175 protein-coding genes, 4 tRNA genes and 1 other RNA gene are annotated in these 181,845 nt (G+C 65.2%); 53 read left to right on the top strand and 127 right to left on the bottom strand.

Going from position 1 to position 181,845, the window contains the following annotated elements:
- Positions 1-245: 245 nt before the first annotated feature.
- Positions 246-1,976 (top strand): hypothetical protein, encoded by a 1,731-nt coding sequence (locus tag ACUH78_RS06605; RefSeq protein WP_445332976.1) that lies wholly within the window; start codon positions 246-248, stop codon positions 1,974-1,976.
- A gap of 20 nt (positions 1,977-1,996) precedes the next feature.
- On the opposite strand, the gene ACUH78_RS06600 is transcribed toward ACUH78_RS06605, so the two are convergent.
- Positions 1,997-3,001: a glycosyltransferase family 2 protein gene (locus ACUH78_RS06600; protein ID WP_445332977.1), complete on the bottom strand. Its 1,005-nt coding sequence runs from the start codon at positions 2,999-3,001 to the stop codon at positions 1,997-1,999.
- Positions 2,998-3,954: a glycosyltransferase family 2 protein gene (locus ACUH78_RS06595; protein WP_510497555.1), complete on the bottom strand. Its 957-nt coding sequence runs from the start codon at positions 3,952-3,954 to the stop codon at positions 2,998-3,000. Before ACUH78_RS06595 ends, ACUH78_RS06600 begins: the two co-directional genes overlap by 4 nt.
- Positions 3,955-4,186: 232 nt before the next feature.
- Here ACUH78_RS06595 and ACUH78_RS06590 point away from each other — a divergent pair, with 232 nt between their 5' ends.
- Positions 4,187-5,641 (top strand): lipopolysaccharide biosynthesis protein, encoded by a 1,455-nt coding sequence (locus tag ACUH78_RS06590; protein WP_510497554.1) that lies wholly within the window; start codon positions 4,187-4,189, stop codon positions 5,639-5,641.
- A gap of 20 nt (positions 5,642-5,661) precedes the next feature.
- On the opposite strand, the gene ACUH78_RS06585 is transcribed toward ACUH78_RS06590, so the two are convergent.
- The 19 genes from ACUH78_RS06585 to ACUH78_RS06495 all read right to left on the bottom strand — a co-directional run bounded on the left by ACUH78_RS06585 (position 5,662) and on the right by ACUH78_RS06495 (position 27,097).
- Positions 5,662-6,642: a polysaccharide deacetylase family protein gene (locus ACUH78_RS06585; protein ID WP_445332980.1), complete on the bottom strand. Its 981-nt coding sequence runs from the start codon at positions 6,640-6,642 to the stop codon at positions 5,662-5,664.
- Positions 6,639-7,997 carry a putative O-glycosylation ligase, exosortase A system-associated gene (locus ACUH78_RS06580; protein WP_445332981.1) on the bottom strand — a complete coding sequence of 453 codons (1,359 nt, stop codon included), beginning with the start codon at positions 7,995-7,997 and terminating at the stop codon, positions 6,639-6,641. The genes ACUH78_RS06585 and ACUH78_RS06580 overlap by 4 nt, the downstream gene beginning before the upstream one ends.
- Positions 7,998-8,012: 15 nt before the next feature.
- Positions 8,013-9,371, bottom strand: a complete 1,359-nt coding sequence (locus ACUH78_RS06575; RefSeq protein ID WP_445333030.1) for a phenylacetate--CoA ligase family protein — start codon at positions 9,369-9,371, stop codon at positions 8,013-8,015.
- A 5-nt stretch (positions 9,372-9,376) separates the two neighbouring features.
- Complete coding sequence (locus ACUH78_RS06570) at positions 9,377-10,621, bottom strand: glycosyltransferase (RefSeq protein WP_445332982.1); 1,245 nt, start codon at positions 10,619-10,621, stop codon at positions 9,377-9,379.
- 1 nt (position 10,622) lies between these two features.
- Entirely contained in the window at positions 10,623-11,837 is a 1,215-nt protein-coding gene (locus tag ACUH78_RS06565) for a TIGR04063 family PEP-CTERM/XrtA system glycosyltransferase (protein ID WP_445332983.1), read from the bottom strand.
- Between the two features lie 2 nt (positions 11,838-11,839).
- Positions 11,840-12,094 (bottom strand): hypothetical protein, encoded by a 255-nt coding sequence (locus ACUH78_RS06560; protein ID WP_445332984.1) that lies wholly within the window; start codon positions 12,092-12,094, stop codon positions 11,840-11,842.
- Positions 12,091-12,291 (bottom strand): hypothetical protein, encoded by a 201-nt coding sequence (locus tag ACUH78_RS06555; RefSeq protein ID WP_435749604.1) that lies wholly within the window; start codon positions 12,289-12,291, stop codon positions 12,091-12,093. Before ACUH78_RS06555 ends, ACUH78_RS06560 begins: the two co-directional genes overlap by 4 nt.
- Positions 12,292-12,319: 28 nt before the next feature.
- Positions 12,320-14,254, bottom strand: a complete 1,935-nt coding sequence (locus tag ACUH78_RS06550; protein ID WP_445332985.1) for an XrtA/PEP-CTERM system amidotransferase — start codon at positions 14,252-14,254, stop codon at positions 12,320-12,322.
- 15 nt (positions 14,255-14,269) lie between these two features.
- Positions 14,270-15,445: a TIGR03088 family PEP-CTERM/XrtA system glycosyltransferase gene (locus ACUH78_RS06545; protein WP_445332986.1), complete on the bottom strand. Its 1,176-nt coding sequence runs from the start codon at positions 15,443-15,445 to the stop codon at positions 14,270-14,272.
- The gene (gene xrtA / locus ACUH78_RS06540) at positions 15,442-16,962 is read right to left on the bottom strand and encodes an exosortase A (RefSeq protein WP_445332987.1); all 1,521 of its coding nucleotides are present in this window, start codon (positions 16,960-16,962) and stop codon (positions 15,442-15,444) included. Before xrtA ends, ACUH78_RS06545 begins: the two co-directional genes overlap by 4 nt.
- Positions 16,963-16,968: 6 nt before the next feature.
- Complete coding sequence (locus ACUH78_RS06535; RefSeq protein ID WP_445332988.1) at positions 16,969-18,210, bottom strand: TIGR03087 family PEP-CTERM/XrtA system glycosyltransferase; 1,242 nt, start codon at positions 18,208-18,210, stop codon at positions 16,969-16,971.
- Positions 18,211-18,214: 4 nt separating this feature from the next.
- Positions 18,215-19,264, bottom strand: a complete 1,050-nt coding sequence (locus ACUH78_RS06530) for a FemAB family XrtA/PEP-CTERM system-associated protein (protein ID WP_445332989.1) — start codon at positions 19,262-19,264, stop codon at positions 18,215-18,217.
- Between the two features lie 24 nt (positions 19,265-19,288).
- On the bottom strand, positions 19,289-20,128 hold the full coding sequence (locus tag ACUH78_RS06525; protein ID WP_445332990.1) for an XrtA system polysaccharide deacetylase: 840 nt from the start codon (positions 20,126-20,128) through the stop codon (positions 19,289-19,291).
- A 1-nt stretch (position 20,129) separates the two neighbouring features.
- Positions 20,130-21,299, bottom strand: a complete 1,170-nt coding sequence (wecB, locus tag ACUH78_RS06520) for a non-hydrolyzing UDP-N-acetylglucosamine 2-epimerase (protein ID WP_435749611.1) — start codon at positions 21,297-21,299, stop codon at positions 20,130-20,132.
- Positions 21,296-22,399, bottom strand: coding sequence for an XrtA/PEP-CTERM system-associated ATPase (locus tag ACUH78_RS06515; RefSeq protein ID WP_435749612.1), 1,104 nt, complete (start codon positions 22,397-22,399; stop codon positions 21,296-21,298). Before ACUH78_RS06515 ends, wecB begins: the two co-directional genes overlap by 4 nt.
- Positions 22,400-22,410: 11 nt before the next feature.
- On the bottom strand, positions 22,411-23,931 hold the full coding sequence (locus ACUH78_RS06510) for a TIGR03016 family PEP-CTERM system-associated outer membrane protein (protein ID WP_445332991.1): 1,521 nt from the start codon (positions 23,929-23,931) through the stop codon (positions 22,411-22,413).
- Complete coding sequence (locus ACUH78_RS06505; protein WP_418363597.1) at positions 23,915-24,871, bottom strand: XrtA-associated tyrosine autokinase; 957 nt, start codon at positions 24,869-24,871, stop codon at positions 23,915-23,917. Before ACUH78_RS06505 ends, ACUH78_RS06510 begins: the two co-directional genes overlap by 17 nt.
- Positions 24,872-24,884: 13 nt before the next feature.
- Positions 24,885-26,429 (bottom strand): XrtA system polysaccharide chain length determinant, encoded by a 1,545-nt coding sequence (locus tag ACUH78_RS06500; protein WP_418363598.1) that lies wholly within the window; start codon positions 26,427-26,429, stop codon positions 24,885-24,887.
- An 86-nt stretch (positions 26,430-26,515) separates the two neighbouring features.
- Positions 26,516-27,097 (bottom strand): XrtA/PEP-CTERM system exopolysaccharide export protein, encoded by a 582-nt coding sequence (locus ACUH78_RS06495; protein WP_418363780.1) that lies wholly within the window; start codon positions 27,095-27,097, stop codon positions 26,516-26,518.
- 355 nt (positions 27,098-27,452) lie between these two features.
- Here ACUH78_RS06495 and ACUH78_RS06490 point away from each other — a divergent pair, with 355 nt between their 5' ends.
- Positions 27,453-28,250: an N-acyl amino acid synthase FeeM domain-containing protein gene (locus ACUH78_RS06490; RefSeq protein WP_445332992.1), complete on the top strand. Its 798-nt coding sequence runs from the start codon at positions 27,453-27,455 to the stop codon at positions 28,248-28,250.
- Positions 28,251-28,305: 55 nt separating this feature from the next.
- Here the strand turns inward: ACUH78_RS06490 and ACUH78_RS06485 are convergent, their stop codons facing one another.
- On the bottom strand, positions 28,306-29,688 hold the full coding sequence (locus ACUH78_RS06485) for a DUF1302 family protein (RefSeq protein ID WP_445332993.1): 1,383 nt from the start codon (positions 29,686-29,688) through the stop codon (positions 28,306-28,308).
- 3 nt (positions 29,689-29,691) lie between these two features.
- Positions 29,692-30,450, bottom strand: coding sequence for an ABC transporter ATP-binding protein (locus ACUH78_RS06480; RefSeq protein WP_418363601.1), 759 nt, complete (start codon positions 30,448-30,450; stop codon positions 29,692-29,694).
- Positions 30,451-30,494: 44 nt separating this feature from the next.
- Between ACUH78_RS06480 and ACUH78_RS06475 the strand changes: the two genes are divergently transcribed.
- The gene (locus ACUH78_RS06475; RefSeq protein WP_418363602.1) at positions 30,495-31,286 is read left to right on the top strand and encodes an outer membrane lipoprotein-sorting protein; all 792 of its coding nucleotides are present in this window, start codon (positions 30,495-30,497) and stop codon (positions 31,284-31,286) included.
- A gap of 69 nt (positions 31,287-31,355) precedes the next feature.
- On the opposite strand, the gene ACUH78_RS06470 is transcribed toward ACUH78_RS06475, so the two are convergent.
- From ACUH78_RS06470 to ACUH78_RS06455, 4 genes are all read right to left on the bottom strand, one after another.
- Positions 31,356-32,765, bottom strand: a complete 1,410-nt coding sequence (locus ACUH78_RS06470) for an MBL fold metallo-hydrolase RNA specificity domain-containing protein (protein ID WP_435749617.1) — start codon at positions 32,763-32,765, stop codon at positions 31,356-31,358.
- A 75-nt stretch (positions 32,766-32,840) separates the two neighbouring features.
- Positions 32,841-34,238 carry a sigma-54-dependent transcriptional regulator gene (locus tag ACUH78_RS06465; protein ID WP_435749618.1) on the bottom strand — a complete coding sequence of 466 codons (1,398 nt, stop codon included), beginning with the start codon at positions 34,236-34,238 and terminating at the stop codon, positions 32,841-32,843.
- The gene (locus ACUH78_RS06460) at positions 34,235-35,791 is read right to left on the bottom strand and encodes a sensor histidine kinase (protein WP_418363781.1); all 1,557 of its coding nucleotides are present in this window, start codon (positions 35,789-35,791) and stop codon (positions 34,235-34,237) included. Before ACUH78_RS06460 ends, ACUH78_RS06465 begins: the two co-directional genes overlap by 4 nt.
- A 16-nt stretch (positions 35,792-35,807) precedes the next feature.
- The gene (locus ACUH78_RS06455; RefSeq protein WP_418363605.1) at positions 35,808-36,050 is read right to left on the bottom strand and encodes a PP0621 family protein; all 243 of its coding nucleotides are present in this window, start codon (positions 36,048-36,050) and stop codon (positions 35,808-35,810) included.
- 129 nt (positions 36,051-36,179) lie between these two features.
- On the opposite strand from ACUH78_RS06455, the gene ACUH78_RS06450 reads away from it, so the two are divergent.
- From ACUH78_RS06450 to ACUH78_RS06440, 3 genes are all read left to right on the top strand, one after another.
- The gene (locus ACUH78_RS06450; protein WP_445333031.1) at positions 36,180-37,337 is read left to right on the top strand and encodes a pyridoxal phosphate-dependent aminotransferase; all 1,158 of its coding nucleotides are present in this window, start codon (positions 36,180-36,182) and stop codon (positions 37,335-37,337) included.
- A gap of 86 nt (positions 37,338-37,423) precedes the next feature.
- Positions 37,424-38,494, top strand: a complete 1,071-nt coding sequence (mtnA, locus tag ACUH78_RS06445; protein ID WP_418363606.1) for an S-methyl-5-thioribose-1-phosphate isomerase — start codon at positions 37,424-37,426, stop codon at positions 38,492-38,494.
- Positions 38,491-39,204, top strand: a complete 714-nt coding sequence (locus tag ACUH78_RS06440; RefSeq protein ID WP_418363607.1) for a class II aldolase/adducin family protein — start codon at positions 38,491-38,493, stop codon at positions 39,202-39,204. The genes mtnA and ACUH78_RS06440 overlap by 4 nt, the downstream gene beginning before the upstream one ends.
- 79 nt (positions 39,205-39,283) lie before the next feature.
- On the opposite strand, the gene ACUH78_RS06435 is transcribed toward ACUH78_RS06440, so the two are convergent.
- Both ACUH78_RS06435 and ACUH78_RS06430 read right to left on the bottom strand, forming a co-directional pair.
- Complete coding sequence (locus ACUH78_RS06435; RefSeq protein WP_435749620.1) at positions 39,284-40,144, bottom strand: NAD(P)-dependent oxidoreductase; 861 nt, start codon at positions 40,142-40,144, stop codon at positions 39,284-39,286.
- A 20-nt stretch (positions 40,145-40,164) separates the two neighbouring features.
- Positions 40,165-41,046, bottom strand: a complete 882-nt coding sequence (locus ACUH78_RS06430; RefSeq protein ID WP_435749621.1) for an NAD(P)-dependent oxidoreductase — start codon at positions 41,044-41,046, stop codon at positions 40,165-40,167.
- Between the two features lie 125 nt (positions 41,047-41,171).
- On the opposite strand from ACUH78_RS06430, the gene ybiB reads away from it, so the two are divergent.
- On the top strand, positions 41,172-42,086 hold the full coding sequence (gene ybiB / locus ACUH78_RS06425) for a DNA-binding protein YbiB (protein ID WP_435749622.1): 915 nt from the start codon (positions 41,172-41,174) through the stop codon (positions 42,084-42,086).
- A gap of 16 nt (positions 42,087-42,102) precedes the next feature.
- Here ybiB and ACUH78_RS06420 read toward each other — a convergent pair whose 3' ends face one another.
- On the bottom strand, positions 42,103-42,402 hold the full coding sequence (locus ACUH78_RS06420; protein ID WP_418363611.1) for a PilZ domain-containing protein: 300 nt from the start codon (positions 42,400-42,402) through the stop codon (positions 42,103-42,105).
- A gap of 173 nt (positions 42,403-42,575) precedes the next feature.
- Between ACUH78_RS06420 and ACUH78_RS06415 the strand changes: the two genes are divergently transcribed.
- Positions 42,576-42,944 carry a PilZ domain-containing protein gene (locus ACUH78_RS06415; protein ID WP_418363612.1) on the top strand — a complete coding sequence of 123 codons (369 nt, stop codon included), beginning with the start codon at positions 42,576-42,578 and terminating at the stop codon, positions 42,942-42,944.
- Between the two features lie 19 nt (positions 42,945-42,963).
- On the opposite strand, the gene ACUH78_RS06410 is transcribed toward ACUH78_RS06415, so the two are convergent.
- Positions 42,964-43,854: a pirin family protein gene (locus tag ACUH78_RS06410; RefSeq protein WP_418363613.1), complete on the bottom strand. Its 891-nt coding sequence runs from the start codon at positions 43,852-43,854 to the stop codon at positions 42,964-42,966.
- 82 nt (positions 43,855-43,936) lie between these two features.
- Positions 43,937-44,536, bottom strand: coding sequence for an FMN-dependent NADH-azoreductase (locus ACUH78_RS06405; protein ID WP_418363614.1), 600 nt, complete (start codon positions 44,534-44,536; stop codon positions 43,937-43,939).
- A 95-nt stretch (positions 44,537-44,631) separates the two neighbouring features.
- Here ACUH78_RS06405 and ACUH78_RS06400 point away from each other — a divergent pair, with 95 nt between their 5' ends.
- The gene (locus tag ACUH78_RS06400; protein WP_418363615.1) at positions 44,632-45,528 is read left to right on the top strand and encodes a LysR family transcriptional regulator; all 897 of its coding nucleotides are present in this window, start codon (positions 44,632-44,634) and stop codon (positions 45,526-45,528) included.
- A gap of 213 nt (positions 45,529-45,741) precedes the next feature.
- Positions 45,742-46,248: a disulfide bond formation protein B gene (locus ACUH78_RS06395; RefSeq protein WP_445332994.1), complete on the top strand. Its 507-nt coding sequence runs from the start codon at positions 45,742-45,744 to the stop codon at positions 46,246-46,248.
- An 85-nt stretch (positions 46,249-46,333) separates the two neighbouring features.
- Here ACUH78_RS06395 and ACUH78_RS06390 read toward each other — a convergent pair whose 3' ends face one another.
- The 8 genes from ACUH78_RS06390 to ACUH78_RS06355 all read right to left on the bottom strand — a co-directional run bounded on the left by ACUH78_RS06390 (position 46,334) and on the right by ACUH78_RS06355 (position 55,069).
- Positions 46,334-46,555, bottom strand: coding sequence for a YgaP family membrane protein (locus tag ACUH78_RS06390; protein WP_418363617.1), 222 nt, complete (start codon positions 46,553-46,555; stop codon positions 46,334-46,336).
- Entirely contained in the window at positions 46,552-49,827 is a 3,276-nt protein-coding gene (locus ACUH78_RS06385; RefSeq protein ID WP_435749623.1) for an efflux RND transporter permease subunit, read from the bottom strand. The genes ACUH78_RS06390 and ACUH78_RS06385 overlap by 4 nt, the downstream gene beginning before the upstream one ends.
- Before the next feature lie 14 nt (positions 49,828-49,841).
- Positions 49,842-50,927 (bottom strand): efflux RND transporter periplasmic adaptor subunit, encoded by a 1,086-nt coding sequence (locus ACUH78_RS06380; protein WP_435749624.1) that lies wholly within the window; start codon positions 50,925-50,927, stop codon positions 49,842-49,844.
- Positions 50,928-51,022: 95 nt separating this feature from the next.
- Positions 51,023-51,409, bottom strand: coding sequence for a sirohydrochlorin chelatase (locus ACUH78_RS06375; protein ID WP_418363619.1), 387 nt, complete (start codon positions 51,407-51,409; stop codon positions 51,023-51,025).
- Entirely contained in the window at positions 51,406-52,227 is an 822-nt protein-coding gene (locus tag ACUH78_RS06370) for a tRNA threonylcarbamoyladenosine dehydratase (RefSeq protein WP_418363620.1), read from the bottom strand. Before ACUH78_RS06370 ends, ACUH78_RS06375 begins: the two co-directional genes overlap by 4 nt.
- Positions 52,228-52,238: 11 nt before the next feature.
- Positions 52,239-53,204: an MBL fold metallo-hydrolase gene (locus tag ACUH78_RS06365; protein ID WP_435749625.1), complete on the bottom strand. Its 966-nt coding sequence runs from the start codon at positions 53,202-53,204 to the stop codon at positions 52,239-52,241.
- A 96-nt stretch (positions 53,205-53,300) separates the two neighbouring features.
- The gene (gene ssb / locus ACUH78_RS06360; RefSeq protein WP_418363622.1) at positions 53,301-53,795 is read right to left on the bottom strand and encodes a single-stranded DNA-binding protein; all 495 of its coding nucleotides are present in this window, start codon (positions 53,793-53,795) and stop codon (positions 53,301-53,303) included.
- Between the two features lie 68 nt (positions 53,796-53,863).
- Positions 53,864-55,069 (bottom strand): MFS transporter, encoded by a 1,206-nt coding sequence (locus ACUH78_RS06355; protein ID WP_418363623.1) that lies wholly within the window; start codon positions 55,067-55,069, stop codon positions 53,864-53,866.
- 118 nt (positions 55,070-55,187) lie between these two features.
- Between ACUH78_RS06355 and uvrA the strand changes: the two genes are divergently transcribed.
- Complete coding sequence (gene uvrA, locus ACUH78_RS06350; RefSeq protein WP_435749626.1) at positions 55,188-58,007, top strand: excinuclease ABC subunit UvrA; 2,820 nt, start codon at positions 55,188-55,190, stop codon at positions 58,005-58,007.
- A gap of 8 nt (positions 58,008-58,015) precedes the next feature.
- Here the strand turns inward: uvrA and galE are convergent, their stop codons facing one another.
- The 47 genes from galE to ACUH78_RS06115 form a co-directional block, all read right to left on the bottom strand.
- Entirely contained in the window at positions 58,016-59,038 is a 1,023-nt protein-coding gene (gene galE, locus ACUH78_RS06345) for a UDP-glucose 4-epimerase GalE (protein ID WP_418363625.1), read from the bottom strand.
- 129 nt (positions 59,039-59,167) lie between these two features.
- On the bottom strand, positions 59,168-59,566 hold the full coding sequence (rplQ, locus tag ACUH78_RS06340) for a 50S ribosomal protein L17 (protein ID WP_418363626.1): 399 nt from the start codon (positions 59,564-59,566) through the stop codon (positions 59,168-59,170).
- Positions 59,567-59,591: 25 nt separating this feature from the next.
- Positions 59,592-60,572 carry a DNA-directed RNA polymerase subunit alpha gene (locus ACUH78_RS06335; RefSeq protein ID WP_435749627.1) on the bottom strand — a complete coding sequence of 327 codons (981 nt, stop codon included), beginning with the start codon at positions 60,570-60,572 and terminating at the stop codon, positions 59,592-59,594.
- A gap of 39 nt (positions 60,573-60,611) precedes the next feature.
- A complete protein-coding gene (gene rpsD / locus ACUH78_RS06330) occupies positions 60,612-61,241 on the bottom strand; it encodes a 30S ribosomal protein S4 (RefSeq protein ID WP_418363628.1) in 630 nt (209 codons plus the stop codon).
- A gap of 14 nt (positions 61,242-61,255) precedes the next feature.
- Entirely contained in the window at positions 61,256-61,645 is a 390-nt protein-coding gene (gene rpsK / locus ACUH78_RS06325) for a 30S ribosomal protein S11 (RefSeq protein ID WP_418363629.1), read from the bottom strand.
- A 12-nt stretch (positions 61,646-61,657) separates the two neighbouring features.
- Positions 61,658-62,020, bottom strand: a complete 363-nt coding sequence (gene rpsM / locus ACUH78_RS06320) for a 30S ribosomal protein S13 (RefSeq protein ID WP_418363630.1) — start codon at positions 62,018-62,020, stop codon at positions 61,658-61,660.
- Positions 62,021-62,073: 53 nt separating this feature from the next.
- Positions 62,074-62,187: a 50S ribosomal protein L36 gene (gene rpmJ / locus ACUH78_RS06315; protein WP_002931619.1), complete on the bottom strand. Its 114-nt coding sequence runs from the start codon at positions 62,185-62,187 to the stop codon at positions 62,074-62,076.
- A gap of 25 nt (positions 62,188-62,212) precedes the next feature.
- Complete coding sequence (gene infA / locus ACUH78_RS06310) at positions 62,213-62,431, bottom strand: translation initiation factor IF-1 (RefSeq protein ID WP_002931617.1); 219 nt, start codon at positions 62,429-62,431, stop codon at positions 62,213-62,215.
- A gap of 3 nt (positions 62,432-62,434) precedes the next feature.
- A complete protein-coding gene (gene secY / locus ACUH78_RS06305) occupies positions 62,435-63,760 on the bottom strand; it encodes a preprotein translocase subunit SecY (protein ID WP_435749628.1) in 1,326 nt (441 codons plus the stop codon).
- Between the two features lie 16 nt (positions 63,761-63,776).
- Positions 63,777-64,214 (bottom strand): 50S ribosomal protein L15, encoded by a 438-nt coding sequence (gene rplO, locus ACUH78_RS06300; protein WP_418363631.1) that lies wholly within the window; start codon positions 64,212-64,214, stop codon positions 63,777-63,779.
- 1 nt (position 64,215) lies between these two features.
- Entirely contained in the window at positions 64,216-64,398 is a 183-nt protein-coding gene (gene rpmD / locus ACUH78_RS06295; RefSeq protein ID WP_418363632.1) for a 50S ribosomal protein L30, read from the bottom strand.
- Positions 64,399-64,401: 3 nt separating this feature from the next.
- The gene (gene rpsE / locus ACUH78_RS06290; protein WP_324537969.1) at positions 64,402-64,926 is read right to left on the bottom strand and encodes a 30S ribosomal protein S5; all 525 of its coding nucleotides are present in this window, start codon (positions 64,924-64,926) and stop codon (positions 64,402-64,404) included.
- A 12-nt stretch (positions 64,927-64,938) separates the two neighbouring features.
- Positions 64,939-65,292 (bottom strand): 50S ribosomal protein L18, encoded by a 354-nt coding sequence (gene rplR / locus ACUH78_RS06285; protein WP_418363633.1) that lies wholly within the window; start codon positions 65,290-65,292, stop codon positions 64,939-64,941.
- Between the two features lie 11 nt (positions 65,293-65,303).
- On the bottom strand, positions 65,304-65,837 hold the full coding sequence (rplF, locus tag ACUH78_RS06280) for a 50S ribosomal protein L6 (RefSeq protein ID WP_418363634.1): 534 nt from the start codon (positions 65,835-65,837) through the stop codon (positions 65,304-65,306).
- A 10-nt stretch (positions 65,838-65,847) separates the two neighbouring features.
- The gene (rpsH, locus tag ACUH78_RS06275; protein WP_418363635.1) at positions 65,848-66,243 is read right to left on the bottom strand and encodes a 30S ribosomal protein S8; all 396 of its coding nucleotides are present in this window, start codon (positions 66,241-66,243) and stop codon (positions 65,848-65,850) included.
- 13 nt (positions 66,244-66,256) lie between these two features.
- Positions 66,257-66,562, bottom strand: coding sequence for a 30S ribosomal protein S14 (gene rpsN, locus ACUH78_RS06270; RefSeq protein ID WP_418363636.1), 306 nt, complete (start codon positions 66,560-66,562; stop codon positions 66,257-66,259).
- A gap of 7 nt (positions 66,563-66,569) precedes the next feature.
- Entirely contained in the window at positions 66,570-67,109 is a 540-nt protein-coding gene (gene rplE / locus ACUH78_RS06265; protein ID WP_418363785.1) for a 50S ribosomal protein L5, read from the bottom strand.
- A 9-nt stretch (positions 67,110-67,118) separates the two neighbouring features.
- On the bottom strand, positions 67,119-67,436 hold the full coding sequence (gene rplX / locus ACUH78_RS06260; RefSeq protein WP_418363637.1) for a 50S ribosomal protein L24: 318 nt from the start codon (positions 67,434-67,436) through the stop codon (positions 67,119-67,121).
- Between the two features lie 11 nt (positions 67,437-67,447).
- On the bottom strand, positions 67,448-67,816 hold the full coding sequence (rplN, locus tag ACUH78_RS06255) for a 50S ribosomal protein L14 (RefSeq protein WP_418363638.1): 369 nt from the start codon (positions 67,814-67,816) through the stop codon (positions 67,448-67,450).
- Positions 67,817-67,970: 154 nt separating this feature from the next.
- Entirely contained in the window at positions 67,971-68,240 is a 270-nt protein-coding gene (gene rpsQ / locus ACUH78_RS06250; RefSeq protein WP_281050845.1) for a 30S ribosomal protein S17, read from the bottom strand.
- Positions 68,237-68,431 (bottom strand): 50S ribosomal protein L29, encoded by a 195-nt coding sequence (gene rpmC, locus ACUH78_RS06245; RefSeq protein ID WP_418363639.1) that lies wholly within the window; start codon positions 68,429-68,431, stop codon positions 68,237-68,239. The genes rpsQ and rpmC overlap by 4 nt, the downstream gene beginning before the upstream one ends.
- Positions 68,432-68,433: 2 nt before the next feature.
- On the bottom strand, positions 68,434-68,850 hold the full coding sequence (rplP, locus tag ACUH78_RS06240; RefSeq protein ID WP_002931592.1) for a 50S ribosomal protein L16: 417 nt from the start codon (positions 68,848-68,850) through the stop codon (positions 68,434-68,436).
- Positions 68,850-69,620, bottom strand: a complete 771-nt coding sequence (gene rpsC / locus ACUH78_RS06235) for a 30S ribosomal protein S3 (protein ID WP_418363640.1) — start codon at positions 69,618-69,620, stop codon at positions 68,850-68,852. Before rpsC ends, rplP begins: the two co-directional genes overlap by 1 nt.
- Positions 69,621-69,629: 9 nt before the next feature.
- A complete protein-coding gene (gene rplV / locus ACUH78_RS06230; RefSeq protein ID WP_418363641.1) occupies positions 69,630-69,959 on the bottom strand; it encodes a 50S ribosomal protein L22 in 330 nt (109 codons plus the stop codon).
- A gap of 9 nt (positions 69,960-69,968) precedes the next feature.
- Entirely contained in the window at positions 69,969-70,244 is a 276-nt protein-coding gene (gene rpsS / locus ACUH78_RS06225) for a 30S ribosomal protein S19 (protein WP_004258198.1), read from the bottom strand.
- A 10-nt stretch (positions 70,245-70,254) separates the two neighbouring features.
- On the bottom strand, positions 70,255-71,082 hold the full coding sequence (gene rplB, locus ACUH78_RS06220) for a 50S ribosomal protein L2 (protein WP_418363642.1): 828 nt from the start codon (positions 71,080-71,082) through the stop codon (positions 70,255-70,257).
- A gap of 6 nt (positions 71,083-71,088) precedes the next feature.
- Positions 71,089-71,394, bottom strand: a complete 306-nt coding sequence (gene rplW / locus ACUH78_RS06215) for a 50S ribosomal protein L23 (RefSeq protein ID WP_435749629.1) — start codon at positions 71,392-71,394, stop codon at positions 71,089-71,091.
- Complete coding sequence (rplD, locus tag ACUH78_RS06210; RefSeq protein WP_418363643.1) at positions 71,391-72,011, bottom strand: 50S ribosomal protein L4; 621 nt, start codon at positions 72,009-72,011, stop codon at positions 71,391-71,393. Before rplD ends, rplW begins: the two co-directional genes overlap by 4 nt.
- A 10-nt stretch (positions 72,012-72,021) precedes the next feature.
- Entirely contained in the window at positions 72,022-72,660 is a 639-nt protein-coding gene (gene rplC / locus ACUH78_RS06205; RefSeq protein WP_418363644.1) for a 50S ribosomal protein L3, read from the bottom strand.
- Between the two features lie 111 nt (positions 72,661-72,771).
- Entirely contained in the window at positions 72,772-73,083 is a 312-nt protein-coding gene (gene rpsJ, locus ACUH78_RS06200; protein WP_004332388.1) for a 30S ribosomal protein S10, read from the bottom strand.
- An 80-nt stretch (positions 73,084-73,163) separates the two neighbouring features.
- Positions 73,164-74,354 (bottom strand): elongation factor Tu, encoded by a 1,191-nt coding sequence (gene tuf / locus ACUH78_RS06195; protein ID WP_418363645.1) that lies wholly within the window; start codon positions 74,352-74,354, stop codon positions 73,164-73,166.
- Positions 74,355-74,384: 30 nt separating this feature from the next.
- Complete coding sequence (gene fusA / locus ACUH78_RS06190; protein WP_435751696.1) at positions 74,385-76,484, bottom strand: elongation factor G; 2,100 nt, start codon at positions 76,482-76,484, stop codon at positions 74,385-74,387.
- A 109-nt stretch (positions 76,485-76,593) separates the two neighbouring features.
- On the bottom strand, positions 76,594-77,064 hold the full coding sequence (rpsG, locus tag ACUH78_RS06185; RefSeq protein WP_418363647.1) for a 30S ribosomal protein S7: 471 nt from the start codon (positions 77,062-77,064) through the stop codon (positions 76,594-76,596).
- Between the two features lie 33 nt (positions 77,065-77,097).
- On the bottom strand, positions 77,098-77,475 hold the full coding sequence (rpsL, locus tag ACUH78_RS06180) for a 30S ribosomal protein S12 (protein WP_002931569.1): 378 nt from the start codon (positions 77,473-77,475) through the stop codon (positions 77,098-77,100).
- A gap of 134 nt (positions 77,476-77,609) precedes the next feature.
- Positions 77,610-81,821 (bottom strand): DNA-directed RNA polymerase subunit beta', encoded by a 4,212-nt coding sequence (gene rpoC, locus ACUH78_RS06175; protein WP_435751693.1) that lies wholly within the window; start codon positions 81,819-81,821, stop codon positions 77,610-77,612.
- A gap of 75 nt (positions 81,822-81,896) precedes the next feature.
- Positions 81,897-86,030 carry a DNA-directed RNA polymerase subunit beta gene (gene rpoB, locus ACUH78_RS06170; RefSeq protein WP_445332995.1) on the bottom strand — a complete coding sequence of 1,378 codons (4,134 nt, stop codon included), beginning with the start codon at positions 86,028-86,030 and terminating at the stop codon, positions 81,897-81,899.
- A 210-nt stretch (positions 86,031-86,240) separates the two neighbouring features.
- Positions 86,241-86,612: a 50S ribosomal protein L7/L12 gene (rplL, locus tag ACUH78_RS06165; protein ID WP_418363650.1), complete on the bottom strand. Its 372-nt coding sequence runs from the start codon at positions 86,610-86,612 to the stop codon at positions 86,241-86,243.
- 57 nt (positions 86,613-86,669) lie between these two features.
- Positions 86,670-87,173, bottom strand: a complete 504-nt coding sequence (rplJ, locus tag ACUH78_RS06160; RefSeq protein WP_418363651.1) for a 50S ribosomal protein L10 — start codon at positions 87,171-87,173, stop codon at positions 86,670-86,672.
- A 242-nt stretch (positions 87,174-87,415) separates the two neighbouring features.
- Positions 87,416-88,114 (bottom strand): 50S ribosomal protein L1, encoded by a 699-nt coding sequence (gene rplA, locus ACUH78_RS06155; protein WP_418363652.1) that lies wholly within the window; start codon positions 88,112-88,114, stop codon positions 87,416-87,418.
- Between the two features lie 2 nt (positions 88,115-88,116).
- Positions 88,117-88,548, bottom strand: a complete 432-nt coding sequence (gene rplK / locus ACUH78_RS06150) for a 50S ribosomal protein L11 (protein ID WP_418363653.1) — start codon at positions 88,546-88,548, stop codon at positions 88,117-88,119.
- A gap of 104 nt (positions 88,549-88,652) precedes the next feature.
- A complete protein-coding gene (gene nusG / locus ACUH78_RS06145; RefSeq protein ID WP_418363654.1) occupies positions 88,653-89,186 on the bottom strand; it encodes a transcription termination/antitermination protein NusG in 534 nt (177 codons plus the stop codon).
- Between the two features lies 1 nt (position 89,187).
- Entirely contained in the window at positions 89,188-89,535 is a 348-nt protein-coding gene (gene secE / locus ACUH78_RS06140) for a preprotein translocase subunit SecE (protein WP_418363655.1), read from the bottom strand.
- A gap of 24 nt (positions 89,536-89,559) precedes the next feature.
- Positions 89,560-89,635: transfer RNA gene (locus ACUH78_RS06135), tRNA-Trp, on the bottom strand.
- A gap of 60 nt (positions 89,636-89,695) precedes the next feature.
- On the bottom strand, positions 89,696-90,886 hold the full coding sequence (gene tuf, locus ACUH78_RS06130; protein ID WP_418363645.1) for an elongation factor Tu: 1,191 nt from the start codon (positions 90,884-90,886) through the stop codon (positions 89,696-89,698).
- Between the two features lie 84 nt (positions 90,887-90,970).
- Positions 90,971-91,045 (bottom strand) — tRNA-Thr (locus ACUH78_RS06125).
- A 27-nt stretch (positions 91,046-91,072) separates the two neighbouring features.
- A tRNA-Gly gene (locus ACUH78_RS06120) sits at positions 91,073-91,146 on the bottom strand.
- An 87-nt stretch (positions 91,147-91,233) separates the two neighbouring features.
- A tRNA-Tyr gene (locus ACUH78_RS06115) sits at positions 91,234-91,318 on the bottom strand.
- A gap of 292 nt (positions 91,319-91,610) precedes the next feature.
- Between ACUH78_RS06115 and ACUH78_RS06110 the strand changes: the two genes are divergently transcribed.
- The 3 genes from ACUH78_RS06110 (at position 91,611) to ACUH78_RS06100 (ending at position 96,752) form a co-directional block, all read left to right on the top strand.
- Entirely contained in the window at positions 91,611-95,162 is a 3,552-nt protein-coding gene (locus tag ACUH78_RS06110) for an indolepyruvate ferredoxin oxidoreductase family protein (RefSeq protein WP_445332996.1), read from the top strand.
- A 27-nt stretch (positions 95,163-95,189) separates the two neighbouring features.
- Positions 95,190-95,957 carry a class I SAM-dependent methyltransferase gene (locus ACUH78_RS06105; RefSeq protein ID WP_445332997.1) on the top strand — a complete coding sequence of 256 codons (768 nt, stop codon included), beginning with the start codon at positions 95,190-95,192 and terminating at the stop codon, positions 95,955-95,957.
- An 87-nt stretch (positions 95,958-96,044) separates the two neighbouring features.
- Complete coding sequence (locus ACUH78_RS06100) at positions 96,045-96,752, top strand: nucleotide-binding protein (RefSeq protein WP_418363658.1); 708 nt, start codon at positions 96,045-96,047, stop codon at positions 96,750-96,752.
- A gap of 49 nt (positions 96,753-96,801) precedes the next feature.
- Here the strand turns inward: ACUH78_RS06100 and ACUH78_RS06095 are convergent, their stop codons facing one another.
- The gene (locus ACUH78_RS06095; protein WP_418363659.1) at positions 96,802-97,431 is read right to left on the bottom strand and encodes a response regulator transcription factor; all 630 of its coding nucleotides are present in this window, start codon (positions 97,429-97,431) and stop codon (positions 96,802-96,804) included.
- A gap of 246 nt (positions 97,432-97,677) precedes the next feature.
- Here ACUH78_RS06095 and ACUH78_RS06090 point away from each other — a divergent pair, with 246 nt between their 5' ends.
- From ACUH78_RS06090 to ACUH78_RS06080, 3 genes are all read left to right on the top strand, one after another.
- Positions 97,678-98,601: an ABC transporter substrate-binding protein gene (locus tag ACUH78_RS06090; protein WP_418363660.1), complete on the top strand. Its 924-nt coding sequence runs from the start codon at positions 97,678-97,680 to the stop codon at positions 98,599-98,601.
- Complete coding sequence (locus ACUH78_RS06085) at positions 98,598-100,511, top strand: ATP-binding response regulator (protein WP_445332998.1); 1,914 nt, start codon at positions 98,598-98,600, stop codon at positions 100,509-100,511. The genes ACUH78_RS06090 and ACUH78_RS06085 overlap by 4 nt, the downstream gene beginning before the upstream one ends.
- A gap of 90 nt (positions 100,512-100,601) precedes the next feature.
- Positions 100,602-101,024 carry a PhaM family polyhydroxyalkanoate granule multifunctional regulatory protein gene (locus tag ACUH78_RS06080; protein WP_418363662.1) on the top strand — a complete coding sequence of 141 codons (423 nt, stop codon included), beginning with the start codon at positions 100,602-100,604 and terminating at the stop codon, positions 101,022-101,024.
- Positions 101,025-101,093: 69 nt separating this feature from the next.
- On the opposite strand, the gene ACUH78_RS06075 is transcribed toward ACUH78_RS06080, so the two are convergent.
- The 8 genes from ACUH78_RS06075 to ACUH78_RS06040 form a co-directional block, all read right to left on the bottom strand.
- The gene (locus ACUH78_RS06075; protein WP_418363663.1) at positions 101,094-102,281 is read right to left on the bottom strand and encodes a CaiB/BaiF CoA transferase family protein; all 1,188 of its coding nucleotides are present in this window, start codon (positions 102,279-102,281) and stop codon (positions 101,094-101,096) included.
- 77 nt (positions 102,282-102,358) lie between these two features.
- Entirely contained in the window at positions 102,359-103,594 is a 1,236-nt protein-coding gene (locus ACUH78_RS06070) for a phenylacetate--CoA ligase family protein (protein ID WP_418363664.1), read from the bottom strand.
- Positions 103,595-103,646: 52 nt separating this feature from the next.
- Complete coding sequence (locus tag ACUH78_RS06065) at positions 103,647-104,462, bottom strand: ABC transporter ATP-binding protein (protein WP_418363665.1); 816 nt, start codon at positions 104,460-104,462, stop codon at positions 103,647-103,649.
- A 76-nt stretch (positions 104,463-104,538) separates the two neighbouring features.
- Positions 104,539-105,870 (bottom strand): ABC transporter substrate-binding protein, encoded by a 1,332-nt coding sequence (locus ACUH78_RS06060; protein ID WP_418363666.1) that lies wholly within the window; start codon positions 105,868-105,870, stop codon positions 104,539-104,541.
- A 53-nt stretch (positions 105,871-105,923) separates the two neighbouring features.
- On the bottom strand, positions 105,924-107,000 hold the full coding sequence (locus tag ACUH78_RS06055) for a branched-chain amino acid ABC transporter permease (RefSeq protein ID WP_418363667.1): 1,077 nt from the start codon (positions 106,998-107,000) through the stop codon (positions 105,924-105,926).
- A 15-nt stretch (positions 107,001-107,015) separates the two neighbouring features.
- Complete coding sequence (locus ACUH78_RS06050; protein WP_418363668.1) at positions 107,016-107,945, bottom strand: branched-chain amino acid ABC transporter permease; 930 nt, start codon at positions 107,943-107,945, stop codon at positions 107,016-107,018.
- A gap of 12 nt (positions 107,946-107,957) precedes the next feature.
- Entirely contained in the window at positions 107,958-108,782 is an 825-nt protein-coding gene (locus tag ACUH78_RS06045; protein WP_418363669.1) for an ABC transporter ATP-binding protein, read from the bottom strand.
- Between the two features lie 11 nt (positions 108,783-108,793).
- On the bottom strand, positions 108,794-110,779 hold the full coding sequence (locus ACUH78_RS06040) for an AMP-dependent synthetase/ligase (protein WP_418363670.1): 1,986 nt from the start codon (positions 110,777-110,779) through the stop codon (positions 108,794-108,796).
- Between the two features lie 320 nt (positions 110,780-111,099).
- On the opposite strand from ACUH78_RS06040, the gene ACUH78_RS06035 reads away from it, so the two are divergent.
- Both ACUH78_RS06035 and ACUH78_RS06030 read left to right on the top strand, forming a co-directional pair.
- On the top strand, positions 111,100-112,179 hold the full coding sequence (locus ACUH78_RS06035) for a flagellar motor protein MotA (RefSeq protein ID WP_418363671.1): 1,080 nt from the start codon (positions 111,100-111,102) through the stop codon (positions 112,177-112,179).
- Positions 112,180-112,182: 3 nt separating this feature from the next.
- Positions 112,183-113,307, top strand: a complete 1,125-nt coding sequence (locus ACUH78_RS06030) for a peptidoglycan -binding protein (RefSeq protein ID WP_418363672.1) — start codon at positions 112,183-112,185, stop codon at positions 113,305-113,307.
- 98 nt (positions 113,308-113,405) lie between these two features.
- Here the strand turns inward: ACUH78_RS06030 and ACUH78_RS06025 are convergent, their stop codons facing one another.
- Positions 113,406-113,813 carry a DUF2721 domain-containing protein gene (locus ACUH78_RS06025; protein ID WP_418363673.1) on the bottom strand — a complete coding sequence of 136 codons (408 nt, stop codon included), beginning with the start codon at positions 113,811-113,813 and terminating at the stop codon, positions 113,406-113,408.
- Between the two features lie 201 nt (positions 113,814-114,014).
- Entirely contained in the window at positions 114,015-117,281 is a 3,267-nt protein-coding gene (gene icmF / locus ACUH78_RS06020; RefSeq protein WP_418363674.1) for a fused isobutyryl-CoA mutase/GTPase IcmF, read from the bottom strand.
- A gap of 240 nt (positions 117,282-117,521) precedes the next feature.
- Here icmF and ACUH78_RS06015 point away from each other — a divergent pair, with 240 nt between their 5' ends.
- From ACUH78_RS06015 to ACUH78_RS06000, 4 genes are all read left to right on the top strand, one after another.
- Positions 117,522-118,502: an AraC family transcriptional regulator gene (locus tag ACUH78_RS06015; protein ID WP_418363787.1), complete on the top strand. Its 981-nt coding sequence runs from the start codon at positions 117,522-117,524 to the stop codon at positions 118,500-118,502.
- 167 nt (positions 118,503-118,669) lie between these two features.
- Positions 118,670-120,766: a PAS-domain containing protein gene (locus ACUH78_RS06010; protein ID WP_435750681.1), complete on the top strand. Its 2,097-nt coding sequence runs from the start codon at positions 118,670-118,672 to the stop codon at positions 120,764-120,766.
- Positions 120,757-121,485, top strand: a complete 729-nt coding sequence (locus ACUH78_RS06005; protein ID WP_435750680.1) for a response regulator transcription factor — start codon at positions 120,757-120,759, stop codon at positions 121,483-121,485. The genes ACUH78_RS06010 and ACUH78_RS06005 overlap by 10 nt, the downstream gene beginning before the upstream one ends.
- Positions 121,486-121,630: 145 nt before the next feature.
- Entirely contained in the window at positions 121,631-122,110 is a 480-nt protein-coding gene (locus ACUH78_RS06000; protein ID WP_435750678.1) for a VOC family protein, read from the top strand.
- Positions 122,111-122,228: 118 nt separating this feature from the next.
- Here the strand turns inward: ACUH78_RS06000 and ypfJ are convergent, their stop codons facing one another.
- From ypfJ to scpA, 6 genes are all read right to left on the bottom strand, one after another.
- Positions 122,229-123,095: a KPN_02809 family neutral zinc metallopeptidase gene (ypfJ, locus tag ACUH78_RS05995; protein ID WP_445332999.1), complete on the bottom strand. Its 867-nt coding sequence runs from the start codon at positions 123,093-123,095 to the stop codon at positions 122,229-122,231.
- Positions 123,096-123,194: 99 nt separating this feature from the next.
- The gene (locus tag ACUH78_RS05990; RefSeq protein WP_435750677.1) at positions 123,195-124,598 is read right to left on the bottom strand and encodes a KamA family radical SAM protein; all 1,404 of its coding nucleotides are present in this window, start codon (positions 124,596-124,598) and stop codon (positions 123,195-123,197) included.
- A 442-nt stretch (positions 124,599-125,040) separates the two neighbouring features.
- Positions 125,041-127,029 carry an acetyl-CoA carboxylase biotin carboxylase subunit gene (accC, locus tag ACUH78_RS05985; protein ID WP_445333000.1) on the bottom strand — a complete coding sequence of 663 codons (1,989 nt, stop codon included), beginning with the start codon at positions 127,027-127,029 and terminating at the stop codon, positions 125,041-125,043.
- A gap of 22 nt (positions 127,030-127,051) precedes the next feature.
- The gene (locus ACUH78_RS05980; protein WP_418363681.1) at positions 127,052-128,584 is read right to left on the bottom strand and encodes an acyl-CoA carboxylase subunit beta; all 1,533 of its coding nucleotides are present in this window, start codon (positions 128,582-128,584) and stop codon (positions 127,052-127,054) included.
- 48 nt (positions 128,585-128,632) lie between these two features.
- Entirely contained in the window at positions 128,633-129,679 is a 1,047-nt protein-coding gene (gene meaB / locus ACUH78_RS05975; protein ID WP_445333001.1) for a methylmalonyl Co-A mutase-associated GTPase MeaB, read from the bottom strand.
- 65 nt (positions 129,680-129,744) lie between these two features.
- On the bottom strand, positions 129,745-131,910 hold the full coding sequence (gene scpA / locus ACUH78_RS05970; protein WP_435750674.1) for a methylmalonyl-CoA mutase: 2,166 nt from the start codon (positions 131,908-131,910) through the stop codon (positions 129,745-129,747).
- Positions 131,911-132,234: 324 nt separating this feature from the next.
- On the opposite strand from scpA, the gene ACUH78_RS05965 reads away from it, so the two are divergent.
- Positions 132,235-132,912, top strand: a complete 678-nt coding sequence (locus tag ACUH78_RS05965) for a GntR family transcriptional regulator (protein ID WP_418363684.1) — start codon at positions 132,235-132,237, stop codon at positions 132,910-132,912.
- On the opposite strand, the gene paeA is transcribed toward ACUH78_RS05965, so the two are convergent.
- The 3 genes from paeA to ACUH78_RS05950 all read right to left on the bottom strand — a co-directional run bounded on the left by paeA (position 132,896) and on the right by ACUH78_RS05950 (position 136,445).
- On the bottom strand, positions 132,896-134,194 hold the full coding sequence (gene paeA / locus ACUH78_RS05960; RefSeq protein WP_418363685.1) for a polyamine export protein PaeA: 1,299 nt from the start codon (positions 134,192-134,194) through the stop codon (positions 132,896-132,898). The genes ACUH78_RS05965 and paeA overlap by 17 nt on opposite strands.
- 251 nt (positions 134,195-134,445) lie before the next feature.
- The gene (locus ACUH78_RS05955; protein WP_445333002.1) at positions 134,446-136,125 is read right to left on the bottom strand and encodes a cation acetate symporter; all 1,680 of its coding nucleotides are present in this window, start codon (positions 136,123-136,125) and stop codon (positions 134,446-134,448) included.
- Positions 136,125-136,445, bottom strand: coding sequence for a DUF485 domain-containing protein (locus ACUH78_RS05950; protein ID WP_445333003.1), 321 nt, complete (start codon positions 136,443-136,445; stop codon positions 136,125-136,127). The genes ACUH78_RS05955 and ACUH78_RS05950 overlap by 1 nt, the downstream gene beginning before the upstream one ends.
- 168 nt (positions 136,446-136,613) lie before the next feature.
- On the opposite strand from ACUH78_RS05950, the gene ACUH78_RS05945 reads away from it, so the two are divergent.
- Positions 136,614-137,396 (top strand): enoyl-CoA hydratase/isomerase family protein, encoded by a 783-nt coding sequence (locus tag ACUH78_RS05945; protein ID WP_445333004.1) that lies wholly within the window; start codon positions 136,614-136,616, stop codon positions 137,394-137,396.
- A 5-nt stretch (positions 137,397-137,401) separates the two neighbouring features.
- On the opposite strand, the gene pgaD is transcribed toward ACUH78_RS05945, so the two are convergent.
- The 3 genes from pgaD to ACUH78_RS05930 are packed head-to-tail and all read right to left on the bottom strand — an operon-like array spanning position 137,402 to position 141,083.
- Positions 137,402-137,893 (bottom strand): poly-beta-1,6-N-acetyl-D-glucosamine biosynthesis protein PgaD, encoded by a 492-nt coding sequence (gene pgaD / locus ACUH78_RS05940; RefSeq protein WP_445333005.1) that lies wholly within the window; start codon positions 137,891-137,893, stop codon positions 137,402-137,404.
- A 41-nt stretch (positions 137,894-137,934) separates the two neighbouring features.
- Positions 137,935-139,209 (bottom strand): poly-beta-1,6-N-acetyl-D-glucosamine synthase, encoded by a 1,275-nt coding sequence (gene pgaC, locus ACUH78_RS05935; protein ID WP_445333006.1) that lies wholly within the window; start codon positions 139,207-139,209, stop codon positions 137,935-137,937.
- Between the two features lie 26 nt (positions 139,210-139,235).
- The gene (locus ACUH78_RS05930) at positions 139,236-141,083 is read right to left on the bottom strand and encodes a tetratricopeptide repeat protein (RefSeq protein ID WP_445333007.1); all 1,848 of its coding nucleotides are present in this window, start codon (positions 141,081-141,083) and stop codon (positions 139,236-139,238) included.
- Positions 141,084-141,357: 274 nt separating this feature from the next.
- Between ACUH78_RS05930 and ACUH78_RS05925 the strand changes: the two genes are divergently transcribed.
- Positions 141,358-142,221, top strand: coding sequence for a PA14 domain-containing protein (locus ACUH78_RS05925; protein WP_445333008.1), 864 nt, complete (start codon positions 141,358-141,360; stop codon positions 142,219-142,221).
- 41 nt (positions 142,222-142,262) lie between these two features.
- Here the strand turns inward: ACUH78_RS05925 and ACUH78_RS05920 are convergent, their stop codons facing one another.
- The 4 genes from ACUH78_RS05920 to ACUH78_RS05905 all read right to left on the bottom strand — a co-directional run bounded on the left by ACUH78_RS05920 (position 142,263) and on the right by ACUH78_RS05905 (position 145,620).
- A complete protein-coding gene (locus ACUH78_RS05920; RefSeq protein ID WP_445333009.1) occupies positions 142,263-142,844 on the bottom strand; it encodes a DUF3299 domain-containing protein in 582 nt (193 codons plus the stop codon).
- Positions 142,845-142,965: 121 nt separating this feature from the next.
- The gene (locus ACUH78_RS05915) at positions 142,966-144,261 is read right to left on the bottom strand and encodes an ABC transporter permease (RefSeq protein WP_445333010.1); all 1,296 of its coding nucleotides are present in this window, start codon (positions 144,259-144,261) and stop codon (positions 142,966-142,968) included.
- Complete coding sequence (locus ACUH78_RS05910) at positions 144,258-145,013, bottom strand: ABC transporter ATP-binding protein (RefSeq protein ID WP_445333011.1); 756 nt, start codon at positions 145,011-145,013, stop codon at positions 144,258-144,260. The genes ACUH78_RS05915 and ACUH78_RS05910 overlap by 4 nt, the downstream gene beginning before the upstream one ends.
- A 7-nt stretch (positions 145,014-145,020) precedes the next feature.
- Positions 145,021-145,620, bottom strand: coding sequence for a DUF2796 domain-containing protein (locus tag ACUH78_RS05905; protein WP_445333012.1), 600 nt, complete (start codon positions 145,618-145,620; stop codon positions 145,021-145,023).
- 131 nt (positions 145,621-145,751) lie between these two features.
- Between ACUH78_RS05905 and ACUH78_RS05900 the strand changes: the two genes are divergently transcribed.
- From ACUH78_RS05900 to ACUH78_RS05880, 5 genes are read left to right on the top strand one after another with little or no spacing between them, the layout of a single operon-like run.
- On the top strand, positions 145,752-146,222 hold the full coding sequence (locus ACUH78_RS05900; protein ID WP_445333013.1) for a Fur family transcriptional regulator: 471 nt from the start codon (positions 145,752-145,754) through the stop codon (positions 146,220-146,222).
- Entirely contained in the window at positions 146,222-146,392 is a 171-nt protein-coding gene (locus ACUH78_RS05895) for a hypothetical protein (protein WP_418363697.1), read from the top strand. The genes ACUH78_RS05900 and ACUH78_RS05895 overlap by 1 nt, the downstream gene beginning before the upstream one ends.
- 1 nt (position 146,393) lies before the next feature.
- Positions 146,394-147,236: a metal ABC transporter ATP-binding protein gene (locus ACUH78_RS05890; protein ID WP_445333014.1), complete on the top strand. Its 843-nt coding sequence runs from the start codon at positions 146,394-146,396 to the stop codon at positions 147,234-147,236.
- 57 nt (positions 147,237-147,293) lie between these two features.
- On the top strand, positions 147,294-148,160 hold the full coding sequence (locus tag ACUH78_RS05885) for a metal ABC transporter permease (RefSeq protein ID WP_418363699.1): 867 nt from the start codon (positions 147,294-147,296) through the stop codon (positions 148,158-148,160).
- Positions 148,161-148,180: 20 nt separating this feature from the next.
- Entirely contained in the window at positions 148,181-149,164 is a 984-nt protein-coding gene (locus ACUH78_RS05880; protein WP_445333015.1) for a metal ABC transporter solute-binding protein, Zn/Mn family, read from the top strand.
- A gap of 129 nt (positions 149,165-149,293) precedes the next feature.
- Here ACUH78_RS05880 and rhtB read toward each other — a convergent pair whose 3' ends face one another.
- From rhtB to ilvD, 6 genes are all read right to left on the bottom strand, one after another.
- Positions 149,294-149,911, bottom strand: coding sequence for a homoserine/homoserine lactone efflux protein (gene rhtB, locus ACUH78_RS05875; RefSeq protein WP_445333016.1), 618 nt, complete (start codon positions 149,909-149,911; stop codon positions 149,294-149,296).
- A 10-nt stretch (positions 149,912-149,921) separates the two neighbouring features.
- The gene (locus tag ACUH78_RS05870; protein WP_418363702.1) at positions 149,922-150,728 is read right to left on the bottom strand and encodes a sulfite exporter TauE/SafE family protein; all 807 of its coding nucleotides are present in this window, start codon (positions 150,726-150,728) and stop codon (positions 149,922-149,924) included.
- Positions 150,729-150,831: 103 nt separating this feature from the next.
- A non-coding RNA gene (ssrS, locus tag ACUH78_RS05865) (6S RNA) lies at positions 150,832-151,015 on the bottom strand.
- A gap of 23 nt (positions 151,016-151,038) precedes the next feature.
- Positions 151,039-151,341: a cell division protein ZapA gene (locus ACUH78_RS05860; RefSeq protein ID WP_418363703.1), complete on the bottom strand. Its 303-nt coding sequence runs from the start codon at positions 151,339-151,341 to the stop codon at positions 151,039-151,041.
- A 4-nt stretch (positions 151,342-151,345) separates the two neighbouring features.
- A complete protein-coding gene (locus ACUH78_RS05855; protein WP_418363704.1) occupies positions 151,346-151,540 on the bottom strand; it encodes a coiled-coil domain-containing protein in 195 nt (64 codons plus the stop codon).
- Positions 151,541-151,576: 36 nt separating this feature from the next.
- Positions 151,577-153,427 (bottom strand): dihydroxy-acid dehydratase, encoded by a 1,851-nt coding sequence (gene ilvD / locus ACUH78_RS05850; RefSeq protein WP_418363705.1) that lies wholly within the window; start codon positions 153,425-153,427, stop codon positions 151,577-151,579.
- Positions 153,428-153,524: 97 nt separating this feature from the next.
- Between ilvD and ACUH78_RS05845 the strand changes: the two genes are divergently transcribed.
- Positions 153,525-154,199, top strand: coding sequence for a YceH family protein (locus ACUH78_RS05845; protein ID WP_445333017.1), 675 nt, complete (start codon positions 153,525-153,527; stop codon positions 154,197-154,199).
- Positions 154,200-154,249: 50 nt separating this feature from the next.
- Positions 154,250-155,038 carry a prolipoprotein diacylglyceryl transferase gene (lgt, locus tag ACUH78_RS05840; RefSeq protein WP_445333018.1) on the top strand — a complete coding sequence of 263 codons (789 nt, stop codon included), beginning with the start codon at positions 154,250-154,252 and terminating at the stop codon, positions 155,036-155,038.
- 22 nt (positions 155,039-155,060) lie between these two features.
- Here the strand turns inward: lgt and ACUH78_RS05835 are convergent, their stop codons facing one another.
- A complete protein-coding gene (locus tag ACUH78_RS05835) occupies positions 155,061-155,441 on the bottom strand; it encodes a two-component system response regulator (protein WP_445333019.1) in 381 nt (126 codons plus the stop codon).
- A 192-nt stretch (positions 155,442-155,633) separates the two neighbouring features.
- On the opposite strand from ACUH78_RS05835, the gene ACUH78_RS05830 reads away from it, so the two are divergent.
- The 10 genes from ACUH78_RS05830 (at position 155,634) to ACUH78_RS05785 (ending at position 164,365) form a co-directional block, all read left to right on the top strand.
- Positions 155,634-157,016 (top strand): malonyl-CoA decarboxylase, encoded by a 1,383-nt coding sequence (locus ACUH78_RS05830; RefSeq protein ID WP_418363709.1) that lies wholly within the window; start codon positions 155,634-155,636, stop codon positions 157,014-157,016.
- A 52-nt stretch (positions 157,017-157,068) separates the two neighbouring features.
- Positions 157,069-159,471, top strand: coding sequence for a putative bifunctional diguanylate cyclase/phosphodiesterase (locus tag ACUH78_RS05825; RefSeq protein WP_445333020.1), 2,403 nt, complete (start codon positions 157,069-157,071; stop codon positions 159,469-159,471).
- Positions 159,468-160,679: a hypothetical protein gene (locus ACUH78_RS05820; protein ID WP_445333021.1), complete on the top strand. Its 1,212-nt coding sequence runs from the start codon at positions 159,468-159,470 to the stop codon at positions 160,677-160,679. Before ACUH78_RS05825 ends, ACUH78_RS05820 begins: the two co-directional genes overlap by 4 nt.
- The gene (locus ACUH78_RS05815) at positions 160,666-161,151 is read left to right on the top strand and encodes a hypothetical protein (RefSeq protein WP_445333022.1); all 486 of its coding nucleotides are present in this window, start codon (positions 160,666-160,668) and stop codon (positions 161,149-161,151) included. The genes ACUH78_RS05820 and ACUH78_RS05815 overlap by 14 nt, the downstream gene beginning before the upstream one ends.
- 91 nt (positions 161,152-161,242) lie before the next feature.
- A complete protein-coding gene (gene hemP, locus ACUH78_RS05810; RefSeq protein ID WP_418363713.1) occupies positions 161,243-161,446 on the top strand; it encodes a hemin uptake protein HemP in 204 nt (67 codons plus the stop codon).
- Between the two features lie 35 nt (positions 161,447-161,481).
- Positions 161,482-161,721 carry a (2Fe-2S)-binding protein gene (locus ACUH78_RS05805; RefSeq protein WP_418363714.1) on the top strand — a complete coding sequence of 80 codons (240 nt, stop codon included), beginning with the start codon at positions 161,482-161,484 and terminating at the stop codon, positions 161,719-161,721.
- Positions 161,718-162,197 carry a bacterioferritin gene (gene bfr / locus ACUH78_RS05800; protein WP_418363715.1) on the top strand — a complete coding sequence of 160 codons (480 nt, stop codon included), beginning with the start codon at positions 161,718-161,720 and terminating at the stop codon, positions 162,195-162,197. Before ACUH78_RS05805 ends, bfr begins: the two co-directional genes overlap by 4 nt.
- Positions 162,198-162,267: 70 nt before the next feature.
- Positions 162,268-163,179, top strand: a complete 912-nt coding sequence (locus ACUH78_RS05795) for an energy transducer TonB (RefSeq protein WP_418363716.1) — start codon at positions 162,268-162,270, stop codon at positions 163,177-163,179.
- Between the two features lie 2 nt (positions 163,180-163,181).
- Positions 163,182-163,949, top strand: a complete 768-nt coding sequence (locus ACUH78_RS05790) for a MotA/TolQ/ExbB proton channel family protein (protein ID WP_418363717.1) — start codon at positions 163,182-163,184, stop codon at positions 163,947-163,949.
- Positions 163,949-164,365 carry an ExbD/TolR family protein gene (locus ACUH78_RS05785; RefSeq protein ID WP_435750694.1) on the top strand — a complete coding sequence of 139 codons (417 nt, stop codon included), beginning with the start codon at positions 163,949-163,951 and terminating at the stop codon, positions 164,363-164,365. Before ACUH78_RS05790 ends, ACUH78_RS05785 begins: the two co-directional genes overlap by 1 nt.
- A 114-nt stretch (positions 164,366-164,479) precedes the next feature.
- Here the strand turns inward: ACUH78_RS05785 and ACUH78_RS05780 are convergent, their stop codons facing one another.
- Complete coding sequence (locus tag ACUH78_RS05780; protein WP_418363718.1) at positions 164,480-164,896, bottom strand: Fur family transcriptional regulator; 417 nt, start codon at positions 164,894-164,896, stop codon at positions 164,480-164,482.
- Between the two features lie 174 nt (positions 164,897-165,070).
- On the bottom strand, positions 165,071-166,066 hold the full coding sequence (locus ACUH78_RS05775; protein WP_418363790.1) for a cytochrome-c peroxidase: 996 nt from the start codon (positions 166,064-166,066) through the stop codon (positions 165,071-165,073).
- A gap of 312 nt (positions 166,067-166,378) precedes the next feature.
- On the opposite strand from ACUH78_RS05775, the gene ACUH78_RS05770 reads away from it, so the two are divergent.
- The 9 genes from ACUH78_RS05770 to ACUH78_RS05730 all read left to right on the top strand — a co-directional run bounded on the left by ACUH78_RS05770 (position 166,379) and on the right by ACUH78_RS05730 (position 177,737).
- Complete coding sequence (locus ACUH78_RS05770) at positions 166,379-167,707, top strand: efflux RND transporter periplasmic adaptor subunit (protein WP_445333023.1); 1,329 nt, start codon at positions 166,379-166,381, stop codon at positions 167,705-167,707.
- Complete coding sequence (locus ACUH78_RS05765; protein WP_445333024.1) at positions 167,704-169,713, top strand: MacB family efflux pump subunit; 2,010 nt, start codon at positions 167,704-167,706, stop codon at positions 169,711-169,713. Before ACUH78_RS05770 ends, ACUH78_RS05765 begins: the two co-directional genes overlap by 4 nt.
- 65 nt (positions 169,714-169,778) lie before the next feature.
- Positions 169,779-171,158 carry an efflux transporter outer membrane subunit gene (locus ACUH78_RS05760; protein WP_418363721.1) on the top strand — a complete coding sequence of 460 codons (1,380 nt, stop codon included), beginning with the start codon at positions 169,779-169,781 and terminating at the stop codon, positions 171,156-171,158.
- Positions 171,159-171,343: 185 nt separating this feature from the next.
- A complete protein-coding gene (locus ACUH78_RS05755) occupies positions 171,344-173,719 on the top strand; it encodes a TonB-dependent receptor domain-containing protein (RefSeq protein ID WP_418363722.1) in 2,376 nt (791 codons plus the stop codon).
- A gap of 82 nt (positions 173,720-173,801) precedes the next feature.
- Complete coding sequence (locus ACUH78_RS05750; RefSeq protein ID WP_418363723.1) at positions 173,802-174,506, top strand: PepSY-associated TM helix domain-containing protein; 705 nt, start codon at positions 173,802-173,804, stop codon at positions 174,504-174,506.
- An 18-nt stretch (positions 174,507-174,524) separates the two neighbouring features.
- Entirely contained in the window at positions 174,525-175,037 is a 513-nt protein-coding gene (locus tag ACUH78_RS05745; protein WP_418363724.1) for a DUF2271 domain-containing protein, read from the top strand.
- Between the two features lie 24 nt (positions 175,038-175,061).
- Positions 175,062-175,865, top strand: coding sequence for a DUF4198 domain-containing protein (locus ACUH78_RS05740; protein ID WP_418363725.1), 804 nt, complete (start codon positions 175,062-175,064; stop codon positions 175,863-175,865).
- Positions 175,866-175,917: 52 nt separating this feature from the next.
- Positions 175,918-177,288, top strand: a complete 1,371-nt coding sequence (locus ACUH78_RS05735; protein ID WP_418363726.1) for a sulfite reductase subunit alpha — start codon at positions 175,918-175,920, stop codon at positions 177,286-177,288.
- Positions 177,289-177,341: 53 nt separating this feature from the next.
- Positions 177,342-177,737: a DUF6746 family protein gene (locus ACUH78_RS05730; protein ID WP_445333025.1), complete on the top strand. Its 396-nt coding sequence runs from the start codon at positions 177,342-177,344 to the stop codon at positions 177,735-177,737.
- A gap of 131 nt (positions 177,738-177,868) precedes the next feature.
- Here the strand turns inward: ACUH78_RS05730 and ACUH78_RS05725 are convergent, their stop codons facing one another.
- The 4 genes from ACUH78_RS05725 to ACUH78_RS05710 form a co-directional block, all read right to left on the bottom strand.
- Positions 177,869-178,180 (bottom strand): DUF2149 domain-containing protein, encoded by a 312-nt coding sequence (locus tag ACUH78_RS05725; protein WP_445333026.1) that lies wholly within the window; start codon positions 178,178-178,180, stop codon positions 177,869-177,871.
- Positions 178,177-178,737 (bottom strand): MotA/TolQ/ExbB proton channel family protein, encoded by a 561-nt coding sequence (locus ACUH78_RS05720; protein ID WP_445333027.1) that lies wholly within the window; start codon positions 178,735-178,737, stop codon positions 178,177-178,179. Before ACUH78_RS05720 ends, ACUH78_RS05725 begins: the two co-directional genes overlap by 4 nt.
- 104 nt (positions 178,738-178,841) lie before the next feature.
- A complete protein-coding gene (locus ACUH78_RS05715; RefSeq protein WP_445333028.1) occupies positions 178,842-178,970 on the bottom strand; it encodes a hypothetical protein in 129 nt (42 codons plus the stop codon).
- Positions 178,967-181,845, bottom strand: a 2,879-nt coding sequence (locus tag ACUH78_RS05710) for a cobaltochelatase subunit CobN (protein ID WP_445333029.1), incomplete at its 5' end; no start/stop codon positions are given. The genes ACUH78_RS05710 and ACUH78_RS05715, both read right to left, overlap by 4 nt.

The following is a 181,845-nucleotide window of genomic DNA, read 5'->3' as shown; positions in this document are numbered from 1 at the left end:
CTGCGCCGCGGCTATCCGGTCGCGTACAAGCCGGTGGCCTAACTAAACGGCATTGACCATGCCCCCCCTGCTCTTTCTGCAGACTTCCGCACCCCATCGCCTCAAGCCCAACCTGTGCCGTCGCAGAAACGGGCAGCCAGCAGGCAGCCATCGCAGCGAAGAAGATAGACTTCGATCGAATTCCCATTTTTCTGGCCTTCCGTCAAACGTGGCGAACGTCGCCGTTACTCCGATCAAGAACCCTCATGTCCGCTCAGACGCCCCTTGCACTTGACCAACTGCTGGACGGCCTGACCACGGCAATCGCCGATTGGGTCCGCCCTTCACTCGGGCTTGTCGATGCGCACTCCGGCAAACCGACGCCTCCTGACCACTATGCCCAGACCTGCGCTGCTCTCGCGCTATGTTCCCCCATCAAGGGCAACACAGGCAAACGCGACGCAGCCCTCGCGGCATGGATGAGCACGCCCGAAGACGAGATCGATCACCTCCCGTTCAACCGCCTCATGCTTCACCTGATGCGCACGCTCTTCGCGGACCAGTTCGATACCTCGCAAACAGCCAGGATTCAAGCAGGAATAAAACGCTGCCGACTTCGCACGCGCTATCCGTCAAACAACTGGACCCTTCTCGCAACCACGTGCACGTTGCTGGAGGCAGCCCCGGCGGCACGCCCCCGCCACGCGAGGACCATGGCTCGCATGATCCAGCGCTGGACGACGACAAAAGGGGCGTTCATCGACTACCCATCGAACCCCCGCACTGCAATCTGCACCCCACTGGCCTATCACCACAAAGCGCTATTTCTCGGGGCGCTCGCGCTTCGATTCTGCGCCGACGATGAGCTTGCAACGCAAACATGCCGGCTTTTCGACTGGCTGGTTCATTGTTGGGACGACGCAGGGTATGCGGGCGGTTTTGGTCGAACCACGCACGCCCTGTTTGGCGATGCCTGTCTGATCGCAGCCCTGATTCTGCTTGGCCTCGATGAATCCGGCCCCATCGACGCAATCGCACAACGACTGCACCACCAACTGCGCCCTGACGGCTTCCTGTGGCTCGACCCCTGGGGGCCCACCGAAGGCACCAAGCATTGGGACGACTATATGCACCTCTCCGTCTACAACGCCTGGGCCGCCGCAACACTTCATGCAGCACGAGAGATCCGAGCCCGCTACCCGGCCGCGCCACAACTGCAGCAGCTTCGGTGGCAAGCCAACCGTCCAGGGCTATTTCATGACGAGGAAGCTGGACTCGCAAGTTGGCGGGACGGTGCTGGAGACGTAATCTTGTTCAGCACCACAGGCCAACCTCCACAATCGCCAACACGTGGCGTAGTTGAGCTACGCTACAGCGGCGGACGGATCTACCACTGCAGAATTGGTAGCAGCCACCCTCTTATGCATCCCGGCTACCGCGGAGTCCTTTCAGCACTGGAATGCGCCCCAAACCTCGCCGAACAAAGCCTAATTCTTCACGACGGCGTGATGATGTGCGCTGTCGACACTTTCTGTCGGGCTGTGCTCACGCCTACTTCTGCCGGCTTTTCCCTCGATCTGTGCGGGCAAGCTCATAAGCTCGCCCCCTCGCTCCCCGGCTCATTCCTTGGTCGCATCCTGGCTGCAATTGATTGGCGCCTCCTCAATGGACGCCTGGGGCGCATGTCGAATCTGAAGCGAAAGCCAATAACAAAATACACAGCCCTCATAACCATCAAGCTGTATATGACAGAAAAAAGTCTGACTGTGTTACGAAAACTCCGCCTCTCCCCCCTCAGCCACGAAAGCTGCGTAAATCCGCCGCCCCATCACTTCAAGCTCATGCAGGCGGAGAAAGCCAACTCCCTCAATGAGCATCGACGCGCGAACTACGTCTACCAGCAAACCCAAACCTACGACGTAAAACTTATTAAAGAACAAGACTCGCTCGAAGAGCGAGCACCCCAATTTTTCGATCCTTTTTCAAGCCCCATCTAAACATCGGCTGCACACAATAACTATCGATCGCGCAATGCAACTCTAACCGGCAAAGCCACTAGTGCGAGAATCGACCTTGGGTCCCTCCGCAACGTTCTTAGAGCTAGTCTCCAATCAAACGGCTTGCGGCGCCGCAAAAGATGAATAATTCCACCCACGAATTCGTTTCGCGCAGACTCCAACTGCCCCATAACAAATGTCTTTTGCTCAACATTCAAAGGAACCTCAGCAAGAACAGATTTCGCCAGATCTATATAGCTGGATGACCTCAAAAGAGCGTCGCGAGTACCCCAATATGCGCTATCAAAAATATTAACGCCCTCTCCCTCAGCGCTCAAAATCTTTGGAGTGAAGGCGACTTTATTAACCGCGCGGCACAAATGCAATTTAAACAATCGGTCTTGCCCGTTTCGCAATTTGTCGCTGAAGCGCAGATTGGGCGCAATGTTTCTTCGGTAAACCAAAGCCGACGCCCCCATAATATTGCTCCGCCGTACCGCGTAGTCGAAGAAGTCTCCTTGGTACTCGTACAAGCTCTCGTCATCATCAATTAATATGTGATTTTTGGGCTGGAGGTTTAGTCTCTGATCTTCCTCCCAATTAAACCGTGACGCTTTCTCTGAGTACCTTTTGCTATCACTAAAAAATAGATCATAACCCCGCTCGAGGGCCTTAACCGCATGATCCAAAAATCCCTCCATCCACTGATCGTCAGAGTCCATGAGAGCAATGTAATCGCTTTCAACGCACACACTGTCCAGTGATTTATTGCGGGCCGCACCCGCTCCCGCATTAGCTTGTCGAACAATTTTAATTCTGGGGTCCAACCCCCCTTGCTGAGCAAGATCCTCTTCCGCAGAGATTGGCGAACTATCGTCGGTTATAACGACACTAAGATCGAAATCACCTTTTTGAACAAGGATGGATTTAACACACGCCGCAAGCACACCACGATTCCGCTGGAAGTAAGGAATAATGACTGAGACGAGAGGACGCCCATATGTCTTCACTACTGAATCGTTCATTTTCCACCTCCCACAATAGCGCGTAGCGAACAAATTCCAGCGAACGCCCATGATCTAAGATGAGTGGGCTTCTCCCTGAGGCTTGCCAGAAACTCAGGAATAGCTTTCCTGTGAAGGCCTTTGCGGTAATGACGGTAGCCGCAGGAAAAGTGGATGTGCTGAAGGCGGTCGGACAGTTGTTGCTCTGTGATCGCCTCACCATTGGGACTCGCTAGCCCCCAACGGTCAACAGCACGCCGGATGATATGTGCAGCGTAGTTGAAGTCCGCACCCCTCGCGATCGCGCTGCCAGGATGCTGCCGGTATACAGCGTAGATCCCCCGCAACACATGAATCTCCGTCTCGCGCGAGGCGCGGAGGAAAAAATCGTAGTCCTGCCCGAGGCGCAGCGTTTCGTCGAAGAGTCCTATCTTCTCCACCAAGGTCCGACGCATCATGACGGTCGTCGTCCATACGTAGTTGTCGAGCAGCATCTTGTGGTAGCCCCAGCCCGATGCCTCAGGGTCGATCGTGCCGGGCTCGATCTTTGCATTGCCAACGGCAAGGTCTGCTGGATCGCCGAATTCTCCTCTGGAGTCGGCCACCCAGGGCGCAAAGCCGGTGCCAAGCATCGCGATGTCGGGATGCGCCTCGAAGTAATCTAGTTGCGCTTTCAGCTTACCGGGCAGCCAGACGTCATCCGCATCGAGAAATGCGATGTACTCGCCCCTAGCCTCACGCAGACCGACGTTGCGTGCGGTGGCCGAGCCACCGTTCGCCTTGCGAAAAAGGCGCACTGCGGGGAAGTGCTCTTCGACATAGTCCGCCGTGCCATCCCGCGAGCCATCATCGATGACCAGTATCTCCACCGCCGGCACGCCCTGCAACTCCACACTGCGTATCGCCTCGGCGATGAAGGCCTTCACGTTAAACGCGGGGACGACTACGGAAACTCGGGGTACATCTTGGCTCATTTTCTCTCCCGCAGGGGGCTGCGCAGCACGGCACAGCGACGTTAGGTTCAGGAAGGTATTATAGGCGTCGGACTTGTTGCGCCCATGACAGAAGCCGCACGCGATTCGACTTTTGTCGACGAACTTCTGACCGACCAAAGCCACGGCGCCACAAGCTATCACCAAGGCCACAAAACCGCTCAGGCGCGGACTTGAGCACTCCCACCAGGCAACCGACCGGACCGTAATCAAGATGGGAACACGCAGGGCGCTCGGCGTTACCACCGTCGCGCAAATGATCACTTTTGCGCTCAACCTTCTCAATGTCATCGTCGTGGCAAGGCTACTCACGCCCGCGGAGATTGGGGTGTTCTCCGTGGCTGTAGCCTTTCAGGGCATCGTCCATGTGTTCCGGGAATTCGGTGTCACTCAATACCTTGTACAGGCGAAATCGGTCGATGACGAAAACTTTCGGGCGGCTTTCTCGCTCACGCTGATGTTCTCCTGGGCGATTGCCCTGTTCCTGTTCCTCGGCGCGGGTCCACTGGCCGACTTCTACAGCCATGAGGGAGTGGCATCGGTGCTTGCGCTACTCGCCGTTAACTTCCTGCTCATACCCTTTGGCACCCCATCGTTGGGTATGCTGAGGCGCGAGTTACGCTTCGAGAGCATTGCGGTAATTCGTATCTCCAACACATCCGCTGCAACAATCGTCACCATTACTTCAGCGTGGCTTGGGGAGAGTTACCTAAGCATGGCCTGGGGGGCGATTGCAGGGCAACTGGCAAATCTGATCGCAATTGCCATCGCACGCCCACAGGGGCTTTTGATGCTACCTACTCTTAAGGGCGTCAGTTCCATCCTGCGATTTGGCTCGATTTCAAGCGCTGCCACGCTGATACAGGAACTCGGGCGTAGTGCCCCGGACCTCATCATCGGCCGCACCCTCGGCTTCGCCTCCGTTGCCTTCTTCAGCCGTGCGGTCGGATTACGCGACATGCTACTCGGACAGCTTGTGGCCGTGGTGAATGGGGTTCACTTCCCTACGTTTGCGCAAGCCATTCGGAAGGGCGCCGACGCTGCGCAGATGTATAGCAAAGCCACAAACTACCTGGTCGCAATTACGATCCCATTTTTGGGCCTACTCGCCTTTCTCGCTGAACCCCTCATCCTTTTCTTCTTCGGCGACCAGTGGCTTGTCTCTGCACCACTGGCTACCCTGCTTTGCCTGTTCGCGATCATCACGGCCCCCTACGCACTTGCCAGCCTGTCTCTCATTGCGGGCGGCCATGTTTCCAGCGTCCTTAAACTTGAGTGTGTCGTCCAGGCGGCCCGCATCGCCGTATTGCTCACCTCGATCTGGCTACCGCTCGAGAAGGTGGTGCCGCTGCTGGGGATCGTTGCGGTGGTCGAGGCCGGTGCATATCACTACTGGTTGAGGCGGCACTTCGGCATCAGCTTCACGGAGATGCGAAAAGGCATTTTCGCAGCGGCAGTTCTGGCGCCCTTCACACTCGTGGGCCCGGTGCTGATTTCGATGACGACGATAGCCGATACCGGTGCGGCACACCTGCTATTTATCTACCTTGCACTTGCCAGTCTGGCTGCTCTCGTCGGCTGGGTTGCCGGGCTATTCGTGCTGAAACACCCCTTGCGGGATGAATTGATTAATTTGCTCAACACCGTCCGGCGTCTGGTCAAAAAGTAGACGACGGCATCAGGGGGCAATCATGCGCCGGGGTAATCGCGCCGCAGATTTGCGGCAAGTCGCAAGCCAAATTTGAGCGCCCCCGTGTCCCAGGGCGTAAAGCGTGGCAACTGGAAGGGGTCGCAGCTTTGGCCGGCAGCACCCCAGTTTGTGGCCACGGCCGCATCAAAGCCGAGTCCGCGCACCATCTCCACATGTTCGTGACGGTAATCCGTCTGAAACTTTCCATTGGGGTACGCGAAAAGGCTTACCTTTTCGCCCAAGATCGCATCGAGCATATCCTTGCTGGCGGCAATTTCTTCTCGCGCACTTTGCTGGTCAAGGCGAGCAAGAATCGGATGGTTGAAGGTGTGCGCCCCGACCACCATACCCGCGGCGCGCAATTCTTGAACCTGAGTCGAAGTCATCATCAGGTCGTCGGGCAAAACAACGCCCGCCAACCCAGCAATTTCACTGACCGCGTCGGCCCGCTGAGCAGCGGGCAGGTGCTTGATCTTCGGAATCAACGTCGACAACGCGGCTCTCTTCTCGCCGAGCGTGCCGACCGCAAGCGGAGAAATGCCCGCCGTTTCACAGCCGAGATAAGTTGAGTTCGTCGCACGAACCGACTCGATGATGGAGTCATTCCACATGCGTCCACCATCGAGGAAACCGGTAGCGATGAAGAACGTCGCCGACAGCTTGTGCTTTTGCAGCAGGGGCAATGCGACCGTTCGGTTGTCCGCATAGCCGTCATCGAAAGTAATGGCTGCAGCCCTGGGGGGCAAGCTCCCTTCCTTGAGACGGCGCACGGCTTCGTCCAGCGGAAGAACGTTCAGCCAGACACTGAACCAACGCAGCAGTTCGTCGAAACGTCGCGCGTCGATCTCGTCCGGAAAAAGCGGATCGGGAGCAGGAAGCACTCGATGGAAGATCAATATCGACAGCCGCCCGCGCGCCCCGCCTGGCGATAACGCAGCTAGTGCAAGTTTTGGAATCCCGAACTCGAGCGCACCCGTCATCGTTTCACCGGCATTGTCTGATTGACCACCTGTGGAGCAATTGCAGCAGGACCGCCATTCTTGCTGCTGGCGGCTCGCTTCAGCCCGGCGTACTCGAGGAAGGAGACCGGCGCCTCTCGCTCCCATGCTCGGGTTTCGACCCAGCGTTTGGCGAGCACGACCATCAGCATCACGTTATAGGGCAAGTCGAAGTAAGAAAGGCTTAGGAAGGCCCCACCCACAGCAAAGCCTACGAAGCAAACCTGCGCCATCGCACCCAAGTCTGCCGCCCAGCGAGCCTCAGGAATATCCCGCGCATTCTTGTTCAACCACCCCGCCGTCCGGTATGCCGAAACCCACATACCGAGGTAGAGGAATAGGCCAATGAAGCCGTGGTTACCGAGTACCTGGAAGTAAATGCTGTGCGCAGCCAAGACCGTCTGGTCGTAGACCCCGTAAAGAATGAAGAGCACTTCATGCTGGTAGCTCATTCCAGCACCAAACAAGTGGTTCTTTGCAACCTCCAAGGCCACGAGCCACGCATTGATCCGCCCCATGGCAGAAGCGTCTTCCTCATAAGTCCTGATCGTGTGCATCCGGTCCCACCAATGCTCCGGCATCATCGGAAGCATCGCCAGCACGACGAGCGCGATCATCAGTGCGATAGGGCCCTTCTTCTTGCTCCGCCACCAGAACATGGCGCCCATGCCGGCGATGGCCAACAGCGCGCCGCGGGAGTGCGAGCCTAGTGCCGAGGCGGCACACAGGAGCATGACGGCGGATATGCCATGTCGTATCCAGGCTTTGCTGACCTGCAGTTGCAGGAAGTGAAGCAACGGAATGGCCATGATCAGGGCAAGCGCAAATTCATTGTTGTCCTGGATGAACGACCCAGTCGGCCCCCATGTCCGGTAGTTGCCCCCTGTAAGGATCGTGAACACGCCCCCTTTGGCGCCTAGTAACGCAAGAGACCCAGCCGTGACCCAGGCAAAAGCCATGATGTGGTGCTTTGAGAATAAGAGCGCCGCAGCGACAAAGGTCATGAAGTAGATCTTCATGACCTTGTTCCATTGCTCGTAGTCCCCAGCGGCATCCATCCCGAATAGCCACGAAAACGTTATGGCCAGAGCGAGCAGGACAAACCACACCATGGGTGGCCCCTGAAAAGGGCTTTGTCGTTCGCGCGTATAGAGCAAACCAAGCAGCGTTACTCCAGCAGCGACAGCTGCCAGTGGAGCCGAATAGGCGAACCCCCACGCATACCGATGCGGGTTCATGATGCTGAGCCAGGTCCACAACATCACACCGATCCATGGGCGTTTAAGCGCCATCAGCGCCATCACACCCACGATCGAGACGATCAGCAAATCACGCATCTTGTTTTGCTTCCTTTACCGCACCGCCACGTGGCTCACCACGTAGCGGAACTTCCCCGACTTCTCGGCCGGGATGGATTCAACGAATTCCACCGACACATCCACCCCCGCCCCCAGCCTGCGGCGGAAGCCTTCGATCACGGTCATATCCAGCCCCTCGGTGCTCGCCCCGGCCTCGGGCACGATCAGCGCCCGGGTATGGCTGCGCGTCTCCTGCACGATCTTGAAGGCGCGCACGGCCGGGATGTCGCGCAGGATGTAGATCAGCGACAGCCCATGCAGTACGGTGCCATCTTCCGCCACCACGAAGTCGGTGCTGCGTCCCTGGATGTCCTTGAGGATCGGCAGCCCGCGCCCACAGGGGCAGGCTTCGTCACCCAGCGTGCCGATGTCGCCGGTGCGGTAGCGGATGAAAGGATAGTCGCGCGTGGCCAGGTGGGTGACGACGATCTCGCCCGACTGACCCGGCGGCAGCACCCTGCCCGCCTCGTCGATGATCTCGACGACGATGTCCTCGGCCGTGATGTGCATGTTGCCGCTCGGGCATTCATGGGCGATGAAGCCGGCGTCGCGCCCGCCGTAGCCGTTGGCCACCGGGCAGCCGAAGAGCCGGCTGATGGTTTCGCGCTGGTGGTCGTAGAGCCGTTCGGAGGTGCAGAACACCACCTTGACGCCCAGGTCGTCGAGCCGAACGCCGCGCTGTTCGGCGCGCAGGGCGATGTGGCTGATGGCCGAGGGGTAGCCGAAGAGCATCTTCGGCCGGCGCGCGCGGATGCGGGCGATGAAGCCGTCGACCTTGGCGTCGGACATCTCGAAGGCGGGCAGCAGCTCGGTGCGCATCAGTGCGTCGCGTGCCAGGCGCACGCGGTCTTGGGTGCCGAGCTCGATCGGCGAGCCCCAGACCACGATCTCGCGGTCGCCGATGTCCACGCCCCACCAGCGCGTGGCGCGCCACTTGGCGGCCACGTCGTGGGTGACGCGCTCTGTACCGATGAAGAAGATCAGCGGCTCGCCGCTGCTGCCGCCGGTGTTGAAGCGGGCCAGGCCCGTGGCATCGTCGGCACGCAAGGCGTCGGCGTGGGCGCGGATCTCGGCCTTGGTGAGGAAGGGCAGCGCCTGCAGGTCGGCCACGCTGCGCACGGCGGCGGGGTCGAAGCCGGTGCGGGCGAACAGCTCGCGGTAGTAAGGCACGTGCACCGCTACGTTCTTCAGCAGGGCCTGCAGGCGCTCGAGCTGGAGGTCGAGGATGCGCTGGCGCGGCCACCACTGCGAGGCTTCCATGTCGCGGTGCACGCGCACGGTGTCGTGCTTCTTCAGCTTTTCCTGCAGCGGGAAGAGCGCACCGGAGACGAAGCGGGTGTAGAGGTCGGTCACTTCAGTCACACCTTGCTGGATTGCGGGTCGGCTGCCCCGGTTGCCCCCGCCCGGCCGGCGATCTCGGCAAAGGCCTGGCACAAACGATCGACGCGGCCATCCCAGGCATTGTCTTCTGCATGGCGACGGATCTCGGTGCGATCCCAGGGAGTTTCGAGCGCTTGGTCAAGCGCCGCCTCCAAGGCCGCCGCATCATCAAACGGTACGACGATGCCAAGGCTGTCGCGATCGACCACTTCACGGTTGCCGCCCACGTCGGTCGTTACTACGGGCAGTCCGCAGGCCATGGCTTCCAAAAACACGTTCGCCCAACCCTCGTTGCGGGTGGACAGCACAAACACATCTGCGGCGGACAGCGGCTGCTTGAGTGCATCAGGCGGCAGACTGCCAAGGAACCGCACGGTGTCGTGGAGCCCGAGCTGCGCCACCTGCTGCTCGAGTTGCGGGCGGTTGTTGCCTTCCGCGCTCGCGCCGCCAACGATTAAATAGATAAGCCCGGGCCAGCGCTCGCGCAGGCGTGGCAGGAGCTCGATGACGCGATGGAAACCCTTGCGCTCGACCAGACCGCCGACCGAGATCAGCACCGGCGCATTGGCAGGCAGGCCCAGTGCGGCGCGTGCTTCGTCGCGGTCGACCGGCACGAAGCGCACGGTATCAACACCATTACCGACAACGGTGATCTTTTCGGCGGGCACACCAATCGACACCGCTACCTGCTTGAGCGCATCGGCCACCGCGAAAACGCGGTCGGCACCAAGCAGCGCCTTCAGCAACAGAGGGCGTAGCGTGGGGTCGGCCGCATGCCGTGCCTCGGTGCCGCGCAGGGTGATCGTCACCGGCACCCCAAGCCAGCGACCGAGCAACACGGCGGCGTAGCCGTCCGGGAAGCCGAAGTGCGAGTCGAGCAAGTCCAGGCGCCCCGCCCGCTTGAGCGCACGCAGGCGCGGATAGGCTCCCACCGCCATGGCCAGGCCATCGAGGCGCTTGAGCACGCTGGGCACCGAGAAAAAGCGCGGATACCAGACGTCGAGGCCTTGCTGCTGCTCGTAGTGGGGCGCCCCCGGGCGAAAGTGCGGCCGCCAGCGGCGCAGCAAATCCTGGAACGGAAACCATGGTGTAGGCGCCACAACGCACAAAGGCAGGCGTCGGCCCACACGGAACATGCGCTCGCGCACGAACGGCCCAGCACCCGGCTGAATGCTGCTGGGAAACAGGCTGCTAAGGACGACCACCGCCGGGCGCTTGCTCATTTCAGGCATCGACGGTTGCACCCTTGCCCGCAAGCTGCGCGTAGACACGGGCGTAATTCGCCACGCTGTTCTTCCAGTTGCGCACTTCCTCCACAAAGTGTCGCCCCGCCTCGCGCATCGCCGGCCAGCGCTCGCGATGGTCGAGCATGTCGTCGATGGCGGCGGCGAGCGCCTCCGCGCTGCCGGCCTTGAACAGCTTGCCGGTCTCGCCGTCGCGGATCAGCTCCTTGTGGCCGCCGACGTCCGACGCCACGAACAGCCGCCCCTGCGCCATGGCCTCGAGCGGCTTGAGCGGGGTGACGAGCTCAGTCAAACGCATGGAGTGGCGCGGGTAGGCGAGCAGGTCGATCTGGTCGTAGTAGCGGCTGACCTCGCTGTGCGGCACGCGGCCGGTAAAGACCACCTTGTCGGCCACGCCCAGGCGCTGGGCCTGGGCCATGAGGTTGGCGTCCTGCGGGCCGCCGCCCACCAGCAGCAGGCGTAGGTCGGGGCGCTTTTGCAGCAGCGCGGGGAAGGCGTCGAGCAGCAGGTCGAGGCCTTCGTAGGCGTAGAACGAGCCGACAAAGCCGACGGTGGTGCAGCCCGCCAGGCCGAGCTTGCGGCGCAGTTCGGGGTCTGCATCGCCCGAGAGCTGGAAACCTTCGATATCCACCGCGTTGGGGATGACCGTGACCTTGGCCGCTGGAATGCCGCGCGCCACGATGTCGGCGCGCAGGCCTTCGCAGATGGTGAAGGCATGATCGACGCGCTTGAGCGCCCAGGTTTCCATGGCGCGCGTGGCGCGGTAGCGGATGCTGCCTTCGGCGGTGGTGCCGTGGTCGACCGCGGCATCCTCCCAGAAGGCGCGGATCTCATAGACGACAGGAATGCCCAGGCGCTTGCCGACGCGGATCGCGGGGATGGCGTTGAGCACCGGCGAGTGGGCGTGCAGCACGTCAGGCTTGAGCTCGCGGGCGAGCTGTTCGAGGCGGGCCTCGGTGGCGCGCATCAGGCGCAGCTCGTTGATCCCGGCCGGGCCGGCCTCGGGCACCGGACAGCGGTAGAAGCACAGGCCGTCGACGTCTTCCACCTCGGCCGCGGTCTTGCCCTGCTTGGGCGAGGTCAGGTGAAACGTCTCCCACCCCAGCGCCCGCTGCTCGCGCAGGATGGCCGCAGTGCGGAAGGTGTAGCCGCTGTGCAGCGGGATGGAGTGGTCGAGGATGTGGAGGATGCGCATGGTTAGGGCAGCAGTCGGTCGTACTCGGCATGGCTGCCGATCCAGAACCAGAGAACACCGTCTTCGAGCTCAACGCCCAGAGCGCGAAACTTGAGCCCAACGCGAGCAGATCGGTATTTCCCGACTTTCTTGAAATGCAGCGAGGGATGAGCCGGATTGAGCTTCAGCAACTCGAAATTCTGCCTCGCAAGTTCCTGCAAATGCTCCGGCAAGGCGTCGAATCGCGCCCAGAAGTCGTCCGACGCGTGATGCCTCAAAGTTCGCGACTCCTTCCAGCCCGATGCGCATTCAATGCGGCTCCGGCTAGGGTGTCGAGCTTGCCAGCCAATGCGTCACGCTCGAACCTCTCATCCCAGGCCGCTTCGTCAAAGCGTGCAAACCACTCCCGAAAGCTTGCGAGCTCTTGCGGCGACAAGGCCTGAACGCTCTTCTCGATCTCCTCGACTCGGCTCATTTGTCTGCTCCTTATTAGCTGAAGTGATTCAGACCACACACTCGACGGGAGATTGCCCGTGCGGGGCCAAACCGCTCCCGATATTCCGCACAAACGCCTCGAACATCAACAAGGTCCACAGCGGCGAGCTGTAGTCTCGCGCGCCGGACTGGTGGGCATCGACCAGATGCTGCAGGTAATCGCGATTGAATATACCGGTGGCGGCCAGCGTCTCGCCCAGCACTGCGTCACGCACACGCTGTTTGAGCGGACCGCGGAACCAGCGCGCGAGCGGCACGGCGAAGCCCATCTTCGGGCGGTAGAGCACGTCGCTGGGCAGGAAGGGTTCCATGGTCTTCTTGAACAGGTACTTGCCTTCGTTGCCCTGGATCTTGAGGCCGGAGGGCAGCGTGGCGAGCCATTCGACCAGCTTATGGTCCATCAGCGGTTCGCGCACTTCCAGCGAGTGGGCCATGCTGGCGCGGTCGACCTTGGTGTTGATGTCGCCGACCAGGTAGGTCTTGAGGTCCAGGTACTGGATGAGCGCCAACGGGTCGTCGGTGTGGGCGGCGCCGGCGTGGCGGCGGAAAACGTCGAGTGCATTGTAACCACCGAGCTTGTTGCGGAAGTCGGCGCTGAAGAGCTTGTGCCGCATGTCGCCGCGCAGGATCGACACGCTGTGGAAGTAGGCCTCGGTAGCGTCGCGCGCCATGGCCTGGAAGGTGGTCTTGGCGCGGAACATGCGCGGCGCCCAGTCAGCCTTGGGGTAGAGGCGGCCGAGCAGGCCGAAGACGGGCCGGCGCACGCCCATGGGCAGCGCGGCGCGCATCTTCTCTTCCATCAGGTGCATGCGGTAGCGGCGGTAGCCGCCGAAGCTCTCATCGCCGCCGTCGCCCGACAGGGCCACGGTGACGTGCTTGCGCGCGAGCTGGCACACGCGGTAGGTGGGGATGGCGGAGCTGTCGGCGTAGGGCTCGTCGTAGAGGGCGGCCAGGGTATCGATAAGGTCGAAGTCGTCGGACTTGACCGTTTCGACGAAGTGGCGGGTTTTGTAGCGGTCGGCGACCTTCTGCGCGAATTCGGATTCGTTGAACTTGGGGTCGTCGAAGGCGATGGAGCAGGTGTTGACGGGCTCCGCGCTGATGCCGGCCATGGTGGCGACGACGGCGCTGGAGTCGACTCCACCGGACAGGAAGGCGCCCAGCGGCACCTCGGCGATCATGCGCAGGCGCACGGATTCGCGCAGGCGCTCGGTGAGTTCGGCGGTGGCTTCCTCGAGGCGGATGTCGTTGTCGAGGGTGAAGCGTACGTCCCAGTACTGCTTGGGCTCGGGGATGGGCTGGCCGCGGCGGATGCAGAGCGATTCGCCCGGACCGAGCTTTTTTGCGCCGAGGAAGATGGTGCGCGGCTCGGCGACGTAGCCGAGCGCGAAGTATTCCTCCACCGCCAGCGGGTCGATGCGGCGGTCCAGATCCGGGTGCTGCATCAGCACCTTGAGCTCGGAACCGAAGGCGAGCGTGCCGTCGGCCAGCAGCGCGTAGAACATCGGTTTGACCGCGAGGCGGTCGCGCGCCATGAAGAAGGTGTCGCGGTTACGGTCGTGCAGGGCAAAGGCGAACATGCCGCGGAAGCGCTGCACGCAGTCTTCGCCCCAGGCTTCCCAGGCATGGACGATGACCTCGGTGTCGCTGCGGGTGTGGAAGACGTGGCCCAGGGCTTCGAGCTCGGGCACCAGCTCCTGGAAGTTGTAGATCTCGCCGTTGAACACCACCGCCACCGAGCCATCCTCGTTGAACAGCGGCTGCTGGCCGGTGGCGAGGTCGATGATCGACAGCCGCCGGTGCGCGAGCGCGACGCCGGGCTCGAAGTGGTAGCCGCCTTCGTCCGGCCCGCGATGGTGCTGGACATCGTTCATGCGCTGCATGAGGGCGCGATCGAAGTCGCGCTTGCCGCGGGTGTCGAAGAGGCCGGCAATGCCGCACATGATCGGGAGTCCTCTTTATCGGGCGCCGTTTGGGCGCAGCAGCTGTTCGTAGAGACGGGTGTAACGCGCCACCATGTTGTCGATGCTGAAGTTGCGCTCAACCCGCCGGCGGCCGGCGGCGCCATGACTTTGCCGCAACGCAGCATCTGCAGTGTAGCGCAGGAATGCCTGCGCCATGGCGTGCGGGTCCTGTGCGGGGACGAGCGCGCCGGTCTCGCCTTCGATGACAAGCTCGGCGTTGCCGCCGACGTCGGTGGCGACCACGGGCAGGCCGCTGGCCATGGCTTCGAGGATGGTGTTGGAGATGCCTTCGGCCTGCGAGGGCAGCGCGAAGAGGTCGAGCGCGCGCACGACTTCGGGCACGTCGCTGCGCGCGCCGGCCAGCCAGGCGATGTCGCCGATGCCGGTGGCGGCGATCTCGGCTTCGACCTCGGCGCGCTGCGGGCCGTCGCCGGCGATGACGAGACGCAGCCGGGCGCCGGCTTCGCCCTGCACGCGCGCGATGGCGACCGCGCGCACCAGGTTCAGCTGATCCTTCACCGTCTGCAGCCGGCCGACGGTGCCGATGATGACCGTATCCGGGGCGTCGAAGGGGCTGCCCGCCACCGCCTGCCGTGCCGACGCGGGCTGGAAGCGCAGCGTGTCGACGCCGTTGCAGATGCGTTCGACCTGGCTCGCGGCGATACCGACACGCTCGGTGAGGTAGGACTCGATCTGCCCCGAGAGCGCCACGTAGCGATGGACGAAGGGGCTGTAGGCGCGGCGCAGCAGCTGGTACTTGCGCTGCGTTCCGCCAGGGTCGGAGGTGTCCCAGCCGTGTTCGCCATGCACGCGTGCCGGCACACCGGCCAGCGCGGCCGGCACGGCGAATTCCAGCGCGGCCAGGTTGCGTGTGTGCACGATGGCCGGGCGCAACTGGCGGCAGAGACGGTAGAAACGCGGATAGCGCTTGATGCCGTGGCCGGGCGGCTTGTGCAGCGAGATGAATTGCACATCGCTGCGCTGCACGCGCTTGCAGAAGTCCGGCGCGCATTGGGCGAGCGCCACGACAGCATGGCGGAAGCGCTCAGGCGGCATGTGGTTGATGAGATTGACCACGCCGTTCTCCAGCCCGCCGACGTCGAAGCTGTAGAGCACGTGCATGACCAGCGGGCGGCCGTCGCCCTTGTGGCTGAGCCCGGGCTGGGTCATTGCGGAATGCTCCGCGCCGGAGCCTCCACGGCCTGCTCGATTGCGGCTGCGTGCGCGTCGAAGAAGGCCTGCAGCCGGGCGCGGGCGGCGAGCTCATCGTCGCCCGCAGGCGTGGCGAGTACCGCTACGGCGGACTCATCCGACTGCCCGAGCAGGCGGTCGAGCGCCAGGCGTGCCTTGGCTTCGGCATCCCCCACCAGCGTGTGGCCGTTGATGCGGTACCAGTGCCAGGTGAGCACGCGCCCCTGCTGGGTGGAGATGAGATTCTCGCGCACGGGTTGCCCCGCGATGGTGAGCGTATGCGCGGTACGCACCAGGCTCACGTTCTCGATCGACGGTGATGCCGGCCCGTTTGCCCAGGCCACCATCTCGCTGCCGTCGCGCTGGCCGAAGTACCACGCCGCGTGCAGCAGGACGGGCGCCTGCGCCCCGTCGGCAACGTAGGTCTGCGAGGCTTCGGCGCGTGCACCGCGATAAACCGGACGGTAATCGAAAGCCTGCGCAGCCGGCGCAGTCCACCCCGCGGCCGGGGCGGGTGCGGACAGCGCCACCGGGAACGCGGCAACCGGGGCATCGAGCACCTTCAGCACGGGGGGGAACGCCGCCGCCGCCACGGCCAGCGACAACGCCGCCAGCCAACGCAGGCTGCGCGGCCCGGCCGTCTGCGCCACGGCGGCCTGCGGCGCCACGGCGGCCGGGGCCTCGTGCCAGCGCCCACCGATCCAGAACATCAGGAAGATGACCACGCCGAAGAAGACCCAGCCGTAGAGGATGTGATCCACGCCCACTGCGATCTTGTTGCCGGAGAGGTAGCCCAGCATGACGATGAAGTAGGCGCGCAGCCAGTTCGCCAGGATGGGCACGGCGATGGCTACGAGCATGAACAGCAGCCGGCGCTTGAGGCTGGTGTAGTTGAGGTAGGCGTAGAGCGCGCCGACGAAGAGCGAGGCGATGAGGTAGCGTACGCCGCTGCAGGCTTCGACCACCGACCAGCGCCCATTGGGCACGACGAAGTGCAGCCCTTCCTGGTACACCGGCACACCCGACAGGCGCAGCGCCCACACGGTGAATTCGGCGGTGTAGTGCATGAGCGTGGGCAGCATGAACTCGCCGATCGGCACGCCGAAGAACAGGAACAACAGCGGAAACAGCAGCACCCGGCTCAGCCGCCAGCCCAGCACCCCGACAAAGGCCGACACCAGCAGCGCGAACAGCGCAAAGTGCTGCGCGGCCGCCACGCTGACCATGCCGCCAAGCAGCCACAGCAGGCCGGAGGCAAGGATCGGCAGCGCCATCCACGCGGTGGGCTGAGGCTGCAGGCCGCCAATGCGGTCGCGCGCACGCCACACCAGCCAGCCAAAGGCGGGAAATACGACGAGACCGTGGGCGAAGGTATCGGAGGTCCACCAGATGCCGGCAACCCCCTGCGCAGTCTGCCAGTACCACCCCACCACCCACAGCAGGGTGAGCACGAGCGCGAGGGCGACGGCGGAAAAGGCGCGGGGGTTATGGCTCATGGCGGCTCATGGGATTGGCGGAGGCGGACGCAACAGTGCGTCCAGTTGGGCGAGATGCGCCTGCCAGCTGTAGTGTTCCACCACGCAAGCGCGCGCGGCGGCGCCCATCGTGCTGCGGCGGGCGGGATCGGCGAGCAGCGCGAGGACGTGGCGGACGGTGTCGTCGCCGTCGCGGGCAATCTCGAAATCTTGCCCGGGACGGGCGGCGAGACCCGTGGCGGAGTCGGCGGACACGACCACCGGGCGCGCCATGGCCATGGCCTCGAGCACCTTGTTCTGGATGCCGCGCGCGATGCGCAGGGGGGCGACGACCACGTCCGCATGGGCGATGTAGGGGCGCACGTCGGGCACGGTGCCGGTGACGGCGACCCCCTCGCCCGCAAGCGCCTGCACCGCCGGTGCCGGGTTCATGCCGACGATCCAGAAGCGGGCGTCGGGCACGGTCTGGCGGATGCGCGGCAGCAACTCAGTGGCAAACCAGGTGACGGCATCCACATTGGGCCAGTAATCCATGGCGCCGCTGAACACGATGACCGGGCCACCGGGCGGATACGGCGACTTTCCGGCGTTGGCGGGAGAGAAGAAGTCCGCATCGACACCGTTCTGCATCACCCCCACACAGCTCGCGGCCTCAGGCGCGGCGTGGCGGAAGAGCTCGGCTTCGGCCTCGGTGACGAAGAGGCTGGCGTCGACCTGCGCGGCGGCCTGGCGCTCGAACGCGAGCAGGCGCTCGCCCTCGCGACGGTACAGCCAGGACATGGGCCAGCGGTGCTCGGGGGCGTACTGCGCCCACTTTGCGGAGTCGACGTCGCAGAAGTCGATGACGCGACGCTGGAGCCCCGGCATGTCGAGGTACTGCGCCATGGGCCCCGAAAACGCAACCGCCGCGCGGATGTCGTGTTCACCGATGGTGCGCGCCACCCACTCGGCCAGACGCGGGCTGCTGTAGTACGGCAGGCTCAGCGCCTCGCCCCGCAGCAGGCCGCGCAGGCTGGCGATGCGGCGGATGCGCGGCTCGATGGGGATGGCGCAGACCTGCTCGCACCACTGCTTGAGCGTGGCCACATGCTGCAGGTCGTCGCGGTGGTCGACGAAAGTGCCGAGCCAGACGCGGTGCGTGCGCGAGAGCTGGCGCAGGATGTTGAAGGAACGCACCTTGTCGCCCTTGTTGGGGGGATAGGGGATGCGGTGCGTGAGGTAGAGCAGCGGCGTGCGGCCCGGCTGGTCGTGCTGGGAGTCCTGCGTCACCGCACTACCCCAGGTTGCGCACGATATGCGGCCCCAGGCGATTGGCCACGCCGATGGGCAGGCGCTTCCAGAGCGCGATGAAGGCGCGGTATTTGGGGTTCATGGGGTTGTTCTGCGGCACGCTGTCGCGCTTGTACAGGCGGTATTCGTAGGACAGCGGTTGTGGCTCGAAGCCCCAGTTCTTCTTGAAGGCGTAGGGCCCGGTGCCGACCTTGCTGCGACCGTAGTCGAAGACCTTGCACCCGCGCTCGCAGGCGCGGCGCATGAGCTCCCAGTACTTGAAGTCGTTGGCGGCGAGGTCGCGCGCGGCGAGATCGTCGCCGGCGTAATAGGGCAGCACCTCGTCGCGGAAGTAGAAGCTGAACACGCTGGAGAGCGGCTTGCCTTCGGGGCTGACCACGGTGAGCACCTCGCAGGCCTCGCCGAAGACGTCCCTGAGGCGCTGGAAGAACGCCCTGGGCAGCGCGGGGGTGCCGTGGCGCAGCACGTTGTCGGCGTAGAGCGCGAAGAAGCGCTCGACGCCCGCGTCGATCTCGCTCACCAGGCCGTTCTTGATGCCCTTGCGCACCATGGCGCGCTGCTTGCGCGGGATGGCGAGCAGGTTGGCCTCGACCTCGGGGAGGATCTCCTTGCGAAAGGTGACGTAGAGGTCCTGCCGCGGCCAGTCCGCGTGGCGGGCCTTGAGGTTGCGGTATTCGAGGTGCTGCACACCCAGCGCGCGCGCGAGCGTCTCTGCTTTGGATTCAAGCTCGAACAGCACTTCGGGGCCGGCATCCGGGGCAAGCGCCGCGCCGCCATAGACGCAGAACGGCAGGGAGACGAGCGCATGTCCGAACAGCCGGCTGCGCACCTCGGCGAGCGGCAGCACACCGACGATCTCGCCAGCACGCTCGGCATACAGGTAAAAGCTGCGGTGCCGCAGCACCTCATCGAGGATCTCGCGCCAGCCAGCCAGATGGAAGAAGGTGCCCTGCGGGCAGGCGCGCACGAAGGCGTCCCACGCGGGGACTTTCTCATCGGTGAGCAGGCTGACGACAACGGGCAGTCGGTCCATCTTTTCCCTTCGGTTCCAGGCAGGTCAGGCGGCGTTGCAGAACACCTCGTCCGCACGCCCCCAGGCAAAATCCGACAGCAGACGGTCGAGCCGTGCTTCGGTATGTCTGAGATTAATGTAATGCCTGAAGCGGGTCTTGACCGTGGCATCGGTCACGCGGGGTTGCTCGGGGTCGATTTCCCACGGGTGGAAGTAGAAGATCGCAGGGCGCTGGTCGCCTGCGTTGACGCGCGCGATCTGCCAGCGCGAAACGGGGTACGGCAGCAGCCGGAAGAAACCGCCGCCGCCTGCTGGCCAGTTGCGCCCGAGCAGGTTCAGGGTGGTGACGGGCACTTCCAGCAGGCCGTTGTCGAGCCGCCAGGGAAAGCGCGGTGCGTCGGGAATGCCGTAGTGGTCGTGCTTGACCGGGTACACGCTGGAGCTGTAGCGATAGCCGGCTTCGGCGATGCAGTCGTGCGCCCAGAGATTGGATTCGCCGATGGAGAAGCTGGGGGCGCGGTAGCCGGTGACTTCCCTTCCGGTGATGTCCTCGAGGATGGCTTTCGCGAGACGGATGTCGGCGCCGAACTCGTGCGGGCTCAGGTCGCTGGCGCGCTGGTGGGCGTAGCCATGGCTCGCGACCTCGTGCCCGGCATCGGAGATGCGCCGCACCATGGCCGGATAGCGCTCCGCAAGCCAGCCCAGGGTGAAGAAGGTGCCGCGCGCGCCGTGGCCATCCAGCAGCTCCAGGATGCGGTCGACGTTGCGCTCCACCCTGCAGGGCACGCTGTCCCAACCACTGCGCGGAAAGTGCGGGGCGAGGGCGGAGACCTGGAAGTAGTCCTCGACGTCGCAGGTGAAGGCGTTGGTGATGCGTGCGTCCATGTCACACCTGTACGGCAGGCGGGCCGGCCGCCTCATGCGCGGCGAGCCAGTCGTGAAGATGGGCGGCGATGCGCTCTGCACAGCGACCATCCCAGTATTCGGGCGTGCGTCCAGCCTTGCCGCCGTTGACGAGGATCTCGTCGGCGGCGGCGATGATGGCTTCGCCGCGCACCCCCACCAGGGTGTTGGTGCCCTGCTCCACGGTGATCGGGCGCTCGGTGTTCTCGCGGATCGTGATGCAGGGTACGCCGAGCGCGGTGGTTTCCTCCTGGATGCCGCCCGAGTCGGTGAGCACCATGCGCGCGCCCGACATGAGGCCGAGCATTTCCAGATAACCCTGTGGCGGCAGCACGAGGAAGCCCGGTGCGGCGAGCCGGTCGAGCATGCCGAAGCGTTCCAGGTTGTTGCGCGTGCGCGGATGCAGTGCGAACACCAGCGGCAGGCGCTGGCTGACGTGGTGCAGCGCGTCGATGACCGGGCCGAGGGTCTCGGCGGCGTCGACGTTGGACGGGCGATGCAGCGTGACCACGCCATAGCCGCCCGCGATGCGCTGCGGGTCGAGCCCGGACTGGGCGAGCAGCACATCGGCAGGCACGGCCTTGGGCAGGCTGGCGCGCAGACTGTCGATCATGACGTTACCGACGAAGACCGCGCTCTCTGCGGGGATGCCTTCACGCGCAAGGTTGTCGTGGGCGGAGCGCTCGGTGGTGTAGAGCACATCGGAAATCTGGTCGGTGAGGATGCGGTTGATCTCTTCGGGCATGCGGCGGTCGTTGCTGCGCAGGCCGGACTCCACGTGTACCACCGGAATGTGACGCTTGCAGGCGACCAGCGCGCAGGCGAGCGTGGAGTTTACGTCCCCCACCACCAGTACCGCACGCGCGCCGTGCGCATCGAGGACGGGCTCGAAGCGCTTCATGACCTCGGCGGTCTGCACCGCGTGCGACCCCGAGCCCACGGCGAGGTTGACATCGGGTTCGGGCAGTTCGAGATCGGCGAACAGCCGGTCCTTCATCGCCGGATCGTAATGCTGGCCGGTGTGCACCAGCAGCGTGCGGATCGGCGGGTTGTGCGCTGCGAAGGCGCGGATGATGGGCGCGACCTTCATGTAGTTGGGGCGCGCACCAACTACACAGATGACCGGCGCCTGCATGGTGACGGTGGAGCTCATCGCGATTCTTCCTGGCTGGGGTCGTCGCGGCGCACGGCCTGGACGAGTTGATTGAGCAGCATCACCGCTGCAGACACCGACTGCTCCAGGCTCGCCAGGCGCGCCTCGATGCGCTGCAGGTCGTAGCTGCCAGCGAGCGCTGCGGTCTGCTCGGCCAGCTCGGGCGAGGCATGCAGCCGGTCCAGCGCGAGGTTGCCCAGCGTTTCCGGCATTGCCACGCGCTCGGTCGCGCTGGCGCGCGGCTGGGCGCGCATGGCTGCGCTGTGCACCGGGCGCGCCCGCGCCGACGCGAACTCCTCCTTGAGCTCGTCGATCACCTCGCGCACGTGCGCTTCGGTGATGGCATGGCTTTCGCCCAGATACGCGGAAAGCAGCAGCCGGTCGCACAGGGTGTTGATGTTGCGCGGGATGCCGCCGGTGTAGCCGTAGATGGCGGTGAAGGCGCCGGGTTCGAAGCGGGGATCGTCGGCCCAGCCGACATGCTTGAGGCGGTGCTCGATGTAGCCACGGGTTTCCTGCGCGTCGAGCGGGCCGAGGTGGTAGGAGGCGATCACGCGCTGGCGCAGCTGCTGCATCTCGACGCGTTGCATCATGTCGCGGAACTCCGGCTGTCCGACCAGGAAGCTTTGCAGCAGGGCATGGTCTTCGAGCTGGAAGTTGGACAGCATGCGCAACTCCTCCACCGCCGCCGCGGAGAGATTCTGCGCCTCGTCCACGATCAGCAGCGCGCGCTTGCCCGCGGCAGTGACCGACACGAGGTAGGTTTCGATGGCGAGCAGCAGCCCGGCCTTGTCCAGGTTGCGGCTGGGCACGCCGAAGGCCGCAGCCACCATGCGCAGCACGTCGGCGGCGTCGATCTGGGTACTGACGATGTTGGCCGCGACCACCCGCTCGGGGTCGAGGTGCTCGAGCAGGCTGCGCACGATCGTGGTCTTGCCCGCACCGATCTCGCCGGTGATGACGATGAAGCCCTCGCTCTGGTGCAGGCCGTATTCGAGATAGGCCATGGCCCGCCGGTGCCCGCGACTGCCATAGAAGAAGGCCGGATCGGGGTTGAGCTGGAAGGGTTTGCCGCGGAGCTTGAAGAAGGATTCGTACATCGATGCGTGACTCAGAACCGCATGCCGAAGGTGGCGGTGACTGCGTTCTCGGTGTAGGCGTCGCGCCCCTCGGACTTGATGTGCGAGTAGGTGACGCCGCCATTGGCCTGGGCGCCAAGGCGTCGGGTGAGGCCCAGGGTGTAGGACGAGCGCGTGGTGGTGTCGTCGGTCACGCCTTCGCCTTCCGAGCGCGAACGCAGGTAGCCCGCCGAGAGCGTCGCCAGCCCGGACAACTGGTGGTTGAAGGACAGGGACGCCGAGCGCGTGCGGATCTTGTCGTAGTCGGCCAGATCATCGTTGAGGACGAAGCCGGACAGCGTGCTCAGGCGCTGGCGCTCGCTTTGCTGAAGCGAGATCGAGACGGTGTTGCGCACACCGCTGATCGAATACCCCGCCCCGAACGCCCGCTCCAGGAAGTAGGCATTGGAGCGGATGCCCTGCCCGCCGCGCGCGCGATACTCGTCCAGCGCGATCCGCTCGCGCTCGAGGTCGCTGAGCGTGGGGTCGATGGCGCCGAGGATCTGGTAGATGGCCTGGAACAGGGGGTCGATGGCGTAGCCGCCGGCGAGATCCTGCAGCGAGGAGGAGATGTCGCGCCGCGCGGTGAGCGTGAGCGCCGAGCGTGCCATGCGATGTTGCAGGCTGACGTCGTACCCCGTGCCGAAGATACGGTCCTCGCCGGTAACGGAGATCGCCGTGCGCTCGTTGGGGTACCAGTCGAAGCCGGCCCCCCAGATGGCGCCACGCTCGCCACTGACCGTGGCGTAGTCGTTGGACTCGTACCCGCCGATGGCGCGCACGCGGAACTGCGGGTCGATGTTCACGAACAGGGTGGCCCGACCGACCTCCTGCTCGACGTCACGGTTGGAGCCTTCATCGTAGCGGGTGTCGGTCCGCACGTACTCCAGCCCCCAACCGAAGAGCCGAAGCGCGACCGGATCTGTGACGCTCGCTTGCCAGGTGCCGCTGCGCTGATCGCCCAGGGTACTGTCACCGCCCGTGAGCCAGCGCTGCTGATAGCCGATCCGGCCCTCCCCGCTGGCGCCGAAGCGGAAGGCGAAGCGCGGCGCGATCGAAAACAGGCGGGTCTCGTTGTTCTCGTCGGTGTCGAGCGTGTCGCCACCGAAGCGGCCGCTGAAGGCGGAACGGTTATCGCGGCTGATGGAGGCAGCAAGGTCGACGAAAAAGGCGTCCTCGATGGCTTCGAACGTGCCGCGCCCCTGCAGCGCGAGGTAGGTGGTGTTGTCCTCCGTGCGTTCCGCATGCGCGAGGTTGCGCAGACGCATGTCGAGACCACCACTGAAGCGGCCGGATTCGCGACTGATGGACAGACCGGGTGAGATCTCGGCGATCCAGTCCTTCTGTTTGTTGGTCGCGCTCGTATCGACGTTGTCGGTCCAGGTCAGCCGGTTGTCGAGCGATGGCTGGATCCGCACCGTCTGCGCCTGCGCGTGCCCCGCCATGCCAAGCGCCAGCAGGGCGGCGCCGAGCAGGGAAAGGCACAGCGTACGAGGTTCAGGCTGCGTTTTCACGGGCCGTTTCGCCATAGCCATATCCGTATCCATATCCGTAGTACGAGCCGTGGCTCTGCCTGCGTGCCTTGTTGAGCATCATGAGCTTGATCGGGCAGCTCTCGATGGTCGCCAGGGCCTGCTTGATGGACGCGTGCGTGGTGCGCTCGGCTTCGACGACGACGACCACCTGCCCCATGTGGGTGGCGAGCACGCGCGACTCGGTCGTGACCAGAAGCGGGGGCGAGTCGAAAATGATGATGCGGTCGGAGTAGCGGGTCGCCATCTGCTTGAGCAGGCGGTTCATGTTCTCGGAAGCGAGCAGTTCGGTCGCGCGCGCATGCGGCATGCCCGCCGGCAGGATGGAGAGCTTCTCGATGTTCGTGCGCAACAGCACATCGCCGAGATCGGTGGCGTCACCCGCGAGCACGTCCATCAGGCCGCGCTCCGGCGGCAGGCCAAGCTGGCGGAACACCGAGGGCCGCGAAACATCGGCATCGACCAGCAGCACGGTGTAGTCGAGCTCCATGGCCATGCTGACCGCCAGGTTGATCGCGCTGAAGGTCTTGCCCTCACCCGGCATGGCGCTGGTGATCATGATCAGGTTGGCGTTCTCGATGCGCGCTTCGCTGGTGTCGGTGGCGTTGCGCAGCAGCGGCCGCTTGATGACGCGGTACTCCTCTGCAATGGCCGAGCGCGGGCGGTCGGGCGTGACCATGCCCTTGGCTTCGAGCATCGCGAGATCGATGTACACGCCGCGCGAGGCATGCGCAGGCTGGGCGGCCGCCGCAGCTTGCGACGGAGCCTCCGACACGGGCGCGGGCTCCGGCACGGGAGCGGCCTTTGCCGCCGCCGGCTCTGCGGCCCGGGCGACCGCCTGCTGCAGCGCTTCGTCGGAGGGCTCGGCAGAGGCCTGCTTGAGTTGGTCAAGCCGCTGTGCGGCTCTTTCGATAAGACTCATCGTGTTGTTCCGTTCAACCCTGAATCAGCCGCAAGGCGACGACTGCGGCGGCAAACGCCCCCGTGTACGCAACCAGCCCCAAACCGAACGCAAACAGGCCGCGCCGCCGCGCCGAAATGCGCTCGGGGGTGGGCAGCATGGACACCATGCCCAGCACCGGCAGGCCGGTGACCTCGCGCAGCATGCGCGGGTCGCTGAATGCGGGACGAAGCTGGCTGATCAGGAAAGTAAGCGCGAAACCCGCGGCCAGGCCTGCCAGACCGGCAAGCGGGATGAGCAGGATGCGGTTGGGCGCGGAGGGCGCGGTGGGCAGCGTGGGCGGGTCGATGACGCGGAAGTCGGCCACCCCGGTCTGGGTGTTCATCTCGACGGCGATGTTGGCGGATTCACGGCGCTCCACGAGGGCATCGTAGTTGCTCTTGTGGACCGCGTAGTCGCGGTTGAGCTGGGCAAGTTCGGCCTCCACCTCGGGCACCATCCGCGCCCGCTCGCCGAGTTGAGAGAGCCGGCTCTGGAACTCCGAGACGCGCGCCCGCAGCGCGGCAACGCGCGACTCGGCCTGGGCGAACGCGAGCTTCATCTGCTGATAGACCGGGTTCGAGTCGAGCGCACCGAACTGGCTGCCACCACCTGCCTGCATGGCCTCGACCTGCTTGAGCTTCTGCGCGTCGAGATCTTCGATGAGGCGGCGGGTGCCGAGCACGTCGGGGTGCTGGTCGGTGTAGCGCAGCAGAAGCTCGTCCAGATTGCGCTTGAGGGTGTCGATGCGGCCGTCGATCTCGGGGATGGACACCGCGGACGCCGAGGGTGTCTGCGGCAGCAGCACCGGCTCCTCACCGACGAGCTGGCGCTGCAGGGAGTCGCGGGCATTCTCGGCTTCGCGCAGTTCGAGCTGAGCCGCCTGAAGTTGCGCATTGAGGGCACCAATCTGCGAGACGTAATCTGCCGCGCCATCGCCCAGCACCCCCATGTTGCGCAGACGGAACTCCTTGACGCGGTTCTCCGCCTCGGTGAGCTTCTGCTCGTAGCTGCGGATCTGCTCCTCGATGAAGCGGCGGGCGGCGTCCGCGTCCTGGCGCTTGCTGCCCAGGCCGGACTCGACGAACAGCGACAGCAGCGACTGCACCACACGCTGCGCCTGGTCGGGGCGCGTGTCGGCATAGGACAGGGTGAAGAGGTTGGTGCGGTCGGCCGAGCCGATGCGGAGATCCTTGGACAGGCGGGTGATCAGCGCCTCGCGCTCTTCGGTCGAGTGGATGCCGAGGTCGAGGTCGGCCATGGTGATGAGCTTCTCGACGTTGGGGCGGCTGATCAGAGTGCGGCTCAGCATGGCGATCTGCTGGTCGACATTGGGCTGCACCGCCAGCCCGGCCATCAGCGGGCGAAGCACCGACTGCGTGTCTACGAACACCCGAGCACTCGACTCGTACTTGTCCGGCATCTTGTAGATGACGACCCCGGCAACGATGCCGACGATCCACGCCAGCGCCAGGCCCCACCAGCGGTAACGCCACATGCCGCGCAGGTAGCCGGTGATCTGCGATACGAGTTCTTCCATGAATCGACTTCACGTGGTTCGCGCCGAACCCCGCCGCGGTCGCAGCGTGGGTCCTGCACGGGGGTTGAGTCGGAAGCGGGACTGGATCAGAACCAGCTCTGCGGGATGATCAGGACGTCGCCCGGACGCATCTCGACGTTGGCCGAGACATCGCCGCGCTTGATCAGATCCTTGATGCGCACGCTGTACTGCTTGTTACCCTCACCGGTGCGCAGGATGCTCGCGCTGTTTCCGTCCGCGAACTGGGTGAGCCCGCCGACCGCGATCATGACGTCGAGCAGCGTCATCTTCTGCGTGTAGGGGAGGATGCGCGGCTGCGCGGCCTCGCCGACGACGCGGATCTGCTCGCTGTAGGGGCCGGAGAATCCGGTGGCGATGACGGTGACCACCGGCTCGCGGATGAACTTGGAGAGTTCCTTTTCGATGTCGCGCGCCAGCGTGGTGGTGTCCTTGCCCTGCGCGACGAGGTCTTCGACCAGTGGGGTGGTGATCTTGCCGTCGGGGCGCACCGGCACCGACATCGACAGCTCTGGGTTGCGCCATACGACGATGTTGAGCGTATCGCCCGAACCTACGACGTAGTTGTATTCCTCGTCCGCTGCAGCGGACGGCGCCGGCGGGAAGGACGAGGCGCACCCGGCGAGCGCACCCGCCGCCCCGACGAGCATCACGACACGAACAATCCTCGACCACATGCCTCGAGCGCTGATGACCATGACAACACCCCTTCAGAGTTCCATGAATTGGGAATGATACGACGATCGATTCAATTATTCGACGCTGAGCGTACCCGATGACAGCGCCCTGCGCACGCCAGGACGCGGGAAAACGCGTTTCAACGATTCAGCGTACCGGCGCAGGCGCATGCAGATCCAGGAACAATCGCACACAATCGCTTACACTAGGTGCAGGCGCTGCGCTAGCTTGAGGAATGTTTGTTGCAAGACAATGGATGGCAAGCGCGCAGCCCGATCGTGGACACACCCGAAGCTGCCGCACCGCAAACCACACCGGGCACAATCGATGCACACCAACCTCGGCACGGCACACGCCCAGTGTGCCCCCATGGCGGCCGATCTGCTGCACGCCGCAGGCGCGTCACCCGACAAGCGAAATGGACCGCACAGGCCCATCGCGAAGGACTTCACCTGGACGGCACTGCCCCTGCATGCCTTCAGCTTCGAGCGCAAGGGCTACATCATCCGCATCGCGAACGGGAATGACCCGCTGAAGCGCGAGACGGCAAGACTGATCGAGCGCATGTACTCGGCGCGCGGACTCTTCCCCTACGGCACCACGGTCGAACTCGACCGGCGCGACCTGACCATCGTGGCATTGAAGGATCAACGCGCGGTTGCGACCCTGACCGTGCGCCTGGACCACGGCAGCGGATTGCTTGCCGATACTTTATACCGCAAGGAGATCGATGCGGTCCGGGCGAAAGGCGGGCGAGTGTGCGAAATTACACAACTCGCGATCGATCCCGAGCTCGGCTCGCAGGACGCACTCGCCGGATTGCTGCAGGCGCTGTATGCGCTTGCCAGGCTGACCGAGCGCATGAGCGACGTGTTCATCGAGGTCCACCCACGTCATGCACCCTTCTACCAGCGCATTTTCGGCTACCGCCTCGCGGGACCGCGCCTGATCTGCCCGCGCGTGGGCGCGGCAGCCGTGCTGCTGCATCTGTCGCAGAACGAGTTCGAGGACGCCGTGGCCCGCCGCGAACAGACGGAGGATCGCCGCAGCCGTCGCGCAGCGCGGCTGCTGCCGACGAGCAACGACGTGCAGCAACTGCTCCAGGATCTGCAGTCCGCCGGCTGAATACCCGCGCCTGCCCCTCCCCGCGTTGGCGCCGGGACGCTGGCCGGCTCGACGCTCAGAACCAGTGACGCAGTTCGACGTAGGCGCGGTCGCTGCGGTCGTAGCTGCCAAACAGCCCCGCATCGTCACCGCCGAACACATCCAGGCCCGTCACCATGCGCCAGGCCGGCGCGAACTTCCAGGTGAGCTTGGGGCGCAGCATGTAGTCGCTGCGGTTGAGGCTGGTGACCGCGAGCATCTCGACTTCCACGTCGCTGCCAAAGCTGCGCACGGCCTGGAAGGTCAGCCCTGTTTCGCTACGGTCACTCGCCATCGCGGGGTGGTGGTTGTCGAGCCAACGCCCGTAGTACTGTGCGTTGAAGCGCCAGTCGCCCGCTGGCACATCCACACCAAGGGCATAGTCAACCATGTCGGTAGGGGCTAGCCCGACGGCAACCCCACCGGGCACGGCTGCGGGCGTGAAGGTATTGAGGCTGCGGCCGCGAGTATGGACCGCCTCGCCCTTGAGCACAAAGCGCCCCAGATCCTTGCTGAAGGTGCCGCCCACCTGATGCAGCCGGTCGTGGCGCATCGACGCCAGCCCGGGCTGGAGCGCTTCGACGGTGGGCGAGATATCGTGGCTGCGGTAATAGAAGGCGGACAGATCCCAGCCGTCGACCAGGTGCGAGACGCGCAGGCCCCAGTTGCCATCGCCAAGGTCGTCGTTGTCAGGCTTGCGCTCATCGACGGCCGTACCCGCCGGAATCCAGGGAAAGGCGTAGAAGTCACCGCCGGGCTTGCCGATCTCGTCATAGGACGGCTTGGGCACCCAGAGCATCTCGAAGTGCGTGTCGCCGCCGAAGTACTCTGCACGCACCGCCCATTGCGCGATGCGCATGCTCTCGAACTCGGGCAGCAGGAAGTCGCGCAGGTCGCGCGCCGACACCACGTCGGCAAAGAAGAAGCCGACCATCTCCCCCCAGATGATCTGCTGGCGCCCGAAGCGGAACTCCCAGTCGCCGTGGCCGACGTCCACGTACGCCTCGCGCAGCAGGAAATCGCGGCGCTGGTCACGGCGTACCGCGGCCGGGTAGCGCCCGTCCTCCAGGTCGAAAGCGCCATCGGCCTCGGCGCGCGCAGTGAGCTTCCAGCGCACGCGCGGGGCAAGCTCGCCACTGCCGGTCACCTCGGCACGCGCGCGCAGATGCGACCAGTGATCGGGCGCGGGCAGCGTAAAGGCCGCACTCAGGTCTGCATAGCCGCTCCAGCGAAGGCCGGAGCCTCCCGGCTCGGATGGCGAGCCGACGTCGAGCAAGGCGTCAAGCTCGGCGTCGAGCTCTGCATCCAGCGCCGGCTCCACTCCGGCCTCCTCGGCGGCCATTGCGGGCATACCTGAGGCGAGGGCTGCGAGGGTCAGGGCGGCAAGCGTACGCCGCGCGTGCTGTGTGAATCCGGGCATTGCTCATTCTTCCTGGGCTTGAGGTGGTTCCTGTACACGCTGGCTGCCGTTCGGGACGAAGGTCCAGTGCTGGGCGTTCTTCATGCCGAGCGCGGTGATCCTGCCGTCGCCGATGCGTACCAGGCGGTCGGCCATGCTCATGACCTTGCGGTCGTGGGTGGAAAAAACGAAGGTGGTGCCGGCGCTGCGATTGATGTCGCGCATCAGCTTGAGGATCTCGGTTCCGGTCTTGCTGTCGAGGTTGGCCGTTGGCTCGTCGGCGAGCACGATCTTCGAGTGCGTGGCCAGTGCGCGGGCGATCGCAACGCGCTGGCGCTGGCCACCGGAGAGCTGGTTGGGGCGATGGTGGGCGTATTTTTCCAGACCGACCACGTCGAGATAGCGGCGCACGCGCTCGGCACGCTCCTTCTTCGAGAGCTCGGGAAACTGCAACAGCGGGTACTCGACGTTCTCCTCGGCCGAGAGCACCGGGAGCAGGTTGAAGGTCTGGAAGATGAAGCCGATGGTCCTGGCGCGCAGGTCCGCGAGTTGGTCGGGCGTGCGGTCGGACACGTCGTGACCGTCGATGACGACGCGCCCCTCATCGGCGGTATCGATACAGCCTATGATGTTGAGCAGAGTGGACTTGCCGCTGCCGGAGGGGCCCGCGATGGCGAGAAACACCCCCTCTTCGATCGACAGCGAGACGTCGTCCAGCGCCAGCACGAGCTGCTCGCCAAGGAGGAAACGCTTGCTGACGTGTTCGATCTGGACGATTGCCATCGCAAGGACCGAGAATGAATGCAAACGCTAAGAGGATAGCACTCATGACGCAAAGCTTACGATTCCGCCGCAGATTCCTCGCCACCCTGGCAGCCGGCCTGTGTGTGCCCGGCGCGCTGATGGCTGCCGACGACGCCGCACCGGCCGCACCGGCGAACGATGACGAGGCCGCCGGGCTCGTGCAACGCGCGGACGCGATCCGTTTTCCGCGCGAGAGCTTCCAGACCGAGATCGTGGTACGCAATCTCAGCGACGGCGTCGAGAAGGACGCGCGCACCTTCCGCGTGCTGTCGCGTGGCAACGAGAACACCATCGTGCTGACGCTGGAGCCCGCCAGCGAGCGCGGCCAGGCACTGCTGATGCGCGGGCGCGACCTGTGGGTGTTCATGCCCAGCGTCTCGCAGCCGGTGCGCCTGTCACTCGCGCAGCGCCTGACCGGGCAGGTGGCCAATGGCGACCTGGCGCGCGCGAACTTCGCCGGCGACTACCGACCGAGCCTCTCCGGGCGCGAGGCGCTGGAGGGCACGGATGCGCTGGTGCTGGATCTGGCGGCGGTGGACCGCTCGGTGACCTATGCGCGCGTGAAGTACTGGATCGCCGCAGCCGACAGCCGGCCGCTGAAAGCGGAGTTCTACGCGCTCTCGGGCCGCTTGCTGAAGACCGCGCGCTACGAGGACTTCCGCGAGATGGCCGGCCAGGTTCGCCCCACCCGGCTGGTGATGGAAGACGCACTCAAGCCGGGCGAGGTGTCGGTGCTGACCTACGAGAACATGAACGTGCGCGATCTGCCCGAACGCATGTTCACCCGCGAGTACCTGCGCCGCCTGCAGCAGTGACGCAACGTCCGCAGCCGCAAGCGCCGCGCGGCAGAAAGGGGGTGACGCGGCAAGCCCCCGAAGCGCTGCTCACAACACCACCCTGACCTTGCCGCCAGTGGCCGCGACGAGATGCCGCGCCAGCGCGGCACGCACGTCGTCCTCGCCATGCACCAGCCGCACCTCGTCCGGCAGGTGGCGCATGCGGGTGACGAAACGGGTCAGATCGTCGCGGTCGGCGTGGGCGGAATAGCCTGACAAGGTGTGGATGCGGGCGCGGATGTCGATGCGCTCACCGTCGAGGTCCACGTAACCTCCGCGCGGGCCGTAGGTCTGAATCGCGTGACCGGGCGTACCGCGCGCCTGATAGCCGACAAAAAGCACATCGTGGCGCGGATCGCCCAACATGGCCCTGAGGTAGTTGACCACCCTGCCCCCGGCGCACATGCCGCTTGCCGCGATGACGATGGCCGGCGCGCGATTGCGCGCCAGGCGCTGAACGTTGGCAAGGTGGGCGTCATGCGTGTCGATGGCGACGAGTTGATCGAAGCCCAGCGGCTGACGGCCCGATCGCACGCGGGCACGCGCCTCGGCGTCCCAGAAGGGCTGCAACTCGCGGTACAGCGCGGTGAAGCGCTGCGCGAGCGGCGAATCGAGAAAGATCCGCAGCGCGCCCCACTTTTCTGCGTGCCGGCCGGGGCGCTGGCGCTCGCGGTGCAGGATGTCCTCGAACTCGTACAGCAGTTCCTGCGTGCGGCCGATGCTGAAGGCCGGGATGATGACCGTGCCGCCATCCTCCAGCGCATGCTCCACCACGGTCTGCAGGCGCTTGCGCCGGTTGCGGCGATCCTCGTGGCTGCGGTCGCCGTAGGTGGACTCGAGCACGAGTACGTCGGCCTGCCAGGGCGGGCGCGGCGCCGTCAGCAGCGGCGCATGCGGCGCCCCCAGATCGCCGGAGAAGACGATACGGCGCTTGTCCGGCCAGGCAGCGCCCGATAGCTCGCACTCGACATAGGCCGAACCAAGGATGTGCCCCGCACGCTTGAGCCGGATGCGGCAGGTGGCCCCCGCACTGCGGTACAGCGTCTGCCACTTGCCGTAGGGCAGCGGCCGGAGGCGCGGCTCGACCAGGCCGAGATAGCGCTCGACAAGCCGGGCGTCTCGACTCACGCCAACCTGAAAGGCGTCTGCCAGTACCGTGGGCAACAGCCGCGCGGAGGGCTCGCTGCAGAAGATCGGTCCCTTGAAGCCCGCCGCAAGCAGCCAGGGAAGGCGGCCACAGTGGTCGATGTGCACATGCGTGAGCACGAGCGCCCCGATCCCCTGCACCGGAAAGTCAATCTCGAGCCGGTCGGCACCCGCCTTGCCGTCGGGCGCGGTTTCGGTGCCCTGAAACAGGCCGCAGTCGATGAGCAGGCTGTTTTCGCCCTCGATGAAGAGCTGGTGGCACGAGCCGGTAACGCCGTTGCGGGCGCCGTGGTGAAGGATGACCGGGTTCATGACGAAATTCTATTCAAACCCCTTTCGCCAGGCCAGACAAAAATGCAATCAACATTGTAAAAACAGGTCCGCGCGCTACTCCATCCCCCACTTCTGCAGGCGGTAGCGCAGCTGGCGCAGGGTCATGCCGAGGTTGCGCGCGGCCGCGGAGCGGTTCCAGCGCGTCTGCTCGAGGGCACGAATGATGCGCAGGCGTTCAGCCTCATCGACGGAGGCCGCCTGCGGATCATCGAACTCCGGCGGTTCGTCATGGTACGCAGGCATCCCGAACCCGGAGTCGGTGAGCCAGGCCGAGCTCGTCTGGTCGGGATGGAGCTCGATGTCGGCGGCGCCGATCTCGTCGCGGTCGCACAGCGCGCAGGCGCGTTCGAGGAGGTTCTCCAGCTCGCGTACGTTGCCGGGGAAGGCGTAGCCTTGCAGCGCCTGCAGGGCGTCGGAGGCGAGCCGCCGCGGCGTGCCGCCCTCGCGCGCCGCGAGGCGTTCGAGGATGTGCATGGCGAGCTCGGCGATGTCTTCACGACGCTCGCGCAGGGGCGGTACGCGCAGGGTGATCACGTTGATGCGGAAGAAGAGGTCCTGACGGAAGCGTCCCTCGGCGACCAGCCGCCCCAGGTCCTGGTGCGAGGCGGAGAGGATGCGCACATCCACCGCCTCCTCGGCGTGGGCGCCGACGGGTCGCACTGCGCGCTCCTGGATGGCCCGCAGCAGCTTGACCTGCATGGCCAGCGGCAATTCACCGATCTCGTCCAGGAACAGCGTGCCGCCATTGGCGGCCTGAAAGAGCCCCTCCTTGTCCGCGGCGGCGCCGGTGAAGCTGCCCTTGCGGTGGCCGAAGAATTCGCTTTCCATCAGTTCGGGCGAGATGGCACCGCAGTTCACCGGGACGAAGGGCCGGGTGGCCCGCGCGCCGAGGCTGTGGATGTAGCGCGCGATGACCTCCTTGCCGGTACCCGATTCGCCGTGGATGAACACCGGCGCCTGGTTGCGCGCGAGCTTCTCGGCCTGGGCGCGCAGTTGCAGGAAGGCCGGCGAGTGGCCGATCAGCGCCCGTCCTCCCGCCGGCGGCGTGGCGGGCTCGTCGGCCTGACGCAGGGCGTTGTGGACGAGTTCGCGCAAGGCCTTGAGCTCGACCGGCTTGGTGACGAAATCGAAGGCACCGAGCTTGAGCGCACGGATGGCGGTCTCGATGCTACCGAATGCGGTGATGACGGCAACGGGCAGGCCGGGCTGTGCGCTCTGGATGTGCTCGACGAGCTCGAGACCGTCGCCATCGGGCAGGCGCATGTCGGTGAGGCACAGCCGATAGCGGCGGTCAGCGAGGCACTCGCGCGCCTCGCTGACCGAGCCGGCAGTGTCGCAGGCCAGGCCCATGCGCATGAGCGAGAGCTCGAGCAGTTCGCGAATGTCGTCCTCGTCGTCCACGACGAGCACATCGACGGATTGCGGACGGGAGCGGCGGTCGGCGATTGTCATGGTGTCTGGTGCGCCCGGAGCGTGAAGTCGGCCCCCGGACCGGCGGTCGACAGCTCGAGCTCCGCGTCGTTGGCCTCTGCGAGCTCGCGGGCGATGTAGAGCCCCAGGCCGGTCCCCTTGGGGTGGGTGGTGAAGAAAGGTTCGAACAGGTGCGTGCGGGTATCTTCGTCGAAGCCGGGGCCATCGTCCCGCACGTGCAGCGCCACACGATCGCCCGGCTCCGCCTCCGCATGCAGTTGCACAGCGCCCGGCGTCCGCGAACAGTAGCGTGCAGCATTGGCGAGCAGATTGTCGAGGATCTGGTGCAGGTGCGCGCGGTCGATGGCGAGCGTCAGCGCCGGGTCGATATCCACCGCGTACAGCCCCTCCTCGTTCGCATCGCGGAACACCCGCGCCTCGATCACCTCACGCACGAAATCGGCCAGAGGCAGCGCCTCGGGCATGGCCTGCTCGCGCCGGCCGAGCGCCAGCACGTCGCGGATCATGCGTTCGATGCGCTGCGCGTTGTCGTTGATGATGCGCGCAAGGCGGGCCTGCATTTCGGCGCGCTTCTCGTCGCGCAGCAGTTCGGCCGCCTGAGTGACGGCCGAGAGCGGGTTGCGGATCTCGTGCGCCATGCTCGCAGTGAGCCGGCCGAGTGCTGCCAGCTTGATCTGCTGCAGCCGGCGCTGTATGTCCTCGAAGTCGGTAAGGTAGAGCAGCGTATCGCCTTGCGCGGCGCTTCCGGCATCACCCGGCACCGCGCGACAGCGCAGCAGGCGGCCCGCCGGCCCGACCCGGATCAGTCGTCCCTCCTCGCTGACCGGTGCCTGCAGCATGGGCGCGAAGGCGGCATCCAGATCGGGGAGCGCCAGACCCTCCAGGCCCTCGCAGCGCATGTGCGCCATACCCAGCATGTTCGCCGCCTGCGGATTGGCATGCAGGATTCGCCCGCGGGCATCGACCACGATCACGCCATCCTGCATGTCGCGGATGATGTGTTCACTGACCGCCTGCTGCTTGGCGAGCGCCAGCCCGCGCTCGGCAGCCAGCGTGGCATTGGTGCTGGCGCGCAGCGCAAGCAGGCGGGCGACGAGCGCGATGGCGAAGAAGCCCGCGCAGAAGATCCCGACCTGGAGCGAATCGACCGGCTGCAGGCCGCCGACATAGCGCCAGGTGTTCTCGATCAGCACGGCGATGGTGGCGATCGCCGCAGCGAACAGCACCATGCGCCCCTGCACGATCAGGCCCGCGCCCGCGAGCATGACCATCATCAGCGCCGGCATGCCGCTGCGGTAGCCGCCACTGACCCACATGATCAGCGCCAGGGCCAGCATGTCGATCACCACCTGCAGCGCCACCGTGCGATCGAAGCCGAGCCTGCGCTGCGCATCCGGAAAGCCCAGCGCAAGCACGGCCAGGAGGTAACCGGAGGCGGTGAGGTAGTAGATGCGCGGGCTCTCGGCGCCAAGCCCGAGTTCGCGTCCAGCGACCAGGAAAAGGCCGGCCAGGATCAGGCGAAAGAGGTTCAGATAACGCAGCGACAGACGCCGCCCGCGATCCGCCTCCGGCATCACCGCACGACGGGCTTCATTCTGTGCGGCGGCCGGCACGGCGGTGTGCCTCGCTGCAGAAGAAATCGTCCTCGCCCCGCACGCCCTCGGATTCGGGCACGATCAGCCCGCAATGCGCGCACTCGCGCATGCGCTCGGCTGCGACGGGCTTGCCGCCTGTCTTGCGCCGGATCGTCTGCTGGTCCTTGAAGCGGCGCAGCGCACCACGCGCCCACCAGATGCCGATGAAGACCAGAGCGATGATGAGCAGATTGCGCACGATAGGAGAGGCGGGAACGGTGGCGCCAGCGGCAGTCGGAAACTGGCGGATTCTAGCATGCAGCGCCCCGGCTCCCCGTCATCCGCCGGGTTTGCGACAATGCGCCCTCCCACCTCGACCACTGCCGCCATGCCGAGCTTCCCCGCCCCCATCGAATCCCGCCTGCCGAACGTGGGCACGACCATCTTTACGGTGATGTCGCGCCTCGCCCAGGAATGCGGTGCGATCAACCTCTCGCAGGGTTTCCCCGACTTCAACGCCGAAGACCTGCTGTTCGAGCGCGTTGCTCACTGGATGCGCGCAGGACACAACCAGTACGCGCCCATGGCGGGCTGCCTGCCGCTGCGCGAGGCGATCGCCGCCAAGGTCGAGGCGCTGTACGGCGCGCGCTACGACGTCGAGCATGAGATCACCGTGACCGCTGGCGCCACGCAGGCGCTGTTCACCGCGGTGACCGCCTGCGTGCGCCCGGGAGACGAGGTGATCGTGTTCGAACCGGTGTACGACGCCTACGTACCGGCGATCGAGCTGGCCGGGGGGCGGGTGGTGCGCTTGCGCCTGGCCGCGCCCGATTACCGACCCGACTGGGCTGCGGTGGCGGCAGCGATCACGCCGCGCACACGCATGATCATGATCAACACCCCGCACAACCCCACTGCCACGGTGTGGTCGCGGGACGACCTCGATCAGCTCGCCGCGCTCACCCGCAACACCGGCATCGTGGTGGTCGCGGACGAGGTGTATGAGCACATCGTTTTCGACGGCGCCACACACGCGAGCTGCGCCGCGCATGAAGAACTCGCGGCGCGCAGCTTCGTGGTATCGAGCTTCGGGAAGACCTATCACATCACCGGCTGGAAGGTGGGCTACCTGCTTGCGCCGCGCGAACTGATGGCGGAATTCCGCAAGGTGCATCAGTTCAACGTGTTCACGGTGAACACGCCGGTGCAACTCGCGCTCACCGACTACATGGCCGACGCCTCACGCCACCTCGGCCTCGCCGGCTTCTACCAGGCCAAGCGTGATTTCTTCCGCGCAGCGCTCGCCGGCTCACGCTTCGAACTGCTCCCCTCGCGGGGCACCTACTTCCAACTCGCCCGCTACGAGACAATCTCGGACATGGGGGACGCGACCTTCTGCGAGCATCTGACGCGCAATGTGGGCGTGGCAGCGATTCCGGTATCCGCCTTCTTCGCGGACGGCCGCGACGAGCGCGTGATCCGCTTCTGCTTCGCCAAGAACGAGCGCACGCTCGCCGCAGCCTGCGAGCGGCTGTGCAAGGTTTGAACGCTTGAAGTTCGCGGGTGCGCCTGCTGCCGCAGGAGCCCGCGAATGGAGCGCCTGAACGACCGCCACCTTTTAGAGACGAACCGATGTTCACGCAACCCCTCCCCACCCTGCAGCGCGACGGCGACACCGTCCGCATCCTCGACCAGACCGTGCTGCCCTTCCGCACCGAAACCGTGGTGCTGCGCACGCTGAACGACGCCGCCCACGCCATCCGCAGCATGCAGGTACGCGGCGCACCGCTGATCGGCGCCACCGCCGCCTACGGCGTGTCGCTCGCGCTGATGGAGGGCGGCAGCAACGATGAGGCGCTGACTCACGCTCTCGCGGTACTCGGCGCGACCCGCCCCACCGCGGTGAACCTGCACTGGGCGCTGGACCGCATGAACGCCAGGCTCTCCACCCTGCCCGCAGCCGCACGCCTGCAAGCCGCTTGGGACGAAGCCGAGGCCATCCGCGCCGACGACGCCAAGACCTGTGATGCAATTGGCCAACACGGCCTGGCGCTGATGCGCGACATCGCCGCCCGCCGCGCCGGACCGGTGCGGCTGATGACCCACTGCAACGCAGGCTGGCTCGCCACCTGCGGCGCCGGCACCGCACTTGCGCCGATCTACGCTGCGCAGGCCGCGGGCATCCCGGTGGAGGTCTTCGTCAGCGAAACCCGCCCGCGCAACCAGGGCCTGCTCACCGAGTGGGAGCTGCGCGCCGCCGGTGTCCCCCACACCCTGATCGCCGACAACGCGGCGGGCCTGCTGCTGATGCGGGGCGCGGTCGACCTGGTCATCACCGGCGCCGACCGCATCGCCGCCAACGGCGACGCCGCGAACAAGGTCGGCACCTACCTCAAGGCGCTCGCCGCGCAGGCGGCCGGCGTGCCCTTTTACATCGCCGCGCCGCACTCCACCCTGGACTTCGCATGCCCGCACGGCGCCGCCATCCCGATCGAGGACCGCGGCGCCGACGAGGTCTGCCTCATGCGCGGTACCGATGCCGAAGGTCGCATCACCGACGTGCGCCTGGCGCCAGCCCAGACACTTGCTGCGAACCCGGCCTTCGACGTCACGCCGGCGGCGCTGATCCGCGGCATCATCACCGAACGCGGCATCGCACCCGCAAGTGAGCTGGTGCGGCTTTATCCGGAGCAAAAGGCATGAGCGACACCCCGGGCATCTGCATCCACGAAGAAGGCGGCTGGCAACCCGACGACCCGCTGCGCGCGGAGCTGCTGGCAACCCTGCGCGCGATGGGCGAGGCGCGCCTGAACGTCGGCACCTCGGGCAACGCCAGCGTGCGACTGGGGTCTGCGGCATGCAGCCCGGCAGGCGCGCCGCGCATGCTGATCACCCCCAGCGGCAGGCCTGCCGAGCGCAGCCAGCCGCAGGACATGGTGGTGGTCGAGGCCGACGGCAGCTACGCTGGCCCGCTCGCCCCGTCGTCGGAATGGAAGCTGCACCACGATATCTACGCCGCCCACCCCGCAGCCGGTGCGGTGCTGCACGCGCACGCGCCCTTCGCAACCGCGCTCGCCTGCCAGCGCCGCGAGATCCCGCCCTTCCACTACATGATCGCGCGCTTCGGCGGCAGCACCGTGCGCTGCGCCGACTATGCCACCTTCGGCACCCAGGCGCTGTCGGACGCCACCGCCGCCGCACTGCAGGACCGCAACGCCTGCCTGCTCGCCAACCACGGCATGGTCGTCTACGGCCGCGACCTCGTCCACGCGCTGGCGCTGGCGATCGAGTTCGAGACCCTGTGCGAACAGTACTGGCGCAGCCTGCAGCTCGGCCCGCCGGTGCTGCTGTCCGAGACGGAGATGGCCGAAGTGCTCGAACGTTTCAAGTGGTACGGCAAGCCGCGCAGCTAAGACATCGGCAAAGCAGCGCGGGGAAACCTGCAGAAATCGGGCACGCACCCACCGCGGGGCAGGCTTTCCCGCGAGCGGCCTAACGCTCCAGCACCCGCAGCAGGCTCGAAGTGTCGTCGTTCCCCCACCCTGCATGCATCAGCGCGTTGAGCTGCTGCCAGGCCTGGCCAGCCACCGGCAAGGGCACGCCAAGGCGGGCGGCTTCGTCCATCAGGATGGCGAAATCCTTGTGGTGCAGGCGCGCGGCCACGCCAGCGGAGAAGTCGCGCGCGACCATCTTCGCACCCATGGTCTCCAGCACGCGTGAAGCCGCCGAACCGCCCAGCAGCGCCTGGCGCACGGCGGCCAGATCCACGCCGTGCGCTGCGGCAAGGTGCATGGCCTCGGCACAGGCCTGGAGGATGGACACGAGGATCATCTGGTTGCAGGCCTTCGCGACCTGGCCGGCGCCGGGCGGGCCGATATGGACGATGCGCTGGCCGAGCACTTCGAGCAGCGGACGCACGCGGTCAAGCGTCTCCTCGTCCGTACCGGCCATGATCGCCAGCGTCGCATCGCGCGCACCCTGCCCGCCGCCGGATACCGGCGCATCGACCCAGCCGACGCCGCGCTCGGCGTAGCGTGCGGCGAGCGAACGTGCCGTAGCCGGGGCAATGGTGCTCATGTCCACATGGATGCTGCCTGGCGCGAAGCCCTCGGCCAGCCCGCCCGAACCGAAGGCGAGCGCTTCGACGTCGGCGCTGGCGGTGACCACGGTAATGACCACCTCGCTGCGTGCTGCGAGCTCGGCCGGCGTGGCCCTCAACTGCATGCCCTCGGCGACGAGCGCCGCGGCAGACTCCGGGCGACGTGCCCAGATCGCCACCGCGTGGCCAGCTGCGTGCAGGTGGCGCACCATCGGTTCGCCCATCACGCCCAGGCCGATGAATCCGATCTTCATAGGCTTTCCTCCTACCCCGGTCATTCGCCGACACATCCGCTCATGCGCTCGAGGAGCTTGAGCATGGCGACCGAATCATCCTCGCCCAGGCCGCTGCCGGCCATGGCATTGAAGAGCTGCGCGGTGGCCGCGGCGGCCGGCAACGCCAGCCCCAGGCGGTGGGCTTCGTCCAGGACGATGCGCATGTCCTTCTGGTGCATCCAGGCCTTGAAGCCGGGGGTGAAGTTACGCGCAAGCATGCGCCGACCGTGGTTCTCGAGGACACGCGACCAGGCCAGGCCGCCGAGCAGCGCCTCGCGCACGGCGGCGCCATCGACACCGCTCTTGTGCGCGAACACGAGGCCTTCAGCCACCGCAGCCACACCGACGCCGGTGAGGATCTGGTTGCAGGCCTTGGCGACCTGACCGGCGCCGGCTTCACCGATGCGGGTGATCGACCCGCCCATGGCCTCGAACAGCGGCCGCACCTGCGCGCAGGCGGCCTCGTCGCCGCCGACCATGATGGTGAGCGTGCCCGCAATCGCCCCGGGTTCGCCGCCCGACACGGGTGCATCGAGTGCGATCACCCCGCGCACAGCCAGGCGCGCGGCGATGGACTGTGCGGCTGCAGGGGCGATGGTGCTCATGTCGATATGGATGTGCCCCTTGCCCGCCCCCTCCGCCACACCGTCGGGGCCGAGCGTGACCTGCTCGACGTCCGGCGCGTCGGCCACCATGCTGATCGTGATCGGGGCACGGCGCGCCACTTCGGCAGCGCTGGCGCAGTCGCCTGCGCCGGCGTCGAGCAGCGGCTGCACGGACGCCCGCCGCCGGCTCCAGACCTGCACGCGATGACCGGCCTGGATAAGGTTGAGGGCCATGGGCCGGCCCATGAGACCGAGTCCGATGAATCCGACATCCATTGGGTGATGATCCTCCAGCGTTGAGCCAAGCCTGGCCATTCCCGACGGGCCCGCGAGCACCGCGCAGCGACGGCCATGCACCGCCCGACTGGTCGCCACGCAGGAAGCCCGCCATAATCTGCGCCATGAACTACGGCGCAATCATCAAGGAAATCGGTCGAGGCGCCAAGGGCGCTCGCGATCTCGACACGGCCGCCGCTGCGGCGCTTTTCGGCGACATCCTGGACGGCAAGGTGCCCGAACTGGAGTTGGGTGCGATCCTGCTCGCCTTCCGCATCAAGAGCGAGACGCTGCCCGAGCTGCTGGGCTTCAAGCAGGCCATGGACGCGCGCACAGCACAGGTGGAAGTACCCGCCGGGCCGCGCTGCGTGGTGCTGCCAACCTACAACGGCGCGCGCCGGCAGGCGAACCTGATGCCGCTGGTGGCGATGCTGCTGGCGCGCGAGGGCGTGCCAGTACTGATCCAGGGACGCCACGATTTCGAGACGCGGGTGAGTCCGTTCGAGCTGCTCGAAGCACTTGAGCTGCAGCCCGCAGCCGACGCGGCGCAGGCCTCGGCACAGCTCGCGCAGCGGCGCATCGCGTGCATCGGTGTGGACAAGCTGCTCCCGGGGCTCGACCCGCTGCTCGCCCTGCGCACGCGTATGGGCGTGCGCGCCAGCGGCCATACCATGGCCAAGCTCATCGATCCCTGCCGCGGGCGCAGCGTGCGCGTGGTGGCGGTTACGCACCCCGAATATCTGGAACGCATGGACGCTTTCCTGCGCATTGACGGTGGGCGCGCGATGCTGATGCGCGGGACCGAGGGCGAGATCTACGCGAATCCGCGGCGCTGCCCGGAGATGAAGGTCTATGTGGAGGGTGAGGCTTCGATCGGCGTCGCCGGCGAAGATGGCGGAGCCCCGCCGCTCACCGGCCTGCCGGATGCTCCATCCGTGCCCGAGAATGCGGCCCTGGTGCGGGCGATGCTGGCTGGCGAGGTGCCCGTACCCGGACCGATCCGGTCGCAGGTCGAAGCCTTGAAGACGCTCGCAGGCTGACCCCGCGCCACCGGCGCTACGACAGCACTTGCACAATCGCTCCGCCCAACTCGTACAGCCCGTTGCCGAGCGCATGACAGCGCTTGACCTCGAGTTCCGCGACGAGTGGTGTCGCACCGGTTGGCGAATCCACGGTGACGCGCAGGGTTTCCTGCGCCCGCGGCACGTAGGCGGTGTGCAGCGTCATCCCGCCGACGCTCAGCTCGACACACACGCCGGACACGGCAACGCCGTTGGGGGGATGGATGGTCGCGCGGCAACCGAGCGGTATCCGGCGATCCAGCCTGCGATCGCTTCTGGCCGAGTGATCGTGCATGCGACCCGCTTCCTCGAGATGGACAAGCGGTCATTGTATCGCCCACACCCGGCAGCCCTACCGTGAAGGATTCACGCCTTTGCCCCAGAGCCTGTTGCGCACCTCCGGGCAAGCGCCCAGAATCCTGAAGAGGCCTGCGGGGCCGCCCTGAACTCGATCAAAAGGTCACTGCGATGCACTCCCCGGAAAAGCGGCACTTCTCACGCATTCACTTCAGCCACGGCGCGACCCTGACGTTCGAGGGCGGCGAGCTGCCCTGCGAGGTCGTCGACCTGTCGCTCAAGGGAGCGCATATCCGGCTCCCTGCGGGCAGCCCACCGCTGGCGTCCGGGCTTGCGTGCGCACTCGAGTTGCGCCTTGACGATGGCGAATCCAGGCTGCGCATGGAAGCCACGGTCGCACATTGCCGCGGACGGGATGCCGGGCTCACCTGCACGATGATCGACCTCGACAGCATCACCCGCCTGCGCAGGCTGATCGAGCTCAACCTCGGCGACGACGCCCTGCTGCACCGCGAGCTCCACGAACTGGCTTCCCTGTAGCCCCACGCAGCGCGCAGGCTCAGGCTGCGAGACGGCCTGCTCGGTAGTCGGCGATCGCCTGGTAGATCTCCTGCTCGGTGTTCATCACGAAGGGGCCGTACTGGGCAATGGGCTCGCCGAGCGGGCGCCCGGAGATGAGGAGCGCACGCGCGTCGCCTGCGGCCTCAAGGCACACCCCGTCGCTGGCGTCTTCATTGGCGAGGATGGCCATGTTGCCTGCCCGCACCGATTCTTCGCCGACCTTCAATGCCCCGCGGTAGACATATAGAAATGCATTGTGCGCTGCGGGAATAGGCTGCATGAAGCGGCTACCGGCCGGCAGGTTCAGGTCGAGGTAGAGCGGCGCCGTCACGGCGCGGGTCACCGCACCCGTGACGCCATGGCTCTCTCCAGCGATTACGGTCGCCTCGACGCCCGCCTCGGTGGTGAAGCGAGGCAGCTCGCCCGCAGCGAAGTCGCGATACCATGGCACGCTCATCTTGTCCCGGGCAGGCAGGTTGAGCCAGAGCTGGAAACCCTCCATCACACCCTCCTGCTGCTGTGGGATCTCCGAATGGATCACCCCGCGCCCGGCCGTCATCCATTGCACGCCACCGTTCTCGAGCAGGCCTTCGTGCCCTGCACTGTCACGATGCTTCATGCGGCCAGCAATCATGTAGGTGACGGTCTCGAAACCACGGTGCGGATGGTCGGGAAAACCGGCGATGTAGTCGTCGGCGTTGTCGCTCCCAAACGCATCGAGCATGAGGAAGGGGTCGAGCCGGCGCTGCAGGGACTGGCTGAGCACCCGGGTCAGCTTGACGCCGGCGCCGTCCGAGGTCGGGCGGCCCGTTACCAGGCGCTCCACGCTGCGCGAACGCGCCACGCTTGCGCAGGGAATGCGCGCGGAGGAAAGGGTCGGGGTACTCATCTGCGTTCTCCTTGGGGTCGGGGGTGCGGGGCGGGTGGGCCCGCCCTCGTATCCTGCAGCCGCGGCAAGCCGGTCAAGACGCTCAGGCGAGCGCGGCGTCGATGTCCGCCTCGGCCTCCGCGAAACCTTGCCGTGCTGCCTCGTCGCCCATGTTCAGGCCCTCGGCATAGACAAAGCGAAGCTCACTCAGACCGACGAAGCCAAGCACCGTCTGCAGGTACGGGGTCTGCGTGTCCGTGGGCGTGCCACGATAGCGGCCACCGCGCGCGCACGCGGCGATCACCTTCTTGCCCTTGAGCAGGCCCTCCGGGCCGTTCTCGGTATAGCGGAAGGTGACGCCGACGCGGGCGATGGCATCGATCCAGCTCTTGAGTTGGGTCGAGATGGCGAAGTTGTACATCGGCACCCCGATTACGATCACGTCCGCGCCCTGAACCTCGGCGATGAGGGCATCACTTTCAGCCACACGCGCCGCCTGTTCCGGCGTGCGCTGCTCGGCCGGCGTAAAGAGCGCACCCAGCGCAGCCTCGTCGACCACCGGAGCAGGCTTGCGCGCGAGATCGCGTACAACGAGCTCGGCAGCGGGGTTCTTCGCAGTCAGACGCGAAACGATCTCGTCGGCGAGGCGGGTGGAATTGGCGCCGGCGGTGCGGGCGCTGCCGTTGATTTGCAGGATCTTCATGTTGGGGTCCTCGTCATTTTGAACTGGATGTTGCACACTGTATTACGAACTTGAAAGTGAATTAACCCATCAAAATAGACTTCATTGTTCGGATAATGGAACAAATAGACCCGAATGATCTGCTGATCTTTGCCCGTGTCGTCGACGAAGGCAGCTTCACGGCGGCCGCCGAACGACTCGGGCTACCGAAATCGACCGTTTCGCGCAGACTGTCGCAACTGGAAGAGCGGCTGGGCGAACGTCTGTTGCTGCGCACGACCCGCCGGCTCAGCATCACCGAGTTTGGCACTGCCCTGCTCGAACACGCGCGGCAGGTCGATGCCGAGGTGGAGGCCGTGGGCAACCTGGCCGAGAGCCGGCAGGCACGACCCAGCGGTCGCTTGCGGGTATCGATGCCCAACGATTTCGCCAATCTCCTGCTGACGGACATGCTGGCCGCATTCTCAGCCCTGCACCCTGCAGTCACGCTTGAGCTCGACCTGTCACCGCGCCGGGTGGACCTGCTCGGCGAAGGCTTCGATGTCGCCATACGCCTGGGGACCTTGCCCGACGACGCGCTGCTGGCCGCCCGCAGACTGGCCGTGTTCCCGTGGGGGCTGTATGCCTCGCCCACCTATGTCGCCGAGCATGGCGAGCCGAACGCACCGGAGGACCTGCAGCATCACCGCGCACTGCGCCTGCTCGGGCGCACTGGGGAACCCATCGGCTGGACCTTGCTGCGGGGGAGCGAGCGATGGGAGGGCACGCCCCCCGGCTCGATCACCGCCAATGCGCCCGAGTTGCTGATCCGCTTCGCGCGCGCAGGCGCCGGCATCGCGGCAGTGCCTGATTATTTCGCGACCCCGTACTTGCGCCGCGGCGAACTGCAGCGCGTGATGCCGGACTGGCGCCTGCCCTCGATCACTGCATGGGCCGTGTTCCCCGGACGCAGGCTGATGCCCGCCAAGACCCGCGCATTTCTGGACATGCTGCAGGCGGCCCTCGGCGACTGAGCTCCGTTTGCCCAGCGGGTCGTCTAACGCGGGCGCCACGTGGCGGCCACAGCCCACGAACGATCCGGTTGCTGCGGAATCACATGCCTGCCTACGCTGCCGCCGCACGCTGGCGGCGTCACGACCATGGACATGCCGACCGAGGCCATCCCTTGGCCACACGGATGCGACACCCCGCTTACAATGGGCGCCTGTTACGGAACCTGAATCAAGATGACCCTGCTTCGACAATTCTTCGAGCTGCCCGCACGGGTGCTCTATCTGGCGCTGTTCCATGTCGCCAGCGGCCTTCTCGGTTTTGGCCTCTATCTGCAGCACGTCGTGGGCCTGGAGCCCTGCCCGATGTGCGTCATGCAGCGTTATGCTTTCGCACTCGCAGCGCTCGTTGCCCTGATCGCAGCCGTCCACGGACCCGGGCGGCGCGGGGTGCGCGTCTATGCAGGATTGATCGGAGTGTCTGCGCTGGTGGGGGGCGGAATCGCGGCGCGCCAGAGCTGGATGCAGATCGATCCGCCCCTGATCCCCGAATGCGGGCCAGGGCTGGAGTTCATGCTCGAGAGCTTTCCGCTTGCACAGGCGCTGCCGATGATCTTCCGCGGTGCGGGCGACTGCACGGCGATCGAGTGGACCTTCCTCGGCCTGTCCATCGCAAACTGGTCGCTGCTCAGTTTCACCGCGACCGTGATCTTCGCCGCCTGGATGCTGCTGCGCCGCAACTGACGTCAACGGCCGGCATCGGCGATGGCCCACCCCTGTGGCCGACATCGCCGACCGACCTCGGTCATTGAAGCCGGCCACTGCAGCATCAGTTGCAACGGGCCGGGCCGTCCTTGACGCCGAGCTTGTGCAGGATGTTCACCAGCGGGCACAACCCGGTGAAAGCGCTCTGGAACAGGTTGAGGCCGACGAAGCCGGTCACCCACAGAAAGTGCTTGCTGACGAAGAGCGGCGAAGCCTCGACGCCAAGCGAGAGCGAAATCAGGACGAAAGCGCCGGCGAAGGCGCGGACGTAGTCATTGGTGGTCATGCGGGGTTCTCCTCGGGATTTTGCAGACGGGCGATGCGGCCGCGCATGGCGGCGTAGTAAAGGACCGGGATCACCACCAGGGTGAGCACGGTGGACACGAAGATGCCGAAGATCAGGCTGATGGCCAGGCCGTTGAAGATCGGGTCGTCGAGGATGAACACCGCGCCGATCATCGCCGCCAGCGCGGTGAGCCCGATCGGCTTGGCGCGCACCGCGGCGGCGCGGATCAGAGCCTCGCCGAACTCCATGCCCTCGGCGACCTGCTGATTGACGAAATCCACCAGCAGGATCGAGTTGCGCACGATGATGCCGGCGAGCGCGATCATGCCGATCATCGAGGTGGCGGTGAATTGCGCGCCGAACAGCGCGTGACCGGGCATCACGCCGACGATGGTGAGCGGGATCGGCGCCATGATGATCAGCGGCACCAGATAGCTCCTGAACTGCGCCACCACCAGCAGGTAGATCAGCACCAGTCCCACGGCGTAGGCGGCGCCCATGTCGCGGAAGGTCTCGTAGGTGATCTGCCACTCGCCGTCCCATTTCAGCTGGTAGCCGGCGTAGGGGTCGTCGGGCTGGCTGATGAACCACTCGCCGAGCGTACCGGCGAGCCCCGGCGCGCCGTCGAGCGCCATGCCATTGACCCGCGAGCGGATGTCGAACATGCCGTAGAGCGGCGAATCCAGCTTGCCACCCATGTCACCGGTCACATACACCACCGGCAGCAGGTCCTTGCGATAGAGGATCTGCTCGCGGCGGGTCTCGGCGACCTGCACGACCTCGGAGATCTTCACCAACTGGCCGGCGTTGTCGCCGCCGCGGGCCCGTACCTGCATCGCGAGCAGGTCGGCAAGGTCGGACTGGCGCACCGCGGGCAGCTGGATGCGCACCGGGATCTCGTACTTGTTGTCGCCGCCATGCACCGGGGTGACGTTCTCGCCGGAGAGCCCCAGGCGCACCACCTCGACGATGTCGGCCTTCGCCACGCCCATGCGCGCGGCCTTGGCCTGGTCAACGCGCAGCACGAGCTTGGGCGCGTCCTCGTCCACCGTGTCGTCGACGCCGACAATGTCCGGGGTGTCCTCGAAGGCCGCGCGCACGCGCCTGGCCACTTCCAGCTGGCCGTCGTAGTCGGGGCCGTAGATCTCGGCGACGATCGGCGACAGCACCGGCGGGCCGGGCGGCACCTCCACCACCTTGACGTTGCCGCCGTTGCGCAGCGCGATTTCGGTGACGGCATCGCGCACCGACACGGCGATCTCGTGGCTCTGGCGCTCGCGCGCGGTCTTGTCGACCAGGTTGACCTGGATGTCGCCCTGCTCGGGGGCACTGCGCAGGTAGTACTGGCGCACCAGGCCGTTGAAGTTGATCGGCGCCGCGGCGCCAGCGTAGGACTGCCAGTCGGTGACCTCGGGCACGGTGGCCAGATGGGCGCCGATCTCGTTGAGCACGCGCGCGGTGTCCTCGACCGGCGTGCCCACCGGCATGTCGAGCACGACCTGGAACTCGCTCTTGTTGTCGAAGGGCAACATCTTCATGACCACGAGCTGCACCACCGGCAACGCGACCGAAGCGCCGATGAGCGCGAACACCACGACCCACAGCGCGAAACGGTTGCGGCCACCGCGGCGGGCGTCGAACATGGGCGTCATCACGCGGCGGAAGAGTCCGTCGAGGCGGCGGGTCATCTTGTCCTCGCCCTCGTGGTGGTGGGCGTCGACGTTCTTGAGCATCTTCTGCGCCAGCCAGGGCGTGACCACGAAGGCCACCACCAGCGAGATGAACATGCCCATTGAGGCGTTGATCGGGATCGGGCTCATGTAGGGGCCCATCAGCCCGGTGACGAAGGCCATCGGCAAGAGCGCCGCGATGACGGTGAAGGTGGCGAGGATGGTGGGGCCACCGACCTCGTCGACGGCCTTGGGGATCAGCTTCCACAAGGGCGTGTCGGGCTCGAGGGTGTGCCAGCGGTGGATGTTCTCGACCACCACGATGGCGTCGTCGACCAGGATGCCGATCGAAAAGATGAGCGCGAACAGCGACACCCGGTTGAGGGTGAAGCCCCAGGCCCAGGAGGCGAACAAGGTGGCAGCCAGGGTGAGCGTGACAGCGATGCCGACGATGATGGCCTCGCGCCGGCCGAGCGCGAAGAACACCAGCGCCACCACTGCGGCGGTGGCGAAGGCGAGCTTGCCGATCAACTGGTTGGCCTTGTCGTTGGCGGTCTTGCCGTAGTCGCGGGTGACGGTGACCTCCACACCTTCCGGGATGACGCTCCCGCGCAGGTTCTCCAGGCGCTGCATCGCGGCCTGGGCGACATCGGCGGCGTTGGCTCCGGGCTTCTTCGACAACGCCAGCGTGACAGCCGGGAACAGGCCCTGTTGGCCGATGCCGCGCTGCTCCGCGGCAGCGCCGGTGCCGAACCACACGTACTGCGAAGGCTGGTCGGGACCATCGACGACCTCGGCGACGTCGCGCAGGAACACCGGACGGCGCTCGGAGACACCCACCACAAGCTTGCGCACATCCTCGGCAGATTCCAGGTAGGTGCCGGTCTGCACCAGCACTTCACGATTGCCTGCGACCAGGCTGCCCGCCGGCTGCGAGGCGTTGGCCAGTTGCAGCGCGCCGCGCAGGTCCTGCGCGGTGACGCCGTGCGCGTTCATGCGCTCGATGTCCATGTTCACCCGGATCACGTGGCCGGGGCCGCCCAGGGTGGCAACGTCGCGCGTGCCGGGGATGCGCTTCAGCTCGGTCTCGATCGCGCGCGAAACCTGCTGCAGCGAGAAGGCCGCTCGCTCGGGGTCGGCGGTCCACAGCGTGAAGCTGACGATCGGCACGTCGTCGATGCCCTTGGGCTTGATCAGCGGCTTGCCGACGCCGAGTTGCGGCGACAGCCAGTCTGCATGCGAGTCCACGGTGTCGTAGAGGCGCACCAGTGCAGTCTGGTTGGGGACGCCAACCTCGAATTGAACGGTGACCACCGCCATGCCGGGGCGCGACACGGTATAGACGTGCTCGACGCCGGCGATGCGCGACAGCACCTGCTCGGCCGGCCGCGCCACCAGGGACTCGACATCGCGTGCAGACGCCCCCGGGAAAGGCACCAGCACGTTGGCCATGGTGACGTCGATCTGTGGCTCTTCTTCCTTGGGGGTGATCAGGGTGGCGAAGATGCCGGCGAGCAGCAACACCAGCGCCAGCAGCGGCGTGATCGCGTTACGCTGGAAGCCGGACGCGATGCGGCCGGAGATGCCGAGACGCTTTTCCATGGTCGCCTCCGGACTCAGCGCGCAGCCGAGCCGGCGCGGGCCTGAATGCCGGCCTGCACCGGGTCTAGGGCGAGGGTTTCGTCCCCCCTAAGGCCGGAGAGCACCTCCACCGCATCACCGCCCTGTTGCGTACGGCCGAGGCGGATCTGACGCAGCCCGAAACCGCCCTGGCCATCGGCCACGTAAACTGCGGTGAGCTCGCCCCGACGAAGCACGGAAACGGCAGGAATCACCACCGGTTGGGCCGCTCGGGCCGGCGCCGCCTCACCATGTAAGCGCACCCGTGCGAAGCTGCCCGGCAACACGTCCGCGAGGCCCGCGGGGAGGTCGACGCGAACGCGCACGGTGTGGGTGCGGGCGTCGGCCGTGGGGAGCACGGTGACGGAAGCGGCTTCGATCGTGCGCCCGCTGGCGGGCAGCTCCACACTGGCGCGCAGCGTGCCACCGCCGAGCTCGGCGAGGCGCTGTGGCGCGAGGTCGGCCACTGCACGCATCTGCGCAGGGTCGTACACGGTGAGCAGGCTGCGGCCGGGCTGGGCCATTTCACCGGCTTCGATGTGGCGTACGGCAACCAGGCCGGTGAGCGGCGATGTCACCGTAGCGTAGCCCTGGACGGTGCCTGCCTGCGCACGCTGTGCGCGGGCAGCGCCCAGCTGCGCTTCAGCGGCTTCGTACTGCGTCCGCGCGCCATCGAGCGCCGACTGGCTGAGGAATTTCTGCGCGACCAGCTTGCGCGCACGCTCGTACTCAAGGCGCGCGTTGCCGAGCACGGTCTGCGCCTGCGCGATGCCAGCTTCGGCAGCGGCGACCGCTGCAGCCGCCTCGGCGGGATCGATGCGGACCAGCACCTGCCCGCGCTCGACGCGATCGCCGGCATCTACGCCGAGTTCGAGAATGCGGCCAGGCATTTGCGCCGCGAGGGTCGACTGACGCACCGCCTCGATCGTGGCCTCCGCAGCGATAGAGGGTGCAACCATCTGCGCCTGAATGCGTACGGTGGGCACCTCCGCGCGCGCGGGAAGGCTGAAGCTGGCGATCGCCGCGGCCAGCAGAAGAAGGCCGGGCGCGCGCGCAAGAACGGGGAGCATGACGGGTTTCATGTGCATAAGTATATTCTTATACACGCGCCGGTCAAGCACCTCGGTCAGTTCAGCACCTCGGTCAGTTCAGCACCTCGGTCAGTTCAGCACCTCGGTCAGTTCAGGCAGCTGGCGGCGTAATCGGCCATCGCGACGACAACCGGCTCGGCCTCGCCGGCCGCAGTGGCGAGGCTGATCTCGCACTCCGGATGAGCAGCACGGGCCTCGTCGAGCAGGATCGGCAGATCGCGCTTGAGGTGACCGCCTTGGGCGAGAAACATGGGCACGACCGCGATTTGCCGCACACCGTCAGCAGCAAGCGCGGCGATGGCCTCGGGCAGGGTCGGGGTCATGAACTCGAGGAACGCCAGCTCGGTACGCGGCGCATCGGGACGCGCCAGCACCGTATCGCGGATGCGGCGCATGGGTCCGGCCCATTCCGGGTCGCGTGCACCATGTCCGAACAGGACGATGGCAGATTGGGATCGGGGTGCTGCGGTCATGAGGCAATCTCCGTAGGAATGTCGGCGGACGCGACACGGCGAACTCCAGCGCGAAGCAGGTGCTCCAGCGCCCGTGCAGCACAGAGCAGGCCGACACTGGCCGTGACGGCCATGCTCGAACCATAGCCTGCGCAAGCGAGACCCTGTGGTGCGGCCCGCCCCGCGCCGGCATCGCAGGGCTGGACCGCAGGAAAGCGCAAGGGTTCGGTCGAGAACACCGCCTCGATACCGAATTTCCTCTTCGGGTCGCGTGTGAAACCGTGCTCCTTGCGCAGGCGCGCGCGCACCTTGGACAGCAAGGGATCCTGGACCGTACGCGAGAGGTCATCCACCATGATGCGCGCCGGGTCCAGCTTGCCGCCCGCCCCACCCGCCATGATCAGCGGAATGCCGCGCTCACGGCTCGCCGCGGCAAGCGCCACCTTCGCCCGTACGTTGTCGATGGCATCGATGACCACGTCGAAGCCTGAAAGCAGCCCGGCTGCATTCTCGGGGGTGACGAAGTCCTCGACCGTGATCACCTCGCAGTGCGGGTTGATGCCGGCGATGCGGGCGGACATTGCATCGACCTTGGCCATGCCAAGCGTATCTTCAAGCGCATGCGCCTGGCGATTGATGTTGGATTCGGCAACGTGGTCGAGGTCGATCAGGGTCAACCGCCCCACCCCGCTGCGTGCCAGCGCTTCGACCACCCAAGAGCCCACGCCGCCGATGCCGATCACGCAGGCGTGCGCCTTGCCGAGCGCCTCCGCGGCGCCGGCGCCATACAGGCGGTCGAGGCCGCCGAAGCGTCGCGCGCGGTCGACATCGGACTGCATGAAGCGCGGGCTCAGGCGTTGACCGCTTCGACGGCGCGCAGACTGTCGAGCCAGACGCCGAGGCCTTGTGCGTTGAGCTCCAGGTCCATGCGCAGCAGTTCGAGCGTATCGTCCTCGCTCAGCGCCCATTTCTGGCGCGCCGTCTCCTCGCGCATGACCTGCTCGAGACCGGCGAGGATCTCGACGTGGCGGGCAACCCCCTCACCGCGTGCGGCCTGCGCGACCGCGACCATGGTATCGATGAGGCGGTGCAGGTCCGCACCGAGGCGCTCGACGTCGGTGACGCGGCTGAAATGGGTCAGGTACATCGCCGTGGGCGACATGGCGAGCATGCGGTCGATGGAGGCATGCATCGCGGCAGGATCGAACTGGGTGGGCGTCGTCGTCGGCACCACGAAGGCGCGGCCATCGGTGTCGAGCTCGCGATAGGACAGGCCAAAGGTGTCGCCGGTGAAGAAGGCGCGTGCGACCGAATCCCACACGCAGATATGGTGGCGAGCGTGGCCGGGCGTGTCGAACACGCGCAGCATGCGGCTACCGAGTTGCACCTCGAGTCCATCGGTCGCCGCGACGATGCGCTCGGCGGGTACCGGAACCAGCTGGCCGTAGAGTTCGAACGCGCGCTCCGCGCCATATACGGCAGAGGTGCCTTCCCACAGCCGGGTCGGGTCCGCCATGTGGCGCACACCGCGCGGGTGGACCAGCAGCTTCGCCCGCGGCAGGGCGCACATCAGGCTGCCGGCGCCGCCTGCGTGATCGAGGTGGATGTGGGTGAGGATCACCCAGTCCACGGCCTCGGGCGCGATGCCGAGTGATGCCAGCGCCGCGAGCACATGAGGTACCGATGCATTGCTGCCGGTATCGACGACCGCCGCGCGGCCGTCCTGCACCACAAGGTGAATTGCGCAAAGCTGTGGCCGGCCGTAGGCCGAGTCGAAGGCGAAGACGCCGTCCTGATAGTCGATCAGATTTTTCATCACCCCTCCTCCAGGCATCGATCTGGGGTCGATTGTCCCGGTTTCAATACGTGCCTCGGCCCGGCGCAACGCGCCAGGCACGGCGGCCAAACGGTGTCAGAAGGGAATGTCGTCGTCGAAATCGCCGAACCCACCGGAGGACTGCGCAGGCTGCTGGGACTGCGGACGTTGTGCGGGCGCGGGGCTGCTGCGCGGCGCAGCGGCGGGAGCATCCCAGCCCGCATCGTTGCCACGCATGGATGCATCGCCGCCCTCGCGGCGCCCGCCGAGCATCTTCATCTCGTCGGCACGGATTTCGGTGGTGTAGCGGTCCTGACCGCTCTGGTCCTGCCACTTGCGCGTACGCAGGCTACCCTCGATGTAAACCTGGCTGCCCTTGCGCAGATACTGCCCGGCGATTTCGGCCAGCTTGCCGTAGAAGGACACGCGGTGCCATTCGGTAGCCTCACGGCGCTCGCCAGTATTCTTGTCGCGCCAGGTCTCGGTAGTGGCCAGACGGATGTTGCAGATCGCGTCGCCGGAGGGGGCGAAGCGGTTTTCCGGATCAGCGCCGAGGTTGCCGATCAGGATGACTTTGTTCAGGGATGCCATCCGGTTCTCCTTTGGAAACGTGAACGGGCAGCGTATGGGCGCCGCCCTTGCATGGTGTACCGCCCCGTTCAGCGCCCGGCAGGCGCCGGCGCGGTACGCAGGGGCGGCGGATTCATCGAGGTCGACAGCGCCAGCCATGCAAGCCCGAGCATGACGCAGAACAGGCTTACCACGCCGGTCCCGAAGGTCTGACCCAGCCAGCCGCCGAGCGCGCCGCCCAGGAACAGGCCGAGCGACTGCAGTGTGTTGTAGACCCCGAGCGCAGTCCCCTTCGCGCCCGGGGCGGCGATACGCGAGATCCACGACGGCTGCGTGGCCTCGAGCACGTTGAAGGCGATGAAGAAGAGGGTCAGCAGCAATGCCAATGGTATCAGTGCATCCCCAAAAAGCCAGAGCCCGAACTGAACGATCACAAGCAACGCGATGGCTGCATTGAAGACCGGCTTCATCTTGTCGTGGCGCTCGGCGAGGATCACCGCAGGCACCATGACGACAAAGGATAGCAGCACCGCCGGGAGGTAGACCTTCCAGTGCTCGGGCACCGGCAGGCCGCCGCTGGCGACCAGCGCCGAGGGGACCAGTACCCACATCGTGGTCTGGATCAGGTGCAGCGCGAACACACCGAAGTTGAGCCGCATCAGCTGGCCGTCACGCAAGACGTCGACGATCCGGCCCGTGGCGCGCGGAACGGGGGGCGCCTCGGGCACCACCTTGAGCAGCACGCCGATGGCGCCTACGGCGAGCACCGCGGTGAGCCAGAAGATGCCGGACATGCCGATTACCGCATAGAGCAGCGGCGCGACCACCATGGAGAGTGCGAACACGAGGCCGATGGAGGAGCCGATCATTGCCATGACCTTGGTGCGATGCTGGTCGCGCGTAAGGTCCGCAGCCAGCGCGGTGACGGCCGCGGAAATTGCACCCGCGCCCTGCACCACCCGCCCCACGATGATCATCCAGATGTCATCAGCGATTGCTGCAACGACGCTGCCGACGACGAAGAGCACGAGGCCGAACACGATCACCGGCTTACGCCCGAAGCGGTCGGAGGCGGCGCCGTAGGCGATCTGCAGGAAGGCTTGAGTAAGCCCGTAGGCGCCGATGGCCAGGCCGACGAGCATCAGGTCGTCTCCCCCTGGGATCTGCTCGGCATGAGCGGCGAACACGGGGAGGATCAGGAACAGGCCGAGCATGCGCAGCGCGAAGATAGCCGCCAGGCTCATGCCGGCGCGGCGTTCTTCGCGCGTCATCGGATCGCGTGCGGGAACGGACATACTGGATACCGGCTCGATCAAAGAGCGGGATTCTAACACCCCGCAAACGACTGATGCGATTACGCCGCCGCCGTGACGAGGGCGTATAGTTTGCCGTTTCCCACGCCTCGAACCCGTCATGGACGAGATCCGCATCCGCGGCGCCCGCACCCACAACCTGAAAAACATCAGCATCGACCTTCCCCGGAACCGCCTGACCGTGATCACAGGCCTGTCGGGCTCGGGGAAGTCCTCGCTCGCCTTCGATACCCTGTATGCGGAGGGCCAGCGCCGCTACGTCGAGTCTCTTTCCGCGTACGCGCGCCAGTTCCTCCAACTCATGGAGAAGCCGGATGTGGACCTGATCGAAGGATTGTCGCCCGCGATCTCGATCGAGCAGAAGGCCACCAGCCACAATCCACGTTCTACGGTCGGAACGGTCACCGAGATCCACGACTACCTCCGCCTGCTGTATGCACGCGCAGGCACACCACACTGCCCCGACCATCCGCAGCACGCGCTGGAAGCGCAGAGTGTGGCGCAGATGGTCGACCACGTGCTCGCACTGCCCGCCGAGACGAAGCTGATGATCCTCGCCCCGGTCGTGAGCGGCCGCAAGGGTGAGCAGAGCGATCTGTTCGCAGAGTTGCGCGCGCAGGGCTTCGTGCGCGTGCGGGTGGATGGCGAAGTGATGGAACTCGACGCCATGCAGCCCCTGGAGAAGGGCCGACGGCACGACGTGGCGGTGGTGATCGATCGCGTGAAGCTGCGCCCCGATTTGCGCAGCCGGCTCGCCGAGTCCTTCGAGACCGCACTCACGCATGCCGACGGGCGGGCGATCGCGGTGGAGATGGAAAGCGGCCGCGAGCACCTGTTCTCGGCTCGCTTCGCCTGCCCTGTGTGCAGCTTCTCACTTGCGGAACTGGAGCCACGGCTGTTCTCTTTCAACAATCCTGCCGGCGCATGCCCCAGGTGCGACGGGCTGGGCCAGGTCGAGTTCTTCGACCCCGTGCGGGTGGTTGCACACCCTGAGCTGTCGCTCGCATCGGGCGCGATCCGCGGCTGGGACCGGCGCAACCAGTTCTACTTCCAGTTGCTGGCAAGCCTGGCCTCGCACTACGGCTTCGATATCGAGACGCCGTGGCGGGCACTGCCGGAAGACCTGCGCGAGGTGGTGCTTTCCGGCTCCGGGCGGACAAAGATCGCTTTCCGCTACATGGCGGACAACGGCAGGATGGTGCTCAAGGAGCACCCCTTCGAGGGCATCCTGCCCAACCTCGAGCGGCGCCTGCGCGAAACCGATTCGCAGGCCGTGCGCGAGGAGTTGTCGAAATACCGTGCCACCCAGCGCTGCCCGGCCTGTCACGGCAGCCGCCTGCGCAGCGAGGCACGCCACGTGCTGATCGGCGGCCACCCCCTGCACGAGGTCGCCGCGATGCCGCTTGGGGCAGCGCATGCGTTCTTCGCCCAGCTCGCGCTGGAAGGCGCACGCGCACGCATCGCCGAAAGGATCGTGAGCGAGATCACCGCACGCCTGCGCTTCCTCATCGACGTGGGGCTCGACTACCTGGCGCTCGACCGCGCAGCCGATACGCTCTCGGGCGGCGAAGCGCAGCGCATCCGCCTGGCAAGCCAGATCGGCTCCGGGCTGACGGGCGTGATGTACGTGCTCGACGAACCGTCGATTGGCCTGCATCAGCGTGACAACGACCGCCTGCTTGACACCCTCGCCCGCTTGCGCGACATGGGCAACACGGTGATCGTGGTCGAGCACGACGAGGATGCGATCCGCAGCGCGGACTACGTGGTGGACATGGGCCCCGGGGCAGGCGAGCATGGCGGCCAGATCGTTGCACACGGCACGCCTGCCGAGGTGATTGCCAATCCGGACTCCCTCACCGGCGACTATCTTGCCGGAAGGCGCACGATCATGCCGCCCGGGCGCCGCACCGCGCCTGATCCGGCGCGCATGGTCCGGATCGCGGGCGCCACGGGCAACAACCTCAAGGCCGTCGACGCGAGCCTGCCGGTTGGATTGCTGACCTGCATCACCGGCGTTTCGGGCTCCGGCAAGTCCACCTTGATCAACGACACGCTCGCCACTGCCGCTGCGCACCAGCTCAACCGCAGCGCGGATGACCCTGCGCCGTACGCCGCGATCGAAGGGCTGGAAGCCTTCGACAAGGTCATCGACGTTGACCAGTCCCCAATCGGCCGCACACCGCGCTCCAACCCCGCCACCTACACGGGGCTGCTGACGCCTATCCGCGAGCTATTCGCCGGCGTGCCCGAGGCGCGGGCGCGCGGCTACGGTCCCGGGCGCTTCTCATTCAACGTGCGCGGCGGGCGCTGCGAGGCCTGCCAGGGCGACGGCCTGGTCAAGGTCGAGATGCATTTCCTGCCCGACCTGTACGTCCCGTGCGATGTCTGCCATGGCACGCGCTACAACCGCGAGACGCTAGAAATCCGATACAAGGGTCGCAACATCCGCGAGGTGCTGGAGATGACGGTGGAGGAGGCGCTCGCCTTCTTCGCACCGGTACCCGCAGTCGCACGCAAGCTCGAAACCCTGACCGACGTCGGCCTCGGCTACATCCGCCTGGGGCAGAGCGCGACGACTCTCTCGGGTGGCGAGGCTCAGCGCATCAAGCTCGCCCTCGAACTCTCCAAGCGCGACACGGGCCGAACCCTGTACATCCTCGACGAGCCGACCACCGGGCTGCACTTCCAGGACATCGAACTGCTGCTGAAGGTTCTGCACCGCCTGCGCGACCACGGCAACACCATCATCGTCATCGAGCACAACCTGGACGTAATCAAAACGGCCGACTGGGTCCTCGACCTGGGCCCAGAGGGCGGCGACCGTGGCGGCACGCTGGTATGCTGCGGAACCCCCGAGCAGATTGCCGAACACCCCGAGAGTCATACGGGCCGCTACCTGCGTCGCATGCTCTCCTGACCAGGGCCTCACCCCCCGGCGTAACCGCGCGGATTGAGGCACTGCCAGCGCCATGCGTCCTCGCACATGGCCTGCAAATCGCGCTCGGCGCGCCAGCCAAGCACTTCTTCTGCGCGGGCGGGATCCGCCCAGCACGCAGCGATATCTCCCGGTCGGCGCTCGACGATGTCGTAGGGGACTGCGCGCCCACTGGCGGCTTCGAAGGCGCGCACCATCTCCAGCACGCTGTAGCCGCGCCCGGTGCCAAGATTCAGCGTGCTCACGCCAGGTAGCCGTTCAATCCGCTCGAGCGCACGTAAATGGCCCAGCGCAAGATCGACCACATGAATGTAATCGCGCACGCCCGTGCCGTCGCGTGTCGGATAATCGTTGCCGAACACGCGCAGTCGCGGCAGTCGCCCGCCCGCAACCTGACTCACGAAAGGCATCAGGTTGTTCGGCAGACCATCCGGATCCTCCCCGATGCGCCCGCTCACATGCGCACCGACCGGGTTGAAGTATCGCAACAGCACGATGTTCCAGCCCGCTTCCGCTTGTGCCACGTCACGCAGGATCTGCTCGCCCATCAGCTTCGTCCAGCCGTAGGGATTGGTTGCAGAAGTCGGAAAATCCTCCCGGATGGGGACGGACGCAGGGTCCCCATATACCGTGGCCGACGAACTGAACACCATGCGCCGGCAACCGGCAATCTCCATCACCTCAAGCACGCTGATCAGGCCGTGCAGGTTGTTGTCGTAATAGGCGAGCGGCTGAGCGACCGACTCACCAACCGCCTTGCGCGCGGCGAAGTGGATCACCGCCTCGACCGGATGCTGCGCGAAAATATGCTCCAGCGCGGCACGGTCCCTCACATCCGCACGAACGAAGCCGGCAAGCGCGCGACCTCCCAGCTCCTGCATACGCGCAACCGCCGTCATGGAAGCGTTGGACAGATCATCCACCACGACGACGTCACGCCCCGCCTGCAGTAGCTCAACACACGTATGCGAACCGATGTAGCCCGCGCCCCCGGTCACCAGCGTCACGCCCATTCGTTCCAACCCTCCACCATTGCAACGCCTCCAGCCTGCCCGTACACCGCACATGTTTGCGCGGAACGATGCCGCGCGGGCGAAAAAAAACCGGGCGTTGCCCGGTTCTTTCGTTCGCTCGCCGATAACTCAGGCGGCTTCGCTTTCTTCAGCTTCAACCGCCTCACCTTCAGGTCGGTCGAGCAATTCGACATACGCCATCGGCGCGTTGTCGCCATCGCGGAAGCCGCACTTCAGAATACGCAGATAGCCACCGTTACGGCTGGCAAAGCGCGGACCCAGTTCGTCGAAAAGCTTCACGACCATATCACGGTCGCGCAGACGGTCGAACGCCAGACGGCGGTTGGCAACGCTGGGCTTCTTGCCCAGCGTGATCATCGGCTCGACCACACGGCGAAGTTCCTTCGCCTTCGGCAGGGTCGTCTTGATCGCTTCGTGACGCAGCAGCGAATTGGCCATGTTGCGGAACATCGCCTGGCGGTGGCTGCTGGTACGATTCAGCTTGCGAAGACCATTACGGTGACGCATTTCAATTCCTCACTTGCCCGGCGACTCAACCGAGCTTCTCAAGCCCGGCCGGCGGCCAGTTTTCCAGTTTCATGCCAAGCGTCAGCCCGCGAGAGGCCAACACTTCCTTGATCTCGTTGAGCGACTTCCGACCCAGGTTCGGGGTTTTCAGCAACTCGGTCTCGGTGCGCTGGATCAGATCACCGATGTAGTAGATGTTCTCGGCCTTCAGGCAGTTCGCAGAACGCACCGTGAGCTCGAGGTCATCGACCGGGCGCAGCAAAACGGGATCGATCGTCTGCGACGGGGCCTCGACCCGCTCGGGCTGAGTGCCTTCGAGGTCGGCGAACACCGAAAGCTGATCCATCAGCACGCGCGCCGCGTAGCGGATCGCCTCTTCCGGATCAACCGCACCGTTGGTCTCGATATCGATGATCAGACGATCGAGGTCGGTACGCTGCTCGACACGAGCGCTTTCTACCAGGTAGCTGACACGGCGCACAGGGCCGAACGACGCATCGAGAACGATACGGCCGATCTGCTTGCTCTCAGCGCTCTGGGGGCGCGCATTACCCGGTACGTACCCGCGTCCTTCCTCGACCCTGATCTGCATGTCCATCTTGCCACCGGGGGCCAGATGCGCGATCACATGATCGGGGTTGATGATCTCGACGTCGTGACCGAGTTCGATGTCGGCCGCCGTCACCAAGCCCTCGCCGGATTTGGCGAGTCGCACGGTGACTTCGCTGCGCCCGTTGAGCTTGAATACCACACCCTTCAGGTTCAGCAGCAGGTCGACGATGTCTTCGCGCACGCCGTCAAGCGTGGAGTACTCGTGCAGCACCCCTTCGATCGTGACTTCCGTGGCAGCGTGCCCCGGGAGCGACGACAGGAGGATGCGCCGCAGCGCATTCCCCAGCGTATGACCGAACCCGCGCTCGAACGGCTCCATCGTCACCCGCGCCTGGACAGGCGAGGTGCTCTGGACGTCGATGATGCGCGGTTTCAGCAGTGCATTGCTTTGCATCAGCATTTCCTCGGAACTAGAAGAGGATCAGACTCCCGATCAACGGGAGTACAGTTCCACCACCAGGCTCTCGTTGATCGTTGCAGGCAGTTCAGTGCGCACCGGGTAGGCTTTGAAGACACCCTTGCCGGCCTTGGTGTCGACTTGGAGCCACTCGGGGAAACCACGCGACTCGGCAGCCTCGAGGGCGGCCTTGACGCGCAGGTGACCGCGCGCACCTTCGGTCAGTTCGACAACATCGCCCGGGCGAACAACGTACGACGGGATATTCACGCGCTTGCCATTGACCAGCACGCCGTTGTGACGGACCACCTGTCGTGCTTCAGCGCGCGAGGCGCCGAAACCCATGCGGTAGGCGACGGAGTCCAGCCGACCTTCCAGCAACTGAAGCAGGTTTTCACCTGTCTGACCACGGCGACGGTCCGCTTCGGCGTACACCTTGCGGAACTGGCGCTCCAGCACACCGTAAATGCGGCGAATCTTCTGCTTCTCACGCAACTGCACGCCATAGCCGGACAGACGCTGCCCGGAACGCTGACCGTGCTGGCCAGGGGCATACGCACGGCGCTCGATGGCGCACTTGTCGGTAAAACACTTTTCGCCCTTCAGGAACAGCTTTTCGCCTTCGCGACGGCACTGACGGCACTTAGGATCGAGATTACGAGCCACTTATCAACTCCTTGTCAGATACGACGCTTCTTCGGCGGACGGCAGCCGTTATGCGGGATGGGGGTGATGTCCGTGATGCTGGAAATCTTGATCCCCAGCGCATTGAGCGCACGAACCGAGGACTCGCGCCCAGGACCGGGGCCCTTGATGCGCACTTCCAGGTTCTTGATGCCACATTCCTGGGCAGCCTTGCCAGCCGCTTCGGCAGCGACCTGAGCGGCGAACGGCGTGCTCTTGCGCGAGCCCTTGAAGCCCGCACCGCCCGAAGTCGCCCACGACAGAGCGTTACCCTGACGATCGGTGATGGTGATGATGGTGTTGTTGAAGCTCGCGTGAACGTGAGCGATGCCTTCGGCAACGTTCTTTTTGACCTTCTTGCGAACCTTCGTTCCAGTCTTAGCCATTATCGGTTCCTATTACTTCTTGCCGGCGATCGGCTTGCGCGGACCCTTGCGGGTACGGGCATTGGTGCGGGTGCGCTGGCCACGAAGCGGCAGCCCACGGCGATGACGCACGCCGCGGTAGCAGCCCAGGTCCATCAGGCGCTTGATGTTCATGGTGACTTCACGACGCAGGTCGCCTTCGACGACGAAACGACCGACTTCGTCACGCAGCTTTTCCATGTCCGACTCGGTCAGATCCTTGACCTTGACCGAACGCACGATGCCTGCGGCGTCGCAAATTCTCTGAGCACGCGAACGGCCGATCCCATAGATGGCGGTCAGCGCGATCTCGGCATGCTTGTGATTGGGAATATTAACCCCAGCAATACGGGCCATCCGTATACCCCGAAACGAAAAACGTTAAATTCTAATGCCTGGCGTTGAGTAGATCAACCCTGGCGTTGCTTGTGCCGCGGATCGCTGCAAATGACGCGAACCACACCCTTGCGGCGGATAATCTTGCAGTTGCGGCAGAGCCGCTTGACCGATGCCTGCACTCTCATGATGTTGCTCCTGTTTCTCTAATCTTCACTTGGTCCGGAAAACGATCCGGCCCTTGGTCAGGTCGTAGGGGGTGAGCTGTACGGTCACCTTGTCCCCGGGGAGGATGCGGATGTAGTGCATCCGCATCTTCCCGGAGATATGGCCGAGCACCATGTGACCGTTTTCAAGCCTGACGCGGAACGTTGCATTGGGGAGGTTCTCGGTCACCTCTCCCTGCATCTCGATTACATCTTCCTTCGCCATGGCTCACCTTCCGGGGATACCCGCCCCCTTGAAGTTCGCTTTCTTCAGCAGACTCTCGTACTGGTGCGACATCACGAATGCCTGGACCTGAGCCATGAAGTCCATCGTAACCACCACGATGATCAGCAGCGAAGTGCCACCGAAATAGAACGGCACGTTCCACTTCAGGATCAGGAACTCCGGCAGAAGGCAAACCAGCGTGATGTACACCGCACCGGCCAGCGTCAGCCGCATGAGAATCTTGTCAATGTAGCGCGCGGTCTGATCGCCAGGACGAATCCCGGGAACAAAGGCCCCGCTCTTCTTCAGGTTGTCTGCCGTCTCACGCGCATTGAAGACCAGCGCCGTGTAGAAGAAGCAGAAGAAAATAATCGCCAGCGCATAGAGCATCACGTAGATGGGCTGACCCGGAGAGAGCGTGGAAGCGATGTCTCGCAGCCAGTACATCCCCTCCGACGAACCAAACCACTGCCCCAGCGTGGCAGGGAACAGAATGATGCTCGACGCGAAGATCGGCGGAATCACGCCAGACATGTTCAGCTTCAGGGGAAGGTGGGAACTTTGCCCCCCATACACCTTGTTGCCGACCTGCCGTTTGGCGTAATTCACCAGAATCTTCCGCTGCCCACGCTCCACGAAAACCACAAAGGCCGTCACCAGCACCACGAGAATGCAGATGAAGAGCGCCGTAAAGGGGTGCATCGATCCTGTCCGAACCAACTCGAACAAACCGCCAATCGCACTTGGCAAGCCCGCTATGATGCCGGCGAAGATGATGATCGAGATGCCATTACCGATGCCACGCTCGGTGATCTGCTCACCCAGCCACATCAGGAACATCGTACCGGTCACCAGCGTCGCGACGGTCACGAATCGGAACATGACCCCCGGCTCGAGCACCAGACCAGGCTGCCCTTCGAGCGCGATCGCGATACCCAGCGACTGCGCCAACGCCAGCAGCAAGGTGCCGTACCGCGTGTACTGCGTGATCTTGCGTCTACCCGCCTCCCCTTCCTTCTTCAACGCTTCCAGAGAAGGCACCGCCACGGTCATCAACTGCATGATGATGGACGCGGAGATGTAGGGCATGATGCCCAGCGCGAAGATGGTGAAGCGAGACAGCGCGCCACCCGAAAACAGGTTGAACACGCCAAGGATTCCACCCTGCTGGGACTGGAACAACTCTGCCAGCCCCTGCGGGTCGATACCAGGCACCGGAATGTGCGCGCCGATCCGATACACGATCAACGCGCCCATGAGGAACATCAACCGGCGCTTGAGATCGCCGAATTTCCCCGCGCTTCCCAGCGTGGCAGCAGGATTCGCCACAGCGTATGCCCTTTTCTTACTCGGCCGCCACGGAACCGCCGGCAGCTTCGATCGCCGCCTTGGCACCCGCAGTCGCACCCACGCCGCGCAGGATCACCTTGCGGCTTATGGAACCCGAAACGACGACCTTGGCCGACAGAGCATCGGCGGCGATGACGCCCGCCTGCTTGAGCGTCAGCAGATCGATCTCGTCTACCGGGAGCTTGTCCAGTTCGGACAGGCGCACCTCGACATTGCGAGCCCGCGTCAGCGAAACGAAACCGCGCTTCGGCAGCCGGCGCTGCAGCGGCATCTGGCCGCCCTCGAAGCCGACCTTGTGGAACCCGCCGGCGCGGGATTTCTGACCCTTGTGGCCGCGGCCGCAGGTCTTGCCCAAGCCGCTGCCCATTCCGCGACCGACACGGCGCGCAACTTTCTTGGAGCCTTCACCGGGCTTGATGGTATTCAGGCGCATTTCAACCCTCACACTTCAGCAGGTAGGACACCTTGTTGACCATGCCCCGGACTTCCGGGGTATCCGCCAGCTCGACCGTGTGGTTGAGCCGGCGCAGACCCAGCCCGCGCACAGTAGCACGATGGGACTGCTTGGTACCGATCACGCTCTTCACGAGCGTCACCCTGATTTTCTTGTCCGACATCTCTTACCCCAGGATCTCTTCGACGGACTTGCCGCGCTTGGCAGCGATCTCCGCCGGGGTGTTGATCGCCATCAGGCCATTGATGGTGGCACGGACGACGTTGTACGGATTGGCAGAGCCGATGCACTTGCAAATCACATCGGTCACACCCATGACTTCGAACACGGCGCGCATCGGACCGCCGGCGATGATGCCGGTACCAGCGGGAGCCGGCTGCATCAGCACGGAAGCCGCGCCGTGCTTGCCGATTACCGTATGCTGCAAGGTCCCGTTCTTGAGCGAGACCTTACGCATCTTGCGACGCGCTTCGTCCATCGCCTTCTGCACCGCCACCGGAACTTCGCGGGACTTCCCCTTGCCCATGCCGATCGCGCCGTCACCGTCACCGACGACGGTCAGTGCCGCGAAGCCGAGGATACGACCGCCCTTTACGACCTTGGTCACGCGATTGATCGCGACCATTTTTTCCTTCAGGCCGTCATCGCGCTCGTCGGAGGCTTGCGCACGTTTGGTTTGCTGCTTGGCCATACGATTCCTCGCTTAGAACTTGAGACCGCCTTCACGGGCGGCCTCGGCCAGCGCCTTCACGCGGCCGTGATACAGGAAGCCCGAGCGGTCGAAGGAGACCTGCTCCACACCGGCTGCTTTTGCACGCTCGGCGATGAGCTTGCCCACCACCTCCGCGGCCGCCTTGTTGCCGCCATTGGCGACCTTGGCGCGCACATCGGCTTCGACGGTCGATGCAGCGGCGAGAACGCGCGCTCCGCAGCCGGAGATGACCTGAGCGTAGATATGGCAGTTGGACCGGAACACCGTCAGGCGAACCGCCTTGAGCTCCGCAATCTTGGCGCGAGTTTTGCGCGCGCGACGGAGACGAGTTTCTTTCTTGTTCATGACGAACCGCCTTACTTCTTCTTGGTTTCCTTGAGCACCACCACTTCGTCCGAATAACGGACGCCCTTGCCCTTGTAAGGCTCGGGAGCGCGGTAGGCCCGCACCTCGGCAGCGACCTGGCCGACCTTCTGCTTGTCGACCCCTTTGATCAGGATCTCGGTCTGAGTCGGCGTCTCGACCTTCACACCTTCGGGCATCTGATGCACGACCGGGTGAGAGAAGCCGAGTGACAGATTGAGCTTGTCGCCCTGCGCTTGCGCACGATAACCCACGCCCACCAGGGTCAGCTTGCGCTCGAAACCCTTGCTCACGCCGGTAACCATATTGTTCACCAACGCACGCACGGTGCCAGACATGGCGCGCGCATTGGCAACACCGTCGCGCGCCTTGCACACGATCGCATCGCCTTCGCGCGCAACCTGTACGGCACCCGTCAGCGCCTGGCGCAGCGAGCCGAGCGGACCTTTCACTGCGATCTCAGCGTCGGAAATCATCACTTCCACGCCCTGCGGGATCGCCACCGGGTTCTTGGCTACACGAGACATCGTATCCCCCTTACGCGACCAGGCAGATGACCTCGCCACCCACGCGGCCAGCGCGTGCGGAGCGGTCGGTCATCACGCCACGCGGCGTGGAAACAATGGCGACGCCAAGGCCGTTCATCACGCGCGGCAGGTCATCGCTACCCTTGTAGATGCGCAGCCCAGGACGGCTCACACGCTCGAGTCGCTCAATGACCGGGCGCCCGGCGTAATACTTGAGCGTAACGTCGAGCGAAGGCTTGCCGCCCTCTTCGCGCACCGCGAAACCATCGATGTAACCTTCGTCATGCAGAACTTTGGCGATCGCAACCTTCAGCTTCGACGAAGGCATCGACACCGAGGCCTTCTGGGCCTGCTGGCCGTTGCGGATGCGCGTCAGCATGTCGGCGATCGGATCGGACATACTCATCTTCGATTTCTCCTTACCAGCTCGCCTTGGTCATACCAGGAACTTCACCACGGAAAGCAATTTCACGCAGCTTGTTACGGCACAGACCGAACTTGCGGAACACGCCACGCGGGCGCCCGGTGAGCGCACAACGATTGCGCTGACGGGTCGGGTTCGCGTTGCGCGGCAGTTGCTGCAGGGCCAGACGGGCGGCCATGCGTTCTTCTTCGGACAGACTGGTGTCCTTGATCGTCGCGACCAGGGCGGCACGCTTGGCAGCGAATTTTTCCACCAGCTGCGCGCGCTTCGCTTCGCGGTTGATCAGAGCGAGTTTCGCCATATCACCCTCAATTCTTGAACGGGAACTTGAACGCGGCGAGGAGAGCACGGGCCTCCTCGTCGTTCTTGGCCGTCGTCGTGATGCTGATGTTCATCCCGCGCAGCGCATCGATCTTGTCGTACTCGATCTCAGGAAAAATGATCTGTTCCTTGACACCGAGGTTGTAATTGCCGCGACCATCAAAACCCTTCGACGCGATACCGCGGAAGTCACGGACGCGCGGCAGGGCAATCGTGATCAGACGATCTAGAAATTCGAACATGCGCGGCCCACGCAGGGTCACCATGCAGCCAATCGGATAACCGTCGCGAATCTTGAAACCGGCGATCGACTTGCGAGCCTTGGTGGACACTGGCTTCTGACCGGCGATCTTGGTCATGTCGCCAATGGCGTTCTCGAGAATCTTCTTGTCGCCAACCGCCTCACCGACGCCCATATTGAGGGTGATCTTGGTGATGCGAGGAACTTCCATCACGGACTTGTAGCCGAACTGCTGCCTCAGCGCAGGCGCGACCTCATCCTTGTAAACCTGTTGCAAGCGAGCCATCGTCACTCCTTAGGCGTTCACCAGCTCGCCGTTCGACTTGAAGAAACGAACCTTGCGGCCATCTTCAAGCGTCTTGATCCCGACTCGATCACCCTTCTGGGTGGCGGGATTGAACAGCGCGACGTTCGACACATGGATGGGCATCTCCTTCTCGACGATGCCACCCACTTCACCTTTCAGCGGATTCGGGCGCACGTGCTTCTTCACCCGATTCACACCCTCGACCACGACGCGCTCGTCATCGACGCGGCGCAGCACAGTGCCACGACGGCCACGATCCTTGCCCGTCAGCACCATTACTTCGTCACCCTTGCGGATCTTGTTCATCTATCGACTCCTCAGAGCACTTCGGGCGCCAGCGAGACGATCTTCATGAACCGCTCGGTGCGCAGCTCGCGCGTGACCGGCCCAAAGATACGGGTGCCGATCGGCTCAAGCTTGTTGTTCAGAAGCACGGCCGCATTGTTGTCGAACTTGATCAGCGAACCGTCAGGACGACGAACGCCCTTGGCAGTGCGAACCACGACCGCGTTGTAGACGTCACCCTTCTTGGCGCGACCACGCGGCGCAGCATCCTTCACGGTAACCTTGATGATGTCGCCCACGCCGGCATAGCGACGCTTCGAACCACCCAGGACCTTGATGCACATCACCGAGCGTGCGCCGGAGTTATCGGCCACGTCCAGCCTGGACTGCATTTGAATCATGAAAATATCTCCAACTTATCCCGCATCTGCGGACAGTCTTGGAACCCGTCAGGGTAGGATGCCCCGAGCGAGCCCCGGAGCAAAGAGGCAAAAGTATAACAGCCTGGCGCGTGCGCGCCAAGCTGTTTTTTTTGCGACCTGCCAGTAACTCAATTCAGATGATACGAGCCTTCTCGAGCACCTTGGCCACCCGCCAGGTCTTGGTGCGCGAGATCGGGCGGCACTCCTCGATCTCGACGAGGTCGCCCTGCGCGGCAATGCCGTCTTCCACGTGAGCGTGGTACTTTGCCGAACGGGTGATGATCTTGCCGTACAGCGGGTGCTTCACCCGACGCTCGACAAGAACGGTCACCGTCTTCTGCATCTTGTCGCTCACCACACGCCCAACCAGCGCGCGGCGAACCTTCTCAACCTGTTCGCTCATTGCTGACCCGCCTTTTCGCGCAGAATGGTACGCACGCGCGCGATATCGCGACGAACCTTACCAATCTGACTCGTATTGCCCAGCTGCTGCGTAGCGTGCTGCATGCGCAGCGAAAACTGCGCCTTGAGCAGCTCGAGGAGCTCCTTGTTCAACTCATCTGCGCTCTTGGCGCGGAGTTCAGTAGCGTTCATGTTCAACCCCCAATCTGACGGGTAACGAACACGGTCTCGATCGGAAGCTTGGCGGCAGCGAGCCGGAAAGCCTCACGAGCGAGCTCTTCGGCCACGCCGTCCATTTCATAGAGCACCTTGCCCGGCTGGATCTCGGCGACCCAGTACTCGGGGTTACCCTTACCGTTACCCATCCGGACTTCGGCCGGCTTCTTCGAGATCGGCTTGTCCGGGAAGATGCGAATCCAGATGCGACCACCACGCTTGATATGACGCGTCATCGCACGACGGGCCGACTCGATTTGACGCGCGGTCAGACGACCGCGGCCAACGGCCTTCAGCCCGTACTCGCCGAAGGACACCTTGGCGCCGCGGGTAGCGACACCGGTGTTGCGGCCCTTCTGCTCCTTACGGTACTTCCTTCTAGTCGGCTGCAGCATCATTCACTCCTGCTTTCTTCTTGCCGGCCTTCGCCACGACGAGCGGGACGACGACCCGGACGACCTTCGCCGTCACGCGGCGCGCCACGGCGGCCACGGCGGTTATCCACTTCCGGCTCGGCGGCGACGGGCTGCTCGTTGCGACCCAGCATCTCACCCTTGAACACCCACACCTTGATGCCAATGATGCCGTAGGTGGTCTGCGCTTCGGAGACGCCATAATCGATATTCGCGCGCAGGGTGTGCAGCGGAACACGGCCTTCACGATACCACTCGGTACGCGCGATCTCGGCGCCGTTCAGGCGACCGGAGCTCATGATCTTGATGCCCTGGGCACCCAAGCGCATCGCGTTCTGCATGGCCCGCTTCATTGCGCGGCGGAACATGATGCGCTTCTCAAGTTGCTGGGCGATCGAATCAGCGATGAGCTTCGCGTCGAGTTCGGGCTTGCGCACTTCCTCGATATTCACGTGAACCGGAACGCCTACGATCTTCTGCAGATCGCGCTTGAGTGCCTCGATGTCTTCGCCCTTCTTGCCGATCACGACGCCCGGACGCGCACTGAACAGCGTAATGCGGGCATTCTTGGCCGGCCGCTCGATCAGCACGCGGCCGAGCGATGCGTGCGCGAGGCGCTTCTTGAGGTACTCGCGAACCTTCAGGTCCTCGTGCAGCATGCCCGAGAAGTCCTTGCTGGAAGCAAACCAGCGCGAACCCCAGTCACGCGTGACGGCGAGGCGGAAGCCAGTGGGATGGATTTTCTGACCCATGTTTACTCCTTACTCGCCAACGGTCACGTAGACGTGGCAGGTGGGCTTGAGGATGCGGTTGCCGCGACCCTTCGCACGCGCAGTGAAGCGCTTGAGCGTCATGCCCTCTTCCACGTGAATGGCCTTGACCTTCAGCGTGTCGATATCGGCGCCGTCGTTGTGCTCGGCATTCGCGATTGCCGACTCGAGCACCTTGCGAATGATCTTCGCGCCCTTCTTGGGCGAGAAGGCCAGCGTGTTGAGCGCCTGATCGACGCGTTTGCCCCGAACCAGGTCGGCCACCAGGCGACCCTTCTGGGCCGACAGGCGAACGCCACGGAGAATTGCTTTGGTTTCCATGTCGCCCCCTTAACGCTTGGCTTTCTTGCTGGCGGCGTGACCCTTGAAGGTACGCGTGAGCGCGAATTCGCCGAGCTTGTGTCCGACCATGTTCTCGGTCACGAACACGGGAATGTGCTGCTTGCCGTTGTGCACCGCGATTGTCAGACCGATGAAGTCGGGCAGAATCGTGGAGCGACGCGACCAGGTCTTGATCGGGCGCTTGTCGTTGCTCGTCCGTGCCGCGTCGACCTTCTTGAGCAGGTGCGCGTCGATGAACGGGCCTTTCTTGATAGAACGTGCCATCTTTTACCCCTTAACGCTTGTGACGACGCTGCACGATCATGTTGTCGGTGCGCTTGTTCGAGCGCGTCCGATAACCCTTGCTCGGCGTACCCCACGGGCTGACCGGCTCGCGCGCTTCGCCGGTCCGACCCTCGCCGCCACCATGCGGGTGGTCGACCGGGTTCATCGCCACACCGCGAACGGTCGGGCGGATGCCGCGCCAACGGTTCGCGCCGGCCTTGCCGATCTTGCGCAGACCATGCTCTTCGTTGCCAACTTCACCGATGGTCGCGCGGCACTCCACATGCACGCGACGGATCTCGCCGGAGCGCAGGCGCAGCTGTGCGTACGAACCTTCACGCGCGAGCAGCTGAACCGAGGTGCCCGCAGCACGCGCAAGCTGAGCACCTTTGCCGGGAACCATCTCGATGCAGTGGATCGTCGAGCCGACCGGGATGTTACGAATCGGCAGCGCGTTACCCGGCTTGATAGGCGCCTCGGAGCCGCTAACCAGTTGCTGACCGACTTCCACGCCACGCGGTGCGATGATGTAGCGACGCTCGCCATCCGCGTAGCACAGCAGCGCGATGTGCGCGGAGCGATTGGGGTCGTACTCGATACGTTCGACCTTGGCGGGAATACCATCCTTATTGCGACGGAAGTCGACCAGGCGATAGTGTTGCTTGTGACCACCACCCTGGTGGCGCACCGTGATGCGACCGTTATTGTTACGGCCAGCATTCTTGCTCTGCTTCTCGACCAGCGCCGCGATCGGACGCCCCTTGTAGAGGTCGGCATTGACGACCTTTACCTGGGCACGACGGCCAGCGGAAGTGGGCTTGAGTTTAACGATTGCCATGATCTATCACTCCCCCGCCGCGAAGTTGATTTCCTGACCGGGCTTCAGGCACACGAAGGCCTTCTTCCAGTCCTTGCGGCGACCCATGGTCTTGCCAAAGCGCTTGGCTTTGCCCTTCACGTTCAGAACCTGAACCGACTTCACCTCGACCTTGAACAGCGACTCGACAGCCGCCTTCACTTCGGGCTTGGTTGCATCGGAAGCGACCTTGAACACCACCTGCTCGCTCTTGTCGGCAACATACGTTGCCTTTTCGGAGATCTGCGGAGCGAGCAGCACCTGCAGCAGACGTTCCTGAGTGATCGCGCTCATTGCCACGCTTCCTCCATCTTCGCCAGCGCGCCCTTGGTGACCAGCACCTTCGGGAAGCGCACGAGCGACACCGGATCCGCCTCGTTCACTTCCAGCACCAGAACCTGATGAAGGTTGCGCGAGGACAGGAACAGGTTCTCATCCATTTCGTCGGTAATGACCAGAACCGAGTCCAGGCCCATACCCTTGAGCTTCTGCGACAGCAAGCGGGTCTTCGGCGCCTCGACGCTGAAGTTCTCCACGATGGCCAGACGGTCCTCGCGAGCAAGCTGCGACAGGATCGCAGCGACACCGGCGCGGTACATCTTGCGGTTCACCTTCTGCGAGAAGTTCTCGTCCGGGGTGTTCGGGAAGATCTTGCCGCCTCCGCGCCACAGCGGGCTGGAAGCCATACCAGCACGGGCGTTACCCGTACCCTTCTGACGGAACGGCTTGCGAGTCGACTTGGCGATCTCGGAGCGATCCTTCTGCTTGCGGTTACCCGAGCGCGCGTTCGCCATGTAGGCGGTCACGACCTGGTGCACAAGCGCTTCGTTGTACTCACGGCCGAACAGCACATCGGACGCCTGAAGCGTCGATGCTGCCTGACCCTGATCATTCAAGAGTTTCAGTTCCATTGCGCGCTCCTCAGGCCTTGACCGCCGGACGGACGACGACGTCGCCACCCTTGGCACCCGGCACCGCACCCTTCACGAGAAGGAGCTGGCGCTCGACATCCACGCGAACGACTTCGAGCCCCTGGGTCGTGCGCTGCACGTTGCCATACTGGCCGGCCATGCGCTTACCCGGAAACACGCGACCCGGATCCTGCGCCATACCGATGGAACCCGGCGAGTTGTGCGAGATGGAGTTGCCGTGCGAGGCACGGTTCGACGAGAAGTTGTGACGCTTGATCGGGCCGGAAAAGCCCTTGCCGATCGTCACACCGGTCACATCAACCTTTTGACCGACCTGGAAGAGGTCTGCGCCCAGCAGGTCACCGACATTCATGCCGCCTGCCTGCTCGCCTTCAACGCGGAACTCCTTCATGCCGCGACTGGGCTCGACGCCCGCCTTGGCAAGATGACCCGCGACCGGCTTGGTGATACGGCTGGCGCGACGCCTGCCGAAAGCAACCTGAACCGCGGCATAGCCATCAGTTTCGGTCGTCTTGATCTGGGACACACGATTGTCCGACACGTCCAGCACCGTCACCGGAATGGTCTTGCCATCCTCAGCGAAGATGCGAGTCATGCCGACCTTGCGTCCTACAAGGCCTAGACTCATTTTTTTCTCCTGAATCCCGGTTGCGATTGACCGGGGGTCACAATTATTGCACCCAAAGGCACAAAGGCCGGATTATACCGGCCTGTTCAAAGCTTCCGCAAGCAAAAGCGCTTATTGGAGCTTGATCTCGACGTCCACGCCAGCCGGAAGATCCAGCTTCATCAGAGCGTCAACCGTTTTATCGGTCGGATCGATGATGTCCATCAGGCGCTGATGGGTGCGGATTTCCATCTGATCGCGCGAAGCCTTGTTAACGTGCGGCGAACGCAGCAGGTCGAAACGTTCGATGCGAGTCGGCAGCGGGACGGGGCCGCGAACGACGGCGCCCGTGCGCTTGGCCGTTTCGACGATTTCCAACGCGGACTGGTCGATCAGACGGTAATCGAATGCTTTCAGGCGAATGCGGATTTTCTGGTTCTGCATGTTTAGTCCAAAAGAGCGGATGTTTCAGAAAAGAGCACAAAGAGCGTGGGCGACCCCAAAGGGCCGCCCCAGTTCGAGCATTACTCGATGATCTTGGCGACGACGCCGGCGCCGACGGTACGGCCGCCTTCGCGGATCGCGAAGCGCAGGCCTTCTTCCATGGCGATCGGGGCGATCAGCTTGACGGTGATCGACACGTTGTCGCCCGGCATGACCATCTCGGTGCCCTCCGGCAGCGCGATCGAACCGGTCACGTCCGTGGTACGGAAGTAGAACTGCGGACGGTAGTTGTTGAAGAACGGCGTATGACGACCGCCTTCTTCCTTCGACAGCACGTAGATCTCGCCCGTGAAGTGCGTGTGCGGGGTGATCGAACCCGGCTTGCACAGCACTTGACCACGCTCGACGTCTTCACGCTTGGTGCCGCGCAGCAGCACGCCCACGTTGTCGCCCGCCTGGCCCTGGTCCAGCAGCTTGCGGAACATCTCGACGCCGGTGCAGGTGGTCTTGACGGTCGGGCGGATGCCGACAATCTCGATTTCCTCGCCAACCTTGACGATGCCGCGCTCGACACGACCGGTCACCACGGTGCCGCGGCCCGAGATCGAGAACACGTCTTCGATCGGCAGCAGGAAGGGCTTGTCGATCGCACGTTCCGGGGTCGGGATGTACGAATCCAGCGCAGCAGCCAGCTCGAAGATCGCCGGCTCGCCGATCGGCGACTGGTCGCCCTCGAGCGCCTTCAGCGCCGAACCTTTGACGATGGGGATGTCATCGCCCGGGAAGTCGTACTTCGACAGAAGCTCGCGCACTTCCATCTCCACCAGCTCGAGCAGTTCTTCGTCGTCGACCATGTCGCACTTGTTCAGGAAGACGATGATGTAAGGCACACCGACCTGGCGGGCCAGCAGGATGTGCTCGCGGGTCTGCGGCATCGGACCGTCCGCGGCCGAGCACACCAGGATCGCACCATCCATCTGGGCGGCACCGGTGATCATGTTCTTCACGTAGTCGGCGTGACCCGGGCAATCAACGTGCGCGTAGTGACGGGTTTCCGTCTCGTACTCGACGTGCGCCGTGTTGATGGTGATGCCACGCGCCTTTTCTTCGGGCGCCGCGTCGATCTGATCGTACGCCTTGGCTTCGCCGCCGAACTTCTTCGACAGGATCGTGGTGATCGCAGCGGTCAGCGTGGTCTTGCCGTGGTCAACGTGGCCGATGGTGCCGACGTTCACGTGGGGCTTGGTACGTTCGAACTTACCCTTTGCCATGTTCGTGAGTCCTTGAGTTGAGTGTGTTGATTACTTACGGCTGCTGATGACGGCTTCGGCCACGCTCTTCGGAGCTTCGGCGTAGTGCTTGAACTCCATCGAGTAGGTCGCACGACCCTGGGTCAGCGAGCGCAACTGAGTAGCGTAGCCGAACATCTCGGCCAGCGGCACCTCGGCCTTGATTTCCTTCATTCCGCCCGGGATGTCATCCATACCCTGAACGATGCCACGACGACCAGACAGGTCACCCATGACGTTACCCATATAGTCTTCCGGCGTCTCGACCACGACCGCCATCATCGGCTCGAGCAGCACGGGGCTGGCCTTACGCATGGCTTCCTTGAACGCCATCGAACCCGCCATCTTGAAGGCGTTTTCGTTGGAGTCGACATCGTGATAGGAACCGAAGTGCAGCGTGACCTTGACGTCAACCACCGGGAATCCAGCGAGCACGCCATTCGGCAGGGTTTCCTGGATGCCCTTGTCCACCGCAGGGATGTACTCGCGCGGAACCACGCCACCCTTGACGGCATCCACGAACTCGTAGCCCTTACCCTGTTCAGCCGGTTCGAGGTTGATAACGACGTGACCGTACTGACCACGACCACCGGATTGCTTGACGAACTTGCCTTCGACGTCGTTTGCCGCCTTGCGGATGGTCTCGCGGTAGGCGACCTGGGGCGCGCCGACGTTGGCCTCGACGTTGAACTCGCGCTTCATGCGGTCAACGATGATCTCGAGGTGAAGTTCACCCATCCCCGAAATGATGGTCTGCCCCGACTCCTCGTCGGTGCGCACACGGAAGGACGGATCTTCGGCCGCCAGGCGCGACAGCGCAAGGCCCATCTTTTCCTGGTCGCTCTTGGTCTTGGGCTCGACGGCGACGTGGATCACAGGATCCGGGAACACCATGCGCTCAAGGATGACCGGCGCGCTCGTGTCGCACAGAGTTTCACCCGTGGTGACATCCTTGAGGCCGACAACGGCGGCAATGTCACCGGCGAGCACCTCCTTGATCTCTTCACGGTCATTGGCGTGCATCTGCAGGATGCGGCCAATGCGTTCCTTGCGGTTCTTCACCGAGTTCAACACGGTCGAACCCGATTCGAGCACACCCGAATACACGCGAATGAAGGTCAACTGGCCAACAAAGGGGTCAGTCATGAGCTTGAACGCGAGCGCGGAGAACTTCTCGTCGTCACGTGCATGACGAACCACTTCCTTCTCATCGTCATCGACGCCCGCGACCGGCGGAATGTCGATCGGCGACGGCAGGTACTGAATCACGGCGTCGAGCATGCGCTGCACACCCTTGTTCTTGAACGCAGTGCCGCACAGCATCGGCTGGATCTCGCAGGCAAGGGTGCGCGCACGCAGACCCGCGATCACCTCTTCCTCGGAAAGCTCACCTTCCTCGAGATACTTGTTCATCAGTTCTTCATTAGCTTCGGCAGCGGCCTCAACCATGCTCGCACGCCACTCTTCGGCCGTTCCGAGCAACTCTGCCGGAATGTCGTGGTACTCGAACTTCATGCCCTGGGAGGCTTCGTCCCAAATGATCGCCTTCATCTTCAGCAGATCGACGACACCCTTGAAGGTATCCTCCGCACCAATGGGGATTACCACCGGAACAGGATTGGCCTTCAGGCGATTCTTCATCTGGTCAACGACCTTGAAGAAGTTCGCGCCCGAGCGGTCCATCTTGTTAACGAAGGCGAGGCGCGGCACCTTGTACTTGGTCGCCTGACGCCACACGGTCTCGGATTGAGGCTGAACGCCACCCACTGCGCAATACACCATGCACGCACCGTCGAGCACGCGCATCGAACGCTCCACCTCGATGGTGAAGTCGACGTGCCCCGGGGTGTCGATGATGTTGAAACGGTGCTCAGGGAAGGATTGATCCATACCCTTCCAGAAGCAGGTCACCGCTGCCGAGGTGATGGTGATGCCGCGCTCCTGCTCCTGCACCATCCAGTCCGTCGTGGCTGCGCCATCGTGCACCTCACCGAGCTTATGGCTCACGCCGGTGTAGAAGAGGATGCGCTCGGTCGTAGTCGTCTTGCCGGCGTCGATGTGAGCGGAGATACCGATGTTGCGGTAGCGCTCGATGGGAGTCTTGCGAGCCACGTTATAACCTGCCTTCAGTTAGTCGCGCACCAGGCGCGATGAACGAGTTTCTTGCGTTGGAAAACAATCGAGCCCTATACAGGGCCCGAGTTACCGCTGCCGATCAGAATCAGAAGCGGAAGTGCGAGAACGCCTTGTTGGCTTCAGCCATGCGGTGAACTTCTTCGCGCTTCTTCATGGCGGCACCGCGACCCTCCGCAGCCTCGAGCAGCTCGCCAGCCAGGCGCTGAGCCATCGACTTCTCGGCACGCTTGCGCGCGGCTTCACGCAGCCAGCGCATCGACAGCGCCATCCGGCGCGACGGACGAACCTCGACCGGAACCTGGTAGTTGGCACCGCCAACACGACGGCTCTTGACCTCGACGACCGGTTTCACGTTACCCACAGCGCTCGAGAAGACTTCGAGCGGATCCTTACCGGACTTGGTCGAGATGTGCTCGAAGGCACCATAGACGATGCGCTCGGCCACAGCCTTCTTGCCCGACTGCATGATGACGTTGATGAACTTGGAGACATCCTGGTTACCGAACTTCGGATCCGGCAGGACCTCGCGCTTGGGTACTTCACGACGACGCGGCATGACAACCTCTCGCTAAATTTCTGTGACCGACAATCAGGCTTTCTTCGGGCGCTTGGCACCGTACTTCGAGCGCGACTGCTTACGATCCTTGACACCCTGCAGATCGAGGGAGCCACGGACGATGTGATAGCGCACACCCGGAAGGTCCTTTACACGACCGCCACGGATCAGCACCACGGAGTGCTCCTGGAGGTTGTGACCTTCACCGCCAATGTACGAGATGACCTCAAAACCATTGGTGAGACGAACCTTGGCGACCTTACGCAGCGCCGAGTTCGGCTTCTTCGGGGTCGTGGTGTACACGCGAGTGCAGACGCCGCGCTTCTGCGGGCAAGCTTCAAGCGCCGGAACCTTGCTCTTGGCAACTTCCATTTGGCGCGGCTTGCGGACAAGCTGATTGATTGTTGGCATAGCTTAAGAATTTCCCATAAGACCGCGGCAGCCCACCATGGGCCGCCGCGGGCGGATTATTCCGGCTGCGACTGACTACGATTGGTCAGTCCACAAAAAAGAGGCCGGAGTTTATTCCGAGGTTGGTCCGAAAGTCAACTCGCCTCGATGTCCTGCTGCGTTTCAGCAACATCTGCTGCCGCCCAGGCATGCTCGGCGCCGAGATCCACGCCCTGCTCCTGTGCCTTGCGGCTGCGGTGATAGGCGAGACCCGTACCGGCCGGGATCAGGCGTCCGACGATGACGTTCTCTTTCAGGCCGCGCAGTTCGTCGCGCTTGCCCATGATCGCCGCTTCGGTCAGCACGCGGGTGGTTTCCTGGAAGGACGCTGCGGAAATGAAGGAATCCGTCGACAGTGAGGCCTTGGTGATGCCCAGCAGCACGTTCTCGTACTGCGCCGGCAGCTTGCCATCGGCTTCCACACGGTCGTTCTCGTCCAGCACCTCGGAGCGTTCGACCTGCTCCTCGCGGATGAACTTGGTATCGCCCGGATCCGTAATCACCACGCGGCGCAGCATCTGACGAACAATCACCTCGATGTGCTTGTCGTTGATCTTCACGCCCTGGAGCCGGTACACGTCCTGCACCTCGTCGATGACGTAGCGGGCCAGTTCGCTGATGCCCTGCAAACGCAGGATGTCGTGCGGGTCAGCCGGACCGTCGACGATGAGTTCGCCCTTGTTCACCACCTGACCGTCGTGCACCATAAGGTGCTTATCCTTCGGAATCAGGAACTCGTGCGAAGTGCCGTCCGGCTCGGTGATGACCAGACGCTGCTTGCCCTTGGTCTCCTTGCCGAAGGATACGGTGCCGGTGCACTCGGCAAGCATGCCGGCGTCCTTGGGTGCCCGTGCCTCGAACAGCTCGGCAACACGCGGCAGACCGCCGGTAATGTCGCGGGTCTTGGCCGATTCCTGCGGAATGCGCGCCAGGATGTCACCCACATTGATCTGCTGACCGTCCTTCACCGTGATCAGCGAACCGACCTGGAAGGTGATGGCCACCGAATGCTCGGTGCCGGCGATCTTCACTTCCTCACCGTTCTCGTCGAGCAGCTTGACCTGAGGACGCACGCCCTTCGTGGCGCCGGTGGTGGAGCGGCGCTTTGCATCGATGACCACCAGGGTCGAAAGGCCCGTCACCTCGTCGATCTGCTTGGCGACGGTGACCCCCTCTTCCACGTTCTCGAACTTCACCGTACCGGTGTATTCGGTGACGATCGGACGGGTGTGCGGATCCCAGCTTGCCAGTTGGGTCCCCGCCTTGACGGCGGCGCCGTCATCAACGAGCAGCAGCGCGCCGTACGGAAGCTTGTGACGCTCGCGCTCGCGACCAAGGTCGTCGGCCACCACAAGTTCAGCCGAACGCGCGATGACGATCTTTTCGCCCTTCGGGTTCGCTACGTAACGCATGTTGCCCGCAAAGCGGATGGAACCCGCAGATTTGGCTTCGACCCCGCTGGCAGCAGCCGCCCGAGAAGCCGCACCACCGACGTGGAAGGTACGCATGGTGAGCTGAGTGCCCGGCTCGCCGATCGACTGCGCAGCGATCACGCCCACAGCCTCACCAGCGTTGACCATGCTGCCGCGACCCAGATCTCGGCCGTAGCACTTTGCACACAATCCGTAGCGGGTTTCGCACGTCAGCGGAGTACGGACCTTGACCTCGTCCACACCCAGGCTTTCGATGAGATCCACGGCGTCCTCGTCTAGCAGGCTGCCCGCTTCGATGACGGTTTCCTGCGTCTCGGGGTTGACGACATCGTCGACGCACACGCGGCCGAGGATGCGCTCACGCAGCGGCTCCACCACCTCGCCGCCCTCGATCAGGGCCTTCATGGCGAAGCCTTCGCGCGTGCCGCAGTCGTCCTCGATCACGACCAGATCCTGAGTCACGTCGACCAGACGACGGGTCAGGTAGCCCGAGTTCGCGGTCTTCAGCGCGGTATCGGCAAGACCCTTACGGGCGCCGTGCGTCGAGATGAAGTACTGCAGAACGTTGAGGCCTTCCCGGAAATTGGTGGTGATCGGCGTCTCGATGATGGAGCCGTCCGGCTTGGCCATCAGGCCCCGCATGCCGGCGAGCTGTCGGATCTGTGCCGCGGAGCCGCGTGCCCCCGAGTCGGCCATCATGTAGATCGCGTTGAAGGACTCCTGGCGGACCGTCTTGCCCTCGCGGTCAACCACCTCTTCGGAGCCGAGTTGTTCCATCATGGCCTTGGCGACCTGGTCACCGCAGCGGCCCCAGATGTCCACGACCTTGTTGTAGCGCTCGCCGTCGGTCACCAGACCTGAGGTGTATTGCTGGGCGATCTCCTTCACCTCGGCCTCGGCGGCGCGGATCAGGTCGTGCTTGGCGTTGGGCACCAGCATGTCCTTGACCGCGATCGACAGACCCGCGCGTGTGGCGAGGCCATAGCCGAACTGCATCAGCTTGTCGGCGAAGATCACCGTTGCACGCAAGCCGCAGCGACGGAACGAGGCGTTGATGAGCTTGGAGATTTCCTTTTTCTTCAGCGGCTTGTCGATCACGCTGAAGGGCAGCCCAGCCGGCAGGATCTCGGACAGGATCGCCCGACCCGCGGTGGTGTTGTGACGCACGACTTTCTCGATGCGCTCGCCGTTGGGACCGAGATCGGCCTCCTTCAAGCGCACGGTGACGCGCGCATGCAGCGCGATCTGGCCCGATTCGTAGGCGCGCTTCACTTCCGAAACGTCAGTGAAGATCATGCCCTCGCCCGGCACGTTGATGCCTTCACGGGTGGCGTAATACAGACCCAGAACGATGTCTTGCGACGGCACAATGATCGGCTCGCCGTTGGCGGGCGACAGTACGTTGTTGGAGGCCAGCATCAGGGTGCGGGCTTCCATCTGCGCTTCGAGCGACAGCGGAACGTGGACGGCCATCTGGTCGCCGTCGAAGTCGGCGTTGAACGCGACGCAGACCAGCGGGTGGAGCTGGATTGCCTTGCCTTCGATCAGTACCGGCTCAAAGGCCTGGATGCCAAGACGGTGCAGGGTCGGTGCGCGGTTCAGCAGCACCGGATGCTCGCGGATCACCTCTTCGAGGATGTCCCACACCACCGGCTCCTGAGACTCCACCATCTTCTTGGCCTGCTTGATGGTCGTGGCCAGCCCCATCAGTTCGAGCTTGTTGAAGATGAAGGGCTTGAACAGCTCCAGCGCCATCAGCTTGGGCAGACCGCACTGGTGCAGCTTGAGCTGCGGACCGACGGTAATCACCGAACGGCCCGAGTAGTCGACCCGCTTGCCGAGCAGGTTCTGACGGAATCGGCCGCCCTTGCCCTTGATCATGTCGGCCAGCGACTTCAGCGGGCGCTTGTTGGCCCCGGTCATGGCCTTGCCACGGCGGCCGTTGTCGAGCAGCGAGTCGACGGCTTCCTGCAGCATGCGCTTCTCGTTGCGCACGATGATGTCGGGCGCCTTCAGCTCGAGCAGGCGCTTGAGGCGGTTGTTACGGTTGATGACGCGACGATACAGATCGTTCAGGTCGGACGTCGCGAAGCGGCCACCATCCAGCGGCACCAGCGGGCGCAGGTCGGGCGGCAGCACCGGCAGCACCTCCAGCACCATCCACTCGGGCTTGATGCCGGACTGCTGGAAGGCTTCGAGCACCTTCAGGCGCTTGGAGAACTTCTTGATCTTGGCTTCGGAGTTGGTGGTCTCCAGGTCGCCGCGCAGCTTCTCGGCCTCCAGGTTGATGTCCAGGCTGCGCAGCAGCGCAGCGACACCCTCGGCACCCATCACGGCGTCGAACTCGTCGCCGTACTCCTCGACCTTGGCCAGATAGTCGTCCTCGGTCAGCAACTGGCCGCGATTGAGCGGGGTCATGCCGGGCTCGACCACCACGAAGGCTTCGAAGTAGAGCACGCGCTCGATGTCGCGCAGCGTCATGTCGAGCACCATGCCGAGACGGCTCGGCAGGCTCTTCAGGAACCAGATGTGGGCGACCGGCGAGGCCAGCTCGATGTGGCCCATGCGCTCGCGGCGCACCTTTGAAAGCGTCACCTCGACGCCGCACTTCTCGCAGATCACGCCACGGTGCTTGAGGCGCTTGTATTTACCACACAGGCACTCGTAGTCCTTCACCGGGCCAAAGATCTTGGCGCAGAACAGGCCGTCACGCTCCGGCTTGAAAGTGCGGTAGTTGATGGTCTCGGGCTTCTTCACCTCACCGTAGGACCAGGACCGGATCTTGTCCGGCGACGCGAGACCGATGGTTATCGCGTCGAACTCTTCCTCGTTCGGCAGGGTTTGCTTGAACAGGTCAGCGAGCAGGCTCTTCATTGTTCACTCCATGCGGGGGCGCAACCGCTCGGGTCAACGCCCCCTGGATTCATTCGCAGGGTTGTCGGGGTCGGCTTATCCGCGGTCGAGATCGATGTCGATCGCGAGCGAGCGGATTTCCTTCACCAGCACATTGAAGGACTCCGGCATGCCGGAATCGATCTTGTGCTCGCCCTTGACGATGTTTTCGTACACCTTGGTTCGGCCGGTCACGTCGTCCGACTTGACCGTGAGCATCTCCTGCAGCGTGTAGGCCGCGCCATAGGCTTCGAGGGCCCACACTTCCATCTCACCGAAACGCTGTCCACCGAACTGCGCCTTGCCGCCCAGCGGCTGCTGGGTGACGAGCGAGTACGGACCGGTCGAACGCGCGTGCATCTTGTCATCGACCAGGTGGTGCAGCTTCAGCACATGCTTGTAGCCGACGGTGACCTTGCGTTCGAACGCCTCGCCGGTGCGGCCATCGAAGAGGGTGACCTGGCCTCCCGTCGGCAGGCCAGCGAGCTCCAGCATCTGCTGGATCTCGTCCTCCTTCGCGCCATCGAACACCGGGGTTGCGAAGGGCACGCCCTTCTTCAGGTTCGACGCAAGCTCGCGCACCTCGTCATCGGCAAAGGTGTCGAGCGCCTCCGGCTTGCCGCTCGTGTTGTAGATCTGCTCGAGGAAGCCGCGCAGTTCGGTCGCGGAAGCCTGCGCCTGCAGCATCCTGTCGATCTGCTGGCCGAGCCCCTTCGCGGCCCAGCCGAGGTGGGTCTCGAGGATCTGACCGATGTTCATCCGCGACGGCACGCCGAGCGGGTTGAGCACGATGTCCAGCGGGGTGCCGTCTTCCATGTACGGCATGTCCTCGACCGGCACGATCTTCGATACGACACCCTTGTTGCCGTGACGGCCGGCCATCTTGTCGCCCGGCTGCAGGCGGCGCTTGACGGCCAGGTATACCTTGACCATCTTCTGCACACCCGGGGGCAGTTCGTCACCCTGGGTGAGCTTCTTCTTCTTGATCTCGAAGGCCTGCTCGAAGTCCTTGCGCGTGTTCTCCAGGCCCTCGCGCACCGCCTCGAGCTGTACCGCCAGGGTCTCGTCCGCCAAGCGGATGTCGAACCAGTGGTAAAGCTCGAGACCGTCGAGGTAGGCGTCGGTGAGCGCAGTGCCCTTGGCGAGCTTCTTCGGGCCACCGTTGGCGATCTGGCCGACGATCATGCGGCGGATACGGGCAAAAGCATCCCGTTCCACGATACGCATCTGATCCGCAAGGTCCGTCTTGAAGCTGCGCAGCTGGTCGTCGATGATCGACTGCGCGCGCTTGTCGCGCTCGATGCCCTCACGGGTGAAGACCTGAACGTCGATCACCGTTCCGACCATGCCCGAAGGCACGCGCAGCGAGGTGTCCTTCACATCGGACGCCTTCTCACCAAAGATCGCGCGCAGCAGCTTCTCTTCCGGCGTCAGCTGTGTCTCGCCCTTGGGCGTGACCTTGCCAACGAGCACATCACCTGCTTCGACCTCGGCGCCGATATACACGATGCCGGACTCGTCCAGGCGCGAAAGCTGCGCCTCGCCCAGCGACGCGATGTCGCGGGTGATCTCCTCGGGTCCGAGCTTGGTGTCGCGTGCCACGACCGTCAGTTCCTCGACGTGGATCGAGGTGAAGCGGTCGTCGGCGACCACACGCTCGGAGATGAGGATCGAGTCCTCGAAGTTGTAGCCGTTCCAGGGCATGAAGCCGACCAGCATGTTCTGGCCCAGCGCCAGCTCGCCCAAGTCGGTGGAAGCGCCGTCGGCCACCACGTCGCCCTTGGCGATGCGGTCACCGACCTTCACCACCGGACGCTGGTTGATGTTGGTGTTCTGGTTGGAACGGGTGTACTTGATCATGTTGTAGATGTCGACGCCGACCTCGCCCGGCAGGGTTTCGTCGTCATTCACCCGGATCACGACCCGGTTGGCATCCACATAGTCCACCATGCCGCCGCGCGTCGCCTGCACCGCAGTACCCGAGTCCACCGCGACGCGGCGCTCGATGCCGGTGCCGACCAGCGGCTTCTCCGGTCGCAGGCAGGGCACGGCCTGGCGCTGCATGTTCGCGCCCATCAGCGCGCGGTTGGCATCATCGTGCTCGAGGAATGGAATCAGTGAGGCCGCAACGGACACGATCTGGCCCGGCGCCACGTCCATGTACTGCACCATGTCCGCGGTGGCGAGCAGGAACTCGCCCTTGCTGCGGCACGAAACCAGGTCGCCCGCCAGCATGCCGGCGGCGTCGATCTCGGCGTTCGCCTGCGCGATCACGTACTGGCCTTCCTCGATCGCGGACAGGAAGTCGATCTGGTCGGTGACCTTGCCATCGACCACCTTGCGATACGGGGTTTCGAGGAAGCCGTGACGGTTGGTGCGGGCATACACGGCCAGCGAGTTGATCAGACCGATGTTCGGACCTTCCGGCGTCTCGATCGGACACACCCGGCCGTAGTGGGTCGGGTGCACGTCGCGCACCTCGAAGCCGGCACGCTCGCGCGTCAGACCGCCCGGGCCCAGCGCGGAGACGCGGCGCTTGTGCGTGATCTCGGACAGCGGGTTGGTCTGGTCCATGAACTGCGACAGCTGGCTGGAGCCGAAGAACTCCTTGATCGCAGCCGAGATCGGCTTGGCGTTGATCAGGTCGTGCGGCATCAGGTTGTCGGACTCGGCCTGCGACAGACGCTCCTTGACGGCGCGCTCGACGCGCACCAGACCCGCGCGGAACTGGTTCTCGGCGAGTTCACCGACGGACCGCACACGGCGGTTGCCGAGGTGGTCAATGTCGTCGATTTCGCCACGGCCGTTGCGCAGTTCGACCAGCACGCCGACCACCGCCAGGATGTCGTCGTTAGTGAGCACACCAGGCCCGTCCTCGCCCTGCGGGCCGACACGCTCGTGGAAGCGCTTGAGCCAGCCCGGCGCCTTGTCGTCGATCTTCTCGGGGTAGGCGCGGCGGTTGAACTTCATGCGGCCGACGGAGGACAGGTCGTAGCGCTCCTCGGCATAGAACAGGCCCTGGAAGAGACCTTCGACCGCATCCTCGGTGGGCGGCTCGCCCGGACGCATCATGCGGTAGATCGCGACCCGCGCCGCCCACTGGTCCGCCGTTTCGTCGATGCGCAGGGTCTGCGAGATGTAGCCGCCGCGGTCGAGGTCGTTGATGTACAGGGTGCGCAGTTCGGTCACGTTGGCAAGGCGCAGTTTATCGAGCAGATCCTCGGTGATCTCATCGTTTGCGCGCGCCAGCACCTCACCGGTCTCGGGATCCGCGATGTCATTGGCGATCACGCGGCCAAGGATGAAGTCGTCCGGAACCGCCATGGTCTTCACGCCGGCCTGGTCGATCTCACGGATGTGCTTGGAGGTGATGCGCTTGTCGCGCGCGACGACGATCTTGCCGTCCGGGGTCGTGATGTCGAAGCGCGCCATCTCGCCGCGCAGCCGCTCGGGCACCAGTTCGAACTGCGCACCCTCGCCCTGCAGGTGGAAGGTGTCCGTATCGTGGAAGGTGGCGAGGATCTCTTCCGGGGTCAGGCCGATCGCGCGCAGCAGGATCGTCACCGGCATCTTGCGTCGGCGGTCGACGCGGAAGTAGAGGTAGTCCTTCGGGTCGTACTCGAAGTCCAGCCACGAGCCACGGTAGGGGATGATGCGCGCCGAGAACAACAGCTTTCCCGAGGAGTGGGTCTTGCCGCGGTCATGCTCGAAGAACACGCCCGGCGAGCGGTGCAGCTGCGAGACGATGACGCGCTCGGTGCCATTGATGACGAAGGAGCCGGTGTTGGTCATGAGCGGAATCTCGCCCATGTAGACCTCCTGCTCCTTCACCTCCTTGATGGTTTCCTTTGGCGCCTCGCGGTCCATGATGACCAGGCGCACGCGCGCGCGCAGGGGCGACGCGAAAGTCAGGCCACGCTGCTGGCATTCCTTCACATCGAAGGCCGGCTCGCCCAGCATGTACTGCACGTACTCGAGACGCGCGTTGCCGCTGTGACTCGAGATCGGGAAGATCGAGGTGAACGCGGCCTGCAGACCCTGGTTACGCCGCGCCTCGGGCGGGGTGTCCGCTTGCAGGAATTCGGCAAAGGACTCGATCTGGGTGGCGAGCAGGAAAGGCGCATCAAGCACGGCCGCGCGCTTGGCGAAGCTCTTGCGGATACGTTTCTTTTCGGTGTAGGAATACGCCATGGATGCTCCGGCTAGAGGGCTAACATCGGAAAGACAGGACACAACGTTCGGGCGGTTCCGGTAGCTCGCAGCCCGCTGCTGCAGGGCGACCGGTCGATCGACAAACGCTCTGGCCTGTCATCGAAAACTGCGGATCTCCCGCAATCTCGATTAGAAAGCACGAAAGGGCCGGCACTCCTGAGAGTACCAGCCCAACTGGGAAGTCGAATATTACTTGATTTCGACCTTGGCGCCAGCTTCTTCCAGTTGCTTCTTCAGCGCTTCGGCGTCAGCCTTCGGAGCGCCTTCCTTCACGGTCTTCGGCGCGCCGTCGACCACGTCCTTGGCTTCCTTCAGGCCCAGGCCGGTAGCGGCACGGACGACCTTGATGACCTCGACCTTCTTGGCGCCTGCTTCAAGCAGCACGACGTCGAACTCGGTCTTCTCTTCAACCGGGGCAGCGGCAGCGGCACCCGGGGCAGCCACGGCGAGCGAGGCGGCGGACACACCGAACTTCTCTTCGAACGCCTTGACGAGGTCGTTCAGGTCCATCACGGTCATGCCAGCAACGGCTTCCAGGATGTCTTCTTTGCTGATTGCCATTTGAGATAACTCCAGAATCGGTATTTTTTAGGGAAACGTAGTAGCGAGAGTTCGCGATCAGGCGGCCGCGCCTTCTTCCTCGCGCTTCTTGGCGAGGGCGGCCAGCGCGCCAGCAAAGCCGGAAACCGGCGCCTGCATGACACCCAGCAGCTTGGCGAGCAGCTCTTCGCGACTCGGGATCGAGGCGAGCGCCTGAATGCCAGCCTTGTCGAGCGTATTGCCCGCGTAGGAACCAGCGCGCAGGACGATCTTGTCGTTACCCTTGGCGAAGTCGTTGAGCACCTTGGCAGCAGCGACCGGATCGGCCGAGATGCCATAGATCAGCGGGCCGGTCAGATCGCCTGCCAGCCCCTCGAACGGGGTACCGGCGATTGCGCGACGGACTAGGGTGTTCTTCAGCACACGCAGGTAAACACCAGACTCGCGGGCCTTCGCACGCAGCGTGGTGAGATCGCCCACCGCAATGCCGCGATACTCGGCCACCGCGATCGTCTGAGCGTTGGCCACCTGTGCCGACACCTCAGCCACTACGGCTTTCTTGTCATCGAGATTGAGACCCATAGGTCTTTCCTCCTTTCAAGTCAACACGCGAACCGATACTGTGGTTCGCACCCACGGCGACCTTGATCAGGAGCGGGGCCGGATAAACGGCCAAATCCTGTTCTGAGCACACCGTCTGCGCAGGCCATTTTCATGCTTAAACGCGAACACGAGGAACGCGCACCTGCGGTCTTTGACGATCCGCAGCGCTTTTGCCGCTGCGGCTCAAAGTACTTCGGGCGCCCGCAGGGGCGCCCTTGCAATCACGCAGCGTTGACGCTGCTGGGCTCCACGCGCACACCGGCACCCATGGTGCTGGAGACGGCGATACGGCGGAGATAGATGCCCTTGGCGGCAGCCGGCTTGGCCTTGACCAGCGCGTCGATGAAGGCGGACAGGTTCTGCTGCAGTGCATCGAGTTCGAACGAAGCACGACCGATGGTGGCATGCACGAGGCCCGCCTTGTCCGTGCGGTACTGGACCTGACCGGCCTTCGCGTTCTTGACGGCGGTCGCCACGTCCATGGTCACGGTACCGACCTTCGGGTTCGGCATCAAACCGCGCGGACCGAGGATCTGGCCCAATTGACCAACCACGCGCATGGCGTCAGGGGTCGCGATGCAGACGTCAAAGTTCAGGTTACCCGCCTTGACCTGCTCGGCCAGGTCGTCGAAACCGACGACTTCGGCACCCGCGGCGCGTGCGGCTTCGGCCTTGTCGCCCTGGGCAAACACGGCCACGCGCACCGACTTGCCGGTACCGGCGGGCAGCACGACAGAACCGCGAACGACCTGGTCGGATTTGCGCGCATCGACGCCGAGGTTCACGGCGATGTCGATCGACTCGTCGAACTTGGCGGTGGCGCACTCCTTGACCAGACGCAGGGCGTCGGCGACCGGATACGCCTGATTGCGATCAACCTTGGCGCGCAGCGCCTGAACTCGCTTGGACAGCTTCGCCATGATTACAGGCCCTCCACGGTGATGCCCATGCTGCGGGCGGAACCGGCGATGGTGCGCACGGCGGCTTCGAGGTCGGCAGCGGTAAGGTCCGGCTGCTTGGCCTTGGCGATGTCTTCGACCTGGGCACGAGTGATCTTGCCCACCTTGTCGGTGTGCGGCTTGGCGGAACCCTTCTGGATGCCGGCGGCCTTCTTGATCAGGATCGTCGCCGGCGGCGTCTTCATGATGAACGTGAAGGACTTGTCGGCGAAGGCGGTGATCACCACCGGAATCGGCAGACCCGGCTCGAGGCCCTGGGTCTTGGCGTTGAACGCCTTGCAGAACTCCATGATGTTCAGACCGCGCTGACCGAGCGCCGGACCGATGGGGGGGCTGGGGTTGGCTTTACCGGCCGGAACCTGCAGCTTGATGTAGCCAATGATTTTCTTTGCCATTGCGGCTTGCTCCTGTGATGAGTGCTAGCGCGCCGGAAGTACCGGCGCTCCTCGCTTCGCCCGCGTGAACGGGCTACAGCAGACCCGGGGGTCTGCCGTTTTGCTCAGGCCTTCTCGACCTGGGCGAAATCCAGCTCGACCGGCGTGGCGCGACCAAAGATGGTCACCGACACGCGCAATTTGTTCTTCTCGTAGTTCGCATCCTCGACCGAACCATGGAAGTCGGTGAACGGACCTTCCTTGACCCGAACCACCTCACCGATCTCGAACAGCACCTTCGGACGAGGCTTGTCCACCCCCTCCTGCATCTGCTGCATGATCTTCTCGACCTCCTTCTCCGAGATCGGCGCGGGCTTGTTCGCGGTACCGCCCACAAAGCCAGTAACCTTGGGCGTGGACTTCACCAGGTGCCAGCTCTCGTCATTCATCTCCATCTCGACGAGGACGTAGCCCGGGAAGAACTTGCGCTCGGTCACGGTCTTCTGGCCACCACGCAGTTCAACCACCTCCTCCACCGGAACGAGGATCTGGCCAAAACTGTCCTGCATGCCCGAACGATTCACCCGCTCGATGAGGGCGCGCTGAACGGACTTCTCGAAGCCCGAATAGGCATGAACCACATACCAACGTTTGGTCATATCACTTCCAACCCAGAATGAGGTCGTACAGAACCCACTCCAGGCTCTTGTCCGTCAGCCAGAGAAAGACCGCAGTCGCAACAGCAAACGCGAATACCAGACCGGTGGTCTGCGTGGTTTCCTTGCGGCTCGGCCAGACGACTTTCTTGGTTTCGGTGATCGACTCACGCGCAAAGCCTATGAAGCGCTTGCCGGGTTCGGAGACTGAAGCCACGGCAATACCCAGTCCCAGACCCGCCAGGACGGAGAGAACACGCAGGACGAGCGGCTGCTCGGAAAGCACATAGAAGCCGACCACGCCGGCTGCCAACAGTGCCAGCGCCAGCGCGAATTTCAACTTATCGGCCATTGCGGATGAACACCCGGAAAAATATGGCAGGGGCAGAGGGAATCGAACCCCCAACCTTCGGTTTTGGAGACCGACGCTCTGCCAGTTGAGCTATACCCCTGCAGCAGAGACTGCAAAGCGCACCCTTGCAGGTGCGCCAATCTGGCAATCAGCGAGACGATTACTCGATGATCTTGGCGACGACGCCGGCGCCGACGGTACGGCCGCCTTCGCGGATCGCGAAGCGCAGGCCTTCTTCCATGGCGATCGGGGCGATCAGCTTGACGGTGATCGACACGTTGTCGCCCGGCATGACCATCTCGGTGCCCTCCGGCAGCGCGATCGAACCGGTCACGTCCGTGGTACGGAAGTAGAACTGCGGACGGTAGTTGTTGAAGAACGGCGTATGACGACCGCCTTCTTCCTTCGACAGCACGTAGATCTCGCCCGTGAAGTGCGTGTGCGGGGTGATCGAACCCGGCTTGCACAGCACTTGACCACGCTCGACGTCTTCACGCTTGGTGCCGCGCAGCAGCACGCCCACGTTGTCGCCCGCCTGGCCCTGGTCCAGCAGCTTGCGGAACATCTCGACGCCGGTGCAGGTGGTCTTGACGGTCGGGCGGATGCCGACAATCTCGATTTCCTCGCCAACCTTGACGATGCCGCGCTCGACACGACCGGTCACCACGGTGCCGCGGCCCGAGATCGAGAACACGTCTTCGATCGGCAGCAGGAAGGGCTTGTCGATCGCACGTTCCGGGGTCGGGATGTACGAATCCAGCGCAGCAGCCAGCTCGAAGATCGCCGGCTCGCCGATCGGCGACTGGTCGCCCTCGAGCGCCTTCAGCGCCGAACCTTTGACGATGGGGATGTCATCGCCCGGGAAGTCGTACTTCGACAGAAGCTCGCGCACTTCCATCTCCACCAGCTCGAGCAGTTCTTCGTCGTCGACCATGTCGCACTTGTTCAGGAAGACGATGATGTAAGGCACACCGACCTGGCGGGCCAGCAGGATGTGCTCGCGGGTCTGCGGCATCGGACCGTCCGCGGCCGAGCACACCAGGATCGCACCATCCATCTGGGCGGCACCGGTGATCATGTTCTTCACGTAGTCGGCGTGACCCGGGCAATCAACGTGCGCGTAGTGACGGGTTTCCGTCTCGTACTCGACGTGCGCCGTGTTGATGGTGATGCCACGCGCCTTTTCTTCGGGCGCCGCGTCGATCTGATCGTACGCCTTGGCTTCGCCGCCGAACTTCTTCGACAGGATCGTGGTGATCGCAGCGGTCAGCGTGGTCTTGCCGTGGTCAACGTGGCCGATGGTGCCGACGTTCACGTGGGGCTTGGTGCGCTCGAACTTACCCTTAGCCATATCGCTATCCTTAAAATCAGAACCAGAAAAACCAGCACGGCGACCACACACGTTGGCCGCCGTCCAGGCCAGGCAGAAAATAAGTGGTGCCCATGACGTGGATTGAACACGTGGCCTCTCCCTTACCAAGGGAGTGCTCTACCACTGAGCTACATGGGCTCCGAAACTCTACAGATACAGCGCTGCTGGAGCGGGTGAAGGGAATCGAACCCTCGTCATAAGCTTGGAAGGCTTCTGCTCTACCATTGAGCTACACCCGCACATGCCTGCAACTACGCTCGCCCGCACTGCTCACAACCAACTGCCGCACTGCCATCGCCCGTGATTGACACGGCGCGACTGAAACTTGGTGGAGGGAGAAGGATTCGAACCTTCGAAGGCTGAGCCGTCAGATTTACAGTCTGATCCCGTTGACCGCTTGGGTATCCCTCCGTCCGGGAAGCCCCGCACTATAGTGCCCACCTCGGTCTGTGTCAAATCTTTTTGCGCAGAATTTCGCACGGCAACGGAAGGGTTCGATGGGTCGTGCACTGCGCACGCAGTTGCGCTCTGCCCTGTGATCCAGGGTGAGCTTGCCGAGCGGCGGTTCAGGGTATTCATTGATTGAGGGCGCGCCTGCGTGCGCCTAGGCTTCATCGACGCAACGCCCGGCAGTGGCCCACAAGGCCGCCACGGGGCGCTGCACAGCACCCGGAGCACTATCTTGGGCATGGAGGAAAAGACCATGACGGAAGCGGAGCCCCGCAGGCAGGCACACGCCCCGAGCCTGGAAGACAAGTACACGCTGGCTTCGGGCCGCGTCTACCTCACCGGCTATCAGGCACTGGTTCGCCTGTTGCTGATCCAGAAGGCGCGCGACGAGGCCGCGGGCCTCAATACCGCGGGCTTCGTCTCCGGCTACCGCGGCTCACCGCTGGGCGGACTCGATCAGACGCTTTGGAAGGCACGCCAGCACCTGCAGTCGCGCCACATCGTGTTCCAGCCGGGCGTCAACGAGGACCTGGCCGCCACCGCGGTCTGGGGTACGCAACAGGTGAGCCTGAGCGCCCAGGCCGAGTACCAAGGCGTGTTCGCGCTCTGGTATGGCAAGGGGCCGGGAGTGGACCGCTGTGGTGACGTGTTTCGCCACGCAAACGCGGCCGGCAGTTCGCGCTACGGCGGCGTAGTGGTGGTGGCAGGCGACGACCATGCGGCCAAATCTTCGACACTTCCTCACCAGACAGATCACTTCTTCAAGTCGATGATGATGCCGGTGCTGGCACCGGCAGGCGTGCAGGAGTACATCGACTTCGGCGTACACGGCTATGCGCTTTCGCGCTACTCGGGGTGCTGGGTGGCGTTCAAGGCGCTTGCGGACACGGTCGAAACCTCAGCCTCGGTCGAGGTTGACCCGAATCGCGTGCAGGTGGTGATTCCGTCCGATTTCGCGTTGCCTGCGGACGGACTCAACATCCGCTGGCCCGATCCGCCGCTGGTGCAGGAAAAGCGCCTGCTGCACTACAAGCTCTACGCCGCGCTTGCCTATGCGCGCGCGAACGGGCTGAACCGCATCGTCATCGACGCCCCTTCCCCGCGTCTCGGGATCATCACCTGCGGCAAGAGCTATCTCGATGTGCGACAGGCCTTCGACGACCTTGGCATCGACGACACGCTCGCCGCCGAGATCGGGATACGCCTGTACAAGGTGGGTATGGTGTGGCCGCTCGAAGCCGACGGCGTGCGCCATTTCGCCTCGGGGCTGGACGAAATCCTGGTGGTTGAGGAGAAGCGCCAGTTGCTCGAATACCAGCTCAAGGAGGAGCTTTACAACTGGCGTGAGGACGTGCGTCCGCGCGTCATCGGCAAATTCGACGAGAAGGGCGAATGGGCGCGCATCGTCCGCGCCGACGGCACCGTGGATCACGGCGAATGGCTGCTGCCCGCGGCCGGCGAGCTCACCCCGGCGATGATTGCGCGCGTGGTCGCCGCGCGCATCGACCGCTTCTTCACTTCCGATCGCATCCGCGCCCGCCTCGCCTTCCTGGAGGCCAAGGAGGCCGCACTCGAACAACGCGACTTCAGCACAGACCGGGTCCCGACCTTCTGCTCAGGCTGCCCGCACAACACCTCCACGCATGTGCCAGAGGGCAGCCGCGCAGTGGCGGGCATCGGCTGCCATTACATGGTCACCTGGATGCCGGAGCGGCGCACCTCCACGTTCACCCACATGGGCGGCGAGGGCGTGCCCTGGGTGGGGCAGGCCCCCTTCACGCGCGAGAAGCACATCTTCGCCAACCTGGGGGACGGCACCTACTTCCACTCCGGGTTGATGGCAATCCGCCAGGCGGTGGCGGCGAAGGTGAACATCACATACAAGATCCTCTACAACGACGCAGTCGCCATGACCGGCGGCCAACCTCACGACGGGCCGCTCGACGTGCCCACCATCGTGCGCCAGTTGCACGCCGAGGGTGTGCACAACATCGTCGTCGTCACCGACGGCACCGATCGTGCCTACGGCCCGGCCGACATCCCGCACGTTCCGATCCGCCACCGCGACGAACTCGACGCCATCCAGCGCGAGTTGCGCGAATCCGGCGGCGTAACCGCGCTGATCTACGACCAGACCTGCGCCGCCGAGAAACGCAGGCGCCGCAAGCGCGGCACCTTTCCAGACCCGGCACGCCGCGTCTTCATCAACGAGGCGGTGTGCGAGGGCTGCGGCGACTGTGGCGTGCAGTCGAACTGCATGTCGATCCTGCCGGTAGAGACGGAGTTCGGCCGCAAGCGCCAGATCGACCAGTCCTCGTGCAACAAGGATTACACCTGCCTCAAGGGCTTCTGTCCGAGCTTCATCACCATCGAGGGCGGGCAGTTGCGCAAGGGCAAGGCACTGGCCGGCGACGATCGTCACTTCGGATCTCCGCCGGCACCGGCGCTGCCCGCCACGACACAGCCCTTCGGCATTCTGGTCACCGGGGTCGGCGGCACCGGCGTGATCACCATCGGTGCCCTGATCGGCATGGCGGCCCACCTCGACGGCAAAGGGGTCACCGTGCTCGACATGACCGGCCTGGCGCAGAAGGGTGGGTCGGTATACAGCCACATCCGCATCGCCGACCGCCCTGAGGATCTGCACGCAGTACGGATCGCCGCCGGGGAGGCGAATGCCGTAATCGGCGGCGATCTTATCGTCAGCGCCAGCATCGAGGCGCTGGCCAAGATGGCCGCGGGACACACGCGTGCCGTCATCAACCTCGCCGAAACCCCGACTTCGGCGTTCGCCCGCGACCCCGACTGGCAGTTTCCGCTCGAGCGCATGCGCAAGACCATCGCGGAGGCGCTCGGGGTGCAGGACCTTGCAGCACAGGGCGCGCCTCTGCGCTTTGTGGATGCACAGGCACTGGCCACCCGGCTGCTCGGCGACGGCATCGCCACCAACCTCTTCCTGCTCGGTTTTGCCTGGCAGCAGGGCATGGTGCCCGTATCGGAGGCCGCGTTGATGCAGGCCATCGAACTCAACGGCGTTGCGATCGAGATGAACCGCCAGGCCTTCCTGTGGGGACGCCGGGCAGCGCACGACCTCGCTGCAGTGGAAAGCCACGCCCGGCCCGCCCCCCAGCGCCCGGCCCAACCGCCTGGACTGGACGCACTCGTCACACGCCGCGTCGAGATGCTCACCGCCTACCAGGACGCCGCGTACGCTGCCCGCTACCGCAGCCTGGTCGAGCGCGTACGCGATATCGAAGCCCGGCAGGCGGGCACCGGCAGCACCCGACTCGCCGAAGCCGTCGCACACAACTACTTCAAGCTGCTCGCCTACAAGGATGAGTATGAAGTGGCACGGCTCTATACCGACCCTGCGTTCTGGGCGCAGGTCGAGGCGAGCTTCGAGGGCGATTACAGCGTGCGTTTCCATCTCGCCGCGCCCTTGCTCGCACGCCCGGATCCGAATACGGGACACGTCGCCAAGAGGGCCTTCGGCCCGGGCATGATGCGGATCTTCCGCCTGCTCGCCCGCCTCAAGGGTTTGCGCGGGACGCGCTGGGACCTCTTCGGCCACACTGCCGAACGCCGCGCCGAGCGCGCCCTGATCGCCGACTACGAAGCCGACATTGCCGAAATGCTGGACACGCTGAGCGACGATCGCCTGCCGTTGGCACTCGAGATCGCCAGACTGCCGGAGACCATCCGCGGCTTTGGACACGTCAAGGCACAAGCCATGAAGACTGCGGCCAGGCAACGGAGCACGCTGCTGTCACGCTGGCGGCACACACCGCACGGGGCGCTATCATGAGCGCCCAGTTCGCGCCCTCTGCCCACCATGCCTCCAGCCCTCAAAGCCCTTCTCGCCCAGATCATTGGCCTCGCCGGAGCCTTCGCGCTTGCGCGCGTGGGCGCGGTGACCGGCCTCTGGGCGCTGGTTGCAACGCAGGCCCTGCTCGCATGTGCCGCCTCAGCCGCACTGCGCAGCGCGCGCTGGTGGCTGCCGATTCATCTCGCATTTCTGCCTGCAGTGGTGGGGGTGCTCGGCCTGGGGCTGCGCCCGGAGTGGTTTCTCGCGGCCTTCCTGATGCTGGCGCTGGTGTACTGGAGCAGCTACCGAACCCAGGTTCCGCTCTATCTCAGCAACCGCCAGACCGCCGCTGCGGTAGCTGGCCTGATCCCGCCGCGGGCCGCGAAGGTGCTCGACATCGGCGCAGGAACCGGCTCCCTGCTGCGTCCGCTTGCATCCAGCCGTCCCGACTGCGCGTTCACCGGCATCGAACTGGCGCCGGCCGCCTGGCTCATCGGCCGCCTGCTCGCCGGCAAGCAGGCCAATCTCGCGCTCCTGCGCGGCGATTTCTTTGCGCACGACTGGTCCGGCTACGATCTCGTCTACGCTTTCCTGTCGCCCGTCCCCATGCCCCGGGTGTGGGAGAAGGCCTGCAAGGGGATGCGGAGCGGCAGCCTTCTGGTGAGCAACAGCTTCCAGGTACCCGGCCGCGAGCCCGATGAAGTGATCGAGGTCGCCGACCGCCGCAATACGCGGCTGTTCGTGTACCGCATCGGTCCGGCGCAACGGCATCGAAGCGGTGAAATGAAGCACTGAAACGCCGCTTTTCCGCCGCTTGCGCATTCCGCCCAGACCGGATAATGCACAGCATGAAACGGTCAGCTGGCAAAGGAATGTAGCGACATGGCGGAGATCATCTGCGTAATCGGCAACAAAGGTGGAACAGGCAAGACCACGCTCTCGCACATGCTGTGCCAGGGTCTGGGCCTGCTCGGACAGCGCGCCGCGTGCGTGCTCACCGACACTTCGCGCGAGCCGCTGACCCCGGGAGGGCGACGCTATGTGATCGCCGACGCCCGCACGCGTGACGCACTCACCAAAGTCGTCGACAAACTGCGCACGCTCGACAACTGGATCGGCGTCATCGACGGCGGCGGCAACCGGACCGAGATGGACCGAAAGCTCTACGCCCTATCGGATATCGTGCTGCTGCCATTCCGCGAGTCGCACGAAGACATCCGCACCGTGCTGCGCGACCTGGAGATGTTCCCCCGCGCCTACGCCATTCCCACCCAATGGCCGCACAACGCCTGGCAGCGCGAGGCCGCCGACCGCACCGTCGCGCAGTTGCTCGGGGCCTACCGCCATCGCATCCTGCGCCCGGTCAATGCCTTGTCCTCTTCGAAGCTGCTGCTGCAGAAGCAGGTTCCCGAGCAGTTGCCAACGCCGCTTGCAAATGCATGCCGCGCACTCGCGCGCCAAGTACTTGAAGTGCTGGAAATCGACTTCGCCGACACGTATGCGGAGGACGAGCGGGATGCCGAAGGCGAGCGCCTGCCCGCTGCCGAAATGCCGCTGCGCCTGAGCCACGGCGCCCGCCGCCCGCACTGAGGTACGACCCGGCGCCCACGACGGGCTCCAATCCTCCGCAGAAAGCACCTCAGAGCGTCGCGCCGCTGCGAGCGAGCGCCACCAGCGCCTGCGACCGACTGCCCACGCCGAGCGCACGGTAGATCGCGGTCATGTGGACCTTGACCGTACCTTCGCTCAAGCCAAGCAGCTCTGCGATCTCACGGTTGCTGCGCCCGCCCACGAGCAATTCGAGCACGCGCCCTTGCGCCGCCGTCAGGCCAAAACGCTCCGCGGGCGTCAGGCCCCGCGCGGACGATGGACGGCCCCCCGTGCCGCAGGGCGTCGGCATGCCGCCGTCGAGCGCTTCGCGCACCGCCTGGGCCAGCACCTCTCCCGAGCTGGCCTTGGACACGAAGCCAGACGCTCCGGCCTTGAGCGCACGCCGGACCGATGCCTCGTCATCCATGGCCGAGACCACGATCGCCGGGATGTCCGGAAAGCGCTTGGCAAAGATCGACAGCAGCGAAAAGCCGTTCATGCCGGGCAACATCAGATCGATGATCGCCAGATCGACGTCTTCCCCGCGCTCCAGCAGCGCAAGTGCCTCATCGGCGCTGCCGGCCTCGATGCACTCCATGCCGGCCTCGACATGGGCCACGCGCTGGGCCATGGCCTCGCGCACAAGCGCGTGGTCCTCGATGATCAGAATCCTGGTCATAGCCCTCCAGTCGTACCCATTGCCGATTCGGTGACGCGTCCAACATATCACGACACGGGCTAACCCCCTCTATTCCATTCCGGAAAAAGCGGCGAGAATCGGCCCCCTGTTCCTTCCATCCGCCCGCTCGCCCAGCGCCGGTCCGCAACCCGGCCACCCACGATTGCCGCACATGCCCCGCCACCCCGATCGCCACAACCCGTTCCCCCGCATCGACCGGAGCCGGTGCACGCGGGTCGTGACGGCATGACCCGCGTGTCACGCCTGCTGTGCGTGCTTGCCGCCGGACTGATGCAGGTGACGGCGGCCGTTGCGCAAGCTCCGGTGCTCGTGCTCGCGCAGGGCGAAGACCCGGTGCATCAGGAAGCGGTGCGCGCCTTCAGCGCACGGCTGCAGGACATCGCTCCACAACTCACCGTCGCGGTACGGGAAGGCGGCGAGGTCGAGCGCGACGAGCTCGACACGGCGGCGCTTGTCGTGACGCTCGGGAGCGAAGCGGCCACCAACGCCGCACGCGCGGGATCCACGGCACCCATCCTGCATGCGCTGCTGTCGCGCAACGCCCTCGAAGGCCTCGAGCGCGGCGCTGCCTCCGGCCCATTCACGGCAATCGTGCTGGATCAGCCCGCAGCCCGCCAGGTGGCCCTGCTGCGCATGGCCCTCCCCGCACACACGCATATCGCCACCCTCTACGGCACCGCGAGCACGGCACACGCAAAGGCGCTGGCCGCTGCCGCCAGCACGGAGGGCCTTAGCGTGCGCACTGCGCTCGTGCGTAGTGAAGACGAACTCTACCCCGGGCTGCAGAAGGCGCTGCAGGCGCCGGCCGTGCTCGTGAGCCTGCCCGACACCACGGTGTTCAACCGCTACACAGTGCAGAACATCCTCATGACTGCCTACCGGCTGCGCTCACCGGTGCTGGGCCATTCCGCCGCCTATGTCCGCGCCGGAGCCGTGCTGGGCCTGTACACAAGTGCCACGCAGGCCGGGCACGAGGCCGCCGGGCTCGCGGCGCGCCTGCTCGCTGGCGACCCCATGCCGCCTCCGGCAGCACCGCGGCTATTCGAGGTTGGCGTCAACACCACCGTCGCACGCGCACTCGGACTCCAGCTGCAGCCAGCGGAGACGCTCACCCGCGCACTGATGCAGACCGAGGACGGCCAACGATGATCGGCCGCTGGGGCATCCGTGCACGGGTCACCTTCGTTGCCTTCGTCCCGATGCTGGTGCTCGCGACACTGATGACGGCAACCCACACCGGCCTGCGTCTCGCAGACCTGGACGAGGCACTCCGCGCACGCGCGCACGCCCATGCGCGACAGCTCGCGATCGCGAGCGAGTTTCCGCTCTTTTCCGGTGATCGCCTGCGCCTGCAGCAGATGTCCGAGGCACTGCTGCAGGAGGACGATATCGCAGCGGTGGCGATCGTCGGTGCCGAGGGCGTCATCCTTGCCAGCGCGGGTCAGCTTGCACCCTCGATGCCGGCGCCGCCAGTGGTCGTGCCGGATCGCGCGCAGACGGTCGCCGGCGAACGCTGGCTGCGCATCGTGGAGCCGATCCGCGCCAGCGAGTTGCCGATAGAGGACGCCTTCGAGCACCCTTCCGCCGCGACCACAAGACACAGGGCGCCAGGTCTGGTGCTGGTCGACGTCTCACTCGAGCGCTTGCGTGCCCGTCATGCTGAACTGCTGCGCATCGCTGCGGGCTGGATGCTGGTCGTCGCGCTCGGCAGCCTGTTGCTGGCACGGCGCATGAGTCGCAGCGTCAGCGGACCAATCCGTGCGGTTGCCGACACGGTACAGCGCATCGGCCGCGGCGAGCTTGATCAGCGCGTGGCCCCCAGCGGCGGAGGCAGTCTGCGCGCCTTGGCCGAAGGCGTGAACGAAATGGCTGCACGACTTGCCGACGCTCGCGCACTCATGAGCCGCCGCATCGATGAGGCCACGCTGGCGTTGCGCGCACGGACGGAGGAAGCCGAGCGCGCAAGTCTGGCGAAATCCCGCTTCCTCGCCGCAGCAAGCCACGACCTGCGACAGCCCCTGCACGCCCTCGGACTGTTTTTATCCCAGCTCGCACAGCAGGATCTGGACGCGCGCAGCCGCCAGATCACCGAAAGGCTGGTCGCCTCGACCGAGGCGATGGAGGGGCTGCTCGACAGCTTGCTCGACATTTCGCGCCTCGACGCCGGCGTCCTGGCCCCGAGCCCGGTGGTCTTCGACCTGCGGGGTAAGCTCGAACACATGCTCGCCCGGCACGCAACCGACGCCGCCGAGCATGGTCTGGCGCTCCGCCTGCACTGCCCGCCCTGCTGGGCGCTGAGCGACCCTCAGCTATTCGAACGGATCGTGGACAACCTTCTCGGCAACGCCGTCCGTTACACCCCTTCCGGAACCGTCCTGCTCGCCTGCCGGCGGCGCGGACAGAACTGGCGCGTGGAGGTACGCGACAGCGGCATCGGCATCCATGAGGACGCACAGCAGATCATCTTCCACGAGTTCGTCCAGCTCGAGAATGCCGAACGAGCACGGGACAAGGGCATGGGCCTCGGGCTGGCGATCGTGCGCCGCCTGGTCGACCTGCTCGGACTCGAACTCTCGCTGCGCTCGGCCCCCGGCCGCGGTTCCGTGTTCGCGATCGAGCTTCAGGCCGCGGCACAGCCGAAACAGGTCGAGATCGATCAGGAAGCGCGGGCGATGGGCAACTTCGATGGGCTTCAGGTGCTCGCGGTGGATGACGATCCGCTCGCACTCGACGCCATGAGCCGTCTGCTCGCCACGTGGGGCTGCGAGGTGCATCCGGCTCACGATGCCGAGGAGGCGATGGGGTGGCTGCGTAAGGGGGTCGTACCCGACATCCTCGTCACCGATCTGCGCCTGCGCGGCGAACGTGACGGGCTCGCACTCATGGACGAAGCCCGCGCCGTGCCCGGCCTGAGCCGGATGCCCGCGATCCTGGTGAGTGGCGACACCGCGCCCGAAACACTGGAGCGCGTCCATGCCGCCGGAGCCCACGTCCTTCACAAACCCGCTCGCCCTGCCCGGCTGCGGGCCCTCATCCACCGCCTGGTCGGCGTGAGCTGACGCGCGCCGCTGCGCATCGGGGCGCGTCACCGGCCGCCTCGCTTCGGTTAATATGAACGCATCAGTCCATTACCGAGCGGAGCGCAGACCATGTCTCAGGACCAGAACGCACAAGACCCCCTCGAATTCGTCCGGGGCATGTGGGGCCAGATGGGTTTCTCGCTGCCCGGCATGGTCACCCCGACCCTGGATGTCGATGAACTCGACAAGCGCATCAAGGACATGCGCGCAGTCGAAGGCTGGCTGAAGATGAACCTCAACATGTTGCAGATGAGCATCCAGGGGCTCGAGATGCAGCGCGCCGCACTCGCTGCGGTCAAGGCCATGAGCCAACAGGCCGCAGGCGAGTCGGGTGGGGAAACCGAGGGCAACCCCTTTGCCGCTGCAGCGTCGATGTGGCCGTGGAGCATGATGACCGGCGCTCCCACCGCAGAACAGGCTCCCACGCCCGAGGACGGCAGCGCCAAGAGCGGCGCACGTGGAACGCGACGCAAGACCGCACCGGACAAGTGACCGTGAGGGCATCCGCCCCCGCGGCGAATGCCCGATCTCGGCGACATCCAGAGGACGCCGCACCCTGCCTCAGACGACCCCTTGCGCCTGCAGGCGAGCGATCTCCGCATCGGACAGGCCGAGTGCCGCGAGAATCTGCGCGCTGTGCATCCCCACGCGCGCCGGCGCCGGACGCGCTTCTTGCGCAGCCGTCGGCTGCATTTGCAGCAGAGGGCCGAACTGGCGTACCCCGTCGACCTCCATGACCATGCCCCGCGCCCTGAGCTGCTCGTTTTCCAGACTCTCCTCCAGGCGCAACACGGGCGTTACGCAGCAATCCACAGCATCGAACACGGCGATCCATTCGCGCTGGCTGCGGCTGCGGAAGATCTCCGCGAGCGCACTCCGCACCCGCGCACCCGCCTCACCCTCGGCAAGGTGCCCCGGCTCGAGGTCCGGGCGCCCCAGCGTGCTGCACAGCAGCTTCCAGAACTTCTCTTCCAGCGCCCCCACCGCCATGTGGCGGCCGTCTGCGGTTTCATAGACGCCGTAGCACGGTACGCCACCACTGAGCAGCGCTTCGCCGCGCGGCCTGACCCGCCCGTGGGCGAGCACCTCGGTGAGCGGGAAAATCGCATGGGCGAAGCTGGCATCGGTCATCGAGACGTCCACATGGCGCCCGCTGCCGCTTCGCTGTGCGGCGAAGAGCGCGACCATGATGCCCATCGCGGCGCTCATGGTTCCACCGAGCAGATCGCCTACCTGAACGTTGGAGAGCGCCGGCGCGCTGCCGGCCAGGCCGATCTGGTCCAGCACGCCCGCGTAGCCGAGGTAATTGATGTCGTGGCCCGCACGTGCCGCATACGGGCCGGTCTGGCCGTAGCCAGTGATACTGCACAGCACCAGACGAGGATTGCGCGCGGCAAGCACATCGTAGCCCAGGCCCAGGCGCGCCATCACGCCGGGGCGAAAGCCCTCGACGACGACGTCCGCGCACTCCACGAGGCGCAGGAAAAGATCGCGCCCCTCGGGGTGCTTGAGGTCCAGACGCAGGCTCTGCTTGTTGCGATTGACGATCTGGTAGAACCAGCTCGTTTCACCGCCCATCGCGCCCATCGTGCGCGCGTAGTCGCCCGCGCCGGTGTCCTCGACCTTGATCACCTCGGCACCGAAGTCGCCAAGGTGCTGGGTCGCCAGTGGCCCCGGCAGGAGACGAGTGAGATCCAGGATACGCACGCCCTCGAGCGGGGCGCGCGGCGCGGTTTCGCGATCGTGCATGCAGCCTCCGGTAATACGGACGGCCACCGCGCCCGGTGGCCGCCGGGCGCAACCGCCCGAGGCGGCCACGCGTGACGTTACTGATAGACCCTGAGGTCGTCGATGACCTTGCCATCGTTGGCAAGTGCGCCCGACGGCAGGAAGGCGACCTCGCCGCGCAGCTTGGTGACCTCGCGGATGCTGGCCGAGATGGCGCTGGCCAGCGCTTCGCTGCCACCGCCAGCCGCCTCGCACATCAGGGTCATGCGGTCGTTGAGGCCCGGATTATCCACCACGAGGCGGGCACGGGTCACCTCCGGGTGGCGGCGCACCACCTGCGCGACCTGGCCGGGATGCACGAACATGCCCTTGACCTTTGTGGTCTGGTCGGCACGTCCCATCCATCCCTTGATGCGTACGTTCGTCCGGCCGCAGGGTGAGCTGCCGGGCAGCACGGCGGACAGGTCGCCGGTGCCGAACCGGATCAGCGGATAGTCGGGATTGAAGGTGGTCACCACCACCTCGCCCACTTCACCGGGCGCAACCGGGTCACCCGTACCCGGACGCACGATCTCGAGCAGGATATCCTCATCCACCACCATGCCCTCGCGAGCAGGGGTTTCATAGGCAATCAGGCCGATGTCCGCGGTAGCATAGGCTTGGCAGGCCTCGATCCCGCGCGCGGCGAAGGCTTCGCGCACGCTGGGCGGAAAGGCTTCACCCGAGACGAAGGCCTTGGTGAAGGATACGACAACGCCCAACTCGTCTGCCTTGTCGAGCAGGATGCGCAGAAAGGATGGCGTGCCCACGTATGCGTTCGGCCGAAGGTCGGCGATTGCCGCAAGCTGCTGCTCGGTCTGCCCCACGCCGGCCGGGAAAACCGTGCAGCCGAGGGCGTGCGCGGCAGTCTCCATCATCGATCCGGCGGGCGTGAAGTGGTAGGAGAAGGTGTTGTGCACCAGATCGCCGGCACGGAAACCCGCGGCGAACAACGCACGCGCCAGGCGGTAGTAGTCGGGTCCCGCACCCTCGGGTTCGTAGAGCGGACCGGGCGAGGCAAACACGCGCCGGCAGGCCGCGCCCCAGCCGATCGCCGCAAACCCGCCAAAGGGGCGTGCGCCCTTCTGCAGTTCAAGGAGTTCGGACTTGCGGATGACCGGCAGTGTAGCGAGCGCCGCGCGGCTGGTGACCGAGTCCGGGTCAACGTCGGCCAGCAGCCGCCCGAAGGCAGGTGCTGCAGCACGTGCGTGTGCGATCTGCGCCGGTAGCCGGGCCAGCAACTCGCGTTCGCGGATCTCGGGGTCGCGGGTTTCCCGCGCATCGTGGAAAGTCATCTCGGCATCCCTGCTCGCTGGGTGGTTGTCTCGGATTCGGGCCTGCACCGGCTCAGCTCAGCCACCGCTTGCGGCGGCGGTAATGCTTGATGTCGCGGAAGCTCTTGCGCCCCTCACCCGAGAGCCCGAGGTAGAACTCCTTGACGTCCTCGTTGGTGGACAACTCGCTCGCCGCGCCTTCCATGACGATGCGGCCGTTCTCCATGATGTAGCCGAAATCGGCGTAGCGAAGCGCGACCATGGTGTTCTGTTCGGCGAGCAGAAAGCTCACCTTTTCCTTGGTGTTGAGATCCTTCACGATCTCGAACACCTCTTCGACGATCAGCGGCGCCAGGCCCATCGAAGGTTCGTCGAGCAGCACCAGCTTCGGCTTGGCCATGATTGCGCGCCCGATCGCGCACATCTGCTGTTCACCGCCCGAGGTATAGGCTGCCTGGCTGTTGCGGCGCGTCTTCAGGCGGGGGAAATAGGTGTAGACCTTCTCCAGCGTCTCCTCGACCGCGGCCTTGCCGTCGGTGCGTGTGTAGGCGCCGGTGCGCAGGTTCTCCTCGATGGTCAGGTGGCCGAAACAATGGCGGCCCTCCATGACCTGCACGACGCCGCGCTTGACGAGGTCGGCGGGGGTCAGCGCTTCGACGCGCTCGCCCTTGTATTCGACCGAACCCTTGGTCACCTCGCCGCGTTCGCCCTTGAGCAGGTTGCTGACCGCACGCAGGGTGGTGGTCTTGCCCGCGCCGTTGCCGCCCAGCAGCGCAACGATGCTGCCCTCCTGCACCGAAAGCGACACGCCCTTCAGCACGAGGATGACGTGGTTGTAGATGACCTCGATGTTATTGACGCTGAGGAAGGCTGGGTTGGGTGCGTTCATGTTCGATTCCAGGGAAAGTCCTCCGCACCACGCGGTGCGGAGGCACGTTTCAACTCAGTTTCAACGCGGTTTCGACTTATTCCGCGCACTGCTCCGCGGTACGGCGCTGGATGCCCTTCTCAGCCGCATACTTGCTCGCCGCCTCGAGCACCATCGGACGCAGCACCTTGTCGTCGGCCTGATACCAGTCGGAACTGAACGCCCACTTGCTGCCGTCCCAGGAGTGCACGCGCACCCACGACGCACCCATGTGGTCGGTGCAGGAGGTCTGCACCGGGCGCATCACGCCGGCGAAGCCCATGGCGTCGAGCTTGCCCTGGTCGAGGTTGAGATTCTCCAGACCCCAGCGCACCTGCTCGCCGGTCATGACCTTGCCCTTGCCGTAGCGCTCCTGCGCCTGGCGCACGCCTTCCACGCCCAGCATGGCCGAGATCAGGCCGCGCATGTACAGCACGGAGCCAACCTCATCCTTCGGACCCGTACCCTGGCCCTTGTCGTGCACCATGGCGAGCATGTCCTTGACGACCTTGCTGTTCGGCTCGGCGCCGTGCTGCAGCGCAAGCGCGCTGTAGCCCTTGGCACCGGCACCGACGTCCTTGACGTCCGGTTCCGCGCCCGCCCACCAGATACCCAGCATCTTCTCACGCGGATAGCCGGTGGCCTGCGCTTCCTTGATTGCGGTGGAGTTCATCACGCCCCAGCCCCACAGCAACACATGGTCCGGACGATCGCGGCGAATCTGCAGCCAGGTGGCCTTCTGCTCCACGCCCGGGTGGGCGACCGGCAGGAGTTGCAGATCGAAGCCGTGCATCTTGGCACGCTCCTGCAGCACCGGGATCGGCTCCTTGCCGAAGGGGCTGTCGTGATAGACGAGCGCAATCTTCTTGCCCTTGAGATTGTCCAGCCCACCCATCTCCTTGGCGACGTGCTGGATGGCAACGTCCGCACCGACCCAGTAGGTGCCCAGCAGCGGGAAGTTCCAGGTGAACACCGAGCCATCCTGCGACTCGCTGCGGCCATAGCCGGCGGTGATCAGCGGGATCTTGTCGGCCGTCGCCTTGTCGGTGAGCGCGAAGGTCACCCCGGTCGAAAGGCTCTGGAACAGCGTTGCGTTCTTGCCCTTCAGGCGCTCGTAACACTCCACGCCGCGGTCGGTGGCGTAGCCGAACTCGCACTCCTCGTACGAGAGCTTGACGCCGTTGACGCCGCCCTGGGCGTTGATCAGCTTCAGGTAATCGACATAACCGTTGGCCCAGGGGTTGCCGTTGGCGGCATAGGCGCCGGTGCGATAGACCAGCACCGGAAAGAACTGCTCCTGCGCTTGAGCCTGGGCGGCGGTGGGGAACACGGCGGACGACAGGCCCACCGACGCGATGGCGGCCGCGAGGGCCAGGGAACGGAATTTCATGAGTCTCCTCCTTTTATATGCTGCATGGGCACTGCGGGAAATGAAACGCTGCATCAGTGCGGGAAGGGCCACAGACGCAGCTTCTGCTTGGCGATCGACCACAGACGGGCGAGGCCATGCGGCTCGACGATCAGGAAGAAGATGATCAGCGAACCGAAGATGATGAACTCGGCATGGGACACGCCGGCGGTCGATACCGAAATGCCGACCAGGCCACCGAGGAAGGGCAGGAACTGGTTCAGGAAGATCGGCAGGACGACGATGAAGGCCGCGCCGAAGAAGCTGCCCATGATCGACCCCATGCCACCGATGATGACCATGAACAGCAGTTGGAAGGAGCGATCGACCGAGAACGCCGCCGGCTCCCACGACCCCAGGTAGACGAACCCCCACAGCGCACCGGCCACGCCGACGAAGAAGGAGCTGACCGCAAACGCCGATAGCTTGGAGAACATCGGGCGGATGCCGATGACCTCGGCGGCCACGTCCATGTCGCGGATCGCCATCCACTGGCGGCCAATGGCCGCGCGGGTCAGGTTCTTGGCGATCACCGCGAACACCACCACGAAGGCGAGGCAGAACAGGTACTTCTCCACCGGCGAGTCGATCACCCAGCCCAGCACCTCGAGTTTGGCAACCGACACCGAACCGGACGAGGAGTAGTTGGTGAACCAGCCGATGCGCAGGAAGGCCCAGTCGCACAGGAACTGCGCCGCCAACGTCGCCACTGCAAGGTAGAGGCCGCGCACGCGCAGGCTGGGGATGCCGAACAGGATGCCGAACGCCGCCGCCGCTGCACCCCCGAGCAGCATCGCCAGCACCAGCGGCATGCCATCGATGCGCACCATGAAGTTGTAAGCAGCATACGCCCCGATCGCCATGAAGGCGCCCGCCCCCAGCGTGATCTGGCCGCAATAGCCGACCAGCAGGTTCACCCCCAGCGCGGCCAGCGACAGCACCAGGAAGGGAATCAGGATGGCGCGGAACATGTACTCGTCGGCCAGCATCGGCACCGCAAGCACGGCGAAGGCGATCAACCCGTAGACGAACCACTTGTCCTGGGCGATGGTGAAAATTTGTTGGTCGGCCGCGTAGCTCGTCTTGAACTGGCCGTTTTCGCGATAGAACACTGTTATGTCTCCCGGTCAGACGCGGTTGATGATCTTTTCGCCGAACAGACCCTGCGGTCGGAACAGCAGCACAATCAGCGCCATCACATAGGCGAACCAGATCTCGATGCCGCCACCGACGAAGGGGCCGAGGTACACCTCGGAGAGCTTCTCGCCGACGCCGATGATCAGGCCGCCGACGATCGCGCCCGGCACTGAGGTCAGGCCGCCGAGAATCACCACCGGCAACGCACGCAGGGCAACGGTGACGAGCGAGAACTGAACGCCCATCTTCGAGCCCCAGATGATGCCGGCCACCAGAGCGACCAGACCGGCCACGCACCACACGATCACCCAGGTCTTGTTGAGCGGGATGCCCACCGACTGCGCCGCCTGATGGTCGTCCGCCACCGCACGCAGGGCGCGGCCGATCGCGGTCTTCTGGAAGAAGATGGTGAGGCCGCCCACCAGCACCGCCGCCAGCGCCGCGGCGATGAAGTCCTCCTTGTTGATCATGACGCCGCCTTCGATGAGGCCCTCGAACATGATCACCGGGTCCTTCGGCATGCCCACGTTGATCGAGTAGATCTCGCTGCCGAAGAAGGTCTGGCCGAGGCCCTCGAGCACATAGGCGATCCCCAGCGTCACCATCAGCAGCGTTGCGCCCTCCTGGTTCACCAGTTTGCGCAGCACGAAGCGCTCCACCGCCCAGGCCACCGCAAACATGACCAGGCCAGCACCGACGATGCCGATCACGTTGGCCAGGAAGAGGCTGTCACCGCCGAGTGCCGCGTTGCTCCACTCGGAGAAGCGGGCCATCGCCAGCGCAGCCACCAGTACCATCGCCCCCTGGGCGAAGTTGAACACCCCCGAGGCCTTGAAGATGAGCACAAAGCCCAGGGCGACCAGCGCATACAACATGCCGGTCATCAGCCCACCCAACATCGTTTCGATAAAGAATCCCATGTCCCGCTCCGCTCAGTGACCGCTGCCCAGGTAGGCGTTGATGACATCCTGGTTGTTCCGGACTTCGTCCGGCGTCCCGTCGCCGATCTTCTTGCCGTAATCGAGCACCACCACGCGGTCGGAGATGTCCATGACCACGCCCATGTCGTGTTCGATCAGCACGATCGTGGTGCCAAACTGGTCGCTGATGTCGAGGATGAAGCGGCACATGTCTTGCTTTTCCTCGACGTTCATGCCCGCCATCGGCTCGTCGAGCAGCAGGATCTGCGGCTCCATCGCCAGCGCGCGACCGAGGTCGACACGCTTCTGCAGACCGTAGGGCAGCGCCCCCACGGGCGTCTTGCGGATGTGCTGGATCTCGAGGAAGTCGATGATCTCCTCGACCTTCTCGCGGTGCGCGATCTCCTCGCGCAGCGCCGGACCGAGCCAAAGCGCCTGCTGGAAGATGTTGCACTTCATCTTCAGGTTGCGCCCGGTCATGATGTTGTCGAGCACGCTCATGCCCTTGAACAGCGCGATGTTCTGGAAGGTGCGCGCGATGCCCTGCTGGGCCGCCATGTGCGGCTCCATCTTCTTGCGCTCCTCGCCGCGGAACATGATGCGGCCTTCCTGCGGGTGGTAGACGCCGTTGATCACGTTCAGCATCGAACTCTTGCCCGCGCCGTTGGGGCCGATGATGGCCCGCACCTCGTGCTCGCGGATGTTGAAGCTGATGTCGGTGAGCGCCTTGACGCCCCCGAAACGCAGCGAAATGTTCTGCAGGTCGAGGATCACGTCGCCGAACCGGCGCCCGGCCTGCGCCCCGGTCGGGGCGGTGTTCATGTCGGTCATGTTCATGCCTCGTCTCCTCAGGCCGCCTGCTTACCGGCCTGCGCCGCGAAGGTCTTCACTTCCTCGATGCGAAGATCGGCGGAAACCTTGCCGGTGCGGCCGTCCTCGTATTTCACCTGGGTCTCGATGTACTGGCTCTTGCGGCCCTCGAACAGGGCATCGATCAGCACACCGTACTTCTCCGCGATGAAGTTGCGCCGCACCTTGCGCGTGCGGGTCAGTTCCCCGTCATCGGCATCGAGTTCCTTGTGCAGGATCAGGAAGCGCTTGATCTGCGAGCCGCTCATGTTGGGGTCCGCGGCCAGATCGGCATTGACCTTCTCCACGCAGTCACGGATCAGTTCGTACACCGCACCCTGCTGGGCGAGGTCGGCGTAGCCGGAGTAGGCCATGCCCTTCTTCTCCGCCCAGTTGCCCACCGCCTCGAGGTCGATGTTGATGAAGGCGGTCGCGAACGCCTTGCCGTTACCGAAGGTGACCGCTTCCTTTACATGCTGGAAGAACTTGAGCTTGTTCTCGATGTAATTGGGCGCAAACATCGTGCCGTCGGCCATCTTGCCGACATCCTTGGCGCGGTCGATGATCTTCAGGTGCCCATCCTCGTCGAAGAAGCCGGCGTCGCCAGTCATGAAGTAGCCTTCGGCGTTGATCGACTCGGCAGTGGCGTCCGGGCGCTTGTAATAGGCCTTGAGCAGCATCGGCCCCTTGACCAGGATCTCGCCGTTGTCGGCGAGCTTGACCTCGACGAAAGGCGCCGGCTTGCCCACCGAATCAAGCTTGATCTCTCCGTCGGGCTGCAGGCACACATAGGCACAGGTCTCGGTCTGGCCGTAGAGCTGCTTGAGGTTGATGCCGATCGAGCGGTAGAAGCGGAACAGGTCCGGACCGATCGCCGCACCTGCGGTGTAGGCGACGCGGATCCGGCTCATGCCGAGCACGTTCTTCAGCGGCCCGTACACCAGCAGGTTGCCCAGCCAGTACTGGAAGCGATCGCCCCCCGACACCGGCTTGCCGTCCAGAATGTCGGCGCCACAGCGACGGGCGACGTCCATGAAGTGGTGGAAGACCTTGCGCTTGAGGCTACCAGCATCCTCCATGCGAATCATGACCTGGGTGAGCAGGTTCTCGAACACGCGCGGCGGGGCGAAGTAGTAGGTCGGGCCGATCTCGCGCAGGTCGGTCATCACCGTTTCACCCGACTCCGGGCAATTGATGGTGAATCCGGCGACCGTGGCCTGCGCGAACGAGAACAGGTGATCCCCCACCCAGGCCATCGGCAGGTAGGACAGGATGTCCTCCTTGTCGGTGAGCTTGTCGAACAGGATCGCACCGCGCGCCGCGGCGACAAAAGCGCCGTGCGTCTGGCACACGCCCTTGGGCTTGCCGGTGGTGCCCGAGGTGTACAGCATGATCGAGATGTCGTCGGAGGCGCCCTTGTCGATCTCGCCCGTCAGGAAGTCCGGCTGGTTGCGGTCGTGAATGCGGCCCATCTCCTGCAACTCATCCAGCCCCTTGAGCATGGTCTGGGCGTAGTGGCGCATGCCCCGCGGGTCGTCGTAGATCACGTGCTCCAGCATCGGCGCCTCGGGCAGGATCTCGAGCATCTTGTCGACCTGCTCCTGATCCTCGACCACCGCGAAGCGGATCTCGGCATCCTGCAGCACATAGACCATCTCCTGCGCCACCGCATCCTGGTACAACATGACCGGGATGCCGCCAAGGCACTGGCATGCCGCGACGGACCAGTACAGGCGCGGACGGTTGTCACCGACGATGGCGAGCCGGTCGCCGCGCTTGAAGCCGAGTTCCGCCAGCCCGCAGGCGATTGCACGAACATTCTCGGCAACCTGCGCCCACGTGTAGGTCTGCCAGATTCCGTACGCCTTCTCTCGCATCGCCGCCTGCTGCGGACGTACCTGTGCGTGATGCATCAGGTAGCGCGGGAAGGTGTCCAGCACCACTTCGCCCTGACGGTGGTCGGACGCGCTCATGCGTGTGTCCATTCCACACTCCTCCTTTGGTTGTCCCTGTCTGGACGCTGCGCCGCGGCCGCTTCGTGATCTTGTCGTGGCTCGGGCGGGACGCCGACGAGCGTCCGATCCAGTTGAGGCTGGAGTGTGGCAAGGCACCTTTGCGCAACTGTTTGTGGAATGTACTGAATTGTTGCAACCGGGCGAAAAGTGCCGGCGCCTCGCAACTGGAGCCTCCAATCGACAAATCAGCGGTTGCCGGACTGACTGGGCAAGCCCGTTCGCGCTAGACTCGCGCCTGCCCGGTCTTTCGCTCCGGGCAGATGCCGTCACCCTCACCCGGAACACGCCCGATGGAACGCAAGGACTTCACCAAACCCGTCCACGTCACGACCTGGATGGCCGTCTTTCTCGCACTTGTGGCCGTTCTCGCGGCCGCGCTCGTTCCCCAGCTCAAGCATGCGTTTCTCGCCAACGGCGCCTTCAACGGCGTGATCCTGTTCGTGCTTGCCGTGGGCATCCTCGTCAACCTGCGCCAGGTCTGGCGACTGCAGCGCGAAGTGCTGTGGATCGAGGCGTTCCAGCAGTCGGACGGGGGCCCGGCGCAAACCGGCCTGCGTCCGGTCCTGCTCGCTCCGATGGCCCGCCTGCTGTCCAGCCGCAAGCGCGGTCAGTTCCACCTCTCCCCGGCATCCACCCGCTCGATCCTCGACAGCGTGCAGATCCGCCTCGAGGAACAGCGCGATCTGTCCCGCTACCTGATCGGGCTGCTGATCTTCCTCGGCCTGCTCGGCACCTTCTGGGGACTGCTCGCAACCATCCGCTCGATCGGCGAGATCATCGGCAACCTGAGCGTGGGCAGCGACCCGGTGGCCATGTTCGAGGCGCTCAAGACCAAGCTCGACGCGCCCCTGGGTGGCATGGCGACCAGTTTCTCGACCTCGTTGTTCGGTCTTGCCGGCTCGCTCGTCGTCGGCTTCCTCGACCTCCAGTCCGGCCACGCGCAGAACCGTTTCTACAATGAACTTGAAGAGTGGCTCTCGAACATCACCAAGCTGCCCTCGGGCGTCGGCATGGAGGGCGAGGGCAACGTACCCGCCTACGTACAGGCGCTGCTCGAGCAGACCGCCGAGAGCATCGAGCGCATGCAGCGCTCGGCGGCCGAGTCCGAGCGCGAGCGTCGTGTCACCGCCGAGCACCTGGGCGAGCTCAACAACCAGCTCACCCGCCTGGCCGACCTCATCGGCCGCGAATCACGTGATCTGTCCGCACTCTCGGCCACCCAGGACGACCTGCGCGGCCTGATCCGCCAGCTTGCCCAGCAGCCCGCACAGGGCGCGCAGTTCACCGAGGACCTGCGCGCCGAGCTGCGCCTGCTCTCGCGAACCATCGGCGCAGCGCTGGGCGGTGCTTCCGGCAACAAGGCGGACTGAGCCATGGCCCGACTCGCCCGCCGCCGGCCACTGGACTTCTGGCCCGGCTTCGTGGACGCGCTCGCATCACTGCTGATGGTGATGGTGTTCGTGATCCTGGTGTTCGTGATCGGCCAGTTCGTGCTCGCCGACGCGGTCAGCGGCCGCGACCGCGCGCTCGCCCAACTGAACGCCGAGCTCGCCGTACTCGCGCAGACCCTGAGCCTGGAGAAGTCCGCGCGCGAACGTGCGGACGTCATGGTGGGCGAGCTGAGCGCCTCACTCACCGCCTCGGAGCGAGAGCGCGAAGCGCTGAGCAGCGAGCTGCTCGCCTCGCGCGACGAACTGCACGCTGCGCAGGACGAGGCCAAGACGCAGCGCGAGGAGGCCGCGCGCCTGTCGGCCGACATCGCGGCGCTCCAGAAGCTCAAGGCCGAACTCGAGGCCGAGGCCGCGCGCCTGGCGGGTGCGCTCGATACCTCGGAGCGTGGGCTGAAGGAACAGCAGGAGATGTCGGCCGCTGCGATCGCTCAGGTCGAACTGCTCAATCGCCAGCTTGCCGCGGTGCGCGAACAGCTCGAACAGCTCAACAATGCGCTGGCCAGCGCCGAGGCCGCAGCACGCGACAAGGACCTCAAGCTCGAAGAGCTCGGGCGCGAGCTCAACCTCGCGCTGGCCGCCCGCGTGAAGGAACTCGCACGTTACCGCTCCGAGTTCTTCGGGCGTTTGCAGGCCGTACTCGGCGACCGCAAGGACGTGCAGATCGTCGGCGACCGCTTCGTTTTTTCCAGCGAGGTGCTGTTCCCCACGGCCTCGGACGAGGTCAGCCCCGACGGGTTCATTCAGCTCACCCGTCTGGCAGAAACCCTGAAAACCCTCTCTGCGGAGATGCCGAAGGATCTGCCCTGGGTGCTCCAGGTCGATGGCCATACCGATCGCCGGCCGATCTCCACCGCGCGCTTCCCATCGAACTGGGAGCTTTCGACCGCGCGTGCGCTCGCCATCGTGAAATTCCTGCGCAGCCAGGGCGTTCCGCCCGAGCGCCTCGCCGCCACCGGCTATGGCGAGTTCCACCCGCTGGACACGGCAGGCACCGAGGCGGCCCACGCGCGCAACCGGCGCATCGAGCTCAAGCTGACCAGCCGCTGAGCGCGCCGCAGCCGTGCTGTTCGTCGTGGGTGCGGGCAACCCCGCCCCACGACGAACAGCGGCGCCGCCCACCGTACGCGCTTCAGGTCCAGCCGGTTTCAGGCGCCGCGGTCCCGCCTGCTTCCGGCCTTCTCGAGATCCTGCACCACCACCGACAGCGCCTCGGTCGAGATCAGCACCTCGATCAGCGACAGCACGAGCGACATCGCCAGGATCACGATGCTGATCCCGAACATCCATTGCCCCGCGGTCTGCGCCTCGACGAAGAGCGCAAACATCGACAGCGCACAGAGCAGGAAGCTGAGCACCCCGAAGCCCTGCATGTACTGGGTCAGCATGATCCGCCGCTTCAACCCTGGCAGTTGGCACTGCACCAACGGCGCCGCGCGATCGCTGGAGGCATTGAGTTGCCGGATCACCTGCGCGAGCGTGAGGAAGCGGTTCGTATATGCGAGCAAGAGCAGTGAAATCGCCGGGAACAGCAGCGCAGGGGTGGTGAGGTTCATCGCGAATCCGGGCCTGTTGCGGAACACCGCATTCTATCGCCCAGCGCAGAGTGCGCCCCACGAGAAGAGCACCCGACGGTCTCAAGGGCCCCAGGTGCCAGCGAATGGAGGCACAGCATGGGGGCACCGAATCGGGGTGGTAAAAAAAACGGCGCCGAAGCGCCGTGTCCCAATTGGGAGAGGGGGGAGAAACCTTGAGGCTTACATGCTACGGCGGTACTGGCCACCGACCTTGTACAGCGCCTCGGTGATCTGGCCCAGCGAGCAGTAGCGCACCGCATCGACCAGCACTTCGAACACGTTGCTGTTGTCGATGACGGCCTGCTGCAGCTTGGCCTGCCACTTGGGCGCCTCGGCCTTGTTGCGGGCGTGGAAGTCGGCGAGGCGCTTCAACTGGCCCTGCTTCTCTTCCTCGGTCGAACGCGCCAGCTCGATCTCCTGCTGCGCCTGGCCCTTCGGGTTGAGGAAGGTGTTCACGCCGATGATCGGGTAGGAGCCGTCGTGCTTCTTGTGCTCGTAGTAGAGCGACTCCTCCTGGATCTTTCCGCGCTGGTAGCCGGTCTCCATCGCGCCGAGCACGCCGCCGCGGGAAGCGATGGCCTCGAACTCCTTGAGCACCGCCTCTTCGACGAGGTCGGTGAGTTCCTCGATGATGAAGGCGCCCTGGTTCGGGTTCTCGTTCTTGGCCAGGCCCCACTCGCGGTTGATGATGAGCTGGATCGCCATCGCACGACGCACGGACTCTTCGGTCGGCGTGGTGATCGCTTCGTCGTAGGCGTTGGTGTGCAGCGAGTTGCAGTTGTCGTAGATCGCGATCAGCGCCTGCAGCGTGGTGCGGATGTCGTTGAAGTCCATCTCCTGCGCATGCAGCGAGCGGCCCGAAGTCTGCACGTGGTACTTCAGCTTCTGGCTGCGCTCGTTGGCGCCGTACTTGTTCTTCATCGCCACCGCCCAGATGCGGCGGGCGACGCGGCCGATCACCGAGTACTCGGGGTCCATGCCGTTGCTGAAGAAGAAGGACAGGTTGGGCGCGAAATCGTCGATGTGCATGCCGCGCGCCAGGTACGACTCGACGTAGGTGAAGCCGTTCGACAGCGTGAAGGCGAGCTGGCTGATCGGGTTCGCGCCGGCCTCGGCGATGTGGTAGCCGGAGATCGACACCGAGTAGAAGTTCTGCACCTTGTTATGGACGAAGTACTCCTGGATGTCGCCCATCATCTTGAGCGCGAACTCGGTGCTGAAGATGCAGGTGTTCTGGCCCTGATCTTCCTTCAGGATGTCGGCCTGCACCGTGCCGCGCACGGTCGACAGCGTCCAGGCCTTGATCTTGGCGTACTCGTCCTCGGTCGGGTCGCGACCGTTGTCGGCCTTGAACTTGGCGATCTGCTGGTCGAGCGCGGTGTTGAAGAAGAAGGCCAGGATGATCGGCGCCGGGCCGTTGATCGTCATCGACACCGAGGTGGTCGGCGCGCACAGGTCGAAGCCGTCGTACAGCACCTTCATGTCGTCGAGCGTGGCGATGGACACGCCGGAGTTGCCGATCTTGCCGTAGATGTCCGGACGCAGGTCGGGGTCGCAGCCGTACAGGGTGACCGAGTCGAAGGCGGTCGACAGGCGGTGCGCCGGCATGCCCTCGGACACCTTCTTGAAGCGGCGGTTGGTGCGGAAGGCGTCGCCCTCGCCCGCGAACATGCGGGTCGGGTCCTCGCCTTCGCGCTTGAACGCGAACACACCGGCGGTGTAGGGGAAGGAGCCGGGAACGTTCTCCTTCATCAGGAACTTGAGCGTCTCGCCCTCGTCCTCGAAGTTGGGCAACGCCACCTTGCGGATCTTGCTGCCCGACAGCGAGGTGTGGGTGAGCTGGGTACGGATCTCCTTGTCGCGGATCTTCACCACGTACTCGTCCGCTGCGTACAGCGCCTTCTCGGTCGGCCACTGCTCGAGCAGCTTCTTGGCCTGCGGGGTGAGTTCGCCGTCCTTCCAGTTGATCAGCTCGTCGAACGAGCCGGCATCCTTGCCGCACTGCTCGAACAGGCCCTTCGCGATCTTCAGCGACTGGCGCTCGCGTGCGACGCGCGCCTGCTGCTCGACCTGCTTGTGATAGCCGCGGACGGTGTCGGCGATCTCGGCCAGGTAGCGGGTACGGTCAGCCGGGACGATGGCGCGCCCTTCGGACGAGGCGCGGACCTTCACCACCGGCAGCTTGCTCTTGGCGACCTTCAGGCCCTTGCCCACCAGCGCCGGCAGCATGGCCTGGTACAGCGCGGTGACGCCGTCGTCGTTGAAGCGCGCGGCCATGGTGCCGAACACGGGCATCTCTTCCGGACGCTGGCTGAACAGCTCGCGGTTGCGCTGGTACTGCTTGGCGACGTCGCGCAGCGCATCCTGCGCGCCCTTGCGGTCGAACTTGTTGATGGCGACGAAGTCGGCGAAGTCGAGCATGTCGATCTTCTCGAGTTGGCTGGCGGCGCCGAACTCGGGGGTCATCACGTACAGCGACAGATCGACGAAGGGCACGATCGCGGCGTTGCCCTGGCCGATGCCGGAGGTCTCGACCACCACCAGGTCGAAGCCCGCCAGCTTGCACGCAGCGATGACTTCGGGCAGCGCGGCCGAGACTTCCGAACCGGTGTCGCGGGTGGCGAGCGAGCGCATGTAGATGTTGTCGTGCTCGATCGCGTTCATGCGGATGCGGTCGCCCAGCAGCGCGCCGCCGGTACGCTTGCGCGAGGGGTCGATCGACACGATTGCGAGCTTGAGCTTGTCGTCCTGGTCGAGACGGAAGCGGCGCACGAGCTCGTCGGTGAGCGAGGACTTGCCCGCACCGCCGGTGCCGGTGATGCCCAGCGTCGGCACCTTGGTCTTGGCCGCGGCGTCGATCAGCGCTTTCTTGACGTCGTCGCCATAGCCACCATTCTCGAGCGCGGTGATGATCTGTGCCAGCGCACGACGGTCGCCGGCGGCGAGCGCCTTCAGCACCGCATCGGCCTTTTGTGGCGCAGCCTTGGTGACGTCGAGATCACAGCGCTCGACGACGCTGTTGATCATGCCCTGCAGGCCCATCTTGGCGCCGTCCTCGGGCGAGAAGATGTGGGTGACGCCGTATTCGTGCAATTCCTTGATCTCGGCTGGCACGATCACGCCTCCGCCGCCGCCGAAGACCTTGATGTTCTCGCCGCCGTTGGCCTTGAGCAGGTCGATCATGTACTTGAAGAACTCGACGTGACCACCCTGGTAGCTGGTGATCGCGATGCCCTGCACATCTTCCTGCAGCGCGGCGTTGACGATCTCGCCCACCGAACGGTTGTGACCGAGGTGGATCACCTCGGAGCCGGTCGACTGCAGGATGCGGCGCATGATGTTGATCGAGGCATCGTGGCCGTCGAACAGTGCCGCGGCGGTGACGAAGCGCACCTTGTTCTTGGGCTTGTAGGGCGAGAGCTTGTGCGCAACGCTCAGGTCGGTCATGTCGAACCTCTCCATGGAATGGGCTAACCCTGCAATCTTAGAAGGCCCGCGAGCGGTTCGCCATTGCGCTTGCGGACGCCGATCGTGCAAAATCTGCCAATCTATATCGATTCCATGCCGATCCGAAGCGTCATGCCTGCCCAGTTCCCGGCTTCCAAGCAAGCGCACATCGCGCCTCCTGCGCCGTCGGCGCGCAGCCGACGGCGCAGGGCAACGGTTGCCACGGGCTTCGTCACCGGCATGCTTTCGGGCCTTCAGGGGCGCGGCGTGGACACCGCGCCCCTGCTCGCGCGCGCCGGCATCGCCCTTGCAGATACCGCCAGCCGCGTGCCAGTCGAACGCTACGCGGTGCTGTACAACCTGTGCATCGAAGCCCTGCAGGACGAAGCGTTCGGGCTGCTGCCACAACCCATGCCGGTGGGCAGCTTCGAGTTCCTGTGCCGCGCCATGCTGGGCGCCCCCACGCTGGAAGAGGCGCTCAATCGCGCCATCCGTTTCCTGCGCATCGTGCTTCCGGCCTTTCAGGTCCGTATACAGCGTGATGGTGCACGCGCCGAGCTCGTGCTGGACGACGGCGGCAGCCTCGGCGACGCGCGGGATTCACCCGCTCGCGTGTTCGCCTACGAATGGTTGCTGCGTCTGCTGCACGGCGTGGCAAGCTGGTTCGTAGGCCGAGGCCTGGCACTCGACGCGGTGGAGTTCCCCTACTCCCGCCCGCAGCATGCGGAGGACTACGCCCTGGTCTACACCGAGCACTCGCACTTCGACGCCGCACAGCTGGTGGCCCGGCTGCAGGCAAACCTGCTCGATCTGCCGCTGCGCCGCGACGAGGCAGCGCTCGCTGGTTTTCTCCACGGCGCACCGGGCAAGATCACCATGCTCTACCGCCGCGACCGCGAAATGGTGTTCCGCGTGCGCGACATCCTGCGCGACGCCCTGCCACTGAACCTATCGCTCGAGGACGTTGCCGACCGTCTGCACCTGTCCCCCCGCACCCTGCACCGGCGGCTCGAGGAGGAAGGCTCGGGCTTTCGCACCATCAAGGAGGCCACGCGACGCGACATCGCCTATGCGCGCCTGGCCAAGACACAGCACCCCGTCGCAAACATCGCGGCCGAACTGGGTTACGCTGATCCGTCCACCTTCTACCGCGCCTTTGTCGCCTGGTCGGGGATGTCTCCGGAGCGCTTTCGGAACCAGGCGCGCCCGCGCGCACGCTGAGCGGCGCATGGTGCGTTGCGAGGTTGACGTTAACGTCAATCTTTCGCCAACATAGTCCGGCGACGCGCCGCCCACATGCGGGATCCCGCCCATTACGGGAACGGCCGAATCGTGCAAAGATTCCGGGCACAGGATCCCGGCCACGTCAAGGACACACGGAGACAGCCTTGGGCAGCACGTCCCCCGCTGAAGACAACGGCACCCCCGCGGCGGCATTGTCACCCGAGCAGCGCAGGCGCTACGACCTGCTGCTGGCAGGGTTGGATCTGCTCGACCAGGCCATTGCCGTATTCGACGCCACGCCGAAACTCGTCACCTGGAACAAGGCGCTGCTGCGCCTGCTCGACTTTCCCGAGTCGATGGTGCGCGTGGGCACGCCCTTCGAGGCTTTCGTCCGCTTCAACGCCGAGCGCGGCGAGTACGGCCCGGGAGACATCGAACCCCTGATCCGGGAGCGCATGGCCGCCGCGCGCAGCTTCGAGCCGCACTACGTCGAGCGCGCGCGCCCGAATGGACGCATCCTCGCTGTCCGGGGCGTGCCGATCCCCAACCTCGGCTTCGTCTCGCTCTGGACCGACATCACCGAACAGCGTCGCTACGCGGCGGTGATCGAGGAGCAGAACACCCAGCTCGAGGCGCGTGTGCGCGAACGCACCTCCGAGTTGCAGGCGGCCAACGCACGTCTCGCGCAGGCGAACATCGAGATCGACGACATCGCCGGCGCACTACGTCGCAGCGAGAACCGGCTGCAACTGATCATCGACTCGATCCCGGCCCTGATCGCCTACGTGGACCGCGACAACATCTATCGCTTCGCGAACAAGGGCTACGCGGATTGGTTCGGGCTGACCAAGGAGTCGATTACCGGTCGCAGCATCGAGCAGGTGTTCGGGCAGGAGATCTTCACGCAGATCCTGCCTTACCTCGAGCGTGCGCGGGATGGCGAGCAGGTCAGCTACGAGTACGCCCGCCAGCTCGGCGACGGGCGCACCGTGCATGCACGCAGCGTGATCGTGCCCGAGTTCGCCTCCGACGGCACCACCGTGGGCTTCTTCGTGATGTCGACCGACATCACCGAGCAGAAGGCCAGTCAGGCCGCCCTGGTGCAGGCGCAGAAGATGGAGGCTGTCGGACAACTGACCGGCGGCCTTGCGCACGACTTCAACAACCTGCTCACCATCATCATCGGCAACCTGTCCGCGCTGCAGCAGCGCATCGGTGGCGGTGCGGGCGCCGAGTTCGTCGACCCATCCCTTCAGGCAGCGCGCCGCGGTGCGGAGCTGATCCGCCGCCTGCTCACCTTCTCGCGTCGGCAGACGCTGGAGCCGCGCGCAGTCGAGGTCGGCGCGCTGGTGCACAACATGACCCACCTGCTCGCGCGCACACTGGGCGAAACCATCCGCATCCACCTGCGCATGCCCCAGGCGCCGCTGCATGCGCTCGTGGACCCACACCAACTCGAGAACGCGATCCTGAACCTCGCAATCAACGCACGCGACGCCATGCCGGAGGGTGGCGAACTCACCATCGCGGTGGCGCCGCGCAAGCTCGACAAGGCACTCTCGACCGTGGTCGAGGTACCACCGGGCGACTACGTACAGATCGACGTGGGCGACAGCGGAAAGGGCATCGAGCCCGCAGTGCTGCAGCGCGTGTTCGAACCCTTCTTCACCACAAAACCCTTCGGCGGCGGCAGCGGCCTCGGGCTGTCGATGGTGTACGGCTTCGTACGCCAGTCGGGAGGCAACATCCGCATCCGCAGCACGCCCGGACGTGGCACGCATGTGCGCTTCGTGCTGCCGACAACAAGCGAAACAGCGATTGCCGAGAGCGCCGCACCGCGCCCCGCCGCCAACCTCACCGCCCTGTCCGGACCGGTGCTGCTGGTGGAGGACGAGCCCGAGGTGCGCAAGGTCATCCGCCTGCAGCTCACCACGCTCGGGTACACCGTGATCGAGGCTGCAGACGGCGTGGAGGCGCTCGGCCTGCTGCAGAATGTGGACGACATCGCGCTGCTGGTCAGCGACACGGTCATGCCCGGCGGCATCGGAGGACGCGAACTAGCGCGTCGTGCGCGCGCCCTTCGCGCGGATCTGCCGATCCTGCTCGTCACCGGGTACGCAAGCGAAACCGCACACGCAGACGATCTGCCCGCAGGCGTTCCGACCCTGCGCAAACCCTTCGACCAGGCCGCACTCGCCAGCGTGCTCGCCTCGGTTCTGACCTCGAATGCCCCGACGGAGACTGCCCCGCAATGCCCATGAGCCCGACCGACACCGCGCAGCCGACCATCTTTGTGCTCGAGGACGATCCCGATGTCGCGCGCCTGACCTGCATGAGCCTGGGCGAGTACGGTTTTCGCTGCGAACACATGAGCACCGGCCGCCAGTTGCTCATGCGTTCGCGGCAGACAGCCCCCGAGCTGTGCATCATCGACCTCGGCCTGCCGGACATGGACGGCATGCAGGTCGTACGCGAGCTCCAGGAGGGCAGCCCCTGCGCCGTGCTCATCCTCACCGGCCGCAACGACGTTACCGACCGTGTGCTCGGGCTCGAGCTTGGTGCGGACGATTACATCGTCAAGCCTTTCGAGCCACGCGAGCTTGTCGCACGCGTGCGCTCCATCCTGCGTCGCTATCAGCGCAGCGTAAGCCCATCCCAGGCGGACGCCCCCAACAGCGCACGCTTCGCCGGCTGGGAATTCGACGCCGCCCAGCACGCGCTCACCGCTCCAGACGGGCGCACGCTCTCACTCTCGGCAGCCGAGGCGGGCCTGTTGCTGACGCTGTTGCGCAGGCCGAACAAGATCCTTTCTCGCGAGCAGTTGCTCGGCGACCGCGACCTCGACCCCTTCGACCGCAGCATCGACGTGCGAATCTCGCGTCTGCGGCGCAAGCTCGACGACGACCCGCAGAACCCACGCCTGATCAAGACCGTCTACGGTGCCGGCTACCTCTTTTCGGCGCAGGTCGAGTGGTGCTGAGGGAGAAATGGCGAGCCGAAGGGCGAGCGGGCCGGAAACGATCGGCCAACGAATGGCGCAGACGAGACCCGCGTACGGGCATCCGCAGCGTCGGCCTTGCTGGCTATAATTATGAATTCTTAACTTCAGATCACAGGTACCCGCCATGTCCCAGCGCCCGTTCAAGATCCTCGGCATTCAGCAGATCGCCATCGGTGGTCCGAGCAAGGAAAAGCTCAAGACCCTGTGGGTCGACATGCTTGGGCTGGAAGTCACCGGGAACTTCGTCTCCGAACGCGAGAACGTGGACGAGGACATCTGCGCCATGGGCAGCGGCCCGTTCAAGGTCGAGGTGGACCTGATGCAGCCGCTGGACCCGGAGAAGAAGCCCGCGGTGCACGCTACGCCCCTGAACCATGTCGGCCTGTGGGTGGACGACCTCCCCAAGGCGGTGGAGTGGCTGAGCGCCAGCGGCGTGCGCTTCGCACCGGGCGGAATCCGGCGCGGCGCGGCCGGCTACGACATCACCTTCCTGCACCCGAAGGGCAACGAGGCGTTCCCGATCGGTGGCGAGGGCGTGCTGGTCGAGCTGGTTCAGGCCCCACAGGAGGTCATCGAGGCCTTCGCCCGGCTCGCCGGCAACTGATCCACTGCACCCGAAGGCACAAGGGCCTGCCAAGGCCGGCCCGCCTTCGGGCTTCCCGGCGCTGAAGCCGCCGGGTTCAGGCGCTTCGTCCGCAAAATGCGCCCGCGTACGAGCCCTCTCAGAGCGATGACGCGGAGAAGGTGTCGCAACTGCGCAGCGCCCCGCTCTGCAGTCCATTGCCGAACCAGCGTGCGCGTTGGGCCGCGCTGCCGTGCGTGAAGCTGTCCGGCACCGCATATCCCTGCGCACGCTTCTGCATGCGGTCGTCACCGACCGCGCTCGCAGCCGCCAGCCCCTCCTCGATATCGCCCGCCTCCAGCACCTGCCGCGCGCGCTGTGCGTGGTGTGCCCAGACACCCGCGAAGCAGTCGGCCTGGAGCTCGAGCCGCACCGAAAGCTGGTTCGCCTCACGCTCCGAAACCTGCTGACGGGTCTGTTGCACCTTGTCCAGAATGCCGAGCAGGTGCTGCACATGATGGCCGACCTCGTGCGCGATCACATAGGCTTGGGCGAAGTCCCCTGGCGCGCCGAAGCGCCGATGCAGCTCATCGAAGAAGGAGAGATCGAGATAGACCTTGCCGTCCGCCGGACAGTAGAACGGCCCCATCTCTGCCTGGCCGACACCGCAGGCGCTGCGCGTGGCGCCGGTGTAGAGCACCAGCCCCGGCTCACGATACTGCGCACCGCCAGCCTTGAAGATCGGCCCCCAGGTGTCCTCGGTATCCGCCAGCACCATGGACACGAAACGCGCCATCCCGTCTTCCGCCTCCGTGCGCGGCGAAGCCGTCCGAGGCGATTCGACGGCAGGGGGCGCCGCCACGTCGGCGGTGTTGAGCACTAGGCTCGGATCGATGCCGAAATACATCGCGACCAGCGCCAGAATAAGGGTGCCGATCCCGATCTTTCCGCCGCCGCCGAGCCTTCGACCGCCTTGCCCTCGCCGGTCCTCGACGTTGCGGCTTTCCCTGCCATTACGGAAATCCATGCCCCTGCTCCCCGCGCCGATCGATGATTCGATCATAGCAGCCCGAACGGAAGAAGGGCCCGCGCAGGCGAGCCCTTCCCGGTGCAGGGGATACCCGGATCAGGCAGCCGCCAGGCGGTCTTCCCGGATCGCGTCGTACTCGTCCTGCCAGAACCACTTGGTCTCGCCGAACGCGGGCACGAGCTGATCCAGCCAGGTCGCCTCTTCGTCGTACTTCGCGAAGAAGGGGCGCTGCACCCAGTCGGGATTGCGCCCCTGGATGAAGCGCAGCACGAACACCTTCTCTCCCGCGATCTCGGTCACCCCCTGAATCTCCACCTTGCCCGGGCTTGCGCTCATGCTCGGGCCGCGCGCGGTACGGGCGAGGCCCGACACCTGCTGGATCGCCTGCTGGTAGATCTCCCAGGCGCGCGCGAGCGGCACCTCGAAGTAGTTTCGCGCGCCGGTGTCGCGTTCGACGAACATGTAGTACGGCACCAGTCCGAGCTTGACCTCCATCTTCCACAGCTTGGCCCACACCGCCGGGTCGTCGTTGATATGCGCGATCAGCGGCCCCTGCGCGCGGATCACCGCACCCGTCGCGCGCACGCGGCGGACCGCGGCCTGCGCAACCTCGGTGTCGAGTTCTTTCCAATGGTTGTAGTGCGCCATGATGGCGACGTGCTTGCCGGCCTCGACCAGCTGCGTGAGCAGGCGCATCAGGTCATCGGCATCTTCGGCCCCCAGGAAGCGGTGCGGCCAGAAAGTCAGCGCCTTGGTACCGATCCGGATGGTCTGGATGTGATCGAACTCGGGCCGCAGCAGCGGCTCGAGGTAGTCGCGCAGATGCCGCGTCTTCATCACCATCGGATCGCCGCCGGTGACAAGCAGGTCGGTGAGCTCGGTATGCTTGCGCAGATAGTCGTGCAGCGCGTTCGCCTCGGACGAGGCGATGCGCAACTCCTTGTCGCCAACGAACTGTGCCCAGCGGAAGCAGAAGGTGCAGTAGCTGTGGCAAGTCTGTCCCTGGCTGGGGAAGAACAACACCGTTTCGCGGTACTTGTGCTGCATGCCATCGAGCGGCTTGCCGTGTTCGTCGAGCGGCATGTTCATCTGCATCTGGTCGGCCGGATGCGGATTGAGCGCGTGGCGCACTTCGGCGATCGCACCCTCGAGCACATCCTTCGGCGCCTCGCTGCGCACCAGCTCGGCGATACGCGCATAGTGCTGCGGGGCGAGCATGCCGCGCTGCGGAAAGGTGAGTTGGAAGATCGGGTCGGCAGGGACATTGCTCCAGTCGATCAATTCGTCGATCACGTACTGGTTCACACGGAAAGGCAACACCGACGAAACCACCTTCATCTCGAAGCGTTGCTCCGGAGACAGCTGCGAAAGCTGTTCGATCCGGTCCAGATCACGCTGGGTATACACCTTGAATGGCACCGGCTCGAAGAATCCGGCAGCAGCCTTGGGAGCCGCGGCGCGGCTGGATACGGCCTTGAGTGCATGCACTTGAGCGCTCATGAAAGGTCCTCCTGGTCTGTTCTTGTCTCGCGGAACGGTCTCGCGCCGCCCACGGCACCGCACCGCATGTCGAAACATCGGCGCGTGGCTTGCATGGATGATGTGGAAGGGCCCTGCGGAATCAGGCTGCTGGGCAGCCCGGGGCCTGGATTGCACACCCCCTGGGAGAGGGGGCGGATGAGCGACCTGGATGATAGGTCACAAATTTGTTTTGCACAAATTTACAGATGCGTGGATGTGACCGGGCACGCATCCGAAAGTTCACTGCGCGCGCGCGCCAGCGCCTCCGATGGACGTTCCCTAAGGCCACACTGCCCGACCGCACAGGGCAGTAAATGCGCGAAGAACCAAAAAAAAGGCCTGCTTGCGCAGGCCCCGTGCCGACAGGCACCCGGGCGTTGCCCGGGTCTCCCTCCCCATCGATCGAAAGAAGTGAGTCCGATTATTCGAACTCGATGATCACTTCATCCACGGACAGGCTGGCACCCGGCTTCGCGACGATCTTCTTCACCTTGCCGTCCTGCTCGGCCTTGAGCACGTTCTCCATCTTCATCGCTTCGATGATGGCGAGCTTCTCGCCGGCCTTCACTTCCTGCCCCTCGCTCACCGAAACCTCGCGCAGCAGGCCCGGCATCGGCGACAGCAGGAACTTCGACAGGTCGGGCGGAAGCTTCTCCGGCATCAGCGACAGCAGGTGTGCGGCGCGCACCGTCATGACTATGGGCTCCACCTGCAGCCCGAAGTGCGAGATGCGGTAACGCAGTCCTCGGCGCTCGATCTGCAGGCCGACCGGTGCACCATTGACGGTGCCGGAGAACAGCAGGTCGCCGAAGGTCCAGCCGGACACGATGTTGTACGTCTTGCCCATGTGGGTGACGGCGAGCCCACCTTCGATCGCGGCAACGTGCATCGGATACTGCGTGCCGCCCATGACCACCACCCAATCCGTGGCCACCTTGCGGCCATGGCCGGCGAGTTGCCCCTCGATCTGCACCGCGCGCTCGATGTAGCGCATGCGGGCAAAGGTGGCGACTGCGGCAAGCAGCGCCGGATCGTCGTGCGGCACCATCGAGGCGTCGAAGCCCTGCGGGTACTCCTCGGCGATGAAGCCGGTGTTGAAGTTGCCCGAGCAGAACCGCGGGTGCTGCAGCAGCGCGGCCTGGAAGGGGATGTTCGAACTGATGCCGCGGATCACGAAGGCATTGAGCGCGTCCCGCATGCGCTCGATGGCTTCCTGGCGGTCCTTGCCGTGCACGATGAGCTTGGCGATCATCGAGTCGTAGAACATCGAGATCTCACCGCCCTCATACACGCCGGTGTCGACACGCACGCCATTGCCTTCGGCCGGTGCCTGGAACTTCACCAGGCGACCAGTGGACGGCAGGAAGCCGCGGAACGGGTCTTCGGCGTTGATGCGGCATTCCATCGACCAGCCATTGATCTTCACGTCAGCCTGGCTGAGGGGCAGCTTCTCGCCATACGCCACGCGGATCATCTGCTCGACGAGGTCGAGGCCGGTGATCAGCTCGGTGACCGGGTGCTCGACCTGCAGGCGGGTGTTCATCTCCAGGAAGTAGAACTCCTTGGTGGCGCCGGAGACGACGAACTCGACCGTGCCAGCCGATTCGTAGTTCACCGCACGCGCCAGCGCCACGGCCTGCTCGCCCATCGCCTTGCGCATCTCGGGGTCGACGAATGGGCTCGGCGCCTCCTCGATGACCTTCTGGTGACGACGCTGGATCGAGCAGTCGCGCTCGTTCAGATAGACGTAGTTGCCGTGCGAATCGCCCAGCACCTGGATCTCGATGTGGCGCGGCTCGAGCACGTACTTCTCGATGAAGACCCGGTCGTCACCGAAGGCGTTGCGGGCTTCGTTGACGCAGGAGGCAAAGCCTTCATGCGCTTCCTTGTCGTTGAAGGCCACGCGCAACCCCTTGCCGCCACCACCAGCCGAGGCCTTGATCATGACCGGGTAGCCGATGTTCCTGGCGATTTCGACCGCCTCGTCCGGACCCGAGATCGCGTCGTTGTAACCGGGGATGGTGTTCACGCCGGCTGCGATCGCGAGCTTCTTCGACTCGATCTTGTCGCCCATCTTGGCAACCGAGTAATGCTTCGGGCCGATGAACTTGATGCCCTCCTCTTCCAGCCGGCGCGAGAACTCGGCGTTCTCCGACAGGAAGCCGTAGCCCGGATGCACCGCTTCGGCACCAGTCTGCTTGCACGCGGCGATGATCTTGTCGATCACCAGATAAGACTCTTTGGACGGCGCCGGGCCGATGCAGACGGCCTCATCAGCCATCTCCACGAATAGCGCGGCCTTGTCCGCCTCGGAGTGCACCGCGACGGTGGCGATGCCCATCTTGCGGGCGGTCTTGATGACGCGGCAGGCAATCTCGCCACGGTTTGCAATCAGGATCTTCTTGAACATGTGACTATTCCTCGTACGCGGATCAGAGCGGGATGTTGCCGTGCTTGCGCCACGGGTTGTCCAGCTGCTTGTCGCGCAGCATGGCCAGCGAACGGCACACGCGCTTGCGGGTGTTGTGCGGCATGATCACGTCGTCGATGAAGCCGCGGTGCGCCGCGACGAAGGGGTTGGCGAAACGCGCCTTGTATTCGGCCTCGCGCTGGGCGAGCTTCTCGGCGTCGTTCTTTTCTTCGCGGAAGATGATCTCGACCGCGCCCTTGGCGCCCATCACCGCGATCTCGGCGCTCGGCCAGGCGAGGTTGACGTCACCGCGCAGATGCTTGGACGACATCACGTCGTAGGCACCGCCGTAGGCCTTGCGGGTGATGATGGTGACCTTGGGCACGGTGCACTCGGCGTAGGCATAGAGCAGCTTGGCGCCGTGCTTGATGATGCCGCCGTACTCCTGCGAGGTGCCGGGCATGAAGCCCGGAACGTCCACCAGCGTGACCACCGGGATGTTGAAGGCGTCGCAGAAGCGCACGAAGCGGGCAGCCTTGATCGAGCTCTTGATGTCGAGGCAACCGGCCAGCACCAGCGGCTGGTTGGCGACGATACCCACCGGCTGGCCTTCCATGCGTGCCAGGCCGATGATGATGTTCTTGGCGTAATCGGGCTGCAGCTCGAAGAAATCGCCGTCATCGACCATCTTGACGATCAGCTCCTTCATGTCGTACGGCTGGTTGGGATTCTCCGGGACCAGGGTGTCGAGCGACATCTCGATGCGATCGGCCGGGTCGGCGCACGGGATGACCGGCGGCTTCTCGCGGTTGCTCGCGGGCAAGAAGCCGACCAGACGGCGGGTCATCATCAAGGCCTCGACGTCGTTCTCGAACGCGAGGTCGGCCACACCCGACTTGGTGTTGTGGGTGATCGCGCCGCCCAGCTCCTCGGCCGTGACCTCCTCGTGGGTCACGGTCTTCACGACCTCGGGGCCGGTCACGAACATGTAGGACGAGTCCTTGACCATGAAGATGAAGTCGGTCATCGCCGGGCTATACACCGCACCGCCGGCGCAGGGCCCCATGATCAGGGAGATCTGAGGGATCACGCCCGAGGCCAGCACGTTGCGCTGGAACACGTCGGCATAGCCGCCGAGCGAGTCGACCCCCTCCTGGATGCGGGCGCCGCCCGAGTCGTTGAGCCCGATCACGGGCGCACCGACCTTCATCGCGTGGTCCATGACCTTGCAGATCTTCTCTGCGTGGGTCTCCGACAGCGAGCCGCCGAACACGGTGAAGTCCTGCGAAAACACGAACACCAGCCGACCGTTGACCGTGCCGTACCCGGTCACCACGCCGTCACCGGGGATGTGGTCGGCGTCCATGCCGAACTCGGTGCAGCGGTGCTCCTTGTACATGTCCCACTCTTCGAAGCTGTCGTCGTCGAGCAGCAGCTCGATGCGCTCGCGCGCGGTGAGCTTTCCCTTGCGGTGCTGCGCGTCGATGCGCTTCTGGCCGCCACCGAGGCGGGCCAGTTCGCGCTTCTCCTCGAGCTGGCGAATGATGTTTTGCATGAGTGTGATCTCCTGTCAGATCTTGAGTTTGGCCGACCGGCTGCGCCGTCAGCCCTGTTCGCGGGTCTGGAGGTGGCCGAGCAGGCGCAGGGCTGCGGCCGCGGGCGTACTTCCCCCCTCCTCGACTGCGCGCGCGAGGACGGGAAGCTCCTCGCGCACGCGTGGATGGCTGCGGAAACGGCTGCGCAGCCCGGAATCGATCATTTCCCACATCCAGGCCAGGGCCTGGTGGCGGCGCTTGGCATCGAACTCGCCGGAGGCGGTCAGCGCCTTGCGGTACGCCGACACCGTGTTCCAGAACTCGGCGATGCCTTCCTTCTTCAGCGCGGAGAGCGTCAGCACCGGCACCGTCCAGTTGGGGCTGGCCGGACGCAGCATGTGCAGCGCGGTCTTGATCTGTGACTTCGCGCGCATCGCCGCGGAGGGGTCGATGTCGGCCTTGTTGATGACGATCAGGTCGGCAATCTCCATGATTCCCTTCTTGATCGCCTGCAGATCATCTCCCGCGTTGGGCAGTTGCAGCAGGCAGAAGATATCGGTCATGCCCGCCACCGCCGTCTCGCTCTGGCCCACGCCCACCGTCTCGACGATGATCACATCGAAGCCGGCCGCTTCGCACACCAGAAGGGTCTCGCGCGTCTTCTCCGCCACGCCGCCCAGGCTGCAGGCCGAGGGGCTGGGGCGAATGAAGGCGGCAGGATTCTGCGACAGCAACTCCATACGCGTCTTGTCGCCGAGGATCGAGCCCCCGGTCACCGACGACGATGGGTCCACCGCAAGCACCGCCACGCGCAAGCCCTGCTCGATCAGATACAGGCCCAGCGCCTCGATGAAGGTGGACTTGCCCACCCCGGGGACGCCGGAAATACCCACCCGCATCGCCCCGCCAGTATGCGGCAGCAGGCTTTCGAGCACCTGCCGTGCGCGCGCCTTGTGGTCCTCGCGCTGCGATTCGATCAGCGTGATGGTCTTGGCAAGCGGTCGCAGCTGGCGCGCCAGCACGCCATCGACCAGTACCTGATCGACGGCATCGAGCGGCTCGGCGGTGGCGGCGGACATGGCGGAGGGCCGCAGTTCGGGCTTGTTCATCGGCATCGGTAACGGATATCGCGCGGCCCCGGTCGGCGGCACGCGCCGACCGGGGCCTGGGTTGCGCAAACTCAGGCCTTGCCGCGAGCGGCGCGGATCTGCTTGAGCACCTCGCGGGCAGCGGCCGGAATCGGCGTGCCCGGGCCGAAGATGCCCTTCGCGCCGGCAGCATACAGCGTGTCGTAGTCCTGCGCCGGAATCACGCCGCCAACGAACGTGATGATGTCGTCCGCGCCGAGGCGCTTGAGCTCGTTGATGACGGCCGGCACCAGGGTCTTGTGGCCAGCGGCGAGGCTGGAGCAGCCGACCGCATGCACGTCGTTCTCGACCGCGTGGCGGGCGGCTTCTTCCGGGGTCTGGAAGAGCGGGCCGATGTCGATGTCGAAGCCGAGGTCGGCGAAGGCCGAGGCCACCACCTTGGCGCCGCGGTCGTGGCCGTCCTGGCCGAGCTTGGCGATCATCACGCGCGGGCGGCGGCCTTCCTCGGCGATGAAGGCCTCGATGTCGGCCTTGAGGGCCTTCCAGTCTTCCTGTTCTTCCACGACGGCTCCATAGACGCCGGACACGGCTTGCGGGTTGGCACGATAGCGGCCGAAGACCTTCTCCAGCGCATCGGAGATCTCGCCCACGGTGGCGCGCAGACGGATGGCCTTGACCGCGAGGTCGAGCAGGTTGCCTTCGCTCGTCTCGGCGCACCGGGTCAGCGCGTCGAGCGCGGTCTGTACCGCAGCCGCGTCGCGTGTCGAGCGGATCTTGTTCAGGCGGGCGATCTGGGCCTCACGCACCGCGTGGTTGTCGATGTCGAGGATGTCGATCGGGTCTTCCTTGGCGAGCTTGTACTTGTTCACCCCGACGATGACGTCCTTGCCCGAATCGATACGTGCCTGCTTGTCGGCGGCGCACTCCTCGACCTTCATCTTGGCCCAGCCGGATTCGACCGCCTTGGTCATGCCGCCCATGGACTCGATCTCCTCGATCAACGCCCAGGCCTTGTCGGCCATGTCCTGGGTGAGCGTCTCCATCATGTAGGAGCCCGCCCAGGGGTCGACGACGTTACAGATATGGGTCTCTTCCTGGATGATGATCTGGGTGTTGCGCGCGATGCGGGCGGAGAACTCGGTCGGCAGCGCGATGGCTTCGTCGAGCGCGTTGGTGTGCAGCGACTGCGTGCCGCCGAACACCGCGGCCATGGCCTCGATGGTGGTGCGCACGACGTTGTTGTACGGGTCCTGCTCGGTGAGCGACCAGCCCGAGGTCTGCGAGTGTGTGCGCAGCATCATCGACTTGGGGCTCTTCGGATTGAACTGCTTCATGATGCGCCACCACAGCAGCCGCGCTGCGCGCATCTTGGCGATCTCGAGGTAGAAGTTCATGCCTACCGCCCAGAAGAAGGACAGGCGGCCAGCGAAGGTGTCGACGTCCATGCCGCTGGCGATGCCGGTGCGCACGTATTCCAGACCGTCAGCGAGCGTGAAGGCCAACTCGATGGCCTGGTTCGCGCCCGCCTCCTGGATGTGGTAGCCGGAGATCGAGATGCTGTTGAACTTCGGCATGTGTTGCGCGGTGTAGCCGAAGATGTCGGCGATGATCTTCATCGACGGGGTGGGCGGATAGATGTAGGTGTTCCGCACCATGAATTCTTTCAGAATGTCGTTCTGGATCGTTCCCGAGAGCTTGTCCTGACTGACGCCCTGCTCCTCGGCTGCGACGATGTAGCCGGCGAGGATGGGCAGCACGGCGCCGTTCATGGTCATCGACACCGACACCTTGTCGAGCGGGATCTGGTCGAACAGGATCTTCATGTCCTCGACCGAATCGATCGCCACGCCGGCCTTGCCGACGTCGCCGGTCACGCGCGGGTGGTCGGAGTCGTAGCCGCGGTGGGTGGCCAGGTCGAAGGCCACCGACACGCCCTGGCCGCCGGCGGCGAGCGCCTTGCGGTAGAAGGCGTTGGACGCCTCCGCGGTGGAGAAGCCGGCGTACTGGCGTATGGTCCACGGCTTGACGGCGTACATGGTGGGCTGCGGGCCGCGCAGGAAGGGCTCGAAACCGGGCAGCGTGTCGGCATGCTGCAGGTCTTCGGTGTCGGCCCGGGTGTACAGCGGCTTGACGGTCAGCCCCTCGGGCGTGATCCAGTTGAGCTTTTCGATGTCACCGCCAGGGGCCTGCTTGGCGGCGGCTTTTTTCCAGGCCTCGAGATCGGGCTGGGGATAGACGGGCTCGTTGGCGTTCGACATGAAAACCTCTTCGATTCGGCAGCGGTCGCTGCCTGCGTAGGACATGGATGGGTGCACCGTCGCAGAAGGACGCATACTCCCTCTCTTCGACGACGGGGCCGCCCGCGGCACCTGCCGCGAGCGGCCGTCGACGTTCCGGCATCCGCCGCGCCCCCTCTCCTTTCATCGACCGGGGCCGACGCCTCCCAAGACGCGCGGTGCACTGGAACTTGACTTGCTCAGCTATAAAATAATACTTTATCCATAATTATGGACGCAATGGGGAGTTGTCGAAGAACGACAGCCATTGCGCCCGCCTCCACCGCACACGCCCGAACACCGCACATGAACGCGTCACGCATCGCGCCGATCGCCCTCTATCAGGAAGTCGCAGAACGCCTCCGGCAGCGCATCTTCTCGCACGAACTGCCTCCCGGCACCTGGGTCGACGAACAGGCGCTGGCCGAGCAGTATGGCATCTCGCGCACCCCGTTGCGCGAGGCGCTCAAGGTCCTCGCCTCGGAAGGCCTGGTGACGCTGAAGCCGCGCCGCGGCTGCTACGTCACCGAAATCTCCGAGCGCGATCTGGACGAAGTGTTCAGCGTCATGTCGATGCTGGAAGGCGAATGCGCACGTCTCTCGGCGACGAAGGCGACCGAGGGGGATTTCGTCCGTCTGCGCGGTATCCATGCGGATCTGGAGAAGGCTGCCGAAAAGGGCAACATCGACCGCTTCTTCGAGGCCAACCAGGCCTTTCACCTCGCCTTGCAGGAGATCGCGGACAACCGCTGGCTGCTGCACGTGATCGAGGACCTGCGCAAGGTGATCAAGCTGTCCCGCCATCACTCCCTGTTCTCGGAGGGACGGCTGGAGCAATCGCTGGCCGAGCACCGCGACATCATGGAGGCGCTGCTCGCACGCGACAGCGCGCGCGCGGAAAAGCACATGCGCACGCACATCCTCAGCGGCCGCGCCGCCCTCGCCCGCATCGCGGAGATGCGCAGCGCTACGCAGCCGGTGTGACCCCTTCGCGCGTCACCAGCACCTGGTCGATGCGGTAGTTGTCGATATCGACCACCTCGAACTTGTAACCGGCGTAGAGCACGAAGTCGGTGCGCTTGGGCACCTTGCGCAGCCTGTACATCAGGAATCCGGCCACCGTTTCGTAGTTCTGGAAGCCCTCGAACACCTCGATGTCGAGCGCCTGCATGACGTCCTCGATCGGCGTGACGCCGTCGATGAGCCAGGAATGCTCGTCTCGCCGGACGATCAGCTCTTCCTGGAAGGGGCTGACCAGGTCGCCCATCACCGTGTTCATGACGTCCTGCAGCGCGAGCAGCCCGACCACCAGCGCATACTCGTTGAGCACCAGGGCGAAGTCCTCCTTTGCGTCGCGAAAGCGCTCCAGTGCCTCGAACAGGGTAAGCGTATCCGGCAGCATCAGCACCTTGCGCACGATCGGCTGGGTGCGCAACGAAAGGTCCTGACCCTGCACGATGCGCGGCAGGATGTCCTTCGCATCCACATAGCCGATCACGCTGTCGATGCCGTCCTCGCACACCGGGAACTTGCCGTGCGGGTGCTCGGCGATCTTGCGCCGGATGCTCTCCTCCGATTCGGAGAGGGTCAGGAAGACAATGCTCTCGCGCGAGGTCATCGCCGAGGGCACGATGCGCGAGTCGAGTTCAAACACGTTGCTGATCAGGTGCTGCTCCTGGCGCAGCAGGGCGCCGGCCTGTGCCCCTGCATCGGCCATGGCCATGATGTCGTCGGCGGTGATGTCCTCGATGCGCGCACTCGGCAGCTTGAGCCAGCGGAAGAGTAGGTTTGCCGCCCCGCTGAAGACCCACACCAGCGGCGCGAACAGCCACATGCACACCTGCATCGGCTGCACCACCGCCACCGCGATGCGCTCGGGCTGCACCATCGCCAACCGCTTGGGCATGAGGTCGGCGAACAGCACGAACAGAGAGGTCACGAACACGAAGGAGAAGATGAAGGCGACCGTATCGCGCATCGAACCGTCGTAGACCGGCCGCAGCAGTTCAACCACGTAGGGCGAGAGCGCCTGCTCGCCGACCACGCCGCCGAGGATCGCGACCGCATTGAGCCCGATCTGCACCACAGTGAAGAAATTGCCGGGGTTGTCCTGCAGCGCCAGCACGCGCTGCGCGTTGACCTGTCCCCCTTCGGCCATCAAACGCAGCTTGATCTTGCGCGAGGCAGCGAGGGAGATCTCGGACATCGAGAAGAAAGCGCTGACCGCGATCAGCAGAAGAATGACGAAAAGCTCGTTGATTGGCACGACGACTCCTTTGGGATGAAGGCCCCGCCGGAAGGCAAAACCACAGGGTGATGGCGCCCGAGTCTATCACTCGAGCCTCACCGGAGCGGCCGTACGCCCGTGAACGAAAAAGCCCGCCCCCACGCTGTGCCGTGGGAGCGGGCCTGTGCCGCGAATGCCTTCCTGTTCGCGGGCAAGCCCGCTTGCCAAGAGGCAATCGTTGTCTCGCGCCGCGCATCACCCGCGCTGGGCGGGCGAGGCAGCGCGGTCGATCAGTGCGACGATGCGGTCGCTGCACCCACGCCGGTCTGGGCGCGAACGTACTGATCCTCGAAGGCTTCCTTCTCGGCCTCGGCCGCCTTGCTCTTGTCGAGCGTGGAGAACAGCCAGGTCATGAAGAAGGCGATCGGCATCGAGAACAGCGCCGGCTGGGTGTAGGGGAAGATCGCCGACTCGAAGTGCAGCACGTCGACCCAGACAGACTTCGACAGGAGCACGAAGATCACCGCGCTGACCAGGCCGGAGTAGCCGCCCATGAGCGCACCCCGGGTGGTCAGGCCCTTCCAGTACATCGACAGGATCAGCACCGGGAAGTTGGCCGAGGCCGCCACACCGAAGGCAAGCGCGACCATGAACGCGATGTTCATCTTCTCGAAAGCCATGCCGAGCAGGATGGCGACGATACCCAGGCCGATGGTAGCGAACTTCGACACACGCAGTTCGGTGGCTTCGTTGGCCTTGCCCTTCATGATGACGCGCGAGTAGATGTCGTGCGAGATCGCCGAGGCACCGGCCAGCGCCAGGCCTGCCACCACCGCGAGGATGGTCGCGAACGCCACCGCCGACAGGAAGCCGAGCAGCAGGTTGCCGCCGACCGCGTTCGCCAGGTGCATGGCGATCATGTTGCCGCCGCCAATGACCTTGCCACCGATAACGCCACCTTCGAAGAACTCCGGGTTCTGGCCGACGATGAGGATCGCGCACAGGCCCATGATGGCGATGACGTTGAAGAAGTAGGCGACGATGCCCGAGGCGTAGAGCACCGACTTGCGCGCTTCCTTGGCGTCGGTCACGGTGAAGAAGCGCATCAGGATGTGCGGCAGGCCGGCGGTACCGAACATCAGGCCGAGGCCGAGCGAGATCGCGGTGACCGGATCGGCGAGCAGACTGCCAGGGTTGAGCAGCTTGTCACCCAACTTGTGCACCTCCATCGCACGCGTGGTCAGCTCGTCAAACGAGAAGCCGAACTGGCTGAACGCGAGCAGACCCACCGCGGTGCCGCCGATCAGCAGCATGCAGGCCTTGATGATCTGCACCCAGGTGGTCGCCACCATGCCGCCAAACGTCACGTACACCATCATCAGCGCGCCGACGACGACGAGCGCGATGTTGTAGTCGAGACCGAACAGCAGCTTGATGAGCTGACCGGCACCGACCATCTGCGCGACAAGGTAGAAGCACACCACGGTGAGCGAGCTGACCGCGGCCATCGTGCGCACCTTGCCCTGGTCGAGGCGATAGGCGGTGATGTCGGCGAAGGTGAACTTGCCCAGGTTGCGCAGGCGTTCGGCCATCAGGAACAGGATGATCGGCCAGCCGACGAAGAAGGACAGCATGTAGATATACGCATCCACACCCTGCGCGTACATCATCGCGGTAAGACCGAGCAGCGTGGCCGCCGACATGTAGTCACCGGCGATCGCCAGGCCGTTCTGGAAGCCGGTGATACCACCACCCGCCGTATAGAAGTCGGAGGTCGACTTGGTGCGGCTGGCCGCCCAGTAGGTGATACCCAGGGTCATCAGCACGAACACGAAGAACATGCCGATGGCGTGAAGGTTGAGCGGCTGCTTCTCGGCAGCATCCATCGCGGGGCCGGCGGCGAGCGCGAGCGGGCTGGCGGCCAGGGCGAGCAGGCCGGCTGCGCTGAGGGAAAGCTTACGGGCGTTCATCACTTCTCCTCCTTCCATGCGGCCTTGACGAGTTCCTTGTTGATGTCGTCGAACTCGCCGTTGGCGCGACGCACGTACACAAGGGTCAGGATCCAGAAGAAGATGAATTGCAGCAGGCCAGCCAGAATGCCGAAAGTCAGGTTGCTGCCCTCGAACAGGCGCGTCCCGATGACTTCGGGCGCGAACGCCACGAGCAGCACGAAGCCGTAGAAGACGATCAGAACGATCGCCGCAAGGATGCCCGCAAAGCGAGTCCGTTTGGACACCAGTTCCGCAAAACGCGGATTGCGCCGTATGTGCGCATACATCGAGCTAGACACTTTCTCCCTCCTCGTGGAAAAGCAACGCTTGGAACGCTCCTCCTCCACCCTCCTCTGATCGACCGTTCCGTCTGACGCGGCGTGTCGAGCGAGCGGATGATATATCATCCATAAGAGTCCATACAGGTCCGTATGGAAAAATTTTATTTATCGAAAATCCCGAATGCGATGAACACACGAATCGATCTCGAACTCCAGAACGGTATCGCGACACTCACCCTGCACAATCCGGCCAAGCTGAACGCGGTCAACGCCGCAATGTGGCGCGGACTCTCTGCCGCCATGGAAAAGATCGCCGTCGACGACAGCGTGCGCTGCGTGATCCTGCGCGGCGCCGGCGAGGAGGCCTTCGCCGCGGGGGGCGACATCGAAGAGTTCGTTCGCGTGCGCAGCACGGTCGATGACGCCCTGCACTATCACGAGGATCTGGTCGCGACCGCCCTTAACGCGATCCGCGACTGCGCAGTTCCCACGGTCGCCGCCATCCGGGGCGCGTGCATCGGCGGCGGCCTGGAGATCGCCGGCTGCTGCGACATCCGCATCGCGGGCGAATCGGCCCGCTTCGGCGCACCGATCAACCGGCTCGGATTCTCGATGTACCCGGGCGAGATGGCCGGTCTGCTCGCGCTGGTGGGTCCGGCGGTGGTGCTGGAGATCCTGCTCGAGGGGCGCATCCTCACTGCGCGCGAGGCGCTACAGAAGGGGCTGCTTTCGCGCGTGGTGGACGACGAAAAGGTAGCCGACGAGGCGGCCGCCTGCGCCACGCGCATCCGCGCTGGCGCCCCGCTGGTGGCGCGCTGGCACAAGCAGTGGGTGCGCCGGCTGATGCGCGGCGAGCCCCTCAGCGCAGAGGAAAGGCGTCAGGCCTTCGATTTCCTCGCGACCGAGGATTACCGGGAAGGACTGGCCGCATTTATGGAGAAGCGCACGCCGCAGTTCACGGGGCGCTAGTCTGCTCAGACGGCCTCGCAGGCTTGTTCTTCATCCGCGTCGCGAACGGGGCTGCTGCGCACTCGACCCGAAGGTACGGAGTCAGCGCGCGCTTCACGAAGATCGCGCTCATCCCGAGGCAGGACGGAAATGATGCGCCCCTCCGGATCGTGCTCGACGACCATGATTCGCCGTCCCTGCCAGGCGAGCAGAGAAGACTCCTCTTGTCCAAATCTCGCTTGCAGCATGGCAGGCGTGACGGCGGGAAAGGCCTTGCGTCGCTCCACGTTGCGGAAGCGCAAGTGGTTGTACTTGGCCCACGCAAGCAGGGTGATGCCCATGGCGGCGATCACCACGAGATAGGCGCCGATCAGTTCGAAGAACCCCTCGTCCCCACCAAGATCGAACATGTGAAACTTGAACTGCCAGCCGAAAAACACCCAGCCGGCCAGCGTGACCAGCGGTAGCCACAATACCAGCCACACCATCCAGAAGAAGGTGGTGAGAACGCCGGACAAGGCTCTCTGCGGCCATGACTGCAGGTCAGGGCGTTCAATGATCAGGGGGCTTCGTTCGGGCGTATCCCGCGGTCCGGGCTTTTCCATGTTGCGCGCTTCCTTCCTCTCAGGAGAACCCTCGGCAGCGCCACCACCGAGGTGCAGACGTTAAGGCCCCAGTAGGCCAGTGGATACCAGATCATCCAGTAGTAGTAGCGACCGTACCCACGCTCGTAACGCGAATCGAGGAACATGCTCACGGCGAACTGCAAAAGGCAGGTCGTCCCGATCACCAGACCGCTCCAGCCAGGGGCAAGGGTCCGGATCTGCAAGGCCTCGGGGAGTTCCAGCAGCAAACCCGCAATGAACAGCGCGACGATCGCAGCCATCGCATACGCCCACGCGACACTGGTGAAGTATTCGATGTAGATTGGCCACAAGCGGCGTTGCCGCCACTGTGCGAGAACGCCGAACTGCGCGAGCAGCACCTGGCTGCCGCCCATGGCCCATCGCAAGCGCTGACGCCAAAGCCCTTGCAGCGTTTCCGGCATCAGGATCCAGCACAGCGCATTCGGCTCGAAACGCACATCCCAGTGGCGAATCTCCAGCCGCCAGCTGACGTCGATGTCCTCCGTGAGGGCATGGGGGTTCCAGTAGCCGACATCGTGCAGCGCGCTGCGCCGGAAGCAGGCCATGACACCGGACACCGTGAACACCTTGCCGTAGGTCCGCTGGGCACGCTTGATCAAGCCGATGATCGAGGAGAACTCCCCGACCTGTATCCGCCCGAGCAGCGTGGAACGCGTACGAATGCGCGGATTGCCCGTCACAGCACCTACCCGGGGGCTGGCGAGCAGGTGGCGCATCATCCACTTCAGGCTGTTCCTGTCGACCAGCGAGTCGCCATCGATGCAGAGGAAATACTCGTGACGCGCAAACGCTGCCGCAGTGTTCAACCCTACCGCCTTGCCCTGGTTTCTCGCGAGGTGGACGACCCGGATGCGCGCATCCGCTTGAGCAAGCGCCTCGGCACGCTCGCCGGTGTCATCCGTGCTGCCATCATTGATCAGCAGGACCTCGAACTCCGGATAATCGAGTTCGCATAGCGCGGCCACCGTCTCTTCCACATTCCGCCCCTCGTTGTGACACGGAACGAGAATGCTCACTGGCGGGTAATGCGGCAGCGGCGGCGGCTGATCCGGCGGGGGGTCGCGCCGCTCGTAATGGAGGTAATAGTACAAACCGCCCGTCATCCACAGATAGGCCATGAAAAGCGGGTAATAGAACGAAAAGGCGAACAGCAGCCGGGCGATTTCGGAGAGGAGATCGGTCGTCATCACGATGGAATCCGTTGCCTGAGGCGCTAGAAGCGGAACACCAGCGAGGCATAGAGGTAAGCGCGCGTCTCATGCTCTCCGTCGTACGGAAAGCGGCGCACACCCAGGCCATAGCGCGCAGAGGCGTCATCGCCCATGCGCCACTCATGCTCGTAACGCAGTTCGCCAAAGCCTTTCCAGCCATAATCCACATCCGCGGGGCGAGCTGCAGCCCATTGGCGATACCCACCCACGGTCGCGGCGACCCGCTGGTTGAAGCGCCGCTCATAGGCATGCCAGCTCAACCAATCCGAAACCACGGTCGCGGAGAGGGCATAGTCCCGCTTGGGGTTGAAATACTCCGCGTCCGTGCGCGTGTTGCGGCTGGTGTAGGCCGCAAACTGAAGGTCGACCGCGTTTCGCGGCACGCTGTAAATACGCTCGAACCAGGTCGCGCTCAGGGTCGCCCGCTCGTTACCGTCGGTGAAATCGTAGTAGCCGACATCGATCGACTGGCGGCGCGACTCGTCTTCCGTTCGTGTTGCGCCCACTGAAAACCGCCGCGCTGCCAGGTCAGCGCCGAAATCGCCAAGGTGATAGTAGCGGCCCTTGACCGATACATCGTCCGCGCGCGACTCGAAGGCAGCACGGAACGCCCATCGGTCGCTCGGCTGCCAGTCCCCACGGAGCGAAATGGTCGCCTTGCGCGCAAACGTACGCTCAGACCCCAGCTCTGCAGCAAGGCTCCAGTCTCGTCGAGTCATCTCGACACCGACGCCGGCACGGATGTGATCGGCCCGGTTTTCATCGAAGTCCGCCATAACCCGGTGATGATGCGCAAACACCCTGAACCCGTTTCCGAGCAAGGGGCTGTACAACCAGAGGTCAGTGCTGAGGTCGTCCTTGCCGGACACTCTGCCATGTCCCTGACCGGCGTTCAGTTCAAGACTCAGGCGGGCTCTCGCTGCCGACTCCCACGCCTTGAGCAGCCGCAAAACCCCGGGGTGCTCGGGCATCGTCACGATCAGTTCATCGATCAAGGCCTTGGCCTCTTCGAGCTCGCCCATGGCCCATGCGGTTTCGGCCAGACCGATCTTCGCATGCACGTTTCCTGGCGCTTGCGCCTCAGCGCGTGCGTAGCCCGCCCGGGCCGTTCTTGGAAGGCCTCGCGCCTGCGCGAGCGCGGCAGCCTCCAACTCTCCTGCGGGCGAGTGCCGCTCTTCTTCAGAAAGCGCATCGAGCATCTGCTGCGCAAGGCGTGGCCGGTCGCTGAAGCGGTGCATGCGGGCGCGCAGCAGTCGCGTCTCCAGGGCTGCGCCATCGATCCGCTCGATCTCCGTCAGCGTCCGCTCCAGTGCCTCATCCTCACCCGCCTCGAGATAGGCGTACGCAAGACTCACGTGGAGACTGACCTCATCCGGGCTCGCTGCGAGTGAGGCCCGATAAAGCGCAATCGCATCCAGAGGGCGTCGCGCGCGCAGGGCGAGATCTCCGGCAACGCGAATCGCGTAAGGCGGTAGCGGAGCCAGTCCGGCCAGTTCACGGAGGAGGCGGTCCGCCTCATCGTCCCGGCCCCGCGCCGCCAATGCGAGCGCCCGATCGAGCATCAGCGCGCGCTCGACCGGCGCGAAGCCGCCCTCCCCTCGAAGCCTGGCAAGTCGGGCGATGTTGTCCTCGATCGCCTCATCGAGCTTGGCGTAGCGTTGCGCGCTCCAGTCCTGGTCAAGATGGCGGATGCCCGCCCGGATCTTCGCTGCGTTTTCCTCCTGCACCTCCCACCAGTGCACCGCCGGAGACACAGGGCCCGGGATGCCGTCGCCGGCCCAGCCGGGGTGGCTGAACGCGAGCGAGCTCAGGAATAGGCAGATGAGGCCCTGTGGACGAAGAAAGTGCATGCGGAAACATCAAGCGCTGAAGGCCGGAAAGGCGCGATCCTGCAGGAAGCGCGACCATCTGCACAGGGCACAATTCACGCCTTGCAGGAAACTGCACTTACGGCCCGTGTGCATGCAGGAGTCGCCGGGCACGCCTCGCGGGGTCCCTTGGCCCCTACGGCCGCGCCTCTACCATCGCTCAACTGCACGCGTCCGTGACGAATTGCCGCGCGGGCTCAAACGAGCACAGCGAGAATCAGACTGTTTCCAATCCACAAGAAATTCTGGATCCAATATGCGCTCGTCAATTATCAAAACGCTTGCGGTTCTTGCGGTCGCGCTCCAGGTGCCCCCATCGGTGTCGGCGCCCCTCGAACTCATTCCTGTCAGTACAGCGCCCTACGTAACAGGCGGCGGGCTCTCCGCAACCTGGAGCCAGGTTCGCGACGACTACCGCTTCAGCCAGCAGATGTGGACCGAAGCCGGCAGCGACCCAGCCGCCATCGGTACGTTCGGCTGGGGTACGGGCATCTGGGGCACGGTCGACGTCGCGCACGTTCAGAGCCTGCCGAACGACTCAGCCGCCCTGATCGGCCGTGTGAACGACACTTCTGCGGTGAACTTCGCCAACCTGACCTACAACATGCTGATCGGTGATGGAGCACTCGGCCACTGGGAATATGACCGGCAGCGACCACTGGCTCCGATCGTCCAGCAGACCGGCTCGCAGACAAACTACGCCGCCAGCTTCGCAGGCTTTCTCTACATCCCGGAAGCTGGCGCGTACGACTTCAGCCTTTTTGTCGACGACGGCTTCGTGTTCTCGCTCATGGGCGCCAACGGCATGCTCGGCATGGAGCGCGAGACGCTGGCCGGCAGCACCAACGGCCGCGACCTCTTTGCACTCAGCGCATCGAATGGCAACACTACGGTGATGATGGGCAGTGGCTATTACGGCATCGAGATCGATTATTTCAATCGACTTGAAGCGGGGGTGATCGACCTCGCCCTGTGGGGACCACAGGACCAGGGCTGGCGCAGCATCTCGACAGACTGGCTGTTTACGGAACTCCCCAGAAACGCGATTCCCGAACCCGGTACGCTTGCACTCGTGCTGCTTGCATTCACGGCGCTCGGGCGCCAGGCGAGGAAGACCTGAGCGGACTATCCGATCGTCTCCCCTGCAAGGATGCAGGCAAGCTACTCCGGCAAGTCCTCCACATATTCCTCGACCCGCAGCGCACGCAGCTGGTAGCCCGCTACGCCCATCTCCGAGTCCATCCGGCCCACCGCCATCACGCCATTGACCCACACCGGCAGCATGTTCCAGGCCCCGGGCACGGGCTTGTCCGGGATCACGTGGATGAGCTGGTTGGCAGGCGGTGGCGGCACATGGACGCAGGCGCCGAAATACGGCACGAGCAGGAATTCGCGGATCTGCTCGCCGTCACTCTCCAGCGGCACGAGAAAGCCGGGGATGCGCACCTGTGCGCCAGCGAGGCGTTCCACCAGCGGGGCGCGGTCCCATTCCTCGCGCAGGCGCTGCATCGCCTCCATCGCGCGCGGGTCTTCATCCTGTAACTCGTCCAGGTTCAGGCTGCCGAGAAAGCCCTCGGGGTTCCAGTCGGCAGGGATCAGGTCATCCCAGCTGACTTCGCGATACTCGCCTGCCGCCGCGCTGGCCGGCGCCGCCAGTCGGTCGCCGACCCGGTACTCCCCGGCACCCTGAGACTGCGCCTGCACAGGCAGCGCCATCACAAGCAGGCCTGCGAGCAGACCCATGCACAACATCTTCGAGCGTTTCATCATTCCTGGCCGATTGCCTGCAAACAGGGGAAGGGGAAGGCCGGCACGCGCTTCCGCGTAGCGTGACGGTCACCGCGAGATCCGCGGCAAGGCGACATCAGACACGAATCGTCATCCCGTCCGCAAGCGAATAACGGTACGCGCGCAGGGCAGGCACCAGACTCGCGAGCAGGCTCACCGCAAGCACCGCCCCCAGCAAGCGCCACTCGCCGACACCCGGCCAGCCCAGGCTCAGCTGCAGTCCGTGCGCGCTCGACAGCCAGGGCGCAAACGCAGCGCCCGCGCCATACAGCAGCACCAGCCCGAGCGCGATACCCGCCAGCGCGAGCAGCAGGCTCTCCACCGCCAGCAGCGCAAACACCTGCCGTGGACGGGCGCCGAGCGCACGCAGGATCGCGAGCTCGCGCCGGCGCTCGCCCAGGCTGGCGACCACAACCGCCACCATGCCGGCCAGCCCAACCGCCACCACCAGTGCAGACACCGCGAGCAGCGCCTTTTCGGCAATGCCGACCAGGCTCCACAACGCCTGCAGGGTCGCACCCGGCAGGATCGCAGTGAGCGCTTCGTCGGGGTATGTGTTGATCTGGCGCTGAACGCGGAACACCGCGGTGCGGCTCTTCAGCCCCACCAGCGCGGCGGTCACGGACTTGGGCTGCAGGTCGAACTTGCGCACATGCTCGGGCGCGATGCGGAGTCCCGGAATCGGCGCGCCGCCATGCCAATCGACATGGATCGCCTCGATTCCTTCCAGGCTCACCAGCAGCGCACGATCGACCGGCGTGCCGCTGCGCGCGAGGATGCCGACCACAGTAAAGGGCTTGTCGGCGTGGTCGGCGAATCGCGGCCCGCCCTCGCCGCCCAGGCTGCCGTGACTGAGCACGATGCGCTGGCCGAGCGCGTAGCCGAACCGCGCCGCGACCTCCGCGCCGAGTACCACCTCGAAAATGCCCGCCGCATCTGCGGGCTTGTCCTCGAAGGGGCGCCCCTGCGCAAACCGCAGCGGGCGACGGTCACCGTGACGATAGTGCGCAAAGAAGTCCGCCGTGGAGCCGACCACCCGATGGCCGCGATGCGAATCCCCGAGCGAGATCGGCACCAGCCACTGCACCTGCGGCAGCGCGGCCAGGTGCTCGATACTCGCCCAGGACATGTTGTTGGTCGCGCTGCCGAGGTGGAAAACGGCATACAACAGCAACTGCACCGGCCCGCTGCGCGCGCCCACGACGAGGTCGGTACCGGAGAGGGTCTGCGCGAAACCCGCCTTTGCATCGTTACGCAGGCGCTCCACGCCGAGCAGCAGCGCCACCGACAAGGCCACGGCAATCACGGTCAGCAGCACGGACAGACGCCGGTTGGCGATGCTGTGCAGGGACAGGGTGAAGACGGGGCTCATGCTGGCGCCTGCATCGAACCAGTGGCGCGATGGATCGTGGCGAGATCGAGCACGCGGTCGAAATGCCCCGCCAGGCGCTGATCATGGCTGACGAAGAGCAGCGCCGCCCCAGCCGCCGCGCACTCGTCCAGCAGCAGGTCGATGAAGGCCTGCTGACGCTCTGCGTCGAGCGCCGAGGTCGGCTCGTCGGCCACCACCAGGCCGGGACGGCCGATCAGCGCGCGCGCTGCAGCCACACGCTGCTGCTGGCCGACCGAGAGCGCGGCCGCGGGCCGATCGAGCAGCGCAGCCCCGAGATCCAGACGCTCGGCCAGGCGGGTGGCCTCGGCCTCCGGCGTGCTGCCTGCCACCGCAATGCGCGCGCGGCGTTGTGGCGAGAACCTGCAGGCAAGCAGGATGTTGTCGCGCGCGGAAAGATAGGGCAGCAGATTGAAGAGCTGGAACACGAACCCCACGTGATCGGCGCGGAAGCGGTCGCGCGCACCGGCCGAGAGCGCCGCCAGCGACTGCCCGGCGATTCGCACCACCCCCGCTTGGGGCAGGATCACGCCGCCGACCAGCGACAGCAGCGTCGTCTTGCCGCTGCCGCTGGGTCCGCGCAGGAACACCCGCTCGCCCGCGGCAATCCTCAACGTGGCGATGTTCAGGCAGTCGCAGTCTGCGCCGGGCCAGCGATAGCGCAGCGCGTCGAGCAGCACCGCGGCTGGTTCGGCAGCAGCGCCTGATGCGGTTTCGGTGGGATGGTCAGGCATGGCGGCCTCAGAACGCCATCGTCGTCGCCCCCGGCCTCAGCACCGTCGCGCCCTGACCGTGCGGTGTCGCGCGTTCGGCCCGGATCTCGTGCAGGCGCGGGAAGAACTCGAACAGCCGCGTATCGAGCGCATCCAGCGCCGCAGGCTGCCCGCACACAAACTGATAGCTCGCCACGAGGTCGGCATGGCCGCGCACCTCTCCGGCATGCTCGTGCTCGTGCTCATGCTCGTGGTCGTGGTCGTGGCCGCGCGCTCCCTCCACCTCGCTCAGCCAGGGGGCCTCGATCTCCACCGTGCGCTGCACGCAGGCTGCCGCCTCGGGCAGCACGAACAGCCTCCCCCCTTCGCGCAAGCGCGCCGCGGCATCGGCCAGTGCCTGGCGCTGGGCAGCGGTCGTGGGGGCATGCTCGAAGCCCACCAGGTTATCCAGCGGCGTCAGGAACTCGAGCAGCAACTCCCCGCCCTCCAGCGCAGCGCTCAGCCGCGCCACGCCATGCTCATGCGCAGCGTGCTGCGCGCTAGCCGGCAAGGGCGTGGCCGCGACAATCACGCCCAAGCCGGCCAGCGCCGGGAGAACATTTCTCGAAAGCCAGGAATGGACAAGCATCAGCGAACAACCTCCGGAACAAGACCGACACGGCGTCGGTCGGGCGAACGCCCGACTGCGACACAATCTAATGCTACAATGTTGCATCAAAAATCTGCTGCAGGCCAGCACCGCTGCTGACCGCCCTTTTCATGCCGGCCTACCGCCCTTCCACCCCACCCCCTCCGCCCCCCACGAGCGCCCGCGAGCTCATCTCCGCACATGGCGGGCGGGTCACGCGTACCCGGGTCGCAGTCATCGACGTCCTGCTGGGTTCGCAACACCCGCTCTCACACGACGAGATCGCAGCAGCCCTTGACGGAGAGCACATCGAGCACGATCGTGTGACGCTCTATCGCGCACTGGAATGGCTGGTCGAGCAGGGCATCGCGCAACGCATCGCGAGCGGGGAGCGGGCCTGGCGCTTCGAGATCCGCCGCGGCGGAGAACACCGCCATGCCCATTTCCACTGCGAGCGCTGCGGGCAAATCCTGTGTCTCGAGGACGTTCCCACCCCTGCCAGTGCCCCGCTGCCGCCGGGCTTCGCGGTCGAACGGGCCGAACTCGTGCTGCATGGCGCGTGCGCAGCCTGCGGCCGCCATGCGCAGAAGGGCGAACAGTGATGAAGCCCGTACCCACGGTTTCGGCTGCACCCGCCCGCTCGCGGCAAGCGCGTAGCGCACGCAGTTTCCCGGCGCGAAGCCTGCTTGGCGCCGGCCTGCCCGCCCGCCTGGTGCTGGTTGCCGCGGCGTTGGTGCTGCTGTGGCTGACCATCTTGTGGGCGCTGGGCTGAAATGCACGCCGCCGCCATGGTCGTCCTCGACAACCTCACCCTCGGATACGATCGCCACCCTGCGGTCCATCACCTGTCGGCGGAAATTCCCGCCGGCAGCCTGCTCGCCGTGATCGGTCCCAACGGCGCCGGAAAATCCACCCTGCTCAAGGGGATCGCCGGAGAACTGCGCCCCATCGGCGGACGCATCGTACTGTCTGCATTGCCTGCGGCCGGGGTGGCCTACATGCCCCAGCGCGGAGAGATCGACCACAGTTTTCCAGTTTCGGTGTTCGACGTCGTCGCCATGGGCCTGTGGCATGAGATCGGCGCCTTTGGGGGGCTCTCGCGGCGCCAGCGTGCGCGCGTGGGCGAAGCCCTCGGCGCGGTTGGGCTCGCCGGCTTCGAGGCCCGCCCGATCGGCTCGCTCTCGGGCGGACAGCTTCAGCGCGCCCGCTTTGCCCGCCTGATGTTGCAGGACGCTCCGCTGATTCTGCTCGACGAACCCTTCGCCGCCATCGACAGTCGCACCGTCGATGATCTGGTGGCGCTGATCCTCGGCTGGCACCGTGAAGGCCGAACCATCCTCACCGTGGTGCATGACCTGGAACAGGTGCGCCGCCACTTCCCGCACGCGTTGCTGCTGTCACGGGAGCCGGTCGCCTACGGCCCCACTGCCGCGGTGCTCACCCCCGAGTTGCTCGGGCGCGCCCGGCGCCTGTCCGAAGCCTTCGACGAGGACGCACCCGAGTGCCACATCGAGACCCCGCTCGAACCATCACTCGCTGGCGGAACGGAAGCGCACGCCCCCCCTGTCCGGCCATCCCACAAACACGGGGACGGACACGTGCACCATCACCACTGACCGTCGGCCCCGTGCCCACCCCATCGCCTCTCACCTCCTGCAAAAAGCGCCACCCGAGTGTTCGATTTCCTCATCGCCCCTTTCACCGAGTTCGCCTTCATGCGCCGCGCGCTCGCCGGCTGTCTCGCGCTCGCGCTCGGCGCCACACCGGTCGGCGTATTCCTGCTGCTGCGCCGCATGAGCCTGATGGGCGACGCCATGAGCCACGCGATCCTGCCGGGCGCCGCGCTCGGCTACCTCGCCTTCGGCCTGTCGCTGGGTGCGATGACAGTGGGGGGCATCGTTGCCGGCCTGGTGGTCGTCTTCGCCGCCGGTCTGGTGACGCGCGCCTCGGTGCTCAAGGAAGACGCCAGCCTCGCCGCCTTCTACCTGCTCTCACTCGCGGCCGGGGTGATGATCGTGTCGCTGCGCGGGCGCAACCTGGACCTGCTGCATGTGCTGTTCGGCTCGGTGCTGGCGCTCGACGATGCCTCGCTGCTGCTGATCGCCGGCATCGCCAGCGTCACCCTGCTGAGCCTCGCCGTGCTGTTCCGCCCGCTGGTCATGGAGTGCTTCGACCCCGCCTTCCTGCGCGGCGTGAGCCGCTGGTCGCCGGTGGCGCACTACGGCTTCCTGATGCTGGTGGTGGTGAACCTGGTGAGCGGCTTCCACGCCCTGGGCACGCTGATGGCGGTAGGCATCATGATCCTGCCCTCGGCCGCCGCGCGCCTGTGGGCGAAGGGTCTGCCGATGCTGCTGCTGCTCGCTGTGCTGTTCGCGTTCGGCAGTGGCATCGCCGGCCTGCTGTTCTCCTTTCATGCCGACGTACCGGCGGGCCCAGCGATCGTGCTCATGTGCGGGCTGGTCTATTTTGCCTCGCTCATCGCCGCACCGGGTGGCCTGCTCGCCGGCCGGTTGCCGGTGCGCCACCACCTCGAATCCTGACTTCCCAACCCTGAGCCCAAATGACCATGAAACGGAACTCGTCGATCGCCCGCATCCGCCGCAGCCTTCATGCGCTCGCAGCCTCATTCGCCCTGCTCGCCGGCAGCGCCCATGCGCAGCCGGTGAATGTGGTCGCCAGTTTCAGCATCCTCGGCGATCTCGTCGGCCAGGTGGGCGGTGAACGTGTGAAAGTGCGCACACTGATCGGCGCCGACGAGGACGCGCACGCCTTTCAGCCCCGGCCCTCGGATGCACGCGACATCGGCAGCGCCACGCTGGTCGTCGTGAATGGTCTGGGTTTCGATGACTGGATGCTGCGACTGGCACATGCGGGCGGCTACAAGGGCACGGTGACTATTGCCAGCAAGGGCATCACCACGCTCGAGATGGACAAGGATCATGACCACCACGGTCATGACCACGACCATGGCCACGAGCCCGCTGAAGCCGGAAACAAGGCCGGCACGAAGGCGGTGGATCCGCATGCCTGGCAGGACGTGGGCAACGTGCGCCGCTACGTCGCCAACATTGCCGACGCGCTGAGCCAGGTCGATCCCGAGGGCGCTGACCGCTACCGCACCAACGCCGAGCGTTACGATGCCGAGCTGAAGGTGCTGGACGCGGAGATCCGCACAGCCTTCGAGGCCATGCCCGTGGAACGACGCAAGGTGGTCACCTCGCATGCAGCTTTCGCCTATTTCGGCCGCGCCTACGGGCTGCAGTTCCTGTCGCCGGTGGGCGTGTCCAATAACGCGGAGCCTACCGCGCAGGGCGTCGCCCGCCTGATCCGCCAGCTCAAGGCCGAGAAGGTGCCCGCAGTGTTCATCGAGAACGTGGCCGACCCGCGCCTGATCGAGCGCATCCGGAGCGAAAGCGGTGCGCGCGTGGGCGGCACACTGTACTCCGACGCCCTGTCCGCGACGGACGGGCCTGCAGCCAGCTACGTGCAGATGATGCGCGCCAACCTCGCCACGCTGCGCGACGCGCTGCACGCAAAGGACTGAAGGCGGACGCGCCCCAGACAGCTACGGACGAAAAGGAGGCGAAGGCGCCGACGGGCGTAGCGCGCCTTCGGGCCTAGGCGTGGGCTCGGCGCCCGCATCAGGCGGTAAAAAGGAGCCCCGGCTGCAGACTCAACGGCTCGAGGCAGCCAGCATCGCACCCGCGCCCACGAACAAGCCACCGAAGATGCGGTTCTGCATGCGCAGCAGGCGCGGGTTGCGAAGCAGCGGACGAAAGCGGGTAGCGAGCAGCGCATAGAGCGACATCACGATCACGTCCACTCCGACCATGGTCGCGCCGATGGCCGCGAACTGCGGCCACTGGGGCAGATCGGGCACGATGAACTGTGGCACCAGCGCGGCGATGAAGACGATCGCCTTGGGGTTGGTCAGATTCACCAGCACCCCCTGGGCGTAGAACTGGCGGCGGGAATGCGCGCGCACCTCACCCTCGCCGATGGGTTCCGGCGCGGCGCGCCATTTCTGTACGCCCAGCCAGACCAGGTAGCCCGCACCGACGAACTTGATCACCGTGAAGGCCACCTCCGAGGTCGCCAGCACCGCGCCCAGGCCGAGCGCAACCACGCCCAGTTGCAGCAGCAGAGCCAGCTCCAGCCCGGCGATGCTGCGCAACGCGGCGCCGAAGCCGTAGCGCAGGCCGGTGGACATGGACAGCACCGCGCCCGGCCCGGGCGACACCGCGATCACGATCGTTGCGACCAGGAAGGCCAGCCACAGATTCCAGCTCATCACACCCTCCTCAGGCAAACAGGCTGTGCAACATCTTCGCGCACAGCAGCATCAGCACCCCGGCGAACACCTTCTTCAGCGTCGCCACCGGCAGGCGATGGGCGAGCCGGGCTCCCAGCGGCGCGAAGAACATGCTCACCGCCGACACCAGCACCAGCGCCGGCAGGTAGATGAAACCCAGTGTCAGCGCGGGCGTACCGGGCGCGCCCCAGCCATTGATCAGGTAGCCCAGCGTGCCCGCCAGCGCGATCGGCAAGCCGATCGCCGCGGACGTGCCGATCGCATTCTGCATCTTCACGTTGCACCAGGCCATGAAGGGCACCGACAGCGAACCGCCACCGATCGCCACCAGCGCGGACACCCCGCCGATTCCCAGGCCGGCTGCAGTCATCCCCGCTGTACCGGGCAGGTCACGCGAAGGCTTGGGTTTGATGTTCAGCAGCATCTGCACCGACACGTAGGCCATGAAGCAGGCAAAGAAGATCGCCAGCGGCACGGTGTCGGCGCGCGCGGCGATGAAAGTGGCGCCAAAGGTGCCGGCGAGAATGCCGGGCGTGATCGCGCGCACGATGTCCCAGCGCACCGCGCCATGAGCGTGATGGGCGCGCAGGCTGGACACCGAGGTCAGCACGATAGCCGCCATCGAGGTACCCAGCGCCAGATGAACGACCTGGTCCTGCGGGAAACCCTGGGCAATGAAGAAGGTGGTCAGCATCGGCACCATGATGCCGCCGCCGCCCACGCCGAGCAGACCTGCGAAAAAACCCACCGCTGCGCCCAGCACGGGGTAGGCGAGCCACCAGATGTCGAATCCCATGGACACTCTTCCAGCGCACGCCAGCCACGATCACCGCACACGGCAGGCAGGGCATGCACCACGTTAACGGGGAAAGGCGCGGCTTTCACCGCGCCTTTCCGATTGGCCCCCCGCCTGTGCCGTCTCCGCCGGGCATCCTGAACCATGGGTTCAGGGAGGTCGCGTCCCTTCCGCTTCAGGATCACCCGGCGAGGGGCGTTCACACCAGCGGCATCGATGGTCGGCGACCGAGTCTCTCGACTATTGGTTCAAGGAATCTACGACTTCGACGAACACTGCAGGGGATTGATCTTACCGCCGGGAAAAGCGCTCAGAAGAGCTTTTCCTGCGGTGCCAGCACGCCGTCCAGGCGCGCTTTCATGAGTCCGATTCTACGCTTCATGCCCGGCATGTCAAACCCGTTGCCACGCTGATGCTGGAGAAATTCGTGGGCAATGTTGAGCGCAGTCATGACCGCGAGTTTCTCCCCCGAAGCGTGCGTCTTCTCACCGAGTTCGCGGAACTTTTCGTCCAGGAACGCGACGGTGGCGAGCAGATCTTCGCGCGTCTCGGGCGTGCAGGAGATACGGTACTCCTTGCCCAGCAGCGTCATGTCAAGGTGGTCGGCAGACATCGCGTCAACCCTCCGGCAGTTTGTGGAGCAGGCTCTCGAGCCGGTCCGCGGCCAGGCGGACCTTGTCTGCGAGCGTGCGGTTGTCGGCCTCCAGCCTGCCGACGCGCGTGCGCAGGTCGGCATTGTCGGCCTTCAGGCGTTCGTGCTGGCTGATCAGTTGCTCTAGCTGGGCTTCGAGTTGGGCGAATTCGGTATCCATGGCGTCGATGGTAGTGAGCGGCCCATGACGGGTCAATCAGCGCTGCACCTGAGTGACATCACGCACTGCGCCGGTGTCTGCCGAGGTGGTGAGTGCCGCGTAGGCCTGCAGCGCAGCCGAGACCACGCGCTCGCGCTTGACGGGCCTCCAGGCAGCGCGCCCCCTTGCCTCCATCGCAGCGCGACGGCGGGCGAGTTCGGTGTCCGGAACCGCGAGGTGGATGCGCCGGTTCGGGATGTCGATCTCGATCGTGTCACCATCCTCGACCAGCGCGATCGCACCGCCGCAGGCTGCTTCGGGCGAGGCGTGGCCGATCGACAGGCCCGATGTGCCACCCGAGAAGCGGCCATCGGTGAGCAACGCGCACTGCGCACCCAGGCCACGGCTTTTCAGGTAGGAGGTCGGGTACAGCATCTCCTGCATGCCGGGGCCGCCCTTGGGGCCTTCGTAGCGGATCACCACCACGTCGCCGGCCTGCACCTGCTCGCCGAGAATGCCCTCGACCGCGTCTTCCTGGCTCTCGAACACCCGTGCCTTGCCGGTGAACTTCCAGATCGACTCGTCCACACCCGCGGTCTTCACGATGCAGCCCTTCTCGGCGATGTTGCCGTACAGCACGGCAAGACCACCATCGGCGGTAAAGGCATTGGCCTTGTCGCGGATCACGCCGGAGGTGCGGTCCATGTCGAGCTCGTTCCAGCGCCGGTCCTGAGAGAAGGCGACCTGGCTCGGCACGCCGCCGGGCGCCGCACGGAAGAGCGTGAACACCGAGTTTTCGTGTGCCTGCATGATGTCCCAGCGCGAAAGCGCCTCGGCCATGGTCTTGCTATGCACCGTCGGCACGTCGCGATGCAGCAGGCCTGCGCGGTCGAGCTCGCCCAGGATGCCCATGATGCCGCCCGCGCGATGCACGTCCTCGATGTGGACGTCGGCCACCGCGGGAGCAACCTTGCACAGGCAGGGCACGCGACGGCTGATGCGGTCGATGTCCTTCATGGTGAAGTCGACACCGGCTTCGTGCGCGGCGGCGAGCAGGTGCAGCACGGTGTTGGTCGAGCCGCCCATGGCCACATCCAGGCTGATCGCATTCTCGAACGCCTTGAAGCTGGCGATCGAGCGCGGCAGCGCCGAGGCGTCGTCCTTCTCGTACCAGCGGCGGGCCAGTTCGACGATGCGTCGCCCGGCCTCGCGGAACAGCTTCTCGCGGTCGGCGTGAGTGGCGAGCGTGGTGCCGTTGCCAGGCAGCGACAGGCCAAGCGCCTCGGTGAGGCAGTTCATGGAGTTGGCGGTGAACATGCCCGAGCACGAGCCACAGGTCGGGCATGCCGAGCGCTCGATGGCGTCGACCTCCTCATCCGAACAACTCTTGTCGGCCGCCTTGACCATGGCGTCGACCAGGTCGAGGGAGATGACCTTGGCCTCCCACTTGACCTTGCCCGCCTCCATCGGCCCACCGGAGACGAAGATCGCCGGAATGTTGAGACGCAGCGCGGCCATCAGCATGCCCGGGGTAATCTTGTCGCAGTTCGAGATGCACACCAGCGCGTCGGCGGTGTGCGCGTTGCACATGTACTCGACACTGTCGGCGATGAGCTCGCGCGAGGGCAGCGAGTACAGCATGCCGCCATGGCCCATGGCGATGCCGTCGTCCACCGCGATGGTATTGAACTCCTTGGCGACGCCCCCCGCAGCCTCGATCTCGCGCGCGACAAGCTGGCCGAGGTCCTTGAGGTGCACATGGCCAGGCACGAACTGGGTGAAGCTGTTGGCGATCGCGATGATCGGCTTGCTGAAATCCTCGTCCTTCATGCCAGTGGCACGCCACAGGGCGCGGGCGCCCGCCATGTTGCGGCCGGCGGTGGAGGTGCGGGAACGATACTGAGGCATGACGGCGCTCCGGAAGATCGGCGGTAAAGGTTGGGATTCTAACGCGCAGCACGAAGCATGCGTATCATCCGGAGCCTAGTCATCGCCAGGAGCGCACATGCAAGACCTGACCCCCGCAGAGGGTTTCGATCTGGACGCCGCCGAAATCCGCGTGCTTGGCGTACTGATCGAGAAGTCCTTCATCACGCCCGACGCCTATCCGCTGTCGATCAATGCCATCACCACCGGCGCCAACCAGCTCACCGCACGCGAGCCGGTCATGAGCCTCAGCGAGCCCGAGGTGCAGGCCGCGGTCGACAGCCTGATCGCGCGCCGTCTGGTATCGAAACGCGACCAGCAGAGCGCGCGGGTGGCGAAGTACGAGCATCTGATTCGCCTGCGCCATTCGCTGCCGCCGGCCGAGCAGGCGGTGCTGGCGATCCTGCTGCTGCGCGGCGCACAGACCGCCGGCGAACTGCGCCAGCGCTGCGAGCGCCTGCACCGCTTCGACGACGTCGCCGCGGTGGACGCGGTGCTCGAACATCTGGCGGAGAAATACCCGCCCCTGGCAGCCGCCCTGCCCCGCGCGCCGGGCACCAAGGAAACCCGCCATGTGCACCTGCTCGGCGGCGATGCCGCGGTGCAGGAGATGGCCGAGGCTCAGGCCGGCACCGCCGCCGCGGGGAGCGGACGAGGGCGGATCGCGGAACTGGAGGACGAGTTGCGACGTCTGCGCGAGGAGTTCGACGCGCTGCGCAACGAGTTTGCCGCATTCCGCAAGCAGTTCGACTGACCCCCTGCCCCACGCCGCCCCGCCCCACGCCGCCCGCCCCGCCGAACACCATGCTGATCCATCCTCAGTTCGACCCTGTCGCCTTCTCCCTCGGTCCGCTCTCGGTGCGCTGGTACGGGTTGATGTACCTGATCGCATTCGTGCTCTTCGTCGTCCTCGGCCGCATCCACGCACGCCGCAGACCCGAGCTGGGCTGGGACGCGCAGAAGATCGACGACCTGCTGATGTACGGCGTGATCGGGGTGATCATCGGCGGGCGCCTGGGCGAGGTACTGTTCTTCCAGCCCGCCTACTACCTGCAGCACCCGGCGGAGATTCTTGCGGTCTGGAAGGGCGGCATGAGCTTCCATGGCGGCTTTCTCGGCGTGCTGGTGGCGATGTGGCTGTACGGCCGCAAGCACGGCAAGGGTTTCTGGCAGGTCACCGATTTCATCGCGCCACTGGTGCCGACCGGGCTCGCCGCGGGCCGCATCGGCAACTTCATCAACGGCGAACTGTGGGGCCGGCCAGTGGGAGCCGAACTGCCCTGGGCGATGGTTTTCCCCTGGGTGGACGCGGCCCCGCGCCACCCTTCGCAGCTCTACCAGGCCGCAGGCGAGGGCTTGCTGCTGTTCGTGATGCTGTGGTTCTACGCGGCCAGTCCGCGACCGCTTCGTGCCGTCTCCGCGGCATTCCTGGCTGGCTACGGCAGCCTGCGCTTCATCGCAGAGTTCTTTCGCACGCCCGATCCCGGCATCTTCGGCACGCTGTCGCTGGGGCTGTCCACCGCGCAATGGCTGTGCGTACCGATGATCGCCGTCGGGCTCATGATGCTCGCGGCGTCGGCGCGCCAACGCTGAGGGCGCGCGCACCAAGGCGCAATCAGAGCATCCGGGCCAAGCTTCGGGTCATCTCGACGAGATCGTCCAGGCTCCCTACCGACTCGGCGCCCAAACTGCGCGCCGCTGCCGCAGCCGCGGATTGCGATGAAGGCACCACCGCGACAACGCAGCTTCCGGGCGCCATGCGCTTGAGCAGGCCGACGAAGCGCGCCGGCTCGTCAGCTGCGGTACGGCAGTCGAGCACGACCAGATCGGGGCGCAGCTTGAAGTAAGCCTGCAGGGCGCGGCTTTCGGTGAAGCAGCGCTCGACGACCTCCGCGCCGGGCGGCGGAACCGAGCGCAGCCGCAACTCGGCCGCATCAGCCGCAGCCTGATCCGGAACCAGCAGCAACACCCGCAAAGGAAGCTGATTATCGTGCACGCTCAAGCCTGCAGCCGATCGGATCGGCGGGACGGATATCGAAGGAGGTCAGGCAGCCTGGAAGGCTGGCGGGGTGAGCTTTCAACGACCGCGTGAATTTCGCACGACGGCCGAAAATTGCCAGCGTAATTGCTACCCAATCTGGGATAGCATGGTAACAGAATATCTACCATGAATCGGACAGGAGGCCGCATGACGGGCTCGAGACTGGTTTCGCGCGGGTTGAGCATGATGCGCGAATTCGTCGCAAATGCCGCTCATTTCGGCAAGCCGCCGGAAGCGGGCGACCTCGAACGCATCCGTGCGCAACTGCAGGAGTGCGCCGAAGGACGCGGGGGCGAGGTTTCCACCCGGCAACGCGCCGGAAGGCTCGCAGAAACCTACCTGCATCTGGACGACGCGGGACGGCACGCTTTCCTGCGCCTCATCGCACACGAATTCGGCCCCGACCCGAGACAGGTTTCGGAGGCACACGAGGCCTATCAGGCCGCGGTGGGCACGGCAGAGCAATGGGACGCCGAAGCACGCCTGCGCGCGGCGATGCGTTCGCGCAGGCTGCGCATCCTGACCCAGTTCAACGCCATCCCGCAGGGCGTCAAGTTCCTCGTGGACCTGCGTGCCGACCTGCTGCGCTTCGTCGCGCAGGACCCGTCGCTGAAGCCGCTCGACCGCGAACTCGAAGCCCGCCTGTCGGCGTGGTTCGATGTGGGCTTCCTCGAATTGCAGCGCATCACCTGGCTATCGCCGGCCGCGCTGCTCGAAAAGCTCGTCCAGTACGAGGCAGTACACGAGATCCGATCCTGGGATGATCTCAAGAACCGGCTCGACTCGGACCGGCGCTGCTATGCCTTCTTCCACCCACGCATGCCGCTAGAACCGCTGATCTTCGTGCAGGTCGCATTGCTCGAGGAGCTGGCCGACAACGTCCAGCGCCTGCTGGACATCGAGGCGCCACTGGCCGACACCCGCCGGGCAACCACGGCGATCTTCTACTCCATCAGCGCGACCCAGCCCGGTCTGCGCGGCGTGAGTTTCGGCAATTTCCTGCTCAAGCGCGTCATCGACGACCTGAAACGGGATTTTCCGCGCCTGAAAACCTTCGCCACCCTGTCCCCGATCCCCGGGCTCGCACGCTGGGCGCAGCGCCATCCTGAAGAGATGGCCGAAGCATTCCTCCCGGCCGACAGGACCCGGCTTGCCGGGTTAGGCATCGCTTCGACCGACGACGCTGCACTTACCGCGGTGCTCGAAGGCAAACCCGATTGGCAGGCCGACGACAAGCTGCGTACGACCCTGCGCGAGCCACTACTGCGCCTGGCCGCGCGCTACCTGCTCGAAGCGCGGCGCGGCGACAAGCCGGTCGACGCGGTCGCGCGCTTTCATCTCGGCAACGGCGCCCGTGTCGAGCGCCTGAACTGGCTCGCCGACTGCTCCGCAAAGGGCTTGCAGCAGTCATGGGGAATCATGGTGAACTACCTCTACGACCCTGACAGCATCGAATCGAACCTTGAGCAGTTCGCCAGCGAAGGGTTGATCGCCGCATCGTCCACCGTACGCAAGCAGGCGCGCCGCTGAACGCGGTGCGCACACGATCATGTTCTTCCGTTGTCGACCCAGATCCATCCGCATGCGCCTGTTGCTCGCGAGCACGGTGGTGCAGGTCGTGCTGTTGAGCCTGCTGCTGGCGAACAGCATGCGGCTGATGAACAACGCAGTCTCGGCAACGCTAGAGACCACGATCACGCAGAACGCGAGCATTCTCCATGCGATGGCAACCGCATACGGCGAACAACAGCGCTTCGACGCGCTGCAGGACGTCCTGGGCGAGTTGCTGCATGACGCGGAAGAAGGACTCACCTACGTGCGCATCGCAGGTCGTGACGAGCGCATGCTGGTGGCCGCGGGACTGCCACAGTTGAACCGGCTGCCGGAGCCGACCGAGCAGACCAGCGGACGCCTGCAGGGGCTGGTCGGCCGCGAACTCGTTCATGTGCGCAGGCCACTTCTGCTGCCGCGCAACGAGGTCGGCCTGCTGCAGTTTGGCATTTCGATTTCGTCGCTCTCGGCGGCGCGACAGGCCATCATGAGCCAGGGTCTACTGATCGCGCTGTCTGAGATCGCGCTGACGTTCCTGCTGCTCTCGGCCGTCGGCTTTTTCCTCACCCGCAATCTGCACCGGCTCCTGGACGGCAGCAAGGCCATCGCGGATGGCCACCTGGATCATCGCGTGCTCACCCGTGGCCGCGACGAGCTCGCCACCATCGCGCATCATTTCAACATCATGGCCGCCACCCTGCAGCAACGCGTGTCAGAGCTGCAGGAAACGGCCGGCCGGCTGCGCGCCAGCGAGGAGCGCTATGCCATGGCTCTGCGGGGGGCGAACGACGGCCTATGGGACTGGGATCTCGACACCGGTCACGCCTACTACTCCGAGCGCTTCTGCGAGATCCTCGGGCTGCCCCCTGGCGGCATGCCCGCCGAAGCCGACGCCTTCATCGACCTGGTGCACCCGCACGAGGTCAAGAGTTACCAGCAACGTTTGATTGCCCACCTGAAGGGCGAGAGCGCCCAGTTCATGATGGAATTGCGCGTCGCCCGTCCCGATGGCGAGTATCGCTGGGTGCTGATCCGCGGCGTGGCAAGCCGCAACCCCGGCGGGCACGTCTTCCGCATGGCGGGCTCGCTCGGCGACATCAACCTGCGCAAGCGCGCCGAGCAGCAACTCCTGCACGACGCCCTGCACGACGGACTCACCGGACTGCCCAACCGCGCGATGTTCATCGAGCACGCGAACCACGCTCTCGCCCAGCGCCGGCGGGGCAACCCCAAGCAGATCGCAATCCTCACCATCAACCTCGAGCGCTTCAGCCTCGTCAACGACAGCTACGGCCACGCCGTCGGTGACGAATTGCTGCGCAGGATCGCCAACCACATCACCTCGCTGATGCGGCAGGGCGACGTCTGTGCGCGGGTCGGGGGCGACCAGTTTGCCGTATTGCTCAACGGGGTGGAGAATTCCATCGAAGCCTTGCGGGTGTGCGAGGACCTGGTCGCCCTGCCCGCCTTCGCACCCAGCAACACCGACCAGGTCCTGCATCCGCGCTGCCGCGTCGGCGTAGCGATGAGCGACAGTGCGCGGGAGGACGCCGAATCCCTGCTGCGCGACGCGGACAACGCCTTGCACAAGGCGCGACGCAGCGAAACCGCCCCAATCGAGTTCTTCCAGCCCGATATGCACGCGCAAGCGGTACGGGCTCTGCAGATCGAGGCCGAGTTGCGCGCCGCCCTGGTGCGCGGCGACCTGGGTGTCTTCTATCAACCCATCGTCGAGCTCGCCACACGACGGCTCGCAAGCTTCGAGGCCCTGGTGCGCTGGCCCCACCCGAGCATGGGCCTGCTGCCGCCTTCCGAGTTCATTCCCCTGGCCGAGACGCTCGACCTCATCCACGACGTGGGCATGCAGGTGCTGCGCAGCACCTGCCGCGACATCCGCGACTGGAGCACGCGCCTTCCACAGCAGCAGCCGGTGCGCGTGAGCGTGAACCTTTCCGCGCGACAGCTCTCGCGCGCCGATCTCGCCGAGGAACTGCTCGCGGCCATTGCGCAGAGTGGCATCCCACGCAGCGCGATGCGTTTCGAAGTCACCGAAAGCGTGCTCGCGGACCGCGACGGCCCCGCCATCGCCCATCTGCACGCGCTGCGCGCATCGGGCATCGACGTGCTGATCGACGACTTCGGCACCGGCTATTCGACGCTCAGTTACCTGCACACGATGCCCTGCAACCAGGTGAAGCTGGACGGCTCCTTCGTTCACTCGCTCACCCACGACGAGCGCCTGCGCGCCATCGTGCGCCACAGCATCCAGCTGGCACACGAACTCGGCATGACCGTGGTAGCAGAGTGCATCGAGAATGAAGAGCAGCTGAAAACGCTGCTCGAAATGGGATGCGACTACGGACAGGGCTACCTGTTCTCCCGCCCCGTCGATCGCGACTCGACGTTTGCCTATCTGCAAGGCCTCGATCAATGACTCAAGGATCTCTCCGACGCCATCTGCTGGTACCCGCCCTGGCCCTCGGCTTGCTGCAAGGCCTGTGCGCCCCCGCCGCGCGCGGGACCGACATCGACTGGCGCCTGTCGGGTTTCGCTACCTTGGGTGCGGTACACACGCGCTCGGACACGCTGCAGTTCGCACGCGTGGGCATCGATGCCCCCGGGGGGCAGCGCACCGATCTCGGTCCGGATTCTGTGCTGGGCGTGCAGGCTGATGTCCGCCTGAGCGAGCGCAACGCGTTCGTACTGCAGCTGGTCACCCGCGAGACGCAGCGTGGTGACTACGACCCACGCCCCGCCCTGGCCTTTCTCAGCCACGCCCTGAGCCCCGAACTCACGCTGCGTGCGGGCCGCTTCCGCAGCCCCTTCTTCATGCTCTCCGATACCTCGGACATCAACTACAACCAGGTTTGGGTTCGCCCACCCGTCGAGGTCTACGGGCTCAATCCCTTCAGCGACATCGACGGCATCGATCTGCTTTACCGCACGCACATCGGCGACATGTTCGTTGAGCTGCATCCGTACTTCGGCCGCAGCCGGATCCCTGTCATCAATGGCGGGCAGGCGCGCCTGAGCAAGCTTGGTGGCATGACGCTGACACTGGAGTCCGGATCGCTGAGCCTGAGCGCCGGCTATGCGAAGGCAGATCTCGCTGTCGAGCGGACCTCGCCGGGCTTCGTCGACTTTGCCTCCACACTGCCGCAAGCGCTCAGGGCGGAACTCAGCGGCTCGGGCGCAAGCGCAAGCTTCAGCTCGCTGGGCATGCAATGGGACGACGGCGTCTGGCGCTTCAGTGCAGAGGTGGCGCGCAACACCGCAAGCAAATTCTCGAACAGCGCCACCGCTGCCTACGCTTCCGCCGGCCGCCGCTTCGGATCCGTCATGCCCTACCTGAGCGTCGCTCGCCAATGGCAGGATCAACCTCTCGTCGAAGCCGCGGAGTGGCCGGGCTACGAGGACCGGATCAAAGGGTTCAACCGCTCGCGCAACCAGGCCCAGAAGAGCTTCTCCGTTGGCATGCGCTGGGATTTCGCCCCCAGCGCGGCATTGAAGGCCGAATTCACCCAGGCTCGCACCAGTCGGAACGCGCTGGGCACTTTCATCGCCCGCGAGGACCCTTTCGCGCCGGGTCTCGACCGACGCACGATCAACCTGCTGAGCGTGTCGGTCGATGTGGTGTTCTGAGCGCCTCGTTTCCCTGCGCGGCTGGCTGCGCGTGTTCGCGCTGTGGCTGACGCTGCTCGCACCCGCCGCACTTGCTGCGGACGGGGCGGGGATCGTGCTGGTCAGCGCGCGTGAGGGCAACCTCCAGACCCTGGAGCTCAGCGCGGCGCAGGAGTTGTACCTTGGCCAGCGCACCCGAATCGCAGACGGCCCCTTGCTCACGGTCGTCGATTTGCCTTCCGGCCCGGTCCGGGACCAGTTCTACCAGCACCTGACGGGCAAGAACCCCAGCCAGATCCGGGCCTACTGGTCGCGTCTGGTATTCACCGGGCGGGCGCGTCCTCCGCACGAAGTCGCTGGACCCGAGCATGCGATCGAGCTGGTCCTCAGAAACCCGAACGCCCTCGCCTATCTGCCCGCCAGCCTGGCCGAGCACCCTGGACTCAAGGTGCTGTTGAGGCTCGACCAGGTACCCGGCAGCGCGACACGGTAGGCGCAGAGGATCAAGCAGATGCACGAACAGATTGCACACGCTCGGCACTCGTGCTCTAATGCGAATCATTATTGTTTGCACGAAGTTTCAAATGATCGATTCTGAGATCCCGGATACTGGCTCCATGGAAAAAGGCGTGCTCGACAGCGATGACCTGCCCGGGAGCGATGCCCGCCTCAATGTCGTGCGCAGCACCCAGCTTCTCGGGCGGCAGCGCGCGATCACGATCGAACACGAGGGCAGCCATTACCTCCTGCGTGCAACGCGGAACGGAAAGCTGATCCTCACCAAGTGAGCGTGGAACGCAAGAATCTGTCTGGAGGCTAGACTATGTATGTGTGCGTATGCAATGCAGTCACGGAGCGCCAGATTCACCTGGCCGCGAGTCAGGGGACGCGCACGCTCCGGCAGCTTCGCACCGAACTGGGTGTCACCGCGGAGTGCGGTCGTTGCGCGCGTTGCGCAAGGGATTGCCTGAACTCCGCGCTGGCATCAAACCCACGACAGAGTCACGCCGCGGTATGCTCCAGCCCGGCACCGGCGTTCTCTCTCACCCTGGAGGCAGCATGAAAGGCGACAAGAAAGTCATCCAGTTCCTCAACAAACAGCTGACCATCGAGCTGACGGCAATCAACCAGTACTTCCTGCATGCACGCATGTACAAGAACTGGGGCCTGGATCGACTCGGCAAGCACGAGTACGACGAATCGATCGAGGAGATGAAGCATGCCGACCTGCTCATCGAGCGCGTCCTGTTCCTCGAAGGTCTTCCGAACCTGCAGAACCTCGACAAGCTCCTGATCGGGGAGAACGTCCCGGAATGCATTCAGGGCGATCTGAAACTCGAACTGGGTGGGCGAGCGAACCTCATTGAGGCGATCGCCTACTGTGAGTCCTGTAAGGACTACGTTTCGCGGGAGATCTTCGAGAAGATTCTCGAGGACACCGAGGAGCACATCGATTACCTCGAAACCCAGCTCGGTCTGGTCGAGCAGGTGGGACTGCAGAATTACCTGCAGTCACAGATGAGCCCGGCCTCAAGCTGACCACGTTCTCAACCCGACCACCGTTTCCAGCCCGGCTGCCCCCGCGCGGGGCAGCCCACCTTCCTGCAACATGCACACTGCCGCACCGGTCCTGAAGACGCCCGCCCCCGACACGGCACCGATCGCCGGACGCAAGGCAGCGCTTGCTGCATCTGCGTCCATCGTGACCCAGGTCGCTGCGGTCAACGCCGTCGAGTTCGAGGCGCCCCCGGCGCGACGCGCATCCGATGCCTCCCCCCAGTCCGCGCTGAATGGCGGCTCGGCAGCGCGCATCACGCTCGCCTCCCTGGTGGCAGTTGCCCATCTCGCCGCGCTGGGGGCGCTCGCCCACTTCGGCATGCAGGACACGACGCCACCGCAGATCGCCCCGATCCAGGTCGCACTGATCCAGGCCGAGCCAGCAGCCATGGAGCAGCCCGCAAGCGCAGCCCCAGCTGAACCCGTGCCGCCGCCCCCTCCTGAAGTGCGTCCGCCAGAACCAGCGCCGCCGCCACCGCCACCGCCCGAACCCAAGCCCGAGCCGACGCCCAAGCCGAAGCCCGTGGCGAGGAAGCCGACACCCAAGCCGGTGGTCCGTGAAACACCCCCTGCCACCGACGCGCCTACCGCAACCAGCGCACCCGCCGAAGCCGCACCCCAGCCTGCGCCTGTAGCAAGCGCAAGCGCCTCCACCCGAAGCGAAAGCACGCCGGCACTCACCCAGGCGCGCTACGACGCTGCCTACCTGAACAACCCGCATCCGGCGTACCCGATGGTGTCACGCCGCATGCGCGAGGAAGGACAGGTCATGCTGCGCGTGCTCGTCTCCGCGGAAGGACTGCCTTCACGGATCGAGTTGCGCGCAAGCTCGGGCTCCTCGCGCCTGGATCGGGCCGCTCAGGACGCCGTCGCGCGCTGGCGTTTCGTCCCTGCACGTCGTGGTAGCGCAGCGGTGGAAGCCTGGGTGCTTGTACCCATCGTATTCAAACTCCAAGGAAACTGAACATGGACAGTTCACAGGCCTTCGGCCTCGCTCACCTGTGGGCACAATCCGACTCGATCATCCGCGCCGTTGCGCTCATCCTGCTCGTCATGTCCGTCACGAGCTGGTATCTGATCCTGAGCCGCGCCTGGCGCCAGATGCGCGCCCGCGGCTACACCCGTGCGGTCGAGGCGTTCTGGGGCGCCAGCAACCTGGAGTCAGGGCTGAAGATCCTGGGTGAGCGCGCACCGGAATCCCCTTTCGAAGCGCTCGCGCAGCAAGGGGCCGCAGCCACCGAGCACATCCGCCGCCACACGCACACGAACACCCTGGGCGGACATCTCGACGCCGACGAGATCGTCACCCGTGCCCTGCGCAAATCGATGGCCCTGTCCACCGCGGGCCTCGAGGCCGGGCTGACCACGCTGGCGTCGATCGGTTCGACCGCGCCCTTCGTGGGCCTGTTCGGCACGGTGTGGGGGATCTACCACGCGCTGGTGAACATCAGCGCCTCAGGCATGGCCACCCTGGACAAGGTGGCAGGACCGGTCGGCGAGGCGCTGATCATGACCGCCTTCGGCCTTTTCGTCGCCATCCCGGCCGTGCTTGCCTACAACGCGATCACCCGTGCGAACCGTGTCGAACTCTCGGAGCTGGACGCCTTTGCTCACGATCTGCATGCCTGGTTCTCCACGGGTGCACGCATTGCAAGCGTCGCGGGTGCTCAGGAGCAAGCCAGTGCAGGCTTGCGTATCGCCAGCAACAAGGCCACCAGCCCCGGAGCCGCATGATGGCATTCGGCGGTTTCAACCAGGGCGACAGTCGCCCGCCGCAGAGCGACATCAACATGGTGCCGCTGATCGACGTGATGCTGGTGCTGCTGATCGTGTTCATGATCACGGCGCCCCTGCTCACCCACTCGGTCAAGATCGATCTTCCTCAGGCCTCGAGCGACGCCACCGAGCAAAAGCCCGAGAATATCGCGCTATCGATCGACGATCAGGGGCGGGTCTTCTGGAACGAGGAACTGCTGGACGCGGAACTCCTGCCCGCACGTCTTGCAAACGCGGCTGCGCAGTTGCCCCAGCCCGAGTTGCATCTGCGCGCGGATCGCAACACGCGCTACGAGGTCATCGCCGAGGTGATGTCCCGGGCCCGCAGCGCCGGCATCGAGAAGATGGGCTTCGTCACCGTGCCGGAAAACTGAGCCGACGCCACAGGCCTGCTACAAGAAACGGAAACGGCGCCCTCCCGCTGCGGCGCCGTTTCTTCTTGTCCTGCTTCCAATGTAACGGGCAGAGCGCCCCGCCGGGCGTTACGCTCAGGCCATGCGGTTGCGGACACGCACGATGACGTCGATCTCGTCGAGCACAACGCCCTCGGGCAGTTTCGGCCTGCCGACGACCTGCAACTCTTCATCGGAGACGTCGCACACCTCACCGGTGTCCATGTTGTAGAGATGGTGGTGCGGCGTGGTGGTCGAGTCATAGACCACGCGCTGCGGATCCACGAAGAGCTCGCGGATCATTTTCTTCTCGCTGAACAGTCGCAGCGTGTTGTACACCGTGGCTCGCGAAACATCCGGAGACAGGTCGCGAACATTCGCCCAGACCTGATCAGCAGACAGATGCACCGGCGCGGAAAACAGCACTTTCGCGATCTCGATCCGCTGGTGGGTGACCGGAACGCCGGCCTTGCGCAGGCTGGCGATGGCATCGGCAGAAGTATATTCGTTCATGGCTATCCATCCCGGGGCGCTCTGAGGGCCCCTTCTCTCTGTTAAGACTCCGTATTAATGCTGGACCGAGTCGTACATTGCGTCAATAAGCCTTACGAACTAATACGGGGGGCAGTCTTGCGACCGCCCCCCGTTCGGAATGCCACTCCGGATGCGGGATCTCCCCGCCGACGCTTAATTGAACGGATTCGGCTGCGGCGTCGCGTTGCTGGACGGCGGCAGCAGCGGCATTGCGATTTCCGGACGGTCTCCGGTCAGCGTCTTCAGGAAGGCGACAATCTTGCCGATCTCATCCTCGCTGTATTTGCGACCCAGCTGCAGGCGCCCCATGACGTCCACCGCCTCCTCCAGGGTTGCGGCTTCACCGTCGTGGAAGTACGGATAGGTCAGCTCGACGTTACGCAGGGTCGGCACCTTGAAGTTGAAGCGGTCGGCATCGTTACCGGTGACGGCAGCACGACCTTCAGCCGGCGATGTGCTCTGGTACGGCTCGAACAGGCCCATGCGCTGGAACGAGGTGCCGCCCGCAGCCGGCCCGTTGTGGCAAGCCACGCAGCCGCTTTCCTTGAACAGGGTGTAGCCGGCCAACTCCTTCTCGTTCAGCGCCTTGTCGTCACCCTTGAGCCACTGGTCGAAACGGGCATTGGGCGTAACCAGGGTTTCCTCGAACTCGGCGATCGCGTCGGTGATCATGTCGATCTCGATCTTGTCCTTGCCGTAAACAGTCTTGAACTCCTCGACGTAGCCGGGGATGGACTGCAGGATGCCGACCGCCAGCGTATGCGGCATGTTCATCTCCACGTCCGCCTGGATCGGGCCGCCCGCCTGCTCCTTGAGGTCGGCCGCGCGGCCGTCCCAGAACTGCGCGATCGCGAGGCTGGAGTTGAACACGGTCGGCGAGTTCACCGGGCCTGCGTTCCAGCCGTGACCGATGGAGGTCTTGAGGTTGTCCGTACCGCCCATCGACAGGTTGTGACAGGTGTTGCAGGAGATGATGCCGGACATCGACAGACGCGGTTCGAACCACAGCTTCTTGCCCAACTCCACCTTGGCAGGGTCGGTGACCTTGGCGGCCTCGATCGGCTGGATCGGTTCCTCCCGCACGGTGGCGGCCCAAGCGGTGCCGGCAACGGCAAACGCAACTGCGACTCCGACTGCTTTCATCTTCATCATGGTGCTTCTCCTTGCTTGCTCAGCGAATCTGCTGTGGTTCGTCCGGCGTCGGAGTTTTCCTCCGCCGTGCTGTTGATCTGATTAGACGTGATCTAATTTCTCTCTTTCTTGACTATCGTCAACCTTTCCTCAAACCATGCCCCGGAACGTTGTCTTCGAGCGCGGGTCTTCCATGACCGCTCACCAATCGTCTTCATCATGGCCCAAGCGCTGCAATCTGATACATGACGGCGCCAGGCAGGCCGCTATGCTTGCACAGGAACTCTCTTCTCAAGCCGTGACTCCGCGCACGACCGACACCACAATCACATGAACACCCACACTCCCTCCTCCCGCAAGCCCCACCCCCGCTGGGGCCGCCGACTGACGCTGCTCGCCCTTCCCCTGCTTGCGGTGGGCGGCTGGTACGCATGGCCGCATCTGGTGGGCGAACGCAGCCCGCTCACCGCCTATCAGTTCAGTACCGTCCAGCGCGGCGACATCGAGGATGTGGTCACTGCTACAGGCACCTTGCAGCCACGCGACTACGTGGATGTGGGCGCGCAGGTGTCGGGCCAGCTCGACAAGATCCACGTCGAGGTAGGCGACAGCGTGAAGGAAGGGGACCTGCTCGCCCAGATCGACCCCACCGTCTATCTCGCCCGGGTCGACGCCTCGCGCGCGCAGTTGAAGAACCTGAGAGCACAGTTGAAAGACCGCGAAGCCCAGCTCAGCCTCGCGCAGATCCAGTTGCGCCGCCAACGCGCACTCATGGCTGAGGACGCAACCACCCAGGAAAGCCTGCAGACGGCCGAAGCCTCGGCGAGATCAGCCGAGGCCCAGCTCGAGGCCCTGCGCGCCCAGATCGAGCAGATCGAATCCACCCTGCGCGCAGACGAGGCCAATCTCCAGTACGCCCGCATCCTCTCGCCGATGAGCGGCACCGTGGTGTCGATCACCGCCCGCCAAGGCCAGACGCTGAACACCAACCAGCAGGCGCCGGTGGTCATGCGCATCGCCGACCTGTCCACGATGACCGTGCAGACGCAGGTCTCCGAAGCGGACATTGGCCGCCTGCGCCTGGGCATGAGCGCCTACTTCACCACCCTGGGCGGCAGTGGCAAGCGCTGGTACGGCAAGCTCGAGAGGATCGAGCCGACCCCGACCGTCACCAACAACGTCGTTCTATACAACGCACTCTTCGACGTACCCAACGCGGACGGACGCCTGATGACGCAGATGACCGCACAGGTCTTCTTCGTGGTCGCACAGGCCAAGGACGCACTATTGGTCCCGATGGCGGCACTGACCCAGGGTGCCCCCCGCCCGCCGCAGGTCGCTGGCCCGGCATCGCCCCCCGCCCCGGCGGGGACGCCCCCTGGCGGCGGCGAAATGAACCCGGGTGGCGGACGCGGCGCAGGAAAGGGCATGGGGACCGGCCGAAACCGGACCGCGACCGGGACTGCAGCGGCTCCGGCGCAGGGAACGGTCAAGGTGGAGAACGCGCGCGGTGCGCTCGAAGATCGCAAGGTGGTACTGGGCGTTGCAAACCGGGTGCAGGCGCAGGTGCTCGAAGGGCTGCAGGAAGGCGAGCGCGTGGTGTCCGGTGTGGCGGTGGGCGCAGGCAGCAGCGGCCCGGCGAGGACACCGCGTCTATGAAGCCGGAAGCCCTTCCCGCACGCGAGACGCCCACCACGCCAGACCAGGGCGGAGATGGCCTGACGCAGGCCGGGGCTTTCCGCCAGCCACTGATCGCGCTCTCGAACATCACGCGCAGCTTCGTGAATGGCGAGGTCGAGACCCGTGTGCTGCACGGCATCGACCTCACGATCCATGAAGGTGAATTCGTCGCCATCATGGGCGCCTCGGGCTCTGGCAAGTCGACGCTGATGAACATCCTCGGCTGCCTCGACCGGCCGAGCAGCGGCGTATACCGCTTCATGGGCGAGGATGTGGAGGATTTCGGGCGCGACGAGCTCGCCCGCCTGCGCCGCGAGGCCTTCGGCTTCGTGTTCCAGAGCTACAACCTCATCGGCGGAGCCACTGCGCGCGAGAACGTGGAGGTGCCGGCCGTCTATTCCGGCATGCCGCGCGACGAGCGCCACCACCGCGCCGAGGAACTGCTCGGCAAGCTGGGGCTGGCCGAGCGGGTGCACCACCGCCCGAACCAGCTCTCCGGCGGTCAGCAGCAGCGCGTTTCCATTGCGCGCGCGCTGATGAACGGCGGGCGCATCATCTTCGCCGACGAACCCACCGGCGCGCTCGACAGCCGGAGCGGGGCCGAAGTCATGAAGCTGCTGCGCGAGCTCTCGGCGTCGGGGCATACGATCATCCTCATCACGCACGAGCGCGAGGTCGCCGAGCAGGCGCAACGCATCATCGAGATCCGTGACGGGCGCATCGTGTCCGACCCGGGCCCCTGCCTGCCCGAGGGTCCAGCCCCCGACTTCAGCCCGCATGTGGATCGCACCTCTCCGCTCTCGGACGTGGTCGAGGCCACCCGCACCGCGCTGCGCGCCTTGCGCGCCAACCTGTTCCGTACCGTGCTGACCCTGCTCGGCATCGTCATCGGCGTGGCCTCGGTGATCGCCATGCTCGCGATCGGCGACGGCGCCAAGCAGAAGGTGATTGACCAGGTCAGCGCAATGGGCACCAACCTGCTCACGGTGCGCCCGGGCGCACCAAACACGCGCGGGCGCGACGCGCCTGCCACGCTGGTCGTCGAGGACGTGCAGGCCATCGCCGAACTGCCCAATGTCCTCGCCTCGGTGCCCGAGCAGGGCGCCACGATCACCCTGCGCGCCGGCAACGTCGACCACCGAAGCAGCGTCAATGGCACCTCGGCCGACTATATCGTCGCTCGCAACTGGGCGACCGCCAGCGGCACCTTCTTCAGCGCCGAGGACGAAGCCCGCTACGCCACTGTCGCGGTGCTGGGCCAGACCGTCGCGCGGGCGCTGTTTCCCGGCGGCGACGCGGTCGGCGAATTCATTCTGGTCAACAACATCCCCTTCCAGGTCGTCGGCGTGATGACTCCGAAGGGGGCCACGCCCTGGGGGCAGGACCAGGACGACATCGTGTTCATGCCGTTCACCACCGCAAGCCTGCGCATCACCGGCCAGCGCTTCCTGCGCAACGTGACGGTAGCGGTCGAGGACGTGGCGCGCATCGACGACACCCAGGCCGCGGTGCAGAGCCTGCTGCTCGCCCGCCACGGCGTGGAGGACTTTCAGATCCGCAACATGGCTTCGGTGATCGACACGGTATCCGAAACGCAGAACACGCTGACCATCCTGCTCGGCACGGTTGCGGCGATCTCGCTGCTGGTGGGTGGCATCGGCGTCATGAACATCATGCTGGTGTCGGTGACGGAACGCACGCGCGAGATCGGCATCCGCATGGCCACAGGTGCACGCACACGGAACATCCTGCAACAGTTCCTCATCGAGGCACTGGTGGTTTCCGCTGTCGGCGGGCTGATCGGCGTTGCCGTCGGGCTCGGTAGCGCAGCCATCATCGCCAGCTTCGGCACCGCAGTGCAGTACTCGCTGCTGCCGGTGGTGCTCGCCTTCAGCTGCGCCTTCCTCACCGGACTGGTGTTCGGCTACCTGCCGGCGCGCAAGGCCGCGCGCCTGGATCCCGTCGTGGCCCTCGCCTCCGAATGACATTCCCGAGCAATTTCACTCCACCGGAGCGGGCTTGCCCGCACATCCCCACCCGGACGAAATCCATGCAGCCTCATCGCACTGCCCTGCGCCGCAGTCTCCTCCCCGTGCTGACCGCCCTTCTCGCGGCCGGCTGCGCGATCACCGAGCCCGTCGCCCGCCCGGACCTGCCCCTGCCGAACGCATGGGCCGAAAGCGAGCCCGATGCCAGCGGCGCCGTCGATGCGGCCTGGTGGCGAAGCTTCGGCTCAGCTCAGCTCGACGCCCTCGTCACGGAGGCGATGACCTCCGCGCCAGATCTACGCATCCAGGCCGAGCGCGTGGTGCAGGCCGAGCTCACGCTGCGCCAGGCCGGCGCCTCGCTCTTCCCGACACTGAATCTCAACGGTGGCAGCGGCACGCGCAATGTAGATGGCAACGAGTCGGGCTCGATCGACCTGAGCCTGGGCGCCAGCTATGAGCTCGATCTGTGGGGTCGCATCGCCGCCGGCGTGGACGCCAGCCGCGCCAGCCTCGCGGCAAGTCGCCATGACTACGACGCCGCCCGTCTGTCGATGAGCGCAAGTGTCGCCACCACCTGGTTCGAGGCCCTCGCGCTGCAGGAACGCGTGGAGATCGCCCGCCAGAACCTCACCCTCGCCGAGGGCGTGCTGCGTGTGGTGCAAGCCCGCTACGACAACGGCGCGGCCTCTGCACTCGATCTGAGCCAGCAGCGCAGCACCGTCCTCACTCAGCGCAAGGCGATCGAACCCCTGGAAGTGCAGCTTCGCCAGACACGCAGCGCGCTCGCCCTCCTGCTCGGTCGCAACCCGCAGGCCCGCTTCACGACCGACGAGCGCCTCGAGGCCTTGCGGGTGCCAGGCATCGATGCGGGCCTGCCCTCCGAGTTGCTGCTACGCCGCCCCGACCTCGCCGCCAGCGAAGCCCGTCTCATCGCTGCAGCCGCCAACATCGCGGCAGCGCGCGCGGCCCTCCTTCCCGGCATCAGCCTCTCGGCCGGCGCCGGGCTTGGCAGCAGCGCCCTGCTTTCACTCGCCGACACCACGCGCACACTGTCGCTGTCGGCCAGCGTGCTGCAGAAGATTTTCGACGGTGGCCGCCTGCGTGCAGAGGTCGAGCTCCAGCGCTCACGCCAGCGCGAACTGCTCGAAACACACCGTCGCGCCCTCCTCGTCGCCCTCAAGGAAGTGGAAGATGCACTCGCCGACGGCGCACGCGACACCCGCCAGGAGGTCGCACAACGCGAGATCCTGACCGAAGCGCAGCGCAGCCTGCGCTTGGCCGAGCTACGCTACCGGGAAGGCGCAGACAGCCTGCTCACCGTGCTCGACGCCCAGCGGACCCTGTTCTCAGCCCAGGACCAGCTCGCCCAGTTGCGCCTGGCGCGCCTGAACAACGCGGTGAACCTGTACAAGGCGCTCGGCGGCGGCTGGCAGGGCACCTGAAGGCAGCCAGCTGGGGCGCGAGAACATCCGCGCAAAACACCCGTTACAGTTTGACAAACCTAAATACGAACTTTTATCATTCGCGACTCCAGATAACACCAGCCAGCCACCTGTAAGCCCTCCGGGCCAAGCGTATCCAGGAAGCCAGCCAACGTCCCGACTACGCCGTCAAAGGAATCGCTTACATGGCACACGCTGTCCGGGCGGGCAACCGCCCGCCTCGTATTCGCACGTCCGTCCTCTTCCTCGCGCTGGCCTTTCCAGCCGCCGCATCGCACGGACAGGAGACCGCGCTTGGCGCAGTGGTCGTCAGTGCTGCGGGTTTCGAGCAGAAGATCACCGACGCACCGGCCAGCATCTCGGTCGTCACGCAGGAAGAACTCTCGAAGAAGCCCTACACGACGCTGATCGACGCCGTGCGCGATCTCGAGGGCGTCGATATCGGCGAGACCTCCGACAAGACCGGCCAGAAGACGATCAGCATGCGCGGCATGGGCTCGGACTACACGCTGATCCTGATCGACGGCAAGCGCCAGAACAATCACGGCGACATCTACCCGAACAGCTTCGGCGGCAACCAGTTCAACCACATTCCGCCGCTCGACGCCATTGAGCGCATCGAGGTCATCCGCGGCCCGGCATCCACGCTGTACGGCGCGGATGCGATGGGCGGCGTGATCAACATCATCACCAAGAAGGACATCAGCAAGTGGTCAGGGTCGGTCACCTACGGCCGGACCTTGCAGACCGACGATCAGTTCGGCGATGACATCACTACCGACTTTGCCATCCGCGGGCCAATCGTGCAGGGCAAGCTGGGGCTGGCGTTGCGCGGCAGCGTCTATGAGCGCATGGCCTCGAACGTCGAACTCGAGCCGACGCTCAACCCCGGGACAGGCCAAGTCCAGTCGCCCGACCTGGGTTTCGGCGGCGGCGGCAAAACCGTCGACAACACCAACAAGGCATACGGGCTCAGCCTCTTCTTCACCCCGGACGCGCGCCAGCGCATCACGTTTGACTACGACGACTCCACCCAGTCCTACAACAACGACCCGTATATCGACCAAAGTGGTGCCACCGCTTACCCGCTGGGCACGGTCGACAGCATCGACACGGTCTTCTGCAGCAGGTGGAGCGGCTCTCGATGTGTCCAGACAAACGGGGCTTCAGGTCGCGCGGAGCCTCGCGTCGGCTACGCGAGCGAGCAGGAGTTCACCCGCAGTGCATGGTCGCTTTCGCACGAAGGCCATTGGGATTTCGGCACGAGTTTCCTCGCCCTGTCCTACGTTGAAACGGACAACAACGGCCGCACCCTGCCCTTCACCGTTGCCGAACGACAGGAACTACTGGCGATGCTCCAGGGCTCCGGCGCCTACGCAAACCTCAGCGAGGATGAACGTAAAGCCGCAGCGCAGGCTACATTCCTGCCGCGCCCCAAGCGCGTGCTGCAGAGCAACCAGTACACGCTCGACGCCAAGCTGGACATTCCGCTGCACAAGCTCGCAGGCGACCACCTTCTGGTCGTGGGCGGCCAGATCATCGACGGCGAACTGCAGGACGGCGTGTTCGGCATGGAATCCGGCACCCCGGGGAAGGTACAGGATCACAAGATGTGGTCGCTCTTTATCGAGGACAACTGGATGCTGACCGACGCCTTTACACTCACGGGGGGGGTGCGCTACGACAACCATGACATTTTCGGCGACAACCTCTCACCCCGGATCTATGGCGTCTACAACCTGAACCCCCAGTGGACCCTCAAGGGCGGCATCAGCACCGGCTTCAAGACCCCCAAGACCACCCAACTCTACGACGGCGTCGTGGGCTTCGGCGGCCAGGGCACCTCTCCTTTCTTCGGCAATCCGGACCTTCAGCCTGAAACGAGCCGCAACACTGAGCTCGCGGTTTACTGGAGCCATCCGGACCGGCACAGTTTCAACGCCACGATCTTCCGCAACGACTTCAAGGACAAGATCGCTTCGCAGGCATGCGGCCCAACTGCCAGCGTGACCTGCTCCAGCACGGGTGACTATGCAGACCTCGGTTACGCCACATCGACCAAGGCGGTGAACATCGACGAGGTGGTGATTCAGGGGGCCGAACTCGCGGGACGCTGGCAGTTTCTTCCCAACTGGGCGTTGCGCGGCAACTACACCTACACCGACAGTGAACAAAAGAGCGGTGACGAGAAGGGTCTGCCGCTGGGCAACAGTGCTAAGCACATGCTCAACACCACGCTCGATTGGCAGGCGCGTCCCGATCTCAACGTCTTCCTGACCCTGGAGTCGCGCTCCAAGCGCTACCGTGGGACCGATGACGCCGGCAATCCGCGCTACTACAAGGACTACGACGTCCTCCATCTCGGCGCCAGCCTCGAGGTAAACGAACACGTCACGCTCAACGGCCGCATCAACAATCTGCTGGACAAGGACTTCACCGGCTACACCTGGGTGCCTTGCTCCGGCCGCGGCTGCGATACGAGCGGTTACGGCCCCGAGTACGACTACAACAACAAGGACAAGGCGCGCAGCTTCTGGGTGAGCTTGAACGCCCGCTTCTGAGCGGCGCTGGCAGTCACCGCAGCCCTCGACGGCTGCGGTGACCGCGCGTATTCGATCGCCCGTCAGGCAGCCTGACTCAACCATGCCGACCTACCCGAGGCCCTCCGACACCGCGGCAATCCGCACGAAGCATGCGCACGCCACCACGCCGGACACAGACGGGCAGCGTCAGGCCCGTCGGGCCGGATGGCTGCGCGCCCTGCACCAATGGCACTGGATCAGCTCGGCCGTCTCGCTATTCGGCATGCTCATGTTCGCCCTCACCGGCATCACCCTCAACCACTCTGGCGCAATCGAGGCCAAGCCGCGGATCGAGACCCGCAGCGTCGCCATCCCTGCCTCGCTGCGGGACGACTTGCGCACGCTCGCCGGCGATGGCCAGGCCGCAGAGCGCCCGCTGCCCGACGCAGCCACGCGCTGGGTGGCGGACGCGATGGCATTGTCCGTCGCCGGCAAGCCGGCCGAATGGTCCGAGGGTGAGATCTACCTCGCCCTGCCCCGCCCGGGGGGTGACGCCTGGCTGCATCTCGACCTTGAGGCGGGCGAGGCAGAGTACGAACTCACCGACCGCGGCTGGATCGCCTGGCTCAACGACCTGCACAAGGGTCGCAACACGGGTGAGGCCTGGCGCTGGTTCATCGACCTCTTCGCGGTGGCGTGCGTGGTCTTCTCCGTGACCGGTCTGCTCATCCTGCAGGTTCACGCCACCACGCGCGCCTCGGTATGGCCGGTGGTCGGCCTGGGCGTGGTACTGCCTGCACTGCTGATCCTTCTTTTCATTCACTGATCCCCCTGGAGCCCCCGCATGTACAAACCCCTGCTCCTCGCGCTCGGCCTGCTCGCAAGCAGCCCTGTGCTCGCAGCCGGCATCGATGTCGAACTCGAACTGCCGCACTTCGACGTGGCGGACTACCGCCGCCCCTACGTCGCCGCCTGGCTCGAACGCCCGGACAACTCGGTCGCCGCCAACCTCGTCGTCTGGTATGACGCCAAGATGCGCAACGCAGAAGGCGCGAAATGGCTCAAGGACATGCGCCTGTGGTGGCGCCGCAGCGGACGCGAGCTGGCCATGCCGGTCGATGGCCTCACCAGCGCCACCCGCCAGCCGGGCAAGCACACACTGAGCTTCACCGAGGGGCAGACCCCGCTCGGCAAGCTCGCCGCCGGCGAATACCGCCTGGTGGTCGAGGCCGCCCGCGAGCACGGCGGTCGGGAAGTGGTGAGCCTGCCGCTGCAATGGCCGCCTACGAACGTCACCCACCACGAGGCACGCGGCGAACACGAACTCGGCACCATCGCCGTCCAGCTCAAGCCCTGATCCGTCCGCACCGAGGAAGAACCGATGAAACCCAAGCAACACCTTGCCGCCGCCGCCCTTGCGCTCGGCCTCGTCACGCCGGCTGCACATTCGCACGAAGCCTGGCTGCTGCCCTCGTCCACCGTGCTTTCCAGCCCCGGTTACGTGACCTTCGACGGCGCCGTCTCCAACGACATCTTCTACTTCAACTATCGCCCGATGGTCATGCGCGACAACCTCGCCATCACCGCACCTGACGGTAGCCCGCTGCAACCGGAAAGCCTGCTCCAAGGCAAGCTGCGCACGGTGTTCGACCTCCATCTCCAGACCTCGGGCACCTACCGCGTCGCACTTGCCAGCGCCAGCGTGATGGCGAGCTGGAAGGAGAACGGCGAGACCAAGCGCTGGCGTGGCACGGCCGCCGAGATGGAGGGCAAGGTGCCGGCCGAGGCCGAGGAACTCGTCATCCGCGAGGGCAGCTCCCGGATCGAGACCTTCGTCACCGTGGGCCGCCCTACCGAAGCGAAACCCACGGGCAGCGGTCTGGAACTCGTACCGGTCACCCACCCCAACGATCTCTATGTCGGCGACCCGGCCACCTTCGCCTTCACGGCGAACGGCAAGCCAGCAGCAAACCTCGAGGTCACGGTGATTCACGCGGGCACCCGCTACCGCGACCAACTCGAGAAGCTCACGCTCGTCACCGACGCCGAAGGCCGCGTCACCCACACCTGGCAGGCACCTGGAATGTACTACCTGAAGGCCTCGGTGGATGGGATGAGCGAAACCCGGAAGAACGTGGAACGCCGCCTGTCCTACGTGGCAACGCTCGAGGTGCTCGCCCAATGAGGGCACTTCGGGCGCAGCGGGACGACCACCTCCGGCGCAGCCCATCGCCGGCATGATCAGTCTCGAGTTGCCCAGGCTGGGGGCGGCGACGGGGGTGTTGGCAGCGTATGCGGCGCTCTGCATCCAGGCCTGGCGGGTTCATCGCCGCCGCGTCGCGCCCCTCAATGAGGATAACCACGCGGGGGTACTGATCGCCTACGCGAGCCAGAGCGGGTTCGCACAGGAACTGGCCGGGGAGGCCGCACGCGCGCTGCAGGCGGCCGGCCTGCCCGTACACCCCTGCGCGCTCGACCAGATCGGCGCCGCGCAGTTGCGCGATTGCACGCGCGCACTCTTCCTCATCAGCACCAGCGGCGAAGGCGACGCCCCGGACAACGGGGCGGGATTCGTCCGCCAGGTGATGACCACCCGCCTCGATCTCCAAGGGTTGCGCTACGGACTCCTCGCCCTCGGCGACCGCCGCTATGCGAACTTCTGCGCCTTCGGCCGCGCACTGGACCACTGGCTGCAGCAACAGGGTGCAGGCCCGATCTTTCCCCGCATCGAGGCGGACGGCGCCGCGAACGATGCCCTGATCACCTGGCGCCACCAACTCGCGAGCTTCGCCGGGCTGGCCGAGGTGGCGGAAGCACCACAGGCTGCCACCGGCTTCTGGCGCATACGCGCCTGTCGCCAACTCAATCCCGGCAGCGCGGGGGCACCGGCCTGTCACGTGGAGTTGGAACCCGTAAGCGAGGACTCACCCGCCGCGACGATCACGCCCCTGCCGCACTGGGCACCCGGCGACCTGCTGCAGCTGATTGCCACGGGCGATGATGCCCGCCCGCGCGACTACTCGATCGCATCCTTGCCCGAGGACGGCGCCGTACACCTGATCGTGCGCAGGGTGACCGGCGCAGACGGGACGCCCGGCGCACTCTCCCCCCTGCTGACACAGGAGGCAGCGGTCGGCACCCGCCTGCGCGGGCGAGTACGCCCCCATCCGAATTTCCGCATCGGCGACAACGCCGACCGCCCGCTGCTGCTCATCGGCAACGGCACCGGCCTTGCGGGCCTGCTCGCCCATCTGCGCGCCCGCGCCCGCCGCGGCGACGGCCGCAACTGGCTGCTGTTCGGCGAGCGCAACAAGGCGCACGACGATCTGCACGGCGCGGAGATCGACGCACTCGAGCACGACAACCTGCTCACCCGCTGCGACCGCGTCTGGTCCCGCGACCCTCCGCACGGCGAGTACGTGCAGGACCGGCTGCGGCGCGCCGCAGACACGGTACGCACCTGGGTCGAAGGCGGCGCAGCGATCTACGTATGCGGAAACGCCGTTGGCATGGGACCGGCCGTACACGCCGCACTGGCCGAAATCCTTGGCAACAGCACGCTCGACGCACTCACCCGCGCCGGACGCTACCGACGCGACATCTACTGACACTGCGGGAGGCGTTCCGCCGCCTGCACCCTTTCTCGAGAAGGAGCCCCACCATGAAACTGAAAGAAACCCTCACCGTCCTCGCGCTCGGCACCCTGGTCGGCCTGTCCGGTCCTGCCCACGCAAACGACGCGCAGCCAGCGAACCGCGTCGCCCACTACGCTGCACAACAGGCCGACTCGATCGAGCAGACGATGAAGAACCTGCGCGAAACCAATGCCAAGCTCAAGGAACTGCTGGCCGGCGAAGTGGGCGAATACGACATCCACGACATTCACAGCCTGAGCTACACACTGGAAGACTCGCTGACACGCATCGCGGACGAGATCAAGCAGTTGCACAACACCGTCGCCGACATGCACTTCGCGAGCGAAGGGCTCAAGCGCGACGCGGTCATTGACCTGGGCACGGCCTACCTTGATGGCATCGAGAAAATCATCGCACCCTGACTCTGGAGCGGAACATGGACATCCCCCTTGATCACAGGGGGGCGAAGTCCACGCCTTGCTGAACATCCTGCCGGCAAGAGCTCATGCGCAATGCATGTTCACATGGGTCGAATTCCGTATTCCAGACCGGTCTACTCCGGGACATAGACGAAGGAGCCGTCCTTCATGCGGTAGGCGACTCCAGCCTTGGAGCCCTCTCCCGAACCGATCTCGCCGCTGGCCTGGTAGTGCTCGATGACCTCGCCCTTCTTGACGATCATCTCCATGTTCGGCTGTCCGGGGTTCCTGATGATGGTGACATCTTCGGTTGTGAAAGGGTTCATCGGGTTGCTTGCGATCGCCAGCAGCAACGCGGCGATGATCACCAGGAACACGTCGATCAGATTGACCACCGACAGGATGGGGTCGTCGGCCTCGAGGTCGTCCATCAGGCGCAGGCTCATTGCACGCCCTCCGCGGCCAACGGGGCGATCGGGTCATCGTATGGCGCAGCGCCCTGTTCGCGCGCAGCCGAGCGGCAGCCCCGCTTCTCGATGTCGGCCAACTCGGTCGCCAGCCAGCGGCGGCGCACGCTGACGACCCAGTAGGTGATCGCCGAGGCGATCAGCGCGAGGATCACCGCGGAGAAGGCGATCATCAGGTTGCGGCTGACCTCCTGGAGTTGCCCATCGGAGAGTGCCATCAAGGCCGGCCCCATGGGGATCATGGTCGCGACCAGGCCGAGCATCGGCCCGACACGGGTGGCGATGCGCAGGGTCTCGAGCCGGTGCACCGCAATCGCTTCCAGATCGGTCACCCCCAGGCTGGGGTCCTGGCGCAGCGCGGCATGGAGTTCCTGCGCGCGCGGGTCGCCGCGACGGCGCTGGCGCGCCTGCATGAGGAAGCGGCCGAGGGCGTGGAAGGCGTAGAAGAACAGCACGGTCACGAGCAGCAGCACCGGCAGCATGAAGAGCTGGCTCAGCCCGTACATGGCGGTTTCGATCAGTTGGGAAAGAGACATATGTCCTCCTTGGAAGATAAATGGTTTGGTGGTAGTGAATGTGCAGGGGTAGTGGCGGCTACCACTTCCCCTCCAGGGTCAGCAGCCAGGTCCTGTCGCCGCCATCACGGCCGGCCAGCTGCCAGCGAGGGCGACACCGCCTCGGTATGCCGCTGCCCGCCGCCCGAACGCTGACGCAGGCTGGCGGCAAGCGCCGCAAGCAGCAACCCAAGGTGCGCACGCGCCCGCATCATGCGCGCGTACCAGGCATGACGTCCGGCTGCCGGCGCGACTGGCTCAGCGTACCCGCGAAGAAGGCGCCCAGGGTCAGCAGCGCAAGGAGAAGCTCCAGCCAGGGCGCCGGCATGTCGGCGGCCGCATCAGGCGCAACCTGCTCCAGCACCTGCCCGGTCACCTGCTGCGGCTCTGCCTCGGCCGCCGCCGCGGCTGCAGCCGCATCCTGCGCAGGTGCCGTGCTCGATTCCAGCCCGAAGCCGGCCGCGAGGGAGCGGGCATAGGCGTCCACCTTGCTGCTGACCGGCTGGTAGTCGAGTCGCTCGACCGCGTCGGCATAGATCTCGACGAGCCGCTTGAGCGTGGCCTCGTCGGTGCTCCAGTACTCCTTGCGCGCAGCCTCGAGCATGCGCTCTGCGATCTGGGCACGGGCGGTGGGGTTGTGGCGCTCGAACCACTCTTCCATGCCCAGCTCGAGCGAGTCCTCGACATAGACTTCGAAGAACTGCTGCCACTGGTCGTCACGGACGATCTCAGGCGCCACGGCGGTCCAGCCCCAGAAGTTGTTGACCGTATCGACGACCGCCAGCGTGCCGGCATAACCGTCCTGCTGCATCGCCTCCACCCACTGCGGATGGAAGTAGCGCGCACGCAGCTCCGCCGCCAGGAAGCGCCCTGCGCCTTCGACCCGGGTCTTGCCCTGGTCGCGCAGGTTGCTGATGTAGAGCCCGGGCGTGCGCCCGTCGAGGCGGCGGACGGCGACACCGATGCCGCCCAGGTACTGGAAGGGGTCGTCGGTGGTGAGCATGCCGTAGAGGTTGGACGAGCGTGCGAGCACGGCCGCCTCGGTTCCCTTCAGGTGCTCGGCATAGAGGTTGAAGCCGCCCTTGCCTGCCGCGCCGCCAGCCGCCTCCCGATCGCCCGGCGCACGCACGCGCTCGCCCCAGCGCGAGGGGTCCGGACCATAGGCGTACTGCATGCGATCCAGATAGAGATCGGCAAGCTTGCCCTCGTCGTCCCAGGTGTCGGATGCGAGCGTAGCGTCATCCAGGCCGGTGCCGTAGGCGCCGCTCTCGCTCGAGAAGATGCGCGTCAGCGCGTACAGGCGCGCGTCCTCGGCGGTGAAGCCCTGCTCGATGAGCGAGCGCTCGATCTCCAGCGCGTTCGCGCGTACGGCGTTGTCGGGCTCGTCGAGCTCCGCCACGCGCTCGACCGCACGCGCGATGAGCGTCATGACGGTCGGGAAGTGATCGCGATAGAGGCCGGTGGCGGACACGACCACATCCACCCGCGCACGGCCGAGTTCCTCGCGCGGGATGACCTCCACGTCGCTGATGCGGCCGAAGCGGTCCCACACCGGGCGCACGCCGAGGGCGTGGAAGACCTGGGCCTCGAGCACGCCGAGGTGGCGCATCGCCTCGACCGACCAGAGCGAGAACGCCGCCTTGCGCAACGGCGTGCCGTGCTCCGCCCGGTGCGCTTCGAGCAGCTGGGCGAAAGCATCAGCGCCGGCGAGCCAGGCCTGCTCGGTCGGGATGCGCGAGGGGTCGAAGCCGTAGAGGTTGCGCCCGGTGGGCAGGCTCTCGGGGTTCCTGATCGGGTCGCCGCCGTACTGGGTGTCGATGAAGCGGCCGTCGAGCGCCTTGAGCAGACCGGCGTGCTCGCCGGCTGCCGCAAGTGCGCCAAAGTAGGCGCGCCCCTCGCTCAGCAGCGCGTCTTCGTCCGCCGCAGGCTCGGTCGCAAACGCGCCGGCGAGCAGGCGGTAGGGGGCAGACTCGGGCAGCGCCTTGTAGTCCTCCACGAACAGCTCGTCCGGCTCGGTCAGGCCGAGGCTTGCGTACAGGCGTTCGCCGAGCATCTGCATCACCGTGCCGACGCGATGCTCGAAGCGCGGCGCCTCGCCGAAGGTGTGCAGGCCGAGCGGCTGTGCGGTCTGCGCCAGCGTGTGCAGCCAGTCGTGCAGCTCACGCTCGAAGGGGCGAAAGTCTGCGCGTGCGCGCTCGGCCGTCCAGCCGATGTCCTCGATCAGGGTCAGGCGTGCCGCCTCATCGACGATGGCGCCCATGGTGCGATCCTTGACTGCGCCGACGTCGAGCAGTTCGTATTCGTGCAGCAGGTCGTGCAGCGGCATCAGCTGCGCATGCAGACCGGCCGGTGCGAACGATGGCGTCTGGTGGCTGATGATGGTCGCCCTGCCACGCCGCTTCGCCTGGGTGGCCTCGCCGATGTTGTCGACGATGTAGGGATAGATCACCGGCAGGTCGCCCAGCACCAGGTAGGGGTCGTCATGGATAGACAGGCCGCGCTCCTTGCCCGGCGTCCACTCCTGGCTGCCGTGGGTGCCGAAGTGGATCAGCGCGTCGGCATCGAAGGCGGTGCGCGCATAGAGGTAGGCGGCAAGGTAGAAGTGGGTCAGCGGCACCTTGGTGTCGTGGTAGATCGCCTTCTCGGGCGGCTCGTCGATGCGGCCGCGCGGCGGCTGCGGCATGATCACCAGGTTACCAAGCTGCAGGCGCGGGATCGCGAAGCTGCGCGTGTCACCCGCACCGACCAGCATCGGGTCGTTCTCGGGCGGTCCCCAGTGCTTGTTGATGCGCTCGCGGACCTGCGCAGGCAGGCCATCGAACCAGGCAAGATAGTCGGCAAGGGGCAAGGCTGCCGCGAGGTTGTCGGCCAGCAGGGCGTCGAGCCTGCCCTCGCGGTAGAAAGGTGCGAGCAGACGGGCCGCGCTGTCGATGAGCGCTTGTTCCTCGGCGGGCGGCACGGTATAGCCCGCGCCCCGCAGGGCCTCGGACAGGCGGGCGAGACTGCGCGGTACGTTCAGGAACGAGGCCGACAGGTGTTGGCAACAAATAGAACTGTCCGGTGTTGTAGCAAATGAATTGTCCGCTCGGT

This window comes from Thauera sp. ZXT1-4 (assembly GCF_052598215.2).
Note: the sequence above shows the minus strand (reverse complement) of the source record. Positions and strands in the feature narration are given on the sequence as shown.

What these genes read in the sequence shown, in the direction of transcription:
- ACUH78_RS06605 (WP_445332976.1), top strand. Translation starts at nt 246, where the DNA reads ATGTCCGCTCAGACGCCCCTTGCACTTGACCAACTGCTGGACGGCCTG.
- ACUH78_RS06600 (WP_445332977.1), bottom strand. Translation starts at nt 3,001, where the DNA reads ATGAACGATTCAGTAGTGAAGACATATGGGCGTCCTCTCGTCTCAGTC.
- ACUH78_RS06595 (WP_510497555.1), bottom strand. Translation starts at nt 3,954, where the DNA reads ATGAGCCAAGATGTACCCCGAGTTTCCGTAGTCGTCCCCGCGTTTAAC.
- ACUH78_RS06590 (WP_510497554.1), top strand. Translation starts at nt 4,187, where the DNA reads ATGGGAACACGCAGGGCGCTCGGCGTTACCACCGTCGCGCAAATGATC.
- ACUH78_RS06585 (WP_445332980.1), bottom strand. Translation starts at nt 6,642, where the DNA reads ATGACGGGTGCGCTCGAGTTCGGGATTCCAAAACTTGCACTAGCTGCG.
- ACUH78_RS06580 (WP_445332981.1), bottom strand. Translation starts at nt 7,997, where the DNA reads ATGCGTGATTTGCTGATCGTCTCGATCGTGGGTGTGATGGCGCTGATG.
- ACUH78_RS06570 (WP_445332982.1), bottom strand. Translation starts at nt 10,621, where the DNA reads ATGAGCAAGCGCCCGGCGGTGGTCGTCCTTAGCAGCCTGTTTCCCAGC.
- ACUH78_RS06565 (WP_445332983.1), bottom strand. Translation starts at nt 11,837, where the DNA reads ATGCGCATCCTCCACATCCTCGACCACTCCATCCCGCTGCACAGCGGC.
- ACUH78_RS06555 (WP_435749604.1), bottom strand. Translation starts at nt 12,291, where the DNA reads ATGAGCCGAGTCGAGGAGATCGAGAAGAGCGTTCAGGCCTTGTCGCCG.
- ACUH78_RS06550 (WP_445332985.1), bottom strand. Translation starts at nt 14,254, where the DNA reads ATGTGCGGCATTGCCGGCCTCTTCGACACCCGCGGCAAGCGCGACTTC.
- ACUH78_RS06545 (WP_445332986.1), bottom strand. Translation starts at nt 15,445, where the DNA reads ATGACCCAGCCCGGGCTCAGCCACAAGGGCGACGGCCGCCCGCTGGTC.
- xrtA (WP_445332987.1), bottom strand. Translation starts at nt 16,962, where the DNA reads ATGAGCCATAACCCCCGCGCCTTTTCCGCCGTCGCCCTCGCGCTCGTG.
- ACUH78_RS06530 (WP_445332989.1), bottom strand. Translation starts at nt 19,264, where the DNA reads ATGGACCGACTGCCCGTTGTCGTCAGCCTGCTCACCGATGAGAAAGTC.
- ACUH78_RS06525 (WP_445332990.1), bottom strand. Translation starts at nt 20,128, where the DNA reads ATGGACGCACGCATCACCAACGCCTTCACCTGCGACGTCGAGGACTAC.
- wecB (WP_435749611.1), bottom strand. Translation starts at nt 21,299, where the DNA reads ATGAGCTCCACCGTCACCATGCAGGCGCCGGTCATCTGTGTAGTTGGT.
- ACUH78_RS06515 (WP_435749612.1), bottom strand. Translation starts at nt 22,399, where the DNA reads ATGTACGAATCCTTCTTCAAGCTCCGCGGCAAACCCTTCCAGCTCAAC.
- ACUH78_RS06505 (WP_418363597.1), bottom strand. Translation starts at nt 24,871, where the DNA reads ATGAGTCTTATCGAAAGAGCCGCACAGCGGCTTGACCAACTCAAGCAG.
- ACUH78_RS06500 (WP_418363598.1), bottom strand. Translation starts at nt 26,429, where the DNA reads ATGGAAGAACTCGTATCGCAGATCACCGGCTACCTGCGCGGCATGTGG.
- ACUH78_RS06495 (WP_418363780.1), bottom strand. Translation starts at nt 27,097, where the DNA reads ATGCTCGTCGGGGCGGCGGGTGCGCTCGCCGGGTGCGCCTCGTCCTTC.
- ACUH78_RS06490 (WP_445332992.1), top strand. Translation starts at nt 27,453, where the DNA reads ATGCACACCAACCTCGGCACGGCACACGCCCAGTGTGCCCCCATGGCG.
- ACUH78_RS06485 (WP_445332993.1), bottom strand. Translation starts at nt 29,688, where the DNA reads ATGCCCGGATTCACACAGCACGCGCGGCGTACGCTTGCCGCCCTGACC.
- ACUH78_RS06480 (WP_418363601.1), bottom strand. Translation starts at nt 30,450, where the DNA reads ATGGCAATCGTCCAGATCGAACACGTCAGCAAGCGTTTCCTCCTTGGC.
- ACUH78_RS06475 (WP_418363602.1), top strand. Translation starts at nt 30,495, where the DNA reads ATGACGCAAAGCTTACGATTCCGCCGCAGATTCCTCGCCACCCTGGCA.
- ACUH78_RS06470 (WP_435749617.1), bottom strand. Translation starts at nt 32,765, where the DNA reads ATGAACCCGGTCATCCTTCACCACGGCGCCCGCAACGGCGTTACCGGC.
- ACUH78_RS06465 (WP_435749618.1), bottom strand. Translation starts at nt 34,238, where the DNA reads ATGACAATCGCCGACCGCCGCTCCCGTCCGCAATCCGTCGATGTGCTC.
- ACUH78_RS06460 (WP_418363781.1), bottom strand. Translation starts at nt 35,791, where the DNA reads ATGCCGGAGGCGGATCGCGGGCGGCGTCTGTCGCTGCGTTATCTGAAC.
- ACUH78_RS06450 (WP_445333031.1), top strand. Translation starts at nt 36,180, where the DNA reads ATGCCGAGCTTCCCCGCCCCCATCGAATCCCGCCTGCCGAACGTGGGC.
- mtnA (WP_418363606.1), top strand. Translation starts at nt 37,424, where the DNA reads ATGTTCACGCAACCCCTCCCCACCCTGCAGCGCGACGGCGACACCGTC.
- ACUH78_RS06440 (WP_418363607.1), top strand. Translation starts at nt 38,491, where the DNA reads ATGAGCGACACCCCGGGCATCTGCATCCACGAAGAAGGCGGCTGGCAA.
- ACUH78_RS06435 (WP_435749620.1), bottom strand. Translation starts at nt 40,144, where the DNA reads ATGAAGATCGGATTCATCGGCCTGGGCGTGATGGGCGAACCGATGGTG.
- ACUH78_RS06430 (WP_435749621.1), bottom strand. Translation starts at nt 41,046, where the DNA reads ATGGATGTCGGATTCATCGGACTCGGTCTCATGGGCCGGCCCATGGCC.
- ybiB (WP_435749622.1), top strand. Translation starts at nt 41,172, where the DNA reads ATGAACTACGGCGCAATCATCAAGGAAATCGGTCGAGGCGCCAAGGGC.
- ACUH78_RS06420 (WP_418363611.1), bottom strand. Translation starts at nt 42,402, where the DNA reads ATGCACGATCACTCGGCCAGAAGCGATCGCAGGCTGGATCGCCGGATA.
- ACUH78_RS06415 (WP_418363612.1), top strand. Translation starts at nt 42,576, where the DNA reads ATGCACTCCCCGGAAAAGCGGCACTTCTCACGCATTCACTTCAGCCAC.
- ACUH78_RS06410 (WP_418363613.1), bottom strand. Translation starts at nt 43,854, where the DNA reads ATGAGTACCCCGACCCTTTCCTCCGCGCGCATTCCCTGCGCAAGCGTG.
- ACUH78_RS06405 (WP_418363614.1), bottom strand. Translation starts at nt 44,536, where the DNA reads ATGAAGATCCTGCAAATCAACGGCAGCGCCCGCACCGCCGGCGCCAAT.
- ACUH78_RS06400 (WP_418363615.1), top strand. Translation starts at nt 44,632, where the DNA reads ATGGAACAAATAGACCCGAATGATCTGCTGATCTTTGCCCGTGTCGTC.
- ACUH78_RS06395 (WP_445332994.1), top strand. Translation starts at nt 45,742, where the DNA reads ATGACCCTGCTTCGACAATTCTTCGAGCTGCCCGCACGGGTGCTCTAT.
- ACUH78_RS06390 (WP_418363617.1), bottom strand. Translation starts at nt 46,555, where the DNA reads ATGACCACCAATGACTACGTCCGCGCCTTCGCCGGCGCTTTCGTCCTG.
- ACUH78_RS06385 (WP_435749623.1), bottom strand. Translation starts at nt 49,827, where the DNA reads ATGGAAAAGCGTCTCGGCATCTCCGGCCGCATCGCGTCCGGCTTCCAG.
- ACUH78_RS06380 (WP_435749624.1), bottom strand. Translation starts at nt 50,927, where the DNA reads ATGAAACCCGTCATGCTCCCCGTTCTTGCGCGCGCGCCCGGCCTTCTT.
- ACUH78_RS06375 (WP_418363619.1), bottom strand. Translation starts at nt 51,409, where the DNA reads ATGACCGCAGCACCCCGATCCCAATCTGCCATCGTCCTGTTCGGACAT.
- ACUH78_RS06370 (WP_418363620.1), bottom strand. Translation starts at nt 52,227, where the DNA reads ATGCAGTCCGATGTCGACCGCGCGCGACGCTTCGGCGGCCTCGACCGC.
- ACUH78_RS06365 (WP_435749625.1), bottom strand. Translation starts at nt 53,204, where the DNA reads ATGAAAAATCTGATCGACTATCAGGACGGCGTCTTCGCCTTCGACTCG.
- ssb (WP_418363622.1), bottom strand. Translation starts at nt 53,795, where the DNA reads ATGGCATCCCTGAACAAAGTCATCCTGATCGGCAACCTCGGCGCTGAT.
- ACUH78_RS06355 (WP_418363623.1), bottom strand. Translation starts at nt 55,069, where the DNA reads ATGTCCGTTCCCGCACGCGATCCGATGACGCGCGAAGAACGCCGCGCC.
- uvrA (WP_435749626.1), top strand. Translation starts at nt 55,188, where the DNA reads ATGGACGAGATCCGCATCCGCGGCGCCCGCACCCACAACCTGAAAAAC.
- galE (WP_418363625.1), bottom strand. Translation starts at nt 59,038, where the DNA reads ATGGGCGTGACGCTGGTGACCGGGGGCGCGGGCTACATCGGTTCGCAT.
- rplQ (WP_418363626.1), bottom strand. Translation starts at nt 59,566, where the DNA reads ATGCGTCACCGTAATGGTCTTCGCAAGCTGAATCGTACCAGCAGCCAC.
- ACUH78_RS06335 (WP_435749627.1), bottom strand. Translation starts at nt 60,572, where the DNA reads ATGCAAAGCAATGCACTGCTGAAACCGCGCATCATCGACGTCCAGAGC.
- rpsK (WP_418363629.1), bottom strand. Translation starts at nt 61,645, where the DNA reads ATGGCTAAGACTGGAACGAAGGTTCGCAAGAAGGTCAAAAAGAACGTT.
- rpsM (WP_418363630.1), bottom strand. Translation starts at nt 62,020, where the DNA reads ATGGCCCGTATTGCTGGGGTTAATATTCCCAATCACAAGCATGCCGAG.
- rpmJ (WP_002931619.1), bottom strand. Translation starts at nt 62,187, where the DNA reads ATGAGAGTGCAGGCATCGGTCAAGCGGCTCTGCCGCAACTGCAAGATT.
- infA (WP_002931617.1), bottom strand. Translation starts at nt 62,431, where the DNA reads ATGGCGAAGGAAGATGTAATCGAGATGCAGGGAGAGGTGACCGAGAAC.
- rplO (WP_418363631.1), bottom strand. Translation starts at nt 64,214, where the DNA reads ATGCGCCTGAATACCATCAAGCCCGGTGAAGGCTCCAAGAAAGTTGCG.
- rpmD (WP_418363632.1), bottom strand. Translation starts at nt 64,398, where the DNA reads ATGTCGGACAAGAAAATCAGGGTGACGCTCGTGAAGAGCGTGATCGGT.
- rpsE (WP_324537969.1), bottom strand. Translation starts at nt 64,926, where the DNA reads ATGGCCAAGCAGCAAACCAAACGTGCGCAAGCCTCCGACGAGCGCGAT.
- rplR (WP_418363633.1), bottom strand. Translation starts at nt 65,292, where the DNA reads ATGAACAAGAAAGAAACTCGTCTCCGTCGCGCGCGCAAAACTCGCGCC.
- rplF (WP_418363634.1), bottom strand. Translation starts at nt 65,837, where the DNA reads ATGTCTCGTGTAGCCAAGAACCCGGTGGCGATCCCGCAGGGCGTGGAA.
- rpsH (WP_418363635.1), bottom strand. Translation starts at nt 66,243, where the DNA reads ATGAGTATGTCCGATCCGATCGCCGACATGCTGACGCGCATCCGCAAC.
- rpsN (WP_418363636.1), bottom strand. Translation starts at nt 66,562, where the DNA reads ATGGCGAAACTCGCTCTGATCAACCGCGAAGCGAAGCGCGCGCAGCTG.
- rplE (WP_418363785.1), bottom strand. Translation starts at nt 67,109, where the DNA reads ATGGCTCGCTTGCAACAGGTTTACAAGGATGAGGTCGCGCCTGCGCTG.
- rplX (WP_418363637.1), bottom strand. Translation starts at nt 67,436, where the DNA reads ATGAACAAGATCCGCAAGGGTGACGAAGTAATGGTGCTGACGGGCAAG.
- rplN (WP_418363638.1), bottom strand. Translation starts at nt 67,816, where the DNA reads ATGATTCAAATGCAGTCCAGGCTGGACGTGGCCGATAACTCCGGCGCA.
- rpsQ (WP_281050845.1), bottom strand. Translation starts at nt 68,240, where the DNA reads ATGAGCGAACAGGTTGAGAAGGTTCGCCGCGCGCTGGTTGGGCGTGTG.
- rpmC (WP_418363639.1), bottom strand. Translation starts at nt 68,431, where the DNA reads ATGAACGCTACTGAACTCCGCGCCAAGAGCGCAGATGAGTTGAACAAG.
- rplP (WP_002931592.1), bottom strand. Translation starts at nt 68,850, where the DNA reads ATGCTGCAGCCGACTAGAAGGAAGTACCGTAAGGAGCAGAAGGGCCGC.
- rpsC (WP_418363640.1), bottom strand. Translation starts at nt 69,620, where the DNA reads ATGGGTCAGAAAATCCATCCCACTGGCTTCCGCCTCGCCGTCACGCGT.
- rplV (WP_418363641.1), bottom strand. Translation starts at nt 69,959, where the DNA reads ATGGAAACCAAAGCAATTCTCCGTGGCGTTCGCCTGTCGGCCCAGAAG.
- rpsS (WP_004258198.1), bottom strand. Translation starts at nt 70,244, where the DNA reads ATGGCACGTTCTATCAAGAAAGGCCCGTTCATCGACGCGCACCTGCTC.
- rplB (WP_418363642.1), bottom strand. Translation starts at nt 71,082, where the DNA reads ATGGCAATCGTTAAACTCAAGCCCACTTCCGCTGGCCGTCGTGCCCAG.
- rplW (WP_435749629.1), bottom strand. Translation starts at nt 71,394, where the DNA reads ATGAGCGCGATCACTCAGGAACGTCTGCTGCAGGTGCTGCTCGCTCCG.
- rplD (WP_418363643.1), bottom strand. Translation starts at nt 72,011, where the DNA reads ATGGAACTGAAACTCTTGAATGATCAGGGTCAGGCAGCATCGACGCTT.
- rplC (WP_418363644.1), bottom strand. Translation starts at nt 72,660, where the DNA reads ATGAGTCTAGGCCTTGTAGGACGCAAGGTCGGCATGACTCGCATCTTC.
- rpsJ (WP_004332388.1), bottom strand. Translation starts at nt 73,083, where the DNA reads ATGCAGAACCAGAAAATCCGCATTCGCCTGAAAGCATTCGATTACCGT.
- tuf (WP_418363645.1), bottom strand. Translation starts at nt 74,354, where the DNA reads ATGGCAAAGGGTAAGTTCGAACGTACCAAGCCCCACGTGAACGTCGGC.
- rpsG (WP_418363647.1), bottom strand. Translation starts at nt 77,064, where the DNA reads ATGCCGCGTCGTCGTGAAGTACCCAAGCGCGAGGTCCTGCCGGATCCG.
- rpsL (WP_002931569.1), bottom strand. Translation starts at nt 77,475, where the DNA reads ATGCCAACAATCAATCAGCTTGTCCGCAAGCCGCGCCAAATGGAAGTT.
- rpoC (WP_435751693.1), bottom strand. Translation starts at nt 81,821, where the DNA reads ATGAAGAGCCTGCTCGCTGACCTGTTCAAGCAAACCCTGCCGAACGAG.
- rpoB (WP_445332995.1), bottom strand. Translation starts at nt 86,030, where the DNA reads ATGGCGTATTCCTACACCGAAAAGAAACGTATCCGCAAGAGCTTCGCC.
- rplL (WP_418363650.1), bottom strand. Translation starts at nt 86,612, where the DNA reads ATGGCAATCAGCAAAGAAGACATCCTGGAAGCCGTTGCTGGCATGACC.
- rplJ (WP_418363651.1), bottom strand. Translation starts at nt 87,173, where the DNA reads ATGGGTCTCAATCTCGATGACAAGAAAGCCGTAGTGGCTGAGGTGTCG.
- rplA (WP_418363652.1), bottom strand. Translation starts at nt 88,114, where the DNA reads ATGGCGAAGCTGTCCAAGCGAGTTCAGGCGCTGCGCGCCAAGGTTGAT.
- rplK (WP_418363653.1), bottom strand. Translation starts at nt 88,548, where the DNA reads ATGGCAAAGAAAATCATTGGCTACATCAAGCTGCAGGTTCCGGCCGGT.
- nusG (WP_418363654.1), bottom strand. Translation starts at nt 89,186, where the DNA reads ATGACCAAACGTTGGTATGTGGTTCATGCCTATTCGGGCTTCGAGAAG.
- secE (WP_418363655.1), bottom strand. Translation starts at nt 89,535, where the DNA reads ATGGCCGATAAGTTGAAATTCGCGCTGGCGCTGGCACTGTTGGCAGCC.
- tuf (WP_418363645.1), bottom strand. Translation starts at nt 90,886, where the DNA reads ATGGCTAAGGGTAAGTTCGAGCGCACCAAGCCCCACGTGAACGTCGGC.
- ACUH78_RS06110 (WP_445332996.1), top strand. Translation starts at nt 91,611, where the DNA reads ATGACGGAAGCGGAGCCCCGCAGGCAGGCACACGCCCCGAGCCTGGAA.
- ACUH78_RS06105 (WP_445332997.1), top strand. Translation starts at nt 95,190, where the DNA reads ATGCCTCCAGCCCTCAAAGCCCTTCTCGCCCAGATCATTGGCCTCGCC.
- ACUH78_RS06100 (WP_418363658.1), top strand. Translation starts at nt 96,045, where the DNA reads ATGGCGGAGATCATCTGCGTAATCGGCAACAAAGGTGGAACAGGCAAG.
- ACUH78_RS06095 (WP_418363659.1), bottom strand. Translation starts at nt 97,431, where the DNA reads ATGACCAGGATTCTGATCATCGAGGACCACGCGCTTGTGCGCGAGGCC.
- ACUH78_RS06090 (WP_418363660.1), top strand. Translation starts at nt 97,678, where the DNA reads ATGACCCGCGTGTCACGCCTGCTGTGCGTGCTTGCCGCCGGACTGATG.
- ACUH78_RS06085 (WP_445332998.1), top strand. Translation starts at nt 98,598, where the DNA reads ATGATCGGCCGCTGGGGCATCCGTGCACGGGTCACCTTCGTTGCCTTC.
- ACUH78_RS06080 (WP_418363662.1), top strand. Translation starts at nt 100,602, where the DNA reads ATGTCTCAGGACCAGAACGCACAAGACCCCCTCGAATTCGTCCGGGGC.
- ACUH78_RS06075 (WP_418363663.1), bottom strand. Translation starts at nt 102,281, where the DNA reads ATGCACGATCGCGAAACCGCGCCGCGCGCCCCGCTCGAGGGCGTGCGT.
- ACUH78_RS06070 (WP_418363664.1), bottom strand. Translation starts at nt 103,594, where the DNA reads ATGACTTTCCACGATGCGCGGGAAACCCGCGACCCCGAGATCCGCGAA.
- ACUH78_RS06065 (WP_418363665.1), bottom strand. Translation starts at nt 104,462, where the DNA reads ATGAACGCACCCAACCCAGCCTTCCTCAGCGTCAATAACATCGAGGTC.
- ACUH78_RS06060 (WP_418363666.1), bottom strand. Translation starts at nt 105,870, where the DNA reads ATGAAATTCCGTTCCCTGGCCCTCGCGGCCGCCATCGCGTCGGTGGGC.
- ACUH78_RS06050 (WP_418363668.1), bottom strand. Translation starts at nt 107,945, where the DNA reads ATGGGATTCTTTATCGAAACGATGTTGGGTGGGCTGATGACCGGCATG.
- ACUH78_RS06045 (WP_418363669.1), bottom strand. Translation starts at nt 108,782, where the DNA reads ATGAACATGACCGACATGAACACCGCCCCGACCGGGGCGCAGGCCGGG.
- ACUH78_RS06040 (WP_418363670.1), bottom strand. Translation starts at nt 110,779, where the DNA reads ATGGACACACGCATGAGCGCGTCCGACCACCGTCAGGGCGAAGTGGTG.
- ACUH78_RS06035 (WP_418363671.1), top strand. Translation starts at nt 111,100, where the DNA reads ATGGAACGCAAGGACTTCACCAAACCCGTCCACGTCACGACCTGGATG.
- ACUH78_RS06030 (WP_418363672.1), top strand. Translation starts at nt 112,183, where the DNA reads ATGGCCCGACTCGCCCGCCGCCGGCCACTGGACTTCTGGCCCGGCTTC.
- ACUH78_RS06025 (WP_418363673.1), bottom strand. Translation starts at nt 113,813, where the DNA reads ATGAACCTCACCACCCCTGCGCTGCTGTTCCCGGCGATTTCACTGCTC.
- icmF (WP_418363674.1), bottom strand. Translation starts at nt 117,281, where the DNA reads ATGACCGACCTGAGCGTTGCGCACAAGCTCTCGCCCTACAAGCCCAAG.
- ACUH78_RS06015 (WP_418363787.1), top strand. Translation starts at nt 117,522, where the DNA reads ATGCTTTCGGGCCTTCAGGGGCGCGGCGTGGACACCGCGCCCCTGCTC.
- ACUH78_RS06005 (WP_435750680.1), top strand. Translation starts at nt 120,757, where the DNA reads ATGCCCATGAGCCCGACCGACACCGCGCAGCCGACCATCTTTGTGCTC.
- ACUH78_RS06000 (WP_435750678.1), top strand. Translation starts at nt 121,631, where the DNA reads ATGTCCCAGCGCCCGTTCAAGATCCTCGGCATTCAGCAGATCGCCATC.
- ypfJ (WP_445332999.1), bottom strand. Translation starts at nt 123,095, where the DNA reads ATGGATTTCCGTAATGGCAGGGAAAGCCGCAACGTCGAGGACCGGCGA.
- ACUH78_RS05990 (WP_435750677.1), bottom strand. Translation starts at nt 124,598, where the DNA reads ATGAGCGCTCAAGTGCATGCACTCAAGGCCGTATCCAGCCGCGCCGCG.
- accC (WP_445333000.1), bottom strand. Translation starts at nt 127,029, where the DNA reads ATGTTCAAGAAGATCCTGATTGCAAACCGTGGCGAGATTGCCTGCCGC.
- ACUH78_RS05980 (WP_418363681.1), bottom strand. Translation starts at nt 128,584, where the DNA reads ATGCAAAACATCATTCGCCAGCTCGAGGAGAAGCGCGAACTGGCCCGC.
- meaB (WP_445333001.1), bottom strand. Translation starts at nt 129,679, where the DNA reads ATGCCGATGAACAAGCCCGAACTGCGGCCCTCCGCCATGTCCGCCGCC.
- scpA (WP_435750674.1), bottom strand. Translation starts at nt 131,910, where the DNA reads ATGTCGAACGCCAACGAGCCCGTCTATCCCCAGCCCGATCTCGAGGCC.
- ACUH78_RS05965 (WP_418363684.1), top strand. Translation starts at nt 132,235, where the DNA reads ATGAACGCGTCACGCATCGCGCCGATCGCCCTCTATCAGGAAGTCGCA.
- ACUH78_RS05955 (WP_445333002.1), bottom strand. Translation starts at nt 136,125, where the DNA reads ATGAACGCCCGTAAGCTTTCCCTCAGCGCAGCCGGCCTGCTCGCCCTG.
- ACUH78_RS05945 (WP_445333004.1), top strand. Translation starts at nt 136,614, where the DNA reads ATGAACACACGAATCGATCTCGAACTCCAGAACGGTATCGCGACACTC.
- pgaC (WP_445333006.1), bottom strand. Translation starts at nt 139,209, where the DNA reads ATGACGACCGATCTCCTCTCCGAAATCGCCCGGCTGCTGTTCGCCTTT.
- ACUH78_RS05930 (WP_445333007.1), bottom strand. Translation starts at nt 141,083, where the DNA reads ATGCACTTTCTTCGTCCACAGGGCCTCATCTGCCTATTCCTGAGCTCG.
- ACUH78_RS05925 (WP_445333008.1), top strand. Translation starts at nt 141,358, where the DNA reads ATGCGCTCGTCAATTATCAAAACGCTTGCGGTTCTTGCGGTCGCGCTC.
- ACUH78_RS05920 (WP_445333009.1), bottom strand. Translation starts at nt 142,844, where the DNA reads ATGGGTCTGCTCGCAGGCCTGCTTGTGATGGCGCTGCCTGTGCAGGCG.
- ACUH78_RS05915 (WP_445333010.1), bottom strand. Translation starts at nt 144,261, where the DNA reads ATGAGCCCCGTCTTCACCCTGTCCCTGCACAGCATCGCCAACCGGCGT.
- ACUH78_RS05910 (WP_445333011.1), bottom strand. Translation starts at nt 145,013, where the DNA reads ATGCCTGACCATCCCACCGAAACCGCATCAGGCGCTGCTGCCGAACCA.
- ACUH78_RS05905 (WP_445333012.1), bottom strand. Translation starts at nt 145,620, where the DNA reads ATGCTTGTCCATTCCTGGCTTTCGAGAAATGTTCTCCCGGCGCTGGCC.
- ACUH78_RS05900 (WP_445333013.1), top strand. Translation starts at nt 145,752, where the DNA reads ATGCCGGCCTACCGCCCTTCCACCCCACCCCCTCCGCCCCCCACGAGC.
- ACUH78_RS05895 (WP_418363697.1), top strand. Translation starts at nt 146,222, where the DNA reads ATGAAGCCCGTACCCACGGTTTCGGCTGCACCCGCCCGCTCGCGGCAA.
- ACUH78_RS05890 (WP_445333014.1), top strand. Translation starts at nt 146,394, where the DNA reads ATGCACGCCGCCGCCATGGTCGTCCTCGACAACCTCACCCTCGGATAC.
- ACUH78_RS05880 (WP_445333015.1), top strand. Translation starts at nt 148,181, where the DNA reads ATGACCATGAAACGGAACTCGTCGATCGCCCGCATCCGCCGCAGCCTT.
- rhtB (WP_445333016.1), bottom strand. Translation starts at nt 149,911, where the DNA reads ATGAGCTGGAATCTGTGGCTGGCCTTCCTGGTCGCAACGATCGTGATC.
- ACUH78_RS05870 (WP_418363702.1), bottom strand. Translation starts at nt 150,728, where the DNA reads ATGGGATTCGACATCTGGTGGCTCGCCTACCCCGTGCTGGGCGCAGCG.
- ACUH78_RS05860 (WP_418363703.1), bottom strand. Translation starts at nt 151,341, where the DNA reads ATGTCTGCCGACCACCTTGACATGACGCTGCTGGGCAAGGAGTACCGT.
- ACUH78_RS05855 (WP_418363704.1), bottom strand. Translation starts at nt 151,540, where the DNA reads ATGGATACCGAATTCGCCCAACTCGAAGCCCAGCTAGAGCAACTGATC.
- ilvD (WP_418363705.1), bottom strand. Translation starts at nt 153,427, where the DNA reads ATGCCTCAGTATCGTTCCCGCACCTCCACCGCCGGCCGCAACATGGCG.
- ACUH78_RS05845 (WP_445333017.1), top strand. Translation starts at nt 153,525, where the DNA reads ATGCAAGACCTGACCCCCGCAGAGGGTTTCGATCTGGACGCCGCCGAA.
- lgt (WP_445333018.1), top strand. Translation starts at nt 154,250, where the DNA reads ATGCTGATCCATCCTCAGTTCGACCCTGTCGCCTTCTCCCTCGGTCCG.
- ACUH78_RS05830 (WP_418363709.1), top strand. Translation starts at nt 155,634, where the DNA reads ATGACGGGCTCGAGACTGGTTTCGCGCGGGTTGAGCATGATGCGCGAA.
- ACUH78_RS05825 (WP_445333020.1), top strand. Translation starts at nt 157,069, where the DNA reads ATGCGCCTGTTGCTCGCGAGCACGGTGGTGCAGGTCGTGCTGTTGAGC.
- ACUH78_RS05820 (WP_445333021.1), top strand. Translation starts at nt 159,468, where the DNA reads ATGACTCAAGGATCTCTCCGACGCCATCTGCTGGTACCCGCCCTGGCC.
- ACUH78_RS05815 (WP_445333022.1), top strand. Translation starts at nt 160,666, where the DNA reads ATGTGGTGTTCTGAGCGCCTCGTTTCCCTGCGCGGCTGGCTGCGCGTG.
- hemP (WP_418363713.1), top strand. Translation starts at nt 161,243, where the DNA reads ATGATCGATTCTGAGATCCCGGATACTGGCTCCATGGAAAAAGGCGTG.
- ACUH78_RS05805 (WP_418363714.1), top strand. Translation starts at nt 161,482, where the DNA reads ATGTATGTGTGCGTATGCAATGCAGTCACGGAGCGCCAGATTCACCTG.
- bfr (WP_418363715.1), top strand. Translation starts at nt 161,718, where the DNA reads ATGAAAGGCGACAAGAAAGTCATCCAGTTCCTCAACAAACAGCTGACC.
- ACUH78_RS05795 (WP_418363716.1), top strand. Translation starts at nt 162,268, where the DNA reads ATGCACACTGCCGCACCGGTCCTGAAGACGCCCGCCCCCGACACGGCA.
- ACUH78_RS05790 (WP_418363717.1), top strand. Translation starts at nt 163,182, where the DNA reads ATGGACAGTTCACAGGCCTTCGGCCTCGCTCACCTGTGGGCACAATCC.
- ACUH78_RS05785 (WP_435750694.1), top strand. Translation starts at nt 163,949, where the DNA reads ATGGCATTCGGCGGTTTCAACCAGGGCGACAGTCGCCCGCCGCAGAGC.
- ACUH78_RS05780 (WP_418363718.1), bottom strand. Translation starts at nt 164,896, where the DNA reads ATGAACGAATATACTTCTGCCGATGCCATCGCCAGCCTGCGCAAGGCC.
- ACUH78_RS05775 (WP_418363790.1), bottom strand. Translation starts at nt 166,066, where the DNA reads ATGAAGATGAAAGCAGTCGGAGTCGCAGTTGCGTTTGCCGTTGCCGGC.
- ACUH78_RS05770 (WP_445333023.1), top strand. Translation starts at nt 166,379, where the DNA reads ATGAACACCCACACTCCCTCCTCCCGCAAGCCCCACCCCCGCTGGGGC.
- ACUH78_RS05765 (WP_445333024.1), top strand. Translation starts at nt 167,704, where the DNA reads ATGAAGCCGGAAGCCCTTCCCGCACGCGAGACGCCCACCACGCCAGAC.
- ACUH78_RS05760 (WP_418363721.1), top strand. Translation starts at nt 169,779, where the DNA reads ATGCAGCCTCATCGCACTGCCCTGCGCCGCAGTCTCCTCCCCGTGCTG.
- ACUH78_RS05755 (WP_418363722.1), top strand. Translation starts at nt 171,344, where the DNA reads ATGGCACACGCTGTCCGGGCGGGCAACCGCCCGCCTCGTATTCGCACG.
- ACUH78_RS05750 (WP_418363723.1), top strand. Translation starts at nt 173,802, where the DNA reads ATGCCGACCTACCCGAGGCCCTCCGACACCGCGGCAATCCGCACGAAG.
- ACUH78_RS05745 (WP_418363724.1), top strand. Translation starts at nt 174,525, where the DNA reads ATGTACAAACCCCTGCTCCTCGCGCTCGGCCTGCTCGCAAGCAGCCCT.
- ACUH78_RS05740 (WP_418363725.1), top strand. Translation starts at nt 175,062, where the DNA reads ATGAAACCCAAGCAACACCTTGCCGCCGCCGCCCTTGCGCTCGGCCTC.
- ACUH78_RS05735 (WP_418363726.1), top strand. Translation starts at nt 175,918, where the DNA reads ATGATCAGTCTCGAGTTGCCCAGGCTGGGGGCGGCGACGGGGGTGTTG.
- ACUH78_RS05730 (WP_445333025.1), top strand. Translation starts at nt 177,342, where the DNA reads ATGAAACTGAAAGAAACCCTCACCGTCCTCGCGCTCGGCACCCTGGTC.
- ACUH78_RS05725 (WP_445333026.1), bottom strand. Translation starts at nt 178,180, where the DNA reads ATGAGCCTGCGCCTGATGGACGACCTCGAGGCCGACGACCCCATCCTG.
- ACUH78_RS05720 (WP_445333027.1), bottom strand. Translation starts at nt 178,737, where the DNA reads ATGTCTCTTTCCCAACTGATCGAAACCGCCATGTACGGGCTGAGCCAG.
- ACUH78_RS05715 (WP_445333028.1), bottom strand. Translation starts at nt 178,970, where the DNA reads ATGATGCGGGCGCGTGCGCACCTTGGGTTGCTGCTTGCGGCGCTTGCC.